A 227,061-nucleotide genomic window follows, 5' to 3' on the forward strand; every position below is an offset into this window, starting at 1 on the left:
GTCGCCTGAGTTGCGGCGCAGCGTCTCAATCGAGGCCGCCAACGCCCGTAACTCGTCGACCGACATGCCGATATCGACGAACACCTCGCTGTTCAGCGTGACGGTCGCGTCTTCGACCGTCGACCGGCCCAGGTCGGTGATCCGCACCAGCGTCGTGCGTCCGTCGGTCGGATGCGGAATGCGTTCCACCAGCCCGTCGGCCTCCAGCCGCCGGATCGCGTGGGTGACGCTGGTGACGTGCACCTGCAGCCGGTCGGACGCCTTGGTGATCGGAAGTGCGCCGGTGCTGCTGAACGCCAACAGCCGAAGCAGCTCGTACCGCGAGAAGCTCAGGTCGTAGGGCCGCAGCGCGTTCTCGACTCGGGCCAGCAGGATCTGATGAGCTCGCATCACCGAGGTCACCGCTACCATGCCATCGGCCACCTCGCCCCAGCCGGAGCGCTCCCAGTTGGCGCGCGCCTGCGCGATCGGGTCGCGCTTCTTCTGCCACTGCGGTTGCGAGGACACGCCTCTTCATACCGCATCGGCGGGGATGGGCTGCAGATTTGGGCGCACCGTCACGTTCAGCGCAACGCCGCCAGCACCGAGCGAGTGGAGCGACGGTCGCCGACGGTGATCCGTACGCCGCCGTCGGCGTAGTTGCGGACCTGCAAACCGGTGCCGTCGAACACCTCTCGCCACGGCCGCCCACGAGGTGGCAGGTAGACGAAGTTGGCATGACTGTCGGTGCTGTACACACCCATCGATCGCAGCCGCCTCCGTAGATAGCGCCGCTCGGAGGTGATCAGCCGAATCCGTTGCCGCAACTCAACTTCCGCTTCGTAGCAGGCCGCAACCGCGACCAGACCGGTGATGCCAATGCCGAACGGTAGCTGCATGGTCCACAACCGGCGGGCCAATTCTGCCGCACAGAACCCGTAGCCGATGCGCAGGCCCGCAAGACCGTATGCCTTCGAGAACGTCCGCACCACGACCACATTCGGGTACCGCTCGACCAACTCGGGCCCGTCGATGATGTGCCCAGGAGCGAGGAACTCGACGTACGCCTCATCGAGCAGCACGACAGTGTCGTGCGGTACGCATCGCAGAAACCGCTCGACATCGGCGGCGGATTCGATCGTCCCGGTCGGGTTGTGCGGACGGCACAGCACGACCACGGAAGCGTCGGCCGCCGCTTCGATCAGCGAGGCGAAGTCGTGGTGACCGTGCACGTCCAGGGGCACAGTGTGCGAAACCAGCCGTGCCATGTGGGCGAAGATCGGGTAACCGTCGAACGTCGGCGACGTCATGACGATCCTGTCGCCGGGGCTCGTCACGGTGCGCAACACCTGCATGATCACGCCCGTGGCCCCGACACCGACGATCATCTGCTCGCGGTGCACGCCGACGTGCGCGGCGATCAGCGTGCGCATCCGCTCGGGCAGGAACTCCGGATAGCGATTGGCGGCCTCAACCGACGCGACCAGCGCCGAGCGCACCGCAGGCAGCGGAGGGAAAGGGTTCTCGTTGAGCGACAATGCCATTGGATCAGTCGCCCGCGGCAGCGTGCCCATGGCGGCCGCCACGTCGAGGCCCGGCGTCGCCATCAGCGGCCGCCCCACCGGACCGCGGCGGCGCCTGCGAAGTCACCGGCATGGGCGAATGCCGCCATCATGACCACGTCGCCTTCGTTGAGTCGGCCTTCGGAGACCGCCCGCTCGAGATTCACCGGTATCCCGGCCGCGAACAGGTTGCCGCACACGTCGAAAGTGTCGACATGGCGTTCCCTGGGCAGTTCCAGCGCCTCGCGCCAGTTACGCAGGAACACCCGGTTCGGCTGGTTCGTGACGAGCAGGTCGAGGTCCTTGGGTTCGATGCCGATCCGGTCGCAGACCGCGTACGACACCTCTGGCACCTGACGGTTGCCCCGGGCAAGCACCTTGGTGATCTTGCTTTCGGTGAACCCGATGCAGCCCTCACCGACACCCGGTTGCCACCATTTGCGCGGCGGATCGACCGCGAGCGTCATGTCCCCCGCGAACTCGCCATAGGTGCGACATTCGACATCGAGGATCGGCGATCGGTCCGACACCGTCAGCAGACCGACCGCGGCGCCGTCGCCGGGGACCGACGCCTGCGCCTTGCGCCGTATCGACGGCTGGTCGAACACCTGACCCGCAGCATTCTGGACGACGGCGATCAGCGCCGTGCGCCCTTCCCCAGAGCCGAGCAACTTGCTGGCGACCTGCATGCCGAGCACGAACGCCGCGCATCCGCCATTGTGCAGATCGAGCACCCAATCCGGTTTCATGCCAAGGCGATGCGCGATGCCGCCACCGCCGCCGTAGAACGGCATGTCGGGAAGTTGGGTGTGCGTGATCAACACGTCGACGGCTGCGATCACGTCGTGGCCATGGCGGTCGATCAGGCCCGCGGCCGCACGCTCGATCATGTCGATCGCCGACTCGTCCGGTGCCACGTGATGCCGATACTTCGGGGCACGGAACATCACGTTGTCTCGCAGGTCATCCGAATCGGCGAACTGTGCGTAGTAGTCGGCACCGATCGGTTCGCCGGGAAGGTATGTGGCGACGTCGGTGAGGCTGACGATTGAATCGCTCCTCGCGTGCGCGGCGGTCATCGTGTCGCTCCCATCCAGGACGGCCGCACCGGCAGACCGTTGCGGTGGCGATACTCGGCTATCGCCTTGAGGTTCTTCAGCTCAAGCAGATGCCCCGGACCGAACATGTCCCAGAAGTCGCCGACCCAGACCGGGCGTTGCGGCGGCGCGGCGTCCGGATAGGGATTGCGGTCGTAGAACGGGTGATGGCAATTCGTCCACAGCACAACCGAGCCCGGCTTGTCGAAGACTTTCTGCGCGTCGACGATCCGCATCAGGTAGACCATCCAGAGGTGTCTACCCTGATCCCAGGCGCAGTGATAATCGACGGTCATCGCGTCCTCGTTGGCCACCGTGCGGGTGAAGATCTGCGTCTGCGAACCCAAGCGGTCGAACGCCTGCCACAGTCCCGGCTCCTCGGTGGGCGTGAAGCCACGCAGGCTGTAGGTCCACTCCTCCAGGCTGCGGGTATCGGCCATGTAGGCGAACAATTCACCGGGCGGACAGTCGACATAGCTGTTGACCGTGCAGAATTCGCCGAAGACGGCGTCGTGCGGATACACCGACCGCATCATCTCCATGATGATCGGCGTGGCCTTCTCGCGTGGCGACGTCTCAATTCGGATGACGTCGTCGATCGGGTCGGCGGTGCCGCGATGAGCGGCGATGTCATCGAGTGCGGGCAACGGCATGAGAGCGGTCCTCCTTGTTCAGAAATGTTGCGAACGGTGGTATTTCGTCGGATGAACACTCGACGCTCACCACCGACGGTCCGTCGGCGTTCAGCGCGTTCACCAGCGCGGTCGGCAACTCGCCCAGGTCCTCGACATCGGTCGATCTCAGGCCGGGAAACATGGCAGCCAGGCCCGCGCCGAGTCGGCTCGGCCCGAATCGGTTGTAGCTGTATCGGTCGTCGTAGAACAGCTGCTCGCGGGTCACACACATCGCATGTGCGTGATTGTCGAAGAGGAGGAAGGTGACCGGTAACCGGTACTGCAGTGCGGTGTGAATTTCCATGCCGTGCATGTAGAACGAGCCGTCGCCCGCGATGACCACGGTCCGGCCACGTGCGCGCCCGAAGGCCATGCCGACCCCGGCCCCGAAGCTGTAGCCCATGCCACCCATCCCGAGCGCGACCACGAAACGCCCACCACGCCGGACCGGCAGGTGGTGAATGGCCGCGGCGCCGATGTTGCCTGCGTCGACGACGATGTCCACCTCGTCGGGCAGCAGGCGGTCGAGCACCCTCATCGCGTCGCCATACCGGATTCCCGGGCCGGCATGCGGGGGCGGCAGCAACTCGGTGCGCGACAACGCGTTCGCCACCCGCACCGACGATGGGCGGTTCCGGCCAGACAGCGCCGCGGTCAACGACGCGAGTGATCCTCGGAGATCGTCGGTATGCACGTGGGTGCATGGCAGATAGGGAACCCCGGAGCCAAGGGACAGAAGCGGGACCGATCCGAGTGCGTTGTCCAGGCCCGCTCGCGCGGTCACCGTCATGCGGGTGCCGACCAGCAGACACAGCGCGCTGTCGGCGATGGCCACGGCGACACTGGGATGCCCCATTACTCCGGTGACACCGAGCGACGACGACGATCCTCGTCCCGGCGTGCCTGCAACGTCCTTGGCGTCGGGTACGCACGCCACCTGGGCACGCAACTGCGCTCGCAGGGCTTCGAGTTCGTCGCGTGCGGCGTCGCGGGCCACCTGTTCACCGGCGATGATCGTCACGGGGCCGTCGGCACGCCGCAGCGCGCGCACGATCGGATGGGGATCGCCCGGTGATGTGCCGGCCGGACCGGCCACACCGTTCGTCGCCGCCACTGCGGACTGCTGAATGTCCTTGGGCAGCAGGAGCACCGCCGGTCCGCCCGTGCGCGCCGCCGCAACGGCCTCGGGCAACGCCCAGACGATGTCTGCCGGGGTTGTGACCCGGCGGCAGTAGACCGACACCGACGCGAAGAGCGCTTGGCCGTCCAACGCACCGTTGCGTCCGCTGGTGTCCTGGAATGCGCCCAAGCCGTCCAGCGTCGTCGGCGGCTGACCGATCAACGCCAGCACCGGAACCCGGCTGGCGAAGGCCTCTCCCAGCCCCGGCACAGTGTTCAGAGCGCCGCCGCCCGATGTCGCGGCGACGACGCCGAGGCCGGCCCCGCTGCGACAGTAGCCGTCGGCCATTGTGGTGGCGGAGAATTCGTGTTTGGCCAACACCGCTGTGACGTCGTCACAGAAGTACGCAGCATCGTAGAGGTCCTCGATGTTGGCACCGTCGACGCCGAAGATGTAGTCGACGCCGATCGCGGCGAGATAGCTGACGATGTGGTCGACAACCCGGTGCCCATTGGCCATACCAGTGACACGACCCGCGGCGGCGCAGGGTTCAGCCGCCGACCCGATTCACATGTTGGTGTTCGAGTAGAACGTCGCCGGACTCCGCCGAGACCAATTGCACGGCAGCGATTTCGGTTACGGGAGTCGGCGTGGTGGCACTCGGCAGGGCGGTGGCGCCCGGTAGCCCGAGCCACGTCGCGACCTGGGAGCGGCTGCCGTCGCGGTTCACCACAACCATGCCCAGTGATTGCGGAGGAGCGTCGCGTTGGCCCCAGTCACCGTAGGTGCAGGCCATGTCGATGCGGGTGCCCCACCCGAAGCCCGTCATCGAGATCGTCGCGTTGATCGGCGTCTCGCCCACCTTCGTCATGACCATGCTGGGTGACGCCTCAGGCGTGTTCGTCTGCAGTCCTATGGTTTCCGGGCGGAACACGATCAGCATTCCGACCGCCAGCAGTGCGGCAGCCACCGCCACCGCCGACGACATCAGCAGCCGTGACCGGCGTCGCCGCCAGCGCACCTTGTCCAGCACCGACTCCAGCACTTCGGGGCGCAGTGGCGGTGTGTCAGCCTGCTCGGCGTCGAGGGCACGGACGTCATCGAGGTCGAGCTTGGCGAGCAGGGCGGGAACCCCACTCAGTTCTGCGACCGCCGACCTGCACCGCGAACACGTCTGCAAATGCGCCTCGAACTCGCGGCGTTCGGCGCTTGTCAGCGAGCCCAGGACGTACGCCGCATCCCAGGTGAGATACCGATCGCCGTCGAGCGTCATCGCGTCACCCCCATCTCCTGCAGGTTGAGCCGCAAGGCCCGCACCGCGTAGTGCAGCCGCGACTTGACCGTCCCCTCGGCGATCTGCAGATCGTCGGCGATCTGGGCGGTCGTCCACCCCTGGTAGTACGCCCGACGAATCACCGCGCGGTGGTCCTCGGACAGCTGGGTCATCGCGGTGCCCAGCAACAGCCGGTCCAGCGCGTTGTCCACTTCGTCGGGTCCGGCCCGGTCGGCGACGGTCTCGACGTCACCGGTGCCGGACTCGTTGCGGAAGCGGGCGCTGCGGCGCTCGTCGATGATGAGGTTGCGTGCGACCGTGAACAGCCACGCCCGGGCCGACCGGTCGACATCGTCGGTCACCTCCGGATGCCGCCATGCCCGCAGCAACGTCTCTTGCACCACGTCCTCCGCACGCGCTTGGTCCCCGGTCAGCCTCAGCGCGTATCGCCACAGCGCGCCCGCGTGCTCGTGGTAGAGCACGCGCATCATGGCGGCCTCCGGGTCATCCATTCCCAACCTCCGTCTAAGACACGACGTCGGAGGTGATTCGGTTCAGTATCGCGGGGGTCGTCGTAGCCTGTGGGCGCCATGTCGACCACTATTTACACCGTCGGTCACTCCACCCGTCCGGGCGACGAATTCATCGCCCTGCTGGCGCGATTCGACATCGAGTTGCTGGCGGACATTCGCACGGTCCCCAAATCCCGACACAACCCGCAGTTTCAGTCCGATCAGCTCGCTGCGTCGTTACCGGCGGCCGGAATCGAGTACCGGCACCTCGCGGGACTCGGCGGACTCCGCAAGCCGGTCAAGAACTCGCCGAACGCCGGATGGCGCAACATGTCGTTTCGGGGCTACGCCGACTACATGAACACCCGGCAGTTCGACACAGCGCTGACAGAGCTCATCGCGCTGTCTGCCGATCGTGTCACCGCGATCATGTGCGCGGAGGCCGTCTTCTGGCGGTGCCACCGCGCTCTTGTCGCTGACGCACTGCTGTTGAGGGGTATCGACGTTGTCCACATCATGGGGGCAGGCACACTGACGCCGGCCAAACTCACGTCGTTCGCCGTCGCCGACGGCCTCCGGATCGTGTACCCGCCAACCGACCAGGATCCAGAGGTCGGTACCGGCGAGGCTTAGGACGTCCGGTTCACAGCAGTGTGAGGATGCGGGGCCCGTCCTCGGTGACGGCGACGGTGTGCTCCCAGTGCGCGGCGCGCGACCCATCGGCGGTGACGACCGTCCACTCGTCATCGAGCACAACGGTCTTCGTGGTGCCCAGAGTCAGCATCGGTTCGATGGCCAACACGGAACCGGGCGCCAGGTGCGGGCCACGGCCGGGCGGCCCCTCGTTGGGCAGGAACGGATCCATGTGCATGGCCCTGCCGATGCCGTGTCCGCCGTAGTTGGCGACGATGCCGAATTTGCGGTCGTAGCGCTCCTCGGCGGCTCGTGTCCCCTTCTCGATCGCATGCGAGACGTCGGTGAGTCGATTGCCGGGCAGCATCGCGGCGATCCCGGCCTCCATGGCTTCACGGGTGGCCTGCGACAGGGCCTCGTCGACCGGGATCAGCGCGCCGACGCCGAAGGTGACCGCCGAATCGCCGTGCCAGCCGTCGAGTATTGCGCCGCAATCGATGGACACCAGATCTCCGGGGGCCAGCGTCTCGGTGGCGGTGGGAATGCCGTGCACGACGCGCTCGTTCACCGACGCGCAGATGCTGGCGGGAAAGCCGTGATAGCCAAGGAACGACGGCACACCCCCGCCGTCGCGGATCACCGCTTCGGCGACCTCGTCGAGCGCGAGCGTGGACACGCCCGGCGCGGCGGCGTTGCGCACCGCGAGCAGTGCGGCGGCGACCAGTGCGCCCGCCGCGGCCATCGCGTCGAGTTCGCCGGGGGTGCGCTGCGCAACGACCCGGCGGTTGCGCAGGCCGGGCATACCGATCATGGGCTACTTACCGAGTGCTCTCAGCGCGCGGGCGAAGACCTCGTCAAGTGAGCCGACGGCGTCGACGGTCTGCAGGTTGTTGTGGCCGTAGTACTCCAGCAGTGGCTGGGTCTCGTCGCGATAGACCTGCATCCGATTGTGGATGACCTCTTCGGTGTCGTCCGCGCGGCCGCGAGACTTCAACCGCTCGAACAACTCTTCCTCAGAGACCTGAAACTCCAGGACGGCGTCGAGCTGGGTGCCGTGATTCTTCAGCATCTCGTCGAGTGCCTTGGCCTGAGCCACCGAGCGGGGGTAGCCGTCGAGGATGAAGCCGTCGGTGGCGTCCGACTGCCCGATGCGGTCTTCGACCAGTTTGTTCGTCAGTTCGGAGGGCACCAGGTCCCCTGCGTCGAGGTAGCGCTTGGCCTCGAGGCCGAGCGGCGTCCCGTCGCTGATGTTCGCGCGGAACAGGTCGCCAGTGGAGATCTGTGGGATACCGAGCTTCTCGGAGAGCTTCTGCGCCTGCGTGCCCTTGCCCGCCCCCGGCGGTCCCAGTAGAACGACTCTCACTTCAAGAACCCTTCGTAGTTGCGTTGCATGAGTTGGCTCTCGATTTGCTTGACCGTATCGAGTGCGACGCCGACGGCGATGAGAACCGCAGTGCCACCGAAGGGCAGGTTCTGCACGGAACCGGTGTTCCCGATCTCGAGGAACAGGTTGGGCAGAACCGCGATCACGCCGAGGTAGATCGAGCCGGGAAGGGTGATCCGGCTGAGCACGTATCGGAGGTAATCGGCGGTGGGCCGGCCTGGCCGGATGCCCGGAATGAAGCCGCCGAACTTCTTCATCTCGTCGGCCCGTTCATCGGGGTTGAACGTGATCGACACGTAGAAGTAGGTGAAGAAGACGATCAGGCCGAAGTAGATGGCGATGTACACCGGGCTGCTGGGATCGGTCAAGTAATTCGCGACGAACTCCTGCCACCACCCTGTGCCGCCGTTGGGATTGCCGCTCTGAATCAGCTGGGTGATCAGGTGCGGGATGTAGATCAGCGACGAGGCGAAGATGACCGGGATGACGCCCGCCTGGTTGACCTTCAGCGGCAGGTAGGTCGACGTGCCGCCGTACATGCGACGTCCCACCATGCGCTTGGCGTACTGGACCGGAATGCGACGCTGGCCCTGCTCGACGAACACCACGCCGATGACGATCAGCAGCGCTGCGGCACACACGAGGGCGAAGACCATGCCCCCGCGGCTGTCCAGGATGCTCTTGCCCTCACCGGGGATCGCCGAGGCGATGCTGGCGAAGATCAGCAGGGACATGCCGTTGCCGATGCCACGCTCGGTGACGAGCTCGCCCATCCACATGACCAGCGCTGCGCCCGCGGTCATCACCGTCACCATCACCGCGAGGTTGAAGATGTTCAGACCTTCGTCGGCCTGGCCCTGGATGATGTCGAGCGAGCAGCCCTGCAACAGCCCGCCGTTGGCGGCCAGTGCCACGATGCTGGTGGACTGCAGAACCGCCAGCGCAATCGACAGGTAACGGGTGTACTGCGTCAGTTTCGCCTGGCCTGATTGCCCCTCTTTGCGCAGCTGTTCGAAGCGCGGGATCACCACGCCGAGTAGCTGCACGATGATGCTGGCGGTGATGTAGGGCATGATGCCCACCGCGAAAATCGACAGCTGCAGCAGCGCGCCGCCGGAGAACAGGTTGATCAGTGAATAGATCTGCCCTGAGTCGCCACCGCTGACCTGAGCGATGCACTCCTGCACGTTCGGGTAGTTGACGCCGGGCGAGGGAATCGAGGCGCCGACCCGGTACAGGATGACGATGCCCAGGGTGAACAGAATCTTTCGCCTCAGGTCGACTGTCCTAAGCGAAGAGATGAAAGCCGAGAGCACTCTTCCTCCTGCGCAGCCGACCTGTGCTTTGCGGCGTGCGAATGTGGCTGGTCACAACCAGCGTTCTGGTTAAGTCGTGTGCGGACTCCCGCAAAGCACGCAGCCTGCATGAAGTCACGCGCCAAACAGTCTACGAGACTAACAGTTGCAGGTCGGATGCCCAGCATCCTGATCCCCCGCACGGGCTTCACAGCTGATCTTCAGGTCGGGAATCTACCGTGGTCGGTATTCGTTATATCCGCTAACTAATACTGGCCACGAGAGGTGATTCGCATGGAACGGACAGGCGGCCGATACGAGGGTGACACCTGGGACCTGGCGTCGAGCGTCGGCGCTACGGCGACGATGGTGGCCGCGGCCCGGGCGATCGCGAGTACCGGCGACGACGCCCTGATCTTCGACCCGTATGCCGAGCCACTGGTCCGGGCGGTAGGTGTCGACTTCTTCACCCGGCTGGCCTCCGGCGAGCTCACGCTGGAGGAGCTTGATACGGACAACGAGACCATGGGTATGGCCCGGATGACCGACAACATGGCCGTGCGGACCAAATTCTTCGACGAGTTCTTCGTCGAAGCCGCGAAGGCAGGCATCCGGCAGGCGGTGATCCTGGCGTCCGGGCTCGACACGCGGGCGTACCGGTTGGCCTGGCCCGCGGGTACGACCGTCTTCGAGATCGACCAGCCCGAGGTCATCGAGTTCAAGAGCGCGACGCTGGCCGAGTTCGGCGTCGAACCCACCGCCGAGCTGCGCACCGTCGCGGTGGACCTGCGCTACGACTGGCCGGCGGCGTTGAAGGCGCAGGGCTTCGACCCCAACCGGCCGACCGCGTGGAGTGCGGAGGGTCTACTCGGCTACCTGCCCCCCGAGGCGCAGGATCGGCTGCTCGACACGATCTCCGAGCTGAGCGCACCCGGCAGCCGTGTGGCCCTCGAGAGCGGGCCGACCAGTATCGCTCCCGAAGATCACGAGAAGGTGCTCGAGCGCATGCAGGAGGCGTCGGAGCGCTGGCGCAGCCACGGCTTCGAGCTCGACTTCGGCGAGCTGGTCTACCTCGGCGACCGCAACGAGGCAGGCGCCTATATGGAGGACCGGGGCTGGAACCTCGCCCGCCGCAGTGTCAACGACCTACTCGCGGCGAACGGGCGACCGACGCTACCCGACGACGACGTTGCCCACTTCGGGGAGTTGCAGTACGTGAGCGCGATACTGAACTGATGAGCCGCACGGAGTCGGACAGCTGGGACCTCGCCTCCAGCGTGGGCACCACTGCCACGATGGTCGCCGCCGCGCGGGCGGTGGTGAGCCGCGACGAGGACCGGCTGTTCGACGACCCGTTCGCCGCGCCGTTGGTGCGCGCCGTCGGGCTCGATTTCTTCACCAGGCTGGTCGACGGTGAGATCGATCTGTCCGACGTCGATGCCACAGGCGCGCGGCTGATGGCCGACGTGATCGCCGTGCGAACGCGCTTCTTCGACGACTTCTTCGCAGACGCGGGCGCCGCGGGCATCAGGCAGGCCGTGATCCTGGCGTCCGGCCTCGATTCACGCTCCTACCGGCTGCACTGGCCGGACGGCACCGTCGTGTACGAGATCGACCAGCCGCAGGTCATCGAGTTCAAGACGCGCACATTGGCGTCGGTCGGCGCTACCCCTGCTGCCGAACTGCGCACTGTGGGCATCGATCTGCGTGATGACTGGCCGAAAGCATTGCGCGACAGCGGGTTCGATGTCGGCCAGCGCACCGCGTGGAGTGCCGAGGGCCTTTTGGTGTATCTGCCGCCCGAGGCGCAGGACCGGCTGTTCGACGACATCACCGAGCTGAGCGCGCCGGGCAGCCGGTTGTCGACGGAGTACCACCCGGACGCGGCCGCCGCCATCGGCGAACGCACCAAGGCGATCAGCAGACAGTGGGGTGACAAGGGGGCCCACCTCGACATCTCGCACCTCTTCTACGAAGGTGAGCGCAGCCCGGTCGTCGAATACCTCGGCGACCATGGCTGGCAGGTGTCGGCACGGACTCGGCCGGAGGTGTTCGCCGACTACGGCCGCACGTTCCCAGCCGGCGATACAGTTGCGCCGATGCGTGATTCGCTTGCCGTCATCGCGACCCGACGATAGGAGCAGCGTGGCCCGTACCGACGACGACAGCTGGGATCTTGCGAGCAGCGTGGGCTCGACCGCGACGATGGTGGCCGCGCAGCGCGTGCTGAGCCATCGAGAGAATCTGATCGACGACCCGCACGCCGAGCCGCTGGTGCGCGCGGTCGGATTGGATCTGTTTGTCCGCCTGCTCGACGGTGATATCGAGCTGGCGGACATCGACCCGCGAATCGACATGCGGCGTGCCGCAGAGGGAATGGCCGTGCGCACCCGCCATTTCGACAACCTGTTCACCGGTGCCGCGGAGGCCGGAATCCGCCAGGCCGTGATCCTCGCGGCCGGTCTCGATGCGCGTGCGTACCGGCTCCCGTGGCCGCACGGCACGACCGTCTTCGAGCTCGACCAGCCCGAGGTGATCGCATTCAAGAGCGACACGTTGGCGAAACTGGGCGCCGAACCGAAGGCCGACCGGCGCGCGATCGCGGTCGATCTGCGCGATGACTGGCCGAAGGCGCTGCGTGACAACGGGTTCGATCCGAGCCAACCCGCCGCCTGGATCGCGGAGGGACTGTTGATCTACCTGCCGCCCGAGGCACAGGATCTGCTGTTCGACAGAATCGACGAGCTCAGCGCGCCGGGAAGTCGCGTCGCCACCGAGCACATCCCAGACGTCAGCATGTTCACCGACGAACGCTCTGAACAGATTCGGGATCGGCTCAAGAAGTACGGCCACGACATCGAGATGAGTGAGCTCATCTACCACGGCGAGCGCAACGACGTCGTCGAATACCTGACCGGTCACGGGTGGGACGTGACAACCCAGAAGATGGCAGACGCGTACGCCGCGAACGGATTTGAATTCTCCGAGGACGAAACGATCGGCTTCTTCGCCGACATGAGTTATCTGACCGCGGTCAAGCGCTAACGCCGCTGCTCTGCCAGTTCGAGGAACCGGCTGTAGCGGTCGGCGACGGCACCCGCCCACGCGGGATCCGGTTCGACGACGCGCTCGGTCGCGGCCCACCGCGCCGCGTCGGTGATCGACGACTCCCACCCGGCTGCCATCCGGGCCAGGAATGCCGCACCCAACGCCGCTCCTTCGGGAACCGCCGACACCTGCACCGGTAGCCCGGTGGCATCGGCAACGGCCTGCATCCACGGGTCGACGCGAACACCGCCGCCGGTGGCCACTATGCGGGCCGCCGAAGCGCCACTCATCTCGACGAGTTGACGTACCACGAAGCCCGATGCCTCGTAGGCGGCCCGCCGTACCGACGCCGCGTCGTGAGTCAGATCGAGCCCGTCGAGCACGGCGTGGCGGTCGGGATCATGGAACGGGGCCCGCTCGCCACGAACATAGGGCGACCACACCGGAACTCGCCGTGGATCAACCTCAGCCGCTGCGTTGCCTATGAGGCGGTCGACCCAACCGAGGAAGAGGCCGCCTGCGTTGCTCGGGCCGCCGATCTGGAACTTGCCCGGCGCGGTGTGCGGCACGGTCCACAGTCCGGGCACTTCGCGGTAGTCGGCAACGGTCGCCCACACGATCAACGTGGTGCCGCACAACACGAGCACGTCGCCGTTAGAGTCCGCGCCCGCGACCAACTGCTCGCACACCGCGTCGACCGATCCTGCCGCGAGTACCGCACCGCTGCTGCGGATTTCGCCCACTGCGGAGCCCGGCGCCGCGACCCGGGGCATCCGGTCCGGTGCCGTGCGCCAACTGCTGCCGTCGAACAACGGATAGGTCGTGCCTGCCGTTGCATTGTCGATCACCGCCTCGCCGGCCAGCGCGTAGTTGGCGACCGCCGCCGCGGGCCAGTAGCCACGCGCTTCGGGAGCCTGCCCCACCGTCCAGCGCAGGAACTCCGCGGCCTCTCCGGTGAGCAATGTCGCGTCTGTGCCGCATGCCCTGCGTCCGCGGGCGTCGCCATAGAGCAGACCCGGCGTCATCGGCCTTCCATGGTCGTCCACCGCCGTCAATGACGGCACCATCGCGGTGATGGCGACCGCCGCGGCGTCGAAGCGGTCCAGCTCAGCCAGCGCCGTCAACGGTCCTCGCCGCCATGCCTCGTCGGCGTCGTGCTCGAACTGACCGGGGGCGGGCACCCGCAGCTGATGCGGTATGCGGACCCGCGCGCTCACCCGCCCGTGCTCGTCGGCGGCCAAGGCCTTGACCGACGTCGTGCCGATGTCGACGCCGATTGTCACCCGTTGGCCTGACACGCGCGCCACCGTACGCGAGCATGGGCACTCGTGGCCCGACTTCGCGCGCTCGTGACGGCACCACTTCGCGGGCCAGGCTACGACAAGCTGCGTCAGCTCGTCGACGTCGTCTACGACCCGTGGATCGAGCAGAAACCGCTTCGCATTTACACCGGCGAACAGCTGGCACAGCGGGCTGCCGACGAACGCGCTGATGTGCTTGTTGTGGAGAGTGATTCGGTGAGCGGACCCGTTTTCGAACTGGCGTTGACCGCCGTCGCGTCCACCCGCAGCGATCCCAACAACGTCGACGTCGCAGGCGCCACCGCCGCGGCCATCCCGGTGCTGCACACCCCGGGGCGCAATGCCGACGGCGTCGCCGAAATGACGTTGGCCCTGTTGTTCGCCGCGACCCGGCATGTCCTGACCGGCGACGCGGACGTGCGCGCGGGTGAAGTTTTTCGCGACGGCACGCTGCCCTACCAACGCTTCCGGGCGTGGGAGGTCGCGGGTCGCACGGCGGGACTGGTCGGCCTCGGCGCAGTCGGGCGTGCCCTGCGCTGGCGACTGAAGGGACTCGGCGTGACGGTCATCGCCTGCGACCCGTACCAGGGCGACGCCCGCCACAGCCTCGACGAGTTGCTGGCGCAGGCCGACATCGTGTCGCTGCACGCACCGGTCACCGACGACACCACCGGGATGATCGGCGCGGTGCAGTTCGCGGCGATGCGGGACGGCGTGGTGTTTCTCAACACTGCGCGCGCGCCGCTCCATGACACCGACGCGCTCGTCGACGCGTTGCGCAGCGGCAAGGTCGCCGCCGCGGGTCTCGACCACTTCGTGGGGGAACGGCTGCCGGCTCATCACCCGTTGATCGGGATGGGGAACGTCGTGCTGACGCCTCACCTCGGCGGGGCCACGTGGAACACTGAGGCCCGCCAGGCGCAAATGGTCGCCGATGACCTCGAGGCGCTTCTGGCCGGGCGCCGACCCGTCAACGTCGTCAACCCGGAGGTGCTGACCTTCGGCGCACGCGAGGAGCAGGAAAGATGATGAGGTTCGTCGACCATGCCGAGGACGCGGTGCTCGCCGCGGCCAAGGACATGTTGGGCCGCGGACTGGTCGAAGGGACGGCCGGCAACATATCGGCGCGGCGCAAGGACGGCAACCTCGTGATCACGCCGTCGTCGGTCGACTACCGCGACATGCAACTCGACGACCTCGTACTCGTCGACCCGGGCGGCGACGTGCTGGCCGCCAAGGACGGCCGGGCGCCGTCGACGGAGATGGCGCTGCACCTTGCGTGTTATCGCGCCTACGACGACGTCGGCAGCGTGATTCACAGCCACCCGGTGTGGGCGACGATGTTCGCCGTTGCGCAGCAGTCGATCCCGGCGGTCATCGACGAATTCGCGGTGTACTGCGGCGGCGACATCCGCTGCGCCGAATATGCCGCCTCCGGCACACCGGACGTCGGGCACAACGCGGTCAAGGCACTCGACGGCAGGGCCGCAGCGCTGATCGCCAACCACGGTCTCGTCGCGGTGGGACCGCGACCTGACAAAGTGCTGCACGTCACCGCGCTGGTCGAGCGGACCGCCCAGATCGTCTGGGGCGCACGCGCTCTCGGTGGCCCCGTGCCCATTCCTGACGAGGTCAACAAGAACTTCGCCGCGGTCTACGGCTACCTGCGCTCTTCTCGCGATTAAAAGCGGTAGTCGCCCAACCACAGCGCACTGACGCCGGTCAGCGAGCGTTCGGCGTGGTTCAACATGTCCGCCAGCGAGCGGCCGAGCAGGCTGCCGACCGCCTCCGACACCGACGCGGCCGCGGGCTGCGACGACGGTTTGGGGCGCAACAGGTCCATCAACGACGAACCCGGGTAACCGACGAGGCGGACCTCGGTGTCGGCGTCATGTCCCGCGAGTATCTTCGCGCGGGTGATCGCGGTGCGCAGCCCGCCGAGTTCGTCGACAAGTCCGCGCTCCTTGGCATCCGCACCCGTCCACACCCGGCCGCGCGCGATCGCCTCGACCGCCTCCACAGTCAGCTTGCGGCCCACCGCAACGCGTTCGACGAAGTCGGTGTAGAACAAGTCGGCCTCGGCCTCCACGTGTGCCCGTTGCTCCTCGGTGAAGGGCTCGTTGATCGACCACGCATCGGCATTCGCGTTGGTCTTCAACGTTCCCGAGCCGACACCGAGCCGGTCTTTGAGGTCGCGGGCCACCAGCTTGCCGGTGACCACGCCGATGGAGCCGGTGATGGTTCCGGCGTTGGCGACGATCGCGTCGGCGCCCATCGACACGTAATACCCGCCGGAGGCCGCAACCGACCCCATCGACGCCACGACCGGCTTGCCGCCGTCGCGCACCCGATTGACCTCGCGCCAAATGGTTTCCGATCCGGTGACGGAGCCGCCGGGACTGTCGACCCGAAGCACGATCGCCGACACCGAGTCGTTGGCGGCGGCTTCGCGCAGCGCCGCGGCGATGGTGTCTCCGCCTGCACTCGAGTTGCCGAGTGGAACGCCCTGCGGGCCACCTCGCCCACTGACGATGGGTCCGTGCAGGGTGACGACAGCAATCGAAGGTTTGGCCTTGCGGCCGGGAATCGACGGCATCGGCGGTGTCGGCTTGGGAGCCGTGGCGCGCGCGTAGCGCGACAGGTACAGCCGAGGCGGCGCATCCTCCGAATCGGCGTCGGTAGGCGAGATATCGTGCGTACCGGTGAGTTCGGCGATGCGCGCGTAGGCCTCGTCGCGAAAGCCGATGCGGTCGATGAGCCCGCCGTCCACCGCTTCGTCGCGCAGCAATGGCGCCTTGTCTGCCAGCGCGTTGACGGCAGCGGGGTCGAGGTGCCGCGACGCGGCGACGGCCGCGACAACCTGGCTGTGCAGACTCTCGATCAGGCGACTGTCGGCCTCACGATGAGCGTCGGTGTAACTGTCCTGGGTGAAAAGGTTTGCCGCGGACTTGTATTCGCCACGCGCGATGAAGTCGGCCTCGATGCCCGCCTTGTCCAGCGCCCCACGCAGGAACAACGCGTTGGTGGCAAAGCCGACGATTCCGACGGTGCCGGACGGCTGCATCCACACCTCGCGAAACACCGATGCGAGGTAGTACGACAACGTGCCGGGGTAGGTTTCGGCCCAGGCGAGCGTGGGCTTGACGTCACTGAACTCGGCGAGGGCGTCGCGCAACTCCTGCACAACGGCAGGCGCAGCGGCGGGCAGTTGAACCCTGGCGATCAGCCCGGCCACTCGGTCGTCCTCGGCGGCGCGGTGAATCGCGGCGACGGCCTCGCGCAGCATCAGCGGCCGACCACCGCTGGAGATCATCGCAAGCGGGTCGAACCCGACGGTCTCCGGCGGCGCAGCCAGGAGGTCCAGTTCGAGCACACAGCCGTCCGGGACCCCGCGATGGCGGGCGGTGTCGACCCGTCTAGCCAGAGCGCGCAGATCGTCGGTACCGGGAATGCCGGGCAGGAAAGCAACCATGATGCGAGCCTACCGACGCGGCCGCGACCGGACCCGGCTCAGCGACCGGTGAAGCGCGCGTACTGAGGGCAGTAGACGGCGACCGACGTCCTCATGAACCCCACCGCCTGCTCGCGGGTCAAGTTGCTGTTCTGCAGCGAAGCCACCACCCCGCGCACGACCGGCACCGGGTTGACGTTCTTCGCCAGCTCGTCGGTCAACGTGCTGCACACGTTCTGCCCCAGCGCCGGAATGTCCGTATCGGGGCCCGCAGTGATGCCCAGCTTGGTGATCGCGTCGACGAATCGCTCGTCATCGGTCTGGGCGTGGGCGGACGCGGCGCCGCCGAACACGGCGAAACCGGCGACAGCCATCGCTACGGCGATGCAGTGGCGGATCATGTTTGCAGCTCCTCGGATCGGCACGCACAGTGTAGATCGCGCTCGTGGTAGTCGGCGTTACCCCTGATCGACGACAAAGGCCCCCGCAGCGAGGCGGAGGCCTTTCTCGGTCGTGATCGACTAAAGTTCGGTCGCGGAACCGCCTGCGGCACTGATCTTCTCGCGCGCGCTGCCGCTGAACTTGTGGGCGGTGACATTGACCTTGACGGTCAGCTTGCCGTCGCCGAGCACCTTGACGAGCGTGTTCTTGCGAACCGCACCGGCCGCCACCAGCTCGTCGACGCCCACGTCGCCACCCTTGGGGAACAGCTTGTTGATCTGGGCGACGTTGACGACCTCGTACTCGGTGCGGAACCGGTTGCGGAAGCCCTTGAGCTTGGGAAGCCGCATGTGGATCGGCATCTGACCGCCCTCGAACATCGCCGGGACGTTCTTGCGGGCTTTGGTGCCCTTGGTGCCGCGGCCGGCCGTCTTACCCTTCGACCCGTCACCGCGACCGACGCGGGTCTTCGCGGTCTTCGAGCCGGGAGCCGGCTTCAAATCGTGAAGCTTGATGGGCGCCATCGTTAGACCTCCTCTACCACTACGAGGTGGTGCACGGTGTTGATCAGACCGCGCGTCTGCGCGTTGTCCTCGCGGACCACCGACTGCCGAATCTTGCGCAGTCCGAGCGTCCGCAGCGATTCGCGCTGCTTCCAGCGCGCACCGATGGTGCTGCGCACCTGAGTGATCTTCAGCTCAGCCATGGTTATGCATTTCCTTCACGCGCCGCCGACGCGGCGAGCGCCTCGGCTTCCCGTCGCTGCCGCAGCATGCTGGGCGGCGCCACATCCTCGATCGGCAGCCCACGCCGGGCCGCGACCTCTTCCGGACGCTGCAGCATCTTCAGCGCGGCAACGGTGGCGTGCACCACGTTGATCGCGTTGTCGCTGCCCAGCGACTTGGCCAGGACGTCGTGCACCCCAGCGCATTCCAGCACCGCGCGGCAGGCGCCGCCGGCGATCACACCGGTACCCGGGCTCGCCGGACGCAGCATCACGACGCCGGCCGCGGCCTCGCCCTGGACCGGGTGGGTCACGGTGCCGCCGATCAGCGGAACCCGGAAGAAGTTCTTGCGTGCTTCCTCGACGCCCTTGGCGATCGCGGCGGGAACTTCCTTGGCCTTGCCGTAACCGACACCGACCATGCCGTGCCCATCACCGACGATCACCAACGCCGTGAAGCTGAACCGGCGACCACCCTTGACCACCTTGGAGACGCGGTTGATCGCCACCACGCGCTCGAGGAAGTTGCTCTTGTCTCCACCGTCGCGGCCGCGGCCACCACGGTCGTCGCGGCGGCCCCGCCCATCACGGTCACCCCGCGAGCTGCGGCCGTCTTGAGTGTTTCCGGGGCCGCCGGCGTTTGCCTGCTCGGCCATCATGCAGTCCTTCCGTTAACAGTCATTAGAACTTCAGCCCGCCTTCGCGTGCCGCGTCGGCAAGCGCCGCGATCCGTCCGCCATAGGTGTAACCACCGCGGTCGAACACGACCTCGTCGATGCCCGCGGCCTTGGCGCGCTCGGCGATCAGCTGACCGACCCGCACGCTGTGGGCCTTCTTGTCCCCATCGACCGCGCGCACGTCGGCCTCGATGGACGACGCGGCGGCCACGGTTGTTCCGTTCAGATCGTTCACCAGCTGCACGTGAATGTGCCGCGACGAACGGTTGACCACGAGGCGGGGTCGCTCGGCGGTGCCGGAGACCTTCTTACGCAACCGCGCGTGCCGACGCAGCCGCGAGATCCGCCTGGTCTCGGAAACGTTCTGTCCCACGCTCTTACGCGTCTGCGACTCAGTCCTGCTAGCCATTGCTACTTACCTGTCTTTCCGACCTTGCGGCGGATCTGCTCACCCTCGTAGCGAATGCCCTTGCCCTTATAGGGATCGCTCTTACGCAGGCGGCGGATGTTGGCCGCGATCTGGCCGACCTTCTGCTTGTCGATACCGGTGATCGAGAACTTCGTCGGCGTCTCCACCGCGAACGTCACGCCCTCGGGCGCATTGACCACGACCGGATGGCTGTAGCCGAGTGCGAACTCCAGGGTCGAACCCTTGAGCTGCACGCGGTAGCCCACGCCGAAGATCTCCATCTTCGTGGTGTACCCCTCGGTTACGCCCGTGATGAGGTTGGCGACCAGCGTGCGTGACAGCCCGTGCAGCGAGCGGTTGCGCCGCTCGTCGTCCGGACGGACCACGACGATGGTGCCGTCGTCGCCACGCGTCACCTTGATGGGCTCGGCCACCGACAGCGCCAGGGATCCCTTGGGACCCTTGACCGAGACGTTCTGGCCTTCGATCGTTACGTCGACCCCGGCAGGAACCGGGACCGGCTGCTTTCCAATTCGCGACATAGTTTTAGTTCCCCCTCACCAGACGTACGCGAGGACTTCGCCGCCCACGCCCTCTCGGGCGGCCTGGCGATCGGTTCTCAAGCCGGCCGACGTGGAGATGATCGCCACGCCGAGGCCGCCGAGAACCCGCGGCAAATTGGTGGATTTCGCATAGACGCGCAAACCGGGCTTGGACACCCTGCGCAGTCCAGCGATGCTGCGCTCGCGGCTTGGGCCGTATTTCAGCTGCACCACAAGAGCTTTGCCCACGCGGGCGTCCTCGGTGTGGTAGTCGGAGATGTAGCCCTCGCTCTTGAGGATCTCGGCGATGTTGGCCTTGATCTTCGAGTGCGGCAGGGTCACCTCGTCGTGATACGCCGAATTGGCGTTGCGCAGACGTGTCAAGAAGTCTGCAATCGGGTCCGTCATGGTCATGACAGCCGGTTCACCTTCCTCGCGACGGTTCCCAGTCTCGAAAGCCTCGAGCAGGGCCTACCGCAACCTTTTTCGATGGGGTCTGTAGTTGTGGGCTGTTACCAGCTGGACTTCTGCACACCCGGCAGTTCGCCGGCATGCGCCATCTCGCGCAAGCAGATACGGCAGAGCCCGAACTTGCGGAAAACCGCGTGCGGGCGACCGCACCTCTGGCAGCGGGTGTAACCCCGCACCTTGAACTTCGGCTTCTTGTTGGCCTTGTTGACCAGAGCCTTCTTTGCCATCTGCTCAGTTCTCCTTGAACGGAAAGCCCAGCGCCCGCAACAGCGCTCGTCCTTCGTCGTCGGTCGTCGCCGAAGTGACGACGGTGATGTCCATGCCTCGGGGCCGGTCGATCGAGTCCACGTCGATCTCGTGGAACACCGACTGCTCGGTCAGCCCGAAGGTGTAGTTGCCGGTCCCGTCGAACTGCTTGGGCGACAGACCGCGGAAGTCGCGGATACGCGGCAGCGCAATGGAAATCAGCCGGTCCAGGAACTCCCACATCCGGTCGCCACGCAGCGTGACCCGCGCGCCGATCGGCATGCCCTCGCGCAGCTTGAACTGGGCGATGGACTTGCGGGCCTTGCGAATCTCGGGCTTCTGGCCGGTGATCAGCGCCAGGTCGTTGACCGCACCGTTGATCAGCTTCGCATCGCGAGCGGCGTCGCCGACGCCCATGTTCACCACGACCTTGACCACGCCGGGGATCTGCATGACGTTGGCGTAGCCGAACTCTTTTTGCAGCGAGTCCTTGATCTCCTCGCGGTAGCGCTGCTTGAGGCGAGGCAGTGTCTTCTGTGTCTGTTCAGCCGTGGTCATCTCAGATGTCCTTGCCGTTGGTCTTGGCGATGCGGACCTTCTTGCCGGTCTCGTCGTCCTTGCGGTGCGTGATGCGGGTGGGCTTGCCGTCGGAGTCGACGACCATCACGTTCGAGACGGCAATCGGCGCCTCCTGGGTGACGATGCCGCCGGACTGCGCGCCGCGCTCGTTGCGCGAGACCGCGGTGTGCTTCTTGATCCGGTTCACACCCTCGACCAGCACTTTGTTACGCGTTGGGTAGGCCTCGAGCACCTTGCCTTTGGCGCCCTTGTCCTTGCCGGAGATGACCAGCACGGTGTCGCCCTTATGGACCTTCATCTACAACACCTCCGGAGCGAGCGAGACGATCTTCATGAAGCGCTTCTCGCGCAGTTCGCGGCCGACCGGGCCGAAGATGCGTGTGCCACGCGGGTCGTTGTCGGGCTTGATGATGACGGCGGCGTTCTCGTCGAACTTGATGTAACTGCCGTCGGCGCGGCGGCGCTCCTTGACGGTGCGCACGATGACCGCCTTGACGACATCGCCGCGCTTGACGTTGCCGCCGGGGATGGCGTCCTTGACAGTCGCCACGATGACATCGCCGATGCCGGCGTAGCGCCGACCCGAGCCACCGAGCACGCGGATGCACAAAATCTCCTTGGCACCCGTGTTGTCGGCGACCTTCAGCCGCGATTCCTGCTGAATCACTCGATCTCCTCGACCTGGTTAATGTGTGCACGGCAGATACCGACCTGACGCGCGCGGTCTTGCTGTCACCGAAGGGCACGCGGGGCCGAATCACGCGAATCGGCCGAGGTCTGCCCAAGGCAACCGTTTGATTCTAGGTGACGACCTGCGGGGAACCAAATCAGTCGAGCTCTACCCCGGGGCATCAGCCCCGGTCAGCGTCAGCCACGCAGCGGAACCCGATGTGGGTGGTCGCGCTGTCCTGCGACTGCGGCGACCGGGCCGCGGGACGGTACCGGCGACAGTACTCCGGTGCGCACAGATGTGAACCGCCCTTGAGCACCTGGTTCACGGCGGGGTCGGCCGTTGCGGCAGGCGTGCAGCAGCCCGTGGGCCCCTCGAGCCGGTGGTGCCCCCAGAACTGGGTTGTCGTCCATTCCCAGACGTTGCCGATCATGTCGACGAGCCCGAATCCATTGGGCGCGAATGTGCCGACGGGCGAGGTGCCGACCCAGCCTCGTGCGCCGTCGTTGCGGTACGGGAACCGGCCCTGCCACGTGTTGGCCATCAGCTCACCCCCGGGTGCGACGTCGTCGCCCCATGCGTAGGTGGTGGTGGCACCGCCGCGGGCCGCGTACTCCCATTCGGCCTCCGACGGCAGTCGTCGCCCGGCCCAGCGGGCGTAGGCCGCGGCGTCGGGGTAGGCGACCTGCACCACGGGATGGTCCAGCCGGTCGTCGATTCCGCTGTCTGGTCCGAACGGGTGACGCCAGCTGGCGCCGGGCACCCAGCTCCACCACTGCCGCCAATCGCGCAGATCGACCGGGCCGTTCGTCGGCCGGAACACCAGAGCGCCTGGGACGAGGTCCTCCGGCGTGGCGCCCGGATACAGGGCGGGGTCCGGCGCCTGCTCGGCGATCGTGAGATAGCCCGTCTCCGAAATGAATTCGGCGAACTGTGCGTTGGTGACCGGGTGCCGCTCGACGGCGAACGTCTCGACGCGGACGGTGTGCGCAGGCGCTTCCTCGGGATAGAACTGCGTCTCCCCCATCCGAAACGACCCGCCCGGCACGTCAACGAGTTCGGTCACCATCTCAGTCCTTGGCGAAGGCTCGGGTGAACTCGCGTTCCACATCCGCGTAGGGCTTGCCCGAGACGTCGACGTTCACCTGCTCGATGGTGCCACCACTGAACGGGAAGGGCGCCCTGTAGGCGCGTGACACCGGCGAGCCGGTGTTGCGTCCGATGCTCAGACTCGCCCCCGCGAGCCCGAACGGGCCGGGGTGGATGGTCATTCCCTCGAACCTCGCCACCTCGGCGTCGTCGATGTAGAGCGCCGCATCACCCAGTGGGGTGTGCGTGCCCTCGACGGTGCCCGTGCGCACGAAGGCGACACCGAAGGTGTGCTTGCCGGGCGCCACACCGCCCGACGACGACAGGTGCTGCTCCTGCTCGCCGAGGAAGTTGTAGACGTAATGCAGTCGTGTGTCCTGGAGGAACAGCACGTGCCCGCCGTGCGCGCCGCCGTGTTTGAACAGCACACCCTCGGCGCCCGCGGTGTCGACGACGACGTCGGCGAGTACCACGAAGGAGCGCCCCTGGATCTCCACAGCCGCTCCCATGCCGACATCCGCTGTCCCCGGGTAGTAGGAATACGACTCCCGGGCACCGGCGAGGTACGGACGCCACCGTCCGATCGTCTCGAAGATGTTGAGGTCGGCCAACGGGAGTCCGTGGTACTTCTCGGCCTCGCTGAACCACAGCGCCTTGAGTTCCTCGAGTTTGTCCGGGTTTTCTGCGGCGACGTCGCGGCACTGGCTGCGGTCGGACGCGATGTGGAACAACTCCCACCGGTCCTTGTCGAAGTTCGACCAGCCCGACGGTGTTGCTGCGTGGACGGTGTTCGCGAACCATCCGTTGTGCCAGATGCCGCGGGTGCCCAGCATCGCGTAGAACTGTGTGTCCTTGCCCGTCTGCACCGCCGGGTCGGCGAGCGCGAGCTTGAAGCTCACGCCGTCGAGCGGCTTCTGGGCTATGCCCTTGACCGTGGCCGGGGGGACGATATCGAGCAGGTCGTACACCGTGGGCGTGATGTCGCAGACGTTGACGTAGTTGTCGCGGACCTCACCGTGGGCGGCAATCCCGCTGGGCCAGGAGATGATTGCGGTGTCGGCGATGCCGCCCTCGTGGGAGGCGTAACGCTTGAACAGCTTGTAGGGCGTGTTGAACGCCATCGCCCAACCGATCGGATAGTGGTTGTAGGTCTCGGGACCGCCGAGGTTGTTCATCAGCTTGAGCCCGTCTTCGGCGGTGTCGATGTAGCCGTTGAAGAACTTGACCTCGTTCACCGATCCGTTCGGACCGCCCTCACCACTGGCGCCGTTGTCACTGATCACCACGATGATGGTGTTGTCCAACTGGCCGGAGTCCTCCAGGTAGTCGAGGACGCGGCCGAGTTGCGAGTCGGTGTAGGACAGGAACCCGGCGAAGACCTCCGCCATCCTGGCGAACAGCCGCTTCTCGTCGTCGCCGAGCGAATCCCACGGCCGCACCGTGTCCTGGTGCGGCCACGGTTCGCCGTTGGGACCCAACACATCCGAGTAGGGGTTGATCGGCGACAACTCGGTGTCGAACGGGACGATGCCGAGCTTCTTCTGGTTCTCCAGCACTATCTCGCGGTAGCGCTCGTACCCCATGTCGAAGCGCCCGGCGTAGCGGTCGGCCCATTCATTGAACACGTGGTGCGGCGCGTGCCCGGCGCCGGGACAGACATAGGAGAACCACGGCTTGTCGGGTGCGATCACCTTGGCGTCCCGGATGAATTCGATTGTCCTGTCGGCGATGTCCTTCGACAGGTGGTAGCCGTCCTCGGGTGATCCCGGCGGCGCGACGGGATGGTTGTCATACACGAGTTCGGGATACCACTGGTCGGTCTCGCCGCCCATGAACCCGTAGAACCGCTCGAAGCCCCGGGACAGGGGCCAATGCCGCTTTGTTGACGCCAGATTCGACTCTTCGAGCGGCGTGAGGTGCCACTTGCCCACGCAGTAGGTGTTGTAACCGCGCTCGGCGAGCACCTCCGAAAGTAGGGCCGTGTCATGGGGGATGCGCCCGTTGCAGCCCGGGAACCCGTCGGTGAACTCCTCGATCGTGGCCATGCCGACGGTGGTCGCGTTACGTCCGGTCAGCAGAGAAGCGCGGGTGGGCGAGCACAGGGCCGTGGTGTGGAACTGCGACAGGCGCACACCACGTTCGGCGATGCGGCTCATGGTGGGCATCTCGACCAACCCTCCGAAGCAGTCCCACGTCGCGATGCCGGTGTCGTCCCAGACGATGTAGAGGACGTTGGGGGCGCCGTCGGGCGCCGTCGGCGCGGCGTACGGCCCCCAATCCGGTTCGGAATCCCGGATGTCCAGCTCGATCCTGCCGTTGAAGTCCGTCGCCATAGGCGGCACGCTACACGCGTGGTTCGTCGGTCACGCGGGAAATTGACGACCGCGCCATTACCGGTTTCCTCGTCAACCACCACTGCACCGTGACGAGCGGAATCGTCCAGCCGAGCCATGCGCCGAGCCCAGCGACGAACCACAGGAAGTGCTCTGGATTTCCGCCGAACATGCTGTGCTGCAACGGTTCCAGTGCGATGAACAGTAGCGGGGTCCACATTCGATTGGTGATCGTCGACAACGCCAGGGTCGCGCTTCGAGCCATGTGACGGCGATGGTGGGCGAAGCGGCGCTGCCGTGCCGCCACGAACCCGTTGACAGTGAACCACAGCCACAGCGCGGCCAGCATGACGTTGCTCACGGCGAGGAACGGGCCGAAGGGGGTGGCCGCCCCGATCACCATCGCGCACACGGCGGCTGGAATCGCGGCCCAGACGTAGACGTGTCCGATGCTGCGGTGCAGTGCCCGGCGACGGGTGCGTAACTGCGGCCAGATCTGGACGACGGCGGCGACCATTGCCAGGCTGCCCAGCATCACGTGTGCCACCAACAGCGGGTAGTGCAGCGCGAATGTGGGCGGCACGCGCGATTCGCCGGCGAAATACGGCGGCAGCGAGAAGGCCAGGAAAGCGGCGACGACGAGCGCGAGAGCAGTCGACCAGCGCGCTGGCGTGACAGAGGCGTATGGCATACGCATGAGCGTACGGCATACGCGTCGGCTCGTTGCGCGTCGTTTAGGCTGTCGACTGATGAGCGATCCCCTACCCCGTGCGCTAAAAATCCTGTGGCGCGACCCCCAGCCGGAGGGCCGCGGGCGCGGCCTGAGCAGGCCGCGCATCGTCGCCGCTGCCGTCGAGTTGGCCGACGCCGAGGGGCTGGCCGCCCTGTCGATGGCCCGGCTCGCGGACCGTCTGGGTTGCGGCACCATGTCGCTCTACCGGCATGTCGCCAGCAAGGACGACCTGGTGACTTTCATGCTCTCGACTGCGCCGGGGCCGCCACCGTCCACTTATTCCGCGGATTGGTGTGTCGCGCTTGAGAACTGGGCGGCCGGACTGTGGGACGTCTATCACCGGCACCCGTGGGTGTTGCAGGCGGCGGCGGCCGGTCCCCCCGCCGATCCCGGTCAGCTGGCGTGGCTGGATGCGGGCCTTGCCGCACTGGGCGGCACCGGGTTGGCCGAGCGTGACAAACTCGCCGCCGTCATGGCCATCCTGCATTTCGTGCGCGGCGCCGCGGCGCTGGACATCGAAGCAGGAGGCGCCGAGACTCCCGGCTTCGCGACGCTGCTACGGCGCGTGGTGACGGCCGACCGATTCCCCGCGCTGGCGGCGGCCATTGCCGACGGTGTCTTCGATCAGCCCGACCACGATCGGCGAGCCGACTTCCGGTCCGGGCTGGCGCAGATACTGGACGGCGTCGCTACCAGGATCGGCTAGCTCTGCCACTCCGCGAGCCCGATTTTGTTGACCCGAAAGAGCACCGACAGCCTGCCGAACGCAAAAGTCCCCGGACACGTGACGTGTCCGGGGACTTTGGCGACTAGTCGCGCGCAAACGGCTACTTGGCCCTCTCGAGCACCTCGACGAGGCGCCAGCGCTTGGTGGCCGACAGCGGCCGGGTCTCCATCAACGAGACGCGGTCACCGATGCCGGCGTCGCCGTTCTCGTCGTGGGCCTTGACCTTCGTCGTGGTGCGAATGATCTTGCCGTAGAGCGGATGACTCTTGCGGTCCTCCAGCTCGACCACGATGGTCTTCTGCATCTTGTCCGACACCACATAGCCGATCGCGGTCTTACGGCGGCCACGAGGCTTCTCGGTGCGCGGCGTGCGCTTCGGACCAGCCGCAGCGCCGGTGTCCTTCTTCGTCTCTGCCATTACGATTCCTCACCAACGGGTCCGGATGCCAGACCCAATTCACGTTCGCGCAGCACGGTGTACACGCGCGCAATCTCCCGACGCACCGTACGAAGCCGACGATTGTTCGTGAGCTGACCGGTCGCCATCTGGAAGCGCAGATTGAACAGCTCTTCCTTGGACTCGCGCAGGCGATCCTTCAACTCGTTGTCGGTCAGTTCGCGAAGTTCGCCCGGCGTCACTCCCACTGCCATCAGAAGTGCTCCTCTCGGGTAACGATGCGTGCCTTGATCGGCAGCTTGTGGATCGCGCGGGTCAATGCGGCCCTGGCGATCGCTTCATCGGGGTAGCTCAACTCGAACAGCACCCGGCCTGGCTTGACGTTGGCCACCCACCACTCCGGCGAACCCTTGCCGGAACCCATGCGGGTTTCGGCCGGCTTCTTGGTCAGCGGGCGGTCCGGGAAGATGTTGATCCACACCTTGCCGCCACGCTTGATGTGCCGGTTGATGGCGATACGGGCGGACTCGATCTGCCGGTTGGTGATGTAGGCGTGCTCGAGCGCCTGGATGCCGTAGTCGCCGAAACTGACCGACGTGCCGCCGCTGGCGACACCACGCTGCCTCGGGTGGTGTTGCTTGCGGTGCTTGACCTTGCGGGGAATCAACATGATTCAGCTCTCCGTGTTTTCCGTGGGCGTCTCGACCGCCGCACCGGCAGCCGCCTCGGTGCCCGCCGCCGCCTCGGCAGCAGCAGGCGCATCTTCGGTACCCGACGCGGCACGCCCCGCCTCGGTGCTGGTGGCAGTCGTACCCGACGCGCCACTGCGGCGTGGCCGCGTGCCCGACGGACGCTCGCGGCGCGGACGGTCGGCGCCGGCCGGCGCCGAGGCGGTCAGCTCGCGCTTGCCGCCGACGATGTCACCCTTGTAGATCCACACCTTCACACCGATACGGCCGAACGTCGTCTTCGCTTCATAGAGGCCGTAGTCGATGTCGGCGCGCAGCGTGTGCAGCGGCACCCGACCCTCGCGGTAGAACTCCGAGCGGCTCATCTCGGCGCCACCGAGACGGCCCGAGCACTGCACCCGGATGCCCTTGACATTGGGCTGACGCATCGCCGACTGGATCGCCTTACGCATGGCACGACGGAACGCGACGCGGTTCGACAACTGCTCGGCGACACCCTGGGCGACCAACTGCGCCACCGACTCCGGGTTCTTCACCTCGAGGATGTTGAGCTGCACCTGCTTCTTGGTGAGCTTCTCCAGGTCCGCGCGGATGCGGTCGGCCTCGGTGCCGCGGCGGCCGATCACGATGCCGGGACGCGCGGTGTGGATGTCGACACGGACCCGGTCGCGGGTGCGCTCGATCTCGACGTCGGCAATGCCGGCGCGTTCGAGGCCGGTCGCGAGCAGGCGGCGGATCGCCACGTCTTCCTTGACGTAATCCTTGTACTGCTTGTCGGCATACCACCGGGACTTCCAGTCGGTGGTGATACCGAGCCGGAAGCCGTGGGGATTGATTTTCTGGCCCACTACTCCGAGCCCTCCTTCGATTCGGAAGCTGCAGCGCTGTCTCCGGCGTCCTTCTTGGCAGCCTTTGATGTCGCCGACGTTTCGGCTCCGGAAGCCTTCTTCGCCGGAGCCTTCTTGGCCGCCTTCTTGGCGGGCGCCTTCTCCGGCGCGGTGGTCTCTGCAGCCGCCTTGGTCGCGGGAGCCTTCTTGGCGGCCGCGGCCTTGCTGCCTTGGGCGCGACGCGCGCGGGCGCTGCCCGCCGCCGACTGACCGGCACGCTGCTCGCGGCTCGGCCGGCTCTCGACGATCACCGTGATGTGGCTGGTGCGCTTACGAATCCGGAACGCACGCCCCTGGGCGCGCGGCCGGATGCGCTTAGCCGTCGGGCCCTCGTCGGCGTAGACGGTGGCGACGACGAGGGTGGACGGGTCCAGCCCCTCGTTGTTCTGGGCGTTGGCCGCGGCGCTGGCGATCACCTTGGCCACCGGCTCACTGGCGGCCTGGGGCGCCCACCGCAGGATATCGAGTGCGTCGGCCACCGACTTGCCGCGGACCAGGTCGATGACCCGGCGCGCCTTGGTCGGCGAGATGCGCACGAACCGCGCCTTGGCGACGGCGGTCGGATACTCGGTCTCAGTTGTAGTACTCACCGGCGCTTGGCCTTCCGGTCGTCCTTGATGTGACCCTTGAACGTGCGGGTCGGTGCGAACTCGCCGAGCTTGTGCCCGACCATCGACTCGGTGACGAACACCGGGACATGCTTGCGGCCGTCATGCACCGCGAAGGTGTGCCCGATGAAGTCGGGAATGATCGTCGACCGACGCGACCAGGTCTTGATGACCTGCTTGGTGTTCTTGTCGTTCTGGACGTCGACCTTCTTGAGGAGATGGTCGTCGACGAACGGGCCCTTCTTCAGGCTGCGTGGCATCGCTGGGCTCTCCTAGCGCTTCTTGCCGGTGCGTCGGCGTCGGACGATGAGCTTGTCGCTCGGCTTATTGGGCTTACGGGTGCGGCCCTCGGGCTTGCCCCACGGGCTGACCGGGTGGCGGCCACCGGAGGTCTTGCCCTCGCCACCGCCGTGCGGGTGGTCGACCGGGTTCATCACGACACCGCGAACGGTGGGGCGCTTGCCCTTCCACCGCATACGGCCGGCCTTGCCCCAATTGATGTTGGCCTGCTCGGCGTTACCGACCTCGCCGACAGTGGCGCGGCAGCGCACATCGACGCGGCGGATCTCACCCGAGGGCATACGCAGGGAGGCGTAGCTGCCCTCCTTGCCCAGCAGCTGAATGCTCGCGCCGGCCGACCGCGCCAGCTTGGCGCCGCCACCGGGGCGCAGCTCCACAGCGTGGATCAGCGTGCCCGCGGGGATGTTGCGCATCGGCAGGTTGTTACCCGGCTTGATGTCGGCATTGGCGCCGGACTCCACGATGTCGCCCTGCTTGAGACCCTGCGGCGCAATGATGTAGCGCTTCTCGCCGTCGAGGTAGTGCAGCAGCGCGATGTTCGCGGTGCGGTTCGGGTCGTACTCGATGTGCGCGACCTTGGCGTTGACGCCGTCCTTGTCGTGGCGACGGAAGTCGATCACCCGGTAGGCACGCTTGTGCCCGCCGCCCTTGTGCCGCGTGGTGATTCGGCCGTGTGCGTTGCGTCCGCCCTTGCCGTGCAGCGGACGAACCAGCGACTTCTCCGGATGATCGCGAGTGATCTCGGCGAAATCGGAGACGCTGGCACCGCGACGACCCGGGGTCGTCGGCTTGTACTTGCGAATTCCCATGATTCCTAAGTCTCTCTAGCTCTCCGCCGGACTACGCCGGTGCTCCGAACAGGTCGATCGGCTTGCTGCCGGCGGCCAGGGTCACGATGGCGCGCTTGGTGTCCTTGCGCTTGCCGTAGCCGGTGCGGGTGCGCTTGCGCTTGCCCTGCCGGTTGGCGGTGTTCACCGACGCGACCTTGACGCTGAAGATCTTCTCGATTGCGATCTTGATCTGCGTCTTGTTCGAGTCGGGGTGGACGACGAACGTGTAGACGTTGTCCTCGATCAGCCCATAGGACTTCTCCGAGATGACCGGGGCCAAAATGATGTCGCGGGGATCAGTCACGGTTGCCATTTACGCCGATACCTCCTGCGCCGACGCGCTGTTGGCCGCGATGTAGGCGTTGAGCGCCTCGACGCTGAATACCACGTCGTCAGCCTTGAGCACGTCGTAGGTGTTGAGCTGGTCGGGCGAGAGGATGTGCACACCCGGCAGGTTGCGCACGCTCAGCTCGCCGGTCTGATCGCTGCGTCCGACGACCACCAGTACGTTCTTGCGGTCGGTCAGTGCGGCCAGGAACGTCTTGGCGCTCTTGGTCGACGGAGTCTGACCCTCGACCAATTCGGTGACCGCGTGGATGCGGCCGTTGCGCGCCCGATCCGACAGCGCCCCGCGCAGCGCGGCGACGATCATCTTCTTCGGAGTGCGCTGGCTGTAGTCACGCGGCTTCGGGCCGTGCACGATGCCACCACCGGTGAACTGCGGCGCGCGCGTCGAACCCTGACGGGCCCGGCCGGTGCCCTTCTGCCGGTACGGCTTCTTGCCACCGCCGCGGACCTCGCCACGCGTCTTCGTCGAGTGGGTGCCTTGGCGTGCCGCGGCCCGCTGGGCCTCGACAACCTGGTGCATCAGCGCGATGTTGGGCTCGACGTCGAACAGTTCGGCGGGCAGCTCGACAGAGCCGTCGGTCTTGCCCCCCGGGGTGTGGACGTCGATCTTCAATGCCTTATTGGTGTTATCGGCCATTTCTACTTCTCGCCTCGCTTGATTGCGGTGCGGACCATCACCAATCCACCGTTGCGGCCGGGGATGGCGCCCTTGATCAACAGCACGCCGTTCTCGGCATCGACCTTGTGCACCACCAGGTTCTGCGTGGTGACGCGGTCACTGCCCATGCGGCCTGACATGCGGGTGCCCTTGAACACCCGGCCCGGGGTGGCGCAGCCACCGATAGATCCGGGACGGCGGTGCACTGCCTGCGCGCCGTGGCTGGCGCCCTGGCCCTTGAAACCGTGGCGCTTCATGGTGCCGGCGAAACCCTTGCCCTTGCTGGTGCCGGTCACGTCGACGAAGTTGCCGTCGGCGAAGATCTCGGCGGTCAGCTCCTGGCCGACCTCGTACTCGCCCGCGGCAGCTTCGTCGTCGAGCCGCAGCTCAGCGAGGTGGCGACGCGGGTTGACACCCGCGGCCGAAAACTGGCCCGTCACAGGCTTGTTCACCTTGCGAGGGCTGATCTCGCCGTAGGCCAGCTGCACAGCGCTGTACCCGTCGCGCTCCGTCGTACGGATCCGCGTGACAACGTTGGGGCCGGCCTTGACGACCGTCACCGGCACGACCCGGTTGTTCTCGTCGAACACCTGCGTCATGCCCAGCTTGGTGCCCAGAATGCCTTTTCTCGCCATGATCTGGTCTCCTACTGGATGTTGACGTCGACACTCGCCGGAAGGTCGATGCGCATGAGCGCGTCAACGGTCTTCGGCGTCGGGTCGAGGATGTCGATCAGCCGCTTGTGCGTGCGCATCTCGAAGTGCTCCCGCGAGTCCTTGTACTTGTGCGGGGAGCGGATGACGCAGTACACGTTCTTCTCAGTCGGCAGCGGCACTGGACCAACCACGCTGGCGCCGGTTCGAGTGACCGTTTCCACGATCTTGCGCGCCGAGGCGTCGATAGCCTCGTGGTCGTAGGCCTTGAGCCTGATGCGGATCTTCTGTCCCGCCACGCTTCTCCTACCTCACTCTTGCTGGGCCCCCGGAGGGGCGCCTGTCTTCTCCGGCGCATGTCGCGCTGGTATGCCGCCACTGTTTATCTGTCTGTGGTCCACCGGCCCCCGCGGTCGGGTGTGTCGCCCGTACGCGCACTTGTTCGCGGCGGAAATCGTCGCAACCAAGATGGTGACCGGATGCGCCCATTCGGACGCTGGTCGTATGCCCTGGCCAGGCGAACCCGGCTCAAGGCAACCCGAACAGTATGCCTCAGAGGTGCGGGCTACTCCAAATCCCTGGCCACGGGCCCTTACGACGCGCTCACCGGGTCGAATCACGCGCACCGTGCCGTGATCTTACCGTCGACGATGCAGCACTCCGTCAGCACGAATCTATAAAGAACGTTCGATGCCGTTCGCGAATCCCAGCAACGCTCTATGCTCACTCATGCGCACGCGTGGTCTGTCGGCTCTGTGACGAGCCCGGGCGGACAACACCGGCGCCATCTGCGGCGCAAGCGTGCGGCCACGGGTGGCGCGGGCGCGCAGAATTCAGTCCCGAGCACGTCTCGAGCGGCGTCCTACCTCCTGTTAGCAACCATTGCGGTCGCGGTCGTCAACGTCTACCTGGTTGTCGGCTGGCGAGTCATCGACCCGACCGACGATTCCTGGATATGGGGCGATCCGCTCGAGTCGTACCTCGGCTGGAGCTATTTCCGCAACGAGCCGCTCTGGGACGCTGCCCCACTGTGGGTCCACGGGATCGGCTATCCCATAGGCGTCTCCGTGGGCTACTTCGACACAGCTCCACTTGTCGCGCTGGGTTTTCGCCTCATCGAGCCGGCACTGCCGGAGACGTTCCAGTATCTGGGCCTCTTATTCCTGGTCGGCAGCGTTCTGCAGGCCTATTTCAGCTACCAGCTCCTGTTGAAGCTCGTCGGTGGTGATCACTGGTTTGCCGCCCTGGGCGCGTGTTTCCTCATCCTTGCCCCGGTGCTCGTGTTCCGTGCGCACCAACATTTCACTTTGACCCAGCAGTGGCTCATCCTGGCCGCGCTCTACTTCTATTTCGGCGACCGCGTTCGCGCCGGTGGGGTCCGTTACCTACTGCCGTTCGCCGTGCTCCTCTTCCTGGCAGGCGGTATCCACCCGTACTTCCTGCTGATGGTTGCGCTGATCGCACTCGCGGCAGTCGGCCGGCTTGTCCTCGAACGTCGAACAACCGTGCTGTGGTCGTGCGCTGCCGCGGCGGCGGTGGCCACGTGTTGCATGGCGACACTCATGGTCTTCGGTTACGTCAGCCCCGGCGCGGCGACGGTAGCGGACAGTTACGGCACCTATTCGATGAATCTGCTCGCGCCGATCGACCCGCACCACTTCGACGCCCTTCTGTTGCCGGAGCAACCCATCGGGCCCAATCAGTACGAGGGCTACAGCTATCTCGGACTCGGCCTGCTTGTGCTCGTTGTCATCGGGCTGGCCGGCGCCGTGACACGAAGAGCCGGTCGCGACGAACCAATCGGTCGCGACGAACCAATTCTGACGCCAACGATTCTGCCGCTCGCTGTTCTTTGCCTCGGGTGTCTCGCCTTCGCCGTTCTCCCATCGGTCACCGTGGGCTCTCTGCGGCTTTTCGACGTACCGCTGCCGCAAATCGTGGTGGACGCCCTATCTCCGTTTCAGGCGTCGGCCCGACTGTTCTGGCCGATGTACTACTTGGTGATCATCGCTGCGCTCGTCCTCGTGCATCGCTTCGTGTCGCGCCGCTGGGCAGTACCGCTCATCGCGTGCATGCTCGCGGTCCAAGCAGTCGACATCTCGTCTCTGCATTCGGCCATCCGCTTCCAATGGACTGCGACGACAACGCAACTCACCGCCGATGACTGGCGATCACTCGGTGCAGCGCACGCCCACCTCGTCGTTGTCCCGGCCTTCCAGTGCGACCGGGAATCGACGCCCGACGGGAAAATCGGCTTCGGCACGTTCGGCCGACTGGCCATCGATCAACACATGACGATCAACAGCTACTTCGCCACACGGACGACGAACAAGTCGAAAGACTACTTCTGCGAACAGTTTCCGCAGCAACTTCTGTCGGCTGGTCTCGCAGAAGACACCGCGTACGTCTTCTCACCCAACTATCTCGCCGAGTTGGTCGCAGCCGGACAAACTCCTGCGCAGCATTTCTGCCGCGATGTGGACGGGTTCGTCCTCTGCGCGAAGGACTCACATCGCGCCGGGGTCGACGGCGAACTGCTGCAACGCTACTTTCCTCCAACCATCCTCGACCAGGACCTACTGTTCGGGCCGCAGGCGTCACCGGGGTTGATCCTTGGCAGCGGCTGGTCTGGCGGAGAGAACTGGGGCCGCTGGACCGATGCGTCCAGGGCATCGCTGTCTTTTCGTTTGAGTGAATTGCCAACTGCCCCTTTAGCAGTGGCGATGAATGTCCATGCCTTTGCGTTGAAATCGCGCTATTCCCAGCACGTTCGGGTAGTCATCGACGGAACGGAGGTCGCCGACTGGTCGTTCACCTCCGACGCGGCGGAGGTGCGGACGTTCCCAATCCCACCCCCTGCCGTGGGTCCGTCCGGCATCGTGACCGTGCACTTCGAGATACCGCAGGCGCGCCGTCCCGTCGACCTAGGAGTGAGTGGCGAATCGCGCCTGCTCGGCCTCGGCGTCGCCAGTATGCGGGTGATCCGGGCGCAGTAGTTACCGCCGCACCCGGCCTGCTAGAACGGGCTGCTGTTCGACTTGGCGTCGGACGGACGAGGCCCGTACTTGCGGATGTAGGCCTCGTGGATGTGGGCGTTCTTCTTCCTGTTGATCTCGTCGACGAGGTTGGGGTCAACACCGTGTTGGGCCAGGCGGTGGCGACGCCACACCTTGTTCAGCGCAAGTGCCATCAACAGGGCCCAGATGTAGATGGGCGCCGTCATCTCGAGGCGCACGTAGAACGACGCCGGAAGTAGCCAGAAAGGGGCGAGGACCAGAAACGGCGGAATCGCCATGCGGATCATGTGCCTGCGGACGGCACCGTGATCGGCCAGGTCGTGCGCGACCCACATCCGCATCGAGGAGGGCAGGACGCGACCGTAGGAATAGCCGATGTACTGCCAGACGTTAGGTCGGTCCTTCGCCGCGGCGTCAGCCATACCTCCACAGTAACCGCCAGTACTGCCGCAACGCGGTCTTGCCCTGCACCCCCACTGTCGGGCACAGCGAGCGCGGCGACCGGGGAGGTGAACAGCACATCGCTGTGGAAGTGGTCGAGGACGCCTCGACGTCGTGGGCGTTCCATGCGCGCGTCCATGCCTCGGCGAATGTGCCCGGATCAGGAGTCGACATCGTCTCAGCCTCTCAATCCGGCCCAGAACGCACATTGGTGCGTCTCTCCGAAATCGGTGATTATCTGATTACCGTTGGGCTGTAGTGAAATTCGCTTCCCGGACGCGTTCTCGCCCATCTCGGGCCAGTCAGAACCGGGTGCCCCAGTGGCCACGAAACGGGTCCAGTAGTCGATCATCTCGTCAGACAGCCGCTGCTGTGCCGAGTCCAGTTGCGGCGCGCCGCCTACGTCGAACAGATACCGCAGCTCCAGCGAGTGCGTCGCGCCGACCGGGAACGGTACTTCGCGCAACGGCGCCGGCCCAGGCGCGTTCCGATCGTTGAACTCGTAGCCGTATACGGGCTGATCTTCGGCCAGTGCGTCGGCCATCAACTCGGTCACACAGGCGAAGTCGCCGTCGGTCATCGCGGCCGAGTACGCCAACGGCACACTGCCACCGTAGCGATCGATGGGATAGCGCTGCGCCACAGCGTCGGCGTGCCGGCCGAAGGCTTCGCCGAGAAGTCCCGGATAGTCCGCGGGGCCCATGGGCCTGCCATGCAGATGCTGGATCGCGGCGAACAGCGTGAACTCGTCGCGGTTGCTTCCGATCATGACGGGCACACGCGCCGCGCGTCCTTCGCCCATACCCACCACCGGATTGACCGGCAACGCCGGCGTACCCGTCACCGGCCCGCCGAGGCGCTCCGTGCCGATGCGCCCGTAAAGCAGGCCTTTCTGCAACTTGTCAGCCGGAAGTGACCGCAGGCATTGTGCTGCGACAGCGGTTTCTCCACAACCGATTTCGGCCGCGTATGCCTCACTCGCCATCTGCGCGGTCGGTAGGTCGTACTGCGCCTGACATGGCGCACTCTGAATGATCGCGGCACGGAACAGCCCCGCCGAGCCTGGCGCTACGAGGTGGTCGCACACCGACATGCCACCCGCCGACTCGCCCGCGATAGTCACTTTGTCCGGGTCGCCGCCGAAGCCGGCGATGTTGTCGCGGACCCATCGCAGCGCGGCCTGTTGATCCGCCAGTCCGTAGTTGCCGACATCGCCGTTGTCCCCGAGCGCCGGATGCGCGAGGTAGCCGAGCGCGCCCAGCCGGTAGTTGATGTTCACCACGACGATCCCGCCGCGGCTGACCATCCGTCGGGCGTTGTAGATGTCACCGCTGCCGTTGAAAAAGCCGCCACCGTGAATCCACACCATGACCGGCCGCAGCTCATCGGCTGGTGGCGGAGTCCACACGTTGAGGGTCAGACAGTCTTCGCTGGTTGCTCGGGGGTCGGGGTCGGTGCTGGTGTCCTGTACGCACCGCGGGCCGGGGCGAGTGGCGTCGCGAAGCTGGGTCCAGCCCGGCGTCGGCGCGGGCGACTGCCAACGCAACGGACCGACCGGCGGTGCGGCGTAAGGGATTCCCGCGAAATAGCGGTGGTCGTCGGCGACGGTGCCGCGCACCGGACCCGCGACAGTCCGGGCCACCGCGGGATCAACGGGCACGCCCACCGCCGTATCACCCCGCCCGCAGCCCGCCAGCACCGTCAGCACGACGAGCGTCAGCACCACTGCGTGCGCGGGTCGCCGGGCTGATGCGTTTGACACGGGGTCCGAGCGTACTGATCCGTTTCACCGGAGTTCCTTCCCCAGGTGTCCGCCATCACATAGAGTGGGACTTGACACCCGTCAAGTTTGACCAGCTCGGAGCAAAGGAGCCCGCATGAGCACGCCGACGATGGACGACGCCGCGAGGGTTCTGGCCGATCCGTCGGCATATGCCGACGACGAGCGGTTACATGCCGCGCTGACCCATCTGCGGGCCAACAATCCTGTGGCTTGGGTGGACAACCCGCCCTACCGGCCGTTCTGGGCGATCACCAAGCACGCCGACATCATGGCCATCGAGCGGGCCAACGACCTGTTCCTGTCCGAACCGCGGCCGCTGCTGGCGACCGCGCAGGCCGACGACGTCCTCAAGGAGCAGATGGCGGCCGGCATGGGCCTGCGCACCCTGATCCACATGGACGACCCGCATCACCGCAAAGTTCGTGCGATCGGCGCGGACTGGTTTCGGCCCAAGGCCATGCGCGCGTTGAAGATTCGCGTCGACGAATTGGCCAAGCGCTACGTCGACCGGATGCGCGACGTTGGACCGGAATGCGACTTCGTCACCGAGATCGCGGTCAACTTTCCCCTCTACGTCATCATGTCTCTGCTTGGGTTGCCCGAGGAGGACTTCCCGAGGATGCACATGCTCACCCAGGAGATGTTCGGCGGCGACGACGAGGAATTCCAGCGCGGCCAGACGCCCGAGGACATGCTCGCGGTGCTCGCCGACTTCTTCAATTACTTCGCGCAACTGACCGCATCGCGCCGGGCGAATCCGACCGACGACCTGGCGTCGGCGATCGCCAACGGCCGCATCGATGGGGAACCGCTGTCGGACATGGATACCGCGTCCTACTACGTCATCGTTGCCAGCGCCGGCCACGACACCACCAAGGACGCGATCTCCGGCGGGTTGCACGCGCTGATCGAGAATCCCGGCGAGCTCGAGCGGCTCGGCAAAGACATGAGCCTGATGCCGACGGCGGTCGAGGAAATGATTCGGTGGAGCACACCGGTCAAGGAATTCATGCGCACCGCCGCAGAGGACACCGAGGTTCGGGGAGTGCGCATCGCGAAGGGCGAATCCGTATACCTGGCTTATGTTTCGGGAAACCGAGACGAAGAGGTTTTCGACAACCCGTTCCGCTTCGACGTCGCTCGCGACCCCAACAAACATGTGGCGTTCGGGTACGGCGTGCACTTCTGCCTCGGTGCGGCACTGGCGCGGATGGAGATTGCCAGCCTGTTCACGGAGTTGATCCCGCGCTTGGACTCCATCGAACTCGCGGGCACGCCGGAGTTGACCGCCACCACCTTCGTCGGCGGCCTCAAGCACCTGCCGATTCGGTACTCGATACGGTGACCGGTTCTTTCGCATAGCGTTTGAGGAAACCGTCCACCGCGGCCAACGCGACCGCCCGGTAGTCGAAGTCCGCGAGCGTGCTGATCCTGCCGAATGTCAGCGGACCGATCAGCAGTGCGAACGCCATGGTCCGGTCGACGGGTTCGAGTTCCTGGGCGGCCTGCGGGCTGTCGAACAACATGTCGAACGGCGCGGAGTACTGCTCGGCGATCTTCTCCCGTAGCGAGTGCATCACAGGGCTGCCTGCGCCCCTGGTCCCCGGCAATTGTCCGATGTCCGGGCCGAGTGACAACCAGGACATCGCCGTCAGGGTGGTGGGAGCCTCGGAGATCGACTCCGCCCACGCAACGACGATAGCGGTCAGCTTTTCCCGCAGCGAGCCCTCGTCGGGCGGCATCGGCGCCGGCGGTATCAAGCTCATAAACGCCGCTGCCACAAGGTCGTTGGCGCTCGAGAAGTGGCGATACAGGGTGGCCCGCGCCACGTTCGCGGTTCGAGTGACGGCGTCTATGGTCACCGCGCTCGGACCGCCGGTGCGCAGCAGTTTCGTCGCGGCGTCGAGCAGGCGGGCGCGCGAACGTGCCGGCCGCGGGTCGGTCATCGTTTACTTCACCTCCAACGCGGGAACAAGACTATCGGTCTCCTAGCGAGACTGATAGTCTCAAAAATACCCTCTGCCGAAAGGTGAGCGACGCATGGTCGACGCCCGTGTCCGATCCGACCAGAATGACGCGAGCATCACCAGCCTCTCATCACGCTCGCGGGTCTGGTTGCTCACCGTCGCCTGCATGGGCGTCTCCCTGGTCATCACATCCATGGTGGCACTGAACACCGCACTGCCCGACATCGCGGTGGAGACCGCCGCGACACAGACCCAGCTGACCTGGGTGGTCGACGGTTACACGTTGGTGCTCGCCTGTCTGCTGCTGCCGGCCGGTGCTCTCGGCGACCGATACGGCCGGCGCGGCGCGCTTCTCCTGGGGCTCGCCGTTTTCACCGTTGCCTCGATCGCGCCATTGATCTTCGGCAGCCCCGTCGAGCTCATCATCGCCCGCGCCGTCGCAGGTATCGGCGCCGCATTCGTCATGCCTGCCACTCTGTCGCTGCTGACCGCCGCATATCCCAGAGACGAGCGCAACAAGGCAGTCGGGATCTGGGCCGGCGTCGCAGGCTCGAGTGCCGTCATCGGCTTTCTGGGATCGGGTGTCCTGCTTCACTTCTGGTCGTGGCAGTCGATCTTCTGGGCGTTCGCACTCTCGGGGGCGGGCTTGTTCGTGCTGACGCTGACCGTCGCCTCCTCGCGCGACCAGGAGGCGACGCCGCTCGACTGGCTGGGCGCGGTCCTGATCGGCGGCGCCGTGGCGATATTCGTCTTCGGTGTGGTCGAGGCGCCGGTCCGGGGCTGGACACACCCCGCCGTGTACGGGTGCATGGCCGCCGGTGTCGTGCTGGCCATCGTTTTCGCGTTCGTGGAGTTGCGACGCACCCACCCATTGCTCGACGTCCGCCTGTTCGCCCGGCCCGACTTCGCCACCGGAGCGGTGGGAGTGACGTTCTTCTTCCTCGCGAACTTCGGCTTCTTCTTCGTCTCCATGCAATACATGCAGCTGTTGCTGGGCTACACGCCCCTGCAGACGGCGCTTGCTCTGGCGCCGTTGATGGTTCCCGTCTTGATCCTCAGCGTGGCGACACCGTGGTTCCTGCCCCGCGCCGGCCTACGCCTGGTGGTGTCCACTGGTCTGCTTCTGATCGCGGTGGGGCTGTTCTGCACTCGCATACTGGACTTGAACTCGCCGTACGTCGACCTCGTGTGGCCATTGCTGATCATGGCCACCGGCATCGGATTATGCACCGCGCCAACGACATCGGCGATCATGGGTGCCGTTCCCGACGAGAAGCAGGGGGTGGCGTCGGCGGTTAACGACACGACCCGCGAGGTCGGTGCGGCAATCGGGATCGCGGTCGCCGGTTCCGTGCTGGCTGCCCAATACGGCCAGCAGTTGCAGCCGCACCTCGCGCTGTTGCCCGAGGCGGCGCGCGAGTCGGCGTCGAACTCCCTGGCGGAGGCCCTCGCCGTGGCGGCACGGCTGGGCCCGCAGGGCGCGCAGCTCTCCGAGTTCGCTCGAACAGCGTTCCTGGACGCCATGCAGGCTTCGTTCACGGTGTTGGCGCTCACCACCGCGGCCGCGGCGGCGTTCGTCGCCATCTGGTCACCGGGCCGCGACGGTGAGCAGCTGCGGGCGGTTCAACGACTGCGTTCACGCCGCCGTGATGAAGTCAGCGGCCCGGTGCCCGATCATGACGATGCTGGCGTGCGGACCACGGCTGGTGATCGCGGGTAACACCGATCCGTCGACCACCCACAGTCCGGCGATACCGCGGACGCGGCACTGCGGGTCGAGCACTGCCATCGGATCGACGTCGAGGCCCATCGGCGCCGTTCCCGACAGATGCTGCGACGTCGACCACGTCGTAGCGCCCACTTCTGTTGTCGGACTCACCAATTCACGGGCCAATTCGGCGCCTGCGCGCAGTGCCGCGACATCACCGGCCTCGCTGTCGTAGCGGTGTTCGATGGCCGGCGACACGTCCGGATCGGCCGATACGAGCGATATCCGACCGCGGGCCGTCGGCTGCATCAACGCCACTCCGAGGTGCGGTCGGTCGGCAGGGTCGTCCAGCCGACCGTTGATCATGGCCCCGAACCCTGTGGTATAGGCGCGGATCTCGATACCGTTCTCGGTGGTCAGTACCGCCTCGAGCGGGGGCAGTCCATGGGTGGGGGCCCAACCCACCGGCAGCACCAGTTCCGGATGGTCGACAGTCGCCGCGCCGACCGGCAGATCGGCGTGCACGGGGATGTCGAGCCGTCGTAGCGCCTCCTGCGGCCCGACGCCGGACAACATCAGCAGGTGCGCCGACCCGATTGCTCCGGCGGACAGAACAATTCGGTCAGCTACCAGAGTCGTGGCGCCATCGGGGCCGACGCAGTCCACCCCGGCGGCGCGCCCGTCGGCGATTCGGACGCGCCTAACGCTGGTATTGGCGAGCACCGTGAGATTGCCGCGATTCATCGCCGGTTGCAGGAACGCGCCGCCAGGGCCCACGCGCGTTCCGCGATCGATGTTCAGTGGCACCGCTGCGACGCCCGGCGCAAGCGGCTCATCTGGCGTCGCGCCGTTGAGGTCGGCGATCCACCGGTATCCGGCTTGGCCAGCCGCATTGACGAATGACGCTGTGCAGCCGTCGAATTGAGATACCCTTTGCACTCGGATGGGTCCGGCTGAGCCGTGCAGAGCGTTGTCGAAATCGACGTCGGTCTCGATCGCACGGAAATGCGGCAGCACGTCCTGCCAGGACCATCCAGGCAGACCCCAGCGTGCGAAGTCCGCCGGCAGTCCGCGTCCGAAGTATCCGCCGTTGATCGCGCCAGATCCGCCTACGACCGCGCCGCGCATGATCTGGGCATCTCGCCGAGGGTGCTCGGTGAGGACGGTCGGATACCGCCTCACCACCGAGCTGGCGTCACCGATCGGCAGCCGCAACCCGTTGCTGATCTGGGCGAGCACTCGGGGGTCGGTGGGGCCCGGGCCGGACTCGACCACAATGACGTGGCAGTTCGGGTCGGCCGAAAGCCGTTCGGCTAAAACGCTTCCGGCACTGCCCGCACCCACGATGAGCACATCGCCTTGTACGCGGTCGGGCAAGTTCTATGTCCGGATTTGGGGCTTGAGCGCGCCGAGGTGCCGTTCCCGTACCACACCGCTCCACAGACCCGTGCCGTAGGCGATGTCATCGAGCCGTTTGAGCAGGATGTAGGTGAGCAGACCGACGCGTTTGGTGTCGTCGTCGGCGTTGCCGTTGCGCGTCACCCAATCCGCAACCCCGTCGACGACGGCGGCGACGAGCACGATGTTGCGGCACCGTCGGGACAAGCTCGCAGCGATCAATGCGATCGGCCAGTAGTGCCTGCAGATCGCCGAGGCCAACTGCAGCGCCGCAGACCAGAGGCCGTGGGCGGCCACAACGGCGACGTCCTTGGGTTCGGGCTCGACGGCGGAAAGCGACTTCGCGATGCGTCGGCCGGTGATCGTCGCGACGATCATCGATGCCAGGTAGCCGATGCCCGAGCCCATCGCCATCAGGATCCAGACCACCAGCATCCACCCGGAGATCATCAGCGGTGCGGTCTTGCCTGGGTGGCGGACCGACAACGGCGCGGCAGCCTCGCCGTAAAAAGCCTTGCGCCCGAACCATTCTCGCATCTGCGTGCGATGGTCGTGAGCAACGAGCGCAACGGGCTCGTAGCGCAGCCTTGCGCCGGCCTCGATGAACCGCCAGCACAGGTCGACGTCCTCGCCGGATTTCAGCGTCTCGTCGAAGCCGCCTACCTCCTTCAGGACGGACCGTCGGCAGATGATCGCCGCGCTGGGCACGTACGACACCGTGCCGTAGGGCATCACCGGCGCTTCGCGAAGGCCGAGGTCGAGTGAGGAGCGGACGGCCTCGTAGCGGGCCACCAGATTGTCGGGCTGGCGAAGCCCGACGATACGGGGGGCGACCAAGGCCACGGCGGGATCGCAGAAGTGCCCGAGCAGCGCCTCCAGCCATCCGCGCCGGGGTACCACGTCGGAGTCGAGGAACGCGACGAAGTCGCTGTTGCACGCCGCCATGCCGGTGTTGCGGGCCGCCGCAGGCCCCTTGCTCCGGTCGTGCCGAAGCACCTGGACGTCGCAGTGCGTGTGCGTGAAGTCGTCCTGTCCCACTGGCACCGTCGAGCCGTCGTCCACGACGATGACGCGCATGCCACGCAACGCCGCGATGAGTCGTTGGAGCCCAGATGGGTTGTCGCGAACCGGAATTACGACGGTTACATCGCGGTGAGACGGTCCGCTGGCGGGGCGGGGATGCGCCACCGTCGCGTCGAGCAGTGTGCGGGCCAGTTGGGCGCTGACAGCGTCGTGGACTTCGAGCCGGCCGCCGGTGAGCATGGTCTGGGCTGCGGGGGCCAACCGCAGCAGCCGGGTCGGCGATCCACCGAGCAGTGCCGCCCCCTCGCCGAGCACCTTGACCCGGCGATCGACTTGTACGGCGAACCCGTCCGGCAGCCGCGGCCCCGTCATGTCAACACCCCGTCGGCCCCGTCATGTAAGCATCCCGTAGCGGTCGGGTACCCAACGCGCGATGCGCTGCAAACACCCGTCAACCATGTCGGCGAAAATTCGCTCCCCCTCCGCGGCGGTCGCGGTGGTGGGGTCACCCAGAATCCCCACTTCGCTGACCGCGGCGACCCCTCCGCTGCGCAGCCGAGGCATCAGGTCGGGCAACGGCGCGCTGTTGCCGGCCAACCTCTCCTCGACCCAGACATCGCTCGGCGAAATATGTAGCAATACAGACGTTTCGGTGTGGCCGGCGTGTGCGTCGGCGTCCTTGACGCTGCACGGGGCCCACACGACGTCGCGACCCTCGTAACGAAGCAAAGCCGTCGCGGCGGCAAGTGCCTCCACATTTCCGCCGTGGCCATTGACGAAGACGAGGCGCGATGCCCATCGCGCCGCTGACCGGCCGAACTCCACCAGCAAAAGTCGTAGCGCTGCGGTCCCGATCGACACCGTGCCGGCGAACGCCTCGTGCTCGCCGCTCGCCCCGTAGCTGATCGCGGGCGCCACCACCCAGCGCGCCCCCTCGTGGTCGGGAAGCTGCCCAGCAACAGCGCGGGCGACGGCGGTGGCGATCCTGGTGTCGGTGTCCAGCGGCAGATGCGGTCCGTGCTGTTCGGTGGAGCCGACCGGGACAATCACCGCAGATGACGTGCTACGCAGCTGCCTCGACGTCAGGTTGCCGAGCTCGCCGGGAGAAGCCACTTGCCGATGGTAGGCCGAATTCACCTGGCGTGCGCCAATTGTTGACGCATGCGCAGCAATTGATTTGCCGAAATTTTGCACTGGTTTCGGCCAGTGAGTCACGCCAGCCTCCCCCGCCACGCCTTTACCAGCATGTTCGCGGTCGAGGTGTGGACTCAGGCCTCCTGGCCGCCGGGCACGCCGAGGGCACGGGCAAACCCGGACGGGACGAGGACGTCGTCAGCAGACAGATCGTGGACCGAGGCGCGACCCAGGCCCATCAACGCCGAGTCGATGCCGCCGCGCAGGACGTCGAGGACGTTCTCGACGCCGGCCTGACCGTTGGCCGCCAGGCCCCACAGATACGCCCGCCCGATCATGACCGCGCGCGCACCGAGGGCGACCGCCTTGACCACGTCGCTGCCCCGGCGGATGCCACCGTCGAGCAGCACCTCGACGTCGTCGCCGACGGCCTCTGCGATCGCGGGCAGTGCCCGAATCGCCGCGGGTGTGCCGTCGAGGTTGTTGCCACCGTGATTGGACACCGAAATTGCCGAAACACCGGCATCCACAGCACGTTTCGCGTCGTCGACGCGCATCACGCCCTTGAGCATGAACGGCCCGCCCCACAGCTCGCGCAACCAAGCGATGTCCTCCCACGTCGGCGGCGGCGTGCCCATCCACTCCCCGTACGCGGCGAAGAACGGCGGGCCCGGCTCTCCACGCGCGGCCTGGTTGGGCACCCGCAGGCTCGGCGGGCGCATGGTCTTGCCCCACTGCCACAGCCACCGCGGCCTGGTCAGACCCTCGGGCATCATGCGCGCCGCGGTCCGCAGGTCCATCCGTTCCGGGATCTTCGGACTGCCCCAGTCGCGACCGTGCGAGAAGCTCCAGTCGGTCGTCACGATCAGGCCGACGGCACCGGCCTCGCGTGCGCGCTCGACCCGTGCGGCGATCGCCTCGCGGCCGCCCAGCCAGTACACCTGGAAGAACAGCTTCGGATTGGCCGCGATGACCTCTTCGATCGGCTTGCTGGCGAACGACGAAAGACCCATAGCGGTGCCCCGCGCGGCGGCGGCCCGCGCGACCGCGGTCTCGCCGTCGGGGTGGACAGCCTGCACGCCGGTCGGCGAAATCAGCACCGGTAGCGAGATCTCTTGACCCATAACGGTTGTGGCTAGGTCTCGCTTCTCGGTGGCGCCGATGACGTGCGGGGCGAAGCCCAGCTCAGCGAACGCGCCGACATTGTCGGCGACGGTCACGCCTTTCTCGCTGGCAGCCAGCAGTGCCGAATACGCCGACTTGGGCAGCCGCTTCTTGGCGCGTTCCTGAGCGGCCGCGACGGTTTCAAACCAGGTGTCAGCCATGACTAGACCGGGCTTTCGTTGCAGAGTCGGGCTGGGGGCTTCGTCAGCAGCTTCAGCATGACCGGCTTACTGCGCGAGTGATCGACACTGGACTTGGGTTTGTCGCGTTCGAGGGCGAGCGCGGGTTCGCCGTAACCCTGCACGCACTCGGGGTCCGGACCGTCCATCGGCAGGCCGGTGAAGAACTTCGCCGCCATGCAGCCGCCGCGACAGCTGTCGTAATGCCCGCAGCTGCCGCAGGCTCCCGCGGACTGGGGCTCTCGCAGCTCGCGGAACAGCGGCGCGTTCTTCCAGACGTTGTCGAAACCCCCATCGGACAGGATGTTTCCGGCGAGGAAGCGATCGTGGATGGCGAACGGGCATGCGTAGACGTCGCCGACCGGGTCGATGAGGCAGACCACACGGCCTGCGCCGCACAAGTTGAGACCTGCGAGCGCGCCGGGTTCACCCAGTCCTGAGAGGTGGAAGAACGAGTCACCGGTGAGGACGCGATCGCCTTTGGCCACCAGCCAGTCGTAGAGCTGCTTCTGCTGCGCTGCGGTGGGATGCAGGTCGTCCCACACGTCCGCGCCGCGACCGGAGGGACGGAGCCGGGTGATACGCAGCGTGGCGCCGTATTGCGCTGCCAGCGCGGCGAAGTCGTCGAGCTGATCGACGTTGTGGCGTGTGACGACCACGGAGATCTTGGCATCGGAGAAGCCTGCGTCGGCGAGATTCTGCAGCGCCCGGGTCGCCATCGCGAAGGACCCCGCGCCGCGCACGGCGTCGTTGATGTCCGCCGTCGCGCCATCGAGAGAGATCTGCACGTCGACGTAGTCGCTGGCCGCAAGGCGCGCTGCCACCTCAGGCGTGATGCGGACCCCGTTGGTGGAGAACTTAACCCCGACGTGGTGGGCGGTCGCGTAGTCGACCAGTTCCCAGAAGTCCGAGCGTACAGTCGGTTCACCACCGCCGATGTTGACGTAGAAGACCTGCATGCGCTCGAGCTCGTCGATGATGTCTTTGCACTGCCGGGTGGTCAGCTCGCGCGGGTCGCGCTTGCCCGACGAGGACAAGCAGTGCACACACGCCAGGTTGCAGGCGTAGGTCAGTTCCCATGTCAGGCAGATCGGGGCGTCGAGCCCGAGCTCGAACTGGTCGACCAGCTTGGGGACGGGTTGACGTTCCGGCGCGGGCGCGGAGTCAGTCACCGGCGCGAGCGCCGAATCCATCAAAGTCATTGCGGCACCAACATTTTCGATTGAGCCAACACGCCAAGCGCGTGCAGGTATGGGGCCTGCTGCGCGTCGTCGATCCCGACGGCGCGGCAGGCGGATCGAGCGTCGGGGTGGTCGGCCAGCGTGTTGACCACCTCGACGATCGTCCGGTTCTTGAGAAACGACAGCTTGCGCGTGCCGAAGTGGTACAGCAGCGCCCCAAACGGTTCCGGACGGACGGCCACCTGGTGGTGCAACCGCCAGCTCAGATCCGGATCGAACGCCGACACGGTCAGTAGACCCCGCACATCCCGTCGATCGACACCTCTTCGACCAGGGTCTCGGTGACGAGCTGGGCTTCGGTCTCCACCTGCTGGTTCGGCTCCATATGTCTGCACCTTTCCTTGTCACAGGGACTCGACAACTGTGATCGAGATCGCAATAATATGGCATCGAGTGCCGAAATGAAAGGGGACCCCCGATGGGGCCGGATACCGGGCACCGCGTCGGCCGCCGGCGCTCGACGACGTGGGGTCACATCAGCAACATCGCGATCGACTTGTTCGCGGCCCGCGGGTTCGACGACGTGAGCGTCGACGACGTGGCCGAAGCTGCCGGAATCGCGCGTCGCACCCTGTTTCGCTACTACCCGTCGAAGAACGCTTTGCCGTGGGGCGATTTCGATGCGCATCTGGCACACATGCGTGATCTGCTGTCCGATCTCGACCCGGGCGTGCCGATCGGTGACGCACTGCGCGCGGCTCTGTTGGCGTTCAACACCTTTGACGACACGGAGGCGGCCAGACACCGTCAACGGATGCGGGTCATCCTGGAGACCGCGGCGCTGCAGGCCTACTCGATGACGATGTACGCAGGCTGGCGCGCGGTCGTCGCCGCGTTCGTCGCGGCGCGCCTGCGCCTCAAGCCGGAGGACTTGATGCCGCAGACCGTTGCGTGGACGATGCTCGGGGTCGCGTTATCGGCCTACGAGCACTGGCTCGCCGACGAGTCGGCCGAACTCGCCGACGAACTGAGCGATGCGTTCGACACGGTGCATGACGGGCTCAAAGCGCTGGACCGACAAGGCCGCGGAAAAATTTCGTGATTGAGGCGTCGGAGTTCGGCGTTCAGCGGCGACGATATGGGTGTGAGCGCCGAACCGAACGGCACCGACGCTCCGCGGGCGCTGCTGGCGCTGTACGACGACGCGCTACCGATCGTCTACGGCTACTTCGTCAGGCGCTGCAGTGACCGCGGAACCGCCGAAGACCTGACGTCGGAAACCTTTCTGGCGGCGATGGACGCTGCCCGCAAGAACGCTGCACCACCGATCTCGGTGCGATGGCTGCTCGGGGTGGCCCGTCACAAGCTCGCCGATCACTACCGCCGCCGCCACGACAGATTCAGCGTGCCCGTCGCCGAGCTACCCGAAGTCCTCGACGAGTCAGACGACTGGGACGCCGAGCTGGATCGCATCGTCGCCGAGAGCGTGCTCGCGAAACTGCCGGAGCAGCAACGCACCGTTCTGGCGCTGCGCTACATGGACGACTGTTCGGTCCCGGAGTGCGCGGAGCTGATCGGCCGGACCGTGCACGCCACCGAAGCTCTGTTGGTGCGGGCCCGCCGCGCCTTCAGAAAGCACTACCCGCAACCGGAAGGAGGGACTTCATGAACGACGCGGACGAGAGGAGCAATAACGGCAGCAGCCGTGATCCGTTGACCGCGCTGTATGGGGACGACCTTCCGGTCCAGCCCGATCCGGCGTTCGCCGCGCACCTGCGTGCGCGCCTGGAGTCGGCGCTGGTGCTGCCCAGACGAACCGAAGGAGTGGAAATGAGTGGAACCGATACCGCCATCGCAAACCTCAACCGACCCACGGACGAGCCCGCCGCTACCGTGCCACGCAGCGCGGCGGTGCCCTATCTGACCGTCAGCCGGGCCGCCGACGCGATCGCCTGGTACGTCGACGCGCTGGGTGCCGCCGTCGTCGGTGAACCATTCGAGATGGACGACGGCCGCATCGGGCACGCCGAACTGGCGCTGTCCGGGGGCGTCTTCTACCTCGCCGACGAGTATCCCGAGATCGGCGTGAAAGCACCTGCACCCCAGGCTGTTCCGGTGAGCTTGATGATCGCGGTCGCCGACACCGACGTGGTGCTCGCACGCGCGAGGGACATGGGCGCGACCGTCAACCAGGACGTCCGGGAAGAACACGGATCGCGCAACGCGACGATCGTCGATCCGTTCGGCCACCGCTGGATGCTGACCGGCCCGGTCACCGGCGGCGCCGTCCCGATCCAGCACGGCGACGTCGGCTACGTATCGGTGTGGACGCCTGACGCCGACCGCGCCGCGGCGTTCTACGGTCACGTGCTCGGGTGGGTGTACGACCCGGCGACGCATCAGGTCACGAACACCAGAGGACACATCGGCCTGTTCAGTGTTCCCAGCCGCCAAGGCATGCTCTGCTGCTACGCCGTCACCGATCTCGCGGGCGCGCGGCAGTCGATTATCGACGGTGGCGGCAGCGTCGGCGAACTGCACGAGTTCGACTTCGGCACGGTGCTCGACGCCACCGACCCAGCGGGCGCGGCGTTCGCGGTGTTCCGGCCTGCGCCTGCGACTCCCCGACCGGACCGCAATGGGGCTGGGCCAGGGGAACTTTCATACATCACCTATGAGGTGAACGACTCAGCGGCGTTCAAGAACTTCTACAGCCGCTTTCTGTTCTGGTCGTTCGATCCGGGCAGCATCGACGACGGCTGGCAGATCCGGCAGACGCATCCGATGGCAGGCCTGGCGGGCGGTAGCGCACACACGGTGACCGTGCCGATGTGGACTGTCGACGACATCGACGCGGCGGTGGCCAGGGTCCGCGAGGCGGGCGGCACGGTGATCGACGAGCCGTCGCAGCAGTCGTACGGAGTGTCGGCGTTGTGCACCGACGACCAGGGCACCCGCTTCTATCTCGGCCAGTTCTAACAGGGATTTCGGTGCGCTAATCGTCGCTCAGCGGTCGTTTGCGCGCCGAAATCGCTCAGCCGAGGACGTCGGAGATCGGCGCGCCCGTCGCGATCTTGTTGCGGGTCTTCATCACCTTGCCGGGCATCCCGCCGCCGACCACGCCGACGACGATGCCGTCGCGCTCGTAGTACGCCAGGAACTTGCGGCCGTCGTCCTCGACGACATGCACGGTGTCGTCGGCCTCCGGCTCGCCCAGGCACTGGATCTTGACGTCGTACTGGTCGCTCCAGAAGTACGGCACCGAGACCGCTGCCGACGCCTCCTTGCCCATCAGCGTGGGAATCAACGCGCGGGCCTGGTCGGCGACGTTGCTCCAATGCTCAACGCGCACTTGATGTCCCTGCGTGTGCCGCCACGACGCGACGTCCCCTATCGCCCACACGTGCGGCGCGCTCGCTCGGCCGTGCTCGTCGCAGACAACGCCGTTGTCCAACTCGATGCCGCTGCCCTCCAGCCACTCCGTGGCCGGGCGCGATCCGATGCCGACGACCACCAGGTCGGCGTCCAGTTCGCTGCCGTCAGCGAGGACCACCTTCTCGACGCGATCGCTGCCGCCGACCTCGGAGACGCCGACCCCACACCGCACGTCGACACCCTCGGCGCGGTGCAACCGGGTCACCAAGTCCCCGATCTGCTCGCCGAGCACCGACGCCAGCGGGGCCGGCTGCGGTTCGACGAGAACGACGTCGACACCCATCTTGCGCAGGCTCGCTGCCACCTCGCAGCCGATGAAGCCGGCTCCGATGACAACCGCCTTGCGTGCGGTCGCGGCGTGCGCGCGCAGGGCGAGGCTCTCGTCGAACGAACGCAGAACGTGGATGCCTGCAAGATCGGGAAACGACGGAATCCGCTTGGGCACCAGACCGGTGGCAATGATCAACTCGTTGTAACCGAGGTCGCTGCCGTCGGACAGCCTGATGGTCTGCGCCGCGGTGTCGACCGACTGCGCCGCCTTGCCTAGCAGCACCGTGATGTCGTTCTCGTCGTAGAATTCGCGCGGCTTGAGCGTGACGTCGTCGGTCTCGCTGCGCAGCACTTCCTTCGACAGCGGTGGCCGGTCGTACGGCAAATGGTCCTCGTCGCTGACGATGGTGACCGGCCCGCTGTACTCCGACCGGCGCAACTGTTCGGCCGTGCGAGCGGCCGCGAGGCCGCCGCCGACGATGACGATTCCCCCATTAGAGGTCATGGGCAGTTTTTACAGGATGCGCGCGGGCATTGGTCCGCCACCCCGGCTACTGGTGCTCAGCGCCACCCGGGTTCAGCCACGGTCCCGGTCGATCACGTTGGTCAGTACCACGATGCTCTCGCTGCGCTCTACGTCGGCTGCGGAGCGAATCTTCTCCAACGCCTCTTCCAGGTGGCGCATGTCGCGTGCGAGGACATGCAGCATCGCGTCAGCGGTGCCGGTGACCGTCGCGGCACTGATGACCTCCGGAATGTCAATCCAGGCCGCCCGCAACTGTTCTGGGGCAATAGTGCCGTGCCGGAACACTTGCACATAGGCCTCGGTGGTCCAACCGAGCGCGCTGCGGTCGACAACAGTGGTGAACCCCCGGATCACACCCGTGTCGAGCATCCTGTCGACCCGACGTTTCACCGCAGGTGCCGACAGGTTCACGTGCGCTCCGATATCCGCGTACGTCGCTCGCGCATCCTTGATCAGTTCGGCCAGGATGCGCTCGTCGGTGTCGTCCAGACGGTCCATCGTCACCTCCACGCAACAGATCGCTGTGATTCTACGCGTAATGCAATGGTTCGTTTGTGTACAAGCAATGAACGGCGATTGATTGCAAATCAGCGCGCCAATATCGTCGATCTATGACCTTCAGACGTGCACGTCGTCGCCATTACGCGATGACGGCGCCAACCTTCTTCGCCGTCGAGTACGCGATCAACCCATGGATGGACATGTCGGCGTCGGTCGACACTCACAGCGCATTGAACCAGTGGGAGACGCTGCGCCAGACCTACAAGGAGCTGGGCCACACCGTCGAAACGATCGAACCCGTCGCGGGACTACCCGACATGGTCTACGCCGCCAACGGCGGTCTTCTCGTCGGCGGCAAGGCGGTCGTCGCGAAGTTCGCCTATCCGCAGCGCGACGGCGAGTCAGCGGCCTATGCCGAATGGATGACCCGCCACGGGTACCAGCCGGTCGAGACGCGCCATACCAACGAGGGCCAGGGTGATCTTCTGGTGGTCGGCTCGATTCTCCTCGCGGGACACGGGTTTCGCACCGATCGTCGGGCGCACGATGAGATCGCTTCGATCGTCGGGATGCCTGTCGTGAGCCTGGAACTGGTCGACCCGCGGTTCTACCACCTCGACACGGCGTTGACGGTGCTCGACGACAGCACCGTCGCGTACTACCCGCCGGCGTTCAGCGACGCGTCGCGCGCAATCTTGCGGGACCTCTTTCCCGACGCCATCGAAGTCGCCGACGCCGACGCCGACGTACTGGGCCTCAACGCGGTCTCCGACGGCCTCAACGTCGTCCTGCCTGCGGCCGCGACCGGCTACGCCGACCAACTGCGCCGCGCCGGATTCCGGCCCATCGGCGTCGACCTCTCCGAACTGCTCAAGGGCGGTGGATCCATCAAATGCTGCACGCTGGAGGTACATCCGTGACGATCCTGGACACCACGACGGCCACCGACGCCGCGATCGACGTCGACAGCCGCTACGTCGCACACAACTACTCGCCGCTGCCGGTCGTGGCGGCCAGCGCCGACGGCGCCTGGATCACCGACGTGGAAGGCCGTCGCTACCTCGACTGCCTCGCCGCCTATTCGGCGGTCAACTTCGGGCATGGCAACCCCGAGATCCTCGCCGCGGCCCATGCGCAACTGGACACCATGACGTTGGCCAGCCGAGCCTTCCACTCCGACCGCCTCGGGCCGTTCTGCCGCGCGCTGGCCCAGCTGTGCGGCAAGGACATGGTGCTGCCGATGAACAGCGGCGCCGAGGCCGTCGAAAGCGGCATCAAGGTGGCCCGCAAGTGGGGCACCGATATCAAGGGCGTGCCCGCCGGGCGCGGCAATATCATTGTGGCCCAGAACAACTTTCACGGCCGGACCACGACGATCATCAGTTTCTCCGACGACGAGATCGCGCGCCGCGGCTTCGGTCCGTACACACCCGGCTTCCGCGCGGTGCCGTTCGGTGAGGCCGACGCGATGGCCGACGCCGTCGACCACAACACCGTCGCGGTGCTCATCGAGCCCATACAGGGCGAGGCGGGCATCATCGTCCCACCCGACGACTACCTGCCTCGTGTGCGTGCGCTGTGCAGCGAGCGCAACGTACTGATGATCGCCGACGAGATCCAGTCGGGGCTGGCACGGACCGGCAGAACCTTCGCATGCCAGCACTGGGACGTCGTTCCTGATATCTACCTGCTCGGCAAAGCCCTTGGCGGAGGAGTCATTCCGCTGTCGGCGGTGGTGGCCGACCGCGAGGTCCTCGGAGTTCTGCATCCCGGCGAGCACGGTTCGACGTTCGGCGGCAATCCCCTCGCGACCGCGATCGGCAGCCGGGTCGTAGAAATCCTGCAGCGTGGCGACTTTCAAGCCCGCTCCGCTGAGCTCGGCGCTCGGATGCACGCGGGACTACGGGGGCTCGTCGGCCGTGGCGTCGTCACGGTGCGAGGCATGGGACTGTGGGCCGGCGTGGATGTCGACCCCGCGCTCGGCACCGGCAAGCACGTCAGTCTGCGACTCGCCGAACGCGGAGTTCTGGTCAAGGACACCCACGGCTCCACACTTCGCTTCGCGCCTCCGCTGGTGATCACCGCCGACGAGATCGACTGGGCGGTCGGCCAGTTCGCCGCGGCGCTGGCGGATATGCCGGGCGGCTAGTACTTCATGGTGCCGCGGTCGACGGCGATCTGGCTGCCCGAGATCGTCTTCGACCCGTCGCCGGCCAGCCAGGCCACCACGTCGGAAACCTCTTCGGCGGTCATGAATTCCTGCAGCCCCTTCTTGCCCTCATGATTGACCGGGTGGTACGGCATCGGCGAGAAACTGTGCAGGAAGCTCGGGTACTTGGCGAAGATCGCCATCATCGCGTCCTTCTCCACCATCGGTGTCTCGATGGAGTACGGATGGATGGAGTTCACTCGAATTCCGAACTCGCCTGCCTCCAGCGCCAGCGAGTTGGTCAGCGCCACCAGGCCGTGCTTGGACGCTGCGTAGTGCGAATTGCCTGGAGTGGCCTTCAGGCCCGCCGACGAGCTGACGACGATGATCGAGCCGCCGTTGCCCGCTTCGATCATCGCGGGCACGACGGCCCGCACGGTGCGCCAGGTGCCGTTGAGGTTCACATCGATGACGGTGTCCCACTGCTCCTCGGACATCTCCCACATCCGGCCCCAGCTGAGCACACCGGCGTTCGCGACGAGGACGTCGAGCCGTCCGAACTGCTCGACACCGTCGGCCACCACTTGCTGCAGGGCCCCTAGATCGCGGATGTCGACCGCGCGAGCCAGCACCTTGCGGCCGGTGGCCTCGACCGCGCGCACGGTGTCGGCCAGCTCCTCGGGCGTGGCAAGCGGGTAGGTGATGGTCTCGGACACCGGACCGCAGATGTCGATGGCGATGATGTCGGCACCGTCGTTGGCCAGCCGGATGGCATGCGCCCGGCCCTGACCGCGCGCGGCACCCGTGATGAATGCCACTCGCCCTTCCAGGGGTCCGCTGGTTGCCGTCACCGCTGCTCCTTTCACGAAACTGCGGACCAGGCTAACAGCCGAAATGGAACGTGTTCTAATTCGACCCGAATTCAGAGATCGGCGATGATCTGCTGGCGCTTCGAGGCGTACTCGTCGTCGGAGATCGCCCCGGTGGCGCGCAAAGTCTCCAATTCCTGGAGGCGTTGCGCCGTCGACGGCCCAGGCGGCGCCATGGTCGGCGCTCCCATGGGCGCCGCAGCAGCAGCCGGGGTTGCCGGCGCGGCAGAGGCCTGCTGCGCTGCGGCACGGCGAACGATAGCCTGAACCTGTTGGCGGGCAGCGGGGTTGGACCGCAGGTCGATCATGTTGTTCATGCCTATGTTATTGGCCTTGAGGACCTGCAGGATTTCCATCAATGCCGACGTCTGACCAGTGAGGTCATAGGTGCGGTTGTCCTCGGAGATCGTGAAATTCGCCGGCATCATCCCGCTGACCAATGCGCTGCGTTCCCAGTCGATTTGGTATTCGTTCGTCGTCGGATTCACCAGCGCGACCAGCTTGCGGTTGGTGATCATCGGCAGCCGCGAGATCGAGGCGACGACTCGGTCCTGCGTGGCGAACGGTGTGATCCCCGGGCCGGAGATCTGCAGATCCAGCTTGACCAGCGGCTGCTCGTTGATCCGCGTGTTGGTCTCCTGGATGCCGGTGACTTGAGCCAGCGCCAGCACGCCGGTCTTCTCGAGCTCGGCCGTCTTCGCCGCGGACCGCGCGCCCATACCGGTGATGCCCAGCGCGATGAGCACGTCGAGCGCCGTGATGAGCAGGCCCGCCCAGAACATCCACTTCATCATCGGATCGGCGCCGGAGGCGAAGTAGATTCCCAGGAAGATCGGCCCGACGATGCCACACAACAACACGAAGAGTTGGATGCGGACATACCGCCAGAACGTTGACACGGCCGAGCTCCATTCGTCGCAAGCACTTTCGGGGTGTCAGATTATCGCCAAACCCCGGCCGGTGAGCCGTATCGTCCGGGGACACACGCCGCTATGCCGCAAGCCTCGGGTCGGCTTGCGGCATAGCTGGGTTGGGCAGTGTGGGTTTAGCCGGTCGGCGTCGTCGCGCCCAGCGGCGAGATCTGGCTGGCCTCGGGCGTCGCAGACGCCGGTCCGACGAGCTGGTACAGCGGCTGCGTCCACCGGTAGCCGGAGGTCTTCGTGGTGTAGCCGGTGTGAATGGCCGTCGAGATCGGTGACGTCTCTTCCGCCTCGGGGTCGTAGTCGCAGACCGCGTCGCCGAGCTCGCAGACACTGATCGTCTTGGCGCCGATGGCCGGAGGCAGAGGTGCGGGTGCGTGCGCCAGGATCGGCCAGTCCTGCGCGACACCCTTGCCCTTGCCGGGCACGGCCGTGACCGAACCGATGTTGATCGTCGGATCCGCGGGCAACCGGTCGCCGTCGGCGATCAGCAGGGCGCCCACCACATTCGGAATGGCGCCGAGTGCGTGCAGATTACGGTGCACCACCATCGCGCCCTGCGAATAACCCGCGAGGACGACCTTGGACGTCGGGCACTTCGCCGCGAACGCCGCGTACTGGGCACCGAGCGCTGTCGCCCCGGCGTCCACACTGCTCATGAAGCCCATCCACTCGCCGACGCCGCCGTCGTCATCGGGCACCGCAACGGCGGGATACTCGACCGCCTCGGCGGTCATCGTGCGTCCGTCGGCGGTGACGAGCTGCTGCAGATCAAGGTACGACTGGTAGACGTCGGAGCCCATACCGGCATTGGCAGTCAGATCGCCGTCGCGCTGACCTGAACCGGCTGCGCCCATCCAATGCACGTCGGGACAGCTCGGTTGCGCTTGCGCGCTGCCGGCCAGACCGACGAATGCTGCACCGGCCACAGCGGCTGCGCAGCCCAACGTCATGATGCGACGAAACACGATAAACCCGACCCTTCTTTGTCCCGACCAGGGCATACGCGACGTATATCGCCTCTGTGATCACAGGCGTTACACGACGTGGCGAAGCCACACCGATGGTCAGACGAAGTCGGCGCCCACCGAAGGTGAGCGCCGCCTCAGAGGAACGTCAGGAGAATGCCGCCAGCAGTGGCAGGCTCGGCAGGCCGATCGGTGGCGGCTTGGGCAGCCCGATCGGCGGCGGGGGCGGCATCTTCGGCATCCCGAACGCCGGCGGCGGCGGCAGCTTGGGCATCCCCATCGGAGGCGGCGGCGGCAGCTGCGGCAGCCCGAACTGCGCCGAGGGGAGATCGCCCAGCGCATCCAACGCGGGCAGGCTGACCGAGAGCGTCTTGGCCACATCGCCCAGCGCGTCACCCGGGCTGGGCAGCTGCAGAGGCGACGGCAAGTTCGTCAGCGCCTGCGGAACACCCATCAGGGAGGCGAAGTTGTCGACCACCTGCGCCTGACCTGGAAGCGCACGGGCCACGATCAGCGCGCTGAGAATCTCGGTGGTGTTGTTGGCCGTCGCCACTCCGGCCGCGGTGACCCAGCCGCCGATGTCGCCGATCAGCGAGCCGACCGCGTCGGCGCTGATGAGCGAGCCTCCCAGACCGTTCAGACCGAAAGCCTGCTGAGTGTAAGGAGCGACAGCATCGAGCACCTGCTGGGCGTTCGGCGGCGGGGGCAGTTCGGGAAGCTTGGGCAGGGCCGGTGCCGAGACGCTGCCTCCACCGGAGGACGTGCCGGCACTCGAACGGAACAGGGCCGCCGGGTCCATGGCTCCGGAGCCGCCGCCGGGGCCGCCGGTCAGACCGCCCGGAAGACCACCGGGCAGTCCACCCGGAAGTCCGGGCGCACTGGTGGGAGCGGGCGCGGCCGGCTTCGGCGCCGGCGCGGCCGCTGCGGGCGTCTCCGTGGAGTCGGACGTTGGCTGCTGAACACTTTGCGGCCCACTCGAGAACGCCCAGACAAGTACCACAATGGCCGCGACCACCGCGCCGAGGCCGGCGCTGGCGCCTGCCATCACCGCAGGTCGCTGGGTCCATTTCGACGGCGCCTCGTCGGCAACGGTCGATACAGGCTCCGTCACAGTCGTAGTCACGGAACAACCCCTCACTTATTGGAATCCCTGTGCAGATACCGCCAGTGATCACTGGCATGCACGGCCACCGAAGCTTATCACCGCCAACGAAAGCGGCGCCCACCTTCGTGGGCGCCGCCTCGCGGTACTGAAATCAGATCACTTGAGGATCTTGGTGACTCGGCCGGCGCCGACGGTGCGGCCGCCCTCGCGGATCGCGAAGCGCAGGCCCTCGTCCATCGCGACGGGCTGGATCAGCTTGACGGAGATGTCGGTGTTGTCACCGGGCATCACCATCTCGGTGCCCTCGGGCAGGGTCACCACACCGGTCACGTCCGTGGTCCGGAAGTAGAACTGCGGACGGTAGTTGTTGAAGAACGGCGTGTGCCGGCCACCCTCGTCCTTGGACAGGATGTAGACCTGGCCCTCGAAGTCGGTGTGCGGCGTGGTGGTGCCGGGCTTCACGACGACCTGGCCGCGCTCGACGTCCTCGCGCTTGATGCCACGCAGCAGCAGACCGACGTTGTCACCGGCCTGACCCTGGTCGAGCAGCTTGCGGAACATCTCCACACCGGTGACCGTGGTCTTGGTGGTGGTCGTCTTGATACCGACGATCTCGACTTCCTCGTTCACGTTGACCACGCCGCGCTCCACACGACCGGTGACCACGGTGCCGCGGCCGGTGATCGTGAAGACGTCCTCGACGGGCATCAGGAACGGCTTCTCGGTCTCGCGGACCGGGTCCGGGATGGACTCGTCGACGGCCGCCATCAGCTCGACGATCGACTCGACCCACTTCTCGTCGCCCTCGAGCGCCTTGAGCGCGGAGACCTTGACGACCGGGGCTTCCTCGTCGAACTCCTGGGCAGCCAGCAGCTCGCGGACCTCGAGCTCGACGAGCTCGAGCAGCTCCTCGTCGTCGACCGCGTCGGCCTTGTTCAGCGCGACGAGGATGTAGGGCACACCCACCTGGCGGGCGAGCAGCACGTGCTCACGCGTCTGCGGCATCGGGCCGTCGGTCGCCGCGACCACCAGGATCGCGCCGTCCATCTGGGCGGCACCGGTGATCATGTTCTTGATGTAGTCGGCGTGACCGGGGGCGTCGACGTGCGCGTAGTGACGCTTCTCGGTCTGGTACTCCACGTGGGAGATGTTGATGGTGATGCCGCGCTGACGCTCTTCAGGCGCATTGTCGATCTGGTCGAATGCGCGCGACTCGTTCAAATCGGGATACTTGTCGTGCAGAACCTTGGTGATTGCTGCGGTCAGCGTGGTCTTGCCGTGGTCAACGTGACCGATGGTCCCGATGTTGACGTGCGGCTTCGTCCGCTCGAACTTCGCCTTCGCCACTGTGGTGTCCTCCTGGACTGTGTTGGTGCTTCTTGTAAAGCAGTGATGATCTTTGCAGTTGTCGTACGCCGCGCGCCAACCGGGCTACTGCCCGGTCGCCTTCGCGATAATCTCCTTCGACACGTTTGCCGGAACTTCGGCATACGAGTCGAACACCATGGAGTAGTTCGCCCGGCCCTGGGTCTTCGACCGGAGGTCGCCGACGTAACCGAACATCTCCGACAGCGGCACATGCGCCTTGACGACGCGTGCACCCGCCCGCTCCTCCATGGCCTGGATCTGACCACGGCGGGAGTTCAGGTCGCCGATCACCTCACCCATGTAGTCCTCGGGCGTGGTGACCTCGACGGCCATGATCGGCTCGAGGATCGCCGGTTGGGCCGCGTGGGCGGCCTTCTTCAGCACCTGCGAGCCGGCGACTTTGAACGCCATTTCCGACGAGTCCACCTCGTGGTAGGCGCCGTCGAGCAGGGTGACCTTGACGTTCACCAGCGGGTAGCCGGCGAGCACGCCGTACTGCATCGCGTCCTGCGCACCGGCATCCACCGACGGGATGTACTCGCGCGGGATGCGACCGCCGGTGACCTTGTTCTCGAACTCGTAGGTCGCGCCGTCCTCGCCGCTGAACGGTTCGAGGTTGATGAGCACCTTCGCGAACTGACCGGAGCCACCCGTCTGCTTCTTGTGGGTGTACTCGACCTTCTCGACCATCCGCTTGATGGTCTCCCGGTAGGCCACCTGCGGCTTGCCGACGTTCGCCTCGACCTTGAACTCGCGCTTCATGCGGTCGACGAGGATGTCCAGGTGCAACTCACCCATGCCGCCGATGACGGTCTGGCCGGTCTCCTGGTCGAGGTGCACCTTGAAGGTCGGGTCCTCTTCGGCCAGCTTCTGAATCGCGGTACCGAGCTTCTCCTGGTCGCTCTTGGTCTTCGGCTCGATGGCGACCTCGATGACGGGATCGGGGAAGGTCATCGACTCGAGCACGACCTGCTGGTTCGGATCGCTCAAGGTGTCACCGGTGGTGGTGTCCTTGAGGCCGATGACCGCGTAGATGTGGCCGGCCGAGGCCCGCTCGACGGGGTTCTCCTTGTTGGAGTGCATTTGGAACAGCTTGCCCAGCCGCTCCTTCTTACCCTTGGTCGCGTTGATGACCTGCGAGCCGGAGTCGACGGTGCCCGAGTACACCCGGACGTAGGTGAGCTTGCCGAAGAACGGGTGCGTGGCCACCTTGAAGGCGAGCGCCGAGAACGGCTCGTCGACCGACGGCTTGCGGATGACTTCCTCGTCCTCCTTGCCCGGGACGTGGCCGACGGCCGGCGGAACGTCCAGCGGCGAGGGCAGGTAGTCGATCACCGCGTCGAGCATGGGCTGAACACCCTTGTTCTTGAACGCGCTGCCGCACAGCACCAGGTAGGCCTCGGAGTTGATGGTGAGCTTGCGCAGCGCACCCTTGATCTCCTCGACCGACAGCTCTTCGCCGCCGAAGTACTTCTCCAGCAGCGCCTCGTCGGTCTCGGCGACGGCCTCGAGCAGCTTGGTCCGGTACTCGTCGGCCTTGTCGGCCAGCTCGGCGGGGATGTCGATGGTCTCGTATGTCTCGCCGAGCTTCGTCTCGCCGCGCCACACCTTGGCCTTCATCTCGACCAGGTCGACGATGCCCTCGAAGTCGCCCTCGGAGCCGACCGGCAACTGGATCGGGATGACGTTGGCGCCCAGACGCTCCTCCATCGTGCGCACGGAGAAGTAGAAGTCGGCGCCGATCTTGTCCATCTTGTTGACGAAGCAGATGCGCGGGACGTCGTACTTGTCGGCCTGGCGCCAGACCTGCTCGGACTGCGGCTCGACACCTTCCTTGCCGTCGAAGACGGCGACGGCACCGTCGAGGACGCGCAGGCTGCGCTCCACCTCGACGGTGAAGTCGACGTGGCCGGGGGTGTCGATGATGTTGATCTGGTTGTCGTTCCAGAAGCAGGTGGTTGCGGCGGAGGTGATGGTGATTCCGCGCTCCTGCTCCTGCTCCATCCAGTCCATCGTGGCGGCGCCGTCGTGCACTTCACCGATCTTGTAGCTGATGCCGGTGTAGTAGAGGATGCGCTCGGTAGTCGTGGTTTTACCGGCATCGATGTGGGCCATGATGCCGATGTTGCGGACCTTGGTCAGGTCGGTCAGCACGTCCTTCTGTGCCACAGAAGTCTTCTCTCTCGCTTGGTAGTTGCTGTTGTCAGCCGTATGCGTTAGCGCCTCGGCAGCACCGCCGAGGCGTCACATCACCAGCGGTAGTGCGCGAAGGCGCGGTTTGCCTCGGCCATCTTGTGGGTGTCCTCGCGGCGTTTGACCGCGGCGCCGAGCCCGTTGCTGGCATCGAGGATCTCGTTGGCCAGACGCTCGATCATGGTCTTTTCGCGGCGGGCCTTGGAGAAGCTGACCAGCCAGCGCAGTGCCAGCGTGACCGAGCGATCCGGGCGCACCTCGACGGGCACCTGGTAGGTCGCACCACCGACGCGGCGGCTGCGCACCTCGAGGGCGGGCTTGACGTTGTCGAGCGCGCGCTTGAGGGTGACGACCGGATCGGTGCCGGTCTTGTCGCGGGCCTGTTCGAGCGCACCATAAACAATGCGCTCGGCCAGTGATTTCTTCCCGTCCAGGAGCACCTTGTTGACCAGCTGGGTGACCAGCTGCGATCCGTAGACCGGGTCGTTGACCAATGGACGCTTGGGTGCGGGCCCCTTGCGCGGCATCAGCTCTTCTCCTTCTTGGCGCCGTAGCGGCTGCGCGCTTGCTTACGGTTCTTCACACCCTGGGTGTCCAGCGAGCCTCGGATGATCTTGTACCGCACACCGGGCAGGTCCTTCACACGACCGCCGCGCACCAGCACCATGGAGTGCTCCTGCAGGTTGTGGCCCTCGCCGGGGATGTAGGCGGTGACCTCGACCGCGCTGGTCAGCTTGACGCGCGCGACCTTGCGAAGTGCCGAGTTCGGCTTCTTCGGCGTGGTTGTGTACACGCGGGTGCACACACCACGGCGCTGCGGGCTGCCCTTGAGGGCCGCGGTCTTCACCTTGGCGATCTTGTCGCGGCGACCCTTGCGGACCAGCTGCTGGATGGTTGGCATCTACCGGCTTTCTGTGTTGCTCGTCTGTCTCTAAGTCGTTCCGAAGTTCTCTGTACTGCAGTTATGTCCCGCTCGCTTACCCCGCGACCGGGTGTGTCGCACGCGTCCGCACCGAAATTCCGGTGGCATAGTGGACATGCGAATTGGCCCGGCGTGCGGGCATGCTTCGCGGCTTTTGTGTCATATCGACCCGCGATGCGCCTTATCTGCCAGGCACGAACGTCCACAATACCAGGGTGGCCGCAGCGCTCCAAACTCGTCGAAGCGCCCCTAACTGCAGGTCAACGCCAGCTTCTCACACCGCGGGCGCGCAAGCCTCATCGCCTCTCCATGCCGGAGGCCAGCCTCATCACCATGTCGCTGTACACCGCGTCGGTGTCGATCCCGTTCATGGCCCCGGTCATCTCCAACAGGACGAAACCGTGCATCGCCGACCAGAACTCCAGCGCCGCGTAGAACGCGTTCTCACCGTCGAGTCCGTAGGAGCCCAGGACGCTGATCACCGGTGCCGCGGCCGCCCTGGTGGCCTCGGTGAACTCCGGGTCGTCGCCGCCCAGAGGCATCCGGGTGAAGGCCGAATAGCGACCGGGATGGTGATGGGCATAGCTGCGGTAAGCGCTGGCCATCGCGATCACCGCGTCGTCGCGGGTGCGGCCCTGTCCCACCGTGTTGAGCATGTTGATGATGTCGCCGACAACCCTCATCCGTACGGTGCGGCGCAGGTCATCGAGGCTGTGCACGTGGTTGTACAGCGACGGGCCCTTGGTGCCCAGCTGAGTGGCCAGGGCGTTGATCGTCAGTGCGTCCCAACCCTCGCGGTCGAGGAAGGTCAGGGCGGCGTTGACGATCGAGTCGCGGCTCAGCCTGGCCGGGCGCCGGCCGGTGGTACTCGACGGCTGAGATGCCACTGTCGTGCCCCCTCCGGTGTCCGGTCGACCCGCAATCGGGTCAGGGCAAAACTAACACCTCTAGTTTTGCGAGGTCAGTTGACACGATCCTGACTGATCTTGGCGAGTTGCTCGGTGACCGTGCACAGGTCGGGCAGCATCGCCGGGTTCATCGTCTGGATCGACCAGGTGATGACGTCCTCGCCCTTGGCCACGTAGATGCTGCACGCGTTGCCGTCGGAGGCCTTGAAGCCTTTGTTTCCGTCCACCGACAGCTCGGTCAGCGCGCGTCCGGCCTGCTCCTCCAAGGTCCGTTCGGTGTCCATGTCGCTGCCCCGGTACCACCACGTGGAGATGCCCATGCCGGCGCCGACCGTGCCGAAGACCGTGTTCTCCTGCCAGAAACAGCCGGCGTCACTGACGACGGCTTTGGCGAACATCGCCGTGCCGACGGCCTTGGTGATGTCGTCGTCGGTCACGCCGTTGCAGTCACCGCTACGGAAGCCGTCGGCCACCGGTGCCGCCGAGGTCGACGGCGTGGGAGGTTGCGGATCCGAGCCGCATCCGGCCAGCGCGAGCGCTGCCAAGGCGACGATGCACATCTTCCGCGCGGACATCGTCACAAGTCCGCCTGCAACGTGGCCGACAACAATCTCTCGGCATCCCTGCACGGGTCGCCGTTGGATTGATCACGCAGTTGCACCCACCAACTCAGGACCCCGGTGCCTGCCGCGGCGGTGGCCGAGCAGGCAACGCCGTTGGTGTCCCGCCGGGCCAGGAACGCTTGGTGCCGTTCGACGACGGTGTCGGTGATCGTCGCTCCGCGCTCGGCGGCGAGGTCGCGTTCGCGGTCGACGTTTCCCGACTCGAACCAGGAGAAGATGACGTCGATGTTCTGCGTATCGCGTGAGAGCACGTACTGGCAGACGGCGCCGCTGTAGGGGCGGACGATGTGCTCGGCGCCCATGACCTCCTGGACCGAGGTGTCCTGCAGTAACCCGCAGCGGTCGTCGACGTAGCCGTAACTACGGTCGGGATCCGGCACCGTCGGCTGAGCCCGCTCCGCGGTGCCGCCTACGGTCTGCGAGCAACTCGCGACGGTCATCATCGCGGTGACCGCCGCGACAGCAATCGAGCCGACACGCAGGAGCATCGCCGCTCACGCTACCCAGGGCCGACCCGATTGGCGACTCGGCAGAAGCCCTGCAACTGTCCCCGCCGAAGACGTACTCTTCCACCCATGATGTGGACTGTGGCTACCCGGTCTTTAGCGGCATGCGTGGTTTCGTTGCCGGTCGCACTGGCGGCGGGAGCACCAGCGGCAGATGCGCAACCGGCCGGGGTCTGCAACCCGTTGGCGCGCACCTGCGCCGACAACGCTGTCGTCGGCGCCCACGTCCAAGGCGACACCCACATCACCGGTATCAACCTCGCCCAGACGGTGGATTGCAACAACCGCACACTGCTGGTGAACGGCAGAGGCAACCAGATCACTGCGCTGGGCACCTGCTGGGCGGTGACGATCCAGGGCGACTCGAACGTCGTCGTCGCCGACAACGTGATCAACGACATCACGGTGTACGGCTGGGATCAGCTGGTGCTCTACAAGAACGGAGTGCCCAAAGTGTGGGACCGCGGGCGCGAACTGGGCATGACGAACCGCATCGACCGCGTGCCTGCGTGAACGTGCGCACCTACCTCATCGCCGCCGCCGCCGCTGCCGTTCTCACCGGATGCGGCTCGCAGAGCGGCGACAGCAACAGCCCGGCCGCGACGGCGGGCTCGTCCGGCGCCCAGGTCGAGATCGCCAACACGATCAACTACGGCTCGTTCGGCACCACCGCCGACATCGACTGCGCCGACGGGAAATCATTGAACATCGGCGGCTCGAACAACACCCTGACCGTCAAGGGCACATGCGCGAACGTCAACATCGGCGGCGCGGACAACAAGGTCACCTTCGACCGGATCGACAAAGAGATCAGCGTCGTCGGCCTGAACAACACTGTGACTTACTCCGACGGCGAGCCGAAGGTCAACGACACCGGTAGCAACAACAAGATCGGCAAGGGCTGACGCGTCAGGCCTTCGCGCCGTGCCTGCCCGCGCCGGCCGCGAATCGTGCGGCGCCCTGCAGTGATTCCGCGGCCACTCGCGACATGCTCCCGAACTCGAAGTCCATGGCTTCGGCCTCGGAGCGGCCCCATTGGTTGAACATCGACAGCCGGTCGGCGCGCATGCATTGCTGCGGGAATTCGGCGAGTTCGGCGGCGAGCTCCTCGGCGCGTTGGCGCGCTTGACCTTTCGGCACGACGCGATTGGCCAACCCCATGGCCACCGCCTCGCCGGCATCGACCCCGCGGCCGGTCAGGATCATGTCCATGGCGCGGCTGTGCCCGATCAGCCGGGGCAATCGCACGGTGCCGCCGTCGATCAGCGGGACGCCCCATCGGCGGCAGAAGACGCCCATGATGGCGTCCTCCTCGACCACCCGCATGTCGCACCAGAGCGCCAATTCGAGCCCGCCCGCGACGGCGTGTCCGCTGACGGCGGCGATCACCGGTTTTGACAGCACCATCCGGCTCGGGCCCATCGGTCCGGGGCCCGTGCGGTGTACGGGGTTGGCGTCCGGTGTGCCAAATGCCTTGAGATCAGCTCCCGCACAGAACGTTCCGTTGTCGCCCCACAACACCGCCACCGCCGCCGATTCGTCCTTGTCGAACTCGTCGAACGCGGCGTACAGCCCCGCGGCGGCAGGCCCGTTGACGGCGTTGCGAGCCGCGGGCCGGTTCATGATGACCGTCGTCACCGGCCCGTTGCGTTCGACGCGTACGCCACCGGCCGCCTCGCCAGTGCCCGCTGAATCTGTCATGTCGCCTCCATCAGTCGGTCGGTCTCGCGCCGCGAAGACAGCTCCGCGGCGAAGTCGGTATAGGCCCCCCGCAACATGTCGCCCGGCCAATCCGCCGGTAGCAGCTCGGCGGGCAGCACCGGATCGGTCAGCAGGTGACGCACCATCCCGGCGGCCGTGACGAAGCGCCCCGGAACGTCGGCGGCAGAGGCCATCTCGCCCAGCAGCGTGTGACCGGCGCGCGCCCATGCCTGCAGATCCCACAACTCGGCCGCCAGCTCGGCGGAGTTGCCGTCGCGCGCATGCAGCACACGCACCCGGTTGGCGACGTCGGCCGGCAACTCGGTATCGAGGTTGTCGGGCCGTAGCCACACCCCCTCGCGAAGCTCTCCGAAGCGGTTGTCCTGCAATGTACTTCGAAGTGCGGCCCGGCTGCGGGCATCCACACCCACGCTGGTGATCACCAGCGTCGTCCAGGTGCCGTCCCACGGGCGCACCCCGGGGTTGATCGCGGCGTCCTGACGCTTCTGACGGGCCAGCAGCCGGTCGGACAACCGGTAGCCGTCGCGCGAGCGGACCAGGTCGCCTGCGCTGACCATGCGCGTTAGCGCCACCCGCACGGTGGGCTCGCGGATGTCGAAATCGGCTGTCAGGCGGATGAGTTCGCTGGCGGTTGCCCACGCCGGGTGCGCACCGAGCAGCACGCTGAGCACGACCGATCTGGCCGTCAACCTCGACAGCGTGTTCGGCATCAGACCCCGGACGCCTTGCGGCCGTGGTCGCCGAACGGTTCATCGCGCTGGCGGACCGCTTCGCGGAATCCGTGCTCCCGCGATTGTGCGACGAACGCGTGTCCCTCGGGCGTGTGCCGGGCGATGCCGTCGAACACGGTCGAGATCATCGCGCTGTTGGCGACGCCCTGGTTCAGCAGCGCGGAGTTCATGGCGAGCTTGACCATGATGAGCTGGTTGATCGGCACCGCGGCGATGCGCTCGACCAGCCGCTCGGTGCGTTCGTCGAGATCTTCGGGAGCCGGCGCCTCGACCGCCAGACCCCACTCGGCGGCTTGCGCCCCGGTGATGGAATCACCGGTCAGGAGAAGTCGTTTGGCTCGCTGGTCGCCCAGCCGGTGCGCCCACATGCCCGCTGCGGGAACACCCCACACGCGGGTTGGTGGGTATCCGATCTTGGCGTCGGCCGCGGCGATCACCTGGTCGGCGTGCAGCGCGATGTCGGTGCCGCCCGCCACGCAGTAACCGTGGATCTTCACCACGGTGGGCTTGTCGGCGTGCATGAGGCTCGAGAAGCCGCGGACGAACCGGCTCATCATCTGGTAGTCGATCATCGGGTCCCACGGCTGATCGGGCAGATGGTTGACGGCCTGCGTCCTGCCTGACAGCACTGTGTCCTTATACGGGCTACCGCCACCCGCGGACGCCGACCCCTCTGCGTACGCCGACAGATCGAATCCGGCGCAAAACCCCTCTCCGCGACCGGAAACCAGGATCACATGCACGTTCGGGTCGAGGTCGGCACGCTCCACCAGCGCCGACAACTCCAGCGGCGTGTCTGCGACGATCGCGTTGCCCTTCTCGGGCCGGTTGAAGGTGATGCGCGCAACCCGGTCGGTGACCTCGTAGGTCATTGTCTTCAAGTTGTCGAAGTCGACGGGCCTGATCGCGTGCGTCATCCTGCGTCTGTCCTCCTCGCGTGCGGAGCTGCGTCTGTCCTCCTCGCGTCCGGGGCCTTGACCAACGCCCGCTCCAGGATCGGCGAGAGATCCAATCCGATCGGCATGGTTCCGAACGCGCCGCCCCACTGCCCACCCAGCCGAGTGGCGAGGAAGGCCTCGGCGACGGCCGGGTGGCCGTGACGCACCAGTAGCGAACCCTGGAGCGCCAGGCAGATGTCTTCGGCGACCTTGCGCGCCCGGTACTGAATGGTCTCCAGATCCCCGAGTGCGATCCTCAACGCGTCGACGCGGGCGTCCAGTCGCGCGTCCTGCCCGGCGGCGATGGCGAGTTCGTCGAACAGCACCTCAATGCATTCGGGTCGAGTTGCCATGGCGCGCAACGTATCCAGAGCGCTGACATTGCCGGATCCCTCCCAGATTCCCATCAGTGGGGCTTCGCGGTAGAGCCTCGGCATGCCCGACTCCTCGACGTAACCGTTGCCGCCGAGGCATTCCATCGCTTCCGCGGCGTGCGGAGTGGCCCGCTTGCATACCCAGTACTTGCTGGCGGCGAGCCCGATGCGCCGCAGCAGCGCCTCGCGGTCGTCACCGCGCACTGCGGCGTCGGTGGCCCCGGCCATCCGCATCGCGACGATGGTCGCGCCCTCGGCCTCGACGGCCAGGTCCGCGAGCACATTGCGCATCAGCGGCTGATCGATCAAGTACTCGCCGAACGTTTTTCGATGCTGTGCGTGATGAATTGCCCGGGCCAGCCCGGAACGCATGCTGGTAGCACTGCCCAAGGTGCAGTCCAGCCGCGTCAGGTTGACCATCTCGATGATGGTCGCAACGCCCCGGCCTTCCTCGCCGACCAGCCAGGCGGTGGCGCCGTCGTACTCCACCTCACTCGAGGCATTCGCGTGATTGCCGAGCTTGTCCTTGAGGCGCTGCAGGAACATCCGGTTTCGGGTGCCGTCGGGCAGGATCCTGGGCAGCAGGAAACAGGACAACCCGCCGGGCGCCTGCGCGAGCACGAGGAAGATGTCGCACATCGGCGCGGAGGTGAACCACTTGTGGCCGGTGAGGCGGTAGCTGCCGTCGGCATTCCGCGTCGCCTGCGTCGTGCCTGCCCGCACGTCGGAACCGCCCTGCTTCTCGGTCATCGACATGCCCGCGGTGATGCCCAGCTTTGTGGTTGCCGGCTTGAGTTCGGGGTCGTAGCGCCGACTGGTCAGCAGCGGCTCGTAAACCCGTGCGAGGTCGGCGTTGTGGCGAAGCGCGGGGACGACGGCGTACGTCATCGAGATGGGACAGACGTGGCCCGGCTCCGGCGTCCACGCCGACATCTTCGCGGCTCGAACGACGTGGGCGCCCGGCCGGTCGTCGGCCCACGGCGCCGCATGCAGGCCGTGTCGGATCGCGGCAGTCATCAGCTCGTGGTAAGCGGGGTCGTATTCGACCTCGTCGACGCGATGCCCGTAGCGGTCGTGGGTGCGCAGGATCGGCTGGTTACGGTCGGCCAACTCGCCCCATCGCTGCGCCTGCTGCGAGCCGCCGAGCGCACCCACATCGGCGACCTCCTCGAGGCCCCACTGGCCGCCCTCGCGGATCAGCGCCTCGGTGAGCGCCGGCGCCGTCGCGGGGTTGTAATCCTCCAGCAGCGGGACCTGATTGGTGACGACATGGGTGTCTGGCATCCCTCGATATTACAGTTTCCCGACAGCCGCACAAGAGTTGTAATACTGAATACACCCGCATCCGCGGATCAGATCACGATTCGCTCGCGGCGACGGACGCACTGGCGGCCCTGGCCGCCGACCGCCTGCTGGATCGCGCGTTGATGCGCGCGATGACCAACAGGACAACGACGGCGAGCGCCCAGCCGAGCAGGATGTCGATGACGTAGTGCTCGGCGGTGTACACCAGCGTGAAAGCCATGACGAGCGGATAGGCGACGAGGAGCGGTCGCCAGCCACGGTGTACCCGGTTCCAGAGGAACATCGCCACGGCGGCGGTCATGCCGGCGTGCAGCGACGGGATGGCCGCGACGAGGTTGACGCTGGCCTGGCCCTGGTCGAGCAGCGCGGTGGCCGAGTGCAGATTCAGCTTGCCCCAGCCGCGCCCGACGATCCGCTCGATCCATCCGTTGGCGCCGTCCTGGGTCGCCTGCATCGCGCCGAGCAACCCGCCATCGGGCACTCCACGTGCCGACTTGAACATGCACCCGGGGTTGGCGGGGCCGTCGGCGACGTCGGAGGGTGTGCAACGGGCGGCGGCCCAGGGCGGCGCGGCAGGCACGATCGCGTAGATCGCCAAGCCGGCGGCGGAGAGACCGACGAACAGCCGGATGAAGGCCTTCCATTCCTCGCGGTCTCGTAGCCACAGCGCCGCCGCCACCACATACGGAAGGATGAAGAACGACATGTAGACGCCGCTGATGACAACTTCCCACCAGGGCGGGTGGGGAAGCTTCAGTTCCTCCTGGAGCCAGACGGTCGGCACCGTCCCGAAGAACAGCCAACGGTCCACCTCGGCCGGCCACTCCCACAGAGTCGGCCGGCCGATCATGTCCGCGGCGCCTCTGCTGAGGTCGTAAGCGATGAGCACCAGCGCGAACGGCAGCCAGTCACGGACGATGTAGAGGATGCGACGGCCCTGGCCGATGCTGGCGGCGGCCAGACCGGTGCAGACGTAGAGCAGGACCAGTTCGCGGTTGAACGCGAAGCCGTCGGTCACCGTCCGGTAGACGATGACGGCGGCCCAAACGACGATCGCGGTCCATCGGGCGATCGCCATCCGACGGACGCGCCTCTGGTCGGGCACCGCCGCCGGGGCTACCGCAGTCGCTGATTCCTCAACCGCGGTCATTCAGCCGAGATTAGTTCAACTCGGCGCAACCGTTTGTTGGAGGGGCGTTCAGTTAACGGATCGTGATCAGCCGACGTGTTCGCGCAGAAAAGCGATGTCGTCCTTGCGGCCGTCGTCAGAGGTCTCGCAGATGACCGGCGCGTCGGCGGCCTTGACCACGGCGACCAGCAACTGGGGATCGATCTGGCCGGTGCCGAAGTTCGCGTGGCGGTCAGCACCGGAGCCTGCGGCGTCGCGGGAGTCGTTGCAGTGCACCAGGTCGATGCGGCCGGTGAGGGCCTTGATGCGCTCGACGGCGTCGATCAGCGCCTCACCCGCCGCCCACGCGTGGCAGGTGTCCAGGCAGAACCCGATGCCGCTGTCACCGATGTGGTCCCACAGTCGGCCGATCGTGTCGAAGTGTCGTGCCATCGCATGGTCACCGCCCGCGGTGTTCTCCAGGTACACCTGCACGTCGGTCTCGAGATAGTCCAGCGCCTTGGCCCACCGCTCGAAGCCGGCCTCCCAGTCCTTGTCGTCGGCATGACCGCCGTGCACGATGACCGCGGTCGCGTTGATCTCGGCCGCGGCGTCGCAGGTGTCCTGCAGGATCTTGCGCGACGGGATGCGGACACGATTGTTGGCCGAAGCGACGTTGATCAGGTACGGCGCATGCACATACAGCGGCATGCTCGCCGCCTTGAGCACCTCGGCGTCTTCTCGCGGTTTCGGCTTCTTCCAGCTCTGCGGGTTGCCGAGAAAGAACTGCACGACGTCGGCGCCGTCGGCCGCGGCGTCAGCCAGCGGGTCATCTCCGTGGACATGGGAACCGATAAGCACGCCGTCGAGTCTAGGCGCGCGCACCGACGCGAATCACGATGAGTTCCATCGGCGCTGTTGGTCTACCTGACATGCGCAACGATGTGTGGCCGCTGGTGCACGCCGAGCGTGCGGCGTTGATCGACGATCTCGAGCGCCTCGATACCGCGCAGTGGGAGACGCCGTCGCTGTGCGAGGGCTGGACGGTGCATGACCTCGTCGCGCACCGGGTCGATACGGCCATGGCGACGCGCCTGGGCTTCGTTCTCGACATGGCGCGGGCCCGATTCGATTTCGACCGTCAGAACGCGCTCGGCGTCGCGCGCGCCCGCGGGGCGACACCGCGGGAAACGCTGCAGCGGCTGCGTGAGGTGGCGACGCGGACGACCGCGCCGCCCGCTCCTCGCGACACCCGGCTCGTCGAGGAGGTCGTCCACGGCGAGGACATCCGACGCCCACTGGGCCTCACCCGTGAGTATCCGGTGCAGGCCGTGCTGCGGTCACTGCGTTACCAGGCCCGCACCACCGCATCGTTCGGCGGCGCAAGAGAAGTCGTCGCCCGCGTCCGGCTCGCCGCAACCGACGCCGACCTGGAGCTCGGCGACGGTCCGGAGGTCAGCGGCCCCGCGCTCGCGCTGCTGCTCGCGATCTCGGGCCGCCGCGTGGCGCTCGACGAACTCGACGGCCCGGGTGTCGATTGTTTGGCTCAGCGACGCGATGGTCGCTGAAGCGACAATCAATACGACACTCGGCAACGAAAAAGCCCCCGCACCGAAGTGCGGGGGCTTTTTCGTACTGGCTCGCAGCCTCGGTCTTACCGATAGTCGCTGTAGCCGTAATCGTCCAGCGGCACAGCAGCACCGGTGGCCTGGCCGAAGTCCGGGCTGTAGTACTGATCCTCGTAGGACGGGATCGTGTACGCCGCGGCCCGTGCCTCTTCGGTCGGCTGCACCTGGATGTTGCGGTACCGGTTGATACCCGTACCGGCCGGGATCAGCTTGCCGATGATCACGTTCTCCTTCAGACCCTGCAGCTTGTCGCTGCGGCAGTTGATCGCCGCATCGGTCAGCACACGCGTGGTCTCCTGGAACGACGCCGCCGACAGCCACGAATCGGTGGCCAGCGACGCCTTGGTGATACCCATCAGCACCGGGCGACCGGCCGCGGGCTCGCCACCTTCGGCGACGACCCGACGGTTCTCGGTCTCGAACTCGCCACGCTCGGTCAGCGAGCCGGGCAGAAACTCCGTTGCGCCCGAGTCGATGATCGTGACGCGACGCAGCATTTGCCGGACGATCACCTCGATGTGCTTGTCGTGGATCGACACACCCTGAGCGCGGTAGACCTCCTGGACCTCCTTGACGAGGTGGATCTGCACCTCGCGGGGGCCCTGGACACGCAGCACCTCGTGCGGATCGGCCGAGCCTTCCATCAGCTGCTGGCCCACCTCCACGTGGTCGCCGTCGGTCAGCAGTCGCTCGGTGCCGTCGTCGTGCTTGAACACCTTCAGGCGCTGACGGCGGGAGAGCTTGTCGTACACCACTTCTTCGCCACCGTCATCGGGGATGATGGTCATCTTGTAGAAGCGGTCGCCCTCTTCGAGCTGCACCCGTCCGGTGACGTCGGCGATCGGCGCCTTGTCCCGCGGAACGCGGGCCTCGAACAGCTCCTGCACGCGAGGCAGACCACCGACGATGTCGCTACCGCCGGAGACGCCGCCCTGGTGGAACGTACGCATGGTCAGCTGCGTGCCGGGCTCACCGATGGACTGGGCAGCGACGATGCCGACCGCTTCGCCGATGTCGACGAGCTTGCCCGTCGCCATCGACCGGCCGTAACACATCGCGCACACGCCGGTGCCCGTGGCGCAGGTCAGCACGGAGCGGACCTTCACCTCGGTGATATTGGCCGCGAGCAGCGCCTCGATCGCCGGGTCGCCCAGGTCGTGGCCGCGCTCGACGACCACGTTGCCCTTCTCGTCGACCGCATCGGTGGCCAGCGTCCGCGCGTAGGCAGACGTCTCGATGTGCTGATCGCGCACCAGAGAACCGTCGCCCTGCAGCTCGGCGAGCTTCACCAACACGCCGCGCTCGGTCTCGCAGTCGGTCTCGCGCACGATGACGTCCTGCGACACGTCGACCAGACGACGGGTCAGGTAACCCGAGTCGGCGGTACGAAGAGCGGTGTCCGCCAGACCCTTACGGGCGCCGTGAGTGTTGATGAAGTACTCCAACACCGTCAGGCCCTCACGGAAGGAGGACTTGATCGGACGCGGGATGAACTCACCCTTCGGGTTGGTCACCAGACCCTTCATGCCGGCCAGCGTCCGCGTCTGGGTGAAGTTACCCGTCGCGCCGGAGTCCACGATCGTGATGATCGGGTTGTCGCTCGGGTAGTGCTCCCGCAGCGCCCTACCGACCTCTTCGGTGGCGTCCTGCCAAATCTTCACCAACGCTTCGTTACGCTCGTCGTGGTTCAAAGCGCCACGCTGGTACTTCTTTTCGATCCCGTCGGCTTCCTTCTCATACCGGTCGAGGATCTCCGCCTTGTTCGGCGGCACCAGCACGTCGGACATGGAGATCGTGACACCCGAACGGGTGGCCCAGTAGAAGCCGGCGTCCTTGAGCTTGTCCACGGTCTGCGCGACCACGATCATCGGGAAGCGCTCGGCCAGATCGTTGACGATCCGCGCCTGCACCTTCTTGTGCATCTGCTCGTTGACGAACGGATACGAGATCGGCAGCAGCTCGTTGAACAGCACCCGACCCAGCGTGGTCTCGGCCGTCCAGGCGTCGCCGGGCCGCCAGCCCGTCTCACCGAAGCGCTCGGCCTCGATGGCGGCAGGCGGACGCAGCTGCGTCAACCGCACCCGGATCTTGGCCCGCACACTCAGCGCTCCGCGATCCATCGCCATGATCGCCTCGGCGGGCGAGCTGTACACACCCGACTCCGGCTGATCCTTGGCAGAAGGCGTGAATTCGCCCGTGTCGCCGCTGATCTCGGTGGTCAGGAAGTACAGCCCGGTCACCATGTCCAGACGCGGCATGGCCAACGGACGGCCCGACGCAGGCGAGAGGATGTTGTTCGACGACAGCATCAGAATGCGTGCCTCGGCCTGCGCCTCCGCCGACAGCGGAAGGTGCACGGCCATCTGGTCGCCGTCGAAGTCGGCGTTGAACGCCTCACAGACCAGCGGGTGCAGCTGAATGGCCTTGCCCTCCACCAGCTGCGGCTCGAAGGCCTGGATACCGAGGCGGTGCAGGGTCGGTGCGCGGTTCAGCAACACCGGGTGCTCGCCGATGACCTCTTCGAGGACGTCCCACACCTGCGGACGCTGACGCTCCACCATCCGCTTGGCACTCTTGATGTTCTGCGCGTGGTTCAGATCGACCAGGCGCTTCATCACGAACGGCTTGAACAGCTCGAGTGCCATCAGCTTGGGCAGACCGCACTGGTGCAGCTTGAGCTGCGGGCCGACCACGATGACCGAACGGCCCGAGTAGTCGACGCGCTTGCCGAGCAGGTTCTGACGGAACCGGCCCTGCTTGCCCTTGAGCAGATCCGAGAGCGACTTGAGCGGACGGTTGCCCGGCCCGGTGACCGGACGGCCGCGACGGCCATTGTCGAACAGCGCGTCCACCGACTCCTGAAGCATGCGCTTCTCGTTGTTGACGATGATCTCGGGCGCACCCAGATCGATCAGTCGCTTGAGCCGGTTGTTGCGGTTGATCACGCGGCGGTACAGGTCGTTGAGGTCCGAGGTGGCAAAGCGGCCACCGTCGAGCTGCACCATTGGGCGCAGCTCCGGCGGGATCACCGGCACAGCGTCGAGCACCATGCCCATCGGCGAGTTGCTGTTGCTCTGGAACGCCGCGACCACCTTGAGCCGCTTCAGGGCGCGAAGCTTCTTCTGCCCCTTGCCGTTGCGGATGACGTCGCGCAGCGAGTCGGCCTCGGCGTCGATGTCGAAGTTCTCGATGAGCTTCTTGATCGACTCCGCGCCCATGGCGCCGGAGAAGTACTCGCCGTAGCGGTCGACGAGCTCGCGGTAGAGCACCTCGTCCACGATCAGCTGCTTGGGAGCCAGCTTGGTGAAGGTGGTCCAGATCTCCTCGAGCCGATCCAGCTCACGCTGTGCCCGGTCGCGCAGCTGGCGCATCTCGCGCTCGCCGCCGTCGCGCACCTTGCGCTTAACGTCGGACTTGGCGCCTTCGTCCTCGAGCTCCTTCATGTCGGCCTCGAGCTTCTGCGCACGGGCCTCCAGGTCGGCATCACGCTGGTCCTCAACGGCTTTGCGCTCGACGGCCATCTCGGCCTCCAGCGTCGACAGCTCGTTGTGGCGCATCTCCTCGTCCACGCCGGTGATGACGTAGGCCGCGAAGTAGATGATCTTCTCGAGATCCTTCGGCGCCAGGTCCAGCAGGTACCCCAGCCGGCTCGGCACACCCTTGAAGTACCAGATGTGCGTGACGGGCGCGGCCAACTCGATGTGGCCCATCCGCTCACGACGCACCTTGGCGCGGGTCACCTCGACGCCGCAACGCTCACAGATGATGCCCTTGAAGCGGACGCGCTTGTACTTGCCGCAGTAGCACTCCCAGTCGCGAGTCGGTCCGAAGATCTTCTCGCAGAACAGGCCGTCCTTCTCTGGCTTCAGCGTGCGGTAGTTGATGGTCTCCGGCTTCTTGACCTCGCCGTACGACCAGTTGCGGATGTCGTCGGCGGTGGCAAGACCGATGCGGAGCTCATCGAAGAAGTTGACGTCTAGCACGTAACTCCCTTTCCCCTTTCGGGATTAGTAACCAATTGAGGCCGTCAGGCCAAATCTTCAACAGAAGCAGATTCGTTGCGCGACAAGTTGATTCCCAGATTCGCGGCGGCGCGCTCCAGGTCCTCGTCGTCGCTGTCGCGCATCTCGATCGCGGTGCCCTCGCTGGAGAGCACCTCGACGTTGAGGCACAGAGACTGGAGTTCCTTGAGCAGAACCTTGAACGACTCCGGAATGCCCGGCTCGGGAATGTTCTCGCCCTTGACGATCGCCTCGTACACCTTGACCCGCCCGACGGTGTCGTCGGACTTGATGGTCAACAGCTCCTGCAGCGTGTAAGCCGCGCCGTAGGCCTGCATGGCCCAGCACTCCATCTCACCGAACCGCTGGCCACCGAACTGCGCCTTACCACCCAGCGGCTGCTGGGTGATCATCGAGTACGGACCGGTGGAGCGGGCGTGGATCTTGTCGTCCACCAAGTGGTGCAGCTTCAGGATGTACATGTAGCCGACCGTCACCGGGTACGGGAACGGTTCGCCACTGCGGCCGTCGAACAGCCTCGCCTTGCCGTCGGCATTGACGAGCGTGTCGCCGTCACGGTTGGGCAGCGTCGCCCCCAACAGACCCTGCAACTCATTCTCGCGAGCGCCGTCGAACACCGGCGTCGAGACGATGCTGTTGGGTTCCGCTTCGAGCAGCTCCTCGGGCAACCCGCTTGCCCAGTCCGGCGAGCCGTTGATCTTCCAGCCCGCCTTGGCCACCCACCCGAGGTGGGTTTCCAGGATCTGACCGATGTTCATACGACGCGGCACACCGTGGGTGTTCAGGATGATGTCCACCGGGGTGCCGTCAGGCAGGAACGGCATGTCCTCGACGGGCAGAATCTTGCCAATGACGCCCTTGTTGCCGTGGCGTCCGGCCAGCTTGTCGCCGTCGGAGATCTTGCGCTTCTGCGCGACGTAGACGCGGACCAACTCGTTGACGCCGGCAGGCAGCTCGTCGTCATCCTCGCGCGAGAACACGCGGATGCCGATGACCTTGCCGGACTCACCGTGCGGCACCTTGAGCGACGTGTCGCGAACCTCGCGCGCCTTCTCACCGAAGATCGCGCGCAGCAGCCGCTCCTCCGGGGTCAGCTCGGTCTCACCCTTGGGAGTGACCTTGCCGACCAGGATGTCGCCGTCGCGGACCTCGGCGCCGATGCGGACGATGCCGCGCTCGTCGAGGTCTGCCAGCACCTCATCGGAGACGTTCGGGATGTCCCGGGTGATCTCCTCGGCGCCCAACTTGGTGTCGCGGGCGTCGATCTCGTGCTCCTCGATGTGAATCGAGGTGAGCACGTCCTCTTCGACCAGTCGGTTGGAGAGGATGATCGCGTCTTCGTAGTTGTGACCCTCCCACGGCATGATCGCGACGAGCAGATTCTTGCCCAGGGCCATCTCGCCGTTCTCGGTGCAAGGACCGTCGGCGACCACCTGGCCTGCCTCGACCCGGTCGCCTGCATCGACGATCGGGCGCTGGTTGGCGCAGGTGCCGTGGTTGGAGCGGGCGAACTTGCGCATCCGGTAGGTGTGCCGGGTGCCGTCGTCGGCCATCACGGTGATGTAGTCGGCGGAGACTTCCTCGACCACGCCGGCCTTATCGCTCACGACGACGTCGCCCGCGTCGATCGCGGCACGCAACTCCATACCGGTACCGACCAACGGGGCCTCGCTGCGCACCAGCGGAACAGCCTGGCGCTGCATGTTGGCACCCATCAGGGCACGGTTGGCGTCGTCGTGCTCGAGGAACGGGATCATCGCCGTCGCGACCGACACCATCTGGCGCGGCGAGACGTCCATGTAATCGACCTCGTTCGACGAGACGTACTCGACCTCGCCGCCCTTTCGGCGGACAAGGACGCGCTCCTCTTCGAAGCGGCCGCTGTCGTCGATCGGCGAATTGGCCTGCGCCACAACGTGGCGGTCCTCCTCGTCGGCGGTCAGGTACTCGATGTCGTCGGTGACGACACCGTCGACGACCTTGCGGTACGGCGTCTCGATGAAGCCGAACGGGTTCACCCGCGCGTACACCGACAGCGAGCCGATCAGGCCGATGTTCGGACCCTCAGGCGTCTCGATCGGGCACATCCGGCCGTAGTGGCTGGAGTGCACGTCGCGGACCTCGAGGCCGGCGCGCTCACGGGACAGACCGCCGGGTCCCAGCGCCGACAGGCGGCGCTTGTGGGTCAGACCCGACAGCGGGTTGTTCTGGTCCATGAACTGCGACAGCTGGCTGGTGCCGAAGAACTCCTTGATCGCCGCCACGACGGGACGGATGTTGATCAGGGTCTGCGGCGTGATCGCCTCGACGTCCTGAGTCGTCATACGCTCGCGCACGACGCGCTCCATGCGCGACAGGCCGACCCGGATCTGGTTCTGGATCAGCTCGCCGACGGTACGCAAACGGCGATTGCCGAAGTGATCGATATCGTCCACCTCGACCGGCACCTCGGCGCCACCGGGAGCGGTCATCGCCTGGTCGCCGTGATGCAGGCGCACCAGGTACTCGATGGTCGCGACGACGTCCTCTTCGGTCAGCGTCGAGCTGGTGATCGGCTGGCCGACATTGAGGCCCAGCTTCTTGTTGACCTTGTAGCGGCCGACGCGGGCCAGGTCGTAGCGCTTCTCCTTGAAGAACAGGTTCTCCAGCAGGGTCTGCGCGGACTCCTTGGTGGGCGGCTCGCCCGGACGCAGCTTCCGGTAGATGTCGAGCAGCGCCTCATCGGTGCCCGCGGTGTTGTCCTTCTCCAGCGTGCCCATCATGATCTCGCTGAAGCCGAACCGCTCCACGATCTGCTCGTTGGTCCAGCCGAGCGCCTTGAGCAGCACGGTGACCGGCTGGCGGCGCTTGCGGTCGATGCGCACGCCGACGGTGTCGCGCTTGTCGACGTCGAACTCGAGCCACGCGCCGCGGCCCGGGATCACCTTGACGCTGTGCAGCGTCTTCTCGGTGGATTTGTCGATCGTCTCGTCGAAGTACACGCCCGGCGAGCGGACCAGCTGGGACACCACGACACGCTCGGTGCCGTTGATGATGAAGGTGCCCTTCTCGGTCATCATCGGGAAGTCGCCCATGAAGACCGTCTGGCTCTTGATCTCACCGGTGTTGTTGTTGATGAACTCGGCCGTGACGAACAGCGGGGCCGCGTACGTCATGTCCTTGTCTTTGCACTCGTCGACGGGCGCCTTGACCTCGTCGAAGCGCGGATCGGAGAACGACAGCGACATCGAACCCGAGAAGTCCTCGATCGGCGACAGCTCGGTCAGCACCTCTTCGAGACCGCCGACCGGGGTGACATCGCCCCGCTCCTTGGCCTTCTCACGCCAGCGCTCGGAGCCGATCAGCCACTCGAACGATTCCGTTTGAACGTCGAGCAGGCCGGGAACCTCGAGCGGCTCACGGAGCTTCGCGAAGGAAATTCGGTTCGGTGCTCCTGGGACGGAGTTGTTGGTAGCCGTTGCTGTTTTGCTTTGGCGAGACCCTGCCAAGATGCATCCTTCCAGCACCTCATGCGACTATCGGTACCGGTGAACACCGGTCCGTGTTGGCCGCGATATCTGCGTCGGTTCGGCTGGCGTTCTCAAGCCCAAACGTCCCGGACGCACGCGGCACGCGACGAGATCACTGAGCGGACTCAGGCCAAGACATCGGTGTCAGGTGCGGGTTTGGGTGGGCAGGATGCAGCCAGCGCAACGTCCAACAGTACCGCAGGACGGCGTATTCCTCAACCACCGCATGCAGGGATCACCGGGCGCTGGCTGGCGTCCTTAACCCGTGCACACATGCTGCCCAACAGATTGACCCCTGGAAGCCTTCCCGTCAAGGGTTAACACGGTGTTTGGTGTGGAGTTTTGCGGCGATTCGGCCGCGGTCGGCGCGCTCGGATCCGCTGCGCAGTTGCCGCTGAACGGGCTGAGCAGAGCCGTCGACTGGAGGAAGGCCTTGATGATCTGGTCGATGATTGTCAGCTGCGGCGCGGGCCCGGGAATCACATAGGCCCGGGCGGGTCCCGCCACGGTGTCGATCGTGATCACCTCTGCGCGTTCCCCGTAGATCGGGTCGGCGTCGGGGGCGTTGAACCAGTCGGCGATCCAGCCTTGCGCCAGCACATGAACGGCCTCGATGTTGCGCGGCTGGGAAAAGCCCGTGCCGATCCCGACCACCAACTGAGCGAACGCGTTGCTCGATTGCCACGCGTCGCCGTGGGCGCCACCGATGATCTGCACCCCGACGAAGCCCGGGCGAAGGCGCGCCAGTACCTCGTTCACGCCGCCGTAGTCGTTGAGAGGACCGGCTTCGGCGGAGATGGCGTGCACCGGAATGTCCAGCGGTATCTTTCGCACGCCGCGCTCGATCGCGCCGCCGATCGGCGAGGTGTCGAACAGCAGCACGCCCGCCATGTCGTGCAACCGGTCAGCCGGTGCGAACTGAGCGTAGTAACCCGCTGCGCCACCGGCGGTCTGGCCGCCGCCCGAGTGTCCGGCGATGACGAACCGCTGCGGTAGCGCGCTGCCGGTGAAACCGGCCGCCTTGGCGCTGGCCAACAGCGCCGCCCGGTCGCCGAGGAACAGGTCGGCGATGGCTGCGTGCATCTGCTCGCCGGCCATCTGGCATCCGTCGCACGCGAAATAATTCGAGGTGATCGACGGCGCGACGACGATCGCGTTGTTCCGCTCGGCCAGCTCCGCCGCGGTGTAGTTGTAAAGGCCCGCCCTGGCGAATGCGCCGTGCTGGAAATAGATGATCTTGTCGGGTTCCGCGTCGGTCGGGAAGTACCAGTCGGTGGATGCCTGGTAGCCGTCCCCGCAGTCGATCTCCAACACCGAACGGCCGACCCTGACCGTGCTGCCGGGCGGCACCGCGGGCGGCCCTTCGAACAAGGCGGCGACCATGTCGAAGATCCCGAAGAAGAGGGACCCGATGATGTTCAACAAGGTGGGCTGAGCCGGGGCGGGGTCGTCTGCTTCGACCGCCGACATCATGAAGCTCGCCGTCTGCGGTTCGGTCTCGGAGGGCGCAGGCGCTTCGGGCTCGGCGACAACGGGCGCGACGACGTCCGCTGATACCGGTTCCACCGCCGGCTGGTCCGAGTCCTCGACGACGGTGGTGCCGTCCGGTTGCGTCACGGGGTCATCGGCGTCAGGGGTCACCGGGCCACCGACCTCATCAACGGGCGCGGGGTCACCGACCTTGTCGGCGGCCGAACTGTCCTTGGTGTCGGCCGACGACTCCGGCGTCACGTCTCCACCGGAGGGCACCTCGTCGTCTTCCTCTTTCGGCTCCTGCGCTATCTCTTCCTCTTCCGGCTCCTGTTCTGCGTCTTCTCCCGCCTGCTTCGGGTTCTCCTCTGCGACGGCGTCGTCCGCGGCCGCGTCGTTACCGACAGAATCTTGGGAGCCCTCGGATCCTTGGTCGGCCCGCGAGTCTGTGTCACGCGTTGCGCCCGAGGCGTCCGACTGCGATGACGACACACCGCCGTCGGCACCCGACTCGGTTTCGGCCGCCGCGATGGTTGCGCCGACGAGCATCGCCGTCGAGAGACCAGCGGTGAGCACGCCGGCTCCCACCCACTGCAAGAACCGGTCGTTCATGGCCATCCCCTCCCGAAAACTTAACTGCTACAGGCAGATCCGCGCGCGATACGACCCGCTGCCGCCGAGCTGTACACGACCGTTTCGCTGACGGCCGTATCGACATCGGCGGCGCAGGTGGCGAAGTCGTTCGAGTTGATCGATTGCAGCAGCCCGGCGACGAACATCTCGATCGGCGACAGCGCGGGCGGCGGACCTGGCAGCACATAACCCCGGGCCAGACCGGCGTCGGTCGGGATGTCGATCACGGCCTGCCCCGGCTGTGCCGGATTTCCGTAGATACCTTTGCGCGTCGCCGGGGCGTAGACCCGACCGGCGTACATATCGGCTATCCAGCCCTGCGACAGAACCTGGACAGCCTCGACGTTCTCGGGCCTCGACGGGCCGAACGTGAGACCGACCAACGCCTGGACCAGACCGAAGTAGGCGCTGCTCTGGAAGGCGTCCGAATGCGAACCCCCGACCAGCTGGACACCGTTGAACTGGCCGGGGCGCTTGGCCAGGAGAACCTGGCTCGCATCGCCGCCGTTGTTGATCACGGTCGGGGTTCCGGCGATATGAAGCACCGGCACTGACGAAGGCAGCTTGTCGAGAGCACGGGCCAGCGCACCGTTGGCAGCGGAGGTGTCGAAGAGAAGCACACCGACCATGTCCGCTTTCTTCGCTGCCGGCGCCGACGCATAGAAGTAGCCCGAGGCACCCGCGGCCAGCATGCCGCCGGCGGATTGGCCTGAGAGCACGAAGTCCGTCGGCAGCGCGCCTTCGAAACCGGCGGCCCTGGCGCTGGCGAGCAAGGCGGCGCGGTCGCCCTCGAACAGGCGCGCCACGGCCGCATGCATGGCATCGGCAGTGAGGCTGCATCCGTCGCACGCGAAATAGTTCGAGGTGATCGAGGGCGCGACGACGATCGCGTTGTTGCGCTCCGCGAGCTCCGTCAGCGTCAGGTTGTACACGCCCGCCCGCGCGGGGAACCCGTGTTGGAAGTAGATGAACTTCTCGGGTTGCCCCGTCTTCGGGTAGTACCAGTCGGCGTCGGCGAGATACCCGTCGCCGCAGTCGATCTGCAGCGTGGACTGGCCCACGGTGACCGAACTGCCAGGCGGCACCACCGGCGGCCCGAGGACGAGCTTGGTGAAGGCATCGAACACGCCCCAGGCGAGGGTGCCGATGACATTGATCAGAGTGGGCTGCGCTGCCGGTGCCGCCGCGGCGGCCGGCAAGACCTCGCTCGTGGTCAGCGCGTCGGCCGGATCTGCCAAAGTCGGTGACTGGAAGCCGGTTTCGAATTCGCGGCGAGCAGCGGCGGCCAGCGTCCACAGAGGGGTTTGCGCTGCCGGATCCAGCGGGGAGTCGTCGTCAGCGGCGAACGGATTCAGCGAAGTCACCATCGACGTGACCGCCGCCGAGATGGTCTCGACGACATTAGGTGTGCTGGGCGGCGACGGAGCAGGCGCCTGCTCCAGCGGCGTCTCGGACTCGAGCGGTGTCGGGTCGGTGGTGTCGACGACCACCTCCGCGGGCTCCTCTGCCGGTGCCGGGTTCACGTCGTCGGGCTCGACGACGACGTGTTCCTCCACAGCGTCTGTCGTCTCGGGTTGCGTCGTATCGCGGGTGCGCGCCGAGTCCTTGTCGTCGACCGCGGGCTCGTCCTCGCTGACCGCGGACTCGTCCTCGTCGGTCTCGGACTCCTCGACGACGTCGGCGCCATCGGTCGGAGCGTCGTCGTCGTCCGACGGGGAGCGCGACTCGTCGTCGTCCGCGGGTGTGGGCTCGACTCGTGCCGGCTTGTCGGCCGGGCTGTCGTTGTCCTTCGACGACTCGGTACCCGCATCGGATGACTGTGACGACGGCTCGCCGCCGTCCGTCGTGTCCTCGTCCGCGAGCGCGGGCCCCGCGCCGGAAAGAACTCCCGCCGCGAGGCCCGCAGTCAGCAGACCCGCAATCATCCACCTCAAGAATCGGTCGATCACGCCGTCTCCTTGCCCCGACGGCAAACCCTAGCCCGGGTTCCGTACTTTAATGGACGGAATCGAACAGTTTTCGCTGCGCGATCAGGCGGCGAGCGACGCCGAGCAGGATCCTGAGGCCGATCTTCCGGTGGACGCGGCGACGCATGCCGGGTCGAACGTGAACAACCCGTCGCCCAGCGACACGAACGGCTGCAGGAAGTTGAGGAAGAACGGCTTCGTCAATGAGTTCGGCAGCGCCACCGCGATCGCGTCGCCTGCTGGAGTGCTGATCGGCTCGTCGAGGTCGTCCTCGTAGAGCCCGGTCGCCTGGTCGCCGGAGAACATGTCGTTGACCCAGCCGACCATGATCTGCTGGGCCGCCGCGACGTTCTGCGGAGTCGAGAACCCCGACACCAGCTGCTGTGAGAACTGGATCAGCGGGTTGCCACCGCGCATCGAGTCGACGTGCGAGCCCCCCACGAGCGTGACGCCGACGTATTCGCCAGGCCGAGCCTGCAAGAGCGCGGTGGTGCCCACACCGTCCTGGTTCCAGAAATACCTGGGGGCGGCGAGCTGGTAGATCGGAATCGAGAGCGACACCTTGTCCAGATCGGCGGCCATCGCGCCGTTGAGCCCGACGCCGTCGAGCAGGACGACGCCTGCGAGCCTGCCGTCGGTCTCGTTGTCAGTCATGTAACCGGCCATGCCTGACACTGCACCACCGCCGAGCGAGTGCCCCATCAACACCACGCGCGACGGGATCGCACCGGTGTATCCCGCTGCGAGTGCGCTGTCCGCGAGCGCGGTGTTGTCCGCATCGAAGAGCTTGGCCAATGCTTCGTGCATCGGTGCCGCGCCGAGCCAGCATGCTTCGGCGTCAAGGAAATTGGAGGTGATGGACGGGGCGACGACGATGCTGTTCGTCTGCTCTGCGAGCGCGGCCGCGGTGTGGCTGTACCACGGACCACTCGCGAGGAAGCCGTGCTGCAGATAGATCAGCCGCTGCGGTGGCTCCTCCCCCTCCTCGGTCTCAGGGATGTACCAATCGGCAGGCACGTCGAACCCCTGACCGTCCGCGCAACCGCAGTCGATCCTCAAAGTCGAACTGCGGACCGTGACGTTACTGCCGGGTGGCAGGACCGCAGGACCGCCGATCAGCCGCGTCGCCAAGGCATACAGATTGAAGACGACGGTGCCGATGACGTCGAGCAGAACCGTCAACGGCGGCGCTGTCGCCGCGGCGCTCGCCGCCGCGGCCGAGGGTGCGGCAGCGAACGCCACCGCGGCCACCTCGGGCGCGTCGATCAGGTCGGCCGCCGGTATGTCGAGGTTCACCGATTGCCGTTCGACGGCCTGCAGAACGGGGTCCACTGTCAGCTCGCCGGCCTCGGTCTCGGCCTCGGTCTCGACGGTGGCAGCCTTCTCCTGCTGGCCCTCGTCCGCGGTGCCGTTCTCGACGGTGAGGGCGTTTCGCTTCGGCGTGACGGAGCCGGTCTCGACGGTGTCCGACCCGTCCTTCTTTCCGGTGCTTTCGTTCGCGGCAGGCTCCTCGACAGGTTCCTCTTCGCCAGGTTCTTCTTCGCCGGCCTCTTCCTCGTCGACGTCGCCCTCGGTCTCACCCGCGTCCTCGGTCTCGTCGGCGTTCTTCTCCTTCGGGCCGGCGGGATCTTTCGAGTCCGCTGGATCATTGGAGAGGTTCTCGGCCTCCGGATTGGGTTTGGTCGAATCCTGTTGAGAGTCAGGTGAATCCGCAGACTCCGAGGATGTGGTGCCGTCCGGCCCGGAATCGTCCTCGGCGGCCGCGACGCCGGCTCCGATCAGCGCCGCCGTCGACATCCACGCCGTCGCGAGACAGACTCCGAACCACACCAAGAATCGGTCGACCATGACCCCTCCTGTTCGACGACGCGAGAAAGATAGCGCGCGTTGTCAGCCGGAGTGAGCGTTTCGAGCGCCGAACGTTCCTTACCGCTCGAATTCTCCGTCGAATTTCGAGCGGTAAGGAACGTTCGCGCGTCAGTGTCAGATGCGTTCGACCCGCACGGGCACACCGGTGAGCCGGGCCATGCCCGCCAGCCGCTCGATGTCCTGCGGGGCGCTCGACATCAACTGGTTGACGTTGGCGCCGCCCGCGACGTTCGCCAGCCGCCAGCCGCCCGTCCCCTTGTGTCCCCAGCCGTGCGGGACGGCGACCACTCCGGCGAGGATGTCCTTGGTGACGATCACGGGCACCTCGATCTGTCCGTACGGCGATGCGATGCGCACGACGTCTCCGTCGTCGATGTGGGCCGCGGCCGCGTCGTCGACGTGCATGCGGGCGGACTGAGTGCGCTCGCCGCGCATCAGCAGCGGCGCGTTGTGCATCCACGAGTTCTCCGAACGCGTCTCGCGCATTCCTATCAGGCGCAACGGATAACCGTCCGGCACGCTACGGCGCGACAGCTTGTCGACCTCGTCGGCGATCTCGTCATGCCGAAGCCGCACGCGTCCCCCGCGGTAGACGACTGTGTCGCGCAGCACGCCGTCGCGCAGATGGGGCGACAGCACCGTGCCGCGCGGATGATCAGCCGTCAACCGCGAGAACGACAGGCCGCCACGGCGCAGTCCGAAGCGGTCGCCACCGTCGCCGAGCCTGATCACCATGTCGACGAGCAGTCGCGGGCTCAACCGAATACCGAAAAGCTGCAACGCCTTTCGCCACAGCGCCAGCATCGCTAGCCCGGGGGTCCTGCGCCACAGCCTGCGCGCGATGTCGTCGATGATCTCCCACTCGGCGCGGGCCTGGCCGACGGGTGCGATGACCGCCTCGGTGGCCTGCCGAAACGGAGTGGGCTGCAGCGTCTGGAACGGCAGCGGAAAGTCGTCGCGCTCGTACATCGACGCGGCGGGCAGTACGTAGTCGCAGTGCGCCAAGGTCTCGTTGACGTACAGGTCGATGCCAACCATCAAATCCAAGGACTCGAACGCTGTCTCCAATTCATCGCCGTTGGGCACCGACAGCACCGGATTGCCCGCACTGACGAACAGCGCTTTGACCTGACCGCGTCCCGGGGTGCTGATCTCCTTGGCCATCACTGCCGCCGGCTCGGACCCCAGCACGGCCGGAAAGCCGCCGATGCGCGACCGCTTGCGGGTGTAGAGGGTCCGCAGCAGCGCGCCACCGGCCTTGTTCAGCCACCGCTCACCCGGAATCCCGTAGCGGCCGAACATGCTGCCGCCCGCCACGTCGAGATTGCCGGCCACCAGGTTCACGGCGTCGAGCAGATACGTTGTGAGCGTGCCGTTTTCGCCGATGCTGGTGCCCACGCGGCCGTACACAGCCGCCCGCTCGGTGCGGGCCAGCTCGTGAGCCAACGCGCGGACAGTGTGCGGATCGATGCCGGTGTGCGGGTGGGTGACCTCGGGGCTGAACGGCCTCGCCATCTGCTCGAGCCAGTCCACTCCGTCGGCCTGTTCGGCGAGCCGGCGACGGTCTGCGAGGTTCTCGCCGAACATCACCTGCAGCAGGGACAACAGTAGATACGCGTCCGCGTCGGGCACGATGCCGAGCCACTCGAACTGAGCGGCGGTCTCGGTCTTGCGCGGGTCGATGACCAGCACCCGACCGCCGCGCTTGACGATGTCGTGCATGCGGTCCCTGATTCGCGGCACCGTCAGCACACTGCCGTGGGAGACAACGGGATTGGCCCCAATCACGACCAGCAGGTCGGTGCGCGGCACGTCGGGGATCGGCAGGGCCAGCGGCGACCCGTACAGCAGTTGGCTCGCGACGAAGCGATTGTTCACGTCCTGGCTTCCCGCGGTGAACACATGCAGGCGCGGTCCGAAGCCGGCCATGAACGTCGACAGGCTCATGGTGTGCGAGTAGCTGAAGGCGCCCGGATTGCCGAAGTACCAACCGATGGCGCCGGACCCGCGCCGACGGTGGATGTCGGCGAGCCGGCAGGCGATGTCGGTCATCGCCTCGTCCCAGCTGACGGGATCGAACCCGCCGCCGCCGTTACGTCGCAGCGGCGTCGTGACCCGGTCGGGGTCGTTGACGATCTCGGTGAACGCAATGCCCTTCGGGCAGGCGAAACCCGCCGACACTGGGTGGTCCTTGTCGGGACGCAAGGCGGTGAGACGACCGTCTTCGACGGTCGCGATCATGCCGCAAAGCGGCTCGCAGATCCGGCAGAACGTCGGCTTGTGCTCGACGCTCACCGCGACGGCTTACTGCTGGGCTCGAGGGATGGCGCCGGTCGGGGCGTCGTCCTCGGCGGCAGTACGGTGGCGCGCGGTGGCCTCGTCGCCGCCGAATTCGCTGCCCTGGTACTTGTGCGTGCCCTCGAGGTCGTCGCGGATCGCTTCCTGCGCGGCCGGTGGCAGCGTATGCAGGATCTCGCGCACGCGAGCCTGCCGCCGAAGCACGCCCTGGCGCTCGGGCATCCCCGGCGTTGCCTGGATCTGCGGCGGCACGCCCTCGATCTCCTCAACACCGCCGTCGTGGTGACCGGCGTCCATCATGGCCTGCTCCTCGGCCATCGTCGACTCGTCCTTCTCCTCGGACATGCCGATCGGACCGATACGGCGACCGTTGAGGAACTGACGGACCACCGGCTCGTCGCTGGTCAGCAACACTTCGCGCGGACCGAACATCACCAGCTTCTTGCGGAACAACATGCCCATGTTGTCGGGCACCGTGCGGGCGATGTTGATGTTGTGCGTGACGATCAGGATGGTGCAGTCGATCTGCGCGTTGATGTCGATCAGCAGCTGCGACAGGTAGGCGGTACGGACCGGGTCGAGACCCGAGTCGGGCTCGTCGCAGAGGATGATCTGCGGGTCGAGCACCAGGGAACGGGCCAGTCCCGCGCGCTTGCGCATACCGCCGGAGATCTCGCCGGGGAACTTCGTCTCGTCGCCGGCCAAACCGACCAACTCGAGCTTCTCCATGACGATGTTGCGGATCTCGCTTTCCTTCTTCTTGGTGTGCTCACGCAAGGGGAAAGCGGTGTTGTCGTAGATACTCATCGAGCCGAACAGAGCGCCGTCCTGGAACATGACGCCGAACAGCGTGCGGATCTCGTAGAGCTCCTTGGCCGTGCACTCGATGATGTTGGTGCCGTCGACGATGATCTTGCCGCGCTCGGGCCGCAGCAGACCGATCAGGGACTTCAGGAAGACGGACTTACCGGTACCGGACGGGCCGAGGAGCACGCTGACCTCGCCAGGCGGGACCTCCATCGTGACGTCTTCCCAGATTCGCTGGGAGCCGAAGGACTTGGACAGTCCCTCAACCTGAATACCAATGCCCACGCGAATTCCTTCCGCCAATGGTTATCCGGCCACATGCCCTCCCGCCTGTGGCTTGAGTCACTGTAGCTTACGCGTTCCCCTGGCAACACTCGTCTGAAGGTCACAGTCTGGCCGACCGCGGGCGTGCCCTCGTTTGCTGGACTGACGACTTCCGGACATGACTGTGGGGCCGACCCGTAACCGGGCCGACCCCACAGCTTGTGGACTACTTGACGGTGACGGAAGCGCCGGCAGCCTCGAGCTTGGCCTTGGCGTCGTCGGCAGCGGCCTTGTCGACCTTCTCGAGCAGCGGCTTGGGAGCGCTGTCGACGAGGTCCTTGGCCTCTTTGAGGCCCAGGCCGGAGACGATCTCGCGGACGACCTTGATGACGCCGATCTTCTTGTCGCCGGCACCCTCGAGGATGACGTCGAACTCCGACTGCTCCTCGGCGGCCTCGGCGGGCGCACCGGCAGCAGCGCCGGGGGCCGCGGCAACGGCGACCGGGGCGGCGGCGGTGACCTCGAAGGTCTCCTCGAACTTCTTGACGAACTCGCTGAGCTCGAGCAGCGTCAGTTCCTTGAACGCGTCGAGCAGGTCGTCGGTGGACAGCTTGGCCATGGTGTGGTCCTTCCTGATTTCTTCTTCTGGGCTATCGGATGGTCGAAGAGGCCGTTAAGCGGCTTCCTCGGCGGCTTTCTTTTCTTGCAGAGCGGCGGCCAGCCGGGCGACCTGCGACGCCGGAGCGTTGAACAGACCGGCGGCCTTGGACAGGTTGGCCTTCATCGCGCCGGCCAGCTTGGCCAGCAGCACCTCGCGCGATTCCAGGTCGGCGATCTGCTCGACCTCGGAGACACTGAGCGGACGGCCGTCCATGTAGCCGCCCTTGATGACGAGGGCTTTGTTGTCCTTGGAGAACTTCTTGATCGCCTTGGCGGCGTCGACAGCCTCGCCCTTGACGAACGCGATCGCGGTGGGACCGACGAACAACTCGTCGAGACCCTCGACACCCGCCTCCGCCGCGGCACGCTTGACCAGCGTGTTCTTGGCGACGGTGTAGGTGGCGGAGTCTCCGAGCGACCGGCGCAGCTCGGCCAGGTTGGCCACGGTCAGGCCGCGGTACTCGGTGACGAGCGTCGCCGTGGCCTCCTTGAACTGCTCGGCGATGTCGGCAACCGCGGTGGCCTTGTCAGCCTTGGCCATGCATGCCTCCTCGTAGATGGGGACCGGGGACGGCCGAGATCGAGAGGATGGGGGCCTGGAAACGACGAACGCCCCGACACAGTCAGGTCGGGGCGCACTGAAACGTTAGCCTCGTCCTCCTGCGTGGGCCGTCCGGATGACTTCCGGACCTTCAACCGATTTCTCGGTGACCGACGGTCTTCGGTGGAACGTCGCCGAGTTTAGCCTGACACCCGTCGATCAGCCAAAATCCTGCCGATCGACAGATGGCTGGCACCGGCATCGGCCCAGGCTGCGATTTGGGCTGCGACAGCCGCCGCGGCGAGACAGCCGAACATCACGAACGGCTCCTGTGACACCGGACGTCACCCCGGTTGCACCAGCGCGGCGGCGCCGATGAGCCCCGCGTCCCCGCCCAGTTCGGCGGGAACGACCGACAGGTCATGGAGGAAGTCGAGGCCGGCGTAGGACGCCAGCGCCTCACGCATCGGGTCGAACAGCAGCGCACCCGACTTGGCCACGCCGCCGCCGATCACGACGAGGTCCAGGTCGCAGACAGCGCCAACCGATGCGACCATCGCCGCAACCGCTGTCGCGCCTCGCCGAAAAGCCCTCAGCGCGACGCCATCTCCCGCGAGAGCTGCGGCGGCCAGCTCTTTGGCATCGGCCTCCGGCGGAGCATCCCAGCCCTGCTCGCGCGCCCATTGCGCCATCCGCGGGCCTCCCGCCACGGTTTCGACGCACCCGTGGCCCCCGCACGAGCACACTGCGCCGTCGGGGTCGACCACGACATGGCCGACGTGGCCGGCGTTGCCAGTGCGGCCGTCATACGGCGAGCCGTCGAGCACCAGCCCACCACCGACTCCGGTGGACACCACCATCCCCAACAGGAATCGAGCGCCGCGGCCCGCACCGCGCCATCGCTCGCCCATCGCCATGCACAACCCGTCGCCGGCCAGCCGAACCGGCGCGCCGACGAGTTCCGTTACGCGCGACACAATCGGAAACCGCTGCCACTGGCTGATGTTGATGGGGCTCACGGTTCCGCCCGGCACATCGATCGGTCCTGCCGACGCGACGCCGACACCGCGGACCCGTCCGCCTGCTGCCGCGAGCGCCTCGGTGAGCAGCGTGTCGACCACGGTCCACAGCGCCTCGGCATCACCGTCGGGTGTCGGCAGTGTGGCCTGATGCACCAGCGTGCCGTCGTCGTCGACGAGGCCGGCGGCGATCTTCGTGCCGCCGATATCGAGTGCGAGCGTGACGGCGCTCATCAGTGCCGGTGCGTGTTGTCGGGCTGACGCGGGTCACCGGGGTGTTCGTAGCCCGGTGCGAGCCGAACCACCGCCGCGCAGCGCGCGTCCAGCCACAGCCGGAACGCCCGGCGCCGTGCCGCGCCGCGAAGGTGCACGGCGATGTCCGTGTCACCGGAGAACCGGCCAGGGTTGCGGGTGCGGTAGGACGCGACGTCGTCGTCGGACACGTCGACATCGGCGGTCACGCTGTCGAACAGCGCCCGCGCAAGCGGGTCGGCCAGGACCGACGCGGCCACGCTGCCGATCTCCAGGCGAACCGCCATGTCCGGCAACAACTCTTCCTCGCTGGGCGCCGCGTCGGGGCGAAGTTTGCGCGCCGCCGCCTCTGCCGCCACCACCCGTTCGGTCACCAGCAACTGGGTCAGCCAGCGACGCAGTTGACGGCCTTCACTCGTCCCGGGGCGGGGCAGCGACGGTGAGGCCCGCGAGGCTCGCAGCCGAGCCTCCCGCGCGTCCACCTCGGCGACCGAGACCGGCGCACCGTCGACCATCGCCGCGATGGTCATCGCACAGTCACTTTCACCGCAGGCGAGTACAGCAGTTGCCCTGCACCGGCCACCCGTACCAGTGCCCACCAGTCGCCGGGCTCCACCCAGGGCGGCGGCGCCACGTCGAACACGATCTCCACCGAGCTACGGGAGCGCAGTTCGGCGCCGGCGGCCGCCGGACCTGTCCATTCCCACGTCCCCCACGGGCTGATCAGGTGCGCCTCGACGGCGATGTCGGCGTACGCGTCGGTGCCGACGGTCACGGCGAGCCGCGCCGTCTCACCGGCCTTCACGTGCACGGGCTCCGGCCCGCTCACGAGTCGCAGCATGCTGTCCGCGTCCGTCGCACCGACGCCGACGACGCAGACGTCCTCGACCATCTGGCGCCACGCCGGTGGCAGGTGACTGCCCGTCAACGCGAGTTCGGCCCGCACCGGGTACAGACCTGCAGATACGACCGCCGGCGGCGAGAGCGTGACATCGGTCTCCAGGAAATCGCCCGGCGGGAGGACGAAGGACAGTTCGTCGGGGTCTGCGCTCCATCCTGGCGGGCACACCAGCCGCACCTTGCCGTGCAGCAAAGCGTCGCTGCAGTCGCTGGCAGCCGTGAGCCGCAGTGTCACCGGGACATTCGGTTCAGTGTCGACGTGCTGCGGGCTCAGGTGAGCCACCGCGGGTAGGCCGCCGAGCGGGGCGGGCCCGCGGTTGTGCAGCCAGTACCGTGCGTACAACGGCTGCGCGGCTTCTTGGTCGGGCGCGAGTTCGGTGTGGTCGGCCTCCAGCACCCGCGGCAGGTTGAGCCGCGTCAGCACCGTCGCGACCTCGTAGCCGTGCACCGTGAGTGCGTCCGGGGCGGACGGCTGGAGGCGCGGTTGCTCGAGAAGATCGACGCGTGCGGCGGCCGACACGTTGCGCAATCCCGACCGGACGACCACATCTGTTGTCTGGCCGCAGGTCTCGACCAGCCGAATCGCTACACCGCCTGAAGGGTGCGACGGTTCGACGCTGCCACGGGCCAGCGGGTTGCCCGCGGCCTTGAGGGCGCCTAGTTGTACGCGGCCTGCTGGCTCGATTTCCAGTAACGACCCCCACGGCGGCAGTCCCCCTGCGGCGTGGGTTTTTTCGGTGACGGTAAGCAGATTGTGCGAGAACTCCGCGCTACGCGCAGGGATCCTCGCCTGACGCCAGTCACCGGCGCCGGACACCAGTGCGTAATCAAAGGTGTGCGTCCAGTGTTGCAGTTGGAAGTTCGAGCCGTCCGGCGCCGTGCGCCGCGGGGGGTCGATCCACGTCCCGGACGGCCAGCCGGTGCACGACCGCATCAGCGACGTGTGCAGTGTTCCGTCGGAATCGACCGCGAAGCCGGGCAATCCGCGGTTGAGCACGGCGACGGTGTGCGACTCGAACGGTTCCAACTCCGAGGGCGCCTCCTGTTCGACGACGACCTCGAAGTCGGCGAGGTCCCCGACGACGGCGGCCACCGCCTCGTGAAGTGCCGGGCCCGCGACGATCAGCACCGGCAGCGCGCGCACCGACCGCAGGTCGGCACCCGGTACCCAGCTTTCGGCGAGCGACTCGGCGGCCGGCACCCACACCCTCGCCTGTCCCGCAGTGTCGAGCTGTCGCTTCAACTCGTCGGTGTACACCGGGTCAGCGTCGGCCAAAACCTCTGCGGTGAAGCCGTTTTGCTCGGGCCCGCCGAGCGCGATCCGCGCGTCCGGGAGATTGGAATCGACCGCCAGATCGCCGTAGCGGGGACTGTCTGCGCTGCTGCATGTCGCGGTCACACCTGCCCGGACAAGCGCGACCATCAACGCTCGCGCCTCGGACGACACCGATTCGGCAGGCGACACGACCTCGGCCACGGACACCGCGCGTGCACCGTAGTCATTGGTGCTCCTCGCATCCGCGGAGCCGACGCGCACCCGCACCGCCGAGGACAAACCGAACCAGCCGTACGCCGGGTTGTCCAGCGTCCACGGCTGCTCCGCCGCATCCACCGCCTCTGCAGCGCCGGGCGAGTGCAGCAGACCGAACCCGCGGCCGATCACCGCGTCACCGACCTCGCTCACCGGCAATGCGCCCGGCACCGGGCACGGCCAGCGCAGGCGCAACAGGTGATCGGCACCGGTGAACTCGTCGATGGTGGTGCGGCAGTCCACGCGCGCCACTCCACGCCACAGCGTCAGAACCTGCTTGTAGCGCAACACCTCTCCGATGCGGCCGCGAACGACGATCCGCTCGCCGAGCGGCCCGCGGTAGGCCTGCACCTGTGCCGCGTCGGCCGTGGAACTGACGACCGGTCCCTTCGGCAACAGATGCCACGGCCCCTCCCCCGCCTCGGGGTGTGCGGCGTATTCGTCGTAGACGGCCAGCTCGTTGCCGATCCTGCCGTGGGCGATCAGCTCGCGACCCGTGGCGGTCTCGACCAGCGAGCTCACGCCGCCGCCGCGTGCCGGGTCGGCACGTAGCCGGTAGAACTCGTTACCGATCTGCGCGCTGTCGGGCACCGCTTCCCACTCGGCGGTCGACGATGTCGGCGTCAGCTCGTAGGAGCGCCAACCCAGCGACGGCACGTCACGCGCGAGCCAGCTGACCGACCGGCCGTCGTGCGCGATCTGCGCGGGCACCTGGACACCGTCGCAGTCGACGACCTCCACCCCGGCGCCGACCGGGTCGGAGAACCTGGCCGTCACCACATCGGTGCGGTTGTGCGCCAGCGGATTCCACACCACGGCTGACCCATCGACCGCACGCGAGAGCAGCCGCAGGGCGTTGTCGCGGGCCGCTGTACCCAGCTCCCACGCGTCCCGGCACCCGGTCAGCAGATCGAGGTAGACCTGGTCGGACTCCGAACCGGTGATCGCGTCGTGGTGGGCGCCGTAGACGAGCTGTACCCAGGCTTTCGCCAAGGCGGCCTGGGGATAGTCCGCGCCGCCGAGCAGCGCCGCGAAGACCGCGAACTTCTCCGCGTCGAGTACCGCGTCCTCGGCCGCCCGGTTGGCCTGCTTGGTGTCGATATAGGAGACGTCCTTGCCGGTGTAGATCGGGTTCATGTCCCGCGTCTGCGGCGACGGTTCCACGCCTCGTGCCGTCAACTCCGAGCGCACCGCGGCGAAGTACTCGCCCGGCAGGGCGCACAAGAACTTCGGCCACGTATAGCGCGCGTTCCAGTCGCGGTGAATGTCGGTGACCCACTTGTTCGGTGGGGTGTAGTCGGTGCCGACGGGCAGCAGTACGTTGCGCGTCAACGCCACCTTCTTCAGCGATTTGAACAACTCGTACGTCGCGGCCTGCGCCTCGGCCAGGGTCGGCGAGGAGTCCATCCACCAGCCCGCCGAATAGTGGGCGGGCATGTAGTGCGTCAGAAGCCCCCGACCCGACGGCGCGATCCACTCGAACTCACTGCTGAACTGCATGCGTTGGGGGTCGCCGCCGCCGGCCATCGGACCCCACTGGTGGTGGGGACCGCGCGCCCAGGAGCTCGACGTCAAGCCGGCATCGGCGGCCATGCCAGGGAACTGCGGGTCATGACCGAACGCGTCGAGCTGCCACGCCGTGGCAGGTTGGGCGCCGAGGACGTCACGCTGAAATCCGATACCGTGCACGAAGTTCCGGATGGTTGTCTCGGGGCTGGTGAGGTTGGTGTTCGGTTCGTTGTACGTGCCGCCCATGATCTCGACCCGGCCCTCGGCGATGAGCCTGCGCAGGTCCGCCCGATCCTCGGGGTGGGTGTCCCAGAACGGCTTCAAGTAGTCCACTTCGGCCAGCACGAACTTGTACAGCGGATCGCGGCGCGCCATGTCCAGGTGTGCGCGCACGAGGTCGAAACCGTGGGTCTGCCTGCAGCGCCCCGGCGGGTCCTCAGACCACACGCTGGTGTAGGCCGCCTGCGTGTTCCACCAGACCGGGTCGTAGTGGAAGTGGCTGATCATGTACATCGTCCAGCCGGGTTCGGCGACGGTGAACACGAACGGCGACACCTCGCCTGCGACGACCACCCGCGCGGTTCGCTGTTCGCCGACCGACGGGCGTTCGACAGCCACGGGCACCTCGACGTCGCCGGCGCCCGGCTCGACTCGGACCTGTCCCGTTAAACCGTCGCCCTCGACGCGAATATCGGTCGGCTCCACGACATCGCGGTAGGCGACACGCACCATTTGCAGCGGCGCATCCGTCGGACCGGTGAATAGCTCCGTCGGCTCCGCCGACATGACGTGCACGCCGATGACCCTACGGCGTCACCGTCGCGAAATGTCGACGACGAGCGCCCGGTGATCCGAGATCGGAAGTCGCGGCGCGACGCATCGCTCGACGATCAGCGAGTCGTCGTCGGTGAGCACGTGATCCAGCTGCGAGTCCGGTTCGTCGGCCGGAAAGGTCGCTGCTTCACCCAACGGCCGCATGCCGGTCCAGCGACCGGGCTTTGGTGGCGTCATGTTGAGGTCGCCCATCAGCACCCGCGGGCCGGGGAACCCCCGAATGTCGCGGATCAGCCGACGCAGCTGCACGCGGTTCCAGCGCGGCACGAACGACAGATGCGTGTTGGCAACGGTCAGCGGACCCAGTGGCGTGTCCAGCCGTGCGAGCAGCGCCGTACGGGGCTCCTCGTGGACGACCTGCACGCGGCCAGGACCGCGCAGGTACATCGGGAACTTGATCGGGATCCGCGGCAGCCGCACCATCTGGAACGACTCTGCGGGGTACCGCGACAGCAGCGCGATACCGTAGGCCGCGGTGCCCGGTTGCTCGCGGCCGGTCGCGGCCATCCACGTCGCGCCCGGCGTGCCGGAGATCGCGGCGACGAAGCGGTGACTCACCGCACCCATCGCCTCGGCCGCCACCGCGGTCAGATCCGTATTGCCCGACCGGGGCTGGTCGAGGTCGACTTCCTGCAGCGCCAGGATGTCGGCGTCCAATTCCTTGACGGCGTCGACGAGCCGGTCCAATTGAACGTTCCCGTCGTGAACGCTGCGACCGTGCAGGATGTTGAAGGTGGCCATCCGCATCTGCATGGGTACTAGGTACCCACGATGACGACTATTCGACCCATGCGGGCCCGAGATGCCCGCCCGTAACGACGACCTGCGCGAGGCGCTCAAGCGCGCCGCCTCGGCCTTCAAGGCGCACGGACCGGAGTTCGCGCTCGGCGGCAGCTACGCGCTGTGGGCGTGGGGCGGCCCCGAGCCCGTGCACGACGTGGATTTCGTCGTCGCCGAACCGGACGCCGAGGCGGCCGCCCTGACCTTGGAGAAGGCGGGGTTCCGCATCGAGCGCACTCCGGAGGACTGGCTGTTCAAAGCGTGCGTGGGCGATGACTTCGTCATCGACGTGCTGCACCAGCTCAACGGCAAGCCGATCGATGCGCAGGCCATCGCCAACGCCCCTGAACTGGATGTACTCGCCATCCGGATGCGGGTGTTGCCGGCGACGTACGTGATGACCGAGAAGCTGACCTCGCTCAACGAGCACAACTGTGACTTCGCGGCTCTGTTGCCGTCGGTGCGGGCGGTGCGCGAACAGATCGACTGGCCCCGGCTACGCGCCGACACGGCCGAGAATCCGTTCGCTACGGCCTTTCTGTTTCTCGCCGACGAACTCGGTGTCACCGCGTGACGGCCGCGCGGTGCAACCGCTCGGCGACGGCGCCGACCGCAGCTTTGACCTCGGGCGGCTCGAGCACTTCGAAGTCGCAGCCGACGGTCGCGAAGTAGAAGATCATCCGTTCCGGGTCGTCGGCGCCCGCGGTGACAATGCAGGCGTGCGGACCATCCGCTTCGATCGTCACCGATGCCGGTGAGAAATGTTGTGCCAGCACGCTTTCCGGCGCGTGGAAGCGGACGCGTGCGATGTAGCGGTACGGCGAGCTGCTGATGGACATCTGCACGTAGGCGGCCGCGTCGGGTGCGTCGCGGGCCACGAATGTGCTGCCCATCGCGCGCACGTCGGACATCCGGTCCAGACGCAGGCTGCGCCAGTCCTGTTTGTCGCGGTCGTATGCCAGCAGATACCAGCGTCGACCGGTGGTCACCAACTGATACGGCTCGAGTCTGCGCTGCGTTTCGTTGCCGCGGATGTCGACGTAGCGCGCGCTGACATGCTCACGGTCGCGGCACGCACGCGCCAGAGTCATCAGCACATCCGGTTCGACCGGTGAGTCGGTCGACGGCGACGTCAACGTGACGGTCGTGTCGTGCACCGCCGACACCTGGGACCGCAGCCGCGACGGCATCACCTGGTCCAGCTTGCTCAACGCGCGCAGTGCCGACTCGCCGACGCCCGCGACGCTGCCACCCGCCGCCAGTCGCAGGCAGACGGCCATCGCCACCGCCTCGTCGGGGTCGAGCAGCAGGGGCGGCAGCGCGGCGCCGGCGCCGAGTTGGTAGCCGCCGCCGTGTCCCCTGCTGGCGTGCACGGGATAGCCGAGGGCGCGCAACCGTTCCACGTCACGGCGGACGCTGCGGGTCGTCACACCGAGCCGGTCCGCGAGGTCCTCGCTGGTCCACACCCGCCGCGACTGCATCAGGCCGAGTAGTTGCAGCACTCGGCCCGTCGTTTCCGCCATGGGTCGATCCTGTCGCCGTTTTAGGACCGAAGCTGTCCTATATTCCTGTCATGGTAGTGCCATGCCCACAGAGACGACCTTGATTCCCCAGCTGGCGGACCAGCTCGACTTCCACTGGACGCAAGCGCTGCGCCCGCGCCTCGATGGTCTGACCGACGACGAGTACTTCTGGCAGCCGGTGCCGGACTGCTGGACCGTTCATCGGAACGGCTCGATCGACTTCGCCGCCCCGCCGCCGGAGCCCGCGCCGTTCACGACGATCGCCTGGCGGCTCGCACACGTCATCGTCGGTGTCCTGGCCGTGCGCAACCACTCGCACTTCGACGGCCCCGAGGCCGACTACATGTCGTGGCGCTACGCGACGGACGCCGACTCAGCGCTGCGCCAGCTCGACGACGCCTACGGCAAGTGGATCGACGGGGTGCGCGGCCTGACCGAAGACGAGCTCTACCGTCCGTGCGGGCCGGCCGAAGGCCCGTACGCCGACTACCCGTTCCTCGCGCTGGTTCTGCACATCAACCGAGAGGTCATCCATCACGGAGCCGAAATTGCTTGTATCCGCGATCTTTACGTACACACCCAGAAAGGAAACTGAGCATGGCCGCTATGCCCCCTCCCATTGCCGACGAGCGCGAGGGTCTGCGCGAATACGTCGCCGCCCAGCACTACGCGTTCCACGCGGTGGCGTTTGGGCTGACCGACGAGCAGGCGCGCTCCACCCCGTCGGTGAGCGCGCTGTCGATCGGCGGGCTGATCAAGCACGTGACGAACTGCCAGCGCGGCTGGATGGAGCGCGTTGCGGCGGCCCCGGACATGACCGAACGCGACAAGCGGCCGATGGAGGACCAGGCGGCCGACTATCAGGACGAGTTCGTCATGCGCGAGGACGAGACACTGGCAGACATCCTCGCCAAGTTCGACGAACAGAACGCCGAGACCATCCGGCTGATCGAGACGGTCGACCTCGGTGCGGCCGTGCCCATCCCCCAGCATGTGCCCTGGTTTCCCAAGGACCTCAAGGCATGGTCGGTGCGGTGGGTGCTGTTCCACATGATCGAGGAGCTGGCTCGGCACGCCGGGCAGGCCGACATCATCCGCGAAACCATCGATGGCGCAACCCTTTACGAGCTGCTTGCCGGACTCGAGGATTGGGAGCCAACCCCATGGCTGACACCGTGGGGCAAGGAGCCGGTTGCCGGCTAGGTGTAAAAAGCTAGGTATGGACGTTCGCAGCGGCACCGCGGTCTGCGGGGAGGTCGAGCTGTTCTATGAGGACCTCGGCGACCCTGCAGATCCCGCGGTGTTGCTCATCATGGGCGTTGGCGCGCAGCTGCCGATGTGGCCCGACGGCTTCTGCGCGCGACTGGTCGAGCGGGGTTTGCGCGTGATCCGCTTCGACCATCGCGACACCGGGTTGTCGACCAAGCTCACCGGCCGGCGGGCCGAGGGCTCGGTGTATCCGCGGGTGCTGCGGTATCTGGTGGGCCGGGGTAGTCCGGTGCCGTACACGCTCGTCGACATGGCCGAGGACGTGCGCGGCCTGCTCGACCACCTCGACGTCGGCCGTGCCCACGTCGTCGGCGCGTCGATGGGCGGAATGATCGCCCAGGTGCTGGCGGGCCGCCATCCCGGGCGGGTGCTGTCGCTGGGCCTTGTGATGACCAGCGCGGGCACGCCGTTCTCGTCGGTGCCGCGGTTGCGGGTGATCAGGCTGGCGTTCGGCGCTCCGGCCGGGGATGCGCCGTTGGAGGAGAAGCTGGCGCACGAGGTGCGCAACATTTCGATCATCAACGGCCCGAATTTTCTTCCGCCGGTGGATCATTTGCGCCGGCGGGTGCAGGAGCTTCGGACGCGTAGCGACTATCCGCAAGGAATGCTGCGCCAGTTCGATGCCATCCTCGGGACGGGCAACCTTCTGCGCTACACCCGCGCTATCACCGCGCCGACCGTCGTGATCCACGGCTCGCAGGACCCTATGGTGCGTCCCCGTAACGGGCGCACCGTCGCCCGGGCGATCGCGGATGCGCGCTACATCGTCATCGACGGCATGGGACACGACCTACCGGAGCCGGTGTGGCGGCCGGTCGTCGAGACGCTGACGGAGAACTTCGCGACCACTCCTGCGCGCTACCGCAGCACCATTCGCACCGCGTAGTCGACGACGGCGTCGAGATCGGTCCCCAACCGGCCGGCCAGCCACTCCTGAGCCAGTTCGGCCATCGCGCCGGTGTACATCGCCGCGCCCACCTGCGCCGCAACGGGATCCGAGCCGGGGTTCAGCCGCCACCCTTCGGTCAGCACGCCTTCGCGAAGTAGATCCTGCGTTGCCGCCCGCCGCGCGGTCAGGACTGTGTTGGCCCTGGCGTCGGTGAACAGCACGCGACCGCGCCGCGGGTCCTGCGAGCTGAAGCCCAGCACCGCCGCGATGCCCGCTCGCGTCCTGGCCTGCAACGTGTCCGCCGCCCTTCCCATCGCCGCCGAGACGGCCTCGCCGAGTTGGCCGCTCACCTCGTCGTAGACGGCCCCGAGGAGATCGTCTGTGTCGCCGAAGCTTTCGTAGAAGTAGCGGGTGTTGAAGCCACACTCGCGGCATACCGACCGCACCGACACAGCCGCCTCGCCGCCGTCGCCGAAGAGCCGGAAGGCCGCCTCGATCAGCTGCGCGCGCCGCTCGGCCCGGCGATCCGTCAGCGGCACGCCGGCCCAACGCGTCGGACTCGACATCACCACAGCCTAAGCCGAACCGCGCCGACTCTGGTCACATCCGTAGCCAAACTGTAGTCTGGCTACAGCCGTAACCAGATCTTCGGAGGTCGACGTGTACCTGCCCCACCAGATCGTCGGGCAAATCGTGAACCAGCGCTTTGACAGCGATGTGCGTCGCCACTTCTTCCGCGGCATGGAGTTCGCGGCACCCGTTGGCGACCCGGGCTGGTTCGGCCCGGGCAGCGCGGTCTGGCACGTCCACTCGCACATGCACGCGCTGATCTTCGGGCTGCAGTGCGCGGCCTACATGGAGCGACTCGACCCGTCGATCTACTGGATGGGCATGCACCACTCGCGCCTGGTCAAGCGCGACGAGAACGGCACGGCCATTCCCGTGATCGATCCGAAGGGCGCGTTGGTGCGACTCGGTCATTCGGTCGCGTTCTTCATCGGCACCGCCTATGGCTCGACCGAGACCGCCGAGCGACTGGCCCAGAGCGTGCGCGCGATGCATCACACCATCAAGGGCACGCGCCCGGACGGCGTGGCCTATGACGCCGACGACCCGGACTGGTTGCGGTGGAACTACGCGACCGTCGCGTGGGGCATCGCCACCGCGCACGAGCTGTACCATCCGAACCCGCTGCGCGGGAAGAAGATCGACCGCTACTACGGCGAGTTTGTCCGCGTCGGTCATGCCCTCGGCGGCACCGATCTGCCCACCACCAAAGCCGAGACGCTCGCGTGCCTCGAGTCGTATGTGCCGAGGCTGGCCGTCACCCACGGCACCGCGATGGCGACCGGTCCGCGCCTGCCGCTGCCGCAGAGCGCTGTCGACTGGGCGGTGCGCGACACCATGCCGAAGTGGGGCAAGCAGTTGATTCAGCATCGGGACCCCAACATCGTTGAACGCACGGCCAGACGCGCGGCGGTGTGGGGCGTCATCAACGGCCTGCACGCCGCCTCCGGCCCGGCACCGGAGTTCCGGCAGGCCCAAACCAGGGTCAAGTCCGGCGTCACCGTCTCGCACACACTGCCGACGTATCGGTTGGGCGACGACCCGGTCCGCAGCCGTTCCGAGGTCGAACTCAGTTTCCGCTCCGTGTGACCGGTTGCACACGTTTTTACCCTCGTCCACGGCTTTTGAGACACTGGGTCCCATGAATGCCACGGGAAAGACACAGCACCGCGAGGTAGCGAAGCTGGACCGGGTCCCATTGCCCGTCGAGGCTGCTCGCGTCGGCGTGACGGGATGGCAGATCACCCGCACCGGCGCACGAGTCGTCACGAAGCTGACCGGCCGCGGCTCGCTGCAGCAGAAGATTCTCAAGGAGGTCCCCCAGGCGTTCGCCGATCTGGGGCCTACCTACGTCAAATTCGGACAGATCATCGCGTCGAGCCCCGGCGCGTTCGGCGAGCAGTTGTCGCGGGAGTTCCGCAGCCTGCTCGACCGTGTTCCGCCCGCCGACCCCGACCAGGTGCGCAAGCTATTCCACGAGGATCTCGGCGACGAACCGGAGAACCTGTTCAAGACGTTCGACGTAAAACCGTTCGCCTCGGCCTCCATCGCCCAGGTGCACTACGCCACGCTGCACACCGGTGAGGAAGTCGTGGTCAAGATCCAGCGACCCGGCATCCGTCGGCGGGTGGCCGCCGACCTGCAGATCCTCAAACGCGGCGCGCGCCTGGTCGAGTTCGCGAAGCTGGGCCAGCGGCTGTCCGCGCAGGACGTCGTCGCCGACTTCGCCGACAACCTCGCCGAGGAACTCGACTTCCGCCTCGAGGCGCAGTCGATGGACGCCTGGGTGTCGCACATGCACGCCTCGCCACTGGGCCGCAACATCCGGGTTCCGCAGGTGTACTGGGACCTGACCAGCGAGCGGGTACTGACCATGGAACGGGTGCAGGGCATCCGCATCGACGACGCCGCCGCGATCCGCAAGGCCGGCTTCGACGGCACGGAACTGGTCAAGGCGCTGCTGTTCTCGCTGTTCGAGGGCGGGCTGCGGCACGGCCTGTTTCACGGCGACCTGCACGCGGGCAACCTGTACGTCGATGGCGACGGCAAGATCGTGTTCTTCGACTTCGGCATCATGGGCCGTATTGATCCCCGAACTCGTTGGCTGCTGCGCGAACTCGTCTACGCGCTGCTGGTGAAGAAGGACCACGCCGCGGCGGGCAAGATCGTCGTCCTGATGGGCGCCGTCGGCACCCCCAAGCCCGAGGCCCAGGCGGCCAAGGACCTCGAGAAGTTCGCCACCCCGCTGACCATGTCGACGTTGGGCGACATGAGTTACGCCGACATCGGCAGGCAGTTGTCCACGCTGGCCGAGGCCTACGACGTCAAGCTGCCGCGCGAGCTGGTGCTGATCGGCAAGCAGTTCCTCTACGTCGAGCGCTACATGAAGCTGCTCGCACCCAAGTGGCAGATGATGTCCGACCCGCAGCTCACGGGCTACTTCGCCAATTTCATGGTGGAGGTCAGCCGCGAGCACAGCGAAGACCTCGACAGCGGGGTGCAGACGTAAGTGGAGGTCCGCACCGGCACCGCCACCTCGGGCGAGGTTGAGATCCACTTCGAGGACATGGGCGACCCGAACGACCCGGCGGTCCTACTCATCATGGGCCTCGGCGCACAGCTATTGTTGTGGCGCAAAGGTTTCTGCGAAAAGCTCGTCGACCAAGGCCTGCGCGTCATCCGCTACGACAACCGCGATGTCGGGCTGTCCTCCAAGCTGCCCGGTGCGCACAGCGGGGCGCCGCTGCCCCTGCGCATGGCCCGTTCTTACCTGGGTCTGCCCAGTCCGGCGGCCTACACGCTCGAGGACATGGCCGACGACGCCGCCGCCCTACTGGACCATCTGGGCATCGATCAGGCTCACATCGTCGGCGGCTCGATGGGCGGCATGATCGCGCAGGTGTTCGCGGCCAGGCACAAGCGGCGTACGAGTTCGCTGGCCGTCATCTTCTCCAGCAATAACCAGCCCATGCTGCCGCCGCCGGGCCCGAAGCAGTTGCTGGCCATCCTGCAGCGGCCGAAGGACTCGACCCGCGAGGCGGTCATCGAGAACGCGATCCGGGTCAGCAAGATCATCGGCAGTCCCGGCTATCCGGCGCCGGACGACCGTGTCCGCGCCGAAGCCATCGAGGGATACGACCGCGCCTACTACCCCGCGGGCATCGGCCGCCACTTCGCGGCGATCCTGGGTAGTGGCAGCCTGCTGCGCTACGACCGGCAGATCACCGCGCCGACGGTGGTGATACACGGGAAGGCCGACAAGTTGATGCGGCCGTTCGGCGGGCGGGCCGTCGCACGGGCGATCAAGGGCGCGCGCTTGGTGCTGTTCGACGGCATGGGCCATGAACTACCCGAGCCGCTGTGGGACGACATCGTCGGCGAGCTGAAGAACAACTTCGCCGCTGCTGCGTAGCGATCGTCGATTAGTTAGCTACAGCGTCGGCGCGTAGCATTCCAGCCGATAAGGGCTGCACCACGAAGGGGGGCTAAAAGATGGCTCGCACCAGCAAGCTCACGCCGCATTTCCAGGACGTTCAGGCGCACTACGACCTGTCTGACGAGTTCTTCCGGCTGTTCCTGGATCCCAGCCAGACCTACAGCTGCGCCTACTTCGAACGTGACGACATGACGCTCGAGGAAGCCCAGCTCGCCAAGGTCGACCTCGCGCTCGGCAAGCTCGGCCTCGAACCGGGGATGACGCTGCTCGACGTCGGCTGCGGCTGGGGCTCGACCATGTTGCGCGCGATCGAGAAGTACGACGTCAACGTCATCGGCCTCACACTGAGCAAGAACCAGCTCGCGCACGTCGAGAAGGCGTTCGCCGCGTCGGACAGCCCGCGCTCGAAGCGGGTGCTGCTGCAGGGCTGGGAGCAGTTCGACGAGCCCGTCGACCGGATCGTGTCGATCGGCGCGTTCGAGCATTTCGGTAAGGACCGCTGGGACGACTTATTCACCATGGCCTACCGGGCGCTGCCCGACGACGGTGTGATGCTGCTGCACACCATCACGGCGCTGACCCTGCCGCAGATGACCGAACGCGGTATGCCGCTGACGTTTTCGGTGGCGCGGTTCGTCAAGTTCATCCTCACCGAGATCTTCCCCGGCGGCTATCTGCCGACGATCGAGTTGGTCGGTGAGCACGCGGGCAAGGCGGGCTTCGACCTGACGCGGACGCAGTCGCTGCAGCCGCACTACGCGCGCACGCTGGACTGCTGGGCCGAGGCGCTCGAGGCGCACCGCGACGAGGCCATCGCCGTCCAGTCGCAAGAGGTCTACGACCGGTACATGCACTATTTGACCGGCTGCGCGCAGGGCTTCCGCGTCGGCTACATCGACGTCAATCAGTTCACGTTGGTCAAATGACCGACCTCACTCCTCACTTCGAGGACGTGCAGTCGCACTACGACCTCTCCGACGACTTCTACCGGCTGTTTCTGGATCCGACCCAGACCTATAGCTGTGCTTATTTCGAGCGCGACGACATGACGCTCGAAGAGGCGCAAATCGCCAAGATCGACCTGTCGCTGGGCAAGTTGAACCTCGAACCGGGCATGACGCTGCTCGACGTCGGGTGCGGCTGGGGCGCGACGATGAAGCGGGCGGCCGAACGTTACGACGTCAACGTGATCGGGCTGACGCTGTCGGCCAACCAATGCGCGTATGTGCAGAAATCCTTCGCCGAGCAGGAGAGCCCGCGGTCGCGGCGGGTGCTGCTGATGGGCTGGGAGCAGTTCGACGAACCCGTCGACCGCATCGTCTCGATCGGGGCCTTCGAGCACTTCGGCCACGACCGTTACGAAGACTTCTTCAAGATGGCGGACGCGGTGTTGCCCTCCGACGGTGTGATGCTTCTGCACACCATCACCCGGCTGACGCTGGACGAGCTCAAACAGCGCGACATACCACTGACGATGGCCGCGGCGCGGTTCGCGCGATTCATCGCGAACGAGATCTTCCCCGGCGGTCAGCTACCGGCGATCGAAGCGGTCCACGAGCATGCCGTCAAGGGCGGTTTCACGGTGACGAGAACCCAGTCGCTGCAACTCCACTACGCACGCACACTGGACACGTGGGCCCACACTCTTGAAGCGCGCAGGGCCGAGGCGGTGGCCATCCAGTCCGAAGAGGTCTACGAGCGGTACATGAAGTACCTGACAGGGTGCGCCGACATGTTCCGCAGGGGCTACATCGACGTCAACCAGTTCACTTTGGCCAAGTAAGCGCCCCGCCGAGCCGAATTGGAGCGGAGCGCCCGCGAAACGCTAGGGTGACGACCAGATCAACACGTGATGAAGACGCGTGTAGTGCGTACTAGATGCTGAGCAGGGGAAACATGGCTGACAACTCAACCGGCACGAAGGACATGCGGCCGCATTTCGAAGACATCCAGGCCCATTACGACCTGTCGGACGACTTCTTCGGCGTGTTCCAGGATCCGACCCGCAAATACAGCTGCGCGTTCTTCACTCGTCCGGACGCGACCCTGTCTGAGGCGCAGATCGCCAACGTCGACCAGCACCTGGACAAACTGGACCTCAAGCCCGGAATGACGCTGCTGGAGGTCGGCTGCGGTTGGGGTCTGACGCTGCAGCGCGCGATGGAGAAGTACGACGTCAACGTCATCGGACTGACTCTGTCGAAGAACCAGAAGGCCTACTGCGATCAACTTCTGGGCAAGCTCGATAGCCAGCGCACCTTCGACGTCCGACTGGAGGGCTGGGAGCAGTTCCACTCTCCCGTCGATCGCATCGTCTCCATCGAGGCCTTCGAGCACTTCGGCTTCGAGCGCTACGACGACTTCTTCAAGACCTGTTTCGACATCCTGCCCAGCGACGGCCGAATGACCATCCAGAGCAGCGTCGGATACCACCCGTACGACCTGGCCGAGCGCGGCAAGAAGCTCACGTTCGAGCTGGCCCGCTTCATCAAGTTCATGATCACCGAGATCTTTCCCGGTGGCCGGCTCCCGACCACCCAGATGATGATCGAGCACGGTGAGAAGGCCGGTTTCGTGGTGCCCGAGGCGCAGTCGCTGCGCAACCACTACATCAAGACGCTCGGTATCTGGGCCAGCCGGTTGGAGAACCACAAGGACGAGGCGATCGCCGCGGCGGGCGTCGAGAACTACGACCGCTACATGCGGTACCTGACCGGCGCCCAGCACTACTTCGTCGACGAAGCCATTGACGTCAGCCTGGTGACCTACCTGAAGCAGGACGCTGCCGCCTGATTTCGGCCGACGGCAATTCGGGGGGTTCGTCGATGGGGTCCGACACCGGGGCCGTCTCACAGAGAATGCGCAAGAACTTCGACAACGTCGGCGCGCACTACGACCTCTCCGATGAGTTCTTCGGCTTGTTCCTCGATCCCAGCCGCATCTACAGCTGCGCCTACTTCGAGTCCGATGACGCGACACTGGAAGTAGCGCAATACGCCAAGGTCGACCTGCATCTGGACCGGCTCGGGTTGGAGCCGGGAATGACGGTGTTGGACATCGGCTGCGGCTGGGGCGCCACGTTGAAGCGGGCCGTCGAGTGCTACGACGTGAACGTAGTCGGCTTGACGCTGAGCCACAACCAGCATGCGGCGACCACACAGCTGCTCGATCAGCTCGACACCCACCGCAGCCGGCGTGTTCTCCTGCGCGGCTGGGAGGAGTTCAACGAACCCGTCGACCGGATTCTCTCGATCGAGGCGTTCGAGCATTTCGGGTTCGAACGCTATGACGAGTTCTTCGAGAAGTGCTTCGCGATACTGCCCGACGACGGCCGGATGACGATCCAGAGCAGCATCAGTTATCACCCGGACGAGTTCCGGGCGCGCGGGATACCCCTGTCGATCGACGTGCTCAAGTTCATCAAGTTCATGGTCACCGAGATCTTCCCCGGCGCGCGCCTACCCTCGTCGCAGATGATGCGTAAGCACGGCGAAGCGGCCGGGTTCACCGTCGATGACGCGACGTCGTTGCGCACCCACTACGTGAAGACACTGGGCATGTGGGCCGACGCGCTGGAGGCCAATCGAGCGGCGGCTCTTGAGGTGCAGTCCGAGGAGGTCTACGACCGCTACATGAAGTATCTGCGTGGCTGCCAGGAGAAGTTCGCCGACGAGTACATCGACGTCCGTCTGGTCACCTACGCGAAGCCGACGGGTTAGGCCGCGGCCCGGGCGTCGGTATCGGCCGCCCGGGCGTCCTGGCCGTCGTCGGCGTCGTCGTTGTCGTTGTTCTCGGTGTCGGATTCCTGCGTGCCCGGCGTGACCTTGTTGTCGTCCTCGGTTGTGTCGTCCTTCGGCGTCGTGACGGGATCGCTGCCAGGCCGGGTGGTTTCGTCTTCCTCGGCGTCCTCGTCCTTGAGGTCCTCGTCCTTGAGGTCCTCTTCTTTGGCATCCTCTTCTTTGGCATCCTCGTCGACGACGACTTCTTCCGCGACGTCTCGGCCCGCGTTCTCGTCCTGCTGCCCTTCGGGTAGTTGGCCCTGCTGCTCTTGCCCCTGCTGCGAGGCATCCTCCATGCGCGCCGAGAGTGCCGACACCTCAGGCGCATTCGCGGGAGCGATCATCGTGGCACCGCCGCCGAAGGTGTCCTCGATGCCCTCCTGGACCGCCGCAACGAGGTCGAACCCGACCTGCACCCAGTTGGTGAACGGGTTGAACGGCAGGATCGACAGGTACCGCTGCTCGGCGGGATTACCGCTCCAGTCGTAACCCAGGTCAACGAGCACCTTCGTCACCGGCGTGAGGAGGTTGACGAGGGGCTGCACCAACGGCTTCAGCGGAGCCGGCACCACCGACATCAGCAAGTCGAAGATCGGCAGGCTCTTGGCCGGAATCATCCAGTACTCGTTGTTGTACTGATCCATGCGGCAGTGCGGCCCGGGGCACCCGGTCGCGTAGATCGCGTCGATCTCGTCCTTCGTATATCCGTACGCGATCGGGTCGGTGGGACCGTTCTCGTTCGGAGTGAGGTAGTAGCCGTGCACCGTTTCGAACGCAGCGATGGCGTTCAACATCGCCAGCGGGTTGCCCCAGTACAGCGGCGCGTACATGACCGGGTCGTACTCGAACCCGATGCTGGTGATCTTGCCGTCGTCTCCGAACACGTCGACGGGAGTCTTCGGACCGAAGGTGATGTCCAGGAACGGGATTGTCGGCAGGAAGCCGAGCCGGGTGAACAACCCACCGTCCGGGTTGTAGATGTTGCCGATCAGCACCACCTTCTCGATCTGATCGAGAAGGGTTTGGTTGCCGGCAATGGCCCGTAACTCGTCGGAGACGACGGCGCCGCCCTGCGAGTACCCGAAGACGACGAGTGGCCCGTCGGTGCTCGTGATCAACCCGTCCAGGCTCGCCACACCCTGCTCCACCGAGGTGTTCCACGTTTCGCACCGTCCTGGGTCGCACCACCCCGGGAAGATGACAAGCGGGAAGAACGAGGCCGGGTACTCGGCGCTGGTGGGATTGCAGTTGGCGACGGTGCAGTCGGGCTCGAAGGGAGTGACGTAGCGCTCGACGGCGTGGCCCATGTACAGCGGCTTGTCCTGCGCATCCGGGGTCCCGGTGCCCGGAACGATCAACGCCGTCGCGGCCAGACTGACCGCCGCCATAATCGCGGTCAGCACGCCCAAGGCGGCGGTGCTCAGCACTCCAAGGACGACAAGAACGGCAGCCCGGGCCCACTTACGCATGTGTCAACGATCACATATCGCACCAACTTTGGACGCCGAATCTGTCGGATTTCGGCGACCTCGTTCGTCGGATGGATAGAGAGTGGAACGCAGGGTTTCGCTCACTAAAGCGAAGGGACTTCAGATGCACTACTTTGCGCTGTTGCTCAGCTCCGAGCCCGCCGCCTCGGGGGACCCCGAGGAGTATGCCGCCCAGATGGCAGAGTTCCACGAATTCCATGCCAAGGCCGCCGCAGCGATCCGTAGCGGTGATGCGCTGACGCCCTCGGCCACCGGTGTCCGGATCACCGGCGGTCCCGACACGCCGACGGTGACCGACGGTCCGTTCGCCGAGAGCGCCGAAGTGGCCTGCGGCTACTACGTCTTCGAAGCCGAGAACCTGGATGACGCACTGGCATTGGCGCGCGACGTCCCCGTCGCGAAGTTCGGTGCTGTCGAGATCTGGCCGATGGTCGACTACTTCCCGCCGGCCAAGCCCGTCGGCACAAGCTGGCTGGCGCTGCTGCTGGAGCCCGCCGACCGCGCCCCCGCACCGGGCACGCCGGAATGGGAACAAGGGATCGCAGCGCATGAGAGGTTCGGAGCAACGGCGGGTGACCGCACCAACGGCGGCGCGCCGCTGCATCCGCCGTCCAGGGCGACGACCGTGCGCGTGCGTGACGGTGAGATGCTGCTGACCGACGGCCCCTATGTCGAAGGAGCCGAGGTGGCCAACGGCTACTACATCATCGATGTCGAGGACCGAGACGAGGCCGTCAAGATCGCGTCGATGATCCCAGCGACGACGGTGGAGCTCCGGCAGTTCATGGGCGTCTCCGGCCTGCAGTAGCCGCCCGATGACCGAACTGGACGGCGTCTTCCGGCGCGAGTGGGGCCCGGCAGTCGCAGCGTTGGCGCGCTGGTCCGGCGACCTCACGGTCGCCGAGGACGCCGTCCAGGAGGCGTTCGCCGACGCGCTGCGCAGCTGGCCACGCGACGGCGTTCCCGCCAATGCGGGCGGCTGGATCCTGAGCGCCGCGCGCAACCGTGCGCTCGATCGGCTACGACGCGAATCAGACCGACCCGGGAAGGAACTCGCAGCGGTGGTCGACGACATCTCGGCCCGAACCGCCCGGGCCGACCCACAGCCGGTGCATGATGACGAACTACGGATGATGTTCACCTGCGCCCACCCGGCGCTGGATAGCGCGGCGCAGCTGGCTTTGACGCTGCGTCTGATCTCGGGGCTCACGGTGGCCGAGATCGCGCGGGCGCTGCTGCAGTCGGAGGCGGCGGTGGGACAACGAATCACCCGCGCCAAGAACAAGATTCGGCATGCCAACATCCCACTGCGGGTACCGCCTGCGGAACTGTTGCCCGAACGAACACCGCACGTGCTCGCGTGCATCTACTCGGTGTTCACCGAGGGCTACTGGTCGACGGCCGGGCCGTCTGCGATCCGCGACGAGTTGTGCGACGAGGGTGTCCGCCTCGCCGAAGAGATGTGCGCGCAGATGCCGGACCTGCCAGACGCGGACGCGCTTGCCGCGCTCGTGCTCCTGCACGACTCGCGACGGCACACCCGCGTCGACGCCGAGGGCGCTTTGGTGCCGCTGGACGAGCAGGACCGCAGCCGGTGGAACCGATCGCGAATCAACCGAGGACTCAACCGCCTGCGGCGCGCGGCAGGCGCGACGGGCCCATACCTGCCGCAGGCGGTGATAGCCGCCGTGCACGCGACGGCGCCGAGCTGGGAGGAAACCGACTGGGTCACGATCTGCACGGCCTACGACCGCTTGATCGCGCTCACCGGCTCACCGGTGGCGCGGGCGAACCGCGCGCTCGCGGTCGGCTTCCGCGACGGATTCGACGTCGGGCTGGCAGCGCTCGACGAGGTGGCCGACGATCCCCGGCTGGCACGGTCGAACGCCATCGCGCCGATCCGCGCGGATCTTCTCCGCCGATCGGGCCGCCGCGATGAGGCTCGCGACTGGTACCGCCGCGCCGCCGAGGGAGCGGGATCCGTTCCTGCACGGGCATTTCTGCACCGCCGATCCGTCGAGTGCGAGCCGTGAGACAACGAAGATGATCGTGCCGGTGGCGGGCAAGCGGGTCTGGACGGCGCTCGGTGTGGTGGCGTCAGTCGTCGCGGTGGCTGCGTTGGCCGTGCGGAGCGTGCCGATCGTCAATCGTGCGCTGATTGTGACGGCGGCGCTGGCGCCATATCTGATGGTGGGTGCGCCGGTGGCGATGATCGTGTTCGCGTTCCTGCGCCGGTGGGTTGCGGCCGTCGTCGCGGTTGTGCTGACGGTGGCCGCCGCCGCGGTACAGGCACCACTCTTCGTCGGAGAGGAAGCACCGTCAGGGGTAGCGGTGCGGTTCGTGTCGGCGAACCTGCGCTATGGTCACGCCGATCCGGTCGCCGTGACGGAACTGGCCCGCGAGAACGCGGATATGCTTGCCGTGCAGGAGCTTACGCCGGAGGCAGCGCAGCGCCTTTCAGCAGCGGGCCTGGACCGGGAATTTCCCCATCAGGCGCTGCGGGCACGGGAAGGCCCTGCGGGCGTGGGTATTTGGAGTCGGTTTCCCATCGTCAACAGCGAAGCCGACGAGGGGTTCTGGCTAGGCCTGCTGACGGCGCGAGTGCGTGTACCCGACGTGCCAGACGACGTCACGGTGGTCACGACGCACATGTCCGCGCCATGGCCGGAACCCATTGCGGGTTGGCGCGACGACATGGCGCGGCTCGCTTCGGCGCTTCGCGGCATAGCGGCCGAGAGCAAGGGCGCGGTGTTGGTCGCGGGCGACCTGAACAGCACGACGGACATGCGGGAATTTCGCCGATTGCTTCGCGAGGGATACCGGGACGCCGCCGAGCAGGCGGGGGCGGGGTTGACGCGGACACACCCTGCGGACATCGCCGTGCCGCCGGTGTTCCCGATCGACCACGTCCTGGTGCGCGGTGGCACAGCGACCTCGGTGCGGACGCCGCTGATCGGTGGATCCGATCATCGGGCCCTGGTGGCCGACGTGATCCTCGCGCCGTGACAAAAAGTCGACAAGTGACAAATTGTAGGGAAACACCTGATTCCTCCCCCCGAAACGGTGGCTAGGTTCGTTGCTATGGATGTCGTGGGGACTCCGTCGTGTTACCTCGCGGAGTGGTATCTGCCCGAGCTGACCGAGCAGTCCGTCGAGGATCTCGTCGGGCGGTTGGACGCCGCCGCGGCAGTCATGACTGACCAAGGCACCCCCGTCCGCCTGCTCGTCACGCTTGCAGTCCCCACCGACGAGGTGCTCTACGGCGTGTTCGGCGCCGACTCATCGGACATCGTCTCGCGTACCTGCCACGCAGCCGGTGCACCTCATCAGCGGCTCTCGGCGGACATCGGTACGCGAATTCGGCAGTGTCACGCATGAATTAGCCGCTTATCGACGGTTGCAAATAATGGTGGCGCATCTGATAGCGCGTTACTGGCGCTTAGCCGACCGCGCCCTGTCGTACGACCAGTCGAACGAGTATGGTGAGTTTGCTGGTTTCACAGGTCGGGGGTTATGGCTACGGGGTTTATCGATCGTCCGGCCGAGTCTCGGACGATCCGCGGATTCCTGGACTCGGCGGCACGCGAGCCGACCGGCCTCGTCATCGAGGGCGAGGCCGGCATCGGAAAGACCACGCTGTGGTTTGCCGCCGTCGCAGAGGCGGGCCGAAGTGGTTTCACGGTCTTATCGGCTCGCGGTGGCCAGGCCGAGACCGCGCTGGCCTACGCGGCGGTGGCCGACGTGCTCGGCGACGTTGATCCCGCGCTGCTTACTGCACTTCCCGAAGTGCAGCGCATCGCCGTCGACCGGGTGTTGTTGCGCGCTAACATCGACGGCCCGTCGACGAATCAAGGCGTCGTTGCGGCCGCATTCTGCGCGGTGATCGAGCGCATCGCGCTGGAATCGGCCGTGCTGCTGGCGATCGACGATGTGCAGTGGCTCGATCCATCGAGTCGGGCAGTGCTCGCCTACGCCGTCCGGCGCTTCGAGGGACGCGTCGGCATACTCGCCACCGAGCGAACCGAACGTGACGGACCGGGTGCCACGAGTTGGCTGCAGCTGAGCAGACCCGACGGCATGTCGCGGCTTCATGTCGGTCCGCTCAGCCTCGGCGGACTGCACGCATTGATCACCGAGAGGTTCGGACGATCCCTTTCCCGACCGGCCATGGTGCGCATCGTCGACATCTCCGGCGGCAATCCGTTCTATGCGCTCGAATTGGCCCGCGCGACCGAGGTCAGGACGAGCCGGTCCGAGCAACTGCTGCCGACGACGCTTGCCGAGCTTATGCGCCGCAGAATCGGACGTCTCGACCGCGACGCCCAGGATCTGTTGTTGGCCGCCGCATGTGCCGCCGGTCCCACGGTGGAGTTTCTGGCGCAAGCCACCGACATCTCCGTCGCGCGAGCCGCCGAGCTTCTCGAGGAAGCAAAAGCCAAGGGACTCGTCGGATTCGACGGTGACGTGGTGCAGTTCGCCCATCCCCTGCTGGCGCGAAGCGTTTACACCGATGCCCGCCCCTCCCAGCGCCGCGCGATGCACCGGTCCCTGGCCGAAATGGTGACAGTCCCCGAGTTGCGGGCCCGACACATGGCGCTGGCGGCCTCGATCGCCGACCCGGCGACGCTGGAGGCACTCGATACCGCTGCCACGTCTGCCCGACTGCGCGGCGCTCCAGCTGCCGCCGCCGAGTTCGTCGAACTCGCGATCGGTCTGGGAGGGGACACATTAGAACGACGCATCCGAGCCGCCGACCACCACATGCGCGCGGGAGATCTGCAACGCGCTCAGACTCTGCTGAACGATGTGCTCGACGACGCGCCACAGGGCTTGAGCCGGTCGACGGCCTTGAACCTGTTGGCGGGCATGCAGATTCACCGCAATAGCTTTCCCCAGGCGGCGAAGTTTCTCGTGGAGGCTTTCGACCATGCCGAGAGCAATCGCGAAGTACAGGCCCGAACGCTACTACTGTTGTCCTTTGCGCAATTGAACGCGGGAGAGTTCGGCGAAGCGCTGAACAACGCCGACCGAGCCGTCAGCTTCGCAGGCGTCGTCGGAAATCCTGATCTCGAGAGTCAGGTGATTTCGATGCGGGAGATGGTGGCCTGCATGAGCGGGCAGGGTGTTTCCGAGGCGAACCTGGACCGCGCGCGCGCTCTGGAGAGTCCCCACAGCGACGCGCCGATTGCTCTGCGCGCCAGCGCGAATCATGCGGTCCTGATGTCTTATGTAGGACGGCTCGAAGAGGCCAGTGAGCAGATGGCCGAGGTCCGCCGTCACTGTGTGGAGCGCGGAGCCGAAACCGACATGATCTTCGTGTCGTTCTTCAGCACGCTGATTGAGATATGGCGCGGTAAGTACGCCGAAGCGGCGGCCGTGGCCGACGAGACAATCGAGCGCGCCGCACAACTCGGTGGTGATCACTTGCAGGTGGTGGCCATAACCGTGCGGGCACTCATCGCCGCGCATACCGGTCAGCCGGCTCAGACCCGGGAAGCCGCCCTTGCCGCCATCGATCTCGCCGAGCGCAGCGGCTCACCGCGGCTCGCGGACTGGTCATCGATGAGCCTGGGGTTCCTGGAAGTCTCACTGGGAAATCACGCGCAAGCCCTTGAGGCGCTACGCCCGTTGATCGACCGGTTCGATTCCGTCCCGGGTACCGAAATCATCACCACGGGGTATGTGCCCGACGCAGTCGAAGCGCTGGTTGCCGTCGGACGCCACGCCGAAGCCGCTCCGTTGATCGATGCGATGCAGGCCAACGGCCGCAGGCTGGACCGTGCGTGGATGCTGGCGATCAGCGCGCGGTGCCGCAGCCTGCTGCTGGCGGCACATGGTGACATCGAAGCCGCCGCCGCTATGGCGCAAGACGCATTAACCGAGCACAACCGTCTTTCCATGCCGCTCGAGCGCGCTCGCACCCTCATGCTGCTCGGCCAGTTGCAGCGCAGGCAGCGCAAGAAGGAGGCTGCAAAGGCGACGCTGACCGAGGCGCTGCAGATGTTCTCGGCGTTGGGCTCGCCGCTGTGGGCTGCACGCGCACGCGCCGAGCTCGAACGGGTGAACACCACTGCGGGTCACGACGAGTCCCTCACGCCTTCGGAGCGACGAGTGGCCGAGCTCGCCGCGTCCGGGATGACCACGAAAGACGTTGCCGCAGCGTTGTTCATCAGCCCGAAGACAGTCGAGACGAATCTGTCCCGCATTTACCGCAAGCTGGCGATCAAGTCCCGTGCGGAACTCGGTCGTGTGATCAGGTGAGCCCTGAAGGCTAGGAAGCCTCGGTGAAGTTGCGCGTGACCGACGGGTCGACCGGGATGCCCGGGCCCGTCGTCGTCGAGACGACAACCTTCTTCAGGTAGCGTCCCTTCGACGACGACGGCTTGGCGCGCAGGATCTCGTCGAGCGCGGCGCCGTAGTTCTCCGCCAGCGCCTTCTCGTCGAAGGACGCCTTGCCGATCACGAAGTGCAGGTTGGCCTGCTTATCGACGCGGAAGTTGATCTTGCCGCCCTTGATGTCGTTGACGGCCTTGGTCACATCCGCGGTCACCGTGCCCGTCTTCGGGTTCGGCATCAGACCACGCGGGCCCAGCACACGTGCGATGCGGCCGACCTTGGCCATCTGGTCGGGCGTGGCGATCGCGGCGTCGAAGTCCAGGAAGCCGCCCTGGATCTTCTCGATCAGGTCGTCACTGCCGACGATGTCAGCGCCTGCGGCGGCAGCCTGTTCGGCCTTCTCGCCCACCGCAAACACCGCAACGCGGGCGGTCTTGCCGGTGCCGTTGGGCAGGTTCACGGTTCCGCGCACCATCTGATCGGCCTTACGCGGGTCGACGCCCAGGCGGATCGCCACCTCGACGGTCGCGTCCTGCTTCTTCGACGACGTCTCCTTGGCCAGCTTCGCGGCCTCCAGCGGCGTATACAGCCGCTCCTTGTCGATCTTCTCGGCGGCCTCGCGGAAAGCCTTGCTGTTCTTGCTCATTCGAATCTCCTCATTGATGAGTTGTGGTCACGGATGATCGCTCTTCGCGCGAGCGCTCATCGCCGAGCCGAAGCTGGCTCTCCCACGGTTCGGCGCCCGGCGGCGCCGAAAACCTACTCGACCGTGATCCCCATCGACCGGGCAGTGCCGGCGATGATCTTGGCCGCCTGATCGATGTCGTTGGCGTTCAGGTCTTCCTTCTTGGTCTCGGCGATCTCGCGCACCTGATCCCAGGTCACCTTGGCGACCTTGGTCTTGTGCGGTTCACCGGAGCCCTTCTGCACACCGGCGGCCTTCAGCAGCAGCTTCGCCGCGGGCGGCGTCTTGAGCGCGAAGGTGAAGGTCCGGTCCTCGTAGACGGTGATCTCCACGGGGATGACGTTGCCGCGCTGCGACTCGGTCGCGGCGTTGTACGCCTTGCAGAACTCCATGATGTTGACGCCGTGCTGGCCGAGCGCCGGACCCACGGGCGGGGCGGGATTAGCCTGCCCGGCCTGGATCTGCAGCTTGATCAGCCCGGCGACCTTCTTCTTCGGGGGCATGGTTGTGCTGTTCCTTTCTGGTGGGCGTAGCGCCCGGGCTTAGATCTTGGAGACTTGGGCGAAGGTCAGTTCGACCGGTGTTTCGCGGCCGAAGATCGACACCAACACCTTGAGCTTCTGCTGCTCGGCGTTGACCTCGCTGATCGACGCCGGCAGCGTCGCGAACGGCCCGTCCATGACGGTGACGGACTCGCCGACCTCGAAGTCGACGAGGATCTCGGGCCGCTCCAGTGTGGCCTCCGACGACGCGGCGGCCGTCGAGGCGGCCTTGCCGGTTTTCTTGGCCGCCGCCGGGGGCAGCAGGAACTTCACCACGTCGTCGAGCGACAGCGGTGAGGGGCGAGACGTCGCACCGACGAAGCCGGTGACACCGGGGGTGTTGCGCACCGCGCCCCACGACTCGTCGTTGAGTTCCATCCGCACCAGGATGTAGCCGGGCAGCACTTTGCGGTTGACCTGCTTGCGCTGGCCGTTCTTGATCTCGGTGACCTCTTCGGTCGGCACCTCGACCTGGAAGATGTAGTCGCCGACGTCGAGGTTCTGCACGCGCGTCTCGAGGTTGGCCTTCACCTTGTTCTCGTAGCCGGCGTAGGAGTGGATGACGTACCAGTCGCCGGGCTGCAGGCGCAGCTCCTTCTTCAGCGCGACGGCGGGGTCCTCGTCTTCGGCTGCCGCGTCGTCGGCTGCAGTCGCATCGTCGGCGCCAGGCGTGTCCTCGGCCGGCAGCGCCGCGTCTTCGACCGCCTCGGCGGCCGTGCTGTCCTCGAGGCGCTCGGCTGCCTCGTCTGCGATCACGGTCGTCGGGTCCGCCGCCTCGGCGAGCCGGTCGGACACGGCCGATGCCGAAGGCGTATCGCCCTCGAAGCTAGTCACTTACTCAGTCCTCTCGAAATATCAGTCGCCGAATACCAGCATCACGAGCTTGGCCAGGCCCAGGTCCACGAAGCCGATCATGGCCACCATGAACACCAGGAAGACCAGCACGACGCTGGTGTAGCTGACCATCTGCTTGCGGTTCGGCCAGATCACCTTGCGCAGCTCGGCGACGACCTGCTGCAGGTACGTGATGACGAAGGTCACCGGATTGCGCGACGGACCGTCGCCGCCCTTCCTGGCGGTCTTCTTGGCGGTGCCGGATCCGTTCTTGGTCGGCGTCGCCTTCTCTCCGGTCGACAGATCGACAGCTCCGTCGGCGTCACTGCCGTCCGCGCCGGTGGTCTGGCGACGCGACCGCTTTCCGGTGGGGCGCTGCGGCCGGGTCACGACCGCGCCGTGGCCGTCGGTGGTGTCGTCCGGGCCCGTGCCTGCGGAGCCGGCACTATCGCGCTCGTCGCTCACCGCATGCCTTTCGTCTGGTTCCTGTGGGATCACTATCCAGTGTCCACACTTGTCGAGTATTCAGTTTGAGCAGGGGCGACAGGACTTGAACCTGCAACCTGCGGTTTTGGAGACCGCTGCTCTGCCAATTGAGCTACGCCCCTTCACGGAGTGCGGGGCTCACACAATTCGCGCGCTACCCGTTCGGTCGATCAAAGCCGACGGACAGCGCGCTGGACTGGGAAAACCCCGAAGACGAGTGTAGCGCGACGGCGGTCGCGATTACTAATCCGCTACCTGGCCGTTGGTTCCGGCGTCGCTCTCTTCGTCGTGGATGACGGGCTTGCGCGTGACCTGGCCCGATTTCGGATCCCAACCGGCCGAGATCGAGTTGTCGCCCTCGTGGCCCATCAACGTGGTGAACGACTCCATGACCAGCTCACCGTGCTGGTCGACCAGCGTGTTGCGCGTGGTGACGATGTCGGCGCCGAAGCGCTCGTCGACGCTTTCGACGTACAGCGTCCCGGTCAACTCGTCGCCGGCCTTGATCGCGCGGTGGAACTTGAACTTCTGGTCGACCTGCACGATCTGCAGGGTCTCGAAGCCGAGGTCGTTGTGCTGGAAGAAGTGGCGCTGAATCATCACCGCGAAGATCGACATGAAGGTCGGCGGCGCAATGAGCGCGTCGTGGCCCGCGGCGTGGGCCGCCTCCAGGCTGTGGCTGGTCGGATCGTCGGCCTGGACGGCTTTGGCGTACTGACGGATCTGTTCGTGACCCACCACGTAGGGCTCGGGGTATTTCCAGACCATTCCCCGGATATCGATTTTGAGAGCCATGAACTACGCCAGCTTCGCGGTCGCTATGGCGCGCCCGAAGATCTTCTTTCCCCCAGTCGTCGCCGATATGGCGATCGTGACCGATTTCGTTTCAGGCTCAACGGATTTCACACGGCCATTGAACACGATTTCGGCGCCGACGCCATCGTTGGGGACCGGCACGACCGCGGTGAAGCGCACGTTGTACTCGGTGACCGCGGCCGGATCGCCGATCCACGACGTGACATAGCCGCCACCGAGGCCCATCGTCAGCATGCCGTGCGCGATCGCGGTGTCCAGACCCACCTGCTTGGCGATGTCGTCGTCCCAGTGAATGGGGTTCAGATCGCCGGACACGCCGGCATAGTTGACCAGGTCTTGCCGCGTCAAAGGGATCACCTTCTCGGGGAGCTGATCTCCGACGCTGACCGAACTGAACTCACGCAGTGCCATTGCTGAAGCCACTTTCTCCGTCTTCTTCGCTACGCCCCGCCAGGGTGGTGTAGGACTCCTGTACAACGTCACCGTTCTCGTTGGTGATGATGTTTCTGGTGGTGATGATGTCGGTGCCGTGCGCCTTGCGGATCGAGTCGATGTGCACGTCGCAGTACAGCTTGTCGCCCGTCTTGATGGGCATCCGGTACTTGAGCACCTGGTCGACCTGGACGATCTTGGCGTCGGTGATACCGATACCGGCGGCGTCGAACATCGCCGATTGCGCCTTGTAGCCGAACACCGAGATGAACGTCAACGGCGCCAGCAGCTGGTCGTGACCGAGTTCGGCGGCGGCCTTCTCGTCGAAGAACGCGGCGTCGTCGTTCTTGACGGCGGTGGCGTACTCGCGGATCTTCTCGCGGCCCACCACGTAGTGGTCGGGGTAGCGGAAATGCGTCCCGACATAGTCGTCCAAGAAAGACACGAGTGTTGAACCTACCTAGTCAGCCTCACCAACGGCGAATTGGCGGACCGATCAGCGCGATTCCTTGTGCGCCTGGTGCTTGCCGCAGTTCGGGCAGAACTTCTTGATCTCCAGCCGGTCCGGATCGTTGCGGCGGTTCTTCTTGGTGATGTAATTGCGGTGCTTGCACACCTCGCAGGCCAAGGTGATCTTGGGCCGTACGTCGGTACTGGAGGCCACTTCTGTTGTCCTTCGTCAGGGGTTCCACTTGTCTTGTAGCGGTGGGGGGGCTCGATCCCCCGACCTCACGATTATGAGTCGTGCGCTCTAACCAGCTGAGCTACACCGCCATCCGGGTGCCACCTAGCGAGGTAGCCACCGAGCCCCCTAACGGAATCGAACCGTTGACCTTTTCCTTACCATGGAAACGCTCTACCGACTGAGCTAAGGGGGCCTGGACCCGCGAACCGAGCCGAGGGCCTTAAAGAGGGTACATTCTCGCGGATTGACGTGCCAAACCGCTGGTCGGTCTGCTCATACCACCCACTATCGGTGATAGGACTTAAACGGTGACCGAACCCGGCACCCCCCGCGTGGCGGTGTATCTCGACTTCGACAACATCGTCATCTCCCGTTACGACCAGATCCACGGCCGCAGCTCGTTCCAGAAGGACAAAGCGGCGGGCTTCCACAAGCAGCCCGGCCGGCTCACCCAAGCGACCGTCGACGTGGGCGCGATCATCGATTTCGCGTCGTCATTCGGCACTCTGGTGCTGACCAAGGCCTACGCCGACTGGTCGGCCGACGTCAACGCCGACTACCGCGGTCAGCTGGTGGGCCGCGCAGTCGACCTCGTCCAGCTGTTCCCGGCCGCGGCTTATGCGAAGAACGGTGCGGATATCCGCCTGGCGGTCGACGCCGTCGAAGACATGTTTCGCCTGCCCGACCTCACCCATGTCGTGATCGTCGCCGGCGACTCCGACTACATCGCGCTGGCTCAGCGGTGCAAACGACTCGGCCGGTACGTCGTCGGCATCGGTATCACGGGATCGATCAGCCGGTCGCTCACCGCCGCCTGCGACGAGTTCGTCACCTACGACGCCCTGCCGGGCATCTCCGCGGTGGCGCCGGCGACGCCGAAGAAAGCCGTCAAACGCACCAAGGCCAAGGAGAAGGACGACGACGACGAGACCGCGGACCCGGAGGGCGCGGCGACCGGCCTGCTGCAGCGCGCAATGCGCATCGGTCACGAGAAGGACGACGCGGACTGGCTGCACAACTCGGCGGTCAAGGCGCAGATGAAGCGGATGGACCCGTCGTTCTCGGAGAAGTCGCTCGGCTTCAAGTCGTTCAGCGACTTCCTGCGCTCGCGCAGCGACGTGGTCGAACTCGACGAGAGCAGCACCACCCGCATGGTGCGGCTGCGCAGCACCGACTGAATACTGTCCCCATGACGGACCGCCTGTACTTCCGCCAGTTGCTGTCCGGTCGCGACTTCGCGGCCGACGACGTGATCGCCCAGCAGATGCGCAACTTCTCCTATCTCATCGGCGACCGCGAGACCGGCGACTGTGTCGTCGTCGACCCCGCGTACGCCGCGGGTGAGCTCGTCGACGCGCTGGAAGCCGACGGTATGCACCTGTCGGGCGTCCTGGTCACCCACCACCACCCCGACCACGTCGGCGGGTCGATGATGGGTTTCGAGCTCAAGGGCCTGGCCGAGCTCCTGGAGCGAACCAGTGTGCCGGTGCACGTCAATTCACATGAGGCGGACTGGGTTTCGCGTGTCACCGGCATCGCGGGCAGCGAGCTGACCGCCCACGAGCACGGCGACGTCGTCCGGATCGGCGCCATCGACATCGAATTGCTGCACACCCCCGGCCACACCCCGGGTAGCCAGTGCTTCCTGCTCGACGGCCGTCTCGTCGCGGGCGACACGTTGTTCCTCGAGGGCTGTGGACGCACCGACTTCCCCGGCGGCAACGTCGACGACATGTTCCGCAGCCTGCAGGCGCTCGCACAACTGTCCGGCGATCCGACGGTGTTTCCCGGCCACTGGTACTCCCAAGAGCCGAGCGCTTCGCTGTCCGAGGTGCGGCAGACCAACTACGTCTATCGGGCGAGCAGCCTCGACCAGTGGCGCATGCTCATGGGCGGCTGACGCAGGCGTCGGCAGCGGCGACGGGGCGTCGGCAGCAACTGACAGCTGCGGCGGGACGCCCCGCTGCACCACCCGCGAACGTTCCTTACCGCTCGAAGATTCGGCGGAATCTCGAGCGGTAAGGAACGTTCGGCGCACGTGATCGTCAGCAAATGACGGTTCTGGCAATTCTCGAATGCTGTCCCGAACGTCATACCGTGGTATACAGCGGTGCGTGGACTGGCTCGAAAAGGTGGCCGACATTCCCGCGGGCGCATGGCTCGCCGCTGCGGCATGGCTGGCCGTGGTGGTCGGCATCGCGGCCCTGGTGTACGCGTGGCGCCAGTATCAGCGGGCGAAGCAGCAGACCGCCGAACTCATGCAGCCCAACGTGGCGATGTACATGGAGCCCGCCGCCAACGATTGGCATCTGATCGAGCTGGTGGTCAAGAACTTCGGTCGCACACCGGCTTTCGGCATCCGGTTCGAATTCGCCAATCCGCCGACCGTCGGGAAGTACGAGACCTCCTACGAGGACCGTTACGTCGACGTCGTGCCACTGAACCTGCCTGCCGAGATTCCGTATCTCGCACCGTCGCAGGAGTGGCGCATCGTTTGGGACTCGGCGCTCGATCGCCGGGAGCTGGGCGAAGCCATCGCGTCGCGCTTCGACGGCGCGGTGACGTACTGGGACCAGCCGAAGAACGGTCCCGGCAGGAAGACTCGGCAGCAATTCCGCTCGACGACGGTGCTGGACTGGGCCACCCTGCATCCGGTCGAGCGCCTGGAACTGCTGACCACCCACGATCTCGCGCGCCAGGAGAAGCAGAAGCTCGAACTCCTGCGCCACCTGCTGACCTACTACCACTACGCGACGAGTGAAAGCCGCGAAGAAGTGCTGCGCAGCGAGATCAATCGCGTGCGCTCGGCGGCCGAGGAACTGCGCGACCGCTACCGCGAGCAGTTCAGCGCACCGGTCGACGCCAACACCGGCGATTTCGACTTCGACGAGGCGAACACCCAGGTAATCAACGGCCGGCACCGGCGCGATCTGCCCTGACCCTCCGACTACCCGACTCGATCTTGGCTTTCGTAGCGGCGTTACGTAACATCAGTCCAAATCGAAGGGAGCCGCTATGACCAGCGCAGTCAGCTACGAACTCAATGAGTCAGTCGCCACCATCACGATGGACGACGGGAAGGTCAACGTCTTGGGCCCGGCCATGCAGTCGGCGCTCAACGAGGCCCTCGACAGCGCCGAGAAGGACTCCGCCAAGGCCGTCGTGCTCACCGGCAACCAGCGGGTGTTCTCCGGCGGCTTCGACCTCGAGGTGTTCGGCTCCGGTGACCCGAAGGCGGCATTGGCCATGCTGGCAGGCGGGTTCGAATTGTCGGTGCGGTGCCTGACGTTCCCCGCGCCGGTGATCATGGCGGCGACCGGCCCGGCCATCGCGATGGGCGGGTTCTTGCTGCTGTCCGGCGACCACCGGGTCGGGTCGGCGAGGACGAAGTGCCAGGCGATCGAGGTGAAGATCGGGATGACGATCCCGAACGCGGCGCTCGAGATCATGCGGATGCGGCTGACACCGGCGGCGTTTCACCGAGGCGCATCGCTGGCGTCGACGTACGTCGGCGACGACGCGGTGATCGGCGGCTGGCTGGACGCGCTCGCCGAACCCGCCGATGTGCTCGCCGAGGCGCAGAAGGCGGCCGCCGAGGCGGCACAGCTGCATTCGAAGTCGCACCTGGCGACCAAGCTGAAGGCGCGCGAGTCTGCCCTGCGCGCGATCCGCGACGGAATCGACGGCTTGGCAACCGAATTCAGCCTGGGCTAGGCGACCGCTATGCCGAGGGCGAAGCAACGCACGCCCGAACTCCGGGATCACCTGCTGGAGGTCGCGATCGCGACGCTGGCAGAGGAAGGCGTCGCCCGGTTCACCACTCGGCGGGTGGCCGAGCGGGCCGGCACGTCGGTGCCCGCCGTCTACGAATTGTTCGACGACAAAGCCGGCCTGGTGCGGGCCGTGTTCTTCGAGGGCTTCCGCTTGTTGGGCGCTGAGCTGGCCAAGGTTCCTGTGACCGACGATCCCCTCGCCGATCTCGAGCATCTCGTTCCCGTCTTCCGACTGTTCTGCCGGGCGTATCCGAGGCTCGCCCAGGTGATGTTCTCGCGGCCGTTCGCCGATTTCGAGCCAGGCCCCGACGAACTTGCGGCGGGCGCATCGGTGCGGGAGGTCTTCGTCGGCCGCATCCAGCGGTGCATCGACGCCGATCTGCTCGCCGGCGACGTCACCGACATTGCGCACGTGTTGCTCGCGCTCGCACAGGGTTTGGCGGTACAGGAGCTCGGTCGATGGCTCGGGCCGTCGGGCCCGGCGATCGAACGGCGCTGGCGGCTGGGCGTGCGGTCACTGCTGGCGGGGTTACGGTGAGGATCGCCGGCAAGCCCACGTCGGTCACGCCGAGTTCAACGACCCCTGCGCATGTAGTCGATCGTGACCGACAGCGTCAAATCAGCTGGCGCCGAACCCAAATCGATGGTGTAGACGAACGCATCTGCACTGATCTCGGTGATGCTGTGGCGTGAAGCCATGCGTTGGCCGGCGATGTATTCGTAACCATCGAAGACCACTTTCCCGCCGTCCCATCGGCCGGTGAAGACGCCCGGTTCCGGGCTGGAACTACTGAGCCAATACAGGTCGTAGACATCATCCGTGGCGTTCCAAGTGATGACGCCGTGACCTTCGAAAGTGCCCAAATGCCCCTGCGCTTGGGTGTCGAACACGACTGAAGAGCGGCCCGGCCCAACGCGGCACTCCTCCCATCCGTCGCTGGTCCCTCCGTCTGGCGAGTGCGGATTGGGTTCGTAGGTCACGTGGCACCTCCATTGCCCGTCGAGCACGCCGATCAACCGTTCCATCTGCGGTATTACGACTGTCATTTCGCTTCCCTTCGATTACGATACCTAGGTTTCGATACTCTAGTGTTGTATATTGACACGGTGGCGGCAAGCGGTCAAGGCGTGGGGAGACCACGCGACAATGAGATCGACGCAGCGGTTTCCCGTGCCGCCCGGGAACTTCTCGCAGAAGTCGGATATGCCCAACTCACCATGGACGCCACGGCCGCCAGGGCCGGCACCTCGAAGGCCGCGATCTATCGCAGATTCAAGTCGAAAGCAGAACTGCTCTTCGCCGCGACGGTGCACGGCTCGAAGCCACAACCGCCCGCAGACACCGGCTCGTTGCGCGGCGATTTGCGGGCCCTCGGTCGTCGAATCCGGTCGGATATGTCCGCACCAGCCGCGCGCGAGGTCGTCCCTCACGTCATTGCCGAAATAGGCCGGTCTCCAGACGTGTCCGAGCGGTTGCGCAGCCTGTTCGTAGCGAGCGAACGCCACGAGATCGAAGCGATCCTCACCCGCGCCGTGCGGCGCGGGGAACTGCAACGGATGCCCAATGTCGCCACGGTGCACCGCATGCTCGGTGGCGCGCTCCTCTTCACGATCATGGTGATCGACGAGCCGATGGCCGACGCCGAACTCGCCAACGTTGTCGACGTGCTGGCGGGTGGGCTGCAGACCGTGATGCCGCCGTCTTCGACGTAACCAACACCGTGAATTGAGGCAATTGCCCCATGTGGGCGCCTGGCCCGCCGACACATGCTGACGGCTTGACTGAAACACCGCAGGCGGCAGCGGCCGCCACCAAATACCTCGCGTTGCCTACCGGAGACGACGAGCGCGTCGTCGGCTTCGGCGTCATGGGTCTGCCCTTCGCCGGCGGGCACTACCTCGCGTTCCGGGACTTTCCCGCCACCTCCTTCTCCCCCGGCTATCAGTCGGTGTGGCACCGCACTCCCGACGGCGTCTGGACCTTCTACGCCACCACGCCTGGGCCGCAGAGCTGCGCACGCTATTTCAGCTCGGCTACCCCCGTCGAGCCCGTGGTGTGCGAGATCGACTCGCGGTGGCTTTCGCCGTGGTCGCTCGCCATTTCGATTGCGGCAGTTCTGGATTGGCGTGTCGACATCAAAGCCACCCCGGCAACCCGGCTGATGACCGCTGTCGGCACCCGGCTGCCTGCCGCCGCGTGGCGCAGCGGCGCCGTACTCGCGATGATGAGCCGCGTCGCAGGCCCGGTCCTCGGCATCGGCCAGGTGCGGCTGACCGGGACCGCGCCCAACGGACAGCAGTTCCGCATCGGACCGAAGCGGTTGTGGGCGGTAGCCGACTCCACAGCTGTCGTGGCGGGCGAGGATCTGGGACCGGTCGGACCGCTGGCCGAACAGGGCAGGCTTGCCGACTTCCGGCTGCCGCAACGCGGCATCTGCGTCGTCGGACAGGGCTTGTTCGAGCCGTTCGACATCCGCAAACACCGCGACGGCGCCCGTCTTGCGCTAACCGACTGAAGCGCCCGGCATGACGGCGCAGAATCGGCAGGTGCCCTCCGCATCGACGCCGTCCGAGCTTCCGACCCGCGCGGAAGTTCTGGCGGCGCTGTCGGTGGCGATCGATCTGGGGTTGGGCCAGCCCGCCGAACACATGCTGCGCTCGGCACTGATCGCGATGAGGCTCGCAGACCGACTGGGCCTGGAACGCGCTCAGCGCGAGTGCATCTACTACACGAACCTCGTGATGTGGATCGGCTGCCATGCCGACTCGCACGAATACGCCCGGTGGTTCGGCGACGACATCGCGGTGCGCCGCGACTCGTACTTCGTCGACTGGTCCGGGCTGCCCTATCAACGGTTCCTGTTGGCCAATCTCGGACATGGCGAATCACTGCTGTCGCGACTGAAGACCATCGCGACGTTGTATGCCAATGCGCGCGGCCACATCACGCAGCTGATCCACTCACACTGCACTTCAGCCGCACTGCTCGCCGAGCGGATCGGCCTCGGCGTCGACGTCCAGACCGCGCTGCGGTTCACGTTCGAACGCTTCGACGGCGGTGGGTTGCCCGCCGGCGCTGGGGCAGAAGCAATCCCGCTGGCCATGCGTGTCGCCCAAGTCTCCGACATGGCCGAGGTGCATCAACGCGAGTACGGCGTCGACGGCGCGGTGGCGATGGTGCGCAGCAGGCGTGGCGGCCAGTTCGACCCGATGATCGTCGACGCGTTCGTCGCCGACCCGGCCGGCGTGCTGGCGGTGCCGTCGGCGGGTGACGTGTGGGCGACCGCGCTACGGTATGCACCGGACCGGAACGCCCCGCTGGACGCCGCGTCGTTGGATGCGCTTCTGATCGCGCTCGGCGACTTCGTCGACCTCAAATGCCCGTTCACACTGGGGCACTCGCGGGCGGTGGCGCAGCTGACGGCCGACGCCGCGACCTTCGCCGGTTTGGCCGACGGCGCGGTGGCATTGGCCAAGCGGGCGGCGTGCGTGCACGACATCGGCCGGATCGGCGTATCGAACCAGATCTGGTCGAAGCCGGCTGCCCTGAGCATGGCCGAGTTCGAACGCGTGCGGCTGCACCCCTATCTGACCGAGCGGATCCTGTCACAGGTCTCCGGCCTGAGAAGTGTTGCGGCCGTAGCCGCCAACCACCACGAGTGCCTCGACGGCTCGGGATACCCGCGCGGGCTGTCCGCGCGCGAGTTGGCGATGCCCGACCGATTGTTGGCGTGCGCGGTCAGCTACCAGGCTGCGCTGGAGCCGAGGCCGTATCGCGAGGCGTTGGGACCTGCGGGCGCGGCAAGGCGTCTGCGTGAGCGGGTGCGCGACGGTGAACTCGATCCCGTTGCGGCGGCAGCGGTTCTGCAGGCTGCGGGTCAGGAGCCGCGGTCCAAACCGCGTCCGCACGGACTCACTGCGAGGGAGGTCGAAGTCCTCCGGATGGTGGCGCAGGGGTCGACCAACAAGGAGATCGCCGCCCATCTGGTACTCAGCGAGAAAACCGTACGCAACCACGTCGAGCGCACCTACGCCAAAATCGGCGTGTCGAACCGCATCGGGGCGAGCATGTACGCCCTGGAGCACGGCCTGAGTGTGGCCGTTCGGTGACGGTTTGCTCGAAATTGGGGACGCGGCCTCGGCAAAGGTAGGGTGGGAACCGGTTGAGCTTCCAGCCTTCGGAAACGTCGTAGGGGTGCAGGCACATATCGCCTGCTGTGAGCCTTTTTTGACGCAATCTGAGCCCTTTGCTTCGCCCCCTTCTTCTTGGAGTGACACCCATGCCTTCAGCCAGCGCTGTCCAGTCCAGTCCGAACTACTCCCGCGAACGTCTGAGGATGAGTGCGGAATGGGCGGATGCGGCGGTCGTGCGCGTCACCGTCGTCGGTGAAATCGATGCATCGAATGCTGCGGACTTGTCCGACTTCGTCTTCCGCAGGGCAGCCAATTGTCAGCGGCTCGTCGTGGACCTTCGTGACGTCGAGTTCTTCTCCACAGCCGGCTTCACCGAGCTCCAGGGGGTAGCCGCCCGCTGCGATAGGGCCGACGTGAGTCTGACGCTGGTGGGTGGGCCGGTTGTCACCCGCGTGTTGGATCTCTGCGACCCCGGCCGCACGCTGCCACTCAATCCGGCCTGATCGTGGGCGGGTCGAATCTAGGACGCCAGCGGCGCATGTGACCTCAGCAGCCGCTCGGCGCGCTGGTAGTCCTCGTCGGCGTTGAAGGTGAGCGCGCCGACGATCTCGCCGCCGGCCTCGTACCAGACCGTGAAACCATTGCGGTGTTCGACGAGTCGGCTGTGTTCGTAGTGGGCGCCCCACCCGCGGTACTTCAGAACCGAATCGCCGATTGTGCACGAGAACCCGGGCACGATGTCCCAGACCGCCGGGTACCCGGCGGCGGTCAGTCCGGCGACACGGCCCTGATGGGCGGCGTCACGCCAGTGCTCGGCAGGGACGGGCCTGCCCGCGGTGACGTTGACGGCGAGTGCGACGTCACCTGCGGCGTAGACGTTTCGCACCGAGGTGTGCATGTGCTCGTCGACGACGATGCGTCCGTCGCGCGTGTTGAGCCCCTCGGCGAGGCGGATGTCGGGCCGTACGCCAGTGGCCGCAACAACCAGGTCGCCGTCGACGGCGCTACCGTCGTCGAGCAGAACGCGGGTGTCCTCGATCGCCGTCACAGCGCTGTTGCCGTGGAAGCGAACACCATTGTCGGACAGAATCTTTGCGACGCGGTCCCCAGCCTCGATACCGAACCGGCGCTGCAACGGCACCGCCTCCGCGGCGACCATCGTGGTGGCGATGCCGCGGTCGGCCAAACAGGCGGCGGCTTCACAGCCGATCAGGCCGCCACCGATGACGACGGCTGAATCGGCGTATCGGACAGCCATCTTGAGCGCGACGGCGTCGGCGAAGGAACGCAGGCTCAGGGCAGTCTCGGCGCCGGGGATCGTCAGGCGCACGGGCACCGACCCGGACGCGATGACCAGGTGCCAGTAGGGGTAGATCTGACCGCCCGCGGTCACGACGTGCTGGTTGGCGGTGTCGATGTGCTCGACGGTGATGCCGCGGACCAGGTCGACGCGGTTGCGCGCGAACCAGCCCGCGCTGTGCAGGTCGAGATTGGGGTGACCACCGCACAGGTATTCCTTGCTCAGCGGAGGCTTCGCGTACGGCAGGGCCGGATCTGTGGACAGGATCCGAACGGGGATGTGGGGGTGCTTATCCCGGAAGGTCTCGGCCGCGCTCAGCCCCGCCGGACCGCTGCCGATGGCGATGAATCCCGGTGCCGCCACGACTCCTGAGTACCACTTTCCCGCGCGCGTCATGTCTCTCGTCAGGCTTTCGTCACATCAGCCACAGACAGCTCTGACCTCACAAATCATGCGGCGGGGATTTCCGCTATTCCGGCAAGCCAAACGGCTCTGTGGGACCATCTGCGCATGAATTCTCAGGACGACCCAGAGGCCCGGATCAGGCAGCTGGAGAACTCGGCCGGCCAGTACGGGGCGGTCGAACTCGGGGCAACTGAGTCCAGCGGAGCTGGCTACACCCCGACGGCACCGCTGCCGCCGCCGCCCGCCTACGGTGCCCCTCCTCCGACCTTCAGTGACCCTTATGCGGCGCCGCCGATGTACGGCGGCGCGCCGATGCAGGTGTCGAAGAAAGGCGCACCCATCGGGTTGATCTTCGGACTGCTGGCGGTCGTCGCCGTGCTCATCTTCGGCGTCATCGGGGTGGTCGCGTGGAACGCCATGTCGAAGGTCGAGACCGTCACGACTCGGCCCGGCGGATCGGACGTCGCCGGCGGCGGCGGTTCGGTCGACGGGCCCCCGGCGGACGCTCCCACCGACCAGCCTCCGTTCGTCATGCCGGAGCTTCCCGATCTGTCCGGGCCTACCGAGGCGCCTGCGGGTGCGCGGCTGAACGTCTCGGGCGTCGACGAGAACAAGACGATCACCTGCAACGACAACATCGTCAGCGTCAGCGGCGTCAACAACACGGTGACGATCACCGGCCACTGCTCGAGCCTGTCGGTGTCCGGCGTGGAGAACAACGTGACCATCGACAGCGCCGACACCATCGGTGCGTCGGGTTTCGACAACCAGGTCATCTACCGCTCGGGGACACCGGAAGTCGCCGCGACCGGATCCAACGTCGTCTCGCAAGGCTAGGTCGTGGCCCGGGAGGGCCGCTTACGCCGCACCGACGCGGCCGGATGAGATGGTTGGTGCATGCGGGTCGACGGGCGGAACATCACCGTTTCGGGCAGCCTCCTGCAGCCGCTGACACGGCGGACGAACGACATCCTGCGCCTTGCCCTGGCCACACTGTTTTTGACGGTGGTGATCGTCAGCTCGCTGGTGACCCGCAACGAGTGGACGGCGCTGGAGCGGTCCATCGCGGGCATCGTCGGCGTGCTGACCCCCACGCAGTCCAACCTGGTCTACCTCTTCTACGGCATCGCCATCCTCGCGCTGCCCTTCGTGATCCTGATCGGACTGATCGTCACGCGGCATTGGCGGTTGCTCGGCGCGTACGCCGCGGCCGGGATCATCGCGATCCTCGCGCTGTCGGTCACCGGTAACGGCATCACACCCCCGCGTTGGCAACTCGATCTGTCCGGGCGGCTCGACTCGGTGCTGTCGCAGTTCCTCGACGATCCGCGGTGGATCGCGATGCTGGCCGCGGTACTCACCGTATCGGGTCCGTGGCTTCCGGCGCGGTGGCGGAATTGGTGGTGGGCGCTGTTGTTGGCGTTCGTGCCAATTCATCTCGTCGTCAGCGCGGTGGTACCGGCCCGTTCGATCCTCGGCCTCGCCGTGGGCTGGCTCGTCGGCGCTCTCGTCGTTCTGATCTCGGGAACACCCGCACTCGAGGTGCCGCTCGACGACGCGGTGCGCGCGCTGACCCGGCGCGGGTTCTTGGTGTCGGAGCTCGCGGTGCTGCGCCCCGCAGGTCCAGGCCCGCTCATGATGTCGGCGACGTCGGAAAATCATGAAGGCGGTACCGCCGTCGTCGAGATGTACGGCCCGCATCAACGCAGCGGCGGTGTGCTGAACCAGTTTTGGCGCAAGGTTCGGTTGCGTGAGACTGAGACTGCGCCGCTCCAGGCGTCGATGCGCCGGGCGGTCGAACATCGCGCACTGATGGCGATTGCGGTCGGTGACCTCGGCCTGGCCAACTGCGCGCCGATCGCCGTCGCAGACCTGAATCGCGGCTGGACGCTTTACGCGCACCATCCGGCGCGCGGCGCGTCGTTGAACGCGGCCGTTCAAACAGTCCCCGTCGATCGCACGTGGGAAGCGTTGCGGATGCTGCATTCCCACCGCATCTCGCACGGCGACCTGCGCGCCACGCAACTCACGGCCGACGACGCCAATGTGCTGTTCGGCGGCTTCACCCACGCCGAGTACGGCTGCTCGGACACTCACCTGCAAGCCGATGTCGCGCAGATGTTGGTGACGACGACGAACCTGTACGGCCCCGCAGAAGCCGTGCGCGCGGCGATCGACGCGTTCGGCGAGGACGCGGTGCTGATGGCCTCGCGTCGGCTGACGAAACCCGCTGTGCCTTCCCGCGTCCGGGCGTCGGTGGCCGATTTCAAGGCGATCACGTCGGCGGCGCGCGAGGAGGTCAAGAAACAGACGGGCACCGATGAGATCCAGTCCGAAACCATCACCAGGTTCAATCGCAACCAGATCATCCAACTGGTGCTGCTGGTGGCGTTGGTCTACGTGGCGTACCCGTTCATCAGTTCGGTGCCGGTGTTCTTCTCCGAACTCCGCACCGCGAATTGGTGGTGGGCGCTTGCCGGACTGGCAATCTCGGCGACGAAGTACGTCGGCGCGGCGGCGGCGCTGTGGGCGTGCGCCAGCGGCCTGATCAGTTTCTGGAAGCTGACGCTGATGCAGGTGGCCAACACCTTCGCGGCCACCACCACCCCTGCGGGCGTCGGCGGTCTGGCGCTGAGCACACGATTCCTGCAGAAAGGCGGCCTCGGCGCCCTGCGTGCGACGACGGCGGTGGCGCTGCAACAGTCGGTGCAGGTGATGACGCACGTCGGCTTGCTGATCTTCTTCAGCGCCTTCGCCGGCGCATCCGCCGACCTGTCCCGGTTCGTGCCCTCCTCGACGGTGCTCTATCTGATCGCGGGCGCAGCGCTCGGAGTGATCGGCGTCGTGCTGCTGGTGCCGAAGGCGCGGCGGTGGTTGACAGTCGAGCTACGCCCGCGAATCAAAGAGGTGATCGAAGACTTCGTCCTGCTGGCCAAGGAACCGTGGCGGCTCGCGCTGATCGTGCTGGGCTGCGCGACAACCACTCTCGGCGCCGCGCTCGCGTTGTGGGCGAGCATCGAGGCGTTCGGCGGCGACACCAGTTTCGTCACCGTCACGATCGTGACCATGGTCGGTCAGACTCTGGCGTCGGCCGCGCCCACACCGGGCGGGGTCGGCGCGGTGGAAGCGGCGTTGATCGGCGGCCTTGCGGCGTTCGGGGTGCCCGCGGCGGTCGCGGTGCCGTCGGTGCTGCTGTATCGGATCTTGACGTGCTGGCTGCCGGTGTTCTTCGGCTGGCCGATCATGCGTTGGCTGAGCAAGAGCGGCGCCCTCTAGACGCCCTTCGCGACCGGGCGTGCGGGATCTGAACTCCATTCGGACCATGAGCCGGGGAACAGAGCGGCGTCGACGCCCGTTGCGGCGAGCGCGGCGACGGCGAGCGCGGCTGTGACGCCGGAACCGCAGTAGACGGCTGTCTCGGAGTCGGTGTGGCCGAACAGCTTTCTGAGGTCGGCATCGGGCCGCAACATGCCGTCGTCGGCAAGCACGCGGGCGCTCGGCACGTTGACGGCGCCCGGGATGTGGCCTGCCACCGGGTCGACGGGTTCGACGTCGCCGCGGAACCGCTCGGACGCGCGGGCGTCGATCAACGTGTCGGGCAGGGTGTCGGCGGTGACGGTGGGAAGTGCACCGGTGTACAGGTCCTCGTGCTGCACGGTGACATCGCCGGGTTCGGGTGTGACGGAGCCGGTTTCGAGGATGCGACCGGCGGCGGTCCACGCGGCGAGCCCGCCGTCGAGGATGCGGACCTCGGGAATGCCCGCCGCCGTCAGCACCCACCAGGCGCGGGCCGAGCCGGCGCGGTTCCAGTCGTCGTAGACGACGATCGGCACGCCTGCGCGCACACCCCAGCGCCGCGCGGCGTTCTGCAGAGCAGACCCGGACGGCAGCGGATGGCGGCCTCTGCCGGTGACGGTGTGGTCGCTGAGCTCGTGGTCGAGCGAGACGTAGACGGCGCCGGGCAGGTGGCCACCTGCGTAGGTGGCGGAGCCATCGGGTTCGGTGAGCTGCCAGCGAACGTCGAGCAACGTGATGGGCTCGTCGGCGTCGAGACGGTGCGCGAGTTCGTCGACGGTGATGAACACCTGATCGCGTGAGCTCATGTGTCAGACGGTAGACGCCGGTTTCGGCCCGATCTCCTCTTCGAGAGCTCTGATCACGAGCGCGAGTTCGTCGACGATCCAGCTCTGGCTGCGCCCGCGGTACACGTCAAGCAACGCGTTGTAGTACCAGAGGTGGTCGAATGGATCGTCGGTGTTGAACCGCTGCCAGACCTTGGGACCGTAGCGACGGAGGTCGCGCAGGATGGCGCGAGCGTTGTCGAGCTTGTCGGCCATCGACACGCGGATGGTGCTGTCGGACGCCTTGCCGAGGTGGGCGATGTAGTTCTGTTTACGCTCGCGCCACGGCGGTTTGGGGGTGATGACGGTGTCACTGCATTCCTCGACGATGCCGGCGACGTCGGCCCCGAAGCGTTCCTCGATCTCGGCGAGGGTGGTGTCGCCGCCCTGGTCCTCTGCGGCGTCGTGCAGCAGCGCGGCGATGGCCTCGGCCTCCGTGCCGTCGGCTTCGATGACGAGCCCGGCGACGGACAACAGATGGCCAATGTAGGGCACCTCGCTGGCCTTGCGGGTCTGGGTGCGGTGCAGTTCGGCGGCGTAGGTGAGGGCCTCGTGGAACTTCGGGCCGAGCCGCGGTGACGTCGTCTCGCTCATGGTCTCTGCATACCCCTCTGGCTCAGAGGCATTCACACCGGCCAGGAGAGGATGCGCGCGGCAAGGTCCGGCCCGCAGTCCTCCTGCACGAAGTGGCTGCCGTTGATGCGGTCGTGGGGTTGCCCCGCCGCACCGGGGATGTGGTCGATCAGCATGCGGTCGTACTTGCCGAGGATCGGGTCCTTCGCACCGAACACGCACAGAAAGGGCTTCTCCCATCGCCCCAGTGCGTCCCATGCCGCGCGGTTGGCCGGTGCCGCCGGATCGTCGGGCGACGTCGGCACGAGCAGGGGAAACGCCCGCGCGCCCGCTTGGAACCGCCTGTGCGGGAACGGCGCGTCGTAACCGGCGCGCACGTCGGCAGGCACGTCGGTGACGGTGCCGAAGGACACGATCCGCCCGGCCGGGAACACCGGTGTGTAGCGCGCGAACGCGCGCCACGCGCGGAACGCGAGATTCGGCTGGCCCTGCCCGGCCGGGAGACCGCCGTTGGCCACCACGATCCGGCCGACGAGGTGCGGTTGTTCCGCGGCGATGCGCAGGCCGATCAGCGAGCCCCAGTCCTGGACGAACAACGTGACGTCGGTCAGGTCGAGGTTTTCGAACCACGACACCACCCACTCGACGTGCCGCTGATAGGAGTAGTCCTCGATGCGACTCGGCTTGTCGGAGCGGCCGAAGCCGATGAGATCGGGAGCCAGCACACGCCGACCCCCTTCGGCGAGAGGCGGAATCATGGTGCGGTACAGGTAACTCCACGTAGGTTCGCCGTGAAGGAGAACGACGGGCGTCCCGTCGCGTGGTCCTTCGTCGACGTAGTGCATCCGCAACGGCCGGGTATTGCACGCGGCCACGTCGGCGTAATTGGGCGCGAACGGATAGCCGGCCAAGTTCTCGAACCGGTCGTCGGGGGTACGCAAGACATCCATGGGTCAGCTCGGCTCCTCGGCGTCGCTACGGGGATCGATCAGAATTTTGGCGTGGGCCTCGGGATCGCCGAGAGCGTCGAACGCGGCCTCGACGCCGTTGAGACCGACGGTGCCGGTGATCAGCGCAGTGGCGTCGATCTTCCCCTCGGCGAGCATGTAGAGGGTGTCGCGGAACTCGAGTGGTGTGTATCCCAGCACGATCCGCAGTTCGATCTCTTTGTTGATCGCCATCGACGGGCGGATCTTGTCAGCGCCCATGCAGACGCCGACGACGACAACCCGCGCGAACGCCGGCGCGCTGCCGATGATGCTCTCGATCATGCCGGGCACGCCGACACACTCGAAGATGACGGGATGCTTGGGCGTCGTCGCGCCTGCCTTGTCGGCGGCCCGCCAGACATGCCACCACGGAAGTCGCAATTTATGTAGCTTCTCGATCGTTGAAAGTGCGAGATCGCCTGCGTCGGTGAAGGTTTTGAGAAACCCGTGGTCACCGTCGAGGGGTGAGTCTTTCGCCGGATCGACGACGATGTCGGCGCCGCACCTCGTGGCAAGCGCGCGTCGGCCTGCTGAGAAGTCACTGGCGATGACCGTGCGCACCCCCTTGGCCTTGAGGCCGAGGATGACGGCGAGTCCGATGGGACCGCAGCCGATGACGATGGCGACCTGGCCTTTGCTGACCTCGCCGCGCTGGACGGCGTGCCAGCCGACGGCCATGGGTTCGGTGAGTGCGGCGATGTCGGGCGCCAGACCGTTGGGAACGGGAAACGAGAGGGTCTGCTCGACGATCAGTTGTTCGGCGTAGGCGCCCGGCGCCTTGGCGGTGAGGCCGATGCCGTGAACCTCTTTGCCGCGCCGCAGCAGGGGCATGGTGACGACGGTGCTGCCGGGCTTGGGCGTCTTGCGGGTGCGGGGGCCGTGGTCGACGACGGTGCCGCAGAACTCGTGGCCGAAGACGATCTGCTGGTCTGAGCGCATCATGGCGTCGTAGCCGGCCTCGGCCATCACGTCGGCGAGCTCGTCCATGTGGTGACGGGCGTGCAGGTCGGACCCGCAGATGCCGCAGCGAAGGACCTCGACGAGAAGCTGGCCCCTGTCCGGCGTCGGGGTGGGTTGGTCGACGACCTCGAGCTGGGCGTTGGTGCAGGTGACGGCTCTCATGCGCCCGAGCCTAGGGAAGGCTCGAAAGGCATATGTCGAAATGCCCACCTCTGAACCCCTATCGTGGCGATCGATGGCGCTTCATCTCCACCGTGCCGAGCGCACCGATCTCCTTGCCGACGGACTCGGCGCCCTTCTGTCCGATCCCCCGCCCGACCCGTTCGCCGAGGAACTCGTCATCGTCCCGGCCAAAGGTGTCGAGCGCTGGCTCAGTCAGCGATTGAGCCACATCCTCGGCCGCGGCACCGGCCAGGACGGCGTCTGCGCCGGCATCACGTTCCGCAACCCGCACTCGCTGATCGCTCACATCATCGGGCTGACCACCGGCGCCGACCGCGACGACCCCTGGTCACCCGACGCTATGGTCTGGCCGCTACTGGAGGTGATCGACCAGAGTTGCGAGGAGGGGTGGTGCAAGACGCTGGCCACGCACCTCGGCCACTTCGAAGACCGCGAGGACGAGCGAGAGTTGCGACAGGGCCGTCGCTACGCCGTCGCACGCCGCCTCGCCGGCCTCTTCGCTTCTTACGCGCGCCAGCGACCCCAGCTGCTGATCGATTGGGAGAACGACAGCGACGGCGGCATCGAGCAGGACCTGCTGTGGCAGCCGCCGCTGTGGCGCGCGCTCATCGGCCGCATCGACGCCGACACGCCGCACATCCGTCACGCTAAAACGCTTGTCACACTTGAAGAGTCGCCTATCGATCTACCCGAGCGCCTGTCCCTGTTCGGTCACACCCGCCTGCCGTCGACCGATATCGAACTGCTCGAGGCCTTGTCGACCCATCACGACCTCCACCTCTGGCTGCCGCACCCCAGCGACGACCTCTGGACTCGGCTCGCCGACGACCACGGGCCTGTCCCTCGCCGCGACGACGACTCCCATCAGAGTGTCGACCATCCGCTGCTGGCCACCCTCGGCCGCGACCTGCGCGAACTTCAGCGCAGCCTGCCTGTCAATCCCCGGAGCGACGACTACCTCCCCGGCGGGCAGCGCCCCGACACACTGCTGGGCTGGCTGCAGTCCGACATCGCCGCCAACGCGGTCCGGTCAAAAGACCGCCGGTACAACGTCACTGACCGTTCGGTCCAGGTGCACAGCTGCCACGGCCCGGCCCGCCAGATCGACGTCTTGCGTGAAGTTCTGCTCGGACTGCTCGCCGACGACACGACCCTCGAGCCCCGCGACGTCCTCGTCATGTGCCCGGACATCGAGACCTACGCCCCGCTGATCGTCGCCGGTTTCGGGCTCGGCGACGTCGTGCACGGTGCCCATCCGGCGCATCAACTGCGGGTCAAGCTGGCCGACCGCGCACTGACGCAAACGAACCCGCTACTCGGCGTCGCATCGCAGCTGCTCGCCCTGGCCGGTGGACGCGCGACCGCCAGCGAAGTGCTCAACCTCGCTGAGGCCGCCCCGGTGCGCGCCCGGTTCACCTTCAGCGACGACGATCTCGACGCGATCGCCGACTGGGTGCGCGAAGCCAACATCCGGTGGGGCTTCGACCGCGACCACCGGCTTCCCTACGGCGTCGACTTCGTCCAGAACACATGGGAGTTCGGCATCGACCGGGTACTCGCCGGTGTGGCGATGTCCGACGACTCACACGCCTGGCTCGGCAACACCCTGCCGCTCGACGACGTGAGCAGCAACCGCATCGAGCTGGCTGGGCGTCTCGCCGAGTACGTCGGCCGCCTGCACACGACCGTCGAATCACTCTCGGGTGCCAGGCCGCTCGACGCATGGCTGACCGCGCTGACCGACGGCGTCACGGCGTTGACTGCGGTGTCCGACGACGACCAGTGGCAGTCCAGCCAGGTCGAGCGGGAGTTCAGTGACGTGCGAGCCAAAGCCGGACCGCGCGCCGACACCCTGATGCGGCTGCCGGACGTTCGCGCGCTGCTGGAGCGCCACCTGGCCGGACGGCCGACGCGGGCGAACTTCCGCACGGGAACGCTGACGGTGTGCACCATGGTGCCGATGCGTTCGGTGCCGCACCGCGTGGTGTGCCTGGTCGGCTTGGACGACGGCGTTTTCCCGCGTCTCGGTGTGGTCGACGGCGACGACGTGCTCGCCCGCGAACCGATGACCGGCGAACGCGACATCCGTTCCGAGGACCGGCAATTGCTGCTCGACGCCATCGGCGCGGCAACCGAGAAGCTCGTCATCACCTATACCGGCGCCAACGAGTACTCCGGTCAGCGCAAGCCGCCTGCGGTTCCGCTCGTCGAACTGCTCGACACCCTCGACGTCACGACGCCGGAGAAGGTCCGCCAGCAGGTCCTCGTCGAACACCCGTTGCAGCCCTTCGATGTTCGCAATGTGACACCCGGCGCGCTCGGCATGCCCGACGGTCAGTCGTTCACGTTCGACCCGACGGCGCTGACGGCGGCCGTGGTCGCCACGGGGCATCGCGAGGAGCGACCGCCCTTCATCAACGAACCACTGCCCGCACCGCCGCCGCACGACGTTGCACTCGACGACCTGATCGGCTTCTTCAAAGATCCGGTCAAGGGCTTCTTCCGCGCGCTGGACTACACGTTGCCGTGGGAGGTGGACGCTGTCGAGGATGCGATGCCCGTCGAGATCGACGCCCTGCAGGAGTGGAAGATCGGCGACCGGATGCTCGACGACATGCTGCGCGGGATGGCGCCCGAGGCCGCGAAGCAGGCGGAATGGCGTCGCGGTTCGCTGCCGCCGGGCAAGCTCGGCTGGCGCAAGGCCAAGGAGATCTGCGGGCGGGCCGAGACCCTCGCGCTCGCGGCCAAGCGCCACCGCACCCAAGACCCGCACTCCTATGACGTCGACATCGACGTGGGGTCGGGGCGACGCGTCACGGGTACTGTGCCGCGCGTCTACGACGACCGGGTGGTCGCGGTGACCTACTCGAAGCTCGACGGTCGACACCTGCTCGAATCATGGATTCGGCTGGTGGCGTTGACCGCTCAGTATTCGGGCCGCGAATGGTCGGCGGTCTGCATCGGAAGGGCCAAACAGACAGAGAGGCCGAAGGAGCGGCTCCTGGGCACTCCGGCGTCGGCAGTCGAGGTGCTACGAGACCTCGTCGGAATGTACGACGCCGGGCGTCGCGAGCCGATTCCGTTGCCGGTCAAGACGTCCTACGCCTGGGCCGAAACCGAGTTCAACCGCGGCGCCCCCATGCGCGAGGCCGGCTGGCGGTGGCGCACAGGCCGGTACCCGGGTGAGGATGCCGAGCCCGCGCACGTGCGGGTGTGGGGTCCAGGGTTCCCTCTCGCAGACCTGGTCGCCGCCGGCCTTGCGGATTACGCCTCGCGGCTGTGGCTGCCCATGCTCTCAGCCGAGCGGGATCCCGACTGATGGACATGGCACCGTTCGATCTGCTCGGCCCGCTGCCTGCGCCGCGGTCCACGACCGTGCTGGAGGCCAGTGCGGGCACGGGTAAGACGTTCGCGCTCGCGGGACTTGTGACCCGCTATGTCGCCGAGGGTGTGGCGACGCTCGACCAGATGCTGCTGATCACTTTCGGCCGGGCCGCCAGCCAGGAGTTACGCGAGCGGGTCCGCAGTCAGATCCTCGAAGCGCTCCTGGCGTTCGACGTCCCGACCGTCGCCGACAACGAACTCGTCAAACACCTCGTGAACGGCACGCCTGACCAGTTGCGTGAGCGCAAACGCAGACTGCGCGACGCGTTGGCCGGATTCGACGCCGCGACCATCGCCACCACCCATCAGTTCTGCCAGCTGGTCCTGAAGTCCCTTGGTGTGGCGGGCGATACGGATGCGGGGGTGGAGCTCGTCGAAAGCCTCGACGACGTCGTCAGCGATATCGTCGACGACATCTATCTCGCGCACTTCGGTCAGCAGAACGACGATCCGCTGCTGACCCGCGAGCAGGCGCTCGACCTTGCCCGCGAAGTCGTCGCCAACGCCCATACCGAACTGCGGCCGGTGGATCCGGCGCCCGGCTTCGAGCCCGCCGTTCGCGTCGAGTTCGCGAAGGCCGTCTGCGACGAGTTGGAAAAGCGCAAGCGCAGGCTCGCCATCCTGCACTACGACGATCTGCTGTCGCGCCTGGCCGACGCTCTGGAGGCTCCCGATTCGCCTGCCCGCGCCCGCATGCAGCGCCGCTGGTCCATCGTGATGGTCGATGAATTCCAGGACACCGACCCGGTGCAGTGGGAGGTGATCGACCGGGCCTTCAGCGGGCAGTCGACGGTGATCCTCATCGGCGACCCCAAGCAGGCGATCTACGCGTTCCGTGGCGGCGACATCGTCACTTATCTCCATGCCGCCGAATCCGCAGGCGAGCGCATGACTTTGGGCACGAATTGGCGCAGCGACGCGCCGCTGGTGGACAGTCTGCAAGCCGTGATGCGCAACGCACAGTTGGGCGACGCCAGGATCGTCGTACGCGAGGTGGAAGCCAATCACACAGAGCATCGGCTGAAGGGCGCGCCGCACAACGACCCATTCCGGTTGCGTGTCGTCTCCCGGGAGACCGTGAACACCAGGGCCGACCGCGTCATCAAGATGGACGCGTTGCGCGACCACATCAGTGCGGACCTGGCGGCCGACATCGCCGGACTGCTCGCCGGCGGCGCCACCTTCTGCGACCGACCCCTGAAACCGGGCGATATCGCGGTGATCGTCGAGACGCACAAGGACGGACGGGTCTGCTTCGAGGCGCTGGCCGCGGCGGGCATCCCGGCCGTGTACACCGGCGACTCCGATGTGTTCAGCTCTCCCGCGGCCGACGACTGGCTGTGCCTGCTCGAAGCCTTCGACCAGCCGCACCGCTCGGGTCTGGTGCGCGCCGCGGCGACGACGATGTTCTTCGGTGAGACGGCGGAAACGCTTGCTGCGCAGGGTGATACGTTGACCGACCGCATCGCCGACACGCTGCGGGAGTGGGCGGATCATGCGCGGGAGCGCGGGGTCGCGGCGGTGTTCGAGGCCGCGCAGCTGACCGGCATGGGCCGACGGGTGCTGTCCTGGCTCGACGGCCAGCGCCACATGACCGACCTCGCGCACCTGACGCAGGTACTGCACGACACCGCCCACCACGAACACTTCAGCCTGCCTGCGCTGCGCGACTGGCTGCGTACCCAACGCCAGGAGCGCAGTGGCGCGACGGAACGCAACCGGCGGCTCGACAGCGACGCCGCCGCGGTGCAGATCATGACGGTGTGGGTCAGCAAGGGCCTGCAGTATCCGGTGGTGTACCTGCCGTTCGCGTTCAACCGCAACATCCAGACGCGTGACGTCGTGTTGTTCCACGAGTCCTCACCGGCCGGCGACACCCGCTGCCTGCATATCGGCGGCGAGCTCAGCCCCGACTACAGCCAGGTCCAGCAATTGGGCCGGCGCGAGGCGGCCAGCGACGACGTCCGGCTCACCTATGTCGCGCTGACTCGCGCCCAATCACAGGTGGTCGCATGGTGGGCGCCGTCGTGGGACGAGCCCAACGGCGGCCTGTCGCGCCTGCTACGCGGCCGCCGACCCGGTGATCCGGTGGTGCCCGACAGATGCGATCCGCCGAAGATCGACGACGCCGACGCGATGGCGGCGCTGCGGGCGTGGGAGCACATCGGAGGTCCCGCACTCGAGGAGTCGATCATCGCGCCGCCGGCGAACGTCGAACTCGAGCCGGTGCCTTCGGGTCTCGATGTACGCCACTTCCACCGCCGCATCGACGCGTCATGGCGCCGGACGTCGTACTCGGGTCTGCTCCGCGCGGCCGAATCGGCGGGCGTGTCGAGCGAACCGGAAATCATCGAACTCGACGACGAAGTCGGTGAGGTGCCGGTGCTCGGTCCGGTCGATGTCGATGTCGATGTCGATGTCGATGTCGATGCTGACGTGCCATCCCCGATGGCCGACCTACCCAAGGGCGCGAAATTCGGCACGTTGGTACACGCAGTGCTCGAGGACGCCGATCCGTTCGCCGCCGATCTCGCTGCCGAATTGGAGTCGCACATCAGGGAGCACTCGGTGTGGTGGCCCGTCGACGCGGAACCCGGCGCCCTGGCCACGGCGATGGTGCCCATGCATGACACCTCGCTGGGACCGCTCGCGTCCGGCGTCACGCTGCGACAAATCGGACTGCGAGACCGGTTGCGGGAGATGGAGTTCGAATTTCCCCTCGCGGGTGGCGACCTGCGGAATGCGGCGCCGACGATCTCGTTGGCCGACGTCGGTCGGCTCCTGTCAGAGCACCTGCCCGCCGACGATCCGATGGCCTCCTACGCCGGGCGCTTGACGGGCGGGGCGCTGGGCGTTCAATCGCTGAAGGGTTATCTGACGGGGTCGGTGGACGCGGTGCTGCGCGTCGACGGCCGATATCTGGTCGTCGACTACAAGACGAACTGGCTAGGTGAACCCGACCGGCCGCTGACCGCAGCCGACTACGGGCAGGCGCGCCTCGCCGAGGCGATGCTGCACTCGGACTATCCGCTGCAGGCGCTGCTGTATGGCGTTGTGCTGCACCGGTTCCTGCGGTGGCGCCAGCCGGGCTACTCGCCAGAGGAGCATCTCGGCGGTGTCCTGTACCTGTTCGTCCGGGGCATGTGCGGTGCACAGACTCCGGTCGTCGACGGGCATCCGGCCGGAGTGTTCAGTTGGAAGCCGCCCGCCCCGCTGATCGTGGCAGTGTCGGATCTGCTCGATGTGGGAGCGGCCGCATGACGGCCCTGGAAGCGTTCGCGGAGCTGTTCGAGCCGGCGGACACCCACGTCGCACGGCGATTGACGACGCTGGCCAAAGACGACGACGAAACCGTCGCCCTGGCAGTGGCGATCGCGGTACGGGCCCTGCGCGGCGGCTCGGTGTGTGTGGACCTGCGGTCGATCGCCGAGCAACTCGAGATGCCGGAACTGCCGTGGCCGTCGCCCGACGACTGGCGCAAGGCGGTCGAGGCGAGCCCCCTCGTCACGGACAAGCCGGTGCTGCGATTGCTCGGCGACCTGCTCTATCTCGACCGGTATTGGCTCGAGGAGCAGCAGGTCTGCGACGACGTCCTGACGCTGCTGGGCTCCGCGCTGCCGGGTGAGGTGCCGAGCCTTTCGCGGCTGTTCCCGGAGGGCTGGCAGGAGCAGCGCGAAGCCGCGGAAGTCGCACTGACCCAATCGCTTACGGTCCTGACGGGCGGGCCGGGGACGGGTAAGACGACTACGGTGGCGCGGCTGCTGGCGCTGTTGGCCGAGCAGGCGTCGCTGGCGGGCAAGGCGCCGCTGCGCATTGCGCTGGCCGCGCCGACCGGCAAGGCGGCGGCGAGGCTGCTCGAAGCGGTGCAGCTGGAGGTCGGGAAGCTCGACGCGGTCGACCGGGACCGCTTGCCAGAGCTCACCGCCTCGACGCTGCATCGGTTGTTGCGGTCGCGGCCGGACAATTCGTCGCGGTTCCGCCACCACCGCGAGAACCGGCTGCCGCACGACGTGATCGTCGTGGACGAGACGTCGATGGTGTCGCTGACGATGATGGCCCGACTGCTCGAGGCCGTACGGCCCGACGCCCGGCTGATCCTGGTGGGCGATCCGGATCAGCTCGCTTCGGTGGAAGCAGGCGCCGTGCTGGCGGATCTGGTCGACGGGCTCGGCGGGCGGAGCGATGTCCGAATCGCCGCGCTCAAGACGTCGCACCGGTTCGGCGAGTCGATCGGTGAGCTGGCGGCCGCGATCCGCGACAGCGACGCGGACCAGGTCATCGCATCGCTGCGCTCCGGCGACGAGCATGTGGAGTGGATCGATTCCGACAACCCAACTGAGACGTTGCGCAAAGTACTGGTGCCGCACGCGTTGCGGCTACGCGAGGCGGCGATTCTCGGGGATGCCGCTGCGGCGTTGGCGACGCTCGACGAGCACCGGCTGCTGTGCGCACATCGGCGCGGACCGTACGGGGTGCAGTTCTGGAACCGTCAGGTCGAGCGGTGGTTGACCGACGCGACGGGAGAACCGCTGTGGGCGCAGTGGTACGCGGGCAGGCCAGTGCTGGTGTCGGCGAACGACTACGGCCTCGGCCTCTATAACGGCGACACCGGCGTGACGGTGGTGCGAGGCGACGGGCTGCGCGCGGTCGTGGCGGCCGGTGCCCAGCCCGTCGAATTCGCGACGAGCAGGCTGGCCGACGTCGAGACGATGCACGCGATGACGATCCACAAGTCGCAAGGCAGTCAGGCCGATGAGGTGACGGTCCTCATGCCGCCGGCGGACTCGCGGCTGCTGACGCGCGAGCTGTTCTACACCGCGGCGACGCGGGCGAAGCGCAAGATCCGCGTGATCGGTCCGGAGGCGTCGGTGCGGGCGGCGGTGCAACGACGTGCGGTCAGGGCGTCCGGCCTGGCAAAGCGGCTCGGGTCGAGCACTCCGTTGGAGTAGTCGACTACGCATTCGCCGCGGGTCCCCCCGCAATAGCGTCTCGAACGTGGACCCCACAAGCGCACCTACAGACAAATTACTGAGTCCCGCAAGGGAAACGCCGGAAGACAAGGGCCGGCAACCCGAGGATGGGCTGGCCCTGTGCCTCTCGGGGGGTGGTTACCGCGCGATGATCTTCCACGTCGGAGTTCTCTGGCGGCTCAACGAAATCGGACTACTGCCTGACCTGAAACGTATCTCGGCCGTGTCCGGCGGGTCCATCACGGCGGGAGTGCTCGCCATGAACTGGAGTCGGCTCGATTGGTCCCCCAGTCGGGTGGCGGTCAATTTCGACGAGGCCTTCGTCGAGCCGGTTCGCCGGATGGGCAGAACAGCCGTCGACGTTCGTGCCGTTCTCACCGGGATTCTGCCCTTCGGTGACTCCGTCTCGGACCGGGTCGCCGCGGCCTATCGCGAGCACCTTTTCGGCGACACAAGCCTGCAAGCGCTCCCCGAGACACCGCAGTTCATCTTCAACTCCACCAATCTGGAGTCCGGCGTGCTGTTGAGATTCAGCAAGAAGTACCTCGGCGATTACCGGGTCGGTCGGGTGATGAACCCCGACATACCATTGGCGGTCGCCGTTGCCGCATCGTCAGCGTTCCCGCCGGTCCTTTCGCCGTGCACACTCAATCTCAAGGGTCAGGCCTGGGTCGACGACGCCGGCAACGACCTCACCACGCCGGGCTTCCGCGACGAGATACAGGTGACCGACGGCGGAGTGTACGACAACCTGGGTCTGGAGACCGCGTGGAAACGGTACGCGTCGATCATCGTCAGCGACGCCGGCGGTCAACTGGCCGACGATGACGACCCTGACACCGATCCCCTGCGCCAGACCGCGCGGGTACTCAACCTGATCGACAACCAGGTCCGCTCACTGCGCAAACGGCAAGTCGTCGAGTCATTCAAATCCGGCCAGCGATCCGGCGTGTATATCGGTATCCGCAGCCGTGTCGAGAAGTATCCCGGGGCCGTGCTGACTGCCGATCCGGCACGCACCGACGAACTGGCGGGATTGAAGACGCGACTGGCGCCGTTGTCCGACGCCCAGCAGGACCGCCTGATCAATTGGGGCTACGTGATCTGCGATGCCGGGCTGCGGTCTCACATGCCCCACTCGGTGAAGCAACCCGCGAAAACCGCACTGCCTTACGCGAATCAGCCGTTGACATGACGTCGACCAACAGCACCGACGGTCACGAGATGACGGAGCGCATCCCGCAGGATCTGATCGAATACATCCTGCTGGGCAGCGGCGACAGCAGACGTCACATGCAGGACTCGCCGATTCTCGGAGACGTGTGGATCGCCTACGCCGGGAATCCGCAGTTGCCGGTCGACCTCCTTATCACCTCACATAAGGACGCCACGGCCAACGACCTGGCCGCGGAAATCTTCGACCAGTTGGGCGGCATTCGACAATTCGGAATCGACAACGATCCGAGAATCGCGCCGCTGCAGAATTATGTCGTTGCCCGCCTCTACTTCAACGAGGTGCTGCGGGTCCTGATACCGATGACGAAGTGGTGGCTCGATCCCAGGACTCGAACTGAACGCGACGAATACCTGAACCCTCAAGCCGCCAAACGCAAGAGCGGAATCAGCAAGATCGAACAAACTGTCGCCGATGTCCGCGCGCTCCTCGAGGCCTGGACAACGGATTCCATCACCCGCACGATCCGCAACCGCCGGACCGCTTTCGAGCGCTTCGTCGCGTTGTGCGCCCTCGTATTCATGGCCGGGAGTCCGCCCGTTCAGCCACAGCGTACGGCGACGACCCAGGCGACCTGGACGCGAGTGCAGACACGAACCAAGGCGACCATGGCCGACACGAGTGACGCGGAGATCAAAGATCTCGTGCTCGGATTGCTCGGCGCCATGGAGCCAGCCACCGAACCGAGAGTGTGGCAGATCGCGCGGAACCGTCCAGCGTCCGCGGCGATCAAGAAGTCGGTGCCGGCGGTGAAAGCGGATGCCGCGCGACGGCTGTTCGACATCGACTGCAGCAACATCGTGTGGGCAATCGTCGATTCCGGCATCGACACCGACCACGTGGCCTTCGAGCAGAGGAAGATCGCCAAGACATACGACTTCACCTTCTACCGAGATGTCACCGACCTCGGGAACGTCGACGACGATCTACGCAAGGACAATCTCGCGGCGATCAAGTTGGCACGCGGCAATACGCTGCCGCCGCATGCGGATTCCAAGTTGAGGAAGATCGCCCAGGCCGCCGTCGATCGTCAACCGATGCGCACCGACCTGATCAGAGAGTTTCTCGACCTCGGCGACGAACCGCCCGATCCCACCAGCGAGCACGGCACCCATGTCGCAGGCATAATAGCCGCCGTCGATGACTCGGTCCCCGTGAAAGTCACCGGCATGTGTCCGGGCATCGGCCTGTACGACCTGCGCATCCTCGGATCCGACAGGGAGGACACCGAATTCGCGGTGATCGCCGCGCTTCAGTTCATCCGCCGCGCGAACGAGTCGGCGGGCGACATGAAGATCAACGGTGTCAACATGAGCCTGTCGATCGAGCATGATGTACGCAACTACGCGTGCGGCGCGACCCCGGTATGCCTTGAGGCTGAACGGCTGGTCGACAGCGGCGTCGTCGTCGTCGCGGCGGCCGGGAACTTCGGCTACCAGAACATCCTCGTCAACGATCAGCCGTTCAACAACTATCTGGCGTTCAGCATCACCGATCCAGGCAATGCCGACCGGGTGATCACCGTCGGATCCACCCACCACTATGCACCGTTCACCTACGGCATCAGCTACTTCTCCAGCCGCGGTCCCACTGGCGACGGCCGGCTCAAACCCGACCTCGTTGCACCTGGCGAGCGGATCTATGCCCCTGTGCTGGACGATGATTGGGACTACCTCGACGGCACGAGCATGGCAGCACCGCACGTGAGCGGCGCGGCCGCGCTTCTCATGGCGCGCTATCCCGAACTCATCGGCAAGCCGGACAAGATCAAGAAGATCTTGTGCGAAACGGCGTCCGATCTGGGCCGAGAGCGCAATTTTCAAGGACACGGACTGCTCGACGTTCTTCGAGCACTGCAGAGCCAGTAGGGGGATGCACATGGCGAACAAGATTTTTAGTCTCGAGGTGTTGCCTGCGAAGGAGGGTGACTGCCTTGTCCTTCGCTACGGGTCGAAGTCGAAGCAGAAGATCGCGGTGATCGACGGCGGTCCAAAGGGGGTGTACAAGGCACACCTTGAGGATCGATTGGTCCAGTTACGCACCGAACTCGGTGTATCCGAACAGGATCCGATGGAATTAGATTGGATCATGGTCAGCCACGTCGACAGCGACCACACCGCCGGTCTGATCGACTTGACAGAAGACATCAAATCGCGACGCCCCAATCGGTTTGTCAAGCCCGCAAGGTTGTGGCACAACACATTCGATGATCTGATCGGCAACGACGCACGCGAACTGGAGAAGGTAGTCACCAAGTCGCTCGGAACCGCGTCTCTCACCGGCGACATCTCCTTCGACTCGGCGTCCGAGGGCGTAGCGGTCGATGCGCTCATGGTGCTCGCCAACGTCGGCAAGGGCATCACCCTGCGCGACAACGCCGAAACGCTCGGGGCGCTGCTCAACGACGGCAAGGGCGGCCTAGTCGTCGCCCGTGCCGACGGTAAGGCGTTCGAGGTCGGAGATGGGCTGTCCTTCACCGTGATTGGACCGATGCTGGACGAAGTAGAGAACCTGCAGAGAAAGCACAACGAGTTCCTGGAGTCGCAGAAGAGGATGGCCAGTCCGCTGGAGGCGCTCGCAGGATTCCTAGATCCGTCCGTCACCAACCTCTCCAGCCTGGTACTCGTCGCCGAACTCGGCGGTAAGACGATTCTGTTCACGGGCGACGCTCGAGGCGACAAGATCCTCGAGGGCATGCAACTCGTCGGTCTGGGCGATCGGCTGCATGTCGACGTTCTGAAAGGACTGCATCACGGCAGTGACAACAACGTCACGCAGGAGTTCTTTGAGCGCGTCACCGCCGACCACTACGTGTTCTCCGGCAACGGCAAGCACGGAAACCCGGAACGGGAGACCCTCGATCTTCTGCGCACAGCGCGGTGGCCTGACGAGAACTACAAGATCTACTTCACCTATGAGGTCGACGACATCGACAGGCTGCGCAAAGACGACTGGAATGACAAGCGAAGGATGAAGGAAGCGAAGGGCAAGCCGCCCGGCCCAGCGTGGTCGGTCGCTAAGCACAGCCTTGCGGCGTTCTTCGATGAACATCCCGACATGGCCCAACGGCTCGTCCCGTTGCAGGCCGACTTGCCCCGGCATCGCATCGATCTCCTCGAGAGTCCGGCCGACTAGTCGAGAAAGTCTGCCGGCCCCTGGGCGAGGTCCCGGCTGGCAAAGCGTCTCCAGGAACCATCGCGAAACTTTAAGAATCAGCGGCCGACACGGTACGGTTTGACCTGGGTTGGCATACCAGCCTCACGGAAACGTCACGGCGGCGAGCAGCAACTCCCCGCTGACGGGGCCTGAATCCCGACGTCAGCCGGTTATCTACGGTTGCGTTATGGGGGGCCATTTGCCAGGGGATTCAGCGTCGTTGGTAACGATCCGCGCTCATATCGGTGTGCTATTGCATCGACGCGCGGGTCGGTGGGTACAGTCTCCGAGACTGACAAGCAACTCTCGTCGCTCCGGACGGGGCGACGTACCAACTGGAACGACCACGAAGGGGTCACCTTCTTCTGAAGTCATCGTCCGCCCCGCTTCGAGCCCGGCGACAGTCGAACTCCAGCGGCTTCCGCAATTCCCGGTGCGCGCACACATTCGCGCCGGGTCACCCTTGAAAACAACGCACGCCGTCATTGCGCCAAAGCCAAGAGGATTGTAGTGAGCCGATTCACCGAGACCATGTTCCGCAACGCCCAGTGGAGTTTGAAGGGCATGAACACGGGCGAGCCGCACGCCCCCGTCCGCCATACCTGGGCCGAGGTGCACGAGCGCGCGCGCCGGGTGGCCGGCGGATTGGCCGCGGCGGGTATCGGCCACGGTGACGCCGTCGCCGTGTTGGCCGGCGCCCCGGTCGAGATCGCGCCCACGGCACAAGGCATCTGGATGCGCGGGGCCAGCGTGACGATGTTGCATCAACCCACGCCGCGCACCGACCTGATGCGGTGGGCCGACGAGACCACCGCCGTCATCAACATGATCGCGGCGAAAGCCGTGGTGATCTCGGATCCGTTCATGGCCGCCGCGCCGGTGCTCGAAGGGCTCGGCATGACGGTGCTGACCATCGAGTCGCTCCTCGCGCACGACGGAATCGGACCGGTGGAGACCACCGACGACGACGTGGCGTTGATGCAGCTGACCTCGGGTTCCACCGGATCGCCGAAGGCCGTCCAGATTACGCACGCCAACGTCGTCGCCAACGCCGAGGCGATGATCGTCGGCTGCAACTTCGACATCGACACCGACGTGATCGTCAGCTGGTTGCCGTGCTTCCACGACATGGGCATGACCGGCTATCTCACGGTGCCGATGTACTTCGGCGCGGAGCTGGTGAAGGTCACGCCGATGGACTTCCTGCGCGACACGTTGCTGTGGGCCAGGCTGATCGACAAGTACAAGGGCACCATGACGGCCGCGCCGAACTTCGCCTACAACTTGTTCGCCAAGCGCCTGCGCAGGCAGGCCACCCCCGGGGAGTTCGACTTGTCCTCGCTGCGGTGGGCACTGTCCGGCGCCGAGCAGGTTGACCCGGCCGACGTCGAGGACCTGTGCGAAGCCGGGGCGCCGTTCGGGCTGAGGCCCGAGGCGATCATCCCGGCGTACGGGATGGCCGAGACCACGGTGGCCGTGTCGTTCTCGGAATGTGGCGGGGGCATGGTCGTCGACGAAGTCGACGCCGACCTGCTGGCCGTCCTGCACCGCGCGGTGCCGGCGACCAAGGGCCACACCCGGCGGCTCGTCTCCCTCGGCAAGCCGCTGCAGGGCCTGGAGGTGCGCGTCGTCGACGAGGACGGGGCCGAACTGCCGCCGCGCGGAGTCGGCGTCATCGAGGTCAGGGGTGAACCGGTGACCAGGGGTTACACCACCGTCGCCGGGTTCATCGGCGCGCAGGACGAGCGGGGCTGGTACGACACCGGCGACCTCGGCTATCTGACCGAGAGCGGCGAGGTCGTGGTCTGCGGGCGGCTCAAGGACGTCATCATCATGGCCGGGCGCAACATTTACCCGACCGACATCGAACGCGCCGCCAGCCGCGTCGACGGCGTGCGGCCTGGGTGCGCCGTCGCGGTGCGACTCGACGCGGGACTGTCGCGGGAGTCGTTCGCCGTCGCGGTGGAGTGCAAGGACTTCGCAGACCACGAGCAGGTCCGCCGCGTCGAGCGGCAGGTCGCGCATGAGGTGTTCGCCGAGGTCGACGTGCGACCCCGCAACGTGGTGGTGCTCGAGCCGGGAATGATCCCCAAGACGCCGTCCGGGAAATTGCGGCGCGCGCACGCTCTGTCCCTGGTGGACTGATCCCCCGTTTTCTCCGGCCCACTCGCGGGTAAATTCAGGACACGATGGCCGACTTCGACGCCCAACCCGGCCGCAATGCGCCGCTTGATTCCGAGCTCTCGAGCGCCCAGCTGGAAGCCGACGAGGTTGATCTTTATGCCGGGCTGCGAGGGGTGGCCGGGCTGGTGGCCGATGCCCGCGGCCTGATCGCGGTGCTCGGCGAGGTCGCCGAGTTCGCGCGGCGGGCTATCCCGGGTGTCGAGGGCGCAGGCGTCACGCTGGTGGACTCGCTAGAGGACTCATCGTCGGTCGAGACGTGGGCGGTCACGGCGGAGTTCGTCGAGCGCATCGACAAGGCCCAGTACGTGGACGTCCACGAAGGGCCGTGCGTCACATGTATGCAGTCGCGGCGACCCACCGTCAGCGGATCGCTGGGCAGCGACAGCCGGTGGCCGCACTTCGGGGGGCGAGTGGCACGCATGGGTGTGCATTCCGCGCTGGCGTTGCCACTAATAGTGGGCGACCAGGTGATCGGCGCCGTCAACGCCTATGCGCACCACCGCGACGCGTTCGGCGAGCACGCTGTGGAGTTGGGTGGGCAATTCGCCGGGCCCGCCGCCGCGTCGGTGTACAACGCGCAGCTGCTGGCCCGCGCTCAGGAGCGCACGACTCAGCTGCAGCGGGCATTGGGCAGCCGGGCGATGATCGACCAGGCGATCGGGATCATCCGCAGTCGGTCGGGCGCCAGCGCAGAGGAGGCCTTCGACCGGCTGACGCGGCTCAGCCAGTCCGAGAACATCAAGCTTGCCGTGGTTGCCGAGCGGCTGGTGAACGAATCGGTGCGCCGCGCGCGGGCGCGGCAGGGCGTCTAACGCTGCGGGCCCGAAGCGTACGCGGCGATCGACGCGAGCAGCACGGGCCGGGAGTGCCGGTCGGTCATGAGCCGCCGGGCCACGTCGCTGAGGTGTTCGCCGCTGGTGCGGGCGTAGTTCCTCAGGAGCCCGAATGCCTCCGCGACGGAGATCCCGAGGCTCTCGCGCAGGAAGCCCTTGGCCTGCTCGACGAGTATCCGGTTGGAAAGCGCGGAGCGCAGTTGCGGTAAAACAGTCGTCGGGTCCGGGGCTTGTTCCTGCAGTATCGCGACCGACGCGATGTGCGCGAGGGTCTGCGCGACGAGGCGATCGGCCTCGTTGAGTTCGCCCACGCGGGTGCCGAACAGGCCGAGCGCGCCGAGGACGATGCCGGCCGCGCGCATCGGGACGGCGTGCACGGAGGCGAATCCCGCGTCCAGCGCGGCGGGGACGAAGCGCGGCCATCTGTCGGTCTCGGTCGCAATGTCGGCGACGGAGATCGGTTGGCCGGTGGCGTAGCAGTCGACGCAGGGCCCGTCGTCGGCCTGCAGTTGGAAGAGTTCCAACTCCTCGGTGCCCTCGGAGGTGGCGGCCAGCAGGCGCAGCTGGTCGAACGGGTCAGCGAGCAGCAGCCCGGCAGTCGCCACGTCGAGCAGTTGCGCGCAGCGCTCGGTGAGTTCGGTCAGCAGGTCGACGACGTCGAAGTCCTCGAGCAGGCTGTCGACGAGTGAGACGACCGCGTCCAGCACACGGGTTTCACGAGGGATGTCGCTCATCTCGTTCTCCGTTCCGGAGGTGATGGGAGGTGCATCAGTCGGCCTCCAGCCTCAATCGACGCTCGAGGATGTCGCGGGCGACGTCAGTGGCGCTGCGGCCGGTGGCGTAGGCGTGCGCGCGTAGGCGTACGAGGGCTTCCGCAGGCTCGATCCCGAGTTGGGCGACGAGCATGCCGGTCGCCTGGCTGACCTCGGTGCGAGACAGCGCGTGCAGTTCGGTCCATGCGTTGCTGGCGGGGTCGTTGGCCGCGGCTTGGAGGTCACCGTCCATCAGGTCGAGAACCGAGAGTTCGGCGAGTTCGGCGGCGGCGACGGCGCCGGCGAGATGCTTCCCTTCGAGAACGCCGGGTCGGGCGCGGAAGAAGTCGAGGGCGCCTACGTACTCGCCTGCCACGAGCACGGGCATCGCGAAGACTGCTCGGATCTGGTGCGACAGCATCGCTGGCCCATAAATCGGCCACCGACGGTCACTGGGATCGGCCAGGTCGGCGACGAGGACAGGTGCCCGACGGGCCACGGACATGAGGCAGGGCCCCTCACCAAGGGTGAACTGGAGTTCGTCGTAGACGCGCGCGGGCGCGCTGCTCGATCCCAGTGTTCCGGTGTTCGCGCCGTCGAAGATCAGCGAGATGGCGGCTGCGTCGATGTCGAACAGCCCGACGCAGGCTTCACACAGCCGGTCGGCGGCCTCTACTCCACGTCGGCCATCGACCGCCGAGAGGAGCTGCTGGTGGATCGCCACATTCAGCCGAATAGCAGTTGCGCTGGGGCGGTGCCCGGCGGTCTTGGCGGTGAGATCATGAGTACAGCCTCCTCGTGCAAGCAGGTTCGAGGAGGGGCGAACCACTCATCCCAATCTGTTCCCGATATCTACGACGCTACACCTTGGGATTCGCCAGATGCAGCGACGGGAGCGAACTTTCGTTCCGAAGCGGTTTCCGGCGCATCGTCGCTCGTCGCTGTCAGGAATCGGTCTGGAAGAGCGAGCTTGAAGATCGTTCTCAGCGTCAAACCATATTGACGTACAAGCGAACCCGTGGTGTAGGGCAGATCGTACTTGTCGCATATCGCCCGCACCCGCACCGCGATCTCGGCGTAGCGGTTACTCGGCAGGACGGGGAACAGGTGGTGCTCGATCTGGTAGCACAGGTTGCCGCTCGAAAATGCCAGCAACGGACCGGCTTTGAAATTCGCGGCCCCCAGCATCTGGCGTAGGTACCACTCGCCTCGGGTTTCCTTCTCGAGGACGTCTGCGGTGAACTTCTCCGCGCCGTCAGGAAAGTGCCCGCAGAAGATCACCACATACGTCCACAGGTTGCGCAACAGGTTGGCCACCGCGTTGGCCCCGAGCGTTCTTCGCCAGCGCCTCCCGCTCAGCGCCGGAAAGAGCACGTAGTCCTTGGCGGCTTGACGGGCGATCTTCTTGATCAGCGCCATCCTCTCCCTGTGTTGCCTTTCGGCATCACCGGCGGAGCGGTCGCGCTCGGCGTGTACACCATGTAGACCGATGCCCAACTCGAAAATACTGGCTAACAGAAGGTTTCGAAGCGGTTGCACGAGGTGTTCAGGTCGCCACGGCACATCGCGGGTCACCCGTATCACGCCGAAGCCGAGGTCGTCGTCCACGCCGACCACGTTGCTGAACACATGGTGGCGATAGTTGTGCGAATACCGCCACTGCGACGAGACGGCGGCCATGTCCCACTCCCACGTGGTCGAGTGGATTTCCGGGTCGTTCATCCAGTCCCACTGACCGTGACTCACGTTGTGGCCGATCTCCATGTTCTCGACACACTTCGCAAATGCCAGCGACGCCGTACCCAGTAGCCACCCCGCCCGGGACCGGCTGACGCCGAGGAGCAGCCGCGCGACGAGTTCGAGCGACCTCTGGAACGCGATCGTGCGCCGAATATAGGCGGCGTCCCTCTCGCCGAGCGAGTCCTCGATGTCGCGGCGTACGTCGTCCAGTTCGGTACCCAGCGCCTCGATGTCCGCACGGCTCAGATGCGTATACGCCGCGATGTCAGCGATTGCCAAGAGAATTCCCGTTGTTCAGTTCCGAATTGCGACGGTGGGCTCTGTTGCGAACCCGGGTAATTGCGGACCACCGGCTAATCGAAGACAGCGTGTCGGCGTATTCCCAGCCTAATGGTGGACGACTTTGCCTGTCACGTCGAGTAAGCCCGCGCGCGCTTGTTCCCGTGCGACGTCATCTCCGTGACCACCGACGGGCCCTCGCCGCGAGGCGACACCCCGGCAGCTGCCCGCAGCAAGCCAACCGCCTCGACGATGCCGCTTGCGACGTCGTCGACCTCGGGCACGTTGTCAGGACACGCGGATACACACAGATCCATCACATCGGCGTGCGAGGTGACGGTGATGTTCAGGCCGCAGCCCTCCGTCAGTGGTTCCGCATAGTGCATGCCGATGACTTCCGCACCGGCGCAATACGCCAGGCCCGGACGTTCCGCTGCGAACGAAACCGTCCCGTGGCACCCCGGTGAGCGCCATCGTGCCAGCCCGAGCCCGCTGTACACCTGCTTTCCCGCGAGCGTCAGCCACGGCGGCAGCAGCGACACCACGGTCGCGAAATCGACTGCGGGCATAGGGGAATCGTCGCAATCGCGGTTGTCGATGTTCATCCGCTCGGTCGCCGTATGCAGATTGGTGAGGATCTGCACCGGGTCGTCGAGCTGAACCGGCATCCGCACCTGTCCTGTCCCCAGCGCAGTCGAAACCTCGGCGGCGTCGCCGGCCGGTATCGACAATGGGACGGCCACCAGCAGTGGCTGGTCGGGCAACACGGCGTGACGCTGCAGCCATGCCCGCAGCGACAGTGTGCATGCGGCGAGGAGGACGTTGGCGGTGCTCCCTCCGAACGCATCGCTGACCGCCTTGACGTCGGCGAGCGGTATCGACGCGAAGGCCGTCGACCGCCGCGCCGTCAACGGTCTGTTGAACACCGCGATCGGCACGGGCCCGCTCCTGGACGGGGGCGCCTGCGGCTGCTCTGGTGGCTCGGTCACCTTCTGCACCCGACGGCGTACAGCCAGCAGCGCACCGGTTACGGCGTCGGCCATCATCCACGCGCCGGTGACCTGGTTCTCGACCGCCTCCGAGAGCGTGTCGGTGAGAAGCTCACCCATCGATGGTGTCGAGCCGAAGCCGGGCTCGGTCCGCGAGTCGCGAGCAGAGCCCGGTTCGGTGGTGGTCAGCCGGTGCCAGATCGACGGGCCGTGGCTCCCGTCGCTCAGGACCGGCGACATCTTGATCGCCAGCGCCCAGCGGCCAAGCGTTAGACCGTCGATGCTCCACGCCTCCCACAGCGGCCGGCGCCGATCCTGGGCTTCGGCACTCAACTGCGTCACCAAGCCGGCGAGCTCACGCCGGCCTCCCGGCGCCGGAACCGTCGCCCGGTGGATCTGCTCGCTGGGGTCGTAGTCGTCGATCTCGGCCCAGATCGGCTGGCCGACGCCGAAGGGCTTGTCGACCAGCCGACTGCGAAAGCGCGCCAGTTGCGGCAGCGACGAGGCCACCACCTCGTGAAGCCGTTCGTGGCTGAGCTGATCGGACGCCTCGAGGACGAGCACCGCGACCGTATGCCCGGGGGTGGTCGAGGTTTGGGTGTGTAACGCCAGTGCGTCGGCGTCGGACAAGCGAGTCGTCATCAGTGTTTCTCTGATGTCGGCTGTTGTTCCAACCGGCACAGGAGGTTGAATCTCGAATCAGCGGCGACGCAATCAATAGTTCGCGCACGACATACCGCCGATCCGCCTACCCTACGCGGCTTACCCGAAGGCGACACGTCGACGACCTTCGCTCAGTTCTCATCACCATCGGCTAGCGCTTCGATAACGAGCCAGTCACTGCCCGCGCGCCCGCGCGGGTCGATACCGCAGGCTTGTTAACTTCGCGCGCGTGGCCCACCGCCTTCCGCTCAGAGCCTTTCGCTTCGGCGCACTCGTCGCCGCCCTGTTGACGGCGTCGGCGGTGATCGCCGCGCCCCACTCGAACGCCTACTCCCGAGACGGTCTGCCCGTCGAGACGCTGAGCGTGCCGTCGCCGTCGATGGGACGCGACGTCAAGGTCCAGTTCCAGGGCGGCGGTCCGCACGCGCTCTATCTGCTCGACGGCCTCCGTGCCCAGGACGACTTCAACGGCTGGGACATCAACACCGCGGCGTTCGAGTGGTTCTACGAGTCCGGTATTTCGGTGGTGATGCCCGTCGGCGGACAGTCCAGCTTCTACAGCGACTGGTACGCACCCGCTGAGGGCAACAACGGCACACTCACCTACAAGTGGGAGACCTTCCTGACCCGGGAGCTGCCGACCTGGCTGCAAGCCAACAAGGGCCAGGACCCCCGAGGCAACGCGGTTGTCGGACTGTCGATGTCGGGCGGTGCCGCGCTGACTCTCGCCGCCTTCTACCCGCAGCAGTTCTTTTTCGCCGGATCGCTGTCGGGCTACCTGAACCCGTCAAAAGGATTGTGGCCGACCTTGATCGGCCTCGCGATGAAGGACGCGGGCGGCTTCGAGGCCGTCGACATGTGGGGGCCACCAAGCAGTCCTGCCTGGCAACGCAACGATCCGATGCTCAACATCAACCGGCTGGTGGCCAACCGCACCGCGCTGTGGGTCTACTGCGGCAACGGTGCCACCAGCGATCTCGACGCGGGCGGCGACTTCGGCACCCAATTCAGCGCCCAGTACCTGGAGAACATCACGCAGAGCACTAACAAGGAGTTCCAGGAGAAGTATCTCGCCGCGGGCGGGCGCAACGCGGTGTTCAACTTCCCGCCCAACGGCACCCACAGCTGGGGATACTGGGGTGCGCAGTTGCAGGCGATGAAGCCCGACGTGGTGCGCATTCTCACGACTCCCCCGCCGCCTCCGCCAGCACCTGCGGCGGGTCTTGTGCCGCTGCCCGGCCTCGCGCCGGCCCCCGCGCCCGTTCGTTGATCATGAATGTTTAGTTTCACGGGGAAATGAGCACTCCGCCGTAGGAATTGTGGCGTATAACACAGCTGCGGCGGATGGAGCACGGCCATGACCACGGACAACCCGGTCCAACGCACCGACGTCGATAAGGCACTCCTCGGGAGCGCGACGTACCGGAGTCTCGGCGAACAGAAGCTCTCGCCGCAGGAGGAACGGTTCGAGAAGGGCCGGCGCACCGTCGGCCTCTTCCTCGCCCCTCTGTTGACCGTCGTCTTCCTGATCCTGCCGATCGACATCCCGCGCGAACAGCAGGTGTTGGCCGCCGTTCTGCTGGGCGTCATCGCGCTGTGGATCAGCGAGGCGGTGCCGATCCCCATCGGCGGCCTGCTCGGCGTGGCCGTCGCCGTATTCCTCGGAGTCGCGCCGGTCGACGACGTCCTGGGTCCGTTCGGGTCGTCGACGATCTTCACGTTCATCGGGGCATTCATCCTCGCCCAGGCGATGCTCAAGCACGGCGTTGCACGGCGGTTCGCATTCCGCATCCTCTCGCTGCCCCGTGTGGGCCAGTCCACCACCGGCGTGATCCTCGCGTTCGGTGCCATCACGTGCCTGTTGTCGGCGTTCGTGTCGAATACGGCGACGGTCGCCATGCTGCTGCCCACCGCGATCGGCATCCTTTCCGTCATCGCCAAACTGCTGCAGCACCGCGGCGATGTGGAAGAGGATTTCGACCCGCAACGGCTGCGTGTCGGCTCGGCGATCATGCTGATGCTCGCCTACGGCGCCAGCGTCGGCGGCCTGTTGACGCCTGTCGGCAGCCCACCCAACCTGATCGGCCGCGGCCTCATCGAAGAAGCCACCGGCGAGCGAATCAGCTTCGGGCAATGGATGGTGATGGCCATTCCGATCTGCTTCATCATGTTCGTGCTGCTGGCGTTCATCCTGTTGCGGCTGAACAAGCCCGAGATCAAACGAATCGATGGTGTGGCCGAGTACGTGGCAGGAGAGCGGGAGAAGCTCGGCAAACTGTCGCGGGCCGAGAAGAACACGCTTATCGCATTCGCCATCACGGTGACGCTGTGGATCACGCCCGGCATCGTGGCGCTGATCGCCGGGACCGAGTCCAGCGCATACGAGTTCATCAGCGACCGACTAGACGAAGGCGTGGTGGCGGTCTTCGGCGCGGCGCTGCTGTTCCTGCTGCCGACCGATTGGAAAGATCGCGAATTCACGCTGCGGTGGAGTGATGCTGCCGAGATCGACTGGGGCACAATCATCCTGTTCGGCTGCGGCATCATCTTCGGCTCGCTGATCAGCTCGACGGGGCTGGCCGAGACCATCGGCACGTCGGTCAACGACGCGCTGGGCCTGTCCAGCATCGTGCCCATCACGATCTTTGCGGTGATCCTGGCGATCATCGTGTCGGAGACGACGAGCAACACCGCGTCGGCGGCGGTGGTGGTACCCATCATCATCCCGGTCGCGATCGCCGCGGGCGTGAACCCGTTCGTGCCCGCGCTGGCGGCGACATTCGCGGCGTCGTTCGGCTTCATGTTGCCGGTGTCGACGCCGCAGAACGCGATCGTCTACGGTTCGGGCGTCGTGAAGATCACGACGATGATCCGCTCCGGCGTCACCTTTGACATTGCCGGCGCGATCCTGATCATCATCCTGCTGCCATTGATGGTCAGCCTGCTCGGGCTGGGCACGTGAGCACCATCGCCGTCATTCCCGGTGACGGCATCGGGCCGGAGGTGATCACGTCGGCACGCGCCGTCCTCGACGCGGTGGCCGCCAAGCACGCAATCGACTTGTCCTACACGGAGTTCGACTGGTCGTGCGAGCGCTACGCCAAAGAAGGAACGATGATGCCGGACGACGGCATCGAGACGCTACGTGGGTTCGACGCCGTCTTCCTCGGAGCTGTCGGATGGCCGGGCGTGCCGGACCACGTGTCGCTGTGGGGATTGCTCATCCCGATCCGGCGGGCGTTCCGGCAATACGTCAACCTGCGGCCGATCAAGGTGTTCAAAGGAGTGTCGAGCCCGCTGCGGTCGGCCACTGACGTCGACTTCGTCGTGGTGCGCGAAAACGTCGAGGGCGAATACAGCGAGATCGGCGGCCGGATGAATCGCGGCTTCCCCGACGAAATGGCCGTACAGGAGTCGATTTTCACGCGTGTCGGGGTGAGCCGGATCGCCGACTATGCGTTGGAACTCGCACGAACGCGTCGCGGGTACGTCACGTCGGCGACGAAGTCGAACGGGATCGTGCACACGCTGCCGTTCTGGGACGAGGTCGTTGCGGAGCGCGCGGCGCAGTTCCCCGACGTGAGGGTGGACCAGGAGCACATCGACGCGCTTGCGGCGAAGTTCGTGCTGCAGCCGCAGCGATTCGATGTGGTGGTGGCGTCAAACCTGTTCGGCGACATCCTGTCTGACCTCGCAGCGGCGGTGGCCGGTTCGATTGGTATTGCGCCGTCGGCCAATCTGGATCCGACGAAGACGTATCCGTCGATGTTCGAGCCGGTGCACGGATCGGCGCCCGACATCGCGGGCAAGGGCGTGGCGAACCCCGTCGGTGCGGTGTGGTCGGCCGCGATGATGCTCAAACACCTCGGACATCCGCAAGCGGCCGCCGAGGTGGTGGCCGCGATGGAGGCGACGCTGGCGCAACCGGAGACGCGGACGGCCGACCTGGGCGGGTCGGCGTCGACGACCGAGGTGACCGATGCGCTCGTCGCGCAGTTGAGCTGACTCAACATTTTCTGAGCGGATTTCGTTCTGCGAGGGGCGCTATCGGCGTCTTCCCACTCTCACTATATGGCAGAGGGTGGGGCTTGCGGCAAGACCCCGAACCTGCTGCACAATCTCCCGGCCGACCAGACGCAGGAGGTTGTTGATGACGAGCACACCGTTACGTTTCAAAATGCACGAGTCGGGTGCGTACCTTCACGGCACCAAGGCCGACCTGTCGGTGGGCGACCTGCTGGTGCCCGGGCGCGAGTCGAACTACGAGGCAGGACGCATCTCCAATCACGTCTATGTGACGCAGACATTGGACGCCGCTGTGTGGGGTGCCGAGCTGGCCGCCGGGGACGGCCGATGCCGGATCTACATCGTGGAACCCCAGGGCGCGCTGGAGGACGACCCGAATGTGACGGACAAGAAGTTCCCCGGCAATCCGACCCGCTCGTACCGCACCCGCGAGCCGGTCAAAGTCGTCGGCGAACTCACCGACTGGGTGGGCCATTCGCCCGAACAACTTCAAGCCATGCGCGACGGCCTGGCCGACCTTCAGCGCCGGGGCCTCAACGTCATCTACGACTGAAGGCTGATCACTCTTTTGAGTAGTCCGTGCTGAGCCAGCGCTTCGGCCGCATGCGGATGATCACCGACGTCGGCGTCAGGTTCTGGTCGGTGAACTCGTTGCCGGCCTGCTCGCCGAGATACCGGATCGCGATCGCGCGCACCTCGGCGTCGGTCGCCTCATCGATGCCGGTGACGTCGCCTTCGGCGGTGACGTACTTGTACGGCTGCTGCTCGTCCTGCGCGGTGATCGCAAAGCGGCCGGCGTCGCCAATCAGCTTGTGCTTGAGCGAGGTGGATTCGGTCCACAACAGCACGTCGCCCCCGGGCTCGTAGCCGTACCAGATGGGGACGCTCAGCGGCGCCCGGCCGGGCCGCTCGACCGCTATGACGCCGACGTGCAATTCGGACAAATACTGCTCGCGCTCATCGCTCGACATCGTTGGCATGTCGGAGGCAACCACGGTAACGAGGCTCACATTCCCCCGACTTCGCGCACAATGTCGAGCGTGAGCGACAAGACGACATGCGCCGTGGTCGGAGGCGGCCCGGCGGGACTGTTCCTCGGGTTGATGTTGGCCCGTGCCGGCATCGACGTCACCGTGCTCGAGAAGCACGCCGACTTCCTGCGGGACTTCCGGGGCGACACGGTGCACCCCATCACCATGCGCCTGCTCGACGAGCTCGGACTGTTCGAGCGGTTCGACGAGCTGCCGCACAGCAAGGTCGAGACGGGCCAGTTCGACGTCGGCGGCCGTCTGGTGACGCTCGTCGATTTTCGTCGCCTCCGGCAACCGCATCCCTATGTGGCGATGGTGCCGCAATGGGACCTGCTCGATCTGATCGCTGACGCGGCGAAGGCCGAACCCACCTTCACCTTGCGCATGCAGACCGAAGTCACCGGCCTGCTTCGCGACGGCAGCAGGGTCACCGGCGTGCGCTACACAGGCCCCGACGGGCCCGGCGAGCTTCGCAGCGACCTCGTCGTCGGATGCGACGGGCGGACGTCGGCCGTTCGACGCGACGCGGCGCTGCCGATCGACGAATTCCCAGTTCCGTTCGACGTGTGCTGGTTTCGCCTCCCCCACGATCGGGACGGGCAGTACTCGCTGATCCCGCGGACTCGCCCCGGGCGAGCGCTCATCATGATCCCGCGCGAGGGCTACTTCCAGATCGCCTACCTGATTCCGAAGGGCAGTTACGCGCAACTGTGCGAGCGGGGGCTCGACGCGTTTCATCGCGAACTCGCCGAGATGATCCCCGAGGCGTCGCCCGACACGATCACCTCGTGGGATGACGTCAAAGTTCTCGACGTCCGGCTCGACCGCCTGCGGCGGTGGCATACCGAGGGTGTGCTGTGCATCGGCGATGCCGCACATGCGATGTCACCCGTCGGCGGTGTGGGCATCAACTTGGCGATCGCCGACGCCGTCGCCGCCGCAAGCATTCTGGCACAACCACTTCGGAACGGGCAGCTGACCAATAAGCACCTCGAAGCGGTGCGTCGGCGCCGTATCGTGCCGACCGTGGTCACGCAGACCGTGCAGCGGGTCCTGCACCGTCGAGTGTTGGATTCTGTGCTGCAGGGTGGGGTGGTGCAGCCGCCGGCGGCGCTGCTCAAGCTGGTCGACCGTCTTCCGCAGGTGACGGCGGTCCCCGCCTACATCGTCGGTGTCGGCGTACTGCCGCAACACGCGCCGGGGTTCGCCCGCCGCTAGCCGCCTCCCCCTGTTTCCGCGAACGTTCCTTACCGTTCGAAGAATCCGCGATCCCTCGAGTGGTAAGGAACGTTCGCGCCGCCGCTAGCCGAGTGAGACCAGGTCTTCGATCGAGTCGGTCGGCAGGTCACCGTCCACGACCGCGGTGATCTGCATGTGCTGCAACGTGATCTGACCGTCATGGTTGTCCAGGAACGCGGTGTCGGCGGCGTCGCGGCCCGTGGCGATGCGCACCATCGACTGCCGCGGCGCCAGGCACGTCGCGTCGACCACTTGCCACGCCCCGTCGACGTACGCCTCGGCGACCGCATGGAAGTCCATCGGGTCGCACCCCGCGGCGTACACCGACACCAGACGCGCGGGGACATTCACCGCGCGCAGCAGCGCTATCACCAGATGCGCGTAGTCCCTGCAGACTCCCGCCCCGGCGAGCAGCGTGTCCGCTGCACCGTCGATCGGGTCACTTGAACCCGGCACGTACTTCAACCGCGTCCCCACCCATGACGACACCTTCGCCAGCACGTCCGCCGAATCAGCGATCCGACCGAATTCCGTTGCCGCGAAGCCGAAGAACTTGTCCGCCTCGGCGTATCGGCTGGGGCGCAGATAGGTGATCGGGTCGATGTCACGAACGGGCGCCGGGTCCGCGCGTCCGACGATCGTCGCCTCGTACGACGCGGTGACCGTGCCCTTCGACGCGGCGAACCGATGGATGCGGCTGCCGTGCTCACCGATGATCTCGTCCGGTGTGACCGTCTTCCCGTCCTTGGTGAAGACGAGCGACTCGGTGAGGCGCGCACCGGGATGCGGGGCCACCGCGATCTGGAACTCGAGCGTCGTCGGTTCGTCGATCGACAGTTCCAGCTGAGCCGCTACGTCGCGTTTGAAGTCGGTCACCGGTCCATTGTCATCGTTATGCGCCGCGCCCGGTCTTCTGTTGCAACGCGTCGATGGCCTCGGAGGCCTGTGCCTTCGTCAGGTCGTCGGGCACCTCTTGTCCGGCTTCCTGCGCCAGCGTGTTGAGGTAGCTGCGCTGCGGGCCGGTCATCGGCTCGTCGCCCGTCACCCAATTCTCCGGGTCCTTCTCCGCGTTCTCCTGCGGTGCCTGTTGCGTGCTGTCACTCATGCGTGCGGGATTGCCATCGCACACGCGTTCGAAACATCGTGCCGATCACACTTTCGCGGGCAGGACGTGGTCGGCGACCTTGTCGGTGCTCAGGCACAGCGAGCAGACGTGTGCGTCGTGCGTCTCGCACTTCATCATGTCGGGCCGCTCGAAGTCGTGATGGCAGACGTGGCACTTGAGGTGCTCGCCGGACGGGTTGCCCAGCTCGTCGTACATCGGCAGGTCGATGCCGTCGTCGGTGCGGCGCAGGTAGTACTTGCCCTTCGTCGCGATCGCGAAGATCGGCGGCAGCACCAGGCCCAGCCCGATCGCCACCAGCGGGGAGTACGGCCGGATGGCCTCGCCGAGACCGCCGAAGAACGCGACGATCGACACCCCCGCGGCGATCAGCATGGAGCCGAACCCGACCGGGTTGATCGCGTAGAGCATGCCGCGGCGGAACTCCGGCGCATGCGGCGACAGCTTCAACAGGTACTTGTTGAAGACGATGTCGGAGGCCACCACCACGACCCAGGCGATACCGCAGTTGGCGTAGAACCCGAGGATGGCGTTGAGGAAGTCGAACATGTTGGCTTCCATCAGGATTAGCGCGATCGCCAGGTTGACGCCGAGGAACACCAACCGGCCGGGGTAGTGCTTGGTGACGCGGGTGAACGAGTTGGTCCAGGCCAGCGACCCGGAGTAGGCGTTCGTCACGTTGATTTTGATCTGGCTGATCACCACGAGGATGACGGCGAGGGTCATGGCCAGCCAGCCCGGCATGAAGTTCTCGTAGATCTCGAGGAACTGGTGCACGGGCTGATTGGCGATACCGGCGCCGTCAGCGACGTTGGCGATCAGGTAGACCGCCAGGAACAGCCCGACGACCTGCTTGATGGCACCGAAGATCACCCAGCCGGGGCCGGCCAGGAACATCCAGGTCCACCAGCTGCGGCTGTTCTCCGGGGTGCGGGGCGGCATGAAGCGCAGGTAGTCGATCTGCTCGGCGATCTGGGCGATCAGTGAGAGGCACACGCCCGCCGCCAGCAGCGTCGAGCCCATGTCGAATCCGCTGACGCCGTTCTCACCCTGGTAGGCGAAGAACTGGCCGACCGACTCGGGGTGGCTGACGACGAGGTACACGAACGGCGCGACCATCAGGATCAGCCACAGCGGTGTCGTCCAAACCTGCAGTGTCGACAGGGCTTTCATGCCGTAAATGACCAGCGGGAAGATGACGATGGTCGAGACGGCGTACCCGGCCCAGAGTGGAATCCCGAGACCGAGTTCGAGACCCTGGGCCATGATCGAGCCCTCGAGCGCGAAGAAGATGAAGGTGAACGTCGCGAAGATGACGTTGGTGACCACCGACCCGTAGTAGCCGAAACCACTACCGCGGGTGATCAAGTCGAGGTCCATGTTGTAGCGCGCGGCGTAGTAGGCCACCGGGAACCCGGTCAGCATGACGACCACGGCGAAAATCAGGATGCCCCACAACGCGTTGGTGGTGCCGTAGGAGATGCCGATGTTGGCGCCGATGGCGAAGTCGGCCAGATAGGCGATTCCGCCGAGAGCCGAGATGCCCACCACCCGCGTAGACCACTTGCGGTAACTGCGCGGGGCGAAGCGCAGTGTGTAGTCCTCCAGGGTCTCCCTGGTGGCCGTCATGGTGTCGAGGTCGGTCACGACGGCCTCGTTCGCCGGCTCCTGGCTGAGCTCTTGGGTCATTCGGCAAAGCTAGAACCGCTCTGTTTCCAGAGCGTTTCGGTGATGTTCCCGATCGCGTTACACGTCGCGACCCGTCAGCGCGTCGCGCATCTTGTCGATCAGGCCGGCACCGCGGTCGAGGATCTTGTTGGCCGGCGGGTGATCGGGTGCGGACGGATGCGGCCGCGTCGGCGCTGACTTCTTAGCCTTCTCGAACTTCTCGCCGAGCTCGAGCAGCTCGTCGTGCGAGCACTTCTCGCGCAAGTTCGGCAGCAGGTCTTTCTCTTCGTCCTCGATGTGGTGGCGGATGTCCTCGATCAGCTTGCCGACGAGCTCGTCGAACTTCGCATCGTCGTCAGCCTTCTCGATCTCCTTCATGATCTTCTCGGCCTCGGCGTGCTCCTTGAGCTCGTGGTCGACCTCCTCGTCACCGTTGTCGAGGACGCGGCGGGCGACGGGATAGAGATACTGCTCCTCGCCGACGGAGTGGCGCACCAGTTCGGCGATGACGTGGTCGACGAGGTCGCGGCGGTGCTGCCGGTCGTCGCTGTTCTCGATCGCTGTGAAGATCGTCTCGAACTCGCGGTGGTCGGTGATGATGTCGTCGACGACATCGTGTTGCTGGGAGGTCGTCATGGATGTCTCCTAGATGTGGGCTGTGCGCGTGGGCTACCCGGGGTTGAAAAACCCAAAACCGCACGTCGACGGTTCCGGGACGACGCAGCGGGGTAAGTAGGCGGGGTGGCTGAGCTGACCCTGCTGTTGGTGTTCTTCGCCGCCACGGTCGTGCTCGCGCCCGTGGCCGACCGCCTGAACCTGCCGTATCCCGCGGTGATGCTGGTTTTCGGCATGGCGCTCGCGCTGATCCCGGGACTGCGAATGCCCGAGGTGAACGCTGACCTGCTGCTGCCGCTGATCCTGCCGCCGCTGCTGTTCGCCGCCGCGCGCCGGACATCGTGGCGGGAGTTCATCGACAACCGCCGCGCCATCGGCTTGCTGGCAGTGGCGTTGGTCGCGGTGACGGCGTTCGTGGTGGGCGTCGTGTTGCAGGCGCTGGTGCCGGGGCTGCCGTTGATCGCCGCGGTGGCGATCGGCGCGGCGATCGCGCCGCCGGATCCGGTGGCAGCGACGGCGATCGCACAGAAACTGCATCTCCCCCGTCGGCTGCGCACGATTCTCGAGGGTGAGGGACTGTCGAACGACGCGACGGCCCTGGTGCTCTACGACGTCGCGGTGGCGGCGGCGTTGACGGGCGCATTCTCGCCGGGCAAGGCCGGGGTGGAACTCGGCGTGTCGGTCGTCGTCGGTGTGCTCGCCGGTCTCGTGGTGGCGTTCGCCGCGCGGTGGCTGCTGAACAAGCTGCCGCCGCACCCCGCGGGCAGCGCTTTCGTGTTGGTGACACCGTTCGCGGCATACGCCGCGGCGGATGTGGTGCACGGCAGCGGGGTGCTGGCGGTGGTGACGTTGGCATTGTCGTTGAGCCGGTACAGCGACGCGAAGTCGGCGCAGACGCGCATTGTCGCGATGACGATGTGGGAGATCATCGAACTGTTGGTGACGGGTGCAGCGTTCGCGTTCGTGGGCTTGGAGTTGCGGGCCATTGCGCTGGAGGCCGAAGGGCCGCTGGGAAGTTTGATCTGGCAGGCGGTGGTGGTCGCCGCGGTCGTGATCGTCATTCGATTCGTGTGGATCTTCCCGGTCGCGACCATCGATGAACGGGTGCGCCGGCGGCAGAACGTCACCGGGGAGCCTGTCGGCTGGCGCGAGATGACCGTCTCATCGTGGGCGGGGATGCGCGGCGTCGTCACGCTGGTGGCTGCCATCGCTCTGCCGCCGAACTTCCCGGAACGGGAACGGTTGATCTTCATCGCGTTTGTGGTGGTAGCGGCAACGCTTCTGTTGCAGGGACTTACGCTGCCGGCCATCGTGAAACTGCTGGGGGTCAGCGCTGGTGACGAGCAGGAGAAGGTGGAGCAGGATCTGCTGCGGCGGGCGCAGGAGGCGGGGATGAAGCGGCTCGAGGAGTTGCGCAGGGACGGCGACATCGATGCCGAGGTGATCGACCACGTGAAGGACGGCGCGGAACGGATGTGGCACTCGCTGGGCCGGAGGGAGACGGACGATGGCGGCCAGGCGCAGCAACTTCAACAGGTGAAGGACGCGATGCTGGCGGCCGCGCGGGAGGAAGTCCTCAGTGCCCGTTCGCAATCAGGGTCGGACCCGACGATCGTCGACGACGTCTTGAGACGACTGGATACGCGCGGCATACAGTCTTAGACGGCGCATCCGGGCCAGCCCGCCAAGGCCAACTCCGCGACGGCATGCAGGTCCGCGCGACTGGCTCCACTGCGGGCTTGGATCGCAAGGCCCTGGCACACAGCGGCGATCCAGCGGGCCAGCAACACAGCGTCTACTCCAGATAACTCGCCCTCGGCCTTCGCCGCCTCGAATCGTTCGGCGAGCCGCTGCACCGTGGCGTCGCGCATCTCGGCCAGTCCTGGGCCGTCGTCGACGGTGAGGCAACCGTGCGGGTCGCCACTGACTGTGTCGGCCGCCCCGTGGACCATCGCGTCGGCGACTTGGCGGGCCGTCGGCCGGGTCATTGCCTCGGCCAGGTAGCCGCCGGGACCGGCGAGGTAGCGCTGGGTGGCCCGTTCGTACAGCTTCTCCTTGGACCCGAACTCGGCGTAGATGCTGCGACGGTTCACTCCGGTCGCAGCCGTCACGTCGGAGATCGAGACTCCGTCGAAGCCGCGTGCCCAGAACAGCTTCATCGCCGTGTCCTCGACCTCGTCGGGATCGAACTCGCGTGGCCGCCCCACTGCCATGACGCACCGCCTCCATGTGACTCCGGTCACGCCGGGAATGCACTCGCCGAAATTCGGCTTGGACCTCAGCGTACTAAGTAACACTACAGTTCGTAATTACCTAGGGAGGCCTTGAAGATGGGTGCAACACCTTTGAGCGGACGGCGAGCACTGGTCACGGGAGGTTCGCGAGGGATCGGCGCGGAAACCGTGCGGCGACTGGCGTCCGACGGCGCTGCCGTGGCCTTCACCTATGCGGCATCGGCGACCGAGGCCGAAAAGCTCGTCGCCGACGTGACGGCGAACGGCGGCAAGGTGGTGGCGATACAAGCCGATGCCGCCGATCCCACCCAGATGTCGGCCGCGGTCGAGCGGGCCGCCGCCGAACTCGGGGGGCTCGACGTGTTGGTGAACAACGCTGCCGTCGCCCATATGGCGCCCATCGACGAGTTTCCGGCCGACCAGTTCGACCGGCTGGTGGCGATCAACATCGGTGGCATGTTCTGGGCCACTCGCACGGCGATGAAGCATCTGGGTGAAGGCGCACGGATCATCAACATCGGCAGCATCAACGCCGATCGGATACCGGGGGCCGGGCTGTCGGTGTACGGCATGACGAAGGGCGCGGTGTCGTCGTTCACCCGTGGATTGGCGCGCGAACTCGGCCCGCGCGGGATCACCGTCAACAATGTGCAGCCGGGTCCCATCGACACCGATGCGAATCCCGACAACGGCGGCGAGTTCCCCGAGAGCCTGAAGAAGGTGATGCCGCTCGGCCGCTACGGGCAGGTCGGTGACGTCGCCGCCATCGTGAGCTTCCTGGCGGGCCCGGAGTCGGGGTTCGTCACCGGCGCCAACTGGAACGTCGACGGCGGCTTCACGGTCTAGGTCAGCGCGAGCTCGAAGACGGGGATGACGCGGTCCGTTTTCTGCTGGTATTCGCCGAAGCCGGGGGCGCGCTGCACGACGATCTCGTAGATCCGGTCGCGTTCATCGGGCGGAAGCTCGTGCGCGGTCACGGTTTTCGGCGGATCAGCGCCAATCTCGATAGAGGCCTGCGGGTAGGCGCGCAGGTTGAACACCCAGCTGGGGCTGGCATCCCGGCCGGCGGCGGATCCGACGACGTAGATTCTGTCGTCGATCTCGAAGTAGGCGATCGGGTTGATGCGTTTTTCGCCACTCTTCGCACCGGTCGAGTGCAGGAGCAGAAGCGGGAACCCTTCGAACTGACCGCCGACCTTGCCTTCGTTGCGGCGGAACTCGTCGATGATCTGGTCGTTGAGGTTGCGTTCTCCGGCGAGCTTGTCGTCAGCCATATGTCCATCGTGGCACGGCGGGGCCCGGCCGTCTCGGCACTCAGGAGGTCAGTGCGGCCTTCGTCACGGGCTGGTCACCCCAGGGCGACCCCGCCAGCAGGTCGAAGAACGTCACCGGGACTCCGCTGTTGATCAATTGGTGCAGATGAGCAGGGAACGAGAACGGCGGAGCCTTCAGCGGGTTGGCCTGCGTGCCCTGGGCGATGAGGTCGGCGATGGCGTAACCCAGATTGTGGCGGGGCCACGTTGCGTTGATCCGTTCGACCAAACCCGCTGAGAGCCGGTCCTTCTCGAAACCGTTGATATCGAGGCTGATTCCTTGGAAAGCAACAGACTGCTCCGGCCCGAACCGTTCGGCCAGGCCGACGCTGGTGTGTAGAGCAATCGCCTGCCACACCGTGTTGGCCCGGTCTTCGGCCACCCGTTGCTCGCGAAGGAAGCGCACCGCGGCATCCGCTCCTTCGACCTCGAATCGCTGGTCGCCAGTGCCGTACTCGGTGACGCCGAGGTCATGCAGGAGGCAAGCGAGGAAGACGAGCTCGTCGTCATAGTCGACGCCGCTGCGGAGTCCGTTGGCGGCCGCGAGCTCACGCGCGAAGAGGTAGCTGCGGACGCAATGGTTCGCAATGAACGCAGGAGACACGTCGAACGCCAAAGTCCATGCCGCCGAACAGGTGTCCGAGTCCGGCAGGCCCCATCCCGCTGGCATGCTGCGATCGTTGTCCTGCGAAGTTTGATCTTCGATGCTCATCAGTCCACAGTGCCGAGGTTGACCAGGGCCCGACAGGGGTCAGACGGCCAAGATGCGCAAGGATCTGGACACAGAGGAGCGAAGCCGTCACCACAGGACAGCGAGGGCGGCTGCCGTGAACGACAGGACGCCGACCGACCAGAACAGTGCGCGTGGCACCGCGCTGCCCGTACGGCGCTGACGCGCGCTGCCCATTCCGAGCAGCCCGCCGATGACCACGAGGATGACGAGCTTGATGCCGATCTTCGGGTAATTGAGTTCGACGCCCGCCGGCCACGGTGCTGCGAGCGCGAGTCCCGTCAGAAGTGAGAGCAACAGCCCGTAATCCATTGTGCGCGTGAAACGGAATCGCCTCGCTGCGGCTTCGGCCGCCCAGGCGCCGAACGTGACCGCGAACCCCACGATGTGCAGCAGCACAACTACGTTGCGTAGTAGTTCCATGATCGGACTGTACCTCGGCGCCGCCCGGGTGGCGACTGTGTGCCGGGTACTGTGCGATTCGTGAGCGGGGATTTGGTCCTCACCGACGAGTTCCGCGACGCATTGGCGCTCCTGGCCGGCGGCAGGCATCTGTTTCTGACGGGAAAGGCCGGCACCGGCAAGTCGACGCTGATCCGGCATTTCATGGCCAGCACAGACCGCAACGTGGTGGTGGTCGCGCCGACCGGGATCGCGGCGCTGAACGTCGACGGCTTCACCATCCACCGACTGTTCGGGTTCCGCACGACGACGACGATGGCCGACGTGACGGGTGGCGATTACCGGCCGGGCCGGTTCACCAAGACGTTGGCGTCGCTGCAGACGTTGATCATCGACGAGGCGTCCATGGTCCGCGCCGACGTCTTCGACATGGTGGCTACCGCGCTGCAGCGGTTCGGTCCTGCGCCGGGGACGCCGTTCGGCGGAGTGCAGATCGTGCTGGTGGGCGATCTGTACCAGTTGCCACCGGTGGTGGGCGACGGCGAAGACGACTACTTCTCGACGGTCTACGAGACGCCGTACTTCTTCTCCGCCCGGACATTCGTCCGCGACGACTTCCCCACCGTCTCGCTGACCACCGTGTTCCGTCAGCTCGGCGACGACCGAATGACGGCAATACTTAATGAGATTCGCGAGGGTGTGCTCCTCGGACACGCACAGGAGCAGCTCAACGCCCGCGCTGACAGGGACTTCGTGCCGCCCGATGACGAGTTCTGGTTGACCCTGGCGCCGACCAACCGACTGGTGACCGCGCGTAACCGTCAGCAGCTCGAGCGGCTCCAAGGCGACGAGATGCTGCACCGCGCCAGGGAGACGGGCGATCTGTCACTGTTCGACAAACCGATCGAGGACGAGCTGCGGTTCAAAGTCGGCGCGCAGGTGATGATGCTCAACAACGACCAGGGTGACCGGTGGGTCAACGGCTCGATCGGGCGCGTGGTCGGCGTGGCCTATGACCGCTACGGCGTCGTCGTCGAGGTCGAGTTCGCCGACGGATCGTGCGCGGACGTCACGCCGTACACCTGGGAGGCGACGCGGCCGGTCGTCGACGGCGGAACACTGCGTCGCGAGGTGATCGGCACTTTCACTCAGCTGCCGTTCAAGCTGGCGTGGGCGATCACGATCCACAAGAGCCAGGGGCAGACGCTCGAGCGGGTGGTCGTCGACCTCACCGGGGGCATGTTCTCGACGGGCCAGCTGTACGTCGCATTGAGCCGGTGCACCTCGTTGGCCGGACTGGTGCTGAAACGTCCTGTGCTGCCGAAGGACCTGAAGACCGACCGTCGCATCGCCCGCTTTCTTCGCAGTTCCGTCGGCAGTTCGACCGCGCGAAAGTACTGCGCGATCGGCATGCTCACCGTCGGCGAGGAAGGGCGGATGTCGCGTCCGCGGCCAGTGGAGATCGCGGTGGCGTTCGACGACGGCACCGCGATCTCGACGCTGATCAACCCGCAGCGCGATCTCGCGGATGCGCGAAACGCGTACGGCATCACCGTCAGTGACGTCCTGCTGGCGCCGACGCTGCGGGAGGCGTGGGCGGTGATCGCACCGATGCTGGCGGGCTGCACGCCGGTCGGGCAATCGGTGGACGAGACGCTGGGCTTGCTCGACTTCGAGCTCAAGCGCCTGGGGCATGTGGCGGTGATGCCACTGGGCGTCGAGTTGCGGCGGGCGTTCGTGACGGGACGGACGGCCCTGGATCGGGCGCAGTCGGCATTGAAGACATTGGCGTCGGTGGAGGTCGAGGAGGGCTCGTCGGCGTTCGAGGAACCCGAACCGGCGGAATCGGTTTCGGGTCTGCTCGTCAGCCGCGATCACTCCGTTCCGACGCCTGCGGCCGATCACCTGCCGGCGTTGTCGGCACTGCTGCGGGTAAGCCGCGGAGTCGGAGCGGTGGTGTTGGGCCTCGCGTCAGCCAACGACATGGCAGGAGGCGGTGATTCGTCTTGGGATGCTGCCGCCCGGCAGTCGGTGGCCGATCAACTGCGTACGGCGGCATCGCGGGCGCTGTTGCCGGAGGAGGTCGTCGCGCGCCTACGCGAGGCGTCGACCCTGTTGGGCGTCGACGTGGTGAGCGGAGCGGCGACAGCCGCCCGTCACGACATCGGCTCCGCGTTGGTGCCAGGTGCCCGAATCTGTTTCACCGGAACAGCTTCCGACGGGTCCGGACGCGTAGTGGATCGCGAGGAGATGGAGCGGTTGGCCGCATCGGCGGGGCTCGCGCCGGTGCGCTCGGTGACCAAGACGCGGTGTGAGGTGCTGGTGACGGCGGAGGCTGGCACACAGTCCGGCAAGGCGCGTAAAGCGCAGGAGTACGGCAAGCCGGTGTTCACCGCCGAGGAGTTCTTCGCGTGGCTGAGCAAGCTCGGATGGTCGACCGGACCGAACGGATAGCGCTACGCAGTACCTATGCCCTTGACCACGGCGACGCACAGGTCGGCGGCGATCGCCGCGAGTTCAGCGGGAGTCTCTTTCGGCTCTCTGAGCCAGGTTTCGATGAGGGAGTTGGCGCCCCCGACCATGAACAACGCGCTGCGGCGCAGCACGTCGGGACTCGGCGTCTCTGCGCCGAGGACGCCGGGCGCGAGTTCGACGATCAGCGCGGCGATGTGGTCGAGGATGCCTGCGCGGTGTTCGGTCAGGCCCGGCACGGTGCTGACGTCTCCGGTGGCGATGCGGTGGATGTGCGGATCGGCGGCGATGATTTCGAGGAACGCGGTCAGCGCCGAGGTCAGTTTGTCGGTCAGTGTGCCGGGATTGCCGACGCCGGCGCTGACGAGTGCAGCGAGCAGTTCGTCGCGGACCTCGTCGGCGACGGCGAACACCATCGCCTCGCGATTCGGGAACTGCTCGTAGAAGTAGCGCGTGGTCAGTCCCGCGGCGCTGCAGACACCGCGCACCGTCACCTCGGTGACACCGGACGTCCCCCAGATCTGGCGCGCGGCGGCGAGCAGCTTCTGGCGGCGTTCGGTACGGCGGTCATCCGCGCTCACGCCGCCGTAGTCACGCACCACCTCCGCGCGCTTCATTGACACGACCCTACCTGCACGTTAGCTTTGGACTACGGTTGTCATCAGAAGTGCTCAAAGGAGAGTCGCGATGGACCAAACCATTCCGGCACGCCATCCTCGCGAGCCGGGTCCCGTACCGGCCGCAGTTCGGTTGTTCGCGACGCTGTTGGGCGTCGAGGCTCCTTCTGCGCAGCGGTGGCAGAAGCTCGGCTCGAACCTCAACGTCGGCGACGAGCCGATGGACCGCCTGGTCGAGTGGATGTCGTCGACGGGCATGGAGCAGACGCGACAGCTGTTCGACGGTGCCCTGTCCTCTGGAATCGCCAGCGTGCCCGAGGCGCCAGAACCGTTGCGAAACTTCTTCACCGAGGTCGAGACAGTGCCGGAGTGGGTCGACTGGGACCTCCTGCGTGTTGGTCAGCGCGCGATGCGACGAGGCGGAGCCGACGGCATGTATCTCGCACGGGACGTGTCGTTGCTGGGCGGCTATCAGTTCTCCGGGTTCAACAAGACGCTGATCCGGACGGGCGCGCTGGAGAAGGGCTCGAACAAGCGGTTCGCGGAAACGATGCAGTGGGCGATGGACGTCATCTCCGACGACGGCATGGCGCCGCTGGGTGTTGGCTACCGATCGACCATCAGGGTGCGGCTGATCCACGCGTTCGTGCGCCGGCATGTGGCGGCGATGCCCGACTGGCGGGGTGACGAGTGGGGTCTGCCGGTCAACCAGACCGACATGGCCGCAACGTTGGTGGGCGCGCTGATCGCTCCCTCGGCGGGTGGACTGGGGATGGGACTTGTGTTGTCGCCCAGAGAGTATGACGGGATCGCACACTTGACGCGGTACGTCGGTTGGCTGATCGGGGTGGACGACGAGTGGCTGCCGCGCAACTTCCGCGACGGGATCCGGGTGCTGTACCACACGGTCGCCGCGCTCTCGGAGCCCGACGAGTCGACGAGACAGTTGGCGATGCCGATGGCCGACGATCCCCTGCGGTGGAACTACTCGAGGCTTGCGGGTGTGCGGCGTCGGCTGGCGCGGGCGCAGCACCTGTCGGTGACGAGTGGATTCCTGGGGCCGCGGGCGATGCGGGCGCTGGGGCTGTCGGCGTATGTGCCGCCGTGGTATCCGATCGTGAAGTTGCCGGTGAATCTCGTGCGGAGTGTGGCGGCGTTAGCACGGCGCGACGGGCTGGACCGGGCGGCGCTGCGGGGTGAGCGCGAACAGAAAGCACTGCTGCGCACCATGATCGGTGACGACGCGGCGACGGTCGGCGACTCGGCGGCACACGTGGGCAGGGTGGCATAAGCGAGCTGCGGGCCGGGACCCACGAGCCAAGGGCGAACACGCGTGGCTGTAGATCACGCTGTGGTCACGTCGCCTGAACATACGAGGTACAGGTTGGTTTACGCCACCGTAAGAGGGGAACTGCTTGTGCACGGATAACGGCGGGTTGCCTGCATCCACCGCGGAGGGAGTCATCGTGTCGATCGCGAATGCCACACCCTTCGCTGTGGCATGTCAGGAGGCAGTGGCTGCGTTGCTCAACGCCATTGCCACCGCTGGAGAGCAACGTCGCGGGCATCTTGCTGAAGCCAAGCTGGCCGTTGAACAAGCGTCACATGACGCTCAAAGCAGTGAGCAGTGGTACCTCGCGGACCACCTGCGCCGGGGGATCAAGGAAGTTGAAGCATTCTCGCTGGACGCGGCCTAGAGGCGCAGACGGCAGTCGAGGGCCACGTAGGGGGCACAGTGTTAGAACGCATCAAGGGTGAGAAGAACGGCACCGACGGGCACTTCGCCGTCAACTCGCGAGTGCGCGTGTATCCCGACACCTCCGATGAGAGTCGCGGCGTCGTCGTGGAGGACTTCGGCGCGATGCACGCTCACGCCGTCGATATCGGGGATGAGCACTTCGCTGATCCCGCCCGACGCTGGGCCGTGATGCTCGACAACGGTGGCCTCGTATTCGTCGACAGCCACCAACTCGTCACAGAATAAGCGCGCGGCCGGGCTCCTCCCGGCCGACCTGATCGCGTCTCTGGCTGCAACCCGGTCTCGGTGAGCACGAATCGTTATCGGAAGCAACGCCTTCCGTTATGAGAAACACCGTGAAACCTCACGTAGACGCGGGTGGCACTGCCGCACCATTTTCCTACGAGCCGCGTCACTGCTTTATCGCGCGTGGCTCATCGGTCGGGGCGCGGCTGTAGGGGAGGAACGTATGCGCCAACCAACGACCGCGCTTGCGGTTTCAGTCATCTGCGCCTCCGTGGTCGGGTGCGCCACATCTATAGGCAACGCCGAGTTGGCGACGCCGACCCGAACGATGATTCCGCGTCCTCTTGTCGAGCGTGAGTTGGTGGAATTGCTGCTGAGCCCCGAACAAGTGGACGTCGCTATGGGATCCAGTGGGATGACAGTCACGAACACTCAGACCTCGATGTCTGACAACAGCCCCACCATGGCGCCGCAGGAGTGCCTCGCGGTCGACGGTGCGGCGGAGGCCCCGATCTATGCGAACAGCGGATACCGGGCCGAGCGCGATCAAAGCCTCAACAACGGCGACGACTTCACTCACTATCTCAAGCAGGCAGTCGTGTTGTTTCCCACCGTCGAGAAGGCTCGTGCATTCTTCGATGACTCCGCACAGCAGTGGCCGGTGTGCCGCAACTACACCCACACCCAGAGCGGTTCACAGTGGTCGGTCGGGAAGATCTCGATCGAAAATGACACGCTGAGCACCATTGCAACTCAACACGATGCGGGTTCTCCCGGCTGGGGGTGCGCGCGCCAACCCCGCGGACTCGGCGCCCAAGATCGCCGAGCAGATCGGTGCGATCGTGACCGCGAAAGTGGTGAAGATCTGGTGATCGCGTCGAGCGGCTGAGGGCGGGAACCCGCCCGGCGTACTGTTCGAGCGTGCACGTCGACGTGATGACGACTCCGCAGCCGCTGAACAAGATCGGCGATGTGGCGCGCCGCGTGCAGGACGCGGGGTTCTCGGGGCTGCTGTTCACCGAGACCGGACGCACGGCCTACTTGAATGCGGCGGTGGCGTCGCAAGCGGCGCCGGGACTGGAGCTGTCGACAGGAGTCGCAGTCGCCTTCCCGCGCAGTCCGTTCGTGACGGCAGCGACGGCGTGGGAGTTGCAGGAGTCGACGGGCGGGCGGTTCCGTCTCGGACTGGGAACCCAGGTACGAACCCATGTGGTGCGGCGGTACGGGATGGAGTTCGAGCGTCCGGGGCCGCGGTTGCGGGACTACGTGCGCGCGGTGAAGGCATGCTTCCACGCGTTTCGGTCCGGGAAGCTCGACCATCGCGGCGAGTTCTACGAGTTGGACTTCATCACGCCGCAGTGGAGTGCCGGCCCGATCGATGCGCCTGATCCGAAGGTCGACATCGCGGCGGTGAACCCCTGGATGTTGCGGATGGCCGGCGAGGTCGCGGACGGGATCCATGTGCATCCGCTCGGCGAACCGGGCTATATCACGCGGCATGTCGTGCCGAATGTGGCTGCAGGGGCGTCCAAGTCGGGTCGGTCGCCGTCGGATGTCGCGGTGATCGTGCCGGTGATGACCATCGTCGGCGACACCGACGAAGAGCGGGATAAAGAACGCGAACTGGTCCGTGCCAGCATGAGCTTCTACGGCAGCACACCGAACTATGCGTTCATCTGGGACGATGCCGGCTTCGAAGGTACGACGGCACGCATCCGCGAGAAGCAGAAGGCCGGCGACTACGCGGGCATGGCGGCGCAGATCACCGACGACCACATCGCGACGTTCGCGACGGAGTCGACGTGGGACGGCTTGGCGGGCGCGTTGATCGAGAAGTACGGCGGTGTCGCGTCGCGCATCGTGCTGTACAACGCTCTCGCCGACGCCGACCGGATCGACCGGTACGGCGACGTCGCGCGCCGCATCACGAGCAGCTGACTGCGCCTACACACGACTTCCCGTATCGTCCAGCACAATTGCGTGACACCCGGTCGCGCAGGTCGGCCGGCTTCATGGAGGTCCCGGTGAGATCCAAGGGCGCCGCGCCGTCTCCGTGGTCGCCGCGCGAGTGTGAGCTGCTCGGGGTGACGCTGGAACTCCTGCAGGAACACGGCTACGACCGGTTGAGCCTCGACGCGGTGGCCACGACGGCTCGCGCCAGCAAGGCCACGCTCTACCGCCGGTGGCCGACGAAGGCCGAACTCGTGTTCGCCGCGTTCGTCGAAGGCACCCGCCAAGTCGCGGTCGATCCGGACACCGGCACGCTGCGCGGCGACCTGCTGCAACTCGGCAAGCAGATCAGCGCTCACGTTGGCACCCACGCCAGCACCATCCGCGCGGTCCTCATGGAGATCTCCCGCAGCGACAAGCTGGCCGCGATGCTGCAGGAGCAGTTCCTTGACCAGCGCAAAGCACTCATGTCGAGCGTCCTCGCCCGCGCCGTCGACCGCGGCGAGATCCAAGCCTCGGCCATCACCGAGGACCTCTGGGACATGCTGCCCGGATACCTGACCTACCGCTCGGTCCTCACCGGGCGGGCGCCGTCGCGCCGCACCGTGCAGGATCTCGTCGACAACGTGCTCATCCCCAGCCTCACCCGCCACAACGGCTGACCAACCTGTCCACTGAGCGAAGACTCATACGGGTTGTGAGGAACGGTCCCGTACCGTACTGTCAATCCGGTTGATATCTGCTGAGCGATGTCACACCAGCCGTCCTCGTGTCACCGCTCGTCGAAAGGGCCAAGGATGCAGCGGGTTTCAATCGGAAACCGGTTGATGCGACGCTGGATGATCTGGGTGGCTATCGTCGTCGTCGCCTTGGCGGGATTCGCGGTGTACCGGCTCAACGGCATCTTCGGCTCGCAGGACGTCGTGTCCACCCCGAGCGGCGCGGCGAACCAGATCGTCCCCTTCAACCCGAAGCGCGTCGTCATGGAGGTGTTCGGGCCGCCGGGCACCGTCGCGACGATCACGTACACCGACGTCAATGCCCAGCCCCAGCGCGTCGACGACGCGCCGCTGCCGTGGGCTTACGACGAGACCACCACGCAGCCGGCCGTCTTCGTCAACATCTCCGCCCAGGGTGACAGCGATTCGATCGGCTGCCGGATCAAGATCGACGACGTCGTCAAAGACGAGAGAACGGCCGACGCCTTGAATGCCTTCACCTACTGCCTGGACAAGTCCGGATGAGCCAGCACCTCGCCGAGCGCCCGACGGCGACGGACCGGGTCGCGAAATGGATCCGCCGGCTGTGCGTGCCGATCGTGTTGTTCTGGGTGGCCGTCGCCGCCCTGTCGAACGTGCTCGTCCCGCAACTTGAGGCGGTCGGCGAAGAGCAAAATGTGGCGTTGAGTTCGCCGGATTCCCCGTCGCTGCAAGCGTTTCAACGCATCGGTGAGGTGTTCGACGAGTTCGACTCCGACAGCGCGGCGATGGTGGTGCTTGAGGGTGACCAGCCGCTGGGCGCCGAGGCGCACGCCTACTACGACGAGCTGGTCAAGCGGTTCAACGAGGACACTCGACATGTCCAGCACGTGCAGGACTTCTGGGGCGACCCGCTCACCGCTGCGGGTTCGCAGAGTCCCGACGGCAAAGCCGCCTACGTCCAGGTGTTCCTCTCGGGCAATCAGGGCGAGGCGCTGTCGCTGGAGTCCGTCGACGCGCTGCGCGACATCATCGCGAAAACACCGGCCCCGCCGGGGATTCACGCATACGTCGCGGGCTCGGCGGCCCAGATCGCCGACCAGTTCGAGGTGGGCAACGAGGGCACCGTGCTGGTCACGTTGTTGACCGTCGGAGTGATCGCGGCGATGCTGCTGGTCGTCTACCGGTCGATCGTCACCATGATCCTGGCGCTCGTCACGGTGCTCATCGAGATGGCCGCCGCCCGCGGGATCGTCTCGTTCCTGGCCGATGCGGGAGTCATCGGCCTGTCGACGTACTCGACGAACATCCTCACCCTGCTGGTCATCGCCGCCGGCACCGACTACGTGATCTTCCTGCTCGGCCGCTACCACGAGATGCGCAACGAAGGCATGGACCGTGAAGCCGCCTTCTACGACACGTATCGCGGAACCTCGCACGTGATCCTCGGCTCCGGACTGACCATCGCCGGCGCGGTGTTCTGCCTGTCGTTCACCCGCCTGCCGTACTTCCAGAGTCTCGGAATCCCCTCTGCGATCGGGATGCTCGTCGCGCTGGCCGCCTCGATGACACTGGCGCCCGCAGTGCTGGTGATCGGCGGACGGTTCGGACTGCTGGATCCCCAGCGCCAGACCGCCAAGCGCGGGTGGCGGCGGATCGGGACGGCGATCGTGCGGTGGCCCGGGCCGATTCTCGTCGCGACGCTGGCGCTCGCTTTCGTCGGACTGGCCGCGCTGTCGGGTTACAAGGTGAGCTACGACGTCGGCCAGTACATGCCCGACAACGCCAAGTCGAACGTCGGATACGCCGCCGCGGAACGGCACTTCTCTAAGGCGCGCCTCAATCCCGAACTGCTGATGATCGAGAGCGACCACGATCTGCGCAACCCGACCGACATGATTCTGTTGGAGCGGGTGGCCAAGGCCGTCTTCCACACCGACGGCATCGCGCAGGTGCAGTCGATCACCCGGCCGCTGGGCACGCCGCTGGACAACACGTCGATTCCGTTCCAGCTCAGTGCGAACAGCGCCGCTCAGATCAACAACCTGCCGTTCCAGCAGAACCGCGCGGCCGACCTACTCACGCAAGTGGGCGAGATCGACAAGACGATCAACATCCTGCGCAATCAGTATGCGCTGCAACAGCAGTCCAGCGCGATCACCCACGAGCAGAGCCAGGCGTTCCAGGACACGGTCGCCGTGGCGCAGGATCTGCGCGACAAGATCGCCAACTTCGACGACTTCTTCCGGCCGCTGCGCAACTACTTCTATTGGGAGCCGCACTGCTACAACATCCCGATCTGCTGGGCAATACGGTCGCTGTTCGACGCCCTCGACGGCATCAACCAGTTGACCGATCAGTTGGCCAACGTGTCGGGCAGCATCGCGAAACTCGATGAGCTGCAACCGAAGCTGCTGGCGCTGATCCCGCCGCAGATCGAATCGCAGGAGACCAACCGCGATCTGACGATGACGAACCACGCGACCACATCGGGGATCTACGACCAGACGGCGGCGGCACTGGAGAACGCGACGAAGCTGGGCGAGGCGTACAACGCGTCCGACACCGACGACTCGTTCTACCTACCGCCGGAGGCGTTCACGAACCCGGAGTTCGTCCGCGGACTGAAGCTGTTCCTGTCGCCGGACGGCAAGGCGGCGCGGATGATCGTCACGCACGACGTCGATCCGGCGACGCCGGAAGGCATCTCGCACATCGACGCGATGCGGCATTCGGCGCAGGAGGCGGTGAAGGGCACGCCGTTGGCGGGGTCGAAGATCTACATCGGCGGGACGGCGTCGACGTACAAGGACATCGCAGACATGGCGCACTACGACCTGATCATCGCCGCGATCGCGTCGATGAGCCTGATTTTGCTGATCATGATGTTCATCACGCGAAGCATTGTGGCCGCGCTGGTCATCGTCGGGACGGTGGCGTTGTCGTTGGGGGCGTCGTTCGGCCTATCGGTGTTGGTGTGGCAGCACATCGCGGGCATCGAGTTGTATTGGGTGATCTTGCCTTTGGCGGTGATCCTGCTGCTGGCGGTCGGGTCGGACTACAACCTGCTGCTGGTGTCGCGGTTCAAGGAGGAGATCCACGCCGGCATCAACACCGGCATCATCCGGTCCATGGCGGGCAGCGGGTCGGTAGTGACGGCGGCGGGCCTGGTGTTCGCGTTCACGATGGCGTCGTTCATCTTCAGCGACCTCTTGGTGCTGGGGCAGATCGGGACGACGATCGCGCTGGGTCTGCTGTTCGACACGCTGATCGTGCGATCGTTCATGACACCGTCGATGGCGGCCTTATTGGGGCGGTGGTTCTGGTGGCCGGTGGTGGTGCGCCAGCGGCCGGTGCCGCAGAAGTTCGGGGATGATGACACACGGCAGCTGTCGCTGTTCTAGGCGCGATAAGTGAGCTCGTGGATGTGACCGGTGCTCCACGCGGTGGCGTCTCCTCCGGCGGAACCTTGCTTTCCGGATAGCGAACTCTGTCCTCGGCCGAGCGGAATCTGGCTCCCAGGCGATTAGAGAAATCTCGCCTGAACACGAGGATTGCTTTCATCACCGTCACGACGCACGACGATCACCCACTCGACATCGACGCGGCCCACCGGGCTGCCGAAGCCACAGGAGAACACCATGACCACCGTTGACAACCGCCAAAACCGCCGACGCGCCACCAAAGCCGCCGTCACCACGATGCTCGTCGCCACCGCGGCGGCAATCGCCGCTGCACTCGGCGCAGGTGCCGCCCACGCTGCTGAACCGACCACCTATGTTCAGGTCGTCTACTCGCCGGCGACCGGCGCCTACGGGGAGGCCACCGGCTCCGCCAGCCCAGCCGATCTGTACAACATCGCGATGACGCAATGCCAGAACCGCGGCGGCGGCACCGACTGCCGCCTGCTCCACACCTCCGTCAACAGTTGCGCCGCTCTTGCGGTTCAGATCAAAAGCCCTGACGTATTCCGCGTTGGCGACGCCCCCACGCGCGTGCAGGCAGACTTCCGGGCTCTGCGCTCCGTTCCTAGCAGCTACATCCTCATGTCCCGCTGCTCCACCGGAGACGAGGGGATTGGATAACCGCGGTCCGCAACGCTGACTGGCAAAGCGGTCAGCTCACGCGGCGCGCTGATATTCGATCGGAATGCGGGGGGTTGCGGCCCGTCGAGACATCGTCACTCGAAGGCGTTCGACGCCGCATGTACGAGCCCGACGCGTTGCTGGCGCCGGTCAAGGAAATTCCGCCCATCCGGCCAGCACGGCGGGCGGAGTGGCGGCCAAGCCGACGGCGATGAGTCGGCGCGCGCCGACGACGTCCTTGAAGACGACGTCGAAGACCGCTGAGGTCATCCAGGTGCCGATCGGAATGGTGATCAACAGTGGATGAACCGGGTGACCGAGCCACGACCCGCGCAGCGCCCGCGCCAGACGACCACGGCCGACCAGCCGGCCGGCGAGACGAGACGCAGCGCCTGCCGACGCGTCAAGGACACGAAGACGCTCAAAGCTATTGAGGACGCGGCAGATTCATGACGGGATCTACCCCGTCGGGACTTCCCCAACCCGGTGATCTTGAAAAGCATTGCCCGATCTTGACTTTCGCGTTCGGCGAAAGCATCGCCCCGTTACTTTAGGCACACTGGTGTCACGGGTGGTCGGCGGCATATTGCCGCGAAGCGAGCACCCGCGGGCCGTCCGCCGGTGTTGTCACACGAAGGATGGTGGACGGGCAATGACAGCACGGCCGAGGATTCTCGTGCGCGAGGCCGCGCGCGACGGGATCAGCGTCCTCATCGTCGACGGAGTGCTCGACAGCAGCACCTACCTCGCTCTGCGGGACCGCATCGTCAAGGCGGCACTGGATGGCCCTCCGGCCGTAGTGGTGAACGTCAGTGCGCTACGAACGCCGACTGCGTCGGCATACGCGGTGTTCAGCAGTGCACGGTGGCAGGTCAGCCGCTGGCCCGACGTTCCGGTGCTCCTCGTGTGTGGGCATGCGACCGGTCGTGACGCACTGCGCCGCCAGGGGATAACACGCTACGTCCCGGTTTACGGCAGCCTCGACGCGGCCCTAGCTGCTTTGGATGGCATCGACGGCCGACTGCGGCAACGGCGGTGCGCAGAGTTGGCGCCCGGCCGCGAAGGCGTGAAGCATGCCCGTGAGCTGATCACCGAGTGGCTGTGGGATTGGGGCTACGCGAGCAAGATCAAAATAGCCAACGCCATAGCCACCGAACTTGTGGACAACGTCCGCGCCCACACCGACAGCGGCGTGGCGGAGCTGCGCGTCGAATCGCGCGGGTCCGAGGTGACCATCGCGGTGTCGGACCGCAGCGCTCGCTTGGCGACCCGAATCGAGAGCGCGTACGGCACGTTCCGGTTGTCCGGTCTGCACCTGGTGGCTGCTCTCGCCGACGCGTGGGGGTGCACGCCAAGCAGCAGTGGCAAAACCGTATGGGCAACTATTGCCTGATCACTGACGGACCTTGCGTCGGCATCGCTAGGCGTTCGCGACGGTTCAGGCGTGGACGATCGGCCAGAAGAGGTCGAACAGGCGCGATTCCCATCCCGCCGCGACGCGCCCCGTGCGGGCGCGCTCGGCGATATGCGCACCGACGATGGCGTCGACGAGTGTCGCGCCGTCGAGATCGGCACGGAATGATCCATCGGCCTTCGCGGCGGCGATCACTGATTCCAGTTCGGCCCGCTGGCGGGCGAGGATGCGGCGGAAGAGTTTGGTGAAGTCGGGGTCGTCGTCGGTGAGCAGGGCGGCCAGGCCGCCGAAGCCGATGCCGGCGTCGATGGCCTTGACGGCCTCTTGGATCAGCCACCGCAGTCGGTCTTCCGGTTGGGCGTCGACCGCGAGCGGTTCGGGAGTGGTGAGTCGCGATAGCGCGGCGGACAGCATGTCGCGGCGGTCGCGGTACCGGCGGTAGATGGTGGTCTTGGCGATGCCCGAGCGCGCCGTCACAGCCTCGACCGTCACCGCTTTGGGGCCCTTGGCGCGCAGCAGCGCCAAGGTGGCGTCGGCAATGCCGTCGTCGACGTCGGAACGCTGCGCCATCGACTCTCCTTCGTCACCGGGAATACGGGCGACCTCCGAAACGCTACACTATGCGTAGCGCTACGATACGCGTAGCGTTTTGGTGTTGGAGGGTGATTTTCGTGGTGAAGGCGTTGCGCAAGGTGTCTGCGACGGAGGTGGCGTATGTGTGCTTCCTGTTGACGTTCGTTGCGCTCGGGACGTTCGTGTATGCGTTGGCCGCCAGGAGCGCGGCGGTGTGGGTCCTCGGCGCCGGCTTCATCGTGTTGATGGTCGCGATGGTTGCGGGGTTCCGTATCGGCGCGCGTAAGCGGGCGGCGTCCAACGACAGCGGCATCGAGATCGAGGGCGCGAACGTCTGGGCGCGGCCGCTGCGGCGTGAGCAGATCGACCGGTATCTGCAGAGCTACCGGGGCATCAGCGAATCCCACGAGCACCTACTGCAGGCCGTCGCCACTCCCCTCGGCGAACCGTCGAAGACCATGGAGCGACAGGCGGCCTGATCATGGCTGCGCTGGTCACGGGCCGCGCTCGATTACTTGTTTGCACTCGCGAGCCAATACCATCGCTGAAGCTATGACCGACAATGCCCTGGCCGCTGCACCTGTGGGAACCCCGCCACCTGGCCTAATCTCCACCGAGGCGGAACGCCGTCGAACCTTCGCCGTGATCAGCCACCCCGACGCGGGCAAGTCCACGTTGACCGAGGCGTTGGCGTTGCACGCCCGGGCGATCACCGAGGCCGGCGCGGTGCACGGCAAGGCGGGCCGTCGGTCGACGGTGTCGGACTGGATGGAGATGGAGAAGGCCAGGGGCATCTCGATCACGTCGACGGCGTTGCAGTTCCCGTACCGCACGGCCGTCATCAATTTGCTCGACACTCCCGGCCACGCAGACTTCTCCGAGGACACCTACCGGGTGCTCACGGCCGTCGACTCGGCGGTGATGCTCATCGACGCTGCGAAAGGCCTTGAGCCGCAGACACTGAAGCTGTTTCAGGTGTGCAAGCACCGTGGGATTCCGATCATCACGGTGATCAACAAGTGGGACCGGCCGGGGCGCCACGCCCTGGAGCTGATGGACGAGATCCAGTCGCGGATCGGGTTGCGGCCCACTCCCCTGACGTGGCCGGTGGGAATCGCCGGGGACTTCAAAGGGGTGCTCGACCGCCGCACCGGAACCTTCATCAAATTCACTCGGACCGCGGGCGGTGCCACCGCGGCGCCCGAGGAGCACATCGCGGCGGCTTCTGCCCATGATGTGGCCGGCGACGATTGGGATACCGCTGTCGAGGAGTCCGAGCTGTTGTCCGCGGACGGCTCGGATTATGACCGTGAGGATTTCTTCGGCGGTGTGTCGACGCCGACGCTGTTCACGTCGGCGGCCTTGAACTTCGGGGTGAATCAGCTTCTCGATGTGCTCGTCGAATTGGCGCCGTCGCCGGGTGGAGCGGTGGATGTCGACGGGGTTCGGCGTGTGGTCGAATCGCCGTTCAGCGCTTTCGTTTTCAAGGTGCAGGCGGGGATGGACTCGGCGCATCGTGATCGGATCGCTTATGCGCGGGTGGTGTCGGGGACGTTCGAGCGCGGGGACGTGTTGACCCATGCGGCGACTGGGAAGCCGTTTGTCACGAAGTATGCGCAGTCGGTGTTCGGTCAGCAGCGGGCGACGTTGGACACGGCGTGGCCGGGTGATGTGATCGGGTTGGCGAACGCGGCGGCACTGCGACCGGGTGACACGTTGTATCGCGATGTGCCGGTGAAGTATCCGCCGATCCCGAGCTTCTCCCCCGAGCATTTCGCGGTGGCCCGGAATGTGAATCCGAGTAAGCACAAGCAGTTTCGGCGCGGGATCGAGCAGCTGGAGCAGGAGGGTGTGGTCCAGGTGTTGCGGTCGGACAGGCGCGGCGAGCAGGCGCCGGTGCTGGCCGCGGTCGGGCCGATGCAGTTTGAGGTGGCGACCCACCGGATGGCCACGGAGATCGGCGCGCCGATCTCGTTGGAGTCACTGCCGTACCAGGTCGCGCGGATCGTGGACCCTGCAGACGCCGAGTTCATGAACAAGCAGGTGTCATCGGAAGTCCTAACGCGCAGCGACGGCGTCATGCTCGTGCTGTTCTCCACCCCGTGGCGGTTGGAAGGCTTCCAACGGGACAACCCCGATGTGAAGCTTGGGTCGTTGGTGGCGGCCGAGGATTAAGGGTCGGCGACGCGATATAGCTTGGCATGCAATGCAACTGGCAACCATCGTCGCGCCGGGCTGGGCAACAGCGGTAGCGGTAGCTTCGGTGCCTGCAGTTCGTAGCGATGCATCGCTCAGCCTCGACCTGCAGTACTCGTCATCATGGGCACGATGGCGTTGGCGCGGGTAGGTCGTTTCAGCGCACCGACAACTCGAGCCTTCGCCGGACCACCTGTCGTCCCGAGGGTGTCAGCGCATGTTGACGGGCCTATGACGGGGGGGCGACGTTCACGTACTCGTCGCGCGAGAGAACGAGCGTGTTTGTGGGCGAGGAGATATCGACGTAATTATGGCCTGGGCCGTCGGTGTTTTTTATCACCGTCAGGTCGTCCACGATTTCGACCGCTTTGGTGCGGTCCAGCCGCCAGACGACACGATCTTCGCCCATTTCGATATCGGCTGCGCCGGCGTGCATAACGAACTCATGCATCATTCCGCCGTGCTCCAGCCGCGACGACCCAAGCCGCACGGCGTCGTTCAGCGCATCCGTGAAGGTGGCCACCCCCGCACCGTCCATGGCCAACAACACCACGTCGTCACCCCACATAAAATCGGGGAGGAGTTCTACGCGGATTATGTTCATGCGACTCCAGGTACACGGGCGTTGGCGATGCTGCCACGGTATCGACGAACTGTATCAACAACGGCGGACATGACGCCGACTGCTTTATCGGCCCTCACCCAAAAAACTGCCGCGCAGCTACCGGGGAGCCCCTACCTATACTTGCGAGGGTGGAGGCACCGGTCAAGCTTGATGCCGTTGGTTTGGAGTGGTTAGCCGCGACGTGCACGTGTTTGGCGGCTGAGATGACCGACACCGCTCCAGCGTCGACGGCTGGCCCGGCGTATCAGGCCACGTCGAGAACCGTGGCCATTGTTCATGCCGACGTCGTGGCGACTCGCGCACTCCTTCGTGACCGAATGATCTCCACCGCTGCCAAACTCACAGCATCAGCGGACTACTACGTTGCCGCTGACGGTAGCTCAGCGGGAGAGATCTCAGCGGTTGGTAAAACCCTAGAGGCGTAGATGGCCACCACATCGCCAGTCCCCTCGCTATCGCAGATCCGCGCGTGGGAGACCGAACATCTCGTCGATGCCGCCACTACGTGGCGCACAACGGCCGATCAGTGGCAGGGGTCCTTCTTTCAAGTGGCCAGTCACATGCCCGCACCCGGCGGCACTCCGTGGGAAGGTGCTGCCAGCGAGGCAGCGCAATCGCGTGCGAGCGCCGACGCCATGAAGGTCGACGAGTTAGCTGCAAGTCTGCGAAGCGCGTCGACGGTGGCGGGTTACGGCGCCGACGAAATCGATGCGAAACGCCAAGCGGTGCTAGAAGCAATCGAAAGTGCCGAGAGCGTGGGATTCACCGTCGGCGAAGATCTCTCCGTTACGAGTAGATACACCGACCTCACCCCCGAGGCGGAGGCGGCGCGACAGGCGCAAGCGCAGGTGTTGGCCGCCGACATCAATGCGAAAGCAACGGCACTGGCCACAGCCGACTATGAGGTCGCGGCGAAGGTCGCTTCGGCCGCTTCAGGAGTTCGCGACGTCACGTTTGGCGAGGGTCCGGGCGCTGACACCGGCGCCGACTCCACGCAAGACGAGCCGGTTGCACTCGCCGCCGGCTGGAAGCAAGGGCCTAGTGAAAATCCTGCGCCTCCACCACCGTCGCCTCCACCTCCGGTGCGGGGGCTGCCGCCTGAAGGCCTTCAGCCGCCCGTTTCCGGGACGCTGACGCCGGGACCGGCTAGTCGCCCCAGTGAGCAACGTATCGGTGGCCAGAGTCTCTGGGACGAGAAGGGTGGCGAATGGCGCTATTACCCGGGCAACAAGCATCACAACCCGCATTGGGATTACAACCCGCACAACGTTCCGAATTCACGATGGCAGAATGTTCCGATCAATAATCTCCCACCTTTGAAGGGCGGTCCGGCACCCGTTGAAGCAGCCCCGCCCCGGCCGGCGGTCCCTGTGCCCCCGCCCGCCGAGGCGCCACCGGTCCGCGGCGGCCCACCCGGTGGACTTCCGTTAGGCGGCGGTCCGCTCCCAGACGGAACCATGCCTCACCTCGTCGACCCTCCCGGACCCGACGCAGGAGGTCCCGACCTGCCGGTGATCGGCGACGGCAAACCAGACGTACCTGACGCTTGAGCGGGTGACAACGGATGGCCTACGGCGCATGACGCGCAGTGTGCCGTGAACGGGGACGTTAGTTTCCAAAACGCCGCGCGACCACCACGGTGGCGTCATCGTGGAACTGACAGCCCTAACGCATTCGGATTGTTGCGCTTGGAGTTGAGATCGAATGTTGATTCCGAGCTATCTTCGTGCCGATGCTCCGCGGTCGGAGCGACGACGAGGCGATGTCGTACTCCGAGCACCTGAAAGACGCTCGGTTCACCATTCCGAACCCGTCGCTGCTATCGCGTAACGATCGGCGACATTCACAGTTGGTCACTAATCGTCTCTGACTACGCCTTTCCTCAATAGGCTCAATTTCCTTTGAGTCGCAACGCAATTACCTAAGCAGTCGATCTTCCAGATGTCCCGGCTCGGCTCGGCGCAAATGGTCGGATCACAGCCCGGTCGTCGATACTCCATATGCCGCCTGTGCTGAGGTAAAACCGTCGAAGATCAGCTGTTCGATGAGTCCGCCACGGGAGAAACTCGTGTAGTCGAGATAGTCCTGGGCTTTCTTCGCCGCCTGCTCGTTCCAGTCAACGGTGATGTGATCGACCGCGTATACAGCGTCTTCCGTTGAGAAGTCGTCGAATTCGAGCTGTTCAATGAGTCCTTCGCGGGAGAAGGCGGTGTAGTCGAGGTAATCCTCTGCCTTGCGCAACGCGTTCTGTTGACTCGCTGGACTCAGGGGGTGCTCGAGGTCGACGTTGAGGCCGATAGCCGCATTGCTTCCTTCGGGCGTGCCGTCGGTAGCGGTCGTCGACTTTACCGACGGCGCAGGCGCGTCGATTTCGACATTTGTGGCCGCATGTGCTCCGCCCGCGGCGGCAAGACCGCCGATCGCGATGAGCGTGGCAGCGGTGCTGAGGACGTCAACAAAGTTCTTGTTCTTCATGATTCTCCTGGAGTACTGAATTCTTTCGCGCTTTGACTGACTGAAGATTGAACGGCTTGCAGTCAGACAGATCAGGGGCAGGACTCGATGCCCTTCTTTACAACACCGAAGTCGATCCTGGTGCTCTCGGTGATCGCAGCGCCAGGCGCTGGCGTCGAAGTGCAGACCACCCAATTCCGATCGTCAATCTGCACACGACCTTCACCGGTGAGATCGGTGGAACCGGTGTACCAGACGGCATCGCCAGTTAATGACTGAATCGCATCCTGCGCCCCTTGAAGGTCGCTTCCGATGAGGTCCGGCATCGTCCAGGTGTCCGCCGAGGCGGACGGTGCAATGCCAGCACCCGCAACGACAAGTGCAGTGCAAAGAGCCGCTGCGGCTGACGCTTTCAAGATCACAGCAAAGTCCCTCCCTCCAATCCGGAACGATACGGATTGCTCAGCGGGGACGCAGCAAAATTCCAAGTTTGTGCACAAGGTGTTTGAGAGCGCGATCACCCTCCGTTCAGCAACGGGGGAGGTCGAGTGTCACAGCGCGTAGCTCAGCGCCGGAGTTACGCACCGCCGAATTAGACAGCCAAAGATGGGGTAGCCCATCCGCCATGACGGAACGCAGCATGGCCGACGATTCTTCGGAGCAGGTGCCAGGCCAACAGACGGGCGAAAGCTCGGTCGCTGGCGACAAGGACGGCGGGGGCGATGACGGCGAGCGAAGCGAACAAGCCGGCTTGGGCCGAGACGCTTCGGCCGACTGACGAACCGATCAGCTACGGCTCATCGTCGGTCGCGGGTTGGGCATGACCCCCGGGAGCTACCGCCCACGCGGGATACGGCAGCCGGTCGCGGTCGGGCATCAGCGGTGCGACCGTCAGCCCTACACCGAACGCCGTGAGGTGACCGACTTCGGTGAACGTCGGCCGCACCGCCGCGTTCACCGCGAACACCGCCGCCCCACCGACTCGGATGCGCGTTCGCCAGGGCTGTCGCACGAATGCCGACAACGCGCCCGCCGCGCCCAGCACGAAGTAGCTGACGCCGACGTCGCGGGCGTTCGCCGCCCGCTGCGGCGCCCGGCCCCGCCGAATCGACCACCGCAGGAACCCCTGACCGACCAACGTCGCGATGACATGCGCCGAAAATCCGACCAAAAGCCAACGCCCCGAACGCAATCGGCGCTCGGCCGGAGCCACCACCCCGACATACACCGGGACGTACGGCCACCACCTGCGGCCGTCCAACCAGAACAGGCTCGACGCCAGCACCCGCGACGGCTCACGCGACAACCGCCGCAAATTGGTCGAGTGCTTGCGTTGCAGATCGCGCGAACCGCGCCGCCCCGCTGACCGTTGCCGTCGCGTCGTGACGAACAGGATCGCCAGCCACGCGAAGCTCAGCGGCGCCGACACCACGCCGCGCACCAACCTGTGACGGCGCAAAGAACTACGGCGACTCGAGCACCGTCGTCGCGGGCAGCTCGGCCGAACCACTGCCACTGCCGCCGATCGACGGCTCCTCGGGCACCACCGCTGCGGTGGGTTCCGGAGCAACCGGAGCAACCGGCGCTACCGGAGCGGGTGCCACCGGCTCGGGCGCCACGGCAGGCGGCGTGTAAGCGGGCGCCACGGCAGGCGGCGTGTACGCGGGCGCCTGCGACGGCGGCTCGACAGGATCAGGCTGCGGTTCCGGTTCCGGCTCGGGCTCCGGCGCGACCGTTGTCGTCGGCGTAGTCGTCGTCGGCGTGGACGTTGTCGGCGTGGACGTTGTCGTCGTCGGCGTCGTGGTCGTCGGTGTCGTGGTGGTCGTCGGCGTCGTCGTCGTGGTTGTCGGCGTCGGCCACGGCCACGTCGGCGTCGGGAACGGGTTGTACGGCGGCCACGGAACCACCGGCTGAACCGGGATCGGCACCCCCGGCACCGGAGCCGGTCCTGGCACGGGCACCTGCGGCACTGGAGCCACCGGCACGTTGTTCACCACCGGCCCGCGATTCGTCCTCACGACGTTCGGCCGCGGCGCCTCCGGCTGCGGAGACACCACCGCGACCGGCAACGCCACCGGATCCGGCTCGTGCGGCACCTGCGGCAGATACCGCCCCGGGACCGTCTCGGCCTGCTGCACCGCCGGCGCCGGCTGCGCGCTCACGTCGCTTGCCGGCCGAATGGCCACCGCGACCGTCACCGCCAGCCCCGCAAAGCTCATCACCACAAACGCCAGCGCGCTGCCCATCAGCACCGTCCTCGGCGGTGGCGGCGCGATGATCTCGGTGTACGGCGCCTCGTCGTCCTGCTCGGGAACGAACTCCTCAATCGAGTCCGCCGGCATCTCGTAGAAGTCCGGCTCATCGGCCAGCGAGTACGCCAGCTGCGGGCCCACAGCCGCGGAGTCGCCGGTCGCCGGCGCCATCTGCGTCGCGTCCGCGGCGGCGGGCGCCATCATCGTCGCGTCCCCGGCTACAGGAGCCATCTGCGTCGCGTCGACAGCAGCCGGCGCCATCATCGTCGCCGCGCCCGCGGGGAAACCAGAATCCTCGACCGTCTGCGCCGCGCCCCGCGCGATCGCAAAGCCCGCATCCGTCGGCACCTCCACCGGTGTCGTCGAATGCAGTTCGGCCGCAAGCGAATCGAGATCCAACCGCTGGCCGACGAGCATGATCCTTGTGGCCCCGTGCGCGGGCACCTGCTGCAGCACCGCCGCACACGCGACGGCCGCGCCGGCCGCGCCGATCGGCACCGACGCCAGCACCGACGTCGACTCCTCGTCCTCGCCGACCACCGTCAGCGCCACGGTGTCGTCATCGGACAACAGCAACGCGGCGTCCGCGCCGACACTGCGCGCCAGCGCCGCGGCCGCTTCGGCCTCCGCCACCACCTCGACGTTCTGCACCCCAGCGCTCAACACCGTCTGGCGCAGCGTCTCGGCTTGCGAGGGGTCGGGCAGGCACAGCCGGGTCGCGGCGACCCGGTTGCCCGACTCGGTCACGGCGCGGTAGGTGCCGACGATCGTGTCGGCCAGGTCGGTTACGCCGTCGTCGGGCAGGTCCAGCGCGTACTGGTCGAACACCTCACCGCCCGTTGCGGGCGCGCCGACCATCGCCAGGCGCGCCACCCGTCCGGTGACTGCTACCCCGAGGACTACGTCCACCGACCCACTCCTTGCCTCAACACGACCTTCACAAGTTACTCTCACGCGCCTCGCTGCTTGTGCGACCAAGCAAAAATGAGCACGCTGAGGTGCAACACCTCCGCGGCGTCACCCAGGAAAGGAATCGTCACGTGAGCGACCAGCGTTACGACGCGCCCACCGCCCAAGTGGCGACCACCGCCGCGCCCGCCGTCGCTCGATCGCCCCGCGTCGGCTACGTCCCGGCCCGCACCAACACCGTGCGCGACGGCATCGCGGTCGCGCTGCTGGTCCTCGCGCTGCTCCTGCCGTGGAATCTCGACTTCGGACTCGGCGTCACCGGCAGCGACGGCGCGCTCTGGTTGCTGGTCGTCGTCGTGACGCTGCTCGCCCTCGCCGCCGCGCTCGCGCCGCACGTCGGCCCGTTCCGGCTCGACGCCCCAGAACCCGACGTCCGCCGCACCAGCCGGATACGGCTCATGCTCAGCCTTCCGTATGTGGTCGTCGCGATCGGCTTCCTGGGCCACCACCTGCTGGAGACCGTCCGCGACGGCGGAACCGGCGTCGCGCCACCGGGCGTCGGCCCCGGCCTGCTGGTGGGTATCGGGGGCGCGCTGCTGGCCGCGCAGACGCCGGTCACCAGTATCACCATCGAGGACAACAAGTTTCGGCGCTGGTACGCCGTCGCGCGGGTGCTCGGCGCAGTGTCGATCGCGCTCGCGACGCTGTCGGTCGGGTGGAACCTGTTCTGGCGGCTGCGCTACCTGTTCGTCACCGAGGTGGACTTCGGCCGCCAGGACGTTGCGGTCATCATCACCACGCTGCTCTACGGCGCGGTCGCGTTGATCGCATTGGTGATCGCGTCGCGCTGGCTCATCGAGAAGTCCGCCGCCGCCCGCCTGGCCACCACGGCGCTGGGCGCGTCGGCCGCGTTGGCCGCCACGCTGGTGTGGGTGTTTCCGGTCGGCCGCGACATCGACGCCTTCCACGGCATCGCGCAGAACACCTCGACGGCCGCGGTCGGCTACGAGGGCTACCTGTTCTGGGCGGCCGCCGCCGCGATCGTCGCCCCGACCACGCTCTACGCCGTCTTCCTGGTCAAACCCCCGACCATCGGCGCCTACCGCTCCGCCGCCCAGAAGTGCCTGACCCTGATCGCGTTCTGGGCGTTCGCCGCCGCCGCGCTGCGGGTCGCTGACTACGTGATCGCGGTGTCGCTCGACCTACCGCACGCCCTGTACGACAGCGTCGCGATGACGCTGTTCAACCTGTTCGCCGGCTTCATCGCGCGCTGGCTGCACCGCCAACTCGCGCGAGTCGAGGTCGCGCCGAGCGTGATCGCGGCGTTCAGCGGGCTGCTGTTCGTCTTCACCCTCGCCAACCTCGCCATCGGCGTCGCGCTCGCCCCGCGGTACGCCGAGCCGCCGAGCGACGCCATCTACGGCAACAACCTCGCCCAGCAGATCACCAGCACCTTCGACCTGGTCATCTGCCTGCTGAGCCTCGCCGTGCTGGTCGCCATGCTGTTCACCGGTCCGCTCGCCGGATACCTGGTGCGCCGACGGGAGAAGCGGGCCTCCCCCGCACCACCGAAGCCGCTCGAGCCCGACGCCGAGGCCGCGCCGGAGCCGGCGACCGCCGCGGCGCCTACCGTCGGCACGCCGCAGCCGAAGCCCGTGCCGAGAATCGTTCGGCTGAAAGAGGATTCGACGACGGTGATCGACGCCCCGCAGACGCTCCGGATACTGCGGCGCGAACCGACGTCCGATCCGACCACGCGGATCACCCCGCCGCAGGAATAACGCACGGCCGGTACGGGCTACGCATGGCATGCCCGTCTCATCGCCGGGCAGGTGTCGTGGGACGCCGACGGCAACCTGGTCGCGCCGGGCGATCTGTCAGGTCGGGTCGCTCAGGTCTAGCGCAACGTCGCACGAGCGCTCGACGCGGCCGGTGCCACCTTCGACGACATCGTCCGGTTCACCTGGTACGCCGTCGACTGGCACAAGGACAAGATGCCGGCGTTCCTGGCCGGGATCGAAGCCGAGTGACCGCGGTCATCGCCTGACGCTAGGACAGACGTTCGCCGCTCCGTATGGTGACGTCATGGACGCCTCCCCAGCGTTCCGCCCCGACAGCCGCCTCGAACTCAGCCGTCGCCGGCTCCTGCAACTGGGCGGCTTGATCGTCGCTACCACCGGCGCATGCTCGAAGGAATCCGCCGCGGACCCGACGTCGCCTGCGCCCCCACCGCCGCCGGTCGTGAAGGCGAGACCACTGCAGGCGCCCACAATGCCCACCACACCGCCGGTCGTCCCCGCTTCCCACGTGGTGTTGTGCCGCGACGCATGGGGTGCCAATCCACCCCGCCCCGGCGGCACTCCCCAGACCCCGGTTCGCATGACGATCCACCACACGGCGGTGGCCCTCGGCGACAACACCAACGCGCCGTCTCGTCTCCGACAACACCAGCGTTACCACCAGGACACGCACGGCTGGATCGACATCGCCTACCACCTGAGTGTCGACCGCAACGGCAACATCTACGAGCTGCGGAAACCCGAGCTCGTCGGTGACACCGCGACGAGCTACAACCCCAGCGGTCACTTCCTCGTCGTCTGCGAAGGCAACTTCGACGAAGAGCAGGTGACGGAAGCACAGCTCAACGGCGCTGCGGTCGCATTCGCCTGGGCTGCGCAACGATTCGGAATTCCGACCGACACACTGGCAGGGCACCGCGACTTCAGCCCCGACACCACATGCCCAGGTGCGGACCTCTACACCCACATCGCCTCGGGTGACCTCCAGAACCGGGTCAACGGTCTACTGGCCGCCGGACCCGTCGACCTCCACTCCATCTGCGGTCCTGAGGCGTCGGCAGCGGTCGCGGACATCGAAGCCGGCCTTCGATAGCGAGCCATTGAACCCAGAACCGCCGCGCGAAAAGCCAGACGCGCCATAGCGTTGAGTCATGTCCCTTATCGACCTGGCGCTGCTGCCGATTCGGATCGGACTTGGGGTCGTCACCTCAGCGCTGAAAGCCGCTACCCCGGACGCGCCCGCACCACCGGGAGACCTCGTCGCCATCGGCGGGATGCCCGAAGGCGTGCCAGTTGCGGCGCTGCGGCCCGAGCCGAAACTCCCTGCACCAGAGGCGTGGCCGTTCGGCGAGGAGTTCCCGCGCACCTGCGGCACCGGCCGCTACGCCGATGGCGCGCTGTTCTGGACCGACTTCCTCTACGACGACCACGGCGCGACCGGCCTCCTCGTCGACATCCCGACCGGCGGCCTGGTGCCGCCGCGCGGCACATACGTCTATCCCGACGGCCCCGCCGCCCGCAACGGTGCCGATATCTTCCGCGTCGCCGTCGGGCTCACCGAGACCGACACGTGGTGGCGCGTCGACTGGAACACCCTGCAAGACCCGTCAATCCCCATCGCGCTGTTCGTCTTCGACACCGACCGGGGCCAAGCGCCCACCACCACATGGCCTGCCGGCGCCGGAGTCACCTCGGCCGGCATCGACACCGCTCTGCTCATCTCCGCCAAGGGCGCCGGCCTGATCGACCTCGTTACGAACTCGACGACCCCCGTCGAGCACTTCGTCGACATGAAGTCGCGCTCCTTCCTCGCCAAGGTGCCCCGCACGCTCATCGAACCCGACGGCACCTGGACGGTCCGCCTCGCCGCGGGCTTGGCCAACGACGACGGTGACGGCTTCGACGACGTCCCCGTCACCCGCGGCGCGCGACCCGGCCAGCCGAACGTCTACAACGTCGCGTTCCGCACCCACCAGCAGGAAAAGGTCCGCCTGAACTTCTGGTCCGACCAGGCGCAGGCCGCCGCGTTGACCAAGGGCGACGTCACCGAGTTCTCGCTTGCCGTTGACTGGGACCAGCTCGCCGACCGCCGCACCACCGACGAGCCGGCCGTGCACGGCACCTCCACCCGCTGGTACGTCTCATCGATCGAGCTGGGGCAGGGCGTCGCGAAGACGAACATCCTCAGCACCGATCCGCAGTTCCTTGGCCGCGTGCAGCCCTACTCGGTATGCCTGCCCTCGACCTGGACACCGGGACGCACGCTGCCGTTGACGCTGCTGCTGCACTCACTTGCGTTGGGGCAGAACCAGTTCGCCGCCTTCGGCCCGCGCCTGCTGAACCAGTTGTGTGAGGACCGCGAGTCGGTGGTGGTGACGCCGCTGGCCCGCGGTCCGTCGAGCTGGTATTTCGACGAAGGCGAACTCGACGTGTGGGAGGTGTGGGCGCGGGTGGCCGAACAGCTCGGCACCGATCCGCACCGCACCGTCGTCTCCGGCTATTCGATGGGCGGCTACGCGGCGTACAAGCTGGGACTGACCTACCCGGAGGTGTTCGCCCAAGCCGTCGTGCTGGCCGGGCCGCCGGTCTGCGGGGTACGGCTGCTGCCCAACGTCGACATCCCGGGCACCCTCGACCCCAACTCGCCTTGCGCCCGCGCGGGCGACACATTGGAGTTGCTGCCCAATGCACGGTGGCTGCCGTTCCTCATCGCGCACGGCCTGGCCGACGAACTGGTGCCAATTACCTCGGTGCTGTCACAGGTGCTCGAGCTGGACCGGCTGGGCTACCGCTACCGGTTCACCGTCTACCCCTTCGACGACCACATCGTGTGGACGATCAAGGACGAATTCGACGATGTTCTGTCGCATATGGGCACCGGGCCTCGCCAGAGCGATCCGGGGCACATCACGTACAAGTGGTATCCGGAGCTGGTGCGCAACGACCTGGGCCTAGGGCCACAGCAGGTTTGGTGGTTGTCGAACCTGACTGCCGATCCGGCTCTCGCCACAAAGCGCGGAGCGGTCGCGTCCGTCGACGCGCGGTCCTATGCACGCCCGGACCCGACGCGCACCATCCGGCGCCGTCGCGGCGTCGAACCCGACCTCGACCTGTCCCCCGGCCTGTACACCGAATTGCTCTGGCGCATAGGCGCTTCGGTCGATCCGACGCCTCACCTGACGTTGAAGCTCAGAGGGGTCGCGACGCTGACGGTCGACGTCGCCAGGGCCGGGCTCGCATCGTTGGCCGTCTCGATGATCGACGTGTCGACCGACATTCCCGCGCAGGTCGACCTTGCCGCGCTGCCGCCCGATGTGGCGGTACTGATCGACGGCGAACCGACGGGCCCGCTCGTGAAGGTGCCTGTCGGACGGCACACAATCGCGCTGACCACCGCGGCGGCGCCCTCCAAAGAGGTCTTGACCGCGCTTTTCCGCCGGTAGCATCCAGCGCGTGCCGGACAGTACCCGCGTCGACGGCGCTCAACGGCAAGTGTCCGGCCTGGCCGCGGCGATGACGGTCGTCGCGATGGGCCTCGGCTATGCCATCTCGATCGGCGACCCCACCAGCCTGTCGGCCAACCTCTCGCTGGTCTCGGCCGGTCTGGGAATCACCGGCAGCACCGCCACCTTCGTCGCCAGCCTGGCGACCCTGACGATGGCGGCCACCGTGCTCAGCGCCGGTGCGCTCGGCGATCTCTACGGCATGCGGCGGATGTATCTCGTCGGCCTGTCCGGAGCCGTCGCCTTCAGCGCCCTGGCCGCCGCCTCGCCCGTCCCGGCGGTGCTGATCCTCGCGCGCGCCGGCGTCGGCGTCACGCTCGCTTTCCTGATCGGCCTGTCGTTGGCCATCACCAACGCCGTGTTCCCGCCGGGTCGACGCGCCGCGGCGATCGCGGCCTACTTCGGCGTGGGTTACGCGGTGGCCACTCCGATGCCGGCGATCAGCGGCGCGCTGGCCCACGCAATCGGTTGGCGTGCCTGCTTTTTCGCTGTGCCGGTCGTCGCCGCGGTGGGTCTGCTCGTCACCTGGCGCTGGGTGCCCGAGACGGTGCGCGCCGAACGTCGCCTCGACCTTCCGGGCATGGCGCTGTTCGCCGTGGCCCTGCTGGGTCTGATCTTCGGGGTGTCGCGGATCGAAACCGGGTTCAACGCCGTCGGTGTCACCGCGATCGGGGTCGGTCTTGCGGCTGGCTGCGCGTTCGTACTGCAGGAGCTGCGCACGAAGGACCCGGCGCTCGATATGCGTGTCTTCCGGTCGGGCCGGTTCAACGCGGCCGTCACCGCCGGGGTGATGTTCAACATCGTGCTCGGCGGATCGATGGTCCTGCTGGCCTTCTACCTCGTCACGATCCGCAAGGAAAGCCACGAGCTGTTCGGCCTGCTGCTGATTCCCGCCACCGCGATGGCCGCGGTGGCCGCCACCTCGGCAGGCCCGGCCGCCAACCGGTTCGGCCCGCGCACGGTCCTCGTGACCGGTCTGCTCGTCATGCTCGGCGGCCTTCTGATGCTGCGGTTCTTCGATCTGGATACGACCCGCACGACGGTGTTCGTCACCGCGGCGCTCATCGTGGTCGGCGGCGCCCTGGTGACCACTCCTCAGGCCACCATCATGATGAGCAGCGCCCCGCCTGACCTCGGCGGCGCGGTGTCGGCCGTCAAGAGTGCGGTCAACGAGGGCGGCTACTCACTGGGACCCGCGCTCTTCGCCCTCGTGGGCATCAACTTCTTTCTCACCGACACCGTGCGCGACCTGTCGGGGATCACGCGCGCGGAGGCACGTGAAGCGCTGTTGACGGCGCACGGCGGCCACGGAGCACAACTGGTCAATCCGGAGCAGGCCCGACTGGTCGTCGATCAGGCGCCGCTCAACGCGGTCGACGCGATCCACACCCTGAGCCTGGTCATGGCCTTCGGGCCGATCATCGCGATCGTCCTCGCGCTGTGGCTGATCAAGCCCGACAGGTGAAACGGGTTCAGGTGCTCCCCAGGAGTTCGGCCAGCTCGGCCTTGAAGCGGTCGGCCAGGTCCCACAGGTCGTCCACCAGCCGTTGGCACGAGATGATGCCGACATTGAGCTTGCCGCTCAACGACATGACCGTGATGTTCAGCCCCGAGCCATGAAAGATCGGGCCGAGCGGATACAGCGATTTCATCTCGGCGCCCATGGCGTACAGCTTGGTATCCGGCCCTGCCACGTTCGAGATCACCACGTTGTGAACCGGGGTGCGCTTGAGCGGAGTGTGCGACATCAGCTCCAGCACCACACCGAACACCGCAGGCGGGATCACCTGAGTCAAGTCGCCCAGCAGCGTCGGCGAGAGGTCGGCACTGTGATCCTTTGCGTGCGAACTCGATTCGGCGATGACCCGTAGACGCTCGACGGGATCCTCGATGTGCGTCTGCAAGTTGGTGAACATTCCCGACAGCTGATTGCGCCCCGGCCGGTCGGACTTGTCGTGCACCGACGCAGGCACCACCGCGATCAGCGGTTTGTCCGGCAGCTCTGCGCGGTCGTGCAGGTACCCACGCAGCGCGCCGGCGCACAGCGCCATCACCACGTCGTTGACCTTGACGTCGAACTGGTTCTTCACGCGCTTGACGTCGTCCAACTCCAACTGCGCCATCGCGATGGTGCGCGACGAGGTGATCTCCGCGTTGAAGACGGTCGCAGGAGCCGTGAACGGCGCGGCCATCGCGGTGCCACTGCGTGCGCGACCGATCGTGTTGACGATCGTCGACACGGTCGCGGGCACCACCCTGGTCAACTGCCACGGACGAGTGAGGGCCCGCAGGAAGCCTCCCGCGGCGATCTCGAACGGCATCGCGCCTCCTGGCCCGTCCACCGGGTCGGGTGGCGGGGCGTCGGGCTCGAGGTCGCACAGCTGGTTGATCAGATTGGCCGCCGACACACCGTCCACTGCGGCGTGATGCACCTTGATCATCAGCACGATCGAGCCGCCGTCCTGCGGATCGGTACCACCGATGCCCTCGATCACCCACATCTCCCACAGCGGCTTGCTGCGGTCCAGCGGAGTCGAGGCGATGCGTCCGCACACCTCGGCCAGTTCTCTGCGCCCTCCCGGTGTAGGCAGACCGATGCGGCGCAGGTGGTAGGACAAGTCCAGATCCGGGTCCTCGACCCACACCGGATGGTCCAGGTTCAGCTGGCTGTCCGCGAGCTTCGCGCGCAACTCCGGCAGCGCCCTCATCCGCGACGCCAAGTGGCGGTGGACACCGTCGAAGCTGTATCCGCCGGGAATCGTGGTGGTGTCCAACTCGGCTATCGAGCACACATGCAGTGGCACAGCGGGCGATTCGCTGTAGAGCATGCCGGCGTCGAACCCGCTCAGCCGTTCCATCCACTCGTCATACCCGGGTTGTCAGGAGCGGCAAACCCATCGGCGGCCTCGCGTCGCGCCGCGAGCGTGCGCTAACTCGGATCGGCGGCTTCTTCTTTCGGCACGTGTTTCGCCACGGTCGCGTCCATCAGTTCGCGCAGCCTCGGCATCTCGCCGACCAGCCGGTCGAGATCGTCGCGCGGAATGTGCAGCACGTCCGCGCGTCCCGTCGTCGCGACAGTCGCGTTGCGCAAGGTCCCGCGCCGCAATGCGGACTCGCCGATGACTTCACCGGGACCCACCACGGCGATGCGGTCACGGCCGACGAAGACCGCCGCCTCGCCGCTGAGCAGGATATAGCAGGAGTCAGACGGCGTCTGCTCACGAATCAGCGGCCACGGCCCGGACGTCGAGGTGCGGTGTGCCGCTTCGACGAGACTCTTCAACTCTGCGTCGGAGAACTTTGCGAACGCATCGAAATCGCGTAGCCGACGGACACTTTCCGCGTTCTCCTGCGCGCGAGCCTCAGCGCTGGCACGTTCGTATTTTCGGTTGTCCATAGTGCCGGGAGCCTAGCGAAGGTTGGGTGTCCGCAGAGCGAAATGCGCCTCTCGGCGCACGGCGGAAGCGTTGTTTGACAGCGTCGTCGATCAGGCGTGTACTGGAGTTCTACCAGCAGATTTGAGGCTTGTCATGCCCGCCCCCGTCACCGCCCGCACCCTCGCTCTCCTCGAAACCGGGGCGGTGGCCTCACTGGGACTCGGCCTGTTGCTGACCCGCGCCCGTCCTGCCGCAAGCCGGGCGGCCGACGACCGGCGCGCGGCCACCGCTGTTCACCATCAGACGGCGTTCATCGATCAGGACCGCGACAACCGCCTGGCACATCAGCGGTGGACGGACGAGACCACGCCGACGCGCGCCTACTGACGGCGCCTGCGCACCGACCAATCACCACCCGATAGGGGTTCCATGGGCAACACAGGCCTTCTGCTCGTCGTCGTCGCCATCGCCGCACTCGTCATGGCGGGTGGGATCGGCTGCGTGGTGATCAAGACCCGCGCCCCGAAGTGGACGCGCGCGGTTCGCCGCGATCCTGTCGAGAAGGATGCGCTCAGTCGCGAGCGCGAAAGATCACTTGCCGACGAGTTCATCGCGGACGCGCGGTCGGCTCAGGTCGCGCAGCCGCCAGTCCGAGGACCGCTGGACCGCACCCGCAGCGACTGACGCCGCTTCTAGCGTCGGAAACGACGCGTCTGGGACTGCAGCGCCGTCTTCAGCCCGCTGATCCGGCCGTCCAGCCGTCGAGCCGGCGTCGCTCCGGTACTGAATTTCCGTTCCGAGGCCGTCTCCGGCGCGTCATCGCTTGTGGCCCGCAGCAGCCCGTCCGGAAGCGCCAGTTTGTGAACGGTGCGCAGCGTCAGGAAGTATTGGTGCGCAAGCGAACCGCTGGTGTACGGCAGGTCGTACTTCTCGCACAGTGCCCGTACCCGCGTGGCAATCTGGGCGTACCTGTTGCTCGGCAGGTCCGGGAACAAGTGGTGTTCGATCTGGTAGCACAGGTTGCCGCTGGCGAACGCCATCAGCGGTCCGGCCTTGAAGTTCGCGGCGCCCAGCATCTGCCGCAGATACCACTCGGCGCGGGTTTCCTTCTCGATCACATCGGCGGTGAATTTCTCTGCCCCGTCGGGGAAGTGACCGCAGAAGATCACCATGTAAGCCCAGAGGTTACGCATGAGATTGGCGGTCGCGTTGGCGCCAAGGGTTCTGCGCCAACGAGACCGGCTCAGTGCCGGGAAGAGCGCATAGTCCTTGACGGCCTGCCTGCCCACCTTCTTCAGAAGGGCCCTGGCCTCAGGGTTGGCCGCTATTCCGCGGTCCCACTTCATATCCACATCGTGCAGCGCGATCCCCCACTCGAAAGTGGCTGCCAGCACGAGGTTCTGGAGCGGTTGCAGCAGGTACTGAGGGCGCCACGGCTGATCGCGGCTCACGCGCATCACACCGAATCCAAGATCGTCGTCCAACTCGAGGACGTTGCTGAACACGTGGTGGCGGTAGTTGTGGGCATATCTCCACTGCGAGGACAGCCCCACCATGTCCCACTCCCATGAGCTCGAGTGGATCTCGGGATCGTTCATCCAATCCCATTGGCCGTGGCTCACATTGTGGCTGATTTCCATGTTCTCGACGCTCTTCGCGAAGGCCAGCGCCGCGGTTCCCACCCACCAGCCGGCCCGTGAACGGCTGGTGCCGATGAGCAGGCGCGCGGCGACGTCGAGGGCCCGCTGAAACTTGATGGTGCGGTGAATGTAGGTCGCGTCGCGTTCGCCGCGGGAGTCCTCGACATCGCGCCGAATGGCGTCCAGTTCGTAGCCGAGTGCTTCGATGTCCGCGTCGCTGAGATGAGAGTAGGCAGCGATATCGGTGATTGCCATGAAATGTCCTGGTCGTTCCGGTCGTGCAGGCGAGTGAATGGGCTCTTGCGGGAACCCGAAAGTGGCGGACGACCGGTCGAGATGGAAAAGACGACAAAAGCGCGTCGGCGTTACTTCAAGTGTACGCGTCGAAACCGTCCGCGACCGGCCTGCGACCCCGCCAAGTCATCGCGCCGTCAAGATCAGACCCGAATACCCTTGCTCTGCAACGTCATCGAGTTTCGTACGGTAATTCCCGAATCCGCCCGCGTACGGCATGAACACCCGCTTTTTGCCGTCGATGTTCGCCCCGAGGTACCACGACGACTGCGCCTTGAGGAACAGCGTCCGTGCGGCCGCCTCGCCGACATGCGCGGTCCACGCCGAGGCGGCATCGTGGCGCGGCTCGACCTCGGCGAGTCCGCGGTGACGCGCCGCCACCATCAACTCCAGCGCCCAGTCCACCTGGACCTCCGCGTGCAGGACCATGTTCGCCAGCACCGACGGGCTGCCCGGCCCGCTGAAGCTGAACAGGTTCGGCAGCCCCGGCACCATCAGTCCCAGGAACGTCACCGGCCCGTCGGCCCATATCTCCGACAGCCGGTCCCCGCGCGGCCCCACCGGGTCGATCCGCGTCATCGCCCCCGTCAAGGCGTCGAAACCCGTCGCGAACACCAGCACGTCGCACGGATACGCCGCCTCGCTCGTCCGCACACCGTCCGCCGTCACTTCCGCAATCGGCTCGCGGCGCAGGTTCACCAACCGCACGTTGTCGCGGTTGAACGTCTCGTAGTAGCCGGCGTCGGTGCAGATGCGCTTTGTGCCGATGGGATGGTCGGTCGGGATCAAGTCCTGCGCAACAGCGGGGTCTTTGACGATCTCCCGAACGCGGTCCTCGGCGAACTCCCGCGCGATGTCGTTGGCCTCCAGCACCGAGGTCTGATCGGGAAACGTCTTGCTGAACAACACCCCACCGTCGCGCCACCGCGCCCACAGCGCCTGCGCCCGCTCCTGGGCCTCGGTCTCCAGTGCCTTCTTGTGATACGTGCCGTGCGGCGTGCCCGCCGGCGCGTAGGCCGACTTCTTGCGGCGCTGCGGATACTCCTCGCGGATGCGCTGCAGATCCTCGTCCGACCACGGATAGTTCGGCATCGGGATCGTGTAGTTCGGCGATCGCTGAAACACCACCAGCGAGTCGGCCTGCTCGGCGAGGATCGGCACCACCTGAATGCCCGACGATCCCGTGCCGATCACCCCGATCCGCTTCCCCTGCAGATCGGGGTCCTCGCGCGGCCACGCGGCGGTGTAGTAGACCTGCCCGGTGAACCCGTCGAGGCCAGGAATGTCCGGCCGATTGATCGCCGAAAGACATCCCGTCGCGCACAACAGGAATCGGCCGCTCACGGTGTCGCCGGTCGACGTGTCGACCACCCACCGCCCGTCCACGAAGCGCGCACCGGCGACCTCGGTGTCGAACCGGTAGTGCCGCCTCAGGTCGAACCGGTCCGCCACATGATCGAGGTAGGCCAGGATCTCGGGCTGGGCCGCGAATCGCTCCGTCCAGGTCCAGTCGGTCTGCAACTGCTCGTCGAAAGAGTAGGAATAGTCGACACTTTCGACATCGCAACGGGCACCGGGATAGCGGTTCCAGTACCAGGTGCCGCCAACGCTGGGCGCCGCCTCGATACCGACGACCGTCAGGCCTTCCTGCACGCTCCGGTGCACGGCATAGAGGCCGGCGAAGCCGGCGCCGATCACGATCGCGTCGACACTCATACCGGCACCGCCGACAGGTTGCGCATGTCCGACCACAGCAGGTCTCGCGCCGACGCTCCCGCGGCGAACGCCATGATCGTCACGAACCCGTGAAACAGACCCGGGTAATCACGGTGCACCACAGACACATTCGCCGCGCGCAGCCGGTCTGCGTACGCGGCGCCCTCGTCGTGCAGAACGTCGCACCCGGCCGTCACCACCACCGCCGGTGGCAGGCCCTCGTGCGAGGGCGCGCGCGACGGCGCCACCAGATGCGTCGGCGCACTATCGCCGAGGTACTGCGCCCAGTACCACTGCATCGCCGCACGGGTGTTGACGTAGCCGGTCGCGTAGGTCTGGTAGCTGCCTGTGTCGAACGTCGGCTCGATCACCGGATAGATCAGGATCTGTCCGGCGGGCATCGGCGCCCCACGCTCGCGACACATCAGTGACACCACGGCGGCCAGGTTTCCGCCTGCACTGTCGCCGGCGATCACTACTCGGGCCGCCTCGAGCTCGCTGGCCGCCCAGCAGTACGCCGCGTAACAGTCCTCCGCGGCCGTCGGCGCCCGGTGTTCTGGTGCGCGACGGTAGCCCACCGACACCACCACCGACTCCGTGTGCCGGGCCATCGCCCGGCAGAAGCTGTCATGGCTGTCGAGGTCGCAGAACACGAAGCCTCCCCCATGACAGAAGACCACGACAGTGCCGCGCGACGAATGCGGCCGGTAGATCCGCACCGGGACGTCGCCGATCATGCGATCCTCCGTACTGGCCACGTCGTCGAGATTCTCGACGGGCAGGCGGCGTGCGGCGATGACAGCTCGCGCCTGGGCGGCGGTCATGGTTTCGACGGCGGGGAAGCCCTCGTCCATGGTTCGCATGAAGCTCGCGACGCCGTCGTCCATGAGTTGCACGGTAATGCAACGGCATCCGATCGCGGACCCTAATCTGGACACGTGTCCAGGCGCGCCGCGGTGACCTGCCCGCTCTGCGAGGCGATGTGCGGTCTGCAGATCCGCGTCGACGGCGACTGCGTGACCGACATCCGCGGCAACCCCGACGACGTGTGGTCGCGCGGCCATATCTGCCCCAAGGGGCCGTCTGTTCAGCACCTGCACACCGACCCCGACCGTCTGCGCCAGCCGATGGTCCGCACCCGCACCGGCCACACCCCCGTTTCGTGGGACGACGCGTACGCCGAAAGCGAACGAGTCTTGCGCCCGGTGCTCGACCGCTACGGCGCATCGGCCGTCACCGTGTACGTCGGCAACCCCGTCGCGCACAACCTCGGCCTGTCCACGCACATCGGCGCGCTCATCGGGATGGCGCAGGCCGCGGGCATGCCGGCCTACTACTCCCCCGGCACCGTCGACCAGTGGCCGCTCAACCTCGTCAGCGCACTGCTGTTCGGCCACATGTGGAACGCGCCGATCCCCGACGTCGACCGCACCGACCACCTGATGATCCTCGGCGCCAATCCCTCGGCGTCGCAGGGTTCGATGCTGTCGGCGCCCGACCTCATGGGCCGGCTCGCGGCGATCCGCCAACGCGGCGGCACCGTCACTGTCGTCGACCCACGCCGCACCCTCACCGCGCAGCGCGCCACGCAGTGGGTGCCGATCCGGCCGGGCACCGACGCTTTGCTGCTGTTCGCGATCCTGCACACGCTGGCTGAGAACGACTGGGTGCGCCGCCCGGACCACCTCACCGGGCGCGTGGAAGGCCTCGACGACGTCATTGCGATGGCCGACGACTTCGCGCCCGAGGTGGTCGCCGACGCCTGCGGCATCGACGCAGGGACCATTCGCCAACTCGCCCACGACCTCGCACACGCCGAAACGCCGGTCCTCTACAGCCGCATCGGCGCCTGCACCCAGGAGTTCGGCACGCTAGCGACCTGGCTGGTGTTCGTCCTCAACACGGCGCTGGGCTCGCTGGACCGGACAGGCGGCGCGGTGTTCCCCAAGCCTGCGGTCTGGTCGCCGATGTTCATGAAGCCGCCCGACCAGACCGGGGCCGGCTGGGAGTTCGGCCGCTTTCACAGCCGAGTGCGCGGTGCGCCCGAGGTGTTCAACCAGTTCCCGATCAGCTGCCTCGCCGAGGAGATCGACACCCCCGGCGACGGGCAGTTGCGCGGGCTGATCACGGTGGCGGGCAATCCGGTGGTGTCGGCGCCGGGAGCGCGGCGGCTCGACGCGGCGCTGGGTCGGCTCGACGCGATGATCGCCGTCGACAGCTGGCTCAACGAGACCACCCGCCACGCGCACGTCATCCTGCCGGGATTGTCACCGCTGGAGCGTCCGCACGCCGACGAGCTGTACTGGATCTACGCGGTGGCGTCGTGCCTGAAGTGGTCGGACTCGGTGTTTGAGCCGCCGCCCGACCGGCCGCCGGAGTGGGAGATCCTGCTGCGGCTAGCGGGCGCCATGGTCGGCACGCCAATGCCGGACGTCGACGTCGCCGCGATCGACGACCTCTACGTCGCGGGGCTCGTCGCCACGGCGTGCATGGCACCGAACACGCCGCTGACGGGACGCCCGCCGGAGGAAGCCACCGCTGCGCTGACCGGCAGCGGTCCAGAACGTTTGGTGGACATGGGGATTCGTCTCGGGCCGTGGGGCGACGACCTCGGGCGACGTGACGGGTTGACGCTGGACGACGTCCGGAAGCATCCGAATGGACTGCGGCTCGCCGAACTCGAAGGCGGCCGTCTCGACGAGGTCGTGTGCACCCCGTCGGGCACGGTCGAACTGGTACACCCGCGGATCGTCGACGATGTCCCACGTCTGCGCGCGCGACTGCAGCGTCCCACCGACGGGTTACTGCTCACCAGCCGCAGGCATCTGCGCTCGAACAATTCGTGGATGCACAACGTGCCCGCGTTGATGCGGGGCAAGGACCGCTGCACGCTGCTGATCCATCCCGGCGACGCGCAGCGGGCGGGCCTGACGTCCGGCGACGTCGCCGAGGTCTCCACCGAAGAGGGCACGCTGACGGTGCCCGCGGAGGTGTCCGACGAGATGATGCCCGGCGTGGTGTCGCTGCCGCACGGCTGGGGCCACGGCCTCGACGGAACGCACCTGCAGGTCGCCAACGCCAGTCCTGGCGTCAACTCCAATCTCCTCAATCCGGCGCATCTGCTCGATGTGCCCAGCAATACTCAAGTCGTCAACGGTGTGCCGTGCCGCGTCCGGCACCGACCGTGAGGAGATGCTGATGGTCGCACCGAACTTGCCCAAGGGTTTCGACTTCACCGATCCCGATATCTACGCCCACCGGCTACCGACCGAGGAGTTCGCCGAACTCCGACGCGCGGCGCCGGTGTGGTGGAACGAGCAGCCGCCCGACGTCGGCGGTTTCGGCGACGGCGGATACTGGGTGGTGACCAAACACCGCGACGTGCGCGAGGTGTCGCTGCGCACCGACGTGTTCTCGTCGGCCGAGAAATCGGTGGTGCCGCGCTACACGGTGACCGGCGGCGGCGGGCAGATCGAAGCCGGACGGGCGTCGATGATCATGATGGACGACCCGGAGCACACCCGGCTGCGCAAGATCGTGTCGCGGGGGTTCACGCCGCGCAACGTCGAGCGGCTGCGCGCCGAACTCGGTGAGCGCGCCCAGCGGATCGCCGCGCAGGCCGCTGCGGAGGGTTCCGGTGACTTCGTCCTGCAGGTGGCGCGCGAGCTTCCGCTGCAGGCGATCGCCGGTCTGCTCGGCGTGCCGCTGGAGGACCGGGAGAAGCTGTTCGACTGGTCCAATCGGATGATCGGTGCCGACGATCCGGAGTTCGCCGAGTACGACTCGCTGGCCTCCGCCGGCGAAATGATGTGGTACGCCATGCAACTGGCCGAACGTAAAGCCGAGGACCCGGGCCCCAAAGATCAGGACATCGTCACCACGCTGATCGACGCGGACGCCGACGGACAACTCAGCGGGGCCGAGTTCGGGATGTTCGTCGTGACCCTGGCGATCGCCGGCAACGAGACGAGCCGCAACTCGATCACCCAGGGCATGATGGCGTTCACCGACTTCCCCGACCAGTGGGAGCTGTTCAAGCGTGAGCGACCGAAGACGGCTGCCGACGAGATCATCCGATGGGCGTCGCCGATCACCGCGTTCCAGCGCACCGCGATCGTCGACACCGAACTGTCCGGCGTGCCGATCAAGAAGGGCCAGCGGCTGGTGCTGTTCTACCGCTCGGCGAACTTCGACGAGGACGTGTTCGACGACCCGTTCTCGTTCAACGTGTTGCGAAGCCCTAACCCGCACTTGGGGTTCGGCGGCACCGGCGCCCACTACTGCGTCGGCGCCAACCTCGCCAGGATGACCATCGACCTGATGTTCAACGCGATCGCCGACCACCTTCCGGATCTGCAGCCGGTCGGCGCGCCGGAGCGGTTGCGGTCGAGCATGATCAACGGCATCAAGCACTGGGAAGTCGACTACCACACCCGCTAGTGGTGATTTCGGCGCGCTAACAGTCGCTGAGCGAACGTTAGCGCACCGAAATCGCCGAGTAGCGGCGGCCGCGGGGGTCTCGTTCCCACAGCACGCCGTCGCCGGCGGTGACGCCCTCCTGGATGAGCGCGCGCTTGAGGATCTTGTTGGTCGCGGTTTGGGGCAGTGCCTCGTTGATCCGCACGTAGCGCGGCCACGCTTTCGGTGACAGGTCAGGCTGTTCGGCGAGGAATTCCTCGAACCGTTCCGGCGTGACCGCCTCGTGAAGGACGACAGCCGCCATCACCTGGTCACCGACATGCTCGTCCGGCACGGCGTACACCGCGACGAGGTTGACCTGCGGCAGCCGCTGCAGAATCCGCTCGATCGGTCCCGCCGCGAGGTTCTCCCCGTCGACTCGCATCCAGTCCGCCGTTCGGCCCGCCAGGTAGATCCAGCCGTCGGCGTCCTTGTACGCCAGGTCGCCTGACCAGTACATGCCGTGACGCATCCGCTCGTCGGTGGCGGCCTGGTCGTTGTAATACCCGGTGAATCCGCCGACGCCGTACGTGTTGACCAGCTCGCCGACGGCGTCGTCGAAGTTCGCCAGCGCACCGTGCTCGTCGAAAACCGCTGTCGCACATTCGGTCACGGTGTCGGCGTGGTAGACGCTGACCCCCGGGTAGCCCTTGCCGATCGATCCCGGTGGGCACCCGTCCTCCCGCATCACCACGACGGCGAACTCGCTCGACCCGAAGCTGTCCACCACCCGGCAAGCGAACCGCTTCGCGAACAGCTCGATGTCGCGCTCGGTGGCCTCGTTGCCGAACGCCGCCCGCAACGTGTTGTCCGCGTCGTCGGGCTGCTCGGGTGTCGCCAGCACCAACGCCAGAGGCTTGCCGACGTAGTTCATGTACGTGGCCCGGTAGTGCCGGATGTCGTCGAGGAACCGTGTCGGGCTGAACTTGGTCGGCACCATCGCCGCCCCGCACGCGATCGCAACGGCCCAACCGGCGGCCACACCGTTGGAGTGGAACAGCGGCATCGACAGGTAGCACACGTCGTCGGCGGTGAGCTCGAACCGGTCGACCAGGCTGGCGCCGCACAGCACCGCCATCGCGTGCGCAAACCGCACCGCCTTCGGATCGCCGCTGGTGCCCGACGTGAAGAGCATCAGCACCGGGTCCATTCCGCCCACTTCACGATGCGGGACAAGCGGTTTCGCCCCGCCGAGGGCATCCTGGTACGCAGGGTCGTCGACGGCGATCACTGCCGCCCCGCCGAGGTCGAGTCCGTCGAGCAGCGGTAGGTGTTCGGCGTTGACGAGTACCATTTGGCAGTCGGCTCGGCGGATGTCGGCGGCCAGGCCGTCACCGCGGCGCGTGGTGTTGATGCCGCACAGGGTGTACCCGCCGAGCGCCGCCGCCGCCATCGACCGCAGCATCGCGGGGGTGTTGCCCAGCAGCGCTCCGACATGCAGTGGAAGCGACGCGTCGGCGAGGGCGATCACCGCCGACGCCTCCGCCGCCGCCTCTGCCAGGTGCTCGCGCCACGTCCACGTCCGATCGCCGTGCATCACCGCGACGCCGTCGTCGTCCATCCGGGTACGCAGCAGCTGCTGCACGGTCTCAATCATGGTTGCCCGGCCGGTAGCGCAGCAGCGTCATTCCGTCTTCGTCGCAGAACACCGGCGCGACCCGCATGCCGATGCGAATGTCCTCGGGTTCGACGTCGACGAGTTCTGTGCTCACCCGCGGACCGACGTCCCACTCGACGACCGCCAGCAGCTGCGGCATCTTCTCCACCCACGACGGGCCGGTCGGGCGGCGCGCCACCGTGAACGTGTATAGCGTTCCGGCGCCGTCGATCTCGCGCCACTCCAGGTCGTCGGCCAACGTACCCGGCGTGAGTGTGCGCGGATAAAACACGTAGCGGTCCGCCGACGGCGAGTACTGGATCAGGATCCGGCGTTCGCGCAACGCCTCCCAGAACGGCTGCGACACCGGCGTCGGCTCGGGCATCGGCGCGCTCATCAGTCACCGCCCAGGATCAGTGCGACCTGCTCGCTCATGATGCCGCCGGTGCCGCTGACGAACGCGGTATTGCAGTCGCCCACCTGCGCCTCGCCGGCGCGGCCCATCACCTGGCGGGCGCCGTCGACCACATGGTGCATGCCCCCCGCCATCCCGGCCTGTCCGTACGACAGTTGGCCGCCTGCGGTGTTGAGGGGGAAGTCGCCGCGGAACGTCAGGTCGTGCTCCGTCAGCCACGTCATTCCGGAACCCTTGGCGCAGAAGCCAGCGTCCTCCAACGTCATCAACACAGTGATGGTGTAGCAGTCGTAGATCGACGCCATGTCGATGTCGGAGCGCTGAAGCCCCGCCATCGCGAACGCCCGCTCCGCGGCGCGCGCGATCGGCGTGCGCATGAGGTCGTCGGCGTAGGTCGGTGTCTTGAACCCGATGTGCTCGCCGAAGCCCTTGATCCACACCGGACGATGGCGGGCACGCCGTGCGACGTCGGCATTCGCGATGAGCACACCCGTGCCGCCCTGCACGCGCATCACCGTCTCCAGCATGTGGATCGGGTCGGCGATCACCGGGCTGCTGAGCACGTCGTCGACGGTGATCGGCTTGCCGTGGAACACCGCGCCGGGATGCGCGCACGCGTTCTCCCGCTGCTGAACCGCGATCCGCGCTAATGCTGCTGCGTCGTAGCCGAATTCGTACGCGTAGCGCTGCGCGATCTGTGCGTAGGGGCCGTTCTGACCGACGTTGCCGTAGGGGATCTCGAACTCCGCCTGCGGCGAGCCGTAGTTGTTGCTCGACGCTCCGTACCAGCCGAGGGTGCGGCCGGGCTTCGACTCCGAGCGCGGGATCTCCGTCGACCCGGGCACGACCGCGAGCACCGCGTCGCACAAGCCCAGCTCCACCGCCGCCGCGGCGCGCCACACCATGCCCGCCGCCGTCGCGCCGCCGAGGTCGACGCGGTCTCCGAAGTCGAGTGGCAATCCGAGGTACTCCGACAGCGTGGCCGGCGCGAACATGTCCGACTCGGCGACCCCGTGCGTCGAAAGGCCGTTCACCACAGCCGGATCCACTCCGGCGTCCTCGACGACCATCTTTGCCAGCCGCGCGTACTGGTCCAGCGTGAAGCTCGGCGGCGCGCTTTGGCGCTTCTCGGCGGGCAACTCCGCGATGCCGACGATCGCCGCGTCGCCCCGTAGCCCCGTCACGCCGAGTCCCGCAGTGGCAGGGCGACGGTCGCGGTGCCCGGCATCAGCACGGCGTCGCCGCGCTTGCAGAAGATGTCGAGGTCGACCAGCGCACCGTCGCGCTTCCCGGTGACGACGCCCCCGAACGTCAGCGCCTGACCCGGATACGCGATCGCGCGGTTCTGAACGGAGAACGCGACGAGCCGCCCCGCGCCGCCGATCCAGTCGGTCAACGCCCGGGACAGCAGCGCAGCCTGCAGCGGCCCCTGGACGAGCACGTTGTCGTAACCTTCGGTGCCGCGGGCCCAGTCCTTGTCGTAGTGGATGCGGTGTCCGTTGTAGGTGGCGGCGCTGAAGAAGAACATCTGCGTCTCGTCGACGGTCACGGTCAGCGCGGGGATGACGTAGCCGGGCTCGACGTCGTCGAAGTGCGGATTCATGCGGGCCTGGCGATCATCGATGTCGACGCTTCGGCGAGAATTGCCCCGTGTTGATTACGGTACTCGGCACGCCACGTCACGAGCACGAATCTGCCCGACCTGCCGTCCTTTTCGACGATCGACTCGACGGTGCGCGTCATCTCGACGTCGTCGCCGTGGTAGGCGGGCAGGTGGAATGTCGTGCTCTCGCCGCCTGCCATTCTGCGCGGCGCCTTCGGGAACGCCAGGCTGCCGGTGACCGCCCCAGACGACCCGTCCGCCCGCAGATCACCGAGCGCCGCCACGTCGAGGATCGCGTACTGCAGAAACAGCGGTGGGCAGATGATGTCGCGGTAGCCGTGCTGCCGGGCGTAGTCGGCGTCGAACCACAGCGGGTTGTGGTCCCCGACCGCTGCGGCCCAGCGCTGCCAGTCGCGGCGGTAGACCTCTCCGGTGGCGACGGCCACGACCGTGCCGATCTTGGCGAGCGAGTCCTCGTCGAGAAGGCTCTGCGTCATTCCGTCCAGTTCATCTCCTCCTCGAGCCATGCAGCGGCGATGTCGGCACCGCCGCCCACGGTCGACAGCACACGCGCACGTTCCGAGAACAGGTGCAGGCCGGTCTCGACGACGTAGCCCATGCCGCCGTGCAGTTGATGCGCGTCGAGCGTGATCTTCTTGACCTGGGCCGCGCGCATCCGCGCGATCGCGGTTTCCCGCGTCGCGGCACCGCCCTGCCCGATGCGGAACACCGCGGAGTGCGCCGCCAATCGTGCCGCGGCCAGCGCGATGTGCATGTCGGCGACGATGTGTTGCGCCGCCTGGAACGAGGCGATCGGCCTGCCGAACTGTTCGCGCACCGTGGTGTACTCGACGGTTCGGGCAATCACCGCCTCCCCCACACCGGCCAAGTCCAGATTGTCGAGCGCCACAGTGGCATTGGCCGCGCGGCGCAACTGCAGATCGTCGACCGCCGACGGCTCGTCGACCACGACATCGTCGAAGCGGACTGTGAACGCAGGGAACCCGCCCATCAAGGGCACGGGCTCGATCGCGATGCCGGACGCTGCGGTGTCGACGGCCACGACACCTGCGTCGGTGGTGGTGACGATCACCTCTGCCACGTCGGCGTCGGCGACGACCTTCGCGACGCCGTTGACGCGCCAACCCTCGACGTCGCGGGACGCCCGCAGCAGCGGCGTCACGTCGGACGCGTCGCGTGGGTCGAACAGTGCATACGTGCCGCGTGCCTCGCCGATCGTCAGCCGCGGCAGCCAATCCTCGCCGACACCCAGCCACGAACACGCCAACGTCGCGTGCAGCGTGCTGCGGACCGCGCTGGGGCACAGGGCTCTTCCCGCTTCGACACAGAAGATGCCCACATCGCTGAGGCTGCCGTCGCCCAGCAGCCCGAACACGCCGGCGTCGGCCAACGCCTTCCACTGCGCGTCTGGCTCGAGTTCGGCTGCCAGCACGCTGCGGCACATCGCGGCCAAGTCGCGTTCGTCCTCATTCGGAATCACTCGCACGCGATCACCGTCCGTACGACGGCATACGGTGACCGCGCTGGGCGATCACATCACGAAGGACTTCGTTGGTGCCACCGCCGAAGCGCATGAGCGGTGACACCCGGTACAGCCGCTCGAAGAAGTTGCCGACCCTTAGCCCGTCGGGTCCGAGCAGGTCGAGCGCGAGATCGGCGATGCGCTGGCGCAATTCGCTGGTGAAGACCTTCTCGACGCTCACCTCAACGGTCGGGATCCGACCGCTGTCGAGCAGCGAGGCGGCCTCGTAGCCCATCAGCATCGCGACCTCCAGATCGGCCTCGGCCTGGGCGAGTCGGCGACGGAATGCCGGGGCCGGACGTCCGGCAAGGGCAAGTAGGTCGTCAAGGGCCCGGCGCATGTCGCCTGCGTTGGTCAACGCGCCTCGCTCGTGGTCCAGCGCGCCGGTGATGTATGTCCAGCCGGCGTTCTCCTCGCCGATGAGGTTGGTCACCGGCACGCGCACGTCGCGGAAGAAGGTCTCGTTGGTGCGGTACCCCGACCAGGCGTATAGCGGATGGATCTCGATGCCCGGGCTGTCGACGGGAACCATGAGCACCGAGATACCACGGTGCCGAGGCTTCTCGGGGTCGGTGCGCACGCACAGCCACTCGTGTGTGGACCGCTGGGCGCCGCTGTTCCAGATCTTCGACCCGTTGATCACCCACTCCTCGCCGTCGCGAATCGCCCGGGTACGCAGACTGGCCAGGTCGGTTCCCGCGTTCGGTTCGCTGTACCCGAGCGCGCAGACGATCTCGCCCCTGGCAATTCCGGGCAGGAATTCCAATTTGTTCTGCTCGGTGCCGTGGCGCATGATCACCGGCGCCACCGAAGTCACAGTCAGGTCGGGGCCTGGCACGCCGGCATATTCGAACTCGCGCATCAACAGGTGCTGGTGCATGGCGGTCAGGCCCAGCCCGCCGTACTCGGTCGGCCAGTTCAGTCCGAACCAGCCTTTCTCGCCGATCTTGCGGCGAAAGGCCGTGAGCTCGCCGCCCTGGTACTCGAGCCCGTGCTCGGCCATCTCCGCCCGTAGCGCCGGCGTGACGTTTGCCGTGAGGAACTGCCGTACTTCGGCCACCCAGGCTCGCTGCTCGTCGTCGAGCTCGAAATCCACGAAGGAGACACTATCGAGAAGTTGTCTAGTCGGCGGCGAAACGGGCGCACGCTTCAAGAACAGCCCAGTGGGCGCGACCGAGATGGACTGCCGGCCAAGCCCGTGGCTCACCCCGGACACTTTCGTCCGCATACCGCGCGGCGTCACCGAAACACCCTCGGGTACAACGAAATCGCATCGGTGGTAGACTGATCTCGGATGTTATTCGTACATCCGCATCAAATGAGAGAAGTAAGTAGATGACACAGGGAACTGTGAAATGGTTCAACGGCGACAAAGGCTTCGGCTTCATCGCTCCTGACGACGGCGCCAAGGATGTCTTCGTCCACTATTCCGAAATCAGCGGGGGCGGGTTTCGGTCGCTGGAGGAGAATCAGCGCGTTCAGTTCGAGGTCGAGCAGGGAGCCAGGGGCCCCCAGGCGGTAGGAGTCACGGCCGTCTGACAGACCTAAAAAGATGGTGGGCTGGTGCGGGTTTTCCGTACCAGCCCATTGTTTTAGGTCCCTGAGGACGGCGCAGCGGACTGCCGTTGCGACGTATCGGAGAACTCCGGATTCTCGACCGGTTTCGACGAATCGCCGTTGTTCGGCTTGGGTTCCGGCTGCGGCGGGTGAGAGAACAGGTCGGATGACCTCATGAGGCATATTCCTTAAAGTGTGTGTGCGTTTCGACCCTGGGTCGGCTCGAAATACATTCCCCGGCGGGGGTTTCCTTGATCAGCCGCCCCCGAAGAAGCGCTTCTTGGACTGTTTCTGGTCGCCGTCGACGTCCGTCCACTCCCCCGACGCGTAGCTGTGTGCCTCTTTGGCGCCGGTGCGAATGACGTCAAGCGAGCCGTCGTTGTGCTTGATGTACGAGTCGCCGAAACGCATGTACTTGTCGGTTTCTCCGCCGCGAAGCGTCACGGTGACTGTCATGGTCGTACCTCCAGAAATGTGCCGGCAGTGAGCCGGAAGTGTGGTGGGCGAAAGGCCGTTCCTCGGTCGTCTCCACCTGTAATAGGGGTACCCGTTAATACCGACGCCACGCCGAAAAGAACGTCACGAATCGGGATGCCGGATCGTCGCCGTCCGGAGTCGGCGGTTGTTCATCGGTTCCCGCGCTGACTTCTGGTGATCCAGTTGCCGAATCAGCTCGCGCTTGGCTCGTCCCAGGGCCCGAGTCACGTCCGGGTCGTCAGCCACCGCGACGAGCGGCGGGAAGCCGGGAAGACTGGTGCGCAGGGTGACGCGCTGCTCTTTGCCGTCGCGGTCCTGCAGCGTGACTTCGACATCCACATCACGCGGATCCCACCTGCCGAGGTGTGGCGCTAACGTCGACAACTCCTCCAGCACATGGGGACGCTCCTTCGCCGTGAAACCGGCGCCGACATGAACGATGCTCTCGTCGAGAGCAGCACGAACTTTGTCAGAGTTGTTCGTCATGGTCTTCTCCTTCTGCGATCAGTCACCCATTGCCGCAAGCAGTTCAGGGAGCGGCGCGGCCGCGATACCAATCGCGCCGTCGCTGATTCCGTATGGAAGCACCAGGGTCTGCGCGTGCACGAGCGCACCGCACGAGTAGACGACGTTGGGGACGTAACCGTCCTGTTCGTCGGGTGCGGGGCTCAGCAGCGGCTCCCGCATACGGCCGATGATCCGCGTCGGATCGTCCAGATCAAGCAGTATCGCCCCGATCCGGTAGGTGCGCATCGGTCCGACCCCGTGGGTCAGCACCAACCAACCGGCGTCGGTTTCGATCGGCGAGCCACAGTTACCGAGTTGCAACGTCTCCCAGGTCTCGCTCGGCCGGTGGCAGGCGTGCGCGCTCGGCCAGACGAAGGGATCATCGGCGAAGGCGACCGTGTTCGTTTCACGGTCCGACCTCGACATGGCGGCGAAGCGGCCACCGATCCGGCGCGGGAACAGCGCCAGGCCCTTGTTGGCCGCAGCGCTTCCGACAAGGGGAGTGGATGTGAAGGACTGAAAATCTGTGGTTTCCAACAATTGCTGGCTGATGAGTGAACCGCTGTAGGCGGTGTAGGTCGCATAGAAGGTCACCGCGCCGTCGTCATCGACGAATCGAACGAACCGGGCGTCCTCCATGCCGGCGTCTTCGGCGGCCGTGGCGGGCCACAGCACGCGCTCGGAAAGCGCCACCTCGTCCGGGAATTCGATGGCGTAGGCCCTGTCGGCAATGCCACGGATCAACGCGATCGTTTCCAGGGCGCGCCCACGCGTACTCAGGTGAGCCCGCAGCCGGTCGAGCTGCTCGTCCAAGTCCGACCGCGTGAAGCGGTCACCCAGGGCGTCGAGCACATAGTCGGCAGCCTCGCTCGCGTCGCCGTGTCGCTCGAGCTCGCTGCGGAAGATTCCTGCGTCCAGAAGGGCCGGTGCGGCCGCTCCGACCGTCGCGAACGGTGCTGGTTCATCGATCGAGACGCGGCCAGTCGAGTCGACCACTCCGGTCCGGAACCCGATGGACGAACGGTGACCCTCGCCGATCCCCCGCACGCTCATCACGAATCGCAGGCTGCCCGCCTGCAGTTCCGTCTGGTCGGGATGTTCCACGATGCTCGGATTGCACAGCGCGGCGCCCTCGATAGCGTACTCAGCGGTGAAGATCGCGCCCAGCAACAACATTCGCATGTCGGACAGTTCGCGGACGGGATCCAGCCGGTCGGCGAGCTCACGTGCGTGCTTGCGGAATGTGCCCACCAGATCGCGATGGCGCGTGTCGAACCGGGTGACGACATCGTCCAACGCCAGGCGCACGTCGTCCTCGTCAAGAGCGAGGACGCGTCTCAGCACCGCCCCCGCCCGTGTCTCGTGGCGCTCGAAACCCTCCTGGCCGGGCACGAACAGACGGGTGATCACCCGCGACGGGTCGGCAGCGAGCCGAATGGCGCAACGAGTGACGAGTCCTTCGCGCACGGATGTCATTGCGAGACAATTGAGAAGCGCTGCGCCTGTTGCAGCGTCGAAAGAACAGCCAGCGTCGACTCGGCGCCCTGGTTACGGTTCACGCCGTCGGCGTGCAGGCCGTCGAACCCTGCGCCCGTCTCGGGGTCCCACATGAGTTGCCCGGCGTCGTTGTCGCCCTGGAACCAGGCCGCAGCGGCGCGTATGCCGTCGAGCCAGACGACGCCCTTGTCCACCGTGGCCGCTCGTGCGCAGGCATCGGCGAGCGACGAAACCTCGATCGGCTGCTGGTCGAACGCCGGCCGCGGATCACCGGGTCCACTACCCCCGACGGGGGTCACCGAGAAGCGGCCGTTCGTCAACTCGTTGTCGAGCAGCCAGCCCAGCAGATCCAGGCCGCGTTGCTGCAGGCTCGCGTCTTCGAGCGTGACGCCCGCGGCGATCATCGCTTCGGGCAGAACGGCATTCGCGTAAGTGAGTCGAGGTTCGGGCCATGGCCAGGCGAGGTCCCCGTTCGGCATGGCGACACCGGCGGAGTAATCGATGATGAGTAGCCGTGCGGCCCGGTTGTCCGGCTGGACGGTGAGAAGCTCGGCGGCGCCCAGCGCGGCGAACGCCATCGCCCGTGGCCAAACCGACCGAGCCTGAGCGCCTCGATCGAACTGCATGACGGCCGACCGACGGACATGGGCGACGCCGCTCTGTGCCGCGGCGGTTCCCAGCGCCCATAGGCACCTGCCCCACGCGTCCAACACGTCCGGCTCGTCCAGCCAGCGGCCGACGCTGTCCATCCGGTTACGGCACGGGCCGGTGAGCGCTTGGGCCTCGTCCAAGAACCGCAATGCCGTACCGGCAAGACCGTTCAACGTCCGTTCGGGGTCAGGCTCGCGGGTGGTGACCACGAGGACACGGGCCATGTCGTCGGTGCAGAAGCCGTGCTCGGGCCGTGGCTCGGCGAAACACGCATGTTCGAACGTGCCGCGGCTGTTGGTCAACCGCCGCAAGTGGTCGAAGAGCGGGGCCGGTGCGATGGCGGTCATACCAGTGCCGGCCGCTCATCGAGAGCGCGGTGCGCCAGGCCGAGATAGGCATCGGCCACGACTGACCATGCCATCGTCGGGGCCAGCCTGCGAGCTTCCGCGGCCATGGCGCCGGCCAGGCGAGGCTCGGTCATCACCCGGCGCAGGGCTGACGCCAACGCACCGCGGTCGTCATGGTCCACGACGATGCCCGCGCCGGTGGCCAGGAGTTCCTGAGCGTGCGGGAATGCGGTCGCGACGACCGGCCTGCCACTGGCGATGGCGTCGACCAGCACGCCGGAGGTCACCTGGTCTGTGGAGTCATACGGCAGCACCACAACGGCTGCGGACTGAGCGAGCGTGGTCAAGGACGCGACATTGCGGTAACCGGAGTCAAAGCACACGGCGTCAGCCACACCGGCACGGCGCGCCTGGTCGATTCGCGCCTGGCGGTAGGCCTCGCCGTGCGCGGCCCGCACCTTGGGGTGCGTCTGCCCGGCGACGAGGTAACGCGGCCGACCGTGTAGGTGCTGCAGGGAGGGCATCACGTCGATCACCCGCTCGATGCCCTTGCCCGGGCCCAACAGACCCCAGGTCAGCAGCGTCGGCCTGCCGGGACGGTGCACCGCAGCGTTGGACGGGATAGTGGCACCATGCGGGATGGTGACGATCTTGTGGCGGTCGACGTCGAAGTTCCGGCGTAGTCGCTGTCCGGCCGCTTCCGACATCACGACGACTCGGTGCGCGAGTGCGACGACCTCCTCTAGCACCGAACGCTGGTGTGGCGTAGGGTTTTTGACGATGGTATGAGCAATCACGATCGCCGGCACGCGAAGTCCGCCGATGATGTCGACGACCTCGTCGCCGTCTTCGCCACCGTAGACGCCGTACTCGTGCTGGATGAGTGCGACGTCGTTCTGGTTCAGGAGTTCAGACGCCGCGGCAACAGATGCCGGTGAGCCGTTGACCAGCTCTCCGATGACACTGTCGGATGAGGAAGGCGACCCGTCGGCCACCCGCACCACGCTCACGTCGGCGCCAATGCTCGACAGCCCGGCACCCAGCGCAGCGCTGAAGGTTGCCAGACCGCACGGTGTCGGTGGATGGGTACTGAGAATGCCGAATCGAGGCAGATCGTAACGTGCTTTATTCACAACAGATTTGGAAAAAGAAGGATAATTCAAAGGTGATCCCGACGTGCGGTTGTCACCGGCATATCCGGCATGAGCGGTTGCTCGACGAGATCAGCGGCTGACGGCTGTCTCATTCCGGAGTGGCTGGGTTCCCAACACCGTCAACGGTACACCCAACGGTCTCCGCCAGACGATTCGAGGTGTGGACCGATCAGGGCCTAAAGACGTAGGGTGAGACCATCGGGACCACCAAGGCCCCCACGTCAAAGGGGCAGTGATGTCTGACAAGTCTCCACGCAAGACGATGAGTAAGAAGTCCGGAAAGTCGCTCAAAGAGAAACGCGCAGACAAGCGTCTGAAGTCGGATCGAACCTCGCAAACCGAGTCCCTCATGCATCCAAGGAAACCCTGAGCGGCCGCGTCGCTGGGTTGCCTGACGAAAACCAGGTATTGGTGTGATGTCGGAACCCGCTGAAAAACAATATCGTTCGCTAGGAATCCTGGCGCGTTCGCGCAAGCCCGACGAGCGTCGGCTGCCGATTCACCCGGCACACTTCGACAAGATCGACGAGGAGCTGCGCCCGCACGTATTCCTCGAAAGCGGTTATGGCGAGCTGTTCGGTGCGTCCGAGGCCGGGCTGGCAGGACTGGTCGGCGGAATCCGAACGCGTGAAGAGCTCATCGCCGAATGCGACATCATCGTATTGCCCAAGGTGCAGGCCGACGATCTGACGGAAATGAAAGTCGGACAGATAATCTGGGGCTGGCCGCATTGCGTGCAGGACGCCGCACTGACGCAATGTGCCATCGACCGGCGGCTGACATTGATTGCCTTCGAGGCAATGAACCACTGGAACGCTGACGGTAGCTTCGGGCTGCACGTGTTTCACAAGAACAACGAACTCGCCGGCTACTGCTCCGTCCTGCACGCTATGCAGTTGGCCGGTGTCACGGGAAGCTACGGACGTCGAATGCGTGCGGCGGTAATCGGATTCGGTGCTACCGCGCGCGGAGCGGTGACTGCTCTTAACGCTCACGGGGTTGACGACGTGCGGGTGCTGACCAATCGCGACGTGGCCGCGGTGGCTTCACCCATCCACTCCACACAGATGGTCCAGATGGGACAGGATGCGGACGATCCCGGCCGGACGCGGGCGGAGACGCCGGACGGTTCTGTCCCGATGGCAGACTTCCTCGCCGACAACGACATCGTCGTCAATTGCGTCCTCCAAGATCCAAGCGCGCCGCTGGTCTTCGTGGCCACCGACGAGCTCGAGTTATTCGCTTCCGGCAGCCTCATCGTCGACGTCTCCTGCGACGCGGGAATGGGTTTCGGCTGGGCACAACCGACGTCATTCGCACACCCGGTCGTCGAAGTTGGAAACGGCGTGCGCTACTACGCCGTCGACCACAGCCCGTCCTACTTGTGGAACTCCGCGACGTGGGAGATCAGCGAGGCCTTACTGCCGCATCTCGGCACACTTCTGGGGGGACCGACGGCATGGGACGAGAGCCCGACCATCGCCCGGGCGATCGAGATCCGGGACGGCGTCGTACTGAACCCCAGCATCTTGTCTTTCCAGCACCGTGCAGCGGCCTACCCGCACCCAGGCGTGAGTGGTTAGCGGACCTTCTCGGGGATCGAGTTCAACGCGTGCAGGACGTGCACGGCAAGATCGCCCGCCGCGACATCGTCGAGATCGGAATGGCTGCTGATCACGCGCTGAACCACGTCGATGCGGTCGTCGTACGGCGTGCGGAACGTTTGGGCCGAAGTCATGAGTGATTCCTTTTGAGTCGAATGGTGAGAAGTCGGTTGAGCCGTGGCTGTTCTCAGCGGGTGGCTCCTGCGCCTGCCGCCCACTGGCGTTCGGTGACAGCGGTCAGGTCGCGAACTTCCCGATCGTGTGTGGTAATCGCAAGCAGGTCATCGACCGACGAGACGTTGTCCGGTGCGGCCGCGGTCATCATCACCTCGTGGGCGAGGTCGGAATCGGTGTGCGGTGGAACGACGATCAGGAGAATTCTTGTCTTGTTCATTCCGAGCACTTCGAGCGTGCTGGCCGGTTGGCCGCGGTAACCGTCGAGCCGAACCTTTCGGTCTCCGCTCATCATTCGTGTCGGCACGTTGGTCCACTCGGCCAGGCTGTACATCACACGCTCGATGACGCCCAGGCGCACAGACAACACCGAGAGCAGATCTGGTAGCTCGTGGGCGAGGTCGTCGCTGTGCGGCCACCATGCCCCGTCGACGTGTCCGCTTGTCGGCGCCTTGGGCTTCAACCTCAACCGCGGTGTGTTCTCAGGTCCTGTGGTGCCCCGACCGGCAACGGCGTGGCTTTCTGGCGGTGTCATAAGACATCCCGTCTTGACCTCGATGGGCCAATCTTTCGAATCGACGACGACGCGATCTCAGTTGGTCACGTACGACATGTCGTCGATAAGCCCAGTCTACGCGCTACACGCTTCGAGCGGGGGATTCGGGGTAGCCCACTCATAGGCGCTGGATAGCCAGCCACCACTACGGATACGGAGAAGCAGGTATGGGACAGCTCGTCGCGGACGCCCTCGTCGGTCGACTTCAACAGTGGGACGTGACAAGGGTTTTCGGTTACGCCGGCGACGGAATCAATACCCTGCTCGGTGCGTTGCAACGCTCCGGGGACCCGGAGTACATCGCCACTCGGCACGAGGAACTCGCCGCGTTCATGGCATGCGGCCACGCGAAGTACACGGGTGGGGTCGGAGTTTGTATCGCCACCCAGGGGCCCGGTGCCATCCATCTGCTCGCCGGGCTCTACGACGCGAAGCTCGACCGCCGTCCCGTCGTGGCGATCGTCGGCCAGGTGGTGTCCACCGCTCTCGGCAGCGGATACCTCCAAGAGGTCGATCTGCATTCGTTGTTCAAGGACGTTTGCAGCCAGTACGTCCAGACCGTGTTCGCCCCCGAACAGGCGCTGACCGCGCTCGACAACGCCATGCGCACCGCCATCGCGACGTCCACGCCGACGTGTCTGATCATTCCGCACGACGTTCAACAGGCCGAGATGCCCGATGAGACCCCGCACAGCCACGGGGTCGTACCGTCGTCACCGCTGTCCGCGCGGCCGCACATCACCGCCCCCGATGCTCAGCTGAGCCAGGCAGCCGACGTGCTCAACGCCGGCAGCAAGGTTGCGCTGCTGGTGGGGCGCGGCGCGGCGAATGCTGCCGACGAGATCGCCGCCGTTGTCGATGCGGTCGGCGGTGGGGTCACAACTTCGCTTCTCGGCAAACCGATTGTGAACGAATCGCTGCCGTGGCACACCGGGGTGATGGGCCACCTCGGCACCACGGCCAGCGCCGAGCTCATGGCGAATTGCGACACTTTGCTCATCGTCGGTTCAAACGACCCGTGGACCGAGTTCTACCCCGCGCCCGGCCAGGCCCGGGCTGTGCAGATCGACATCGAGCCGCGGGTGCTGGGCGCCAAGTATCCGATCGAGGTCGCAGTATGCGGCGATGCGCGACAAGCACTTTCGAAGCTGCTGCCCCTTATCGAGCATAAGACCGACCGCCGATGGGCGGACCGGGTTCACGACTGGACACAGCGATGGCACGCGTTGGCCGACCAGCGCTGCGCCGAGGTAACCACTAACGCCAACGCGGAGTTCGTCGTCCGCGAGCTGTCGGAGCATCTGCCGGCCGACGCGCGCGTCGCCGTCGACGTCGGATCGTCGACATACTGGTACGCACGCCACCTGCGCCTGCCGCCCGGCGTTCCCGCCCACGTCTCCGGCTACCTCGCGTCGATGGGTTGCGCGCTGCCCTACGGCATTGCAGCCAAACTCGACGCGCCGGACCGGCCCGTCGTCGCCCTCGTCGGCGACGGCGCCATGCAGATGTCCGGTCTGCTCGAACTGATCACGATCGCCGACCGGTGGCGTGACTGGGCAGACCCACGCTTCGTCGTGCTGGTGCTGCACAACGGCGATCTGACCGAAGTCTCCTGGGAGCAGCGGGAAATGGAGGGCAACCCGCGTTTTCCCGCGTCGCAGTCCGTGCCGTCATTCCCGTACGCCGACTACGCCGAACTTCTTGGCCTCGGCGCCGCCCGCATCGACGAATCCGCACAGGCGACGGGGGCGTGGCAGCGCGCCCTCGCAGCGGATCGGCCGTTCGTCATCGAGGCCGTTGTCGATCCGGCCGCGCCGTTGTTACCGCCGCTGATGCCGGACGAGAAGGTGGAGAAGGTGTACGCCGCGCTCGACGAGGAGGGCGCCGATGAGGCGAAGAACCTCGTGCAACGTCAGCGTGCGGCTGAAGCAGCAAATACGGATGGCCCTCCGACGTGACGGCCGTCGCGCCGGGTTCCACCCCCAGCAAACCCGGCAGCTACGGAATCCGTCGCTTTCGTCGATATTCTTGACGCACGCGCAACTGACGGAATTTCGCTTGCTGGATGAAACACACTGTTAGAGGGCATAACTGAAAAGTTCTGTGAAGCACCTCACACGCCACGAGATCCGTAGTACTCTCTATCGTGGTTGAGTTCCCAGCCCGCCGCGGCGCCTGATCTGGGCTCGCCCAGGATGGCCGTCCGGCGCCACCTCTGCAATACAACCTGGGGGATGTGTACATGGCTGCGGTTGGCACCGTCCGGATCTACCGACCGGATCCTGCCCTCACGGAAGATCAACGACAGTGCGGACGGGCGAC

The 227,061-nt window shown here is 66.3% G+C and carries 224 protein-coding genes and 3 tRNA genes (2 of these 227 cut by a window edge); 87 read left to right on the forward strand and 140 right to left on the reverse strand.

Going from position 1 to position 227,061, the window contains the following annotated elements; translation table 11 throughout:
* The 7 genes in view from N4S67_RS06965 to N4S67_RS06995 are tightly spaced (at most 56 nt apart) and all read right to left on the reverse strand, a layout consistent with a single transcriptional unit that may run on beyond the window.
* Nucleotides 1-507, reverse strand: the 5' portion of a protein-coding gene (locus N4S67_RS06965; protein ID WP_260992234.1) for a MarR family winged helix-turn-helix transcriptional regulator. It extends 6 nt beyond the left edge of the window; only the first 507 of its 513 coding nucleotides appear in the window; it begins with the start codon at nt 505-507; its stop codon lies beyond the left edge, outside the window.
* A gap of 56 nt (nt 508-563) precedes the next feature.
* Entirely contained in the window at nt 564-1,586 is a 1,023-nt protein-coding gene (locus tag N4S67_RS06970; RefSeq protein ID WP_260992235.1) for a pyridoxal phosphate-dependent aminotransferase, read from the reverse strand.
* Complete coding sequence (locus N4S67_RS06975) at nt 1,586-2,620, reverse strand: 3-oxoacyl-ACP synthase III family protein (protein WP_260992236.1); 1,035 nt, start codon at nt 2,618-2,620, stop codon at nt 1,586-1,588. Before N4S67_RS06975 ends, N4S67_RS06970 begins: the two co-directional genes overlap by 1 nt.
* Nucleotides 2,617-3,291: an SRPBCC family protein gene (locus N4S67_RS06980; protein WP_260992237.1), complete on the reverse strand. Its 675-nt coding sequence runs from the start codon at nt 3,289-3,291 to the stop codon at nt 2,617-2,619. Before N4S67_RS06980 ends, N4S67_RS06975 begins: the two co-directional genes overlap by 4 nt.
* Complete coding sequence (locus N4S67_RS06985; RefSeq protein WP_260992238.1) at nt 3,269-4,951, reverse strand: thiamine pyrophosphate-binding protein; 1,683 nt, start codon at nt 4,949-4,951, stop codon at nt 3,269-3,271. The genes N4S67_RS06980 and N4S67_RS06985 overlap by 23 nt, the downstream gene beginning before the upstream one ends.
* Before the next feature lie 31 nt (nt 4,952-4,982).
* Entirely contained in the window at nt 4,983-5,705 is a 723-nt protein-coding gene (locus N4S67_RS06990; protein WP_260992239.1) for an anti-sigma factor family protein, read from the reverse strand.
* Nucleotides 5,702-6,217, reverse strand: a complete 516-nt coding sequence (locus N4S67_RS06995; protein WP_260992240.1) for a sigma-70 family RNA polymerase sigma factor — start codon at nt 6,215-6,217, stop codon at nt 5,702-5,704. The genes N4S67_RS06990 and N4S67_RS06995 overlap by 4 nt, the downstream gene beginning before the upstream one ends.
* 78 nt (nt 6,218-6,295) lie before the next feature.
* Here N4S67_RS06995 and N4S67_RS07000 point away from each other — a divergent pair, with 78 nt between their 5' ends.
* A complete protein-coding gene (locus N4S67_RS07000) occupies nt 6,296-6,850 on the forward strand; it encodes a DUF488 domain-containing protein (RefSeq protein ID WP_260992241.1) in 555 nt (184 codons plus the stop codon).
* A 10-nt stretch (nt 6,851-6,860) separates the two neighbouring features.
* On the opposite strand, the gene map is transcribed toward N4S67_RS07000, so the two are convergent.
* Genes map through secY form a run of 3 tightly spaced genes read right to left on the reverse strand, consistent with a single transcriptional unit; the run spans nt 6,861 to nt 9,550 of the window.
* On the reverse strand, nt 6,861-7,661 hold the full coding sequence (gene map / locus N4S67_RS07005) for a type I methionyl aminopeptidase (protein ID WP_260992242.1): 801 nt from the start codon (nt 7,659-7,661) through the stop codon (nt 6,861-6,863).
* A 3-nt stretch (nt 7,662-7,664) separates the two neighbouring features.
* Nucleotides 7,665-8,213, reverse strand: coding sequence for an adenylate kinase (locus N4S67_RS07010; RefSeq protein ID WP_260992243.1), 549 nt, complete (start codon nt 8,211-8,213; stop codon nt 7,665-7,667).
* Nucleotides 8,210-9,550, reverse strand: coding sequence for a preprotein translocase subunit SecY (secY, locus tag N4S67_RS07015; RefSeq protein ID WP_260992244.1), 1,341 nt, complete (start codon nt 9,548-9,550; stop codon nt 8,210-8,212). Before secY ends, N4S67_RS07010 begins: the two co-directional genes overlap by 4 nt.
* Before the next feature lie 273 nt (nt 9,551-9,823).
* On the opposite strand from secY, the gene N4S67_RS07020 reads away from it, so the two are divergent.
* From N4S67_RS07020 to N4S67_RS07030, 3 genes are read left to right on the forward strand one after another with little or no spacing between them, the layout of a single operon-like run.
* Nucleotides 9,824-10,765 (forward strand): class I SAM-dependent methyltransferase, encoded by a 942-nt coding sequence (locus N4S67_RS07020; protein WP_260992245.1) that lies wholly within the window; start codon nt 9,824-9,826, stop codon nt 10,763-10,765.
* Nucleotides 10,765-11,667, forward strand: a complete 903-nt coding sequence (locus N4S67_RS07025; RefSeq protein ID WP_260992246.1) for a class I SAM-dependent methyltransferase — start codon at nt 10,765-10,767, stop codon at nt 11,665-11,667. The genes N4S67_RS07020 and N4S67_RS07025 overlap by 1 nt, the downstream gene beginning before the upstream one ends.
* 7 nt (nt 11,668-11,674) lie before the next feature.
* Nucleotides 11,675-12,574 carry a class I SAM-dependent methyltransferase gene (locus N4S67_RS07030; RefSeq protein ID WP_260992247.1) on the forward strand — a complete coding sequence of 300 codons (900 nt, stop codon included), beginning with the start codon at nt 11,675-11,677 and terminating at the stop codon, nt 12,572-12,574.
* Here N4S67_RS07030 and N4S67_RS07035 read toward each other — a convergent pair.
* Nucleotides 12,571-13,875 carry a xylulokinase gene (locus N4S67_RS07035; RefSeq protein WP_260992248.1) on the reverse strand — a complete coding sequence of 435 codons (1,305 nt, stop codon included), beginning with the start codon at nt 13,873-13,875 and terminating at the stop codon, nt 12,571-12,573. The genes N4S67_RS07030 and N4S67_RS07035 overlap by 4 nt on opposite strands.
* 30 nt (nt 13,876-13,905) lie before the next feature.
* On the opposite strand from N4S67_RS07035, the gene N4S67_RS07040 reads away from it, so the two are divergent.
* Both N4S67_RS07040 and N4S67_RS07045 read left to right on the forward strand, forming a co-directional pair.
* Nucleotides 13,906-14,907, forward strand: coding sequence for an NAD(P)-dependent oxidoreductase (locus N4S67_RS07040; protein WP_260992249.1), 1,002 nt, complete (start codon nt 13,906-13,908; stop codon nt 14,905-14,907).
* The gene (locus N4S67_RS07045) at nt 14,907-15,563 is read left to right on the forward strand and encodes an L-fuculose-phosphate aldolase (protein WP_260993037.1); all 657 of its coding nucleotides are present in this window, start codon (nt 14,907-14,909) and stop codon (nt 15,561-15,563) included. Before N4S67_RS07040 ends, N4S67_RS07045 begins: the two co-directional genes overlap by 1 nt.
* Here N4S67_RS07045 and sppA read toward each other — a convergent pair.
* From sppA to N4S67_RS07120, 15 genes are all read right to left on the reverse strand, one after another.
* A complete protein-coding gene (sppA, locus tag N4S67_RS07050; protein ID WP_260992250.1) occupies nt 15,560-17,350 on the reverse strand; it encodes a signal peptide peptidase SppA in 1,791 nt (596 codons plus the stop codon). The genes N4S67_RS07045 and sppA overlap by 4 nt on opposite strands.
* A 38-nt stretch (nt 17,351-17,388) precedes the next feature.
* Nucleotides 17,389-17,730, reverse strand: a complete 342-nt coding sequence (locus N4S67_RS07055; RefSeq protein ID WP_260992251.1) for a DUF732 domain-containing protein — start codon at nt 17,728-17,730, stop codon at nt 17,389-17,391.
* 120 nt (nt 17,731-17,850) lie between these two features.
* Nucleotides 17,851-18,294: a 50S ribosomal protein L15 gene (rplO, locus tag N4S67_RS07060; RefSeq protein ID WP_260992252.1), complete on the reverse strand. Its 444-nt coding sequence runs from the start codon at nt 18,292-18,294 to the stop codon at nt 17,851-17,853.
* A 2-nt stretch (nt 18,295-18,296) separates the two neighbouring features.
* The gene (gene rpmD, locus N4S67_RS07065; RefSeq protein ID WP_260992253.1) at nt 18,297-18,476 is read right to left on the reverse strand and encodes a 50S ribosomal protein L30; all 180 of its coding nucleotides are present in this window, start codon (nt 18,474-18,476) and stop codon (nt 18,297-18,299) included.
* Nucleotides 18,477-18,478: 2 nt separating this feature from the next.
* Nucleotides 18,479-19,150, reverse strand: coding sequence for a 30S ribosomal protein S5 (gene rpsE / locus N4S67_RS07070; RefSeq protein ID WP_260992254.1), 672 nt, complete (start codon nt 19,148-19,150; stop codon nt 18,479-18,481).
* Between the two features lie 25 nt (nt 19,151-19,175).
* Entirely contained in the window at nt 19,176-19,544 is a 369-nt protein-coding gene (rplR, locus tag N4S67_RS07075; RefSeq protein ID WP_260993038.1) for a 50S ribosomal protein L18, read from the reverse strand.
* A 38-nt stretch (nt 19,545-19,582) separates the two neighbouring features.
* Complete coding sequence (gene rplF / locus N4S67_RS07080) at nt 19,583-20,122, reverse strand: 50S ribosomal protein L6 (protein ID WP_260992255.1); 540 nt, start codon at nt 20,120-20,122, stop codon at nt 19,583-19,585.
* Between the two features lie 15 nt (nt 20,123-20,137).
* Nucleotides 20,138-20,536, reverse strand: a complete 399-nt coding sequence (rpsH, locus tag N4S67_RS07085; RefSeq protein ID WP_260992256.1) for a 30S ribosomal protein S8 — start codon at nt 20,534-20,536, stop codon at nt 20,138-20,140.
* Between the two features lie 98 nt (nt 20,537-20,634).
* Entirely contained in the window at nt 20,635-20,820 is a 186-nt protein-coding gene (locus tag N4S67_RS07090; RefSeq protein ID WP_011558444.1) for a type Z 30S ribosomal protein S14, read from the reverse strand.
* 4 nt (nt 20,821-20,824) lie between these two features.
* Nucleotides 20,825-21,397 (reverse strand): 50S ribosomal protein L5, encoded by a 573-nt coding sequence (rplE, locus tag N4S67_RS07095; RefSeq protein WP_260992257.1) that lies wholly within the window; start codon nt 21,395-21,397, stop codon nt 20,825-20,827.
* Between the two features lies 1 nt (nt 21,398).
* Nucleotides 21,399-21,716, reverse strand: a complete 318-nt coding sequence (rplX, locus tag N4S67_RS07100; RefSeq protein ID WP_260992258.1) for a 50S ribosomal protein L24 — start codon at nt 21,714-21,716, stop codon at nt 21,399-21,401.
* Nucleotides 21,717-22,085, reverse strand: a complete 369-nt coding sequence (gene rplN, locus N4S67_RS07105) for a 50S ribosomal protein L14 (RefSeq protein ID WP_137148880.1) — start codon at nt 22,083-22,085, stop codon at nt 21,717-21,719. It lies immediately after the preceding gene.
* 184 nt (nt 22,086-22,269) lie between these two features.
* Nucleotides 22,270-23,157 (reverse strand): formylglycine-generating enzyme family protein, encoded by an 888-nt coding sequence (locus N4S67_RS07110; RefSeq protein WP_260992259.1) that lies wholly within the window; start codon nt 23,155-23,157, stop codon nt 22,270-22,272.
* A 1-nt stretch (nt 23,158) separates the two neighbouring features.
* A complete protein-coding gene (locus tag N4S67_RS07115) occupies nt 23,159-25,519 on the reverse strand; it encodes an arylsulfatase (RefSeq protein WP_260992260.1) in 2,361 nt (786 codons plus the stop codon).
* A gap of 1 nt (nt 25,520) precedes the next feature.
* On the reverse strand, nt 25,521-26,207 hold the full coding sequence (locus N4S67_RS07120) for a DUF2306 domain-containing protein (protein ID WP_260992261.1): 687 nt from the start codon (nt 26,205-26,207) through the stop codon (nt 25,521-25,523).
* A gap of 52 nt (nt 26,208-26,259) precedes the next feature.
* Here N4S67_RS07120 and N4S67_RS07125 point away from each other — a divergent pair, with 52 nt between their 5' ends.
* Nucleotides 26,260-26,949, forward strand: a complete 690-nt coding sequence (locus N4S67_RS07125) for a TetR/AcrR family transcriptional regulator (RefSeq protein WP_260992262.1) — start codon at nt 26,260-26,262, stop codon at nt 26,947-26,949.
* A 121-nt stretch (nt 26,950-27,070) separates the two neighbouring features.
* Here the strand turns inward: N4S67_RS07125 and rpsQ are convergent, their stop codons facing one another.
* From rpsQ to rpsJ, 11 genes are read right to left on the reverse strand one after another with little or no spacing between them, the layout of a single operon-like run.
* The gene (rpsQ, locus tag N4S67_RS07130; RefSeq protein WP_260992263.1) at nt 27,071-27,388 is read right to left on the reverse strand and encodes a 30S ribosomal protein S17; all 318 of its coding nucleotides are present in this window, start codon (nt 27,386-27,388) and stop codon (nt 27,071-27,073) included.
* Nucleotides 27,388-27,621 (reverse strand): 50S ribosomal protein L29, encoded by a 234-nt coding sequence (gene rpmC / locus N4S67_RS07135; protein WP_260992264.1) that lies wholly within the window; start codon nt 27,619-27,621, stop codon nt 27,388-27,390. Before rpmC ends, rpsQ begins: the two co-directional genes overlap by 1 nt.
* Nucleotides 27,621-28,037: a 50S ribosomal protein L16 gene (rplP, locus tag N4S67_RS07140; protein WP_260992265.1), complete on the reverse strand. Its 417-nt coding sequence runs from the start codon at nt 28,035-28,037 to the stop codon at nt 27,621-27,623. The genes rpmC and rplP overlap by 1 nt, the downstream gene beginning before the upstream one ends.
* A 3-nt stretch (nt 28,038-28,040) precedes the next feature.
* Complete coding sequence (rpsC, locus tag N4S67_RS07145) at nt 28,041-28,904, reverse strand: 30S ribosomal protein S3 (protein ID WP_260992266.1); 864 nt, start codon at nt 28,902-28,904, stop codon at nt 28,041-28,043.
* The gene (gene rplV, locus N4S67_RS07150; protein WP_260992267.1) at nt 28,904-29,533 is read right to left on the reverse strand and encodes a 50S ribosomal protein L22; all 630 of its coding nucleotides are present in this window, start codon (nt 29,531-29,533) and stop codon (nt 28,904-28,906) included. The genes rpsC and rplV overlap by 1 nt, the downstream gene beginning before the upstream one ends.
* Entirely contained in the window at nt 29,530-29,811 is a 282-nt protein-coding gene (gene rpsS / locus N4S67_RS07155; protein ID WP_260992268.1) for a 30S ribosomal protein S19, read from the reverse strand. The genes rplV and rpsS overlap by 4 nt, the downstream gene beginning before the upstream one ends.
* A 12-nt stretch (nt 29,812-29,823) precedes the next feature.
* Nucleotides 29,824-30,660, reverse strand: a complete 837-nt coding sequence (rplB, locus tag N4S67_RS07160; protein ID WP_260992269.1) for a 50S ribosomal protein L2 — start codon at nt 30,658-30,660, stop codon at nt 29,824-29,826.
* 31 nt (nt 30,661-30,691) lie between these two features.
* A complete protein-coding gene (gene rplW / locus N4S67_RS07165) occupies nt 30,692-30,994 on the reverse strand; it encodes a 50S ribosomal protein L23 (RefSeq protein WP_260992270.1) in 303 nt (100 codons plus the stop codon).
* Nucleotides 30,995-31,666, reverse strand: coding sequence for a 50S ribosomal protein L4 (gene rplD / locus N4S67_RS07170; RefSeq protein ID WP_260992271.1), 672 nt, complete (start codon nt 31,664-31,666; stop codon nt 30,995-30,997).
* Between the two features lie 2 nt (nt 31,667-31,668).
* The gene (rplC, locus tag N4S67_RS07175) at nt 31,669-32,322 is read right to left on the reverse strand and encodes a 50S ribosomal protein L3 (RefSeq protein ID WP_260992272.1); all 654 of its coding nucleotides are present in this window, start codon (nt 32,320-32,322) and stop codon (nt 31,669-31,671) included.
* Nucleotides 32,323-32,333: 11 nt separating this feature from the next.
* Nucleotides 32,334-32,639 carry a 30S ribosomal protein S10 gene (gene rpsJ / locus N4S67_RS07180; RefSeq protein ID WP_003883485.1) on the reverse strand — a complete coding sequence of 102 codons (306 nt, stop codon included), beginning with the start codon at nt 32,637-32,639 and terminating at the stop codon, nt 32,334-32,336.
* A 456-nt stretch (nt 32,640-33,095) separates the two neighbouring features.
* On the opposite strand from rpsJ, the gene N4S67_RS07185 reads away from it, so the two are divergent.
* Nucleotides 33,096-35,336 carry a DUF6311 domain-containing protein gene (locus N4S67_RS07185; RefSeq protein WP_260992273.1) on the forward strand — a complete coding sequence of 747 codons (2,241 nt, stop codon included), beginning with the start codon at nt 33,096-33,098 and terminating at the stop codon, nt 35,334-35,336.
* A gap of 20 nt (nt 35,337-35,356) precedes the next feature.
* Here the strand turns inward: N4S67_RS07185 and N4S67_RS07190 are convergent, their stop codons facing one another.
* Genes N4S67_RS07190 through N4S67_RS07200 form a run of 3 tightly spaced genes read right to left on the reverse strand, consistent with a single transcriptional unit; the run spans nt 35,357 to nt 37,560 of the window.
* Nucleotides 35,357-35,779, reverse strand: coding sequence for a DUF5313 domain-containing protein (locus N4S67_RS07190; protein ID WP_260992274.1), 423 nt, complete (start codon nt 35,777-35,779; stop codon nt 35,357-35,359).
* Nucleotides 35,772-35,972 carry a hypothetical protein gene (locus N4S67_RS07195; protein ID WP_390893270.1) on the reverse strand — a complete coding sequence of 67 codons (201 nt, stop codon included), beginning with the start codon at nt 35,970-35,972 and terminating at the stop codon, nt 35,772-35,774. The genes N4S67_RS07190 and N4S67_RS07195 overlap by 8 nt, the downstream gene beginning before the upstream one ends.
* Before the next feature lie 4 nt (nt 35,973-35,976).
* Nucleotides 35,977-37,560 (reverse strand): carboxylesterase/lipase family protein, encoded by a 1,584-nt coding sequence (locus N4S67_RS07200; RefSeq protein WP_390893271.1) that lies wholly within the window; start codon nt 37,558-37,560, stop codon nt 35,977-35,979.
* Nucleotides 37,561-37,675: 115 nt separating this feature from the next.
* Between N4S67_RS07200 and N4S67_RS07205 the strand changes: the two genes are divergently transcribed.
* A complete protein-coding gene (locus N4S67_RS07205; protein WP_260992275.1) occupies nt 37,676-38,926 on the forward strand; it encodes a cytochrome P450 in 1,251 nt (416 codons plus the stop codon).
* On the opposite strand, the gene N4S67_RS07210 is transcribed toward N4S67_RS07205, so the two are convergent.
* Nucleotides 38,892-39,527: a TetR/AcrR family transcriptional regulator gene (locus tag N4S67_RS07210; RefSeq protein WP_260992276.1), complete on the reverse strand. Its 636-nt coding sequence runs from the start codon at nt 39,525-39,527 to the stop codon at nt 38,892-38,894. The genes N4S67_RS07205 and N4S67_RS07210 overlap by 35 nt on opposite strands.
* A 94-nt stretch (nt 39,528-39,621) precedes the next feature.
* Between N4S67_RS07210 and N4S67_RS07215 the strand changes: the two genes are divergently transcribed.
* Complete coding sequence (locus tag N4S67_RS07215; RefSeq protein ID WP_260992277.1) at nt 39,622-41,268, forward strand: MFS transporter; 1,647 nt, start codon at nt 39,622-39,624, stop codon at nt 41,266-41,268.
* On the opposite strand, the gene mftG is transcribed toward N4S67_RS07215, so the two are convergent.
* From mftG to mftA, 7 genes are all read right to left on the reverse strand, one after another.
* On the reverse strand, nt 41,185-42,609 hold the full coding sequence (gene mftG, locus N4S67_RS07220) for a mycofactocin dehydrogenase MftG (protein WP_260992278.1): 1,425 nt from the start codon (nt 42,607-42,609) through the stop codon (nt 41,185-41,187). The genes N4S67_RS07215 and mftG overlap by 84 nt on opposite strands.
* A 27-nt stretch (nt 42,610-42,636) precedes the next feature.
* Nucleotides 42,637-44,049 carry a mycofactocin biosynthesis glycosyltransferase MftF gene (mftF, locus tag N4S67_RS07225; protein ID WP_260992279.1) on the reverse strand — a complete coding sequence of 471 codons (1,413 nt, stop codon included), beginning with the start codon at nt 44,047-44,049 and terminating at the stop codon, nt 42,637-42,639.
* A 21-nt stretch (nt 44,050-44,070) separates the two neighbouring features.
* Nucleotides 44,071-44,814 carry a mycofactocin biosynthesis peptidyl-dipeptidase MftE gene (gene mftE / locus N4S67_RS07230; protein WP_260992280.1) on the reverse strand — a complete coding sequence of 248 codons (744 nt, stop codon included), beginning with the start codon at nt 44,812-44,814 and terminating at the stop codon, nt 44,071-44,073.
* Between the two features lie 131 nt (nt 44,815-44,945).
* Nucleotides 44,946-46,136, reverse strand: coding sequence for a pre-mycofactocin synthase MftD (gene mftD / locus N4S67_RS07235; protein ID WP_260992281.1), 1,191 nt, complete (start codon nt 46,134-46,136; stop codon nt 44,946-44,948).
* 2 nt (nt 46,137-46,138) lie between these two features.
* Nucleotides 46,139-47,347: a mycofactocin radical SAM maturase gene (mftC, locus tag N4S67_RS07240; RefSeq protein WP_260993040.1), complete on the reverse strand. Its 1,209-nt coding sequence runs from the start codon at nt 47,345-47,347 to the stop codon at nt 46,139-46,141.
* Between the two features lie 5 nt (nt 47,348-47,352).
* A complete protein-coding gene (gene mftB, locus N4S67_RS07245) occupies nt 47,353-47,640 on the reverse strand; it encodes a mycofactocin biosynthesis chaperone MftB (RefSeq protein WP_260992282.1) in 288 nt (95 codons plus the stop codon).
* Entirely contained in the window at nt 47,625-47,720 is a 96-nt protein-coding gene (gene mftA, locus N4S67_RS07250) for a mycofactocin precursor MftA (RefSeq protein WP_260992283.1), read from the reverse strand. The genes mftB and mftA overlap by 16 nt, the downstream gene beginning before the upstream one ends.
* Nucleotides 47,721-47,813: 93 nt before the next feature.
* Between mftA and mftR the strand changes: the two genes are divergently transcribed.
* From mftR to N4S67_RS07265, 3 genes are read left to right on the forward strand one after another with little or no spacing between them, the layout of a single operon-like run.
* Nucleotides 47,814-48,437, forward strand: a complete 624-nt coding sequence (mftR, locus tag N4S67_RS07255; protein ID WP_260992284.1) for a mycofactocin system transcriptional regulator — start codon at nt 47,814-47,816, stop codon at nt 48,435-48,437.
* A gap of 42 nt (nt 48,438-48,479) precedes the next feature.
* Nucleotides 48,480-49,004, forward strand: coding sequence for an RNA polymerase sigma factor (locus N4S67_RS07260; protein WP_260992285.1), 525 nt, complete (start codon nt 48,480-48,482; stop codon nt 49,002-49,004).
* On the forward strand, nt 49,001-50,314 hold the full coding sequence (locus N4S67_RS07265; protein ID WP_260992286.1) for a VOC family protein: 1,314 nt from the start codon (nt 49,001-49,003) through the stop codon (nt 50,312-50,314). Before N4S67_RS07260 ends, N4S67_RS07265 begins: the two co-directional genes overlap by 4 nt.
* 55 nt (nt 50,315-50,369) lie before the next feature.
* On the opposite strand, the gene N4S67_RS07270 is transcribed toward N4S67_RS07265, so the two are convergent.
* The gene (locus N4S67_RS07270; RefSeq protein ID WP_260992287.1) at nt 50,370-51,545 is read right to left on the reverse strand and encodes an NAD(P)/FAD-dependent oxidoreductase; all 1,176 of its coding nucleotides are present in this window, start codon (nt 51,543-51,545) and stop codon (nt 50,370-50,372) included.
* Between the two features lie 72 nt (nt 51,546-51,617).
* On the reverse strand, nt 51,618-52,064 hold the full coding sequence (locus N4S67_RS07275) for an Lrp/AsnC family transcriptional regulator (protein ID WP_260992288.1): 447 nt from the start codon (nt 52,062-52,064) through the stop codon (nt 51,618-51,620).
* A gap of 113 nt (nt 52,065-52,177) precedes the next feature.
* On the opposite strand from N4S67_RS07275, the gene ddaH reads away from it, so the two are divergent.
* Nucleotides 52,178-52,987: a dimethylargininase gene (gene ddaH, locus N4S67_RS07280; RefSeq protein ID WP_260992289.1), complete on the forward strand. Its 810-nt coding sequence runs from the start codon at nt 52,178-52,180 to the stop codon at nt 52,985-52,987.
* Nucleotides 52,960-54,216 carry an ornithine--oxo-acid transaminase gene (gene rocD, locus N4S67_RS07285; protein ID WP_260992290.1) on the forward strand — a complete coding sequence of 419 codons (1,257 nt, stop codon included), beginning with the start codon at nt 52,960-52,962 and terminating at the stop codon, nt 54,214-54,216. The genes ddaH and rocD overlap by 28 nt, the downstream gene beginning before the upstream one ends.
* On the opposite strand, the gene N4S67_RS07290 is transcribed toward rocD, so the two are convergent.
* The 11 genes from N4S67_RS07290 to N4S67_RS07340 all read right to left on the reverse strand — a co-directional run bounded on the left by N4S67_RS07290 (nt 54,213) and on the right by N4S67_RS07340 (nt 64,580).
* Nucleotides 54,213-55,067, reverse strand: coding sequence for a mycofactocin-coupled SDR family oxidoreductase (locus N4S67_RS07290; protein ID WP_260992291.1), 855 nt, complete (start codon nt 55,065-55,067; stop codon nt 54,213-54,215). The genes rocD and N4S67_RS07290 overlap by 4 nt on opposite strands.
* 71 nt (nt 55,068-55,138) lie before the next feature.
* Complete coding sequence (locus N4S67_RS07295; RefSeq protein WP_260992292.1) at nt 55,139-55,984, reverse strand: SHOCT domain-containing protein; 846 nt, start codon at nt 55,982-55,984, stop codon at nt 55,139-55,141.
* A gap of 146 nt (nt 55,985-56,130) precedes the next feature.
* Complete coding sequence (locus N4S67_RS07300) at nt 56,131-56,958, reverse strand: cutinase family protein (protein WP_260992293.1); 828 nt, start codon at nt 56,956-56,958, stop codon at nt 56,131-56,133.
* A gap of 163 nt (nt 56,959-57,121) precedes the next feature.
* A complete protein-coding gene (locus tag N4S67_RS07305; RefSeq protein WP_260992294.1) occupies nt 57,122-58,084 on the reverse strand; it encodes a hypothetical protein in 963 nt (320 codons plus the stop codon).
* A 150-nt stretch (nt 58,085-58,234) separates the two neighbouring features.
* Nucleotides 58,235-59,425, reverse strand: a complete 1,191-nt coding sequence (gene tuf / locus N4S67_RS07310) for an elongation factor Tu (RefSeq protein ID WP_260992295.1) — start codon at nt 59,423-59,425, stop codon at nt 58,235-58,237.
* Nucleotides 59,426-59,509: 84 nt separating this feature from the next.
* Nucleotides 59,510-61,615, reverse strand: coding sequence for an elongation factor G (gene fusA, locus N4S67_RS07315; RefSeq protein ID WP_260992296.1), 2,106 nt, complete (start codon nt 61,613-61,615; stop codon nt 59,510-59,512).
* Between the two features lie 80 nt (nt 61,616-61,695).
* Nucleotides 61,696-62,166 carry a 30S ribosomal protein S7 gene (gene rpsG / locus N4S67_RS07320; protein WP_014209180.1) on the reverse strand — a complete coding sequence of 157 codons (471 nt, stop codon included), beginning with the start codon at nt 62,164-62,166 and terminating at the stop codon, nt 61,696-61,698.
* On the reverse strand, nt 62,166-62,540 hold the full coding sequence (gene rpsL, locus N4S67_RS07325; protein ID WP_014209181.1) for a 30S ribosomal protein S12: 375 nt from the start codon (nt 62,538-62,540) through the stop codon (nt 62,166-62,168). Before rpsL ends, rpsG begins: the two co-directional genes overlap by 1 nt.
* A 317-nt stretch (nt 62,541-62,857) precedes the next feature.
* The gene (locus N4S67_RS07330) at nt 62,858-63,448 is read right to left on the reverse strand and encodes a TetR/AcrR family transcriptional regulator (protein WP_260992297.1); all 591 of its coding nucleotides are present in this window, start codon (nt 63,446-63,448) and stop codon (nt 62,858-62,860) included.
* A gap of 74 nt (nt 63,449-63,522) precedes the next feature.
* Nucleotides 63,523-64,044: a DUF3558 domain-containing protein gene (locus tag N4S67_RS07335; RefSeq protein ID WP_260992298.1), complete on the reverse strand. Its 522-nt coding sequence runs from the start codon at nt 64,042-64,044 to the stop codon at nt 63,523-63,525.
* Between the two features lie 2 nt (nt 64,045-64,046).
* Nucleotides 64,047-64,580 (reverse strand): DUF3558 domain-containing protein, encoded by a 534-nt coding sequence (locus N4S67_RS07340; RefSeq protein WP_260992299.1) that lies wholly within the window; start codon nt 64,578-64,580, stop codon nt 64,047-64,049.
* A gap of 87 nt (nt 64,581-64,667) precedes the next feature.
* Here N4S67_RS07340 and N4S67_RS07345 point away from each other — a divergent pair, with 87 nt between their 5' ends.
* Both N4S67_RS07345 and N4S67_RS07350 read left to right on the forward strand, forming a co-directional pair.
* Entirely contained in the window at nt 64,668-65,111 is a 444-nt protein-coding gene (locus N4S67_RS07345; protein ID WP_260992300.1) for a DUF3060 domain-containing protein, read from the forward strand.
* Complete coding sequence (locus tag N4S67_RS07350) at nt 65,108-65,503, forward strand: DUF3060 domain-containing protein (protein WP_260992301.1); 396 nt, start codon at nt 65,108-65,110, stop codon at nt 65,501-65,503. Before N4S67_RS07345 ends, N4S67_RS07350 begins: the two co-directional genes overlap by 4 nt.
* A gap of 4 nt (nt 65,504-65,507) precedes the next feature.
* Here the strand turns inward: N4S67_RS07350 and N4S67_RS07355 are convergent, their stop codons facing one another.
* From N4S67_RS07355 to N4S67_RS07380, 6 genes are all read right to left on the reverse strand, one after another.
* Nucleotides 65,508-66,299 carry a crotonase/enoyl-CoA hydratase family protein gene (locus tag N4S67_RS07355; RefSeq protein ID WP_260992302.1) on the reverse strand — a complete coding sequence of 264 codons (792 nt, stop codon included), beginning with the start codon at nt 66,297-66,299 and terminating at the stop codon, nt 65,508-65,510.
* Entirely contained in the window at nt 66,296-67,030 is a 735-nt protein-coding gene (locus N4S67_RS07360) for a PaaX family transcriptional regulator C-terminal domain-containing protein (RefSeq protein WP_260992303.1), read from the reverse strand. The genes N4S67_RS07355 and N4S67_RS07360 overlap by 4 nt, the downstream gene beginning before the upstream one ends.
* Nucleotides 67,030-67,968, reverse strand: coding sequence for a crotonase/enoyl-CoA hydratase family protein (locus N4S67_RS07365; RefSeq protein ID WP_260992304.1), 939 nt, complete (start codon nt 67,966-67,968; stop codon nt 67,030-67,032). Before N4S67_RS07365 ends, N4S67_RS07360 begins: the two co-directional genes overlap by 1 nt.
* Complete coding sequence (locus tag N4S67_RS07370) at nt 67,965-69,647, reverse strand: acyl-CoA dehydrogenase family protein (protein ID WP_260992305.1); 1,683 nt, start codon at nt 69,645-69,647, stop codon at nt 67,965-67,967. The genes N4S67_RS07365 and N4S67_RS07370 overlap by 4 nt, the downstream gene beginning before the upstream one ends.
* Before the next feature lie 73 nt (nt 69,648-69,720).
* Nucleotides 69,721-70,818 carry a phosphatase PAP2 family protein gene (locus tag N4S67_RS07375; RefSeq protein ID WP_260992306.1) on the reverse strand — a complete coding sequence of 366 codons (1,098 nt, stop codon included), beginning with the start codon at nt 70,816-70,818 and terminating at the stop codon, nt 69,721-69,723.
* Between the two features lie 66 nt (nt 70,819-70,884).
* Complete coding sequence (locus N4S67_RS07380) at nt 70,885-71,637, reverse strand: deoxyribonuclease IV (RefSeq protein ID WP_260992307.1); 753 nt, start codon at nt 71,635-71,637, stop codon at nt 70,885-70,887.
* Nucleotides 71,638-71,708: 71 nt separating this feature from the next.
* Between N4S67_RS07380 and N4S67_RS07385 the strand changes: the two genes are divergently transcribed.
* Nucleotides 71,709-72,344: a maleylpyruvate isomerase family mycothiol-dependent enzyme gene (locus N4S67_RS07385; RefSeq protein ID WP_260992308.1), complete on the forward strand. Its 636-nt coding sequence runs from the start codon at nt 71,709-71,711 to the stop codon at nt 72,342-72,344.
* 86 nt (nt 72,345-72,430) lie between these two features.
* On the opposite strand, the gene N4S67_RS07390 is transcribed toward N4S67_RS07385, so the two are convergent.
* From N4S67_RS07390 to N4S67_RS07450, 13 genes are all read right to left on the reverse strand, one after another.
* Complete coding sequence (locus N4S67_RS07390) at nt 72,431-76,387, reverse strand: DNA-directed RNA polymerase subunit beta' (protein ID WP_260992309.1); 3,957 nt, start codon at nt 76,385-76,387, stop codon at nt 72,431-72,433.
* A gap of 44 nt (nt 76,388-76,431) precedes the next feature.
* The gene (gene rpoB, locus N4S67_RS07395; RefSeq protein ID WP_390893272.1) at nt 76,432-79,914 is read right to left on the reverse strand and encodes a DNA-directed RNA polymerase subunit beta; all 3,483 of its coding nucleotides are present in this window, start codon (nt 79,912-79,914) and stop codon (nt 76,432-76,434) included.
* 279 nt (nt 79,915-80,193) lie between these two features.
* Nucleotides 80,194-82,017 (reverse strand): hypothetical protein, encoded by a 1,824-nt coding sequence (locus tag N4S67_RS07400; protein WP_260992311.1) that lies wholly within the window; start codon nt 82,015-82,017, stop codon nt 80,194-80,196.
* 20 nt (nt 82,018-82,037) lie between these two features.
* On the reverse strand, nt 82,038-83,987 hold the full coding sequence (locus N4S67_RS07405; protein WP_260992312.1) for a hypothetical protein: 1,950 nt from the start codon (nt 83,985-83,987) through the stop codon (nt 82,038-82,040).
* A gap of 81 nt (nt 83,988-84,068) precedes the next feature.
* Nucleotides 84,069-85,853, reverse strand: a complete 1,785-nt coding sequence (locus N4S67_RS07410) for an alpha/beta hydrolase (RefSeq protein WP_260992313.1) — start codon at nt 85,851-85,853, stop codon at nt 84,069-84,071.
* A 135-nt stretch (nt 85,854-85,988) separates the two neighbouring features.
* Nucleotides 85,989-88,169, reverse strand: coding sequence for a molybdopterin-dependent oxidoreductase (locus N4S67_RS07415; RefSeq protein ID WP_260992314.1), 2,181 nt, complete (start codon nt 88,167-88,169; stop codon nt 85,989-85,991).
* A gap of 9 nt (nt 88,170-88,178) precedes the next feature.
* Nucleotides 88,179-89,264 carry an ABC transporter ATP-binding protein gene (locus N4S67_RS07420; protein ID WP_260992315.1) on the reverse strand — a complete coding sequence of 362 codons (1,086 nt, stop codon included), beginning with the start codon at nt 89,262-89,264 and terminating at the stop codon, nt 88,179-88,181.
* A 205-nt stretch (nt 89,265-89,469) separates the two neighbouring features.
* Nucleotides 89,470-89,862: a 50S ribosomal protein L7/L12 gene (gene rplL, locus N4S67_RS07425; protein WP_260992316.1), complete on the reverse strand. Its 393-nt coding sequence runs from the start codon at nt 89,860-89,862 to the stop codon at nt 89,470-89,472.
* Nucleotides 89,863-89,916: 54 nt separating this feature from the next.
* Entirely contained in the window at nt 89,917-90,444 is a 528-nt protein-coding gene (rplJ, locus tag N4S67_RS07430) for a 50S ribosomal protein L10 (protein WP_260992317.1), read from the reverse strand.
* 344 nt (nt 90,445-90,788) lie between these two features.
* Nucleotides 90,789-91,697 carry an ROK family protein gene (locus N4S67_RS07435; RefSeq protein WP_260992318.1) on the reverse strand — a complete coding sequence of 303 codons (909 nt, stop codon included), beginning with the start codon at nt 91,695-91,697 and terminating at the stop codon, nt 90,789-90,791.
* A complete protein-coding gene (locus N4S67_RS07440; RefSeq protein WP_260992319.1) occupies nt 91,697-92,245 on the reverse strand; it encodes a DUF7158 domain-containing protein in 549 nt (182 codons plus the stop codon). Before N4S67_RS07440 ends, N4S67_RS07435 begins: the two co-directional genes overlap by 1 nt.
* Nucleotides 92,242-96,450 carry a glycoside hydrolase family 38 N-terminal domain-containing protein gene (locus tag N4S67_RS07445; protein ID WP_260992320.1) on the reverse strand — a complete coding sequence of 1,403 codons (4,209 nt, stop codon included), beginning with the start codon at nt 96,448-96,450 and terminating at the stop codon, nt 92,242-92,244. The genes N4S67_RS07440 and N4S67_RS07445 overlap by 4 nt, the downstream gene beginning before the upstream one ends.
* An 18-nt stretch (nt 96,451-96,468) precedes the next feature.
* Nucleotides 96,469-97,236 carry an endonuclease/exonuclease/phosphatase family protein gene (locus tag N4S67_RS07450; RefSeq protein ID WP_260993041.1) on the reverse strand — a complete coding sequence of 256 codons (768 nt, stop codon included), beginning with the start codon at nt 97,234-97,236 and terminating at the stop codon, nt 96,469-96,471.
* A 55-nt stretch (nt 97,237-97,291) separates the two neighbouring features.
* On the opposite strand from N4S67_RS07450, the gene N4S67_RS07455 reads away from it, so the two are divergent.
* The gene (locus tag N4S67_RS07455; RefSeq protein WP_260992321.1) at nt 97,292-97,843 is read left to right on the forward strand and encodes a nucleotidyltransferase family protein; all 552 of its coding nucleotides are present in this window, start codon (nt 97,292-97,294) and stop codon (nt 97,841-97,843) included.
* Here the strand turns inward: N4S67_RS07455 and N4S67_RS07460 are convergent.
* Nucleotides 97,833-98,792, reverse strand: a complete 960-nt coding sequence (locus tag N4S67_RS07460) for a helix-turn-helix transcriptional regulator (RefSeq protein WP_260992322.1) — start codon at nt 98,790-98,792, stop codon at nt 97,833-97,835. The two genes, N4S67_RS07455 and N4S67_RS07460, sit on opposite strands and share 11 nt — an antisense overlap.
* A 61-nt stretch (nt 98,793-98,853) precedes the next feature.
* On the opposite strand from N4S67_RS07460, the gene N4S67_RS07465 reads away from it, so the two are divergent.
* Genes N4S67_RS07465 through N4S67_RS07475 form a run of 3 tightly spaced genes read left to right on the forward strand, consistent with a single transcriptional unit; the run spans nt 98,854 to nt 100,947 of the window.
* A complete protein-coding gene (locus N4S67_RS07465) occupies nt 98,854-99,387 on the forward strand; it encodes a DinB family protein (protein WP_260992323.1) in 534 nt (177 codons plus the stop codon).
* A gap of 2 nt (nt 99,388-99,389) precedes the next feature.
* Entirely contained in the window at nt 99,390-99,995 is a 606-nt protein-coding gene (locus N4S67_RS07470; protein WP_260992324.1) for a DinB family protein, read from the forward strand.
* Between the two features lie 16 nt (nt 99,996-100,011).
* Nucleotides 100,012-100,947 (forward strand): alpha/beta fold hydrolase, encoded by a 936-nt coding sequence (locus tag N4S67_RS07475; RefSeq protein ID WP_260992325.1) that lies wholly within the window; start codon nt 100,012-100,014, stop codon nt 100,945-100,947.
* On the opposite strand, the gene N4S67_RS07480 is transcribed toward N4S67_RS07475, so the two are convergent.
* Entirely contained in the window at nt 100,920-101,516 is a 597-nt protein-coding gene (locus tag N4S67_RS07480; protein WP_260992326.1) for a TetR/AcrR family transcriptional regulator, read from the reverse strand. The two genes, N4S67_RS07475 and N4S67_RS07480, sit on opposite strands and share 28 nt — an antisense overlap.
* Nucleotides 101,517-101,610: 94 nt before the next feature.
* Between N4S67_RS07480 and N4S67_RS07485 the strand changes: the two genes are divergently transcribed.
* The 7 genes from N4S67_RS07485 (at nt 101,611) to N4S67_RS07515 (ending at nt 108,672) form a co-directional block, all read left to right on the forward strand.
* Nucleotides 101,611-102,606 (forward strand): oxygenase MpaB family protein, encoded by a 996-nt coding sequence (locus N4S67_RS07485; RefSeq protein WP_260992327.1) that lies wholly within the window; start codon nt 101,611-101,613, stop codon nt 102,604-102,606.
* Nucleotides 102,607-102,658: 52 nt separating this feature from the next.
* Nucleotides 102,659-104,026: an ABC1 kinase family protein gene (locus N4S67_RS07490; RefSeq protein WP_260992328.1), complete on the forward strand. Its 1,368-nt coding sequence runs from the start codon at nt 102,659-102,661 to the stop codon at nt 104,024-104,026.
* Nucleotides 104,027-104,929, forward strand: coding sequence for an alpha/beta fold hydrolase (locus N4S67_RS07495; protein ID WP_260992329.1), 903 nt, complete (start codon nt 104,027-104,029; stop codon nt 104,927-104,929). It begins immediately after the preceding gene.
* A gap of 80 nt (nt 104,930-105,009) precedes the next feature.
* Complete coding sequence (locus N4S67_RS07500) at nt 105,010-105,879, forward strand: cyclopropane mycolic acid synthase family methyltransferase (protein WP_260992330.1); 870 nt, start codon at nt 105,010-105,012, stop codon at nt 105,877-105,879.
* The gene (locus tag N4S67_RS07505) at nt 105,876-106,736 is read left to right on the forward strand and encodes a cyclopropane mycolic acid synthase family methyltransferase (protein WP_260992331.1); all 861 of its coding nucleotides are present in this window, start codon (nt 105,876-105,878) and stop codon (nt 106,734-106,736) included. Before N4S67_RS07500 ends, N4S67_RS07505 begins: the two co-directional genes overlap by 4 nt.
* A gap of 113 nt (nt 106,737-106,849) precedes the next feature.
* Complete coding sequence (locus N4S67_RS07510; protein ID WP_260992332.1) at nt 106,850-107,746, forward strand: cyclopropane mycolic acid synthase family methyltransferase; 897 nt, start codon at nt 106,850-106,852, stop codon at nt 107,744-107,746.
* A 32-nt stretch (nt 107,747-107,778) separates the two neighbouring features.
* Nucleotides 107,779-108,672 (forward strand): cyclopropane mycolic acid synthase family methyltransferase, encoded by an 894-nt coding sequence (locus tag N4S67_RS07515; RefSeq protein ID WP_260992333.1) that lies wholly within the window; start codon nt 107,779-107,781, stop codon nt 108,670-108,672.
* On the opposite strand, the gene N4S67_RS07520 is transcribed toward N4S67_RS07515, so the two are convergent.
* The gene (locus N4S67_RS07520) at nt 108,669-110,201 is read right to left on the reverse strand and encodes a PE-PPE domain-containing protein (RefSeq protein ID WP_260992334.1); all 1,533 of its coding nucleotides are present in this window, start codon (nt 110,199-110,201) and stop codon (nt 108,669-108,671) included. The genes N4S67_RS07515 and N4S67_RS07520 overlap by 4 nt on opposite strands.
* Nucleotides 110,202-110,325: 124 nt before the next feature.
* Here N4S67_RS07520 and N4S67_RS07525 point away from each other — a divergent pair, with 124 nt between their 5' ends.
* The 5 genes from N4S67_RS07525 to N4S67_RS07545 all read left to right on the forward strand — a co-directional run bounded on the left by N4S67_RS07525 (nt 110,326) and on the right by N4S67_RS07545 (nt 116,483).
* A complete protein-coding gene (locus tag N4S67_RS07525; protein ID WP_260992335.1) occupies nt 110,326-111,030 on the forward strand; it encodes a YciI family protein in 705 nt (234 codons plus the stop codon).
* A gap of 7 nt (nt 111,031-111,037) precedes the next feature.
* On the forward strand, nt 111,038-112,255 hold the full coding sequence (locus N4S67_RS07530; RefSeq protein WP_260992336.1) for an RNA polymerase sigma factor: 1,218 nt from the start codon (nt 111,038-111,040) through the stop codon (nt 112,253-112,255).
* 10 nt (nt 112,256-112,265) lie between these two features.
* Entirely contained in the window at nt 112,266-113,228 is a 963-nt protein-coding gene (locus N4S67_RS07535; RefSeq protein WP_260992337.1) for an endonuclease/exonuclease/phosphatase family protein, read from the forward strand.
* Nucleotides 113,229-113,303: 75 nt separating this feature from the next.
* Nucleotides 113,304-113,600, forward strand: a complete 297-nt coding sequence (locus N4S67_RS07540) for a hypothetical protein (RefSeq protein WP_260992338.1) — start codon at nt 113,304-113,306, stop codon at nt 113,598-113,600.
* A 135-nt stretch (nt 113,601-113,735) separates the two neighbouring features.
* Nucleotides 113,736-116,483: a helix-turn-helix transcriptional regulator gene (locus N4S67_RS07545; protein WP_260992339.1), complete on the forward strand. Its 2,748-nt coding sequence runs from the start codon at nt 113,736-113,738 to the stop codon at nt 116,481-116,483.
* Between the two features lie 10 nt (nt 116,484-116,493).
* Here the strand turns inward: N4S67_RS07545 and rplA are convergent, their stop codons facing one another.
* The 11 genes from rplA to N4S67_RS07600 all read right to left on the reverse strand — a co-directional run bounded on the left by rplA (nt 116,494) and on the right by N4S67_RS07600 (nt 121,231).
* Nucleotides 116,494-117,204, reverse strand: coding sequence for a 50S ribosomal protein L1 (gene rplA / locus N4S67_RS07550; protein WP_260992340.1), 711 nt, complete (start codon nt 117,202-117,204; stop codon nt 116,494-116,496).
* A gap of 113 nt (nt 117,205-117,317) precedes the next feature.
* Entirely contained in the window at nt 117,318-117,746 is a 429-nt protein-coding gene (gene rplK / locus N4S67_RS07555) for a 50S ribosomal protein L11 (RefSeq protein WP_043405614.1), read from the reverse strand.
* 39 nt (nt 117,747-117,785) lie between these two features.
* The gene (nusG, locus tag N4S67_RS07560) at nt 117,786-118,580 is read right to left on the reverse strand and encodes a transcription termination/antitermination protein NusG (protein WP_390893321.1); all 795 of its coding nucleotides are present in this window, start codon (nt 118,578-118,580) and stop codon (nt 117,786-117,788) included.
* A gap of 60 nt (nt 118,581-118,640) precedes the next feature.
* Nucleotides 118,641-119,084: a preprotein translocase subunit SecE gene (secE, locus tag N4S67_RS07565; protein ID WP_260992341.1), complete on the reverse strand. Its 444-nt coding sequence runs from the start codon at nt 119,082-119,084 to the stop codon at nt 118,641-118,643.
* 70 nt (nt 119,085-119,154) lie between these two features.
* A tRNA-Trp gene (locus tag N4S67_RS07570) sits at nt 119,155-119,227 on the reverse strand.
* 121 nt (nt 119,228-119,348) lie between these two features.
* Nucleotides 119,349-119,900, reverse strand: coding sequence for a (3R)-hydroxyacyl-ACP dehydratase subunit HadC (hadC, locus tag N4S67_RS07575; RefSeq protein ID WP_260992342.1), 552 nt, complete (start codon nt 119,898-119,900; stop codon nt 119,349-119,351).
* Between the two features lie 3 nt (nt 119,901-119,903).
* The gene (hadB, locus tag N4S67_RS07580; RefSeq protein ID WP_260992343.1) at nt 119,904-120,332 is read right to left on the reverse strand and encodes a (3R)-hydroxyacyl-ACP dehydratase subunit HadB; all 429 of its coding nucleotides are present in this window, start codon (nt 120,330-120,332) and stop codon (nt 119,904-119,906) included.
* Nucleotides 120,319-120,798 (reverse strand): (3R)-hydroxyacyl-ACP dehydratase subunit HadA, encoded by a 480-nt coding sequence (hadA, locus tag N4S67_RS07585; protein ID WP_260992344.1) that lies wholly within the window; start codon nt 120,796-120,798, stop codon nt 120,319-120,321. The genes hadB and hadA overlap by 14 nt, the downstream gene beginning before the upstream one ends.
* Before the next feature lie 51 nt (nt 120,799-120,849).
* Entirely contained in the window at nt 120,850-121,017 is a 168-nt protein-coding gene (gene rpmG, locus N4S67_RS07590; RefSeq protein ID WP_003929651.1) for a 50S ribosomal protein L33, read from the reverse strand.
* A gap of 36 nt (nt 121,018-121,053) precedes the next feature.
* Nucleotides 121,054-121,127: transfer RNA gene (locus N4S67_RS07595), tRNA-Met, on the reverse strand.
* 31 nt (nt 121,128-121,158) lie between these two features.
* Nucleotides 121,159-121,231, reverse strand: a tRNA-Thr gene (locus N4S67_RS07600).
* Nucleotides 121,232-121,346: 115 nt separating this feature from the next.
* On the opposite strand from N4S67_RS07600, the gene N4S67_RS07605 reads away from it, so the two are divergent.
* From N4S67_RS07605 to N4S67_RS07625, 5 genes are all read left to right on the forward strand, one after another.
* Nucleotides 121,347-122,216: an NYN domain-containing protein gene (locus N4S67_RS07605; RefSeq protein WP_260992345.1), complete on the forward strand. Its 870-nt coding sequence runs from the start codon at nt 121,347-121,349 to the stop codon at nt 122,214-122,216.
* Between the two features lie 11 nt (nt 122,217-122,227).
* The gene (locus N4S67_RS07610; RefSeq protein WP_260992346.1) at nt 122,228-122,938 is read left to right on the forward strand and encodes an MBL fold metallo-hydrolase; all 711 of its coding nucleotides are present in this window, start codon (nt 122,228-122,230) and stop codon (nt 122,936-122,938) included.
* 175 nt (nt 122,939-123,113) lie between these two features.
* The gene (locus N4S67_RS07615) at nt 123,114-123,977 is read left to right on the forward strand and encodes a hypothetical protein (RefSeq protein ID WP_390893275.1); all 864 of its coding nucleotides are present in this window, start codon (nt 123,114-123,116) and stop codon (nt 123,975-123,977) included.
* 76 nt (nt 123,978-124,053) lie between these two features.
* A complete protein-coding gene (locus tag N4S67_RS07620; RefSeq protein WP_260992348.1) occupies nt 124,054-124,752 on the forward strand; it encodes a crotonase/enoyl-CoA hydratase family protein in 699 nt (232 codons plus the stop codon).
* A 9-nt stretch (nt 124,753-124,761) separates the two neighbouring features.
* Nucleotides 124,762-125,349 carry a TetR/AcrR family transcriptional regulator gene (locus tag N4S67_RS07625; RefSeq protein ID WP_260992349.1) on the forward strand — a complete coding sequence of 196 codons (588 nt, stop codon included), beginning with the start codon at nt 124,762-124,764 and terminating at the stop codon, nt 125,347-125,349.
* Between the two features lie 35 nt (nt 125,350-125,384).
* On the opposite strand, the gene N4S67_RS07630 is transcribed toward N4S67_RS07625, so the two are convergent.
* Nucleotides 125,385-125,792 (reverse strand): hypothetical protein, encoded by a 408-nt coding sequence (locus tag N4S67_RS07630; protein WP_260992350.1) that lies wholly within the window; start codon nt 125,790-125,792, stop codon nt 125,385-125,387.
* A 147-nt stretch (nt 125,793-125,939) separates the two neighbouring features.
* Between N4S67_RS07630 and N4S67_RS07635 the strand changes: the two genes are divergently transcribed.
* From N4S67_RS07635 to N4S67_RS07650, 4 genes are all read left to right on the forward strand, one after another.
* Nucleotides 125,940-126,524, forward strand: coding sequence for a TetR/AcrR family transcriptional regulator (locus N4S67_RS07635; protein WP_260992351.1), 585 nt, complete (start codon nt 125,940-125,942; stop codon nt 126,522-126,524).
* 29 nt (nt 126,525-126,553) lie between these two features.
* Nucleotides 126,554-127,327 (forward strand): hypothetical protein, encoded by a 774-nt coding sequence (locus N4S67_RS07640; protein WP_260992352.1) that lies wholly within the window; start codon nt 126,554-126,556, stop codon nt 127,325-127,327.
* A 10-nt stretch (nt 127,328-127,337) separates the two neighbouring features.
* Nucleotides 127,338-128,921 (forward strand): HD domain-containing phosphohydrolase, encoded by a 1,584-nt coding sequence (locus N4S67_RS07645; RefSeq protein WP_260992353.1) that lies wholly within the window; start codon nt 127,338-127,340, stop codon nt 128,919-128,921.
* Between the two features lie 227 nt (nt 128,922-129,148).
* Nucleotides 129,149-129,448 carry an STAS domain-containing protein gene (locus tag N4S67_RS07650; RefSeq protein WP_260992354.1) on the forward strand — a complete coding sequence of 100 codons (300 nt, stop codon included), beginning with the start codon at nt 129,149-129,151 and terminating at the stop codon, nt 129,446-129,448.
* A 17-nt stretch (nt 129,449-129,465) separates the two neighbouring features.
* Here N4S67_RS07650 and N4S67_RS07655 read toward each other — a convergent pair whose 3' ends face one another.
* Nucleotides 129,466-130,641 carry an NAD(P)/FAD-dependent oxidoreductase gene (locus tag N4S67_RS07655; protein WP_260992355.1) on the reverse strand — a complete coding sequence of 392 codons (1,176 nt, stop codon included), beginning with the start codon at nt 130,639-130,641 and terminating at the stop codon, nt 129,466-129,468.
* Nucleotides 130,642-130,755: 114 nt separating this feature from the next.
* On the opposite strand from N4S67_RS07655, the gene N4S67_RS07660 reads away from it, so the two are divergent.
* Nucleotides 130,756-131,487: a DUF3060 domain-containing protein gene (locus tag N4S67_RS07660; RefSeq protein WP_260992356.1), complete on the forward strand. Its 732-nt coding sequence runs from the start codon at nt 130,756-130,758 to the stop codon at nt 131,485-131,487.
* Between the two features lie 60 nt (nt 131,488-131,547).
* Nucleotides 131,548-133,926 carry a lysylphosphatidylglycerol synthase transmembrane domain-containing protein gene (locus N4S67_RS07665; RefSeq protein WP_260992357.1) on the forward strand — a complete coding sequence of 793 codons (2,379 nt, stop codon included), beginning with the start codon at nt 131,548-131,550 and terminating at the stop codon, nt 133,924-133,926.
* On the opposite strand, the gene N4S67_RS07670 is transcribed toward N4S67_RS07665, so the two are convergent.
* The 4 genes from N4S67_RS07670 to N4S67_RS07685 are packed head-to-tail and all read right to left on the reverse strand — an operon-like array spanning nt 133,923 to nt 137,455.
* On the reverse strand, nt 133,923-134,753 hold the full coding sequence (locus tag N4S67_RS07670; protein WP_260992358.1) for a sulfurtransferase: 831 nt from the start codon (nt 134,751-134,753) through the stop codon (nt 133,923-133,925). The genes N4S67_RS07665 and N4S67_RS07670 overlap by 4 nt on opposite strands.
* 3 nt (nt 134,754-134,756) lie before the next feature.
* The gene (locus tag N4S67_RS07675; RefSeq protein WP_260992359.1) at nt 134,757-135,365 is read right to left on the reverse strand and encodes an HD domain-containing protein; all 609 of its coding nucleotides are present in this window, start codon (nt 135,363-135,365) and stop codon (nt 134,757-134,759) included.
* Nucleotides 135,366-135,397: 32 nt separating this feature from the next.
* Nucleotides 135,398-136,294 (reverse strand): haloalkane dehalogenase, encoded by an 897-nt coding sequence (locus tag N4S67_RS07680; protein ID WP_260992360.1) that lies wholly within the window; start codon nt 136,292-136,294, stop codon nt 135,398-135,400.
* A gap of 3 nt (nt 136,295-136,297) precedes the next feature.
* Nucleotides 136,298-137,455, reverse strand: a complete 1,158-nt coding sequence (locus N4S67_RS07685) for a zinc-binding dehydrogenase (protein WP_260992361.1) — start codon at nt 137,453-137,455, stop codon at nt 136,298-136,300.
* Between the two features lie 73 nt (nt 137,456-137,528).
* On the opposite strand from N4S67_RS07685, the gene recC reads away from it, so the two are divergent.
* The 8 genes from recC (at nt 137,529) to N4S67_RS07725 (ending at nt 153,216) form a co-directional block, all read left to right on the forward strand.
* Nucleotides 137,529-140,795 (forward strand): exodeoxyribonuclease V subunit gamma, encoded by a 3,267-nt coding sequence (gene recC / locus N4S67_RS07690; RefSeq protein ID WP_260992362.1) that lies wholly within the window; start codon nt 137,529-137,531, stop codon nt 140,793-140,795.
* A gap of 5 nt (nt 140,796-140,800) precedes the next feature.
* On the forward strand, nt 140,801-144,121 hold the full coding sequence (gene recB / locus N4S67_RS07695) for an exodeoxyribonuclease V subunit beta (protein ID WP_260992363.1): 3,321 nt from the start codon (nt 140,801-140,803) through the stop codon (nt 144,119-144,121).
* A complete protein-coding gene (gene recD, locus N4S67_RS07700) occupies nt 144,118-145,809 on the forward strand; it encodes an exodeoxyribonuclease V subunit alpha (RefSeq protein WP_260992364.1) in 1,692 nt (563 codons plus the stop codon). Before recB ends, recD begins: the two co-directional genes overlap by 4 nt.
* Before the next feature lie 46 nt (nt 145,810-145,855).
* Nucleotides 145,856-147,025: a patatin-like phospholipase family protein gene (locus N4S67_RS07705; RefSeq protein WP_260992365.1), complete on the forward strand. Its 1,170-nt coding sequence runs from the start codon at nt 145,856-145,858 to the stop codon at nt 147,023-147,025.
* Complete coding sequence (locus tag N4S67_RS07710; protein WP_260992366.1) at nt 147,022-148,932, forward strand: S8 family peptidase; 1,911 nt, start codon at nt 147,022-147,024, stop codon at nt 148,930-148,932. Before N4S67_RS07705 ends, N4S67_RS07710 begins: the two co-directional genes overlap by 4 nt.
* 10 nt (nt 148,933-148,942) lie before the next feature.
* Nucleotides 148,943-150,199, forward strand: a complete 1,257-nt coding sequence (locus N4S67_RS07715) for a ComEC/Rec2 family competence protein (RefSeq protein ID WP_260992367.1) — start codon at nt 148,943-148,945, stop codon at nt 150,197-150,199.
* Nucleotides 150,200-150,730: 531 nt separating this feature from the next.
* Nucleotides 150,731-152,365 (forward strand): fatty acyl-AMP ligase, encoded by a 1,635-nt coding sequence (locus tag N4S67_RS07720; protein ID WP_260992368.1) that lies wholly within the window; start codon nt 150,731-150,733, stop codon nt 152,363-152,365.
* Nucleotides 152,366-152,409: 44 nt separating this feature from the next.
* Entirely contained in the window at nt 152,410-153,216 is an 807-nt protein-coding gene (locus N4S67_RS07725; RefSeq protein ID WP_260992369.1) for a GAF and ANTAR domain-containing protein, read from the forward strand.
* On the opposite strand, the gene N4S67_RS07730 is transcribed toward N4S67_RS07725, so the two are convergent.
* The 4 genes from N4S67_RS07730 to N4S67_RS07745 form a co-directional block, all read right to left on the reverse strand.
* On the reverse strand, nt 153,213-153,971 hold the full coding sequence (locus tag N4S67_RS07730) for a GAF and ANTAR domain-containing protein (protein ID WP_260992370.1): 759 nt from the start codon (nt 153,969-153,971) through the stop codon (nt 153,213-153,215). The two genes, N4S67_RS07725 and N4S67_RS07730, sit on opposite strands and share 4 nt — an antisense overlap.
* 34 nt (nt 153,972-154,005) lie before the next feature.
* Nucleotides 154,006-154,713, reverse strand: a complete 708-nt coding sequence (locus N4S67_RS07735) for a GAF and ANTAR domain-containing protein (RefSeq protein WP_260992371.1) — start codon at nt 154,711-154,713, stop codon at nt 154,006-154,008.
* 128 nt (nt 154,714-154,841) lie between these two features.
* The gene (locus tag N4S67_RS07740; protein WP_260992372.1) at nt 154,842-156,008 is read right to left on the reverse strand and encodes a fatty acid desaturase family protein; all 1,167 of its coding nucleotides are present in this window, start codon (nt 156,006-156,008) and stop codon (nt 154,842-154,844) included.
* A gap of 131 nt (nt 156,009-156,139) precedes the next feature.
* The gene (locus N4S67_RS07745) at nt 156,140-157,639 is read right to left on the reverse strand and encodes a wax ester/triacylglycerol synthase domain-containing protein (RefSeq protein ID WP_260992373.1); all 1,500 of its coding nucleotides are present in this window, start codon (nt 157,637-157,639) and stop codon (nt 156,140-156,142) included.
* Between the two features lie 250 nt (nt 157,640-157,889).
* Here N4S67_RS07745 and N4S67_RS07750 point away from each other — a divergent pair, with 250 nt between their 5' ends.
* The 4 genes from N4S67_RS07750 to arr all read left to right on the forward strand — a co-directional run bounded on the left by N4S67_RS07750 (nt 157,890) and on the right by arr (nt 162,239).
* Complete coding sequence (locus N4S67_RS07750) at nt 157,890-158,930, forward strand: esterase family protein (RefSeq protein ID WP_390893277.1); 1,041 nt, start codon at nt 157,890-157,892, stop codon at nt 158,928-158,930.
* A gap of 87 nt (nt 158,931-159,017) precedes the next feature.
* A complete protein-coding gene (locus N4S67_RS07755) occupies nt 159,018-160,622 on the forward strand; it encodes an SLC13 family permease (protein WP_260992374.1) in 1,605 nt (534 codons plus the stop codon).
* Nucleotides 160,619-161,665 (forward strand): tartrate dehydrogenase, encoded by a 1,047-nt coding sequence (locus N4S67_RS07760; RefSeq protein ID WP_260992375.1) that lies wholly within the window; start codon nt 160,619-160,621, stop codon nt 161,663-161,665. Before N4S67_RS07755 ends, N4S67_RS07760 begins: the two co-directional genes overlap by 4 nt.
* Before the next feature lie 145 nt (nt 161,666-161,810).
* Entirely contained in the window at nt 161,811-162,239 is a 429-nt protein-coding gene (arr, locus tag N4S67_RS07765) for an NAD(+)--rifampin ADP-ribosyltransferase (RefSeq protein WP_260992376.1), read from the forward strand.
* Nucleotides 162,240-162,246: 7 nt separating this feature from the next.
* Here the strand turns inward: arr and N4S67_RS07770 are convergent, their stop codons facing one another.
* A complete protein-coding gene (locus N4S67_RS07770) occupies nt 162,247-162,666 on the reverse strand; it encodes a pyridoxamine 5'-phosphate oxidase family protein (protein ID WP_260993044.1) in 420 nt (139 codons plus the stop codon).
* Nucleotides 162,667-162,726: 60 nt separating this feature from the next.
* Between N4S67_RS07770 and N4S67_RS07775 the strand changes: the two genes are divergently transcribed.
* Nucleotides 162,727-163,935 carry an FAD-dependent oxidoreductase gene (locus N4S67_RS07775; protein WP_260992377.1) on the forward strand — a complete coding sequence of 403 codons (1,209 nt, stop codon included), beginning with the start codon at nt 162,727-162,729 and terminating at the stop codon, nt 163,933-163,935.
* A gap of 84 nt (nt 163,936-164,019) precedes the next feature.
* Here the strand turns inward: N4S67_RS07775 and N4S67_RS07780 are convergent, their stop codons facing one another.
* From N4S67_RS07780 to N4S67_RS07795, 4 genes are read right to left on the reverse strand one after another with little or no spacing between them, the layout of a single operon-like run.
* Nucleotides 164,020-164,832: a transglutaminase-like domain-containing protein gene (locus N4S67_RS07780; protein ID WP_260992378.1), complete on the reverse strand. Its 813-nt coding sequence runs from the start codon at nt 164,830-164,832 to the stop codon at nt 164,020-164,022.
* A gap of 16 nt (nt 164,833-164,848) precedes the next feature.
* A complete protein-coding gene (locus N4S67_RS07785) occupies nt 164,849-165,061 on the reverse strand; it encodes a DUF3072 domain-containing protein (RefSeq protein WP_260992379.1) in 213 nt (70 codons plus the stop codon).
* Nucleotides 165,062-165,106: 45 nt separating this feature from the next.
* Nucleotides 165,107-166,768 (reverse strand): purine-cytosine permease family protein, encoded by a 1,662-nt coding sequence (locus tag N4S67_RS07790; RefSeq protein ID WP_260992380.1) that lies wholly within the window; start codon nt 166,766-166,768, stop codon nt 165,107-165,109.
* A 57-nt stretch (nt 166,769-166,825) separates the two neighbouring features.
* Nucleotides 166,826-167,383, reverse strand: coding sequence for a hemerythrin domain-containing protein (locus N4S67_RS07795; RefSeq protein WP_260992381.1), 558 nt, complete (start codon nt 167,381-167,383; stop codon nt 166,826-166,828).
* A 105-nt stretch (nt 167,384-167,488) separates the two neighbouring features.
* On the opposite strand from N4S67_RS07795, the gene N4S67_RS07800 reads away from it, so the two are divergent.
* Nucleotides 167,489-169,024, forward strand: coding sequence for a Na+/H+ antiporter (locus tag N4S67_RS07800; RefSeq protein ID WP_260992382.1), 1,536 nt, complete (start codon nt 167,489-167,491; stop codon nt 169,022-169,024).
* On the opposite strand, the gene N4S67_RS07805 is transcribed toward N4S67_RS07800, so the two are convergent.
* Nucleotides 169,021-169,575, reverse strand: a complete 555-nt coding sequence (locus N4S67_RS07805; RefSeq protein ID WP_260992383.1) for a TetR/AcrR family transcriptional regulator — start codon at nt 169,573-169,575, stop codon at nt 169,021-169,023. The two genes, N4S67_RS07800 and N4S67_RS07805, sit on opposite strands and share 4 nt — an antisense overlap.
* Nucleotides 169,576-169,692: 117 nt before the next feature.
* Between N4S67_RS07805 and N4S67_RS07810 the strand changes: the two genes are divergently transcribed.
* The gene (locus N4S67_RS07810; RefSeq protein WP_260992384.1) at nt 169,693-170,442 is read left to right on the forward strand and encodes a 3-oxoacyl-ACP reductase family protein; all 750 of its coding nucleotides are present in this window, start codon (nt 169,693-169,695) and stop codon (nt 170,440-170,442) included.
* Here the strand turns inward: N4S67_RS07810 and N4S67_RS07815 are convergent.
* The 3 genes from N4S67_RS07815 to N4S67_RS07825 all read right to left on the reverse strand — a co-directional run bounded on the left by N4S67_RS07815 (nt 170,439) and on the right by N4S67_RS07825 (nt 172,062).
* Nucleotides 170,439-170,870, reverse strand: coding sequence for a nitroreductase family deazaflavin-dependent oxidoreductase (locus tag N4S67_RS07815; RefSeq protein WP_260992385.1), 432 nt, complete (start codon nt 170,868-170,870; stop codon nt 170,439-170,441). The genes N4S67_RS07810 and N4S67_RS07815 overlap by 4 nt on opposite strands.
* A gap of 40 nt (nt 170,871-170,910) precedes the next feature.
* On the reverse strand, nt 170,911-171,579 hold the full coding sequence (locus tag N4S67_RS07820) for an HD domain-containing protein (protein ID WP_390893322.1): 669 nt from the start codon (nt 171,577-171,579) through the stop codon (nt 170,911-170,913).
* A gap of 129 nt (nt 171,580-171,708) precedes the next feature.
* Nucleotides 171,709-172,062 carry a Fe-S protein gene (locus tag N4S67_RS07825; protein ID WP_260992387.1) on the reverse strand — a complete coding sequence of 118 codons (354 nt, stop codon included), beginning with the start codon at nt 172,060-172,062 and terminating at the stop codon, nt 171,709-171,711.
* A gap of 60 nt (nt 172,063-172,122) precedes the next feature.
* On the opposite strand from N4S67_RS07825, the gene N4S67_RS07830 reads away from it, so the two are divergent.
* A complete protein-coding gene (locus N4S67_RS07830) occupies nt 172,123-174,495 on the forward strand; it encodes an AAA family ATPase (protein ID WP_260992388.1) in 2,373 nt (790 codons plus the stop codon).
* Nucleotides 174,496-174,497: 2 nt separating this feature from the next.
* Here the strand turns inward: N4S67_RS07830 and N4S67_RS07835 are convergent, their stop codons facing one another.
* The gene (locus N4S67_RS07835; protein WP_260992389.1) at nt 174,498-175,130 is read right to left on the reverse strand and encodes a TetR/AcrR family transcriptional regulator; all 633 of its coding nucleotides are present in this window, start codon (nt 175,128-175,130) and stop codon (nt 174,498-174,500) included.
* 70 nt (nt 175,131-175,200) lie between these two features.
* Here N4S67_RS07835 and N4S67_RS07840 point away from each other — a divergent pair, with 70 nt between their 5' ends.
* The 9 genes from N4S67_RS07840 to N4S67_RS07880 all read left to right on the forward strand — a co-directional run bounded on the left by N4S67_RS07840 (nt 175,201) and on the right by N4S67_RS07880 (nt 183,847).
* Entirely contained in the window at nt 175,201-176,421 is a 1,221-nt protein-coding gene (locus N4S67_RS07840; RefSeq protein ID WP_260992390.1) for an oxygenase MpaB family protein, read from the forward strand.
* Between the two features lie 175 nt (nt 176,422-176,596).
* Nucleotides 176,597-176,827, forward strand: coding sequence for a hypothetical protein (locus N4S67_RS07845; protein ID WP_260992391.1), 231 nt, complete (start codon nt 176,597-176,599; stop codon nt 176,825-176,827).
* 38 nt (nt 176,828-176,865) lie between these two features.
* Entirely contained in the window at nt 176,866-177,114 is a 249-nt protein-coding gene (locus tag N4S67_RS07850; RefSeq protein WP_260992392.1) for a hypothetical protein, read from the forward strand.
* Between the two features lie 415 nt (nt 177,115-177,529).
* On the forward strand, nt 177,530-178,003 hold the full coding sequence (locus N4S67_RS07855) for a sensor domain-containing protein (RefSeq protein ID WP_390893278.1): 474 nt from the start codon (nt 177,530-177,532) through the stop codon (nt 178,001-178,003).
* 32 nt (nt 178,004-178,035) lie between these two features.
* Nucleotides 178,036-179,052: a TIGR03617 family F420-dependent LLM class oxidoreductase gene (locus N4S67_RS07860; RefSeq protein ID WP_260992393.1), complete on the forward strand. Its 1,017-nt coding sequence runs from the start codon at nt 178,036-178,038 to the stop codon at nt 179,050-179,052.
* Between the two features lie 86 nt (nt 179,053-179,138).
* Nucleotides 179,139-179,726 carry a TetR/AcrR family transcriptional regulator gene (locus tag N4S67_RS07865; RefSeq protein WP_390893279.1) on the forward strand — a complete coding sequence of 196 codons (588 nt, stop codon included), beginning with the start codon at nt 179,139-179,141 and terminating at the stop codon, nt 179,724-179,726.
* Between the two features lie 135 nt (nt 179,727-179,861).
* Nucleotides 179,862-180,308 (forward strand): MmpS family protein, encoded by a 447-nt coding sequence (locus N4S67_RS07870; protein WP_260992394.1) that lies wholly within the window; start codon nt 179,862-179,864, stop codon nt 180,306-180,308.
* The gene (locus tag N4S67_RS07875; RefSeq protein WP_260992395.1) at nt 180,305-183,166 is read left to right on the forward strand and encodes an MMPL/RND family transporter; all 2,862 of its coding nucleotides are present in this window, start codon (nt 180,305-180,307) and stop codon (nt 183,164-183,166) included. Before N4S67_RS07870 ends, N4S67_RS07875 begins: the two co-directional genes overlap by 4 nt.
* A 237-nt stretch (nt 183,167-183,403) precedes the next feature.
* A complete protein-coding gene (locus tag N4S67_RS07880) occupies nt 183,404-183,847 on the forward strand; it encodes a DUF4189 domain-containing protein (protein ID WP_260992396.1) in 444 nt (147 codons plus the stop codon).
* 150 nt (nt 183,848-183,997) lie between these two features.
* Here N4S67_RS07880 and N4S67_RS28030 read toward each other — a convergent pair whose 3' ends face one another.
* Nucleotides 183,998-184,144, reverse strand: coding sequence for a hypothetical protein (locus tag N4S67_RS28030; RefSeq protein ID WP_390893280.1), 147 nt, complete (start codon nt 184,142-184,144; stop codon nt 183,998-184,000).
* 355 nt (nt 184,145-184,499) lie between these two features.
* Here N4S67_RS28030 and N4S67_RS07890 point away from each other — a divergent pair, with 355 nt between their 5' ends.
* Nucleotides 184,500-185,240, forward strand: a complete 741-nt coding sequence (locus N4S67_RS07890) for an STAS domain-containing protein (RefSeq protein ID WP_260992397.1) — start codon at nt 184,500-184,502, stop codon at nt 185,238-185,240.
* 45 nt (nt 185,241-185,285) lie between these two features.
* On the opposite strand, the gene N4S67_RS07895 is transcribed toward N4S67_RS07890, so the two are convergent.
* Nucleotides 185,286-185,831 carry a TetR/AcrR family transcriptional regulator gene (locus N4S67_RS07895; protein WP_260992398.1) on the reverse strand — a complete coding sequence of 182 codons (546 nt, stop codon included), beginning with the start codon at nt 185,829-185,831 and terminating at the stop codon, nt 185,286-185,288.
* 92 nt (nt 185,832-185,923) lie between these two features.
* On the opposite strand from N4S67_RS07895, the gene N4S67_RS07900 reads away from it, so the two are divergent.
* A complete protein-coding gene (locus N4S67_RS07900) occupies nt 185,924-186,313 on the forward strand; it encodes a hypothetical protein (RefSeq protein ID WP_260992399.1) in 390 nt (129 codons plus the stop codon).
* Between the two features lie 73 nt (nt 186,314-186,386).
* Entirely contained in the window at nt 186,387-188,009 is a 1,623-nt protein-coding gene (locus tag N4S67_RS07905; protein WP_260992400.1) for a peptide chain release factor 3, read from the forward strand.
* A 250-nt stretch (nt 188,010-188,259) separates the two neighbouring features.
* Here N4S67_RS07905 and N4S67_RS07910 read toward each other — a convergent pair whose 3' ends face one another.
* Nucleotides 188,260-188,553 carry a hypothetical protein gene (locus N4S67_RS07910; RefSeq protein WP_260992401.1) on the reverse strand — a complete coding sequence of 98 codons (294 nt, stop codon included), beginning with the start codon at nt 188,551-188,553 and terminating at the stop codon, nt 188,260-188,262.
* A gap of 527 nt (nt 188,554-189,080) precedes the next feature.
* On the opposite strand from N4S67_RS07910, the gene N4S67_RS07915 reads away from it, so the two are divergent.
* Nucleotides 189,081-190,205: a hypothetical protein gene (locus N4S67_RS07915; protein WP_260992402.1), complete on the forward strand. Its 1,125-nt coding sequence runs from the start codon at nt 189,081-189,083 to the stop codon at nt 190,203-190,205.
* 424 nt (nt 190,206-190,629) lie between these two features.
* On the opposite strand, the gene N4S67_RS07920 is transcribed toward N4S67_RS07915, so the two are convergent.
* Nucleotides 190,630-191,304, reverse strand: coding sequence for an Ltp family lipoprotein (locus N4S67_RS07920; RefSeq protein ID WP_260992403.1), 675 nt, complete (start codon nt 191,302-191,304; stop codon nt 190,630-190,632).
* A gap of 430 nt (nt 191,305-191,734) precedes the next feature.
* On the opposite strand from N4S67_RS07920, the gene N4S67_RS07925 reads away from it, so the two are divergent.
* On the forward strand, nt 191,735-191,887 hold the full coding sequence (locus N4S67_RS07925) for a hypothetical protein (RefSeq protein WP_260992404.1): 153 nt from the start codon (nt 191,735-191,737) through the stop codon (nt 191,885-191,887).
* Between the two features lie 12 nt (nt 191,888-191,899).
* Here the strand turns inward: N4S67_RS07925 and N4S67_RS07930 are convergent, their stop codons facing one another.
* Complete coding sequence (locus N4S67_RS07930) at nt 191,900-192,541, reverse strand: rhomboid-like protein (protein WP_260992405.1); 642 nt, start codon at nt 192,539-192,541, stop codon at nt 191,900-191,902.
* A 31-nt stretch (nt 192,542-192,572) separates the two neighbouring features.
* Nucleotides 192,573-194,270, reverse strand: coding sequence for a hypothetical protein (locus N4S67_RS07935; protein ID WP_260992406.1), 1,698 nt, complete (start codon nt 194,268-194,270; stop codon nt 192,573-192,575).
* A 131-nt stretch (nt 194,271-194,401) separates the two neighbouring features.
* On the opposite strand from N4S67_RS07935, the gene N4S67_RS07940 reads away from it, so the two are divergent.
* From N4S67_RS07940 to N4S67_RS07955, 4 genes are all read left to right on the forward strand, one after another.
* The gene (locus N4S67_RS07940) at nt 194,402-196,051 is read left to right on the forward strand and encodes a DUF7937 domain-containing protein (protein ID WP_260992407.1); all 1,650 of its coding nucleotides are present in this window, start codon (nt 194,402-194,404) and stop codon (nt 196,049-196,051) included.
* Between the two features lie 304 nt (nt 196,052-196,355).
* Entirely contained in the window at nt 196,356-197,162 is an 807-nt protein-coding gene (locus N4S67_RS07945; protein WP_260992408.1) for a peptidoglycan recognition protein family protein, read from the forward strand.
* A 58-nt stretch (nt 197,163-197,220) separates the two neighbouring features.
* A complete protein-coding gene (locus tag N4S67_RS07950; protein WP_260992409.1) occupies nt 197,221-199,512 on the forward strand; it encodes an alpha/beta hydrolase-fold protein in 2,292 nt (763 codons plus the stop codon).
* 10 nt (nt 199,513-199,522) lie between these two features.
* Complete coding sequence (locus N4S67_RS07955) at nt 199,523-201,037, forward strand: MFS transporter (protein ID WP_260992410.1); 1,515 nt, start codon at nt 199,523-199,525, stop codon at nt 201,035-201,037.
* 7 nt (nt 201,038-201,044) lie between these two features.
* On the opposite strand, the gene N4S67_RS07960 is transcribed toward N4S67_RS07955, so the two are convergent.
* Both N4S67_RS07960 and N4S67_RS07965 read right to left on the reverse strand, forming a co-directional pair.
* Nucleotides 201,045-202,430 carry a WS/DGAT/MGAT family O-acyltransferase gene (locus tag N4S67_RS07960; protein ID WP_260992411.1) on the reverse strand — a complete coding sequence of 462 codons (1,386 nt, stop codon included), beginning with the start codon at nt 202,428-202,430 and terminating at the stop codon, nt 201,045-201,047.
* Between the two features lie 71 nt (nt 202,431-202,501).
* Complete coding sequence (locus N4S67_RS07965; protein ID WP_260992412.1) at nt 202,502-202,969, reverse strand: Crp/Fnr family transcriptional regulator; 468 nt, start codon at nt 202,967-202,969, stop codon at nt 202,502-202,504.
* Between the two features lie 133 nt (nt 202,970-203,102).
* On the opposite strand from N4S67_RS07965, the gene N4S67_RS07970 reads away from it, so the two are divergent.
* Both N4S67_RS07970 and N4S67_RS07975 read left to right on the forward strand, forming a co-directional pair.
* Nucleotides 203,103-203,336, forward strand: a complete 234-nt coding sequence (locus N4S67_RS07970; protein WP_260992413.1) for a hypothetical protein — start codon at nt 203,103-203,105, stop codon at nt 203,334-203,336.
* Nucleotides 203,337-203,378: 42 nt separating this feature from the next.
* On the forward strand, nt 203,379-203,633 hold the full coding sequence (locus N4S67_RS07975; protein WP_260992414.1) for a hypothetical protein: 255 nt from the start codon (nt 203,379-203,381) through the stop codon (nt 203,631-203,633).
* 8 nt (nt 203,634-203,641) lie between these two features.
* Here the strand turns inward: N4S67_RS07975 and N4S67_RS07980 are convergent, their stop codons facing one another.
* The 3 genes from N4S67_RS07980 to N4S67_RS07990 all read right to left on the reverse strand — a co-directional run bounded on the left by N4S67_RS07980 (nt 203,642) and on the right by N4S67_RS07990 (nt 207,486).
* Nucleotides 203,642-204,844, reverse strand: coding sequence for a fatty acid desaturase family protein (locus N4S67_RS07980; RefSeq protein ID WP_260992415.1), 1,203 nt, complete (start codon nt 204,842-204,844; stop codon nt 203,642-203,644).
* 165 nt (nt 204,845-205,009) lie between these two features.
* A complete protein-coding gene (locus tag N4S67_RS07985; RefSeq protein ID WP_260992416.1) occupies nt 205,010-206,599 on the reverse strand; it encodes a flavin-containing monooxygenase in 1,590 nt (529 codons plus the stop codon).
* Complete coding sequence (locus N4S67_RS07990; RefSeq protein WP_260992417.1) at nt 206,596-207,486, reverse strand: alpha/beta hydrolase; 891 nt, start codon at nt 207,484-207,486, stop codon at nt 206,596-206,598. The genes N4S67_RS07985 and N4S67_RS07990 overlap by 4 nt, the downstream gene beginning before the upstream one ends.
* Nucleotides 207,487-207,537: 51 nt before the next feature.
* Between N4S67_RS07990 and N4S67_RS07995 the strand changes: the two genes are divergently transcribed.
* Both N4S67_RS07995 and N4S67_RS08000 read left to right on the forward strand, forming a co-directional pair.
* Nucleotides 207,538-209,787: a molybdopterin-dependent oxidoreductase gene (locus tag N4S67_RS07995; RefSeq protein ID WP_260992418.1), complete on the forward strand. Its 2,250-nt coding sequence runs from the start codon at nt 207,538-207,540 to the stop codon at nt 209,785-209,787.
* 10 nt (nt 209,788-209,797) lie between these two features.
* Nucleotides 209,798-211,039, forward strand: a complete 1,242-nt coding sequence (locus N4S67_RS08000; protein ID WP_260992419.1) for a cytochrome P450 — start codon at nt 209,798-209,800, stop codon at nt 211,037-211,039.
* 37 nt (nt 211,040-211,076) lie between these two features.
* On the opposite strand, the gene fadD1 is transcribed toward N4S67_RS08000, so the two are convergent.
* From fadD1 to N4S67_RS08035, 7 genes are read right to left on the reverse strand one after another with little or no spacing between them, the layout of a single operon-like run.
* A complete protein-coding gene (gene fadD1, locus N4S67_RS08005; RefSeq protein WP_260992420.1) occupies nt 211,077-212,654 on the reverse strand; it encodes a fatty-acid--CoA ligase FadD1 in 1,578 nt (525 codons plus the stop codon).
* Complete coding sequence (locus N4S67_RS08010; protein ID WP_390893283.1) at nt 212,647-213,051, reverse strand: Zn-ribbon domain-containing OB-fold protein; 405 nt, start codon at nt 213,049-213,051, stop codon at nt 212,647-212,649. The genes fadD1 and N4S67_RS08010 overlap by 8 nt, the downstream gene beginning before the upstream one ends.
* Nucleotides 213,051-214,253 (reverse strand): thiolase family protein, encoded by a 1,203-nt coding sequence (locus tag N4S67_RS08015; protein ID WP_260992421.1) that lies wholly within the window; start codon nt 214,251-214,253, stop codon nt 213,051-213,053. The genes N4S67_RS08010 and N4S67_RS08015 overlap by 1 nt, the downstream gene beginning before the upstream one ends.
* Nucleotides 214,250-214,672, reverse strand: a complete 423-nt coding sequence (locus N4S67_RS08020; protein ID WP_260992422.1) for a MaoC/PaaZ C-terminal domain-containing protein — start codon at nt 214,670-214,672, stop codon at nt 214,250-214,252. Before N4S67_RS08020 ends, N4S67_RS08015 begins: the two co-directional genes overlap by 4 nt.
* Nucleotides 214,669-215,169, reverse strand: coding sequence for a MaoC family dehydratase (locus tag N4S67_RS08025; protein ID WP_260992423.1), 501 nt, complete (start codon nt 215,167-215,169; stop codon nt 214,669-214,671). Before N4S67_RS08025 ends, N4S67_RS08020 begins: the two co-directional genes overlap by 4 nt.
* On the reverse strand, nt 215,166-216,179 hold the full coding sequence (locus tag N4S67_RS08030) for an acyl-CoA dehydrogenase family protein (RefSeq protein WP_260992424.1): 1,014 nt from the start codon (nt 216,177-216,179) through the stop codon (nt 215,166-215,168). The genes N4S67_RS08025 and N4S67_RS08030 overlap by 4 nt, the downstream gene beginning before the upstream one ends.
* Nucleotides 216,180-216,183: 4 nt before the next feature.
* A complete protein-coding gene (locus tag N4S67_RS08035) occupies nt 216,184-217,311 on the reverse strand; it encodes an acyl-CoA dehydrogenase family protein (RefSeq protein WP_260992425.1) in 1,128 nt (375 codons plus the stop codon).
* Between the two features lie 239 nt (nt 217,312-217,550).
* On the opposite strand from N4S67_RS08035, the gene N4S67_RS08040 reads away from it, so the two are divergent.
* Nucleotides 217,551-217,754: a cold-shock protein gene (locus tag N4S67_RS08040; protein ID WP_260992426.1), complete on the forward strand. Its 204-nt coding sequence runs from the start codon at nt 217,551-217,553 to the stop codon at nt 217,752-217,754.
* A 53-nt stretch (nt 217,755-217,807) separates the two neighbouring features.
* Here N4S67_RS08040 and N4S67_RS08045 read toward each other — a convergent pair whose 3' ends face one another.
* From N4S67_RS08045 to N4S67_RS08070, 6 genes are all read right to left on the reverse strand, one after another.
* Complete coding sequence (locus N4S67_RS08045; RefSeq protein ID WP_260992427.1) at nt 217,808-217,948, reverse strand: hypothetical protein; 141 nt, start codon at nt 217,946-217,948, stop codon at nt 217,808-217,810.
* A 79-nt stretch (nt 217,949-218,027) separates the two neighbouring features.
* Nucleotides 218,028-218,228, reverse strand: coding sequence for a hypothetical protein (locus N4S67_RS08050; protein ID WP_260992428.1), 201 nt, complete (start codon nt 218,226-218,228; stop codon nt 218,028-218,030).
* Nucleotides 218,229-218,351: 123 nt separating this feature from the next.
* On the reverse strand, nt 218,352-218,735 hold the full coding sequence (locus tag N4S67_RS08055) for a hypothetical protein (protein WP_260992429.1): 384 nt from the start codon (nt 218,733-218,735) through the stop codon (nt 218,352-218,354).
* An 18-nt stretch (nt 218,736-218,753) separates the two neighbouring features.
* Complete coding sequence (locus N4S67_RS08060) at nt 218,754-220,232, reverse strand: glycoside hydrolase family 130 protein (RefSeq protein WP_260992430.1); 1,479 nt, start codon at nt 220,230-220,232, stop codon at nt 218,754-218,756.
* A complete protein-coding gene (locus tag N4S67_RS08065) occupies nt 220,229-221,251 on the reverse strand; it encodes a glycosyltransferase (protein WP_260992431.1) in 1,023 nt (340 codons plus the stop codon). The genes N4S67_RS08060 and N4S67_RS08065 overlap by 4 nt, the downstream gene beginning before the upstream one ends.
* Nucleotides 221,248-222,363: a glycosyltransferase gene (locus N4S67_RS08070; protein ID WP_260993047.1), complete on the reverse strand. Its 1,116-nt coding sequence runs from the start codon at nt 222,361-222,363 to the stop codon at nt 221,248-221,250. The genes N4S67_RS08065 and N4S67_RS08070 overlap by 4 nt, the downstream gene beginning before the upstream one ends.
* Before the next feature lie 458 nt (nt 222,364-222,821).
* Between N4S67_RS08070 and N4S67_RS08075 the strand changes: the two genes are divergently transcribed.
* On the forward strand, nt 222,822-223,988 hold the full coding sequence (locus tag N4S67_RS08075) for a N(5)-(carboxyethyl)ornithine synthase (RefSeq protein WP_260993048.1): 1,167 nt from the start codon (nt 222,822-222,824) through the stop codon (nt 223,986-223,988).
* Here the strand turns inward: N4S67_RS08075 and N4S67_RS08080 are convergent.
* Together N4S67_RS08080 and N4S67_RS08085 are read right to left on the reverse strand one after the other, a co-directional pair.
* Nucleotides 223,985-224,143, reverse strand: a complete 159-nt coding sequence (locus N4S67_RS08080) for a DUF6307 family protein (RefSeq protein ID WP_260992432.1) — start codon at nt 224,141-224,143, stop codon at nt 223,985-223,987. The two genes, N4S67_RS08075 and N4S67_RS08080, sit on opposite strands and share 4 nt — an antisense overlap.
* A gap of 53 nt (nt 224,144-224,196) precedes the next feature.
* Nucleotides 224,197-224,718: a DUF5994 family protein gene (locus N4S67_RS08085; RefSeq protein ID WP_260992433.1), complete on the reverse strand. Its 522-nt coding sequence runs from the start codon at nt 224,716-224,718 to the stop codon at nt 224,197-224,199.
* Nucleotides 224,719-224,906: 188 nt separating this feature from the next.
* Between N4S67_RS08085 and N4S67_RS08090 the strand changes: the two genes are divergently transcribed.
* Nucleotides 224,907-226,697 (forward strand): thiamine pyrophosphate-requiring protein, encoded by a 1,791-nt coding sequence (locus tag N4S67_RS08090; RefSeq protein WP_260992434.1) that lies wholly within the window; start codon nt 224,907-224,909, stop codon nt 226,695-226,697.
* Between the two features lie 284 nt (nt 226,698-226,981).
* Nucleotides 226,982-227,061: the 5' end (the start) of an STAS domain-containing protein gene (locus tag N4S67_RS08095; protein ID WP_260992435.1), read on the forward strand. Its footprint extends 367 nt past the window's final position; 80 of the gene's 447 nt are visible here — the first part of the coding sequence; it begins with the start codon at nt 226,982-226,984; the stop codon falls past the right edge of the window.

The organism is Mycobacterium deserti (genome assembly GCF_025345615.1).
GTDB classification, from domain to species: domain Bacteria; phylum Actinomycetota; class Actinomycetes; order Mycobacteriales; family Mycobacteriaceae; genus Mycobacterium; species Mycobacterium deserti.

Coding starts and splice junctions, on each gene's coding strand:
- N4S67_RS06975 (WP_260992236.1), bottom strand. CDS start 2,620: ATGACCGCCGCGCACGCGAGGAGCGATTCAATCGTCAGCCTCACCGAC.
- N4S67_RS06970 (WP_260992235.1), bottom strand. CDS start 1,586: ATGGCGACGCCGGGCCTCGACGTGGCGGCCGCCATGGGCACGCTGCCG.
- N4S67_RS07435 (WP_260992318.1), bottom strand. CDS start 91,697: ATGAGCGCCGTCACGCTCGCACTCGATATCGGCGGCACGAAGATCGCC.
- N4S67_RS07790 (WP_260992380.1), bottom strand. CDS start 166,768: ATGACCCAAGAGCTCAGCCAGGAGCCGGCGAACGAGGCCGTCGTGACC.
- N4S67_RS08090 (WP_260992434.1), top strand. CDS start 224,907: ATGGGACAGCTCGTCGCGGACGCCCTCGTCGGTCGACTTCAACAGTGG.
- N4S67_RS07055 (WP_260992251.1), bottom strand. CDS start 17,730: ATGATCCGCCACTGCATCGCCGTAGCGATGGCTGTCGCCGGTTTCGCC.
- rpmD (WP_260992253.1), bottom strand. CDS start 18,476: ATGGCTGAGCTGAAGATCACTCAGGTGCGCAGCACCATCGGTGCGCGC.
- N4S67_RS07970 (WP_260992413.1), top strand. CDS start 203,103: ATGCCCGCCCCCGTCACCGCCCGCACCCTCGCTCTCCTCGAAACCGGG.
- rplL (WP_260992316.1), bottom strand. CDS start 89,862: ATGGCCAAGCTGTCCACCGACGACCTGCTCGACGCGTTCAAGGAACTG.
- N4S67_RS07525 (WP_260992335.1), top strand. CDS start 110,326: ATGCACTACTTTGCGCTGTTGCTCAGCTCCGAGCCCGCCGCCTCGGGG.
- rplC (WP_260992272.1), bottom strand. CDS start 32,322: ATGGCGAGAAAAGGCATTCTGGGCACCAAGCTGGGCATGACGCAGGTG.
- N4S67_RS07125 (WP_260992262.1), top strand. CDS start 26,260: ATGAGCGATCCCCTACCCCGTGCGCTAAAAATCCTGTGGCGCGACCCC.
- N4S67_RS07615 (WP_390893275.1), top strand. CDS start 123,114: ATGCTGTCCCGAACGTCATACCGTGGTATACAGCGGTGCGTGGACTGG.
- N4S67_RS07965 (WP_260992412.1), bottom strand. CDS start 202,969: ATGGACAACCGAAAATACGAACGTGCCAGCGCTGAGGCTCGCGCGCAG.
- N4S67_RS07895 (WP_260992398.1), bottom strand. CDS start 185,831: ATGGCGCAGCGTTCCGACGTCGACGACGGCATTGCCGACGCCACCTTG.
- rplP (WP_260992265.1), bottom strand. CDS start 28,037: ATGTTGATTCCCCGCAAGGTCAAGCACCGCAAGCAACACCACCCGAGG.
- N4S67_RS07345 (WP_260992300.1), top strand. CDS start 64,668: ATGATGTGGACTGTGGCTACCCGGTCTTTAGCGGCATGCGTGGTTTCG.
- N4S67_RS07755 (WP_260992374.1), top strand. CDS start 159,018: ATGACCACGGACAACCCGGTCCAACGCACCGACGTCGATAAGGCACTC.
- N4S67_RS07340 (WP_260992299.1), bottom strand. CDS start 64,580: ATGCTCCTGCGTGTCGGCTCGATTGCTGTCGCGGCGGTCACCGCGATG.
- N4S67_RS07620 (WP_260992348.1), top strand. CDS start 124,054: ATGACCAGCGCAGTCAGCTACGAACTCAATGAGTCAGTCGCCACCATC.
- N4S67_RS07385 (WP_260992308.1), top strand. CDS start 71,709: ATGCGCAACGATGTGTGGCCGCTGGTGCACGCCGAGCGTGCGGCGTTG.
- N4S67_RS07540 (WP_260992338.1), top strand. CDS start 113,304: ATGGATGTCGTGGGGACTCCGTCGTGTTACCTCGCGGAGTGGTATCTG.
- ddaH (WP_260992289.1), top strand. CDS start 52,178: ATGACCTTCAGACGTGCACGTCGTCGCCATTACGCGATGACGGCGCCA.
- rpsL (WP_014209181.1), bottom strand. CDS start 62,540: ATGCCAACCATCCAGCAGCTGGTCCGCAAGGGTCGCCGCGACAAGATC.
- N4S67_RS07025 (WP_260992246.1), top strand. CDS start 10,765: ATGAGCCGCACGGAGTCGGACAGCTGGGACCTCGCCTCCAGCGTGGGC.
- rplA (WP_260992340.1), bottom strand. CDS start 117,204: ATGAGCAAGAACAGCAAGGCTTTCCGCGAGGCCGCCGAGAAGATCGAC.
- N4S67_RS07370 (WP_260992305.1), bottom strand. CDS start 69,647: ATGCCAGACACCCATGTCGTCACCAATCAGGTCCCGCTGCTGGAGGAT.
- rpsS (WP_260992268.1), bottom strand. CDS start 29,811: ATGCCACGCAGCCTGAAGAAGGGCCCGTTCGTCGACGACCATCTCCTC.
- recB (WP_260992363.1), top strand. CDS start 140,801: ATGGCACCGTTCGATCTGCTCGGCCCGCTGCCTGCGCCGCGGTCCACG.
- N4S67_RS07510 (WP_260992332.1), top strand. CDS start 106,850: ATGGCTGACAACTCAACCGGCACGAAGGACATGCGGCCGCATTTCGAA.
- N4S67_RS07795 (WP_260992381.1), bottom strand. CDS start 167,383: ATGACGACCTCCCAGCAACACGATGTCGTCGACGACATCATCACCGAC.
- N4S67_RS07090 (WP_011558444.1), bottom strand. CDS start 20,820: ATGGCAAAGAAGGCTCTGGTCAACAAGGCCAACAAGAAGCCGAAGTTC.
- N4S67_RS07210 (WP_260992276.1), bottom strand. CDS start 39,527: ATGACCGACCCGCGGCCGGCACGTTCGCGCGCCCGCCTGCTCGACGCC.
- N4S67_RS08055 (WP_260992429.1), bottom strand. CDS start 218,735: ATGACGAACAACTCTGACAAAGTTCGTGCTGCTCTCGACGAGAGCATC.
- N4S67_RS07465 (WP_260992323.1), top strand. CDS start 98,854: ATGCCCACAGAGACGACCTTGATTCCCCAGCTGGCGGACCAGCTCGAC.
- N4S67_RS07455 (WP_260992321.1), top strand. CDS start 97,292: ATGCCCGCCCGTAACGACGACCTGCGCGAGGCGCTCAAGCGCGCCGCC.
- N4S67_RS07020 (WP_260992245.1), top strand. CDS start 9,824: ATGGAACGGACAGGCGGCCGATACGAGGGTGACACCTGGGACCTGGCG.
- N4S67_RS07530 (WP_260992336.1), top strand. CDS start 111,038: ATGACCGAACTGGACGGCGTCTTCCGGCGCGAGTGGGGCCCGGCAGTC.
- recC (WP_260992362.1), top strand. CDS start 137,529: ATGGCGCTTCATCTCCACCGTGCCGAGCGCACCGATCTCCTTGCCGAC.
- N4S67_RS08065 (WP_260992431.1), bottom strand. CDS start 221,251: ATGACCGCCATCGCACCGGCCCCGCTCTTCGACCACTTGCGGCGGTTG.
- hadB (WP_260992343.1), bottom strand. CDS start 120,332: ATGGCACTGCGTGAGTTCAGTTCGGTCAGCGTCGGAGATCAGCTCCCC.
- N4S67_RS07825 (WP_260992387.1), bottom strand. CDS start 172,062: ATGGAACTACTACGCAACGTAGTTGTGCTGCTGCACATCGTGGGGTTC.
- N4S67_RS07715 (WP_260992367.1), top strand. CDS start 148,943: ATGGCGAACAAGATTTTTAGTCTCGAGGTGTTGCCTGCGAAGGAGGGT.
- N4S67_RS07645 (WP_260992353.1), top strand. CDS start 127,338: ATGACGGCGCAGAATCGGCAGGTGCCCTCCGCATCGACGCCGTCCGAG.
- N4S67_RS08050 (WP_260992428.1), bottom strand. CDS start 218,228: ATGACAGTCACCGTGACGCTTCGCGGCGGAGAAACCGACAAGTACATG.
- N4S67_RS07110 (WP_260992259.1), bottom strand. CDS start 23,157: ATGGTGACCGAACTCGTTGACGTGCCGGGCGGGTCGTTTCGGATGGGG.
- rplX (WP_260992258.1), bottom strand. CDS start 21,716: ATGAAGGTCCATAAGGGCGACACCGTGCTGGTCATCTCCGGCAAGGAC.
- N4S67_RS07265 (WP_260992286.1), top strand. CDS start 49,001: ATGAACGACGCGGACGAGAGGAGCAATAACGGCAGCAGCCGTGATCCG.
- mftD (WP_260992281.1), bottom strand. CDS start 46,136: ATGGCTGACACCTGGTTTGAAACCGTCGCGGCCGCTCAGGAACGCGCC.
- N4S67_RS07000 (WP_260992241.1), top strand. CDS start 6,296: ATGTCGACCACTATTTACACCGTCGGTCACTCCACCCGTCCGGGCGAC.
- N4S67_RS07950 (WP_260992409.1), top strand. CDS start 197,221: ATGTCCCTTATCGACCTGGCGCTGCTGCCGATTCGGATCGGACTTGGG.
- N4S67_RS07680 (WP_260992360.1), bottom strand. CDS start 136,294: ATGGATGTCTTGCGTACCCCCGACGACCGGTTCGAGAACTTGGCCGGC.
- N4S67_RS08000 (WP_260992419.1), top strand. CDS start 209,798: ATGGTCGCACCGAACTTGCCCAAGGGTTTCGACTTCACCGATCCCGAT.
- rocD (WP_260992290.1), top strand. CDS start 52,960: ATGCTGCACGCTGGAGGTACATCCGTGACGATCCTGGACACCACGACG.
- N4S67_RS07300 (WP_260992293.1), bottom strand. CDS start 56,958: ATGACGTTGGGCTGCGCAGCCGCTGTGGCCGGTGCAGCATTCGTCGGT.
- N4S67_RS07665 (WP_260992357.1), top strand. CDS start 131,548: ATGCGGGTCGACGGGCGGAACATCACCGTTTCGGGCAGCCTCCTGCAG.
- rplF (WP_260992255.1), bottom strand. CDS start 20,122: ATGTCGCGAATTGGAAAGCAGCCGGTCCCGGTTCCTGCCGGGGTCGAC.
- N4S67_RS07335 (WP_260992298.1), bottom strand. CDS start 64,044: ATGTCCGCGCGGAAGATGTGCATCGTCGCCTTGGCAGCGCTCGCGCTG.
- N4S67_RS07840 (WP_260992390.1), top strand. CDS start 175,201: ATGGACCAAACCATTCCGGCACGCCATCCTCGCGAGCCGGGTCCCGTA.
- N4S67_RS06990 (WP_260992239.1), bottom strand. CDS start 5,705: ATGACGCTCGACGGCGATCGGTATCTCACCTGGGATGCGGCGTACGTC.
- N4S67_RS07535 (WP_260992337.1), top strand. CDS start 112,266: ATGATCGTGCCGGTGGCGGGCAAGCGGGTCTGGACGGCGCTCGGTGTG.
- N4S67_RS07915 (WP_260992402.1), top strand. CDS start 189,081: ATGGCCACCACATCGCCAGTCCCCTCGCTATCGCAGATCCGCGCGTGG.
- N4S67_RS07205 (WP_260992275.1), top strand. CDS start 37,676: ATGAGCACGCCGACGATGGACGACGCCGCGAGGGTTCTGGCCGATCCG.
- N4S67_RS07925 (WP_260992404.1), top strand. CDS start 191,735: ATGACGGAACGCAGCATGGCCGACGATTCTTCGGAGCAGGTGCCAGGC.
- N4S67_RS07660 (WP_260992356.1), top strand. CDS start 130,756: ATGAATTCTCAGGACGACCCAGAGGCCCGGATCAGGCAGCTGGAGAAC.
- rplW (WP_260992270.1), bottom strand. CDS start 30,994: ATGGCAACCGTGACTGATCCCCGCGACATCATTTTGGCCCCGGTCATC.
- N4S67_RS07785 (WP_260992379.1), bottom strand. CDS start 165,061: ATGAGTGACAGCACGCAACAGGCACCGCAGGAGAACGCGGAGAAGGAC.
- N4S67_RS07855 (WP_390893278.1), top strand. CDS start 177,530: ATGACAGTCACGAACACTCAGACCTCGATGTCTGACAACAGCCCCACC.
- N4S67_RS07520 (WP_260992334.1), bottom strand. CDS start 110,201: ATGCGTAAGTGGGCCCGGGCTGCCGTTCTTGTCGTCCTTGGAGTGCTG.
- N4S67_RS07770 (WP_260993044.1), bottom strand. CDS start 162,666: ATGCCAACGATGTCGAGCGATGAGCGCGAGCAGTATTTGTCCGAATTG.
- N4S67_RS07685 (WP_260992361.1), bottom strand. CDS start 137,455: ATGAGAGCCGTCACCTGCACCAACGCCCAGCTCGAGGTCGTCGACCAA.
- N4S67_RS06980 (WP_260992237.1), bottom strand. CDS start 3,291: ATGCCGTTGCCCGCACTCGATGACATCGCCGCTCATCGCGGCACCGCC.
- N4S67_RS07195 (WP_390893270.1), bottom strand. CDS start 35,972: ATGTCGACTCCTGATCCGGGCACATTCGCCGAGGCATGGACGCGCGCA.
- rplE (WP_260992257.1), bottom strand. CDS start 21,397: ATGACCACGGCTGAACAGACACAGAAGACACTGCCTCGCCTCAAGCAG.
- N4S67_RS07490 (WP_260992328.1), top strand. CDS start 102,659: ATGAATGCCACGGGAAAGACACAGCACCGCGAGGTAGCGAAGCTGGAC.
- N4S67_RS07440 (WP_260992319.1), bottom strand. CDS start 92,245: ATGACCATCGCGGCGATGGTCGACGGTGCGCCGGTCTCGGTCGCCGAG.
- N4S67_RS07640 (WP_260992352.1), top strand. CDS start 126,554: ATGTGGGCGCCTGGCCCGCCGACACATGCTGACGGCTTGACTGAAACA.
- N4S67_RS07650 (WP_260992354.1), top strand. CDS start 129,149: ATGAGTGCGGAATGGGCGGATGCGGCGGTCGTGCGCGTCACCGTCGTC.
- N4S67_RS08040 (WP_260992426.1), top strand. CDS start 217,551: ATGACACAGGGAACTGTGAAATGGTTCAACGGCGACAAAGGCTTCGGC.
- rpsH (WP_260992256.1), bottom strand. CDS start 20,536: ATGACCATGACGGACCCGATTGCAGACTTCTTGACACGTCTGCGCAAC.
- N4S67_RS07275 (WP_260992288.1), bottom strand. CDS start 52,064: ATGGACCGTCTGGACGACACCGACGAGCGCATCCTGGCCGAACTGATC.
- N4S67_RS07890 (WP_260992397.1), top strand. CDS start 184,500: ATGACAGCACGGCCGAGGATTCTCGTGCGCGAGGCCGCGCGCGACGGG.
- N4S67_RS07475 (WP_260992325.1), top strand. CDS start 100,012: ATGGACGTTCGCAGCGGCACCGCGGTCTGCGGGGAGGTCGAGCTGTTC.
- N4S67_RS07745 (WP_260992373.1), bottom strand. CDS start 157,639: ATGACGACTCGCTTGTCCGACGCCGACGCACTGGCGTTACACACCCAA.
- N4S67_RS08010 (WP_390893283.1), bottom strand. CDS start 213,051: ATGAGCGCGCCGATGCCCGAGCCGACGCCGGTGTCGCAGCCGTTCTGG.
- N4S67_RS07820 (WP_390893322.1), bottom strand. CDS start 171,579: ATGCCAGCGGGATGGGGCCTGCCGGACTCGGACACCTGTTCGGCGGCA.
- N4S67_RS07400 (WP_260992311.1), bottom strand. CDS start 82,017: ATGAACGACCGGTTCTTGCAGTGGGTGGGAGCCGGCGTGCTCACCGCT.
- mftA (WP_260992283.1), bottom strand. CDS start 47,720: ATGGAGCCGAACCAGCAGGTGGAGACCGAAGCCCAGCTCGTCACCGAG.
- N4S67_RS07355 (WP_260992302.1), bottom strand. CDS start 66,299: ATGACAGATTCAGCGGGCACTGGCGAGGCGGCCGGTGGCGTACGCGTC.
- N4S67_RS07460 (WP_260992322.1), bottom strand. CDS start 98,792: ATGGCGGAAACGACGGGCCGAGTGCTGCAACTACTCGGCCTGATGCAG.
- hadC (WP_260992342.1), bottom strand. CDS start 119,900: ATGGCTCTCAAAATCGATATCCGGGGAATGGTCTGGAAATACCCCGAG.
- N4S67_RS07905 (WP_260992400.1), top strand. CDS start 186,387: ATGACCGACAATGCCCTGGCCGCTGCACCTGTGGGAACCCCGCCACCT.
- map (WP_260992242.1), bottom strand. CDS start 7,661: ATGATCGGTATGCCCGGCCTGCGCAACCGCCGGGTCGTTGCGCAGCGC.
- N4S67_RS07870 (WP_260992394.1), top strand. CDS start 179,862: ATGCAGCGGGTTTCAATCGGAAACCGGTTGATGCGACGCTGGATGATC.
- N4S67_RS07120 (WP_260992261.1), bottom strand. CDS start 26,207: ATGCGTATGCCATACGCCTCTGTCACGCCAGCGCGCTGGTCGACTGCT.
- N4S67_RS07545 (WP_260992339.1), top strand. CDS start 113,736: ATGGCTACGGGGTTTATCGATCGTCCGGCCGAGTCTCGGACGATCCGC.
- N4S67_RS07835 (WP_260992389.1), bottom strand. CDS start 175,130: ATGAAGCGCGCGGAGGTGGTGCGTGACTACGGCGGCGTGAGCGCGGAT.
- rpmC (WP_260992264.1), bottom strand. CDS start 27,621: ATGGCAGTGGGAGTGACGCCGGGCGAACTTCGCGAACTGACCGACAAC.
- N4S67_RS07360 (WP_260992303.1), bottom strand. CDS start 67,030: ATGCCGAACACGCTGTCGAGGTTGACGGCCAGATCGGTCGTGCTCAGC.
- N4S67_RS07470 (WP_260992324.1), top strand. CDS start 99,390: ATGGCCGCTATGCCCCCTCCCATTGCCGACGAGCGCGAGGGTCTGCGC.
- N4S67_RS07675 (WP_260992359.1), bottom strand. CDS start 135,365: ATGAGCGAGACGACGTCACCGCGGCTCGGCCCGAAGTTCCACGAGGCC.
- N4S67_RS07500 (WP_260992330.1), top strand. CDS start 105,010: ATGGCTCGCACCAGCAAGCTCACGCCGCATTTCCAGGACGTTCAGGCG.
- N4S67_RS06985 (WP_260992238.1), bottom strand. CDS start 4,951: ATGGCCAATGGGCACCGGGTTGTCGACCACATCGTCAGCTATCTCGCC.
- N4S67_RS07805 (WP_260992383.1), bottom strand. CDS start 169,575: ATGGCAGTGGGGCGGCCACGCGAGTTCGATCCCGACGAGGTCGAGGAC.
- N4S67_RS07725 (WP_260992369.1), top strand. CDS start 152,410: ATGGCCGACTTCGACGCCCAACCCGGCCGCAATGCGCCGCTTGATTCC.
- rplB (WP_260992269.1), bottom strand. CDS start 30,660: ATGGGAATTCGCAAGTACAAGCCGACGACCCCGGGTCGTCGCGGTGCC.
- N4S67_RS08075 (WP_260993048.1), top strand. CDS start 222,822: ATGTCGGAACCCGCTGAAAAACAATATCGTTCGCTAGGAATCCTGGCG.
- N4S67_RS08020 (WP_260992422.1), bottom strand. CDS start 214,672: ATGAATCCGCACTTCGACGACGTCGAGCCCGGCTACGTCATCCCCGCG.
- rplO (WP_260992252.1), bottom strand. CDS start 18,294: ATGGCGCCCATCAAGCTTCACGATTTGAAGCCGGCTCCCGGCTCGAAG.
- N4S67_RS08060 (WP_260992430.1), bottom strand. CDS start 220,232: ATGACATCCGTGCGCGAAGGACTCGTCACTCGTTGCGCCATTCGGCTC.
- fadD1 (WP_260992420.1), bottom strand. CDS start 212,654: ATGATTGAGACCGTGCAGCAGCTGCTGCGTACCCGGATGGACGACGAC.
- N4S67_RS07610 (WP_260992346.1), top strand. CDS start 122,228: ATGACGGACCGCCTGTACTTCCGCCAGTTGCTGTCCGGTCGCGACTTC.
- N4S67_RS07215 (WP_260992277.1), top strand. CDS start 39,622: ATGGTCGACGCCCGTGTCCGATCCGACCAGAATGACGCGAGCATCACC.
- N4S67_RS07365 (WP_260992304.1), bottom strand. CDS start 67,968: ATGACGCACGCGATCAGGCCCGTCGACTTCGACAACTTGAAGACAATG.
- mftC (WP_260993040.1), bottom strand. CDS start 47,347: ATGGATTCGGCGCTCGCGCCGGTGACTGACTCCGCGCCCGCGCCGGAA.
- N4S67_RS07810 (WP_260992384.1), top strand. CDS start 169,693: ATGGGTGCAACACCTTTGAGCGGACGGCGAGCACTGGTCACGGGAGGT.
- N4S67_RS07670 (WP_260992358.1), bottom strand. CDS start 134,753: ATGAGCTCACGCGATCAGGTGTTCATCACCGTCGACGAACTCGCGCAC.
- N4S67_RS07880 (WP_260992396.1), top strand. CDS start 183,404: ATGACCACCGTTGACAACCGCCAAAACCGCCGACGCGCCACCAAAGCC.
- rplK (WP_043405614.1), bottom strand. CDS start 117,746: ATGCCCCCGAAGAAGAAGGTCGCCGGGCTGATCAAGCTGCAGATCCAG.
- N4S67_RS07980 (WP_260992415.1), bottom strand. CDS start 204,844: ATGGCAATCACCGATATCGCTGCCTACTCTCATCTCAGCGACGCGGAC.
- N4S67_RS07515 (WP_260992333.1), top strand. CDS start 107,779: ATGGGGTCCGACACCGGGGCCGTCTCACAGAGAATGCGCAAGAACTTC.
- rplD (WP_260992271.1), bottom strand. CDS start 31,666: ATGGCCGATAACACCAATAAGGCATTGAAGATCGACGTCCACACCCCG.
- N4S67_RS07730 (WP_260992370.1), bottom strand. CDS start 153,971: ATGAGCGACATCCCTCGTGAAACCCGTGTGCTGGACGCGGTCGTCTCA.
- N4S67_RS07270 (WP_260992287.1), bottom strand. CDS start 51,545: ATGACCTCTAATGGGGGAATCGTCATCGTCGGCGGCGGCCTCGCGGCC.
- N4S67_RS07990 (WP_260992417.1), bottom strand. CDS start 207,486: ATGGACGACGGCGTCGCGAGCTTCATGCGAACCATGGACGAGGGCTTC.
- N4S67_RS06995 (WP_260992240.1), bottom strand. CDS start 6,217: ATGGATGACCCGGAGGCCGCCATGATGCGCGTGCTCTACCACGAGCAC.
- rpsQ (WP_260992263.1), bottom strand. CDS start 27,388: ATGGCAGAGACGAAGAAGGACACCGGCGCTGCGGCTGGTCCGAAGCGC.
- N4S67_RS07985 (WP_260992416.1), bottom strand. CDS start 206,599: ATGAGTGTCGACGCGATCGTGATCGGCGCCGGCTTCGCCGGCCTCTAT.
- N4S67_RS07480 (WP_260992326.1), bottom strand. CDS start 101,516: ATGTCGAGTCCGACGCGTTGGGCCGGCGTGCCGCTGACGGATCGCCGG.
- N4S67_RS07410 (WP_260992313.1), bottom strand. CDS start 85,853: ATGGTCGACCGATTCTTGGTGTGGTTCGGAGTCTGTCTCGCGACGGCG.
- N4S67_RS07045 (WP_260993037.1), top strand. CDS start 14,907: ATGAGGTTCGTCGACCATGCCGAGGACGCGGTGCTCGCCGCGGCCAAG.
- N4S67_RS07625 (WP_260992349.1), top strand. CDS start 124,762: ATGCCGAGGGCGAAGCAACGCACGCCCGAACTCCGGGATCACCTGCTG.
- N4S67_RS08045 (WP_260992427.1), bottom strand. CDS start 217,948: ATGAGGTCATCCGACCTGTTCTCTCACCCGCCGCAGCCGGAACCCAAG.
- N4S67_RS08085 (WP_260992433.1), bottom strand. CDS start 224,718: ATGACACCGCCAGAAAGCCACGCCGTTGCCGGTCGGGGCACCACAGGA.
- N4S67_RS07945 (WP_260992408.1), top strand. CDS start 196,356: ATGGACGCCTCCCCAGCGTTCCGCCCCGACAGCCGCCTCGAACTCAGC.
- N4S67_RS07375 (WP_260992306.1), bottom strand. CDS start 70,818: ATGACCGCGGTTGAGGAATCAGCGACTGCGGTAGCCCCGGCGGCGGTG.
- sppA (WP_260992250.1), bottom strand. CDS start 17,350: ATGGTTGCTTTCCTGCCCGGCATTCCCGGTACCGACGATCTGCGCGCT.
- N4S67_RS07710 (WP_260992366.1), top strand. CDS start 147,022: ATGACGTCGACCAACAGCACCGACGGTCACGAGATGACGGAGCGCATC.
- recD (WP_260992364.1), top strand. CDS start 144,118: ATGACGGCCCTGGAAGCGTTCGCGGAGCTGTTCGAGCCGGCGGACACC.
- N4S67_RS07505 (WP_260992331.1), top strand. CDS start 105,876: ATGACCGACCTCACTCCTCACTTCGAGGACGTGCAGTCGCACTACGAC.
- N4S67_RS07190 (WP_260992274.1), bottom strand. CDS start 35,779: ATGGCTGACGCCGCGGCGAAGGACCGACCTAACGTCTGGCAGTACATC.
- rpsG (WP_014209180.1), bottom strand. CDS start 62,166: ATGCCGCGCAAGGGGCCCGCACCCAAGCGTCCATTGGTCAACGACCCG.
- mftF (WP_260992279.1), bottom strand. CDS start 44,049: ATGACGGGGCCGCGGCTGCCGGACGGGTTCGCCGTACAAGTCGATCGC.
- N4S67_RS07875 (WP_260992395.1), top strand. CDS start 180,305: ATGAGCCAGCACCTCGCCGAGCGCCCGACGGCGACGGACCGGGTCGCG.
- N4S67_RS07975 (WP_260992414.1), top strand. CDS start 203,379: ATGGGCAACACAGGCCTTCTGCTCGTCGTCGTCGCCATCGCCGCACTC.
- rpsE (WP_260992254.1), bottom strand. CDS start 19,150: ATGGCCGAGCAGGCAAACGCCGGCGGCCCCGGAAACACTCAAGACGGC.
- N4S67_RS07815 (WP_260992385.1), bottom strand. CDS start 170,870: ATGGCTGACGACAAGCTCGCCGGAGAACGCAACCTCAACGACCAGATC.
- N4S67_RS07450 (WP_260993041.1), bottom strand. CDS start 97,236: ATGCGGATGGCCACCTTCAACATCCTGCACGGTCGCAGCGTTCACGAC.
- mftR (WP_260992284.1), top strand. CDS start 47,814: ATGGGGCCGGATACCGGGCACCGCGTCGGCCGCCGGCGCTCGACGACG.
- N4S67_RS07655 (WP_260992355.1), bottom strand. CDS start 130,641: ATGACGCGCGCGGGAAAGTGGTACTCAGGAGTCGTGGCGGCACCGGGA.
- N4S67_RS07960 (WP_260992411.1), bottom strand. CDS start 202,430: ATGGAACGGCTGAGCGGGTTCGACGCCGGCATGCTCTACAGCGAATCG.
- rplJ (WP_260992317.1), bottom strand. CDS start 90,444: ATGGCCAAGGCTGACAAGGCCACCGCGGTTGCCGACATCGCCGAGCAG.
- arr (WP_260992376.1), top strand. CDS start 161,811: ATGACGAGCACACCGTTACGTTTCAAAATGCACGAGTCGGGTGCGTAC.
- N4S67_RS08025 (WP_260992423.1), bottom strand. CDS start 215,169: ATGACGCAGAGCCTTCTCGACGAGGACTCGCTCGCCAAGATCGGCACG.
- N4S67_RS08080 (WP_260992432.1), bottom strand. CDS start 224,143: ATGACTTCGGCCCAAACGTTCCGCACGCCGTACGACGACCGCATCGAC.